The organism is Lonepinella koalarum, from assembly GCF_004565475.1.
Classification (GTDB): Bacteria; Pseudomonadota; Gammaproteobacteria; order Enterobacterales; family Pasteurellaceae; genus Lonepinella; species Lonepinella koalarum.
The window spans coordinates 1-230686 of the sequence record NZ_SRHX01000004.1 but is presented as its reverse complement, the minus strand read 5'-3'; the positions used below and the strand labels follow the sequence as shown (position 1 = coordinate 230686).

Genomic DNA, 230686 nt, shown 5'->3' with positions numbered 1-230686 from the left:
ATGCTCTGGTAAAGAAACTTCTGGGAAATTGACCGAAGAAAGGGTTGAACCATTATCGGAATATTTAACAAATTTATTTGCCACTTCGGTACCGATATTTTCTTGAGCTTCCGTAGTTGAACCACCGATATGTGGGGTTAAAATTACATTATCAAATTGACGTAATGGCGACTCAAACATTTCGTCCGCAGATGCGGGTTCCACAGGGAATACATCAATGGCAGCACCACGGATTTTTTTCTGTGCTAAGGCTTCAGCCAAAGCGTCAATATCCACCACAGTTCCACGAGCAGCATTAATAAAAATACAACCCGGTTTTAATTGTGCAATACGTTTTGCATTCATTAGGTTTTTCGTGGACGGTAATTCAGGTACGTGTAATGACACAATGTCGCTGGTACTTAATAATTCTTCTAATGATGAAAGTTGTTGAGCATTCCCTAAAGGTAATTTGGTTTCCACATCATAGAAGAACACATTCATCCCTAAGGATTCCGCAATAATACTTAATTGTGAACCAATATGACCATAACCCACAATACCTAAGCGTTTACCACGAACTTCTCGAGAACCCACCGCACTTTTATTCCATTCACCACGGTGAACTTGTGCATTAGCCGCCGGAATATTACGCATTAAGAGTAAAATCTCGCCTAAGACCAATTCTGCCACGGAACGCGTATTGGAGAATGGGGCATTAAACACTGGAATTCCACGTGCTTTCGCTGCATTTAAATCCACTTGATTGGTACCAATACAGAAACAGCCGACAGCAATCAGTTTTTTGGCTTCCGCAATCACATCAGCCGTTAAATGTGTTCTGGAACGTAATCCCACAAAATGAGCGTCTTTAATTGCCTCTTTTAGCTCTTCCGGTTCAAGGGCTTTTTTGTGGTATTCAATATTGGTGTAACCTGCTGCTTTTAAAATATCTAGGGCATTTTGATGTACCCCTTCTAACAGCAGAAACTTAATCTTTGATTTATCTAAAGACACTTTAGTTGTCATATTTGCATTTCCTTTAATTATGTGATGTATTTAAAAAAGTAAAGTGCGGTGTTTTATTTAATTATTTTTGCACCGTCTGGTGTACCAATAATAACAGTATTTGCCGCATTTAAAGCAAAAATCCCGTTAGTCACTACACCAGCCACATTGTTTAATTCTTTTTCCATTTCTACTGGATTCAGAATGTTGAAATTATGTACATCTAAAATCACATTGCCATTATCTGTGATCACATTTTCACGCCATTCTGGCGAGCCTCCTAAGGCGACCAATTTACGCGCTACTTGAGAACGTGCCATCGGAATCACTTCTACCGGTAAAGGAAAGGTTGAACCTAACACATCCACTTGTTTTGAACTGTCCACAATACAAATAAAATTCTTCGCCAATGATGCCACGATTTTTTCACGAGTTAACGCCGCCCCACCGCCTTTAATCATCATTTTTTGTGGATTGATTTCATCCGCACCGTCCACATAAATATCTAAGCTCGACACATCATTCGCACTGAATACTTCAATGCCTTGCTTACATAACAATTCTTCTGATGCTTTGGATGCCGCCACGGCACCTTTAATTTGATCTGCCATGCTGCCAAGTGCATCAATAAAACAATTCACCGTGGAACCGCTACCCACCCCCACGATCATATCAGGTTTCACAAATTGCAACGCCGCTTGCGCCGCCTGTTTTTTCATTTCGAGTTGATCCATTTTTAATCCTTAGTTTTTTGTAAAACGATTGTTACACTTTAATACTAAAAAGCGAGATAGACAAGCTAATCATACAGGAAATTATTGCATAGCCAGTGATAAAACCATTCATATTAATCAGGCAAAAATAATTCCAATAATTCATTTAAAAACAACTTGCCATGTTGGGTGATTTGCCAATGTTCGTGCGTTTCTTGTACATAACCTTGTTTAATTGCAAAATCTATCTGTTTTTGCACCGCACTTTGCACTAGCCCTGTAAATTGCTCAAATGCTATTTTAGGCACCGCCTCCAGCAAGCGAAAACGGTTCATAAAAAATTCAAAACTGCGCTCTATTTCTGGTACATTTTTTTCTTCATATAAATATTCACCACGCATATAGCCTTTGGGGTGTTTGGTTTTGCTATAACGCAAGATTTCACCTGTGGTAAAACTCATTTTGCCATGCGCGCCACAACCGATGGCTAAATAATCGCCGAAACGCCAGTAATTTAAATTATGTTGACATTGAAAATCAGGTTTGGCATACGCAGACGTTTCATATTGTTGATAACCTGCCTCGGTTAATAATTGATGCCCTTGTTCGAAAATATCCCAAAGTTCATCGTCATCGGGCAAACGCGGCGGGCGATAGGCGAACAGGGTATTGGGTTCAATGGTGAGCTGATACCAAGATAAATGTGGCGGATTTAAGACAATAGCTTGGCGTAAATCATCTAATGCTTGTGGCAACGTCTGATTCGGCAAACCGTGCATTAAGTCTAGATTAAAACTGTTCAGTCCGGAATCTTTAGCAAATTGCACCGCGGTTTTGGCTTCTTCAGCGTTGTGAATACGTCCTAACGCTTGTAATTGTTCATCATTAAAACTTTGGATTCCCATAGAAATACGTGTTATGCCCGCTTTGACATAGCCCTTAAAACGTTCTGCTTCGGCAGTGCCGGGGTTGGCTTCTAAGGTGATTTCAATGTTCGGCGAAAAAGGGATCTGTTGTTCAATACCCTGTAATAATTGATGAATACTTTCCGCACCAAATAAACTCGGCGTGCCACCACCGATAAAAATGGAATGTAAACAACGATCCTGTACGCTGTCTTTCAAGCGATCAAGATCTTGTTGTAAATCGGTTAACAGATGTTGTACATATTCCCTTTCTGGAATTTCACCCTTTTGAGCATGGGAATTAAAATCACAATAAGGGCATTTTTGTACACACCAAGGAATATGCACATATAAACTTAATGGCGGGAGGCAAAGTGTTGTCATTATTTTTGTAATTTTACTTTTAGTACGGCTAAGGCTTTAGCTCGATGGGAGATTTTTTTCTTCTCAGCGGGATCTAATTCCGCAAAAGTACAATTTTTTTCTGGGCTAAAAAATAAGCTGTCATAACCAAAACCGTTTGATCCTTTTTCCACAAAACCAATTTGCCCGAAACATTCTCCTTCCGCGATAATGGGGCTTGGATCGGTTTCGTGTTGTAATAACACAATGCAACTGACGAATTTTGCTTGACGTTGTTCTGCTGGTACATTCGTCAATTTTTGTAATAATTTCTGACGATTTAACGCTTCTGCATTTTCACCCTCAGCACCCGCATAACGGGCGGAATATAATCCGGGCTCGCCATTTAATGCGGCAACCACTAATCCGCTATCGTCAGCAATTGCTGGCAAACCTGAGCGTTTAGCCGCATAACGCGCTTTTAATAAGGCATTTTCCACAAACGTTAATCCTGTCTCTTCTGGGCTTTCAATGCCTAAATCCGTTTGAGCGATCACTTCAAAGCCCAAATCAGCTAATATATCAGACATCTCTCTCACTTTACCTTGATTACCTGTTGCCAGAACCACTTTATGTGTCATTTTTTCTCCGCTTTCTGTTGATTGGTATATTTTCTGCCTATTATAAAGATTTTTTCATCAAAGTGCGGTCATTTTTGTCTGAATTTTGCTATAGTAGTACTAATTTAGTTTCTCTGATTGAAAGCAAGGATTTTTTATGGAAAAAATCATCATTGATGAAGACCAGTTTATGCGAACTATTTCTCGCATTTCTCATGAAATTATTGAAAAACACGCAGATTTAGATGAGCTTATTATTGTTGGTATTAAACGTCGTGGTTCTGAAATTGCGGAATTGATTAAACGTAAAATTTATGATTTAACCCAACAGCAACTCCCTTCGTTTGATTTAGATATTACTTTTTATCGTGATGATTTAGAATATGCTGAACCAAGCCAAATACCCGTGTATAAAGGGTCTTCTGATTATATTAACATTCAAAATAAAACCGTTATTTTAGTGGATGATGTATTATTCACTGGGCGGACAATTCGGGCTGCGCTGGATGCTTTAGTCGATTTTGGGCGCGCATCTAAAGTTGAATTAGTCATTCTTGTGGATCGCGGACACCGTGAATTACCGATTCGAGCAGATTATGTCGGTAAGAATGTTCCCACCAGTAGAAATGAAAAAGTACAAGTACGAACCATGAAATTTGATCGTTGCTACAATGTGGCTTTGCTGTCACAATAGCGATAGTGGAACTTTTTACCTAGTCTGCAATCTAACAGGTTGTATTTAATTAACTTTTATTAACGGATAAATATGAAATTTCATTCTTTAAAATCAATTTTCTTCATTGCGATCAGTGCATTAGCTATATCAATTAATGTACAAGCCGTTGAACAAGTGGTGGCGACCGTGGACGGTACGCCCATTTTAGAAAGCCAACTAAAACAGGCATTAGGTGGTAAGGCGAATACGGAAAGTAACCGAACTAAAGCATTAGATAGTATTATTGATGATATGTTGGTGCAAAAAGCGATTAAAGAATCTGGCGTAAAAGTTAACCAAGCTCATGTGGATCAAATTGTACGTAATATTGCTGCTCAAAATGGTTTAACTTATGGTCAATTATTAGATGTCTTAGATTATCAAGGTATTTCATTACAACAATTCCGTAATAACATTGCCAATCAAATTTTGATGTCAGAAGTGCGTAATCGTAGTATTGGTAAATATATTGATATTAGCCGTGAACAGGTAGAAGCCTTGAGCCATCAAATGTGGGAACAAGCGAAAAATAGCGGTAATCAACAAGCCTTGACCGCTACTCATTATAAAGTGCGTCATATTTTATTAAAGTTAAACCCATTATTAAATGATGATCAAGCCAAAGCAGAATTAAGCAAAGTTCGAGCCGATATTACGTCGGGTAAAACCACTTTTGCAAAGGCGGCTAAAGATTATTCAAAAGACTATTTATCGGGTGCTAATGGCGGTGATTTAGGCTTTGCTCCAGCTGATAATTATGTGCCTGAATTCGCTAAACAAATCGTTAATGCTAAAAAAGGCACTATCACCGCACCGTTTAAAACGGAATTTGGTTGGCATATTTTAGAAGTAACTGATACTAAACAAGGTGAAGCTAGCGAAAACACGTTCCACCAAAAAGCATATGAAACTTTGGTGAATCAGCAATTACAAGAAGAATCTAAAGACTGGGTAAAAGCCTTGCGTAAAGGGGCGGATATTCGATATCTTGTTAAATAACTCATTTTCTCAGGTGGGCGATCGCCCACCTTTTTATTTTTATCTTACATAATACAGACAGCATGAATTCAAAACGACATTTAGGACATACTGCACGAAAACGTTTCGGGCAAAACTTTTTACATGATGACAATGTCATTCAAGGCATTGTATCCGCTATTTATCCGCAAAAAGAGCAATATTTAGTAGAAATTGGACCAGGCTTAGGGGCATTAACCGAACCTGTCGGTGAACAAGTGGAACAGTTAACCGTGATCGAATTAGACCGCGATCTGGCAGAACGCTTACGTCATCATCCTTTTTTACATCAAAAGTTAAAGGTGATTGAAACCGATGCCATGCAATTTGATTTTGGCAAACTTTATAATGATGAAAACCTAGCGGAAAAAGGACAAAAATTGCGGGTATTTGGTAATTTACCCTACAATATTTCGACGCCATTAATGTTCCATTTATTCAAATTCCACGACAAAATCCAAGACATGCACTTTATGTTGCAAAAAGAAGTGGTCAAACGCCTGTGTGCTGCCCCGAATAGCAAGGCTTATGGACGGCTGACGATTATGGCACAATATTTTTGCCAAGTGATGCCGGTGTTAGAAGTCCCGCCAACGGCATTTAAGCCCGCACCGAAAGTAGATTCTGCAGTGGTTCGGTTAATTCCCCATCAGAATTTGCCACATCCAGTGAAAGATCTGTACTGGTTAAATCGTGTAACTAGTCAAGCCTTTAATCAACGCCGTAAGACCTTGCGTAATGCCTTATCAACGCTATTTTCTGCAGAAAATCTCACCGCACTGGGGGTGGATTTAAATGCTCGTGCAGAAAATTTGAGTATTGCGGATTATGCCAGATTAGCCAACTGGTTATATGATAATCCACTGGTAGAAAGTAAGACGGAAATTTCCGATCTTGATGATTAAAACAAGGAGCGTAGATGTCAACTTACCTTGTCGGCGACCTACACGGTTGCTATGATGAATTGCAACTTTTGTTGCAACAGGCTCAATTTGATGCCACACAAGATGAACTTTATTTCACCGGTGATCTGGTTGCGCGTGGCGATAACTCCCTAGAATGTTTACGTTTTGCTAAATCTTTAGGGCAACGTGGTCATACCGTGTTAGGTAATCACGATTTACATTTACTTTCCACCGCACTGGGCATTAAAAAAGTTAAAGCTCGAGACAAAGTGGATGCCATTTTTGCGGCACCTGATTTTTCTGAATTAATGGATTGGCTGCGCCAGCAGCCCTTATTTATTCACCATGAAAAACTGAATTTTACCCTCGTTCACGCAGGTATTTCGCCTGACTGGGATTTAAGCACCGCTCAACAATGTGCCAAAGAAGTGGAAGCAGTTTTACAATCCGACCATTACGCGGATTTACTCAAACAAATGTATGATGGCAATCCTGATCGTTGGTCGCCTGAATTAACAGGTATTGATCGGTTACGTTACATTATTAATGTATTTACTCGGATGCGTTTTTGCTATGCGGATCATCGGTTGGATTTCGATTGTAAAGTACCGTTAGATCAAGCACCTACTGAATTAATGGCGTGGTATCAATGCGATAATCCATTATTTCAAACTGAAAATATTATTTTTGGCCATTGGGCAAGCCTTGTGGATACACCGACACCGAGTAATATTTATGCTTTAGATACAGGCTGTGCATGGGGTAATCGAATGACATTGTTACGTTGGGAAGATAAACGGTATTTTGTACAGCCGAGTTTGAATGCCACAACTGACTAGAAATTAACGAAAGTGCGGTGAAAATTTTTATTTTTCACCGCACCTTTTTAATGAAAATGTCTTTCCACAATCACCCCAACCGAACTTGCTTGAGCGACCGCTTTTGGTTTATGCAATTCAATACGTAAAGCTTTAATACCATATTGTTGTTGCAATAAATCGGCGACTTTATAAGCCACGGTTTCCACTAATTTAAACGGCTGACTTTCTACAAAGTCTAAGACTTTCTGCGAAATTTCAGCATAGTTTAGACAATATTGCAGATTTTCCGTTTCTACCGCTTGACTAAAATCCCAATCCATTTCAATATTAAAAATCAGCTTTTGTTTAATCGTATGTTCCCACTCATAAGCCCCAATACTGGCAAAGGCGGTAAGTTCGTGGATAAACACTTTATCTGTCATACCAATGTCCTGATTAATTGATTAGACTAAATATAGCATATGTAGTCTAAGTTTACTTTAATTTTTCCACTACATCTGCAATATTTTCTGCTTGCGTAATCGCGGAGATCACCGCGACACCGTCAGCACCTAATTGCTTTAATTGAGAGGCATTATATTGATTCACTCCACCAATCACCACAAAAGGCTTGTTAAGTTGTTCATGTTTTAGACGAGAGAGAAACTCAATGCCTAAGGCTGGAGAATGATCGGATTTAGAAGGGGTTGGAAAAATTGGACCAACACCAATGTAATCAATATCAGCTTGTTGTTGAGCAGCCAAAATTTGAGCTAAATTATTGGTTGATAAACCGATAATTAGTTTGTGTTCCGTCTGCTTTAATACTTGTGAAATGGTCATATCACTTTGTCCAACATGAATGCCATCTGCACCAATTTCCATTGCTAATGCCACATCATCATTGATAATTAATGGCACATGATATTGATGACAAAGGGAAAGGCACTGCTTCGCTAGTTGTTTTTGCTGGTCAGGTTGATTTTCCAGAGAGTTTTTCCCTTTATCACGAAATTGAAAGCAAGTAATGCCAGCTTGCAACGCTTGTTGCAAAATATCAAGCAGATTTCGCGCAGGATCACCGCTTAAATGCTGGCAATCTTGTGTGCCAGCAATAAAATAAACGGATAGCATCTGTTGGATTTTTTGCTTATTTTTCATCTTGATACGCCCAATGGTTAGTCGGTCCGTGTCCGTGACCAAGATTTAACGGATTGCTAATCGCCGCCGTGATATAGGCTTTGGCCGTGCGAATGGCTTGTTCAACGCTATTACCTTTGGCAAGTTCGGCGGTGATGCAAGCGGAGAACGTGCAACCTGTGCCGTGGGTTTGGTTAGTTGGGAAACGTTCGGCTTGCAAGGTGAATTGTGCTGTTGGGGTGAAAACCCAGTCTAAACAGACCGCGCTTTGTGAATTGCCGCTATGTCCGCCTTTAATCACCACGGTTTCCACGCCCCATTGTTGCAATAAGCGAGCCGCTCGTTCCGCACTCGTATCATCTACTACCTTAATTCCCGTTAAGGCTTCCGCTTCAGGTAAATTCGGCGTAATCACCGTGGCTTTGGGTAAAATATACTGCTTCAACGCCACCACCGCATCTTGTTGCAACAAAGACGCTCCGCCTTTGGCGATCATTACAGGGTCTAACACGATTTGTGGAAACCGATATTGTTCCAAATTTTCTGCTACACATTGAATAATGTCTGAATTACCTAGCATGCCAATTTTTACCGCTTGAATATCAAAATCTTCTGCTATGGCTTTGATTTGGGCGGAAATAGTAGCAAGGGGAATGGGGGCAATATCAAATACGCCCAAGGTATTTTGAGCGGTCACCGCTGTAATCGCCACCGTGCCAAACACACCCCGCATTTGAAAGGTTTTTAAATCCGCTTGAATACCCGCTCCACCACCGCTATCGGAGCCTGCAATGGTTAAGGTTTGTGGAATATTAGACATACTCAATCCTCGCTAATTGGTTAATTTTTTCACTGGTTAAATCGGCTAATTGGTTGATAAATTGTACGGCAAAACTGCCTAATTGATTGTTTAATCCTTGAGCGGCGAGTTCACCTGCCACAGCAAAACCCGTGCCGGCTTCTAGGCAAGCATGAAATTCATCACCTTTTTCTGCCACGCCAAGAAATGCACCTACGGTAGCTCCAAGCAAACAACCAGATCCGGTAATTTTAGGTAAAAGCGTTGTGCCGTTATAGATTTTGGCGACCTGTTTGCCATCGCTGATATAATCAATTTCACCGCTAATAGCGACGCAACATTGATATTTTTGTGCAGTAATGCGTGCAATTTCAGCAATATCACCGTTACCACGACCTGCGTCAACGCCTTTTACTTGCCATGCTACACCTGCTAAAAATGCTACTTCGCTCACATTACCACGAATGGCAGAAATGTTGACTTTATCTAAAATTTTCTTTACTGTTGTGCGACGATAGGCTGTTGCTCCTGCACCAACAGGATCTAACACTACGGGTACACCGTGCTGATTGGCGGCTTGCCCTGCAATAATCATAGCGTCTACATCAAAATCATGAATGGTACCAATATTGAGTAAAAGTGCGTTGGAAAATTGTTGAATTTCTGCCGCTTCTTCCGACATAGTAGACATAAACGGGGAAGCACCGAGTGCCAGTAATCCATTGGCAGAAAAATTAGTCACTACAATATTGGTCATACAATGTACCAGCGGATTGCATTCACGGATAAGATCTAAATATCTGAATTGCATAGAATTTCCTTTGTAGATTATTAAAAGAAAAGATACGCAATAATGGTTGGAAAGGATAAATCGATAGTAAAGATAGTTCCCTACGCCAGTATTAGCTGTATCAGGTTTTACGGGTATTTTCTCAGCCATCATTCTGTTTAGGAAAGAAGCACCCCGACTATATAGAGTAGTTTAGAACGGTTTTTATTTTAAAACAAGATCATTTTCTCGCTAAAATTAAAAACCGCAAAGCATAAATATTTTGTTCATCTTTAGGACGTGTTTCTTCAAATTCAATTTTCCACTCATCCCAGTTGATTGCAGGAAAAAATGTATCACCCTCTAATTCCGTTTGAATTTGGGTAAAATAAAGTTTATCAGCTTGAGACAGATATTGCTTAAATAATTGACCACCACCGATGAGCATAATTTCCAGATTTTCTGGTAAATCTTTGATAAATTCCACCGCACTTTCAAGGCTATTTTTCCAAATTACCCCATTAAATTCAAAGGGTTGGCGAGAAAGTACAATATTGGTACGTTTGGGTAAAGGGCGACCGATACTTTCAAAAGTTTTCCGCCCCATAACCACAGCTTTACCTTGCGTATTCTGGCGAAACCACGCTAAATCCGCGGGTAAGTGCCACGGCATTTGATTATCTTTACCAATGACCCAATTTTGGGTTGCAGCAACAATTAAACTTAAACGCATTGCTTATATATCTCTTATTTTTTTAAGCTTCGCTATCAAACCAACCACGGATAAATTGAATAGAAAAGAACAAGGTAATCAAGCCCAAAACGTAGAAAATATAGCTCAAAATTGGCATGGAAGGGCTAGCTTCGGTGGCTTCTTTCATTGAAATCATATTACGGTATTCATCAAAAATAACTAAACGCCAACCATAGTATTTCACTTCGACCATTTGTTTATTACCCGCAAAATTGGAGGCTTTAGCTTGTAAATCGGCGGAACCAAATTTGAAATAGAATGGAAATCCCCAACGAGTATCTTCGTTGCGATAGACCATCGGTTTTTCTTCATCTGCTTTTTTTGTATAGATATAATACACATCACGGGTTGGACCGTCTGCTGGGTTGGCTTTAGTAATCGGACCGTCTTTATCCACACGTTTGACTTCGACGCCAGTGATATAAGTAGTGTCATAGTGTGGGAAAATAAAATGAATCCCTGCGAATAACACCGTGTGAAATAAAATCACCACGATAAATAAAAAGTATTTAATAATTTTACGCATAAAAGTTCCTGTATTTTGTAGGATGTGAACCTATTGTACCTGAATTTTAAACAAACGTTCAAAGTTTTTGGTGGTTTGTTGTGCAAATTGTGCTGGTGTAAGTCCTTTTAAGGTTGCCACATAATCACACACTTCTCGGGTATAAGCCGGTTGATTTTGTTTACCACGATAAGGCACAGGTGCCAAATAAGGGCTGTCAGTTTCCACTAACAAACGATCCAACGGCACATAACGAATTACGTCACGAATGTCTTCAGCATTTTTAAAGGTGACAATGCCTGAACAAGAAATATAAAATCCTAAATCTAACGCTTGTTTAGCAAAATCCATGGTTTCGGTAAAACAATGAATCACCCCACCACACTTTTCCGCCTGATTATCTTGCAACAAACGAATAGTGTCATCTCCCGCTGCACGAGTATGAATAATCACTGGCTTATTTAATTGATTTGCCACATTAATTTGGCTGGCAAAAATATCTTGTTGCAAAGATTTATTGTCTGCACTGTAATAATAATCCAAACCGATTTCGCCAATGGCAACCACTTTTTTATGTTGTGCCAGCTGAATTAAGCGCGCTACATCATAGGGCTCATCGTCTAAATCTAAAGGGTGAACACCACAAGCCAGTGATACATCATCTCGATGAGCCAAGCTATCTCGTTGTTTTTCAAAACGGCTTAATGTTACGCCAATAGTTAATAAATGTTGTACGTCACGCGCTTTCGCTTTTTCAATAACATCATCAATATTATGATGTAGATTTTCATAATCTAGCGCATCTAAATGGCAATGACTATCTATAATAAACATAGTGGGCTGTAATCCTTATTCCTTTTTATTTTTCAAATACTTCTGTAATGAGTTTGGTTAAGCCATCCAGCAAAATAATTTCCTGATTGACCGCATTAATTTGAATTAAATTTAACCGCATTGTCTGTATTATTTGGTTAGCTTTAAGTAAACCAAGTGTGGTTTGTTTTTGATTAAATTGTTGTATGCCTTTGGTTAAATCCTGACAGATCCAATTTGTCTTAATTTTTAATTTATCTTTTAACGCATCTGATAAAAAAGCAGCAATCCAGTCAATTTGCTGGAAAATGAGTTCTTTATCAAATAATGGCAATAATTCTAATGGTGAACGACGAATATAATATACCCAAAATTGACGCAAAAACGCTCGGCGTTTTTCCATTAAGCCTTGTTGTAAAAAGGCTAACGTTGACAACGGACGATGATAATTAATACGAAGTGCGGTGAGAATTTGTTTAGTTTCTTCATCACATTGCGATTGCAACCATGATAGCGCGATATCTTGTGGTGGAACATTAACTAACCATGCTTGACAACGGCTATAAATAGTTGCTATTAATGGTGATGACAGATCCGCTTGTAATAAAAAATAACTGTTGGGACGAGGTTCTTCTAAGGTTTTTAAAATCGCATTTGCCGCTGCTTCCGTTAAGCGTTCCGTTCCTTGCACTAGCACGACTTTATTACCATTTTGTTGAGCGTGTTGATTAACCATATCATTAATCTCACGCACCTGATCCACGCCTATATCTTTATTTTCAATCGGCGCAAGCAAATGAAAATCGGGATGGTTACCAGCGTTCATCAGCAGGCAAGCGTGGCAATGACCGCATGGTTTTTGGTTTTCTTGACAAATTAAAAATTTCGCTATCGTATTCACCAGATTTTCTGCCCCTACACCTTGTTCGGCTTTAAATAACAGTGCATGATGACCATGCCCTTGCGAAAAAGCATGGGTGATTTGCTGGTAAATCGGGGTGAGCCAAGGGTAGAGATTAGTCATTTTTTCGTGTAATTAGTTAATTAAATAGCAGTTGAATTTTCTATACGCCAAGAATATTATTCGCAACGCATTATGCCACTAAAACACAAGGAACGCTAGTTAGAAACCCAAAGGTAAATTTACGCCTGTCTTCGTAAAACTTTTTGCCAGCTTCTCACTAACCAATCGTAATAGCTTTGTTCGCGTGCAATGGCTTTGCTAAGTACTAAATAATGTGCAAAATCGTTATCATTTAAAGTAATCACATCAAAGTTTTCACTAAAATGTGTTGCTAATTGTTGATGTAAAAATGCTAAGCGCGCCTGTTTCTGCTCAAGCTGATGTGTAAACAAGGTGCTTAATTGTGTTTTAGGCATGGCATGCAGAAAATAAAGACGTAGTGCAAATACATCTTTTTCACTTTCGATTTCATCAAGTTGACACAACCATTGTTCTAACGCTTGTTTACCCAGTTCGGTGAGTTGGTAGCATTTTTTTTCCAACTCACCTTTCATTTCAATTTGTTGGCTAATCAAATTTTCTATTAGTAATTTCTTTAACTCTGGGTAAATTTGACTATGTTTGGCTTGCCAAAATTGTCCAATGGCTTGTTGGAACTCACAAGTTATATCGTAGCCTGTCATTGGTTGACGGCTTAATAAACCTAAAATAGCGTATTTTAAGGTACGTTTTCCTGTGAATTTTTTCGTCGTATTCATTTGTTTTACTCTCCTACTTGACAAGCTCAAATTATAATTTTATCATAAATATGTCAAATATTACATATATTGTTAGACATGTTTTAGTATCAAAAATATAATATTAGGAGCGCAAATGCAAGTCAAAGATTTAGACCAATTCTTAGGTAGCCACTTTATTTACACCTATGCTAACGGTTGGGAATACGAATTTTATGTCAAAAATGAAAATACTGTGGATTACCGTATTCACAGCGGAATGGTGGGGGGACGTTGGGTACGTGACCAAAAAGCAGATATTGTGAAATTAACAGACGGTGTTTTTAAAGTGACTTGGACAGAACCAACCGGCACAGATGTAGCACTTGATTTTATGCCGAATGAAAAACGTTTACACGGCGTGATTTTCTTTCCGAAATGGGTACATGAACATCCTGAAATTACCGTACGTTATCAAAACGATTTTATTCCGTTAATGGAAGAATCTCGTGAAAAATACGAAACTTATCCAAAATACGTTGTGCCGGAATTTGCCGATATTACTTTCATGAAAAATGAAGGCATAAACAATGAGAAAGTGATTTCTGAAGCACCATACCCATCTTTGGCAGAAGACATTCGCACAGGAAAAAAATCTTTTAGCTAAAAATATCCGCACTCACGTACGGGGTCAAGCATAATCACATTACACTGTGGCTAATCTTAAGATGCGGAGCATCGTTACAATACTTAGCCCTGTACGTCAGTGTAGGGCAACGCTATCCACAAATTTTTGCACCGCCACTTTCACATCCGCCGTTACTTGTTCCAGTACTTGCCCTGCATGAATGATGACGGCTTTTGGATCTTGAACGACTAGTTGCAAATAACGCTCACGAGTGCGGTGGAAAAAATCTAAATTTTGTTGTTCAATACGATCCAGTTCGCCACGTCCCCTTGCTCGGGCTAAGCCTTGTTCGGGGGTAATGTCTAAATACAGCGTGAAATCAGGGGCAAAATCGCCGAGAACGCTGTTTTTTAAATTTGCCATAAAGCTTTGATCCAACTGACGACCGCCTCCTTGATAGGCTTGTGAAGACATATCGTGACGATCGCCGATCACCCACTTTCCCTGTGCTAAAGCGGGTTTAATTACATTTTCCACTAACTGAATGCGTGCCGCATAGAGCATTAATAATTCAGCTTTATCCGTAACAGGTTCTTGGTTTTCGTGTTTGATAAGCTGGCGTAATTTTTCTGCCAAAGGTGTGCCACCGGGTTCTCGGGTGAATACCAAATCTGTAATACCGTTAGCGTATAATTGCTCCACAATAGCATTGCGAGCGGTGGTTTTGCCAGCCCCTTCTAAACCTTCTAGGACGATAAATTTACCAACCATTATTTTTTATCCTTATTATTTTGGCGGTACCAACGTAAATATTCTTGTACCGCTTGGTTATGTTCGCTCAAGTTACGGCTAAATTTATGTCCGCCAGTGCCGTCTGCCACAAAATAGAGAAAATCCGTTTTTTCAGGATGTGCCACTGCTTGTAACGCACTTTCACTTGGGTTAGCAATCGGTGTAGGTGGTAAACCGTCAATGATATAAGTATTATAAGCAGTGAGTGTTTCTAAATCTTTTTTACGAATATTGCCGTGGTAATTTTCACCCATGCCATAAATAACTGTTGGATCTGTTTGCAATTTCATATTTAATTTCAATCGATTAAGAAAAACCGACGCAATTAATCCACGTTCTGCTTGTATGCCACTTTCTTTTTCTACAATGGATGCTAAAATTAACATGTCATAAGAGTTTTTTAACGGCAAATTATCATCTCGTTCCGCCCAAAGTTGATCAAGCAATTTTTTTGTACGATTGGTAGATCGTTTTAATAACGCTAAGTCCGTGGAATCTGGCACATAATGATAGGTATCAGGATAGATCCATCCCTCTAAAGAATGAAGACTGTTTGTCGGTAATTCAAGTAGTTGCAATAATTCTTCATCATGTGTATCTTGTACAGACTGTGCTAAGTGCGGTGCGTTTTGCAACGATTTTTTCACTTCTCGCCATGTTTCACCTTCAGTAAAGCGTATGCTAAATTGTACCTCTTTCCCTTCATTCAAAATCGTTAACACATCCGCAAGGGTATTCACACCGTTCAGTGAATAAGTCCCCGCTTTAATATTATTCAAGTGTGGTTGTAATTTTAACGCCCAAGGCAACCATTTAGCATCATTGACTAATTGTTCTTGTTCAAAAAGATCGGCGAGTTTTTTACCTGTCGTCCCACGTTTAACCGTTAATAGTTGATCTGGTTGTACACTCACGGATTGATTAAGTACTTGCTGAATTTGGTAGTAACCCCAACCGCCACCAGCCAGTACCAAGATGACGAAAAGAAATAAGATTTTTTTCATTATTTTTTAATTTTAAACTTAGACCAAATTTTACTTTCTTGTCCACGCCATAAACGCTGAATATTATCGTGATGACGATAAATTAATAAGCAACACACTAATGCCACGGGAAACGTATATTCAGGCTTGAAATACCATACATATAAAGGCGTTAACAAGGCTGCGATCACGGCACTGAGAGACGAATAACCACTAATTAAGAAGACCAACAGCCAAGTACCTATCATGGAACCCGCCACACCCCATGCAATCGGTGCAATAGAGCCAAATGCGGTAGCAACGCCTTTACCTCCTTTAAATTTAAAGAAAATTGGGAAAATATGTCCCAAACAAGCACCGAGAGCCACCATACCTAATTCAAAATGGGTTAAACCTAAATAATAGCCAGCCCAAACGGGTAACATGCCTTTTAATATATCGAAAATTAGTACTGTCAACGCCGCCCAACGCCCACCGATACGCAATACATTGGTTGCCCCGGGATTATTTGAACCGACAGTGCGTGGATCGGGTAAATTTGCTATACGGCAAATTAAAATCGCACTGGAAATTGAACCTATCAAATAGGCAAATAACATATAACAAAGGGCAAATAGGCTCATAGGCTTTTCTCAATTAATAATTAGAAAGTATTACACTGGCTCGGATCACCTGTTTTCAAACCACGTTGAAACCATTGTAAACGTTGTGCTGATGTGCCGTGAGTAAAGCTATCAGGCACCACATAACCTTGACTACGTTTTTGTAAACGATCATCTCCGACAGCTTCCGCTGCAGCAAAGGCTTCTTCTAAATCGCCAGTTTCCAGTAAATTATTTTGTGCGGCTTGATAACCCCAAACGCCAGCAAAACAATCCGCTTGTAATTCTAATTTAACTGACAAAGCGTTAGCCTGTGATGGATTTTGCTGTTGTACACGGTTAATTTTAGGCAAAATACCCAGTACATTTTGTACATGATGCCCCACTTCGTGAGCAATCACATAGGCAAAAGCCGTATCACCTGCCGCACCAAGTTGATTTTTCATATCCGCATAAAAAGATAAATCTAAATAAACTTTTTGATCGTTCGGACAATAAAAAGGTCCCATAGCAGATTGTCCGGTACCGCAAGCTGTTGCTGTGGCGCCATAATAAAGTACCATGGTTGGCGCGACATATTTCTGGCCATTTTTACTGAAATAATGTTGCCAAGTTTTTTCTGTATCGCGCAACACGACACGAGAAAGTTCATTTAGACTTTGTTCTTCTTGAGCGGATAATTTAGCAGAACTGCTGGTTGTACCGCCCAAACCAGCGGTATCCATACCGACTAAACCAGATAAATCTATACCGTAATAAGCCCCCACTAACAATATGATAAAACCGAGTACCCCTGTTTTTTTACCACCACTGATTCGGGAACCTGAAGCACGTCTATCTTCTACATTTGAACTTTGTTCTCTACCTTGCCAACGCATAACTTTGAAGCTCACTTATGATAAATAATGATGTATTCTACCTGAAAAATAACGAAGTGCGGTTAATTTTTTAAAAATTTATAGACATCTGATGATGCTTTAGTTATTGTAAAAGAAGTTTTATCAGAATAGGCTGATAAATATGTGAGTAACTATATATAAAAGAGGGAAAGAAAAGTGGGTTTATTTGATTTCGTAGGAAATATTGGTAAAAAAATTTTTGGTAAAGATGAAGATCCATCAAAAGCGGTGACAAATCACATTGCCGAAGATAATCCCGGTATTGAAAATGTTTCGGTAACTGTTGAAGATGGCGTAGCTAAAATCTCTGGTGATGCCACATCTGCGAGTGCTTTAGAAAAAGCGATTTTAATGGCGGGTAATATTGCTGGTGTTGAAAGTGTTAACGTTGATGCAGTGAAATTAGCCAATGGGGAACAGTTAGCTACTGAAGATGAATTTTATGTGATTCAGAAAGGTGATACGCTTTCTGCCATTGCTAAAAAATTCTATGGTAATGCGGCTAAATATCCTGCCATTGTGGCAGCTAACAAAGAAGTGATTAAAGATGCGGATAAGATCTTCCCCGGTCAAAAAATCCGTGTGCCGAAAGTACTTTAAGTTAAAAGTCAGTATTATCTATCCCATTGCTTGCAATGGGATTTTTATGTATAAAATTTCTGCTCGACTGATTGACAATATTTCGCTATAATTCGCCAGTTTATTTTTATTCAAACTTTTATTCAGCCACGGTTATTCAGTCAATGTGACTGGCTGGGTGTCATCAATTTAAAGGAAAAGAACAATGTCAACTATTGAAACAACTCAAGGTTTAGAACGTCGTGTAAGCATTACTGTACCAGCGGAAACCGTGAAAACAGCGGTACGTGAAGAAACAAAACGTGCGGCAAAAAATGTGCGTGTAGATGGTTTCCGTAAAGGTCATGTACCTGCTCAAATCGTGGAAAAACGTTTTGGTGCGTCAATTCGTCAAGATGTATTAAATGATTTATTACCACGTCATTTCTTTGATTTAATGTTTAAAGAGAAAGTGAACCTTGCTGGTCGTCCAACGTTTGCTATTGAAAAATTTGAAGATGGTCAAGATTTAGTCTTTACCGCAACTTTTGAAGTTTATCCAGAAGTGGAATTAAAAGGTTTAGAAAATATTAAAGTTGAAAAACCAAGCGTTGAAATTACCGAAGCTGATGTTGACAATATGGTGAACGTATTGCGTAAACAACAAGCGACTTGGTCTGCAAGCCAAGATGCAGCTAAAGCAGAAGATCGTGTAACGATTGACTTCGCGGGATCTGTTGATGGTGAACAATTTGAAGGTGGTCAAGCCACTGATTTCGTGTTAGCTATGGGTCAAGGTCGTATGATTCCGGGATTTGAAGATGGAATCGTCGGTCATAAAGCAGGTGAACAATTTGATATTGATGTGACTTTCCCAGCGGAATATCATGCTGAAAATTTAAAAGGTAAAGCCGCAAAATTTGCCATTACCTTGAAAAAAGTAGAAGTGCAAGTATTACCTGAATTAACTGATGAGTTTGTGGCGAAATTTGGTCCAAATACTAAAACTGTCGATGATTTGCGTGCAGAAATCCGTAAAAATATGCAACGTGAATTGAAAAATGCGTTAGTGGCTCGTGTTAAGCAACAAGTGATTGATGGTTTGATTGCTGAAAATGCGATTGATGTGCCAGTTTCAGCAGTAGACGAAGAAATTGAAGTGTTACGTAAACAAGCTGCACAACGTTTTGGCGGCAACGCTCAACAAACCGCACAATTACCACGTGAATTATTTGAAGAACAGGCTAAACGTCGTGTTCAAGTGGGTTTATTATTCTCCGCAGTAATCAAAGCGAATGAATTAAAAGCGGATGAAGATCGTGTTAAAGCGATGATCGCAGATATTGCTTCTGCCTATGAACAACCTGCAGAAGTAGTTGAATATTACAATAAAAATAATGAATTAATGGGTAATATTCGTAATGTGGTATTAGAAGAACAAGCGGTTGATGCTATTCTTGCGAAAGCTCAAGTAACTGAAAAAGCATCTTCTTTTGATGAAATCATGAGTCCAAAAGCGTAATCAGCGAGATTAGATTAACGCTTAAAAGTGCGGTTATTTTTTGACGAGTTTTAAAATTCGTTAGAAATTGACCGCACTTTTTGTTTAATTTGTTTAGTCAAAGTACTTTTTCGGGTAGAATAGCCCAAACTTGATAATTTTACGGAGAAGGTTATGTCAGTTATTCCTATGGTCGTTGAGCAAAATGCTCGTGGTGAGCGTGCTTACGATATTTACTCACGCTTGTTAAAAGAACGTGTTATTTTTTTAAGCGGTGAAGTTGAAGACAATATGGCGAATTTGATTGTTGCGCAATTATTATTTTTAGAATCCGAAAATCCAGATAAAGATATTAATATTTATATTAACAGCCCCGGTGGTTCAGTGACAGCGGGTATGGCGATTTATGATACCATGCAATTTATTAAGCCAGATGTGCGAACTCTTTGTATCGGTCAAGCCTGTTCAATGGGCGCGTTTTTATTAGCGGGGGGAACCGCTGGCAAACGTGCAGCTTTACCCCATGCTCGCGTAATGATTCACCAGCCTTTAGGCGGTTTCCGTGGTCAAGCGTCAGATATTCAAATTCATGCTCAAGAAATTTTAAAAATTAAGCATACCTTAAATGAACGTTTGGCATTCCATACGGGACAACCCCTCGAAAAGATTGAGAAAGATACTGATCGTGATAATTTTATGTCCGCCGAAGAAGCGAAAATTTACGGTTTAGTGGATAGCGTTTTAGTGAAACGTTAAAAATAACAAATTTGGAAAGTAAACATGGCAAATGAAAAAGATACCTGCTGTTCGTTTTGTGGCAAAGCACAGGATGAAGTAGGCAAATTAATTGCAGGGACTTCTGGTTATATTTGTGGTGATTGTATTGAACTTTGCCACAATTTATTGCAGGAAGAAAATACAGGCGTTACAGAACAACCTGAAACGGATAAGAACGCAGCAACCAAACTACCCACACCACATGAAATTCGAGCAAATCTAGATGATTATGTTATCGGTCAAGATTATGCAAAAAAAGTATTAGCTGTGGCGTTATATAATCATTACAAACGCTTGCGTTCCAATCATCAAACCGATGAAGTGGAATTAGCGAAAAGTAATGTATTGTTGATCGGACCAACGGGCAGTGGTAAAACCTTATTAGCCCAAACCTTGGCAAGAATGTTAAATGTACCGTTTGCCATGGCAGATGCCACCACTTTAACGGAAGCAGGATATGTAGGTGAAGATGTCGAAAATGTGATTCAACGCTTATTGCAAAATTGTGATTATGACACGGAAAAAGCCGAACAAGGGATTATTTATATTGATGAGATTGATAAAATTACCCGTAAATCGGAAAACCCATCTATTACTCGTGATGTCTCTGGTGAAGGTGTACAGCAAGCTTTATTGAAATTGATTGAAGGCACCATCGCATCTGTGCCGCCGCAAGGTGGACGTAAACATCCACAACAGGATATGTTGAAAGTCGATACATCAAAAATCCTGTTTATTTGTGGTGGTGCATTCTCAGGCTTAGATAAAATTATCCAAAAACGTGTTTACGTAGGCAGCGGTATTGGCTTTGGCGCGGAAGTGAAAGGTGAGCAAGATGAATTAAGTCTGTCCGAATTATTCCAACAAATTGAAACCGAAGATTTGATTAAATTTGGTATGATCCCTGAATTTGTCGGACGTTTACCGGTGGTTGCACCGTTAAGTGAATTAGATGAACAAGCCTTAATTCAAATTTTAACCGAACCAAAAAATGCCTTGGTGAAACAATATCAAGCCCTGTTTAATTTAGAAAATGTGAAATTGGAATTTACTCCAGAAGCCTTGACAGCTATGGCAAAAAAAGCCCTTGCGCGTAAAACAGGGGCAAGGGGGTTACGTTCTATTGTGGAAGGCGTGTTATTAGATACCATGTACGATTTGCCGTCCATGGAGAATTTGGTCAAAGTCGTGGTAGATGAAAGCGTGATTAATGATAGTACAAAACCAACATTAGAATATAAATAGTGTTTTATCTCCCCAAAGTGCGGTTAAATTAACCGTACTTTTTACCTATTTCACCTTGAACTTCGCCATGGTTAGCCTTATATTAGTTCCATGTAACCGAATTTTAAATAAAGAGAAAGAAGATGACAGCAGAACAGGATAAACAACGAGAAATTCCCGTCCTCCCATTAAGAGATGTCGTGGTTTTCCCGTATATGGTGATGCCATTATTTGTAGGGCGTGAGAAATCTATTCGTAGCCTTGAACAAGCTATGGAATCGGGCAAGCAATTATTATTAGTTTCACAAAAACAAGCCGATATTGAAGAACCGAATATCGCAGATTTATTTGATGTCGGCACTATTGTTAATATCATTCAATTATTGAAATTGCCAGATGGTACTGTCAAAGTGTTAGTAGAGGGGCAGCAACGTGCTAAGATCAATGAAATTACCGATAAAGGCTATTTCTCTGCCAATATTGAACTGATCAAAACTAGTTATGGTGATGAAAAAGATATGCGCGTGTTGCGTGATATGATTCTGAATGAATTTGATCAATTTGTTAAACAAAATAAAAAAATTCAACCTGAAATGCTCAACGCACTCAGTGCTATTGTGGAATTTGATCGTTTTGCAGATACCTTAGCGGCGCATTTACCGGTTGCATTACGTCATAAACAAGTTGTCTTAGAACAACCTAATGTGCAAGTTCGTATGGAATATTTGCTCGGAACCATGGAAAGCGAAAGCGACTTAATGCAAGTGGAAAAACGTATTCGCACTAAAGTCAAAGAGCAAATGGAGAAAACACAACGCAATTATTATCTTAATGAGCAGATTAAGGCAATTCGTAAAGAATTAGGCAATGATGATGAAAATCCAGATGAAAGCGAATTAGATCAGCTGGCCAAAAAATTAGATGAAGCGAAATTGCCTAAAGAAGCCAAAGAAAAAGTGGATGCGGAGTTGAAAAAGCTTAAAATGATGTCTCCAATGTCATCTGAAGCTACTGTGGTGCGGAGCTATATTGACTGGATGTTACAAGTGCCTTGGCATAAAACCACTAAAGTGAAAAAAGATCTAGCCAAAGCTCAACAAGTCTTAGATGCGGATCATTATGGTTTAGAGCGTGTCAAAGAACGCATTTTAGAATATCTTGCGGTGCAAACTCGATTGAATAAAATCAAGGGACCGATCCTTTGCTTAGTGGGACCACCGGGGGTAGGTAAAACATCCCTTGGTCAATCTATTGCTAATGCTACAGGGCGTAAATATGTACGTATGGCATTAGGTGGGGTGCGTGATGAAGCGGAAATTCGTGGACATCGTAAAACCTATATTGGTTCATTACCCGGTAGATTGATCCAAAAAATGGCAAAAGTCGGGGTAAAAAATCCGTTATTCTTGCTTGATGAAATTGATAAAATGGCAATGGATCACCGTGGCGATCCCGCTTCTGCCTTGTTGGAAGTGCTTGATCCAGAACAGAATACGAAGTTTAATGACCATTACTTAGAAGTGGATTATGATTTATCTGATGTGATGTTTGTAGCGACTTCCAATTCTATGAATATACCTGCACCGTTGTTGGATCGTATGGAAGTGATTCGTTTATCAGGCTATACCGAAGATGAGAAATTGAATATTGCTACAGGGCATTTAATCGCCAAGCAAATGGAGCGTAACGGCTTAAAAGCAGGTGAGTTAATCATTGAAGACAGTGCAATTTTAGATATTATTCGTTACTACACACGTGAAGCAGGCGTACGTAGTCTTGAGCGTGAAATTTCTAAAATTTGTCGTAAAACTGTGAAGAATCTCTTGTTAAATAAAAAAGCGAAATCTATTACGGTCAATGCAGCCAATTTACACGATTATCTCGGTGTGAAACGATTTGACTTCGGTTTAGCGGATACCCAAAATCGGGTAGGGGAAGTGACAGGTCTTGCTTGGACAGAAGTAGGTGGTGATTTACTGACTATTGAAACCGCTTCAGTAGTGGGTAAAGGTAAATTAACCTTTACGGGGTCTCTTGGTGATGTAATGAAAGAGAGTATTCAAGCGGCGATGACAGTCGTCCGTTCCCGTGCCGAGAAATTAGGCATTGCCAACGACTTCCATGAAAAACGCGATATCCATATTCACGTGCCAGACGGAGCGACTCCGAAAGATGGCCCAAGTGCTGGGATTGCCATGTGTACCGCACTGGTTTCTTGCTTAACGGGTAATCCTGTGCGTGCTGATGTGGCAATGACAGGTGAAATTAGCTTACGAGGTAAAGTATTACCCATCGGTGGTTTAAAAGAGAAATTATTAGCGGCTCACCGTGGTGGCATTAAAACGGTGATTATTCCAAAAGAGAACGTGAAAGATCTGGAAGAAATCCCTGAAAATGCCAAAAATAATTTAACCATTCATGCGGTAGAAAGTATTGATGAAGTATTAACCATTGCATTACAAAATCCACCAGAAGGTGTTGAAATCGTTAAACTTTCACCAGTAAATGTGGTGAAAGTGCCACGTACCCGAAAAACCAGCAAGATTGCACCAACGGTGAACTAATCATTAGCTTGTGAAACCGTGCTTTTTTTAAAGTGCGGTTTTTTTTCAGCGCGGTTTCGTTTATAATTCATAAGATTTTTGGATAACAATAGGATTAACGCCCATGTTCATGGAAAAAATGCACAACGCATCAAATAGTGGTGTGGCAAAAGCGATTCTGGCAGTCATCGCCATTTCATTCGTTATTACTGGTATGTATGGCTATCTTGGTGCAAGTGTGGATACTTCGGCGGTGAAAGTGAATGGCGAAGAAGTTTCTCAGCATCAATTCCAACAACAATATAATGATGAATATCAACGTATCAGTAACCAACTGGGGGCAGAATTTGCCGCTGTCGCAGACACGCCAGAATTTAGTCAAGGCTTAAGAAGTACGGTATTGAATCGTTTGATTGATCAGCAATTATTAACGCAATATGTGAATGATTTAAATTTAACCGTCAGTGATGAACGTATTAAGCAAGAAATTGTCAGAACACCAATGTTCCAAATTGATGGCAAATTTAGTCAAGATGCTTATCAACAAGTATTGCGTAACAACGGTATGAACGCGGATATGTACGCACAATATTTACGTGAAGCACTGCGTTTAGAGCAATTGCAAAGTGGTTTGATAGAAACCGAGTTTTTAATGCCAAAAACGCAAAATGAATTTGCTCAATTATTCTTCCAACAACGTCAAGTGCGTTTGGCTCGTTTACCGTTAGCCGATGAGTTAGATAAGCAAGCTGTCACAGAACAAGAAATTGCTGATCATTATAATGCGAATAAATCTGCTTTTATCGTACCGGAATTAGTCAAAGTGCAATATATTGATTTAACTAAAGCTGTAGCGGAAAAAAATGTGACGGTTACTGATACGGCAATTCAACAATATTATCAAGACAATAAAGATCAATTTAGCACTAAAGCTCAGCACCATTTAGCCTATATTCAATTACCGAATGAAAAAGAGGCACTGGATGTATATGAAGCCCTACGAAATGGTGCAGATTTTGCGGAATTAGCCAAAACAAAATCCAGTGATAAATTATCTGCCGAAAAAGGCGGTGATTTAGGTTGGTTAAATAATGGTGATTTACCAAAAGATTTTGAAGATGCAGCAACTTTAGTCGAAGTGGGTCAATACAGTACACCGATTAAAGTAGATGACAATTATTATATTGTGAAAGTGAACGATCGTAAAGAAGCTGTCGTGCTACCGTTAGAGCAGGTGAAAGATAAGGTTATCGCTCAAGTTCGTCAAGAATTGCTAAACACCCAATTCTATACGATGGAGAAAAAAGTCGCAGAAAAAGCCTTTGAAGATCAAACATCATTAGCCTCTGCCGCCGCTGTGGTTGGTGCGGAAATTAAAGAAACCGATTATTTCCCACGCAATGCGTTACCAAAAGAGTTGAATTTTCCATCAGTGGTTAATGCGATTTTTGATGGTGATGTGTCGCAAGGTAATGTAAATTCTGAACCGATGAATGTCGGTGAACAGCATTCTATTGTGGTTCGGGTGTTAGATCATAAAGCACAAGGCACAAAAAGTTTAGACGAAGCGAAAGCGGAAATTACAACTTTCTTAAAACGTCAAAAAGCGGAAAAAGCCGTCTTCGCTCAAGCGGAAAGTCTAGTTAAAGGGTTATCGGAAACAGATACATTACCGGATAATGTAAAATTTGGCACCGAACAAACTTGGCTGTATGCCGAAAATAAAGATCCTGCTTTGAATGATGTGATTTTTGCCATGAAAGCAGAAGACGGTAAAAAGGCTTATCAAGCCGCTAAAACTAACAGTGGCGATGTGGTGATTGTGGTGTTAGATAAGATTGAAAATGCAAATATTGAAGAAGCAGTTCGTCATCAATTTGATTTACAAGTGGAGCATAACAAAGCCACAGATTTGCAAGTGAACTTACTGAAATCCCTACGTGCCAAAGCAAAAATCGAGATTAATGAAGATTTTATGAAACAACAATCGGAATAATTATTTTTCAAGTTGTTTTAAGCCTATTACATCATTATGAATGCAATAGGCTTTTATTTTGCTAATTTTGCCAAAATTAGCTAGTTTTTGATCGCAATTTATGGTATAAATTGCACCGCTCTTTTTGCCCTTGTTATCAAGGAAACAAAATAGCATTATTTTTTATTAACAATACACACACATATTATATAGGTAAATCGGGGTGCCAAACGGTCGGTTTGCTGAATATGTGGAGGCTCAACCCCAATTAAAAGGAAAATATTATGGCACAAGTTTCAATGCGTGAAATGATTAACGCAGGCGTACATTTCGGTCACCAAACTCGTTACTGGAATCCAAAAATGAAACCATTCATTTTCGGTGCTCGTAACGGCGTTCATATCGTAAATCTTGAAAAAACCCTTCCGTTATTCAATGAAGCATTAGCTGAATTAACTCGCATCGCAAGCAACAACGGCAAAATCTTATTCGTTGGTACCAAACGTGCAGCAAGCGAAGCAGTTCAAGCCGCAGCATTAGACTGTCAACAATATTACGTTAATCACCGCTGGTTAGGTGGTATGTTGACTAACTGGAAAACCGTTCGTCAATCAATTAAACGTTTAAAAGATTTCGAAACTCAATCTCAAGATGGTACATTTGATAAATTAACCAAAAAAGAAGCATTAGATCGTACTCGTGAAATGCAAAAATTGGAATTAAGTCTTGGCGGTATCAAAGATATGGCGGGTCTCCCAGATGCGGTTTTCGTTATTGGTGCAGACTATGAACATATTGCGGTTAAAGAAGCGAACAACTTAGGTATTCCAGTATTTGCTGTAGTAGATACTAACGCAACGCCAGACGGCGTTGATTTCATCATTCCGGGTAATGATGATGCCACTCGTGCGATTCAATTATATTTAACTGCGGCTGCAGCTGCGATTAAAGAAGGTCGTCAAGCTGAAATCACAGTGGAAGAAAAATTCGCTGAAGAAGAAGCGGTTGCAGAGTAATTTGCATAAATAAGGTGTAAGCCCCTTATAAAACAGTAACTAAAACAGGGGGCAAATGTTCCCTGTTTTAACAAATTCCCAAAAGTGCGGTGTTTTTTGAACTATTTTTGAACATCGTCTTTCCATTCAAGAATATTTAGAGGACAATAGAAATGGCTGAAATTACAGCATCATTAGTAAAAGAACTTCGTGATCGTACTGGTGCAGGTATGATGGAATGTAAAAAAGCATTAGTTGAAGCGAACGGTGACATCGAATTAGCGATCGACAATATGCGTAAATCTGGTCAAGCAAAAGCGGCTAAGAAAGCAGGTCGTATTGCAGCAGAAGGCGTTATTCTTGCTCGTATCGGTGCAGGTTTTGGTGTATTAGTTGAAATGAACTGTGAAACTGACTTCGTCGCAAAAGATGCTGGTTTCCTAGGTTTAGCCAATGAAGTGGCTGACTATGCTGTAGCTAACAAAGGTATTTCAATCGAAGATTTAGCTAAACACTTCGAAGAAAAACGTGCTGCATTAGTAGCAAAAATCGGTGAAAACATGACGGTTCGCCGTGTTCAATTCTTAGAAGGCACAGAAATCGGTTCATACTTACACGGTGCGAAAATCGGTGTATTAGTTGCAGGTCAAAACGCTAATGAAGAATTATTGAAAAAAGTGGCAATGCACGTAGCGGCAAGCCGTCCTGACTTCGTTAATCCTGAAGATGTACCTGCGGCAGTGGTTGCTCACGAACGTGAAATTCAAGTAGATATCGCTATGCAATCTGGTAAACCACGTGAAATCGCAGAAAAAATGGTTGAAGGTCGTATGAAAAAATTCACTGGCGAAGTATCATTAACAGGTCAACCGTTTGTTATGGATCCATCACAATCAGTGGGCGATTTCTTAAAAGCCGCTGGTGCGACAGTGACTAACTTCATTCGTTTAGAAGTGGGTGAAGGTATTGAGAAAAAAGAAGAAGATTTTGCGGCTGAAGTGGCTAAAATCACTGGCGGAAACGCTTAATTTGATCGATTAAGTTAGCTGATTTTTATCATCTGTATTTCAAGTTCTAGATTTTTTATTTTAGTTTCTTGGAATACAGATTTTTTATCAATCCGAGCCGTAAAACACTGTCTTTCAGGGTAGTATTTTACGGCTCGGATTGATAAAAATATATTCTTTTTTAAATGAAACATCCATAACTGCTGATTCCAACGAATTTCAAATAGATCTGCTATGCCTATTTCCTGATAAGCAATGTTGCTTTATAATAGCAAGCATTTTATGTGGAGATCTTAAGGGATAGAAAAATGAGCAAGCCAATTTATAAACGTATTTTACTTAAATTAAGTGGTGAAGCATTACAAGGTGATGAAGGCTTTGGTATTGATCCTTCTATTTTAGATAGAATGGCAATTGAAATCAAAGAGTTAGTCGAAATGGGCGTCGAAGTGGGGGTCGTGTTAGGTGGTGGTAACTTATTTCGCGGGGCAAAGCTTGCTAAAGCTGGTATGAACCGTGTCGTCGGCGACCATATGGGTATGTTGGCAACTGTGATGAACGGCTTGGCAATGCGTGATGCGTTACACCGTGCTGATGTTAATGCGAAATTGATGTCGGCTTTCCAACTTAATGGTATTTGCGATACTTATAACTGGTCTGAAGCGATCAAAATGTTACGTGAAAAACGTGTAGTGATTTTCTCTGCAGGCACAGGTAGTCCATTTTTTACCACCGATTCCGCCGCTTGTTTACGTGGTATTGAAATTGAAGCTGATGTGGTATTGAAAGCCACTAAAGTAGATGGTGTGTATGACAGCGATCCTGCGAAAAATCCAAATGCCAAATTATTCCAAAAACTCACTTTTGCACAAGTGATTGAGAAAGAATTACAAGTAATGGATTTAGCCGCCTTTACTCTTGCTCGTGACCATGGTATTCCAATTCGGGTATTTAATATGGGGAAATCAGGAGCATTACGTCAAGTGATTTTAGGTGAAAGTGAAGGGACCACAATCTCTGGTTAAGTTATTTTAGATTAAGTATCATATTATTTATAAGTGCGGTAAAATTTTATTAAATTAAAGGAAAAACAATGATTAACGAAATTAAAAAAGACACCCAAGATCGTATGGAAAAAAGCCTTGAAGCCTTAAAAGGGCATATTGCAAAAATCCGTACGGGACGAGCTCAACCCTCTTTGTTAGATGCGATTCAAGTGGAATACTACGGTTCAGCTACACCGTTACGTCAATTAGCTAACGTGGTAGCAGAAGATGCTCGTACGCTTGCGGTAACGGTTTTTGATCGTTCTTTAATTCAAGCAGTGGAAAAAGCGATTTTAACCTCTGATTTAGGTTTAAACCCATCTTCTGCTGGCACCACCATTCGTGTGCCATTACCTCCGTTAACCGAAGAACGTCGTCGTGATTTAATTAAATTAGTCAAAAGCGAAGGGGAACAAGGTAAAGTGGCAATTCGTAATGTTCGCCGTGACGCTAACGATAAAATCAAAGCCTTGTTAAAAGACAAAGAAATCAGCGAAAACGATCAACGTAAAGCAGAAGAAGAAATCCAAAAAATCACTGATAGTTTCATTAAAAAAGTGGATGAAGTGTTAGCCGATAAAGAAAAAGAATTATTGGATTTTTAGAGATATTTAACTTAAATACAGTTAGATGCATGTAGGGGCGGACATAACGGTCTGTACCCTACGACATAACCTATGCAAAACGATCAATTTCGTTCTCTCAAAATGCAAGTGCAACGCCGTTTGTCAGCTTGTTTACAACTGGCGGAAACCCATTTTCAACGGCAATTTCCTAAGCCAGCAGTGAGCTATGATGTTCGTGGTTTAAAAGCAGGCGTTGCCTATCTGCAACAAAACTTAATCAAATTAAACCGCACTTTATTACTGGAAAACCCCAACGAATTTATCCACCAAGTTGTTCCCCATGAATTAGCCCATTTATTAGTGTATCAACTCTTTGGTCGCGTTAAACCACATGGTAAAGAATGGCAAGGATTGATGCAAAATTTATTTCACTTACCCGCAGATACCTGTCATCAATTTGATGTGCAATCAGTACAGGGGAAAACCTATGCTTATGATTGTGGTTGTCAAATTCATCAGCTTAGCCAACGCCGACATCATAAAATGATGCGAGAAAGTGCGGTGTATTTTTGTAAATTTTGTGGCGGGAAATTAGAATTCTGTGATTAATATCACCTTTTTGGGTAGAATTGATGATTTATATTTTTTATCAGGTTATACTAAGAAGATATTTTCTTTTCATTACAAAGGGGTATTACTATGAAAAAAACAACATTAGCAATGATGATTGGCATTTTAGCCGTAGCCACTTCTGCAAGCGCTAGCAACTGGTATGCGCAAGGGGACTTAGGCTATGCAAAAGACAAATTTACGTCTTACTCTGATTTAGATGAAAGTAAATTCGAGCCACGCGTTAGCCTAGGTTATGATTTTAGCGATTTTCGTTTGGCGGTAGATTATACTCATCATGGTAAATTCAGCGGGACAACCAATAACATGAATCATACTTCGGCTAAAATCTATGGCATTGGTTTTTCTGCCCTTTATGATGTTGACATTAACACTGAAATTAAACCTTATGTCGGTGTGCGTTTAGCTTCAAATGTGTTTAAAATTGATAATAATTCAGGGGCGAATTTTGACAGTAAAACACAAACCAAATTTGGTTATGGCGCAATTGTGGGTGGTCAATATAAGTTAGATGCAAACTGGGTCGTAAATGGTGGCATTGAATACAATCGTTTAGGTTCATTTAATGATACCAAAGTAAACAATTACGGAGCCAAAGTTGGTCTTCGTTACAACTTCTAATTTTTCTTAGCCACAGCGTGGCGTAATATGCTTAACCCCGTACGTAAGTGCGGGGTTTTTTGTATCCTACATTTTAACTTTTTCTTGTCTTAAAACTTGAAATTTACATTTTTAACCTAATCTATTTACCCATACTTTATTCACTAATTCAATTTAAGGAAAATAAAATGAGCAAAAATCAAGAAACTCGTGGCTTTCAATCGGAAATGAAACAATTATTGCATCTGATGATTCACTCACTTTATTCAAATAAAGAAATCTTCTTACGTGAGTTAATTTCCAATGCCTCTGATGCCGCCGATAAATTACGCTTTAAGGCCCTATCAGCACCAGAGCTTTATGAGGGCGATGGCGATTTGCATGTTCGCATTAAATTTGATGAAAGCAAAGGCACCTTGACCATTAGCGATAATGGGATTGGGATGAATCGTGAGCAGATTATTGATAATCTCGGTACGGTGGCAAAATCAGGCACCAAAGAATTTTTAACCGCACTTGGGCAAGATCAAGCGAAAAATAGCCAACTCATCGGGCAATTTGGGGTCGGTTTCTATTCGGCTTTTATTGTGGCAGACAAAGTGGAAGTGCGTAGCCGTGCGGCAGGTGAGCCTGCGGAAAATGGCGTGCTTTGGATCTCAAATGGTGAGGGCGAATACACCGTTGAAGATATTGAGAAAAAACAACGTGGTACAGAAATTACTTTATTCTTGCGTGAAGATGAAAAAGAATTTTTAAACGATTGGCGATTACGTGAGATTATCGGCAAATATTCCGATCATATTGGCTTACCAGTGGAAATTCTTGCCAAAGAATATGATGATGAGGGCAAAGAAACGGGTGTAAAATGGGAAAAAATCAACAAAGCCCAAGCCTTGTGGACAAGATCCAAAGGTGAAATTTCTGATGACGAATATAAGGAATTTTATAAACATTTAAGCCACGATTTTGCCGATCCATTGTTATGGCAACACAATAAAGTAGAGGGAAATCAAGAATATACCAGCCTGCTTTATGTGCCAAGCAAAGCCCCGTGGGATTTATTTAACCGTGAGCAAAAACACGGTTTGAAACTCTATGTACAACGCGTGTTTATTATGGACGATGCGGAAGTGTTTATGCCGAATTACTTGCGTTTTATGAAAGGCTTGTTAGACAGCAACGATTTGCCATTAAACGTTTCTCGTGAAATTTTGCAAGATAACAAAACCACGGCAGCATTGCGTAAAGCCTTGACCAAACGTTCGTTACAAATGTTGGAAAAATTAGCCAAAGACGATAATGAAAAATATCTTGCTTTCTGGAAAGAATTTGGCTTAGTGTTAAAAGAGGGTGTGGCAGAAGATTTTGCCAACAAAGAGCAGATTGCGAAACTTTACCGCTTCGCTTCGAGCAAAACGGACAGTTCTGAGCAAAATGTATCTTTTGAAGACTATATCAGTCGAATGAAAGACGGGCAAAAAGCCATTTACTACATCACCGCAGACAGCTATACCGCAGCGAAAAATAGTCCGCATTTGGAATTATTCAACAAAAAAGACATTGAAGTGTTGTTGCTTTCCGATCGTATTGATGAATGGATGCTCAGCTATTTAACCGAATTTGACAGTAAGCCATTACAGCCGATCACTAAAGCGGATTTGGATTTAGGCGATTTGGCAGATAAACAAGATGACAGCCAAAAAGCAGCGGAAAAAGAGCTAGGTTCGTTTGTGGAGCGTGTCAAAACCTTATTGGGCGAACGTGTTAAAGACGTGCGTTTAACCCACCGTTTGACCGATACACCAGCGGTTGTATCTACGGATAACGATCAAATGACCACCCAAATGGCAAAACTTTTTGCCATGAGCGGTCAGCCTGTGCCAGAAGTGAAATACACTTTTGAGCTGAATCCTGAGCATAGTTTAGTGAAAAAAGTCGCTGATCTGACAGACGAAAGCGAATTTGCTAACTGGGTCGAATTATTGCTCGAACAAGCGATGTTTGCGGAACGGGGAACGTTGGAAAATCCAACCGCGTTTATTAAGCGAATGAATGGTTTATTAAAATAGGATTAATTTTTAACACTCATGCTAAGGGGAACTTTCATCGTTCCCCTTATGTTTCTTAATGTGATGCAATCCATTCAAGCAAAGCACTGTTCATACGAGTTTGCCACCCTTTACCTGTGGCTTTGAAGTATTGCAGGATACTATTATCAAGACGAATCGTGACCGATTTTTTCGGATTGGCTAAACGTGGTCGCCCTAATTTTTCCCTGAGATCATGTAAATCTGAACTCACCACCGCATTATCCCAATCAAATACTTGCTCTGAATCATCTTTTGCAACGGTTTCGGGAGCGTTGGCAAGCAGGGATTTTTTATTGATAAATGGTATTGATAAATTTTCTTGTTTCATATTTGTCCGCCTGTCTGATTGAAATAATATGAGGGACTTCTCTGTCAACCCAAACCATAAATACAACTTGATGGTGCAATATGCCATAACTTTGTAGCCGTTGCTCACCATAAAAAAGCCTTTTATCTTCTATGGTAAGCATGGGATGATCAAAAATTACTTCACAGCCAACAAAGTCGATGCTGTGCTTAGTGATATTGGTTATTCGCTTATTCTCATCATAGCTAATTAACATTTGAATGCTCACAAGTTGTTTAATAATTGTACGTACAAAAAAGAGGTATGTCAAACTTAGAAAATAATAGGGAGCTTACCTGTATTGATAATATCCTGCTATGTTTTACCTCGGTTTTTGGAATGAAGATCACAAAAATAAGCGATAAATTTAAGCATGAGTTAATTTACTATGTTGTTGTACTTGAATTGTACATTCAGACCTTATTATTGTATATTTACAACAATTTTTTAGATTATACGATTATGACAACACTCATTGCCTACGCCAATATCCAACAATCTTTCCCTTTGGGGAAGATGCCTTTGGCGCTTGTTCCTGAAAAGCTCCGTTTGTTAACTAAAAATAGCAATTTGCGCGTACAACAACGCCATCGTTGTCGTCAACTTGCGCACTTTTTATTGTGGACATTAGCCCAAAAAGCGGAAATTAACACCGCACTTTTGGGGCAAATTTATCATACAGCAAGCGGTCGTCCGCAATTTCCTATAGACAATATTGATTTTAATATTAGCCATTCTGGGGATTGGGTGGCGGTGGTGTTAAATGTAGCAAAAGATGAAAAATGTGCGGTGGGAATTGATATAGAATGTTCCAAAAAAAAACGAAATTACACCGCACTTTTACAGCATTTTGCATCACCTGATGAACAGCACTGGTTTACTCGACAGCTCAATGCAGAACAAGCCTTTTATCGTATTTGGTGTTTGCGAGAAGCTATTTTAAAATCTCAAGGTGTGGGGATTGTAAAATTGAGTGAAGTACAGCACGATCCTGTGGCTAAAACTTTGCATTCCGCCTATTGTCCACAAGGACAATTAACCTTTAGTTCCGAGTTACCTTTCTATTTAGCCGTTTTTGCCGAGCAAAGTGCGGTGCAAAATGCGCAATATTTTTGCTGGCAAGAAAATCGCTTACATCAAAATCAGTTAAAAAATGTCCTAATTTATACGGTTAATTAATCAAAATAAAAATTTTTTGTGACCTAGTTCAAATAATTAAAAAAAAATTGAAACATTATTTTATTTTTTTAGTATGCTAATGCAAGTTTAATTTTATAAGATTAGGAAGCCGTATTATGCCTAACATTAATCAATTTACCCAAAATGATATTGAGATTGTGAATGAAACCTTGTTATATAAGGGTTTCTTTAAACTTAAAAAAATTCAATTCCGACATAAATTATTTGCCGGTGGAACCAGTGGCATTGTGACACGAGAATTATTAGTCAAAGGCGCCGCATCTGCTGTCATTGCCTATGATCCTGAGCGAGATAGCGTTGTATTAGTAGAACAGGTTCGCATCGGAGCTTATAACCCAGCATTACCGAATTCACCTTGGTTATTAGAGTTGATTGCTGGCATGGTGGAAGAGGGGGAAAGTCCTGAAACCGTGGCATTGCGAGAAAGTCAAGAAGAAGCGGGAGTAGAAATTACCCATTTACAACATGCTTTGAGCGTTTGGGATAGTCCGGGCGGTGTGATTGAACGAATTCATTTATTCGCTGGCAAAGTAGACAGTAGCAAGGCCACAGGCTTACATGGATTAGCGGATGAAAATGAAGATATAAAAGTACATGTAGTGAGCCGAGAAACGGCTTATCAATGGTTGCAACAAGGTAAAATTGACAACGGTATTGCCGTTATAGGATTACAATGGTTGCAGTTAAATTACCTTAATTTGCAACAACAATGGTGATAGTTTAGACGTTTAAGGGGATTGTAATCATGGTAGAATGCATCAATCGAGATGATGAACAGATTCGTTTTATTCAAATTACTGATCCACATCTATTTAAAGAAAAAACCGGCGAATTATTAGGCATTAATACTTATAACAGTTTTCGACAAGTGGTAAATGAAATTCAACAGTCGGAAACAGATTATCAATTTGTGTTAGCTACGGGTGATTTAGTACAAGACAGTAGTGAAGAGGGTTATTTAAATTTCTGTCATATTATTCATCCATTGGGAAAACCCGTGTACTGGATTCCGGGCAATCATGATTTTCAGCCCGTTATGCGAAAGGTATTTGCTCAACAATCTTATATTTATGCAGATAAGCATTTATTATTAGGGGATAAATGGCAGGTTTTATTATTGGATAGTCAGGTTTACGGTGTGCCACATGGCGAACTGAGCCAGTATCAATTAGACTGGTTAGATGAGAAATTGCAAGAATATCAAGAATATTATTCTTTAATTGTGTTGCATCATCATCTGCTTTCGACAAATTCCGTTTGGTTGGATCAGCATAATTTACGTAATGCACATGAATTATTGCATATTTTACAGAAATACGAAAATGTCAGGGGCATTTTGCATGGTCATATTCATCAACAAGTGGATGCACAATGGAATGGCTATCAATTAATGTGTACACCGGCGACTGGCGTACAATTTAAACCGGATAATAATGTGTTTACATTGGATACCTTACAACCGGCATGGCGAGAGATTAGTTTAATGCCAGATGGTACAATAGAAACCCAAGTTCATCGTATTCAACAAGCAAAATTTTTGCCGAATATGCATGAATTAGGCTATTAACGATTGCATTTCTGGCTGAAATCGCTACAATACTGTTTCCTTGTCATCGCTGAATTAGAGATCGGCGAATGATGTATGATTAACATTCTCTTTGGGAGTAAAAAATGTCTCTAAGTGTAGAAAAAAAAGCGGAAATCGTGGCTGAATTCGGTCGTGATGCGAAAGATACTGGTTCATCAGAAGTGCAAATTGCCTTATTAACTGCACAAATCAACCATTTACAAGCGCATTTTGCTGAACATAAAAAAGATCACCATGGTCGCCGTGGGTTATTAGGTATGGTTTCTCGTCGTCGTAAATTATTGGACTACTTAAAACGTACAGATTTAGCTAAATATCAAGATACTATCGCACGTTTAGGTTTACGTCGCTAATTTTTGGCTAAAGTGATTTTAAAAGCATCCGAGTTGGGTGCTTTTTTATTGTTGGTTTATAATCGCAAGATTTCTTTTACAAACGGAATCGTCAATTTGCGTTGCGCTTGCAGGGATGCTTTATCTAATTTTGCCACTGCCGTAAATAAGCTGTGCATATCTCTATCTAAACGTTTGATTAAGAAGTTTGCCGTTTCTTCTGGTAATTCGATGCCGAGTTGATGGGCGTTTTGTTGTAAGGCTTGAATCTTTTGTGTTTCATTTAAAGGATGGAGCTGATAGATTTCGCCCCAGCGTAAGCGTGATGCGAGATCGGGTAATTTCACGGGGAGTGAAGTCGGGGAGTGGTTGCTACTGATAAGTAAAAGTGCGGTGTTTTTTTCTTTGACTCGGTTAAACAAGTCAAAAATAGCGAGTTCCCAGTCGTGATTGCCAGTAACAGCTTGTAAATCGTCGAGGCAGATTACATCTTGTTGTTCTAGGTTATCTAAAACTGCGGTGGAAAAATAAGCATATTTACTTAACGGTACATAAATACTATGCCGACTTTCTGAACTAATATAGTTCGTCACCGCTTTGAGTAAATGGCTTTTGCCACTGCCAGTGGTTCCCCAAATATAAAAGAACGGCTGCTGTAATTGTTGGAAATTTTTGTGCAAGGAATTGAGTAACAACAGGTTATTGTCACCGTAAAAATTTTCTAAGGTTTCATCATCAAGATGATGTATAGGGAGAGAGAGTTGTTGCACTTAATATCCATTTTTAGCATAGTGGGCGTATGGAATACGCCCAATACATAATACGTTTAATCGGCTACTTTATTTTCTGCCTTTGGCAAAACCAAGTTAAGAATAATAGCGACAATAGCACATAAGCTGATACCTTTTACTGAAAGTTCGCCGACATTCACAAACATGCCACCGATACCAAAGCTCATCACCACTGAAATAATACATAAATTACGTGCTTCTGTCACATCAACTTTGGCACGAATTAAGGTACTCATTCCTACTACTGCGATAGAGCCGAATACCAGCATCATAATCCCCCCCATTACAATGGTTGGAATGGTGGAAAGAAATGCCCCTACTTTACCACAGAATGAAATAGCGATAGCCCAAACTGCCGCCCAAGTCATTATATTAGGGTTAAAGTTGCGAGTTAACATAACGGCACCGGTCACTTCTGCATAGGTCGTATTCGGTGGTCCGCCTAATAATGAAGCAGCTGATGTGGCAATACCATCACCTAATAAAGTGCGGTGTAAACCGGGTTGTTTTAGAAAATCTTTACCTGTAACAGAGCTGATTGCCATAATCCCCCCTACATGTTCAACGGCAGGTGCAATGGCAATTGGCAGTAAGTATAAAATGGCTTCCAGTTTAAATTCCGGTGTGGTGATTTCAGGCAGGCTGAACCACGCGGCATCAAGCACTGGTTGGAAATTAATTAAGCCTAAACAAAGGGATAAAATATAACCCACAGCGATACCGAACATAATCGGAATAAGTTTCATCAAACCTTTAGAAAAGACAGCGACACAGAGTGTGGTGATTAAGGTCACTAAGGAAACGAGTATCGATAAGTCGTATTCATAGGCTTGCACCGTCCCTTGTTTACCCACCGCCATATCTACGGCAGTTGGGGCTAAACCCATACCGATAATGATGATCACAGGACCCACTACCACCGGTGGGAAAAGGCGTTCTAAGATCGCCGCACCACGTAATTTTACTAGGGTACTCAATAAGATATAAACTAAACCAGTACAAGCCAAGCCCCCCATGGTCACGGCAATACCCCAAGTTTGTACACCATATTGAATTGGCGCGATAAAGGCAAAGGAAGAGGCGAGGAATATGGGGACTTGTTTACCTGTGCAGAGTTGGAATAATAAGGTTCCCAGTCCTGCGGTTAATAGAGCAGTATTCGCATTTAAACCGGTGATTAATGGCACCAGAACCAAGGCGCCAAAGGCGACGAATAACATTTGTAAGCCAACAAAGGCTTGTTTGGTTTTATTTTGAATTTCAGGTGTTGTCATAGTTTTTTACTTTAAAGTGCGGTGTAAAATTCACTGATTTACTCACAATCCTTTTAAGGGATTGTTCGGGGCGTTGCCCCGCTTGCAAATAATGATTTGCAACGTTGAAAATTTTTCAGCATTTTTGCACCGCGGTTGCAGAAAAATGCCTTTGATAAAAATCAAAGGCATCGGAATTATTTGGTTCCAAAAATCTTATCACCCGCATCACCTAAGCCGGGGATAATATAACCATGTTCATTTAAATGGTCGTCAATGGATGCTGTGTATAATTCAATATCTGGATGCGCGTTTTCTAATGCTTTAAGTCCTTCTGGCGCCGCCACTAACACGAGTACTTTAATTTGTTTACAGCCTTTTTGTTTTAATAAATCAATGGTAGCAATCATAGAACCACCGGTTGCTAACATAGGATCAACCACAATGGCTAAACGTTCCGCTAAATCACTAGCCAGTTTTTGGAAATATGGGACGGGTTCTAAGGTTTCTTCATTACGATACATGCCTACTACGCTAATTCTAGCACTTGGGATATGTTCTAACACGCCATCCATCATGCCTAAACCAGCTCGTAAAATCGGCACCACGGTGACTTTTTTGCCCTTAATTCTATCTACATTCACTGGACCGCACCAACCATCAATGGTGACATTTTCAACTTCTAAATCGGCGGTCGCTTCATAGGTCAATAAGCTACCTACTTCAGTAGCTAATTCACGAAAGTGCTTAGTGCTAATATCTGCCATACGCATTAAGCCTAATTTGTGTTTGACTAAAGGGTGTTTTACTTCGACGATTTTCATAGGTGATCCTTAGTTAAAATTTGCGAGATAATTTGCAATAGATAAATCTCGTGGATTTTAAAATATTTTGCGTCACATTAACAGTGGAATTTTTATTTTATGTTTCTTTTTTCAGCAAAAATAGATTAGAATGATTTGCAATGGAATAATTTGGAGATAACACAATGAGTTTATTGTTAGTAGATGATGATCAATATATTCGTTCATTATTAGTGGACCTGCTATCCTTGGAAGGATTTCGTGTGGATGAAGCGGAAAATGGCAAGGTAGCGTTGGAAAAATTAGCGGAAAATAATTATCGACTTATTTTATTAGATATTATGATGCCTGTTATGGATGGCATTACTACTTTAAAAGAGATTCGCAAGCATTATAATACACCGGTATTGATGCTCACTGCCCGAGGTGATGATTTAGATCGTATTCAAGGGTTAGAGTTAGGGGCGGATGATTATTTAGCTAAGCCTTTTAATGATCTCGAATTAATTGCTAGGATTAAAGCGATTTTACGCCGCACAGATGCAAATGTCGCGCGGAGTGCACAAAACATCATTAATTTTGAAGGGTTGATTTTAAATACTGCAACCAAACAAGCAAGTTATAAAGGCAATTCGTTGGGATTAACCGTGACTGAATTTGGATGCTTGGAGTTGATTATTTCACGAGTTAATTTAGCGGTTTCTAAAGATGATTTAAGCCTAAAAGTATTAGGTAAAACGCTCTCTCCGTTTGATAGATCGATTGATGTGCATATGTCAAATTTACGTAAAAAGTTACCCCCAAGAGAAAATAATGACGCATGGTTTAAAACGCTGCGTGGGCGAGGTTATGTTATGATTTCCGATGAATACTGTTGCCATCATATTGAGCAGGGTGAAGACGCTGATCAAAAGGAGAAATGCGGGGGGGGGTAATTATATGATTTATAAAGAAAATTTTGAAGAATGGGGTGACAGTGAAAGTTACTATTAATTTTCTTTCAGCTAAAATTTTTGCATTGTTTTGGTGTATTTTTGGTTTATTATTATTGGTAGCCTATTTTATCCCTCAATTAGATACACGTTTGTATGTGGATTTAACATCTAAAGAAATAAATAAGTATCATCAGGATATTGTTAGCGCGGTGAGAACCCAGCAATTTTCTCGTTTATTAGTAACCCCGGAACCCCTTATTGAAGAAAAGTTGAATTTCACACGCCCCGTATTAGTCGATAATGAAAGAAATATTATTGGGGCGAAAAAGAATGAAATTGTCTATATTCAAGATTTTATACATCACTCTCATGACGTGTTACGACCACAGTCTAGAACTTTTTATAATCTCTTAATAGCCGGGCCTTTTAGCATACATTTAGTTGATGAAGATAAACAATTTGCCTACTTTGTTTATTTTATTACCAATGTGGATCCACAAAGGGCGATTGTCAATTATACTTTTGATCATCCCTTGTTTTTAATTATGCTCTTAATGTTGATTTCTACGCCTATTTTAGCGTGGTTAGCTTATAGTTTAACTCAGCCTATTCGACGTTTACAACGGGCAGCAAATGCCGTGGCATTAGGTGATTTTAGGGTTAATAAAGAGTTAGAGACGATTGGTGTAGTTGAACTTCGCCAAGTAGGAAAAAGTTTCAACCAGATGGCACAATCCTTAGCTGATATTATTAATACACGACAGTATATGATGTCAGTAGTATCACATGAATTACGTACACCATTAACACGTTTGCAATTAGCGCTAGGATTAATTCGGCGAAAAATGGGGGATAGTAAGGAATTACAACGGATAGAAATGGAAACTAACCGTTTAAATCAAATGATGAATGATTTGTTGTTAGTTTCAGCTACACAAGTAGAAAATAGCCTATATCGAAAATGTATTTCTCTGTTACAGATTTACCAAAATGTATTAAATGATGCTATTTTTGAAGCCAAAGAATTGCATATTGAGATGCATATTAAGCAGCAAATTAAATCACCAGAAAAATGTTTTATCTACGGTAATTTAGAAGGTTTATCGAGGGCATTAGAAAATGTCATTAGAAATGCATTGAAATATACTAAATCAATGATAGAAGTGAGTTTTCTATTACGCAATAATCAAGTATTCATTATGATTGACGATAATGGTCAAGGATTGCCGGAGGCTGAGTATAAACATATTTTTAACCCTTTTTATCGTGTTGATGAAGAACGTACCCAGATAAAACAAGGGGCGGGCTTGGGATTAACTATTGTGTATAGTACAGTAAAGTCACATCAAGGCGAAGTTTGGGCGGAGAAAAGCCACTTAGGTGGGTTACGTATTGTCATAAAATTGCCACTTTGGCAGGATTAATTCATTCAAATAATCCCCACTGATTGGTGGGGAGCATCAGTATTAAACCGCTTGAATTTTGGTTGGTCGTTTTAAAAAGTATAAGGCAATCACTGCGATTAATAATACAAAGCCAACTGCAATATATAAACTTTGTTTTTGCCAGCCGAAATCTAATAGTGAACCCGCAATAGTTGGTGCCAAGATGGAGCCGATACGCCCTATACCGATGGACCAACCCACTCCAGTGCTACGAATATCGGCGGCATAGATATTGGGATTTAAAGTATATAATCCGCTAATACAACCATTCATCAATGCCCCAACTAATACACCAAATACCATGGCTAACCATAGAATAGAAGACGAGAAAATAAAGATGATAATTGCACAAGAAGATAGCACAGTAAATAACATCAATACGTGGCGCGCAGACCAACGGCTAGCCAGTAAACCATAACATAAGGATCCAACGGTACCTCCAATAGAAATCATCATGCCGACCACAATACTGGCATTTTCACTCATGCCAGCATCTTTTAATAATGCTGGTGTCCATGAACTGACGAAATAGAAACTGAACATAATAGCGAAGAACGCTGTCCAAATAAGCAAGGTCGAACGTAAGTATTGTGCGCTAAATAATGGCGAAATTGGTAATTTTTTGACCGCACTTAAACCCTGATCATGGCTTATTTTTTCAGGTAATGTCCAGTCTTTGCCTAGCCCCATTTTTTGAGTAATTTTATTGAGCTGTTTTTGTGCATTGAATGGCTGTTTGTTTAACAGAAAATCAATGGATTCCGGTAACCAAGCGAACAAAATAATAAAGCATAAACCTGTTAAGCCTGCACCGGCTAGATAGACCGCACGCCAGCCGTAAACATCTTGTAATGCAACAGCAAAGAAACCACCTAACACAGCGCCTACCCCAAAGCCAGCCGCATAAACGCTAATCGCAAAGCTGCGCCATTTACGGGACGAATATTCACTGGTCAGGACGTTGGTTCCCACCAGAATGCCCCCAACCCCAAGACCGGTAAGTAAACGCCAGCCAAATAAAGTTTCGTGATGTTCAATAAAGGCGGAACCAAACATCCCTAAAGCGGATAATGCAATGGCAATCAGCAAGAGGGGACGACGCCCAATTTTATCGGCAAGGGGCGCTAGAAATAAGGAACCCGCGGTCATCCCGATAAGCCCAGCACTCAACAGATAGCCAAGCTGTACACCTGTTAGGGCAAATTCAGCCTTGATGGAGGATGCAGTGAAAGCAAGGGCTAATACATCAAAACCATCTAATAGATTCATAATAGCAGCCATTGCGACAATCGCCCACTGATAGCCCGACATCGGACTGATGTCGATCTTTTCTCTTAAATTCATAAAGGTTCCTTAGGTTGTAAAAAATATTAAATGTTATCTTCAGTTTTATCTTCCTGCTCCGTTTCTTCTGCAAGAGATTCTTCGGATTTTTCCACCGCACTTTGGATGGTCAAATTAATTTCGGCAGAGATTAGGCGAGTGAAAATATTTGACAATTGTTGTAGTTTGGTCAAATTCACATTCCCGTTGTCATCAAAATAGCCGTTATTTTTCAGGCTATTAATAAATCCAGAGAACACTGCTTTATCAAAGAATTCTGGCGCATTGATGCCATGTAATACCGATAAACGTTGTGCTACAGATTGGCTTTCTTTTTCTAAACTCGCCCGTGACATGGTCGGATCGTTACATAATAAACTCACTGCAATTTGATAACGTTGTAGGATCTCACGCATACCGGCAGACCAAAGTTGTAAACTGCGTACTTTGGGGCGATGAATACTGAGTAAGCCGTCGTTATATTTAATTAATTGCTGGCGAGCTAATTCTGCAATAATGCTTGCAATGCGTGGTTGTAATTCATCGTCGTTAAAATGTAAAAATAATTCGGCACGTAAGAACGGATAAATTTTATTCACCGCATCGATTACCAAGTCTTTTTGGGTCGTTTCATAATGTAACACAATGCTAGCGACTAAAGATGGCAAGACAAATAAGTGTTGAATATTATTGCGATAATAGGTCATTAACACTGCCGAATTGCGTTCTAAGCGGATAATTTCACCAAAATTATCTTTTTCACTTAACACGCCCACCCGATCTAAACTTAATACATGGTTTAACATCTCTTCTGGTGTATCGGTTGGAATAATGACATCCTGTGAATAGGGGGTATTTTGTAATAATTGTTGATAACTTTCCAATTGTTCGAGTAACTGTTCACGCGATAAAGCACGTTGCCGCGATGATAATAAGGCGGTACCAGTCAAGTTCATTGCATTCACCGCTGCGGCATTATTAATATTTACCATGACTTGATTGGCTACTTGATCCACCGCTTGGTTAAACCAACTTGGGCGTTCTTCTTGCAGGGTTTGTTTCCAAGCTGGATAATGTTGCGTTAAGTAATTATTAAGTGAAATCGGTTCGCCAAAATTTACATAACCTTTACCAAGATTACGTAATTTTTTAATTACCCGTAACACTAAGCCGGCGTTTTCTTTCTCTTTGGCGGCACCCCGTAATTCTTTGGCATAAGTATCTACTTCAAGTACGTGTTCATAACCCACATAAACTGGCACCAAGGAAATTGGGCGCGTTTGTCCTTGTTGTAAGGCTTGTAAGGTCATGGATACCATGCCGGTTTTCGGTGCCAGCAGACGACCAGTACGAGAACGCCCGCCTTCAATAAAGAATTCAACCGCATAACCACGGTGGAATAATTCCGCTAAATATTCACGGAATAAGGTTGAATAAAGGCGATTGCCTTTGAACGTGCGGCGAATAAAAAAGGCACCGCCACGGCGGAATAGCCCACCCACTGGCCAGAAATTGAGATTGATCCCCGCCGCAATATGAGGAGTGACTAAGCCTTGATGGTAAAGCACATAAGAGAGTAATAGATAGTCAATATGGCTACGATGGCAAGGAATATAGACGATTTCATGTCCTTCTAAAGCAAGTCTACGTACCCGATCGGCGTTCTGTACATCAATGCCTTGGTACAGCTTATTCCATAACCAACGTAAAAAACGATCGGCAACACGCAAACTTTCATAGCTAACATTTGCCGCAATTTCATCCAGAATCTTTTGCGCTTCTTGGGTGGCTTTTTCATGGCTAATATTTTTCACTTTTGCTTCATCGTCAATGGCTTGTAAAATCGTTGCTGACTGCAACAGTTTTTTGAACATCGCTTGACGATTTGGTAAACGTGGACCCGCCGCTGAAATACGCTGTTTAGCAAAGTGTATTTTCGCAACTCGAGCCAGTTTTTGCGCAATTTTTTCGTCTGCGCCGTGTTCGTTCACCATATAACGTAGCGAAACTGCTTGTGAGAAACGTACAAACGTATCGCGCCCAAACCAAATGGCGGCAAAAATTTTTTGCACGCTATTAAGCAAACGTAATTTCGGCAAGCCGTTTTTATCCTCTTGACCGGGTGAGCGTCCCCATAATACAGAGCCGGGAACGAGTTGAACATTTAAATCAGGTGAAGCGCGGTGTAATTCTAAGTATTTATAAAAGATTTTTTCGGTTTCTTTTTTTGCCCCTTTTGATTTAAAAAAGCTGTGCCCCTCATCTAGAAATACATAGCGCGGTACTGATTCACCATTAATTTGATTAGCTTGCAACGGATCAGGTAAGCCGACATGCAAACAGTTACGTTGAAAGATGAGCAAATCCGTTTGTGATGTATAGGGAAGCACATACACAAAGGGTTGCTTAATATCAAGTGCCAATTCTTCTATTGGATGATGTGGAATAGAATTGTTTTTTACTAAAAATGATAATGGTATAGTTAAAATTTTACGGTATAAATTGATGAGTATTGACATTGAGAAATCCCTTATTCTTATCAAATTTTTATTAGTGTATCATAGCTTAATCATTCGTTTCAAAAAACTTATTGTGGATAAGATAGAACAGTATTAATATGTAACAGTATTGCAACAAAATAAGGAGTTCCTATGTCTAGCTTTCTACAAAATTACCAAAATCATGTAGATGAACGTGCTGCTCAAGGTGTTGTGCCAAAACCGTTAGATGCAGAACAGACAGCACAATTAATCGAATTACTTAAAAATCCCCCGGCAGAAAAAAGTGCGGTTGATTTACTCGAACTTTTTGAGACACGTATTCCGGCTGGGGTGGACGAATCCGCTTATGTGAAAGCCAGTTTTTTGGCTGCCATTACGAAAGGAGAAGCAAGTTCTCCACTCATTTCTACCGAACATGCAGTTAAACTGCTAGGTACTATGCAAGGAGGTTATAATATTGAACCCCTGTTAGCCGCACTTGATAACCCTACTCTCGCTCCCATTGCTGCAAACGCCCTTTCTTCTACTTTACTAATGTTTGATAATTTTCATGATGTTGCTGAACGTGCCAAACAAGGCAATCGTTACGCCCAACAAGTCTTGCAATCTTGGGCGGATGCCGAATGGTTTTTATCTCGCCCAAAATTGGCGGAAAAACTGACCGTTACTGTATTTAAAGTGACGGGCGAAACCAATACAGACGATCTTTCCCCTGCACAAGATGCTTGGTCACGTCCGGATATTCCCTTGCATGCGTTGGCGATGTTAAAAAATGAACGCGATGGCATTGAGCCTGATGACGCTGGCAATATTGGTCCGATTAAACAGATTGAACGTTTAAAACAACAAGGTTTCCCATTAGCTTATGTGGGAGATGTGGTGGGGACTGGTTCTTCGCGGAAATCAGCGACTAACTCGGTGCTTTGGTTTATGGGGGAAGATATTCCTTATATTCCAAATAAACGTGCTGGTGGCGTGGTACTGGGTGGTAAAATTGCACCGATTTTCTTTAACACCATGGAAGATGCCGGATCATTGCCTATTGAAGTGGATGTCAGTCAGCTCAATATGGGGGACGTAATTGATATTTACCCTTATGCAGGCAAAATTTGCCGCCATGATAGTGATCAAGTATTAGCTGAATTTCAATTAAAAACCAATGTATTACTGGATGAAGTGCGTGCGGGTGGACGGATTCCACTTATTATTGGGCGTGGTTTAACGCATAAAGCTCGTGTGGAATTAGGCTTGCCAGAAAGTGATGTGTTCCAAAAACCGCAAAGTGCGGTGGAAAATCACCATGGTTTTACGCTGGCGCAAAAAATGGTCGGTCGTGCCTGTGGTGTGGACGGTATTCGTCCGGGTCAATATTGTGAACCAAGAATGACTTCGGTCGGTTCACAAGATACCACTGGACCGATGACCCGAGATGAACTCAAAGATCTGGCTTGTCTTGGTTTCTCCGCCGATTTAGTGATGCAATCTTTCTGCCATACCGCGGCTTATCCAAAACCTGTTGACGTGATCACCCATCACACTTTACCGGATTTTATTATGAATCGCGGTGGGGTTTCACTTCGTCCGGGCGACGGTGTGATCCATTCTTGGTTAAACCGTATGTTATTACCGGATACAGTGGGAACCGGTGGTGACTCCCATACGCGTTTCCCAATTGGGATTTCATTTCCAGCCGGTTCCGGCTTAGTTGCCTTTGCTGCTGCCACAGGCGTGATGCCATTGGATATGCCAGAATCCGTATTAGTCCGTTTTAAAGGTGAGATGCAAGCGGGGATTACCTTACGTGATTTAGTCCATGCGATTCCTTACTATGCGATTAAACAAGGCTTATTAACCGTGGAAAAAGCCGGTAAGAAAAATATTTTCTCTGGTCGTATTCTTGAAATTGAAGGATTGGAACATTTAAAAGTGGAACAAGCCTTTGAACTTTCTGATGCATCCGCCGAACGTTCTGCTGCTGCCTGTACGATTAAATTAGATAAAGCGCCGATTATTGAATATTTAAATTCAAATATTGTGTTGCTGAAATATATGATTGCCGAAGGTTATGGCGATGTCAGAACCTTGGAACGTCGTATTCGAGGTATGGAAAAATGGCTCGAAAATCCAGAATTAATGCAAGCGGATCCCGATGCGGAATATGCCGCCGTGATTGATATTGATTTGGCAGAAATTAAACAGCCGATTGTCTGTGCGCCGAATGATCCTGATGACGCTCGTTTATTATCGGAAGTTCAAGGCGATAAAATAGATGAAGTGTTTATCGGTTCTTGTATGACCAATATCGGACATTTCCGTGCGGCAGGTAAATTATTAGCGAAATTTAAAGAGATGATCCCAACCAAATTATGGATTGCACCGCCTACCAAAATGGATGCCTCTTTGCTGAGCGATGAGGGGTATTACAGTATTTTTGGTAAAAGTGGCGCGCGAATTGAAATCCCGGGCTGTTCACTTTGTATGGGGAACCAAGCTCGTGTGGCTAATAAAGCAACGGTGGTTTCAACATCAACCCGTAACTTCCCGAACCGTTTAGGGCAAGGCGCGAATGTTTATCTTGCATCTGCCGAGCTTGCAGCGGTCGCTGCCTTATTAGGACGTTTACCAAGTCCGGATGAATATTTATCTTATGCCAATGACCTACAGCAAGATAAAGAAGATACTTATCGCTATATGAATTTTGATCAAATTAATAGTTATACCCAAAAATCAGATAATGTGATTTTTCAAACTGCATTGTAACATTTTGATTTTGTTTGTTATTACAAGGTGCGTTTCATGGCGCACCTTATATTTTTTATTGGAGAGCATTGATTGGAAGCCCGTTATTATATTATTTTTGCCGCGGTCTTTGCCGCATTACAATTATTTCTTTATTTTTTTAACCGCACTTTAGGTTGGCTGTATGGATCGCTATTATCGCAACAAGGGCGTTATGCTTTTGTGATATTAAGCTATATTTTGGCGAACAGCATAATTTTGTTAACCATTTTTCGCGTTTATCCTAGCTTATTTCGCGTGACACCTTATATCATCGTGTTGTTACTTTATTCTACCTTTGTCAGTATGGCGTTAGGTATTATTTGGTGGCTAGCTAAACATTATTTCGTTACGCCACGTTTGCTCGCTTGGGCTTATCCTATGGCGATGTTAGGGTTAATCATTGTCAGTGTTTATAATGCCTACACGCCAAAGGTGGTGCATTATCAAATTACGCTGGATAAACCACTTAATAAGCCCTTACGTATTGGTGTGGCAAGCGATTTTCATTTGGGCAAATTGTTCGGTGCCAAACAGCTTGATCAATTGGCGGAGATTTTTAATCAACAAAACGTCGATTTAATTTTACTGCCCGGTGATATTATGGACGACAATGTGGATGCCTATTTAAGCCAACAAATGCAACCCAGCCTAGCCAAACTAAAGGCACCGTTGGGAGTTTATGCCACCTTAGGCAATCACGATTTCTTTGGCGATCAAAAACGGATTGCGCAACAAATTAAACAAGCTGGCATCAACGTATTGTGGGATCAAACGGAAACTATTAATAATGAGTTTGTAATTGTGGGGCGTAATGATGATTTAGTCAAAGATCGCCCAAGTACCGCACAGTTAATTCAATCCGTGGATACCCGTTTACCGATTTTTGTATTAGATCATCGTCCGACCGAAATTGAACAGATTTCACAATTACCAGTGGATTTATTGGTAGCCGGTCACACCCACAATGGACAAATTTTCCCCGCTAATTTGATCACCAAATTAACTTATCGCCTTGCCTATGGTTATGAAAAAATCGGCAACGGTCATTTCATTGTTACCTCAGGCTACGGCTTTTGGGGAATTCCAATGCGATTGGGCAGCCAATCAGAAGTGGTGATTATTGATATGAAAGGGAAACCGTAATTCAACAGCAACAGTAGGTGTGTACAAACACACCTAGCTGATTTTTTAATATTATTATTTTTTCAACACCACCATATCATCACGGTGCACCGCTACCGCGCCATATTCATAGCCAAGAATTTGTTCAATTTGTTGTGATTTTTTACCTTGAATAAGCTGCAATGCATCACTGTTATAACGTGGCATGCCAAGGGCAATATCTTTACCGCTTTGCGTGCGGATTTTGACCACTTCACCACGGGAAAAACGTCCTACCACGGCGACAATACCAGCGGGTAATAAAGATTTTTGTTGAATTAACACCGCACTTTCTGCGCCATCATCAATAATAATGGTACCCGCAGACGGAGCGGCAAATAGCCATCGTTTACGGCTTTCAAGATGTTCGGCGGGTACGGTGAATTTGGTACCGATAGCTTGACCGTAAGCTAAATCCACAATCACATTTTCACGATTACCGGATACGATAATGGTTTCAATGCCTGAACGCGTTGCTACATCTGCGGCGGTAATTTTAGTTGACATACCACCAGTGCCTAAATGGGTACCACTACCTCCCGCAATAACGCGAATATGATCATTAATTTGTGCTACCACTGGAATGAGTTGTGCATCAGGGTTTTTACGCGGATCGCTATCAAATAGACCTTGTTGATCAGTCAATAAATAAAGTTGATCAGCTTGCACCAAAATAGCAACCAATGCCGATAAATTATCATTATCGCCCACTTTTATTTCAGCGGTAGCGACCGCATCATTTTCATTAATGACCGGAATAATATGATTATCTAACAGAGCATGCAGGGTATCGCGAGCATTGAGAAAACGCTCACGGTCTTCAATATCCGCTCGGCTGAGTAAAATTTGTCCAATATGAATATCATAGATAGCAAACAGCTGTTGCCACGTTTGAATTAACTGGCTTTGTCCGACAGCTGCCAATAATTGCTTGGAAGCGATTGTCGGGGGTAATGCGGGATGGTTTAAATAATCACGCCCAGCCGCAATGGCACCAGAGGTAACAATCACAATGCGATAACCTGCTTGATGTAGTTGGGCGAATTGGCGTACAATTTCGATCATGTGTGGACGATTTAATGTTGGCGAACCCTGTGTTAGGGTACTCGTGCCGAATTTAACGACAATCGTTTTTTGTGTCATAATAAGATTCTCAAGATTAAAAATGTGCTTAAGTTTACCTTAAAATTTAAAAAAATCATTAAATTTCTAACCGCACTTTTGTTGATTTAAGACAAATCAAAATGTTGTAAAAAAGCTTATAATATGTCGCTAAAAATATGAGTTAGGATCAAGGTATGGAAGAAGATAAACAACAAGATAAACAACAAGAAGATCAACAACGTGAAATTACTAGGCTTTGTGTTCTGGTTGCGCAATTATTATTGCAGCACGGGGCAGAAAGTACGGTAGTTGCTCAAAGTGCAGTGCGTTTAGGTAAAGCACTGGGAGCCGCTACTGTGGAATGTGCGTTGACCCCAAATGCGATTATTTTAACCACAGTACAAAATGATCACTGCATTACTACTACCAGACAAAATAGCGATAAAGGCATTAATATGCAAGTGGTCACAGCAGTACAACGTATTGTTATTTCAGCTGAACATCATATTTATGATATTCATTTAGTACGAAAAAAATTAGAACAAATCAAACCGTTGAAATACAATCGTTGGTTGGTCGTATTTATGATTGGCTTGTCTTGTGCCTGTTTTTCTCACCTTTCCGGCGGTAATCATATTATTTTTGGTATTACATTTGTGGCGGCTGCGGTGGCAATGTTTGTGCGACAAGAATTAGCTAAACGACATTTTAACCCATTAATTGTGTTTGGGGTGACGGCTTTTGTTGCCACCTTAATTTCGGGTTGGGCGTTAAAACTGAATTTGGGTAACAACCCACAAATTGCACTCGCGTCCAGTGTGTTATTGCTCGTCCCCGGTTTCCCATTAGTCAATTCCATCGCAGATATTTTAAAAGGGCATATTGGTATGGGATGGGCGAGATGGACTTTAGCGACGGTGCTAACCTTTGGTGCTTGCATGGGAATTGTTCTTGCTTTAAATGTATTACATATTCCACATTGGGGAGGTTAAGATGGATTTAATTTGGTTATTACTAGATGATATGTTTTTTGCAGCCATTCCCGCTGTAGGTTTTGCCTTGATTTTTAATGTGCCACCTAAAGCACTGATTTATTGTGCAATTTTAGGCGCAATGGGGCATAGCTTCCGTACCTTGTTATTGCATTTTGATGTGTCTTTAGTACTTGCCACATTGTTGGCATCTGCATTAATTGGTTTTGCCGGCGTGCATATTTCGCAACGTTATTTAGCTCACCCTAAAGTATTTACTGTGGCAGCGATTATTCCTATGATTCCGGGCATTTATGCCTATAAAGCGATGATTGCGGTTGTGCAAATCAATTATCAGGGTTATTCACCAGAACTTTATGAGCATATGATTAACGATTTTATTAAAACGGGATTCTTGCTGGGCGCCTTAGTGTTTGGTTTGGCGTTACCAAGATTAATGTTTTATCGAAACACACCAGTAATTTAAGTTTATGCTAAAAGTGCGGTGTTTTTATTGATAATTTCTGTTGAAATTGTTTTGGAATTTTCACCGCACTTTTTGCTTACTCAATCATTTCCTTATAATGCTGCCGACAAACGGAGAGATATTTATCATTTCCGCCAATTTCAATTTGTTTTCCGTCTTTTACCACTTCACCTTGTTCATTTAAACGCAACACAAAATTTGCTTTGCGACCGCAATAGCAAATGGTTTTCAGTTCTTCTAATTGATCCGCCCAAGCGAGTAAATGTTGACTGCCTTCAAATAAATTCGCCTGAAAATCCGTGCGTAAGCCGTAACATAACACAGGAATATTCAATTTATCCACCACATCACTTAATTGACGAACCTGTGCTTGGCTGAGAAATTGGGCTTCATCAACTAAAATACAGTGTAATTTCTCATGTTCTAAATGTTGTTTGATTTCTTCCCATAGATTACTGTTTTTATTAAATAATTTAGCTGGTTGACTGATACCAATACGGGAGGTGATTCGCCCTACCCCAAAACGATCGTCAATCGCTGCCGTGTAAAGCAGCACATTCATTTGACGTTCCACATAGTTGTAGGCGGATTGTAACAGGGTAGTGGATTTCCCTGCGTTCATGGTGGAATAGTAAAAATAAAGTTTAGCCATGGTTCTTAACCCTTTAACTGCAGTATTTTTTTGTTAAGTTTTTAAATAGAAGCCAATTCCGTCATTGACCAGCGTGGTTTTACCTCAATCGCTAAATCCGATTGTTCGCCATTTTTTAAGCGTAAAAAGCCCACGTAAGCGATCATCGCGCCGTTGTCGGTACAAAATTGCGGAGCAGGGTAGAATACTTGCCCTTTGAGTTGTTGCATTAATTGCTGTAAACCTTGGCGTAATTGCTGGTTAGCACTGACACCACCCGCGATCACTAAGCGATTGTAGCCTGTTTGTGTTAAGGCGCGTTTGCATTTAATCGCTAAAGTATCTACCACTGAAATTTGAAAAGCATGAGCAATATCAGCTTTGTCTTGTTCGCTCAATTCACCTTGTTGTTTGATTAATTGATTAATCGTATTGGCAGCAGCGGTTTTTAAGCCAGAAAAACTGAAATCCAAGCCCGGGCGATCGGTCATGGGTTTTGGGAACAAAAAGCGTCCTGCCGTGCTTTTTCCCGCTAAACGAGAAAGTGCTGCACCACCCGGATAATCTAAGCCGAGTAATTTTGCTGTTTTATCAAAGGCTTCGCCAGCTGCATCATCAATACTTTCACCTAATAATTGATAGCGACCGACACCCTCTACTTGGACGAGTTGGGTGTGACCACCAGAAACCAGTAATGCTACAAAAGGAAACTGCGGTCGATTTTCGGGCAGTTCTAACATGGGGGCGAGTAAATGTCCCTCCATGTGATGCACACCGATAGCAGGAATATTCCAAGCATAAGCAAGCGAACGAGCAATAGTGGTTCCGACTAATAAGGCACCCACTAAACCCGGTCCAGCAGTATAAGCAATGCCGTCAATATCTTGCGCGGTTAAATTGGCTTGTTGCAAAGCTTGCTGAATTAAGGGTAAGGTTTTGCGAATATGGTCACGAGATGCCAGTTCGGGTACCACACCACCGTAATCCGCATGTAGGGCAATTTGGCTATAAAGTTGATTGGCGATTAAGCCTTGTTGTTCATCATAAATGGCCACACCCGTTTCATCACAGGAAGTTTCAATGCCTAAAATTTTCATTAAATGCTCTTTATCTTGTTATTCTTCTAAAAATTAAGGGAGATTTTACCGCACTTTGGTAAATTTGCACAGAAAAGATCAAATTCAAGCTTTACTTTTAGGGGCAAATTAGATTAAAATTGCGACCTTTATTGAGTAAGTTACTCAGTAATTTTGCAAAATTAACTAAACTTATTTATCCAATTTTAATAGAGGTGATGGCTTATGCCAGTAATTAAAGTTCGTGAAAACGAATCATTTGACGTTGCATTACGTCGTTTCAAACGCTCTTGCGAAAAAGCGGGAATCTTAGCAGAAGTACGTGCACGTGAATTCTACGAAAAACCAACAACAATTCGTAAACGTGAAAATATCTCTCGTGCAAAACGTCACGCGAAACGTGTTGCTCGTGAGAATGCTCGTAACACACGTTTATATTAATTAGACGTTCTAATTAACATTCGAGTTAAACAAACCGTGAAACCTGCAGGAATCACGGTTTTGTTCCTTTAATTGTTGACTTTCTCCTTTATAAGGATTCACTATGGCGGGTTTAGTTCCACGTTCGTTTATTAATGATATTATTGCGAAAGCGGATATTGTTGATGTGGTAAATTCAAGAGTGAAATTAAAAAAAGCAGGAACCAACAATTATCAGGCTTGTTGTCCATTTCATCACGAAAAAACACCGTCTTTTACGGTGAGTAAAACCAAGCAATTCTATCATTGTTTCGGCTGTGGTGCGCACGGTAATGTTCTTAGTTTTTTAATGGAATATGATAAACTTGAGTTTGTCGAAGCGATAGAAGAATTGGCAGGTATGCTTGGGTTAGATGTGCCAAGAGAAGAAAGTCGTCAATCGGATAAGCCCTATGTCAATTACCAAACTAAGAAAAATCTGTATGAATTGATGCAAGATATTACCACCCTTTATCAGCAACAATTGCTGCAATCTCAGCCGGCGCAAGATTATTTGCAACAACGTGGTTTGTCAGATGAAATTATTCAACGTTTTTCCATTGGTTTTGTGCCAGACAGTTATGATTTAGTGGTTCGTCAATTTGGCAAAAATAAGGAAGAACAAGAACGGTTATTTTCTTTAGGTATGGTAAAACGAAGCGAACGTGGTACGATGTACGATACGTTTCGTCATCGCGTGATGTTTCCGATTCGTGATCGGCGTGGGCGAGTGATTGCTTTTGGGGGGCGAGTGATGGGTGACGACATGCCAAAATATCTTAATTCGCCTGATACTGTAACTTACCATAAAGGCAATGAACTGTATGGGTTATTTGAAGCCCTGCAAGTAAATGATAGTCCAGAAAAGTTATTGGTGGTGGAAGGTTATATGGATGTGGTGGCATTGGCTCAATTTGGGGTGGACTATGCGGTAGCCTCACTGGGAACGGCAACTACACCAGAACAAATTAACCAACTTTTTCGCACTACAGAGCAGGTTGTTTGTTGTTATGATGGCGATCGTGCTGGACGTTCTGCCGCATGGCGAGCCTTAGAAAATGCCTTACCTTATTTAGAAGATGGACGTCAGTTGAAATTTGTATTTTTACCTGATGGAGAAGATCCTGATAGCTACATTCGTCAATATGGTAAACTACAATTTGAAGACTATTTACAACAGGCTCAATCCTTGAGTGATTTTTTATTTGATCATTTATTGAAAGACGTAAAATTAGAAACTAAGGAAGGGAAAAGCAAGTTAGCTGCCTTGGCGGTACCGTTAATTGGACGTATTCCGGGGAATATGTTACGCATTTATTTACGTAATATGTTGGCAAGTAAATTAGGTATTATTGATCCTAATCAAATTGAGTTGTTATTACCGAATTCATCACGACGTCATGAAAGTGCGGTGAAAAAAATGCCAGAAGTTAAGCGCACACCAATGCGATTGTTGATTGCCTTATTGTTGCAAAATCCAAAACTCGCCCTTGAATTTGATTATGATGCATCATCCTTAGCCAGTTTAAATGAACCGGGGTTAGCATTATTTGATAAATTAACCGCACTTTGTCGTAACAATGTGGGAATTACCTTAGGGCAAATTCTTGAATATTTTCGTGATACGGAAGACTACAAGCCCCTTGAAATTTTAGCGACTTGGGATCATTTAATAGAAGAAGAACATATCAGTACGACCTATATTGAAACCTACAATTTTTTATTAGTACAAATTGTTGAGCGTAGAATTGAACAACTCATCGCCCAAGATCGTACTGACGGTTTAGATGGAGCTGAAAAACAAGAACTTGCACATTTATTAACGGTACGTGCGAAATAAATAATAGTGAAATAGTCATAACAGTGATAAAATTTAATCCATTTTATCTTAACCAATCAAAAGTAAAGGCGGAGCCATTTATGGAGCAAAATCCACAATCACAATTAAAATTGTTAATCGCCCAAGGGAAAGAACAGGGCTATTTAACCTTTGCTGAGGTCAACGATCATCTTCCTGAAGAACTCGTTGATGCGGATCAGATTGAAGATATTATTCAAATGATCAATGACATGGGGATCCAAGTGCTAGAAACCGCACCAGATGCTGATGATCTTATTTTGAATGAACATATTGATAATATTAATGATGATGTGGTGGAAGAAGCGACCCAAGTGTTATCAAGCGTGGAAGCGGAATTAGGTCGTACCACTGATCCTGTGCGTATGTATATGCGAGAAATGGGAAGCGTAGAATTGCTTACTCGTGAAGGCGAAATTGATATTGCCAAACGCATTGAAGATGGCATTAATGAAGTACAGAATGCGGTAGCGGAATATCCGGAATCGTTAACCTATCTGTTAGAACAATATGAAAAAGTCGAAGAAGGTTCGGTTCGTTTAGTGGATTTAATTACCGGTTTTGTTGATCCAAATGTGCTGGAAGAAGAAAGTATTGATGACATTGATGCGCTTGTTGATGATGAAGATGAAGACGCGGAGACAGAGGTTGCAGATGTGGATCTAGATGATGAAGATGAGGAAGAAGAAACCGAATCTAGCTCTGATGACAGTGATAATGCTATTGATCCCGAAGTGGCAAGAGAAAAATTTGCCACCTTAAAAGCACAGCATATTAAAGTTTTAGGGTTAATTGAAAAACATGGACGTACCCATAAAAAAGTGCGTAATGAGATTCAAGCATTATCCGATATTTTTGTACAATTCCGTTTGGTACCCCGTCAATTTGATTTATTGGTCATGTCAATTCGAGATATGATGAAACGTGTGCGTAAAGAAGAACGCCAAATTCAACGTTGGGTGGTGGATTATGCCAAAATGCCAAGAGATGATTTTGTCAAAGTCTTTGTCGGCAAAGAAAATACAGATGCTTGGTTAGTTAAAATCTTAGAGAGTAAGAAAACTTATGTACCGAAATTAGCCGAATATGCCGATAATATTCGCGAATCTATTGCTAGATTACAACAAATTGAGCAAGAAACCAGACTGACTATTCCACAAATTCGTGAAATTAGTGATCGGGTGGCGCAAGGGGAATTAAAAGCTCGCCGAGCTAAAAAAGAAATGGTGGAAGCTAACTTACGTTTAGTGATCTCAATTGCCAAAAAATATACCAATCGTGGTTTGCAATTCCTTGATTTAATTCAAGAAGGTAACATCGGTTTAATGAAAGCGGTGGATAAATTTGAATATCGTCGTGGTTATAAATTTTCGACCTATGCTACATGGTGGATTCGTCAGGCGATTACACGTTCTATTGCCGATCAAGCTCGTACTATTCGTATCCCTGTACATATGATTGAAACCATTAATAAATTAAACCGCATTTCACGTCAAATGTTACAAGAAATGGGACGAGAAGCTACACCAGAAGAATTGGCAGAACGTATGGGGATGCCAGAAGATAAAATTCGTAAAGTGTTGAAAATTGCTAAAGAGCCGATTTCTATGGAAACCCCGATCGGTGATGATGACGATTCACATTTAGGTGATTTTATTGAAGATAGCACCCTTGAGTTACCATTAGACAGTGCAACAGCACAAAGTTTACGTGCCGCAACCCATGAAGTATTAGAAGGTTTAACCCCAAGAGAATCTAAAGTATTACGTATGCGTTTTGGGATTGATATGAACACTGATCATACCCTTGAAGAAGTGGGTAAACAATTTGATGTTACCCGTGAACGTATTCGTCAAATTGAAGCCAAAGCATTGCGTAAACTACGTCACCCAAGCCGTTCGGAAACCTTGCGAAGTTTCTTAGATGAGTAGGTGTATATGCCCTGCACTAGCGTACAGGGCTAGGCATGGTGACGATGCTCGGCATCTTTATATGATGAAATAATTGATCTAGAGCTATGGAATAGCAATATTATGCCTAACCTCGTACGTAAGTGCGGGGTTTTTATCTATTATTTTGTGATTTATATAAATAAAATTACTATTAGGCGTTAAAAGGTTGTATAATGACCAACGCTTTTTTGTATCCGTTTTAGCGTGCGGCTATCAAAAATATTTTGCTGATAGGATAGACAAAGAATGTTTTTGCTAGTCGCAAATTTGGAACAAGAAAGCAATGTTTGGGGACAATCCCTGTATGAGAAAATAAAAAGGAAAACATTGTGAATCCAGTAGTGAAACAATTTAAATACGGTCAACATACCGTAACACTTGAAACTGGCGCTATTGCACGTCAAGCAACGGCAGCAGTGATGGCAAGTATGGACGATACCACCGTGTTCGTCACAGTGGTAGCAAAAAAAGAGGTTAAAGAGGGGCAGGATTTCTTCCCATTAACCGTGGATTATCAAGAGCGTACTTATGCTGCCGGTAAAATTCCGGGCGGATTCTTTAAACGTGAAGGTCGTCCATCTGAGGGTGAAACCTTAATTGCTCGTTTAATTGACCGTCCACTTAGACCATTATTCCCAGAAGGTTTTTTAAACGAAATTCAAATTATCGCCACCGTCGTTTCAGTTAATCCGCAAATCAGCCCTGATTTAGTGGCAGTAATTGGGGCATCAGCTGCATTATCCTTATCTGGCGTCCCTTTCAATGGACCGATTGGCGCTGCTCGTGTGGGTTTTATTGATGATCAATTCGTGTTGAATCCAACCATGGCAGAACAAAAACACAGCCGTTTAGATTTAGTGGTCGCAGGGACAGAGAAAGCCGTATTAATGGTGGAATCGGAAGCGGATATATTAAGTGAAGAACAAATGTTAGCCGCAGTGGTATTCGGTCATCAACAACAACAAGTGGTAGTTGAAGCGATTAAAGAATTTGCTCAAGAAGCGGGTAAACCACGTTGGGATTGGGTTGCGCCTGAGCCAAATACTGCATTAATTAATAAAGTAAAATCTTTAGCCGCAGACCGTTTAGGTGATGCTTATCGCATTACTGAAAAACAAGTACGTTATGAACAAATCGATGCGATTAAAGCTGATGTGATTGCTCAAATTAGCGCAGAAACGGTTGAGGGCGAAGAGATCAGTGAAGGTAAAATTATTGATATTTTCACCGCACTTGAAAGCCAAATCGTGCGTGGACGTATTATCGCAGGCGAACCACGCATTGATGGTCGTACTGTTGATACCGTGCGTGCCTTAGATATTTGTACTGGCGTGTTACCACGTACCCATGGTTCTGCAATTTTCACCCGTGGTGAAACCCAAGCGTTAGCAGTGACAACATTAGGTACTGAGCGTGATGCACAAATCTTAGATGAATTAACCGGTGAGCGTCAAGATAACTTCTTATTCCACTACAATTTTCCTCCATATTCCGTGGGTGAAACAGGGCGTGTAGGTTCACCAAAACGCCGTGAAATTGGTCATGGTCGTTTGGCAAAACGTGGTGTGGCTGCAGTGATGCCAAGTATTACGGAATTCCCTTATGTGGTGCGTGTGGTGTCTGAAATTACCGAATCTAACGGTTCATCTTCGATGGCTTCCGTTTGTGGTGCTTCCCTTGCGTTAATGGATGCAGGGGTGCCAATTAAAGCAGCGGTAGCAGGGATTGCTATGGGGTTAGTCAAAGAAGACGACAAATTTGTGGTGCTGTCTGATATTTTAGGTGATGAAGATCACTTGGGTGATATGGACTTCAAAGTCGCGGGGACGCGTCAAGGGGTAACCGCCTTACAAATGGACATCAAAATTGAAGGCATTACCGCTGAAATTATGCAAATTGCCTTAAATCAAGCCAAAAGTGCTAGAATGCATATTTTAGGTGTGATGGAACAAGCGATTGCTGCACCACGTGAAGAAATCTCTGATTTTGCGCCACGCATTTATACCATGAAAATTGATCCGAAGAAAATTAAAGACGTGATTGGTAAAGGTGGTGCGGTGATTCGTTCGTTAACCGAAGAAACCGGTACATCTATTGATATTGATGATGATGGTACGGTGAAAATTGCCGCTGTTGATGGCAATGCCGTGAAAGTCGTGATGGCTCGTATTGAAGATATTACGGCTGAAGTGGTCGCCGGTGAAATTTACAAAGGTAAAGTTACCCGTCTTGCTGACTTTGGTGCATTTGTGTCAATTCTTGGTGGTAAAGAAGGTTTAGTGCATATTTCTCAAATTGCGGAAGAGCGTGTTGAGAAAGTGACAGATTACCTATCTTTAGGTCAGGAAGTGCAAGTGAAAGTGGTGGAAATTGATCGTCAGGGTCGAATTCGTTTAACCATGAAAGATCTTGTTGGAAAGCAAGAAAATGTTGAACAAGCTGAGCAAGTCGCTGTTGAACAAGAATAATTTGTAAAATATTGACCGCACTTTATGCTTTAGTACTTAAAGTGCGGTTTATTTCTCACAATTTTTTGTCTAATGAAGGCATTATAGGCAATGGTATTGCTAAAAAGGTTAGTTGGAAACAGCAGAGTACTGCTGAATTTTCTTTTTGTTGTTGTGTTAACAGGCTGTGTTAATAGCACGAGCGGTGTATTTGTAACAAAAAATAAAGTGACCTTGGCGGAGCAATATCCAAATATTCACTTTGAACAAGAAGTGATGATTGCTCGGATTAGCCAAATGTTAATTATTGGACAACTATCGCAAGACGAACGTGCAAGTTTACATTTTGAACGTGGCGTACTTTACGATAGCTTAGGGCTTTGGGGATTGGCTCGTTATGATTTCACCCAAACCCTTGCACTGCAACCTAAAACGGCGGCAGTTTACAATTATTTAGGTTTATATTCTTTATTAGATGAAGATTATGATATGGCGTTGGAAGCGTTCAACGTGGTATTTGAGTTAGATCCAAATTATGAATATACCTATTTAAACCGCGGTTTAGATTTTTATTACACTGCACGTTATAACCTAGCACAGCAGGATTTTTTGAAGTTCTACCATGCTGATATAAAAGATCCGTATCGCATACTTTGGTTATACTTAAATGAGCTTAAATTTAAACCTGAAGAAGCAAAACAGCATTTGGCGCAGCGAGCGACACAGCTTTCTACCGAATACTGGGGGACTTTTATTGTTCAATATTATTTGGGCAAACTTTCAGAACAAGATTTATTAGATAAGGCGCAGGTCTTTGTGGATCCGCAATCTTCAGAGTATGCGGAAATCTTGACTGAAACTTATTTTTATCTAGCAAAACAAAAACTCAATACTGGCAATTTGAGTGAGGCGGAAACCTTATTTAAATTGGCATTGGCAAATCAGGTGTATAATTTCGTTGAGTATCGTTTTGCATTGTTTGAATTGGCTAAGTTGAAAGATATGCAAGCCAGCGAGCAAAACAACGTAGTTACACAAAATGATACAAATAAAAAATAATCGTAAAAGTGCGATGTTTTTTTCTGTTATTTTTGCGCTAATTTAATTATACAAACTGAAAGCTGATTGAGCTTTCCTAGGGTCAAAGACCCCTAACAAATAGAATAATTCGAGTATTTTAATGACTGAAACAAATATTACATTTGGCGACTTAGGCTTGCCAGAATTTATCCTTTCTGCTGTCACAGAAATGGGCTTTACTAACCCTTCACCGATTCAACAAGCATGTATTCCACACCTATTAAATGGTCGTGATGTGTTGGGTATGGCACAAACTGGAAGTGGCAAAACCGCCGCATTTTCATTGCCATTATTGGCACAAATTGATGTGGAACAAAGACATCCACAAATGTTGGTGATGGCACCCACCCGTGAATTGGCGATTCAAGTAGCCGATGCTTGTGAGCAATTTGCCAAAAACGCCAAAGGAATGCGTAGTGCTACCCTGTATGGCGGGCAACGTTATGACATTCAATTACGAGCTTTACGCCAAGGCGCACAAGTGGTGGTGGGAACACCGGGACGTATTTTAGATCATATTAAACGTGGTACTTTAGATTTATCTGAACTGAAATTTATCGTGTTAGATGAAGCGGACGAAATGTTACGTATGGGCTTTATTGAAGATGTGGAAACCGTGATGGCGGAACTTCCTGCCAAACATCAAACGGCTTTATTTTCTGCGACTATGCCCGATCCGATTCGTCGTATAACCAAGCGTTTTATGACCGATCCGCAAGAAGTAAAAATTCAATCCACCCAACGTACCAACCCTGATATTGCTCAAAGCTGTTGGTATGTACGTGGATTCCGTAAAAATGATGCCTTATTACGTTTCTTAGAAGTGGAAGATTTTGATGCGGCGATTATTTTCACTCGTACTAAAACGGGTACCATGGATATTACTGAGTTATTAGAAAAACACGGTTTCAGTGCAGCGGCGTTAAACGGCGACATGACTCAACAAGCTCGTGAGCAAACCTTAGATCGTTTACGTAATGGTAGCCTTGATATTTTAGTTGCCACCGACGTGGCAGCTCGTGGTTTAGATGTGGAACGTATCAGCCTTGTGGTCAACTACGATATTCCATTAGATGCGGAAAGCTATGTGCACCGTATCGGTCGTACTGGTCGTGCGGGTCGTTCTGGCAGTGCTTTACTCTTTGTTGAGCCAAGAGAACGCCGCTTATTAGGCAATATTGAACGCCTTATGAAGAAACCGATTGATGAAGTAGGTGTGCCGAATCACGAACAATTACAGATTTGCCGTCGTGAGAAATTTGTACGTAATATCACTAAACAATTAGAGCATCATGATTTAGAAAAATATCGTGGTTTAATTGAAGATTTATTTACTGCAGATCAAGATTTAGAAGATATTGCAGCAGCCATGTTGATGTTATTACAAGGCAAACAAAAATTAATTCTTCCACCTGATCCACCGATGGAAAAACGCTCAAGCCGTGATCGTGATGATCGCCGTGGTGATCGCAATGACCGTCGTGATAGAAATGATCGTGCTGAACGCCGTGGTTATGGTAATCCTGTACCAATGGATTTATATCGTATCGAAGTGGGGCGTGCGGATGGGGTGGATGTACGTCATATTGTTGGCGCGATTGCTAACGAAGGCGACATTGATAGCCGTAATATTGGTCACATTAAATTATATGATGACTATTCAACGGTAGAATTACCAAAAGGTATGCCAAAAGAATTGTTACAGACCTTTAGTAAAACTCGCGTGTTGAACAAACAGATTCGTATGACTTTTGTGAGTGAAGCACAGGGTGGAGATCGTCGTGGGAATAATAACAGTAAGCGTCGTAGTAATGATCGCAGTACTGATCGTGGCGAACGCAGTTTCCGTGGTGAGCGTAAATTCTCAGAGAAAAAAGACCGCAGTTTTAAAGAAAGCGGACGTAAAGAATTTCGTGAAAAACGTCAGCGTTAATTTAAACTAACTTAATGCAAAAGGGATGAGCAAACAACGCTCATCCCTTTGTTAATTAGGTTTGCTGATTAAAATACCCCCATATTTCTTAATCCCGTGGTAATAATTTCAACCCCCAATGACATCAACAACAGCCCCATAATACGTGTAATGACGTTTGATCCGGTTTTACCTAATTTTTTAATTACCGGTTTAGAATAACGGAATAGAATGTAACAACCCAAACCAAATAAAACGATGGTAAGGGAAGAATACAGATAGCTGGTTAAGGTATGCTGAGTTGAACCAAATACAATCGTCGCGCTAATTGACCCCGGTCCAGCCATAATTGGCATAGCTAAAGGCACCACGGCAATATTGTTATAATCGTCAAAATTTTCATTCTTTTCTTCTTTATTGATTTTATGTTCCCCGATTTTACCATTAATCATGGTTAACGCAATCATAGCGACCACACCACCACCAGCAATTCGGAAAGAATCAATGGAGATGTTGAATGTGTCTAAAATGAAATTACCAAAAAAGAAACTGACTAATAAAATTACCACAATAGAAAAACAAGTGATGGCAGCAGTACGATTCTGTTGTTCTCTTGTTTGCTCTGCAGTCATTGAATAGAAAATAGGGGTTACACCGATCGGATTGACGAGTGCGATAAGCCCCATAAAAAATTGTAGATAGATAGATAATTCCATATTTTCCCCTATGAGTATCATTATTTTAAAATATATTATAATAGATAGGGTAATGGATATAAATAAAAAAACCATACAAAAAAAAGTACAGTTAATTTTGGCTGTACTTTTTTATTAGCATTGAGTTAGTGCGATTATATTTTTACTAACCCTGATACGGCTTCGTCTGTCCTCATTAATACTCGGTCGAGTACTTGGGTTTCCAGCTCGGCTAATTGTGGTGAACCGTGAGAACGCGGACGCATGAGGTGTACATTAAGATCAAGACCAATTTGTCCTTCTTCAATTAAAATGACGCGATCTGCCACCGCTACGGCTTCGGCTACATCATGAGTGACTAACAATACAGTGAAACCATGTTGTTGCCACAGGCGTTCAATCAGTTGTTGCATTTCAATACGTGTTAGAGCATCTAATGCGCCTAATGGTTCATCAAGCAATAATAGACGTGGACGATGGATTAAGGCACGAGCTAATGCTACACGTTGTTTTTGTCCACCGGATAACGCGGATGGCCATTCATTGGCACGATCTGCCAGACCAACTTCCGCCAGTGCTTTATGGGCTTTTTCCTGCCAATGGGAAGATAGCCCTAAGCCTACATTATCAATTACTTTTTTCCAAGGCAACAGGCGAGAATCCTGAAACATCAGACGGATATCCTGGTTAACCTCACTCAGTGAACCTGTATCAGTCAGTAACTGACCAGTGGTAGGTTGATCCAATCCAGCCAAAAGACGTAGTAAGGTACTTTTACCACAGCCGCTGCGACCTACAATCGCCACAAATTGACCCGCCGGAATGTGTAAATCAATACCTTTTAATACCTGACGCTCACCAAAAGTTTTTTCAATTTTATTAATGGACAAGGAAATACCTTCTTGACGCTGAGAGTTTAGTTTGCTCATTATTCACCCACCTTAATTTGATAGGCTGGATGCCAGCGTAACCAAACACGTTCTAGGCTACGAGCCGCTACATCGGCTAATTTTCCTAGTACAGCATAAAGTAAAATTGCCAGTACTACCACATCGGTTTGTAAAAACTCACGAGCATTCATAGCTAGATAACCAATTCCACTATTGGCAGAAATAGTTTCCGCCACAATTAGGGTAAGCCACATTAAACCAAGTGCAAAACGTACACCAACTAGAATAGACGGTAATGCTCCCGGTAAAATCACTTGTCGGAATAAGGCAAAGCTTTTTAATCCGTAACTGCGAGCCATTTCCACCAATGCCGTATCCACATTACGGATACCGTGGTAGGTATTGATATAAATAGGAAACAGTGTACCCAAAGCAACTAAAAATACTTTGGCGGTTTCATCAATGCCAAACCATAAAATGACTAAAGGGATCAAGGCTAAATGGGGAACATTGCGGATCATCTGTACGGTACTATCGATAAAACGTTCCCCCCATTTTGACAAGCCCGTAATAAAGCCCAGCAACAGCCCAATACTGCCACCGATGACAAAGCCGATAATTGCACGTTGTCCGCTAATGGCTAAATGATGCCAGATTTCGCCTGATTGTAATAATGTCCAGCCAGCCGCAACCACAGTGCTTGGTGCAGGCAAGATCCGATCGGATAACCAGCCACTGCTTACTGCTAATTGCCATGCGATCAGTAATACCACCGGCAAAACCCAAGGCGCAAGGCTAATCGCCCATTTATTAAAGGTTGTCTTACTCATTTTTACCTCAACAAGTTTTTATTTTTTCCAGATGATTAATTAACTTTCAGAAACCGCAGTATTGGGAAGAAAGTCGTTAGCCACGATTTCGCCATAGGCTTTAATATTGCCAATACGCTTTGGTTCTTCGGGTTTTGCTACATCTAATAACGGGAATAACAGCTCAGCTACTCGATAGGATTCTTCCAAATGCGGGTAACCTGAGAATACAAAAGTATCAATACCAAGAGCAGCATATTCTTTGATCCTTGCGGCAACAGTTTGTGCATCTCCCACTAAAGCCGTGCCCGCCCCACCACGAGCTAGACCAACGCCGGCCCAAAGATTAGGATAAATCTCTAAATTATCTTTTGTGCCATTATGTAATGCCAACATACGTTGTTGTCCGACAGAATCATAATGGGATAGGGATTCTCTGGCACGATCAATCGTATCTTGATCTAAATGGGCGATAAGTTTATCTGCGGCAGCCCAAGCTTCTTCATTGGTTTCCCGCACAATCACATGCAAACGAATCCCAAATCGTACCGTACGTCCATGTTTGGCGGCTTTTTCGCGTACCTGTGCAATTTTTTCTGCCACAGCCGCAGGTGGTTCTCCCCAAGTGAGATAAAGTTCTACCTGTTCTGCCGCCAATTCTTGCGCCGCTTCAGAAGAACCACCGAAATATAAAGGAGGGTGAGGCTGCTGAATAGGAGGATAAATAATTTTTGCCCCTTTCACCTGAATATGTTTGCCATTGAAATCCACCGTTTCGCCAACCAGCAATTTACGCCAGATACGGGTAAATTCGGCAGACGCTTCATAACGTTCAGCATGGGATAAATGTAACCCATCTCCGGCTAATTCATCAGGCGAACCTCCCGTTACCAGATTAAATAGGGCACGTCCGTTAGATAAACGATCTAGTGTTGCTGCCTGACGGGCGGCAACTGTTGGTGATATAATACCCGGGCGCAGGGCGACCAGAAATTTTAGTCGTTTGGTTAATGGAATAAGGGATGATGCCACTAGCCAAGAATCTTCACAAGAACGTCCTGTCGGGATAAGTACACCACCATAACCTAGGTGATCTGCTGCTTGGGCAATTTGGCTTAAATAGGAATGATCTACTGTACGACCACCTTCACTTGTACCTAGGTATCTGCCATCGCCATGGGTTGGTAAAAACCAAAAAATATTAAGACTCATTAGGGTTTCCTCTGTTTAGTAAATTTAAAATAACTTAGGTCATTTGACCAAAGTGCGGTTAAAAATCATTGTGTTTAATTTGCGGGTGGTGTCCAAATCACTTCGCTGATATTCAATTTCACAGGAATCAGTTTCAGATCGGTGAACGTGTCAGCGATTTTTTGCTGGGCATTGACCACATTATCGGTAATAAAATGGGCTTCATTACCTTGTCTTGCTACGGCTTTATACGCGATTTCACGAGATAGACCAAAAATTGGCGCAACTAAATCGGTGGCTTCATCTAAATTCGATTTGATCCAGTTTCCGGTTTTATCCACTTCCTCAATCAAAATTTTGATGATTTCAGGATTATTATTGGCATAATTGCGAGTAGATAAATAGAACTGATGATTGTCCACCAGATTTGTACCATCACGTAAAGTACGTGCTTGCAACTGTTCTTCAGCCGCAGCTTGGAACGGATCCCAAATTACCCAGGCATCCACTGATCCACGCTCAAAGGCAGCACGGGCATCAGATGGAGCAAGATAAACGGGTTGTACATCAGCATATGTTAAGCCCACACTTTCTAACGCTCGGACTAATAAATAATGCACATTTGAGCCTTTATTCAGCGCCACTTTTTTACCTTTTAGATCTGCTACTGATTGAATTGGTGAATCTTTTGGTACTAAAATCGCTTCACTAGTCGGGGCCGGCACATCATAAGCCACATATACCAGATCGGCTTTGGCGGCTTGAGCAAATACAGGAGGGGTTTCTCCCGTCATACCGAAATCTACTGACCCCACATTTAACCCTTCAAGCAGTTGTGGACCACCCGGAAACTCTGTCCATTTCACTTCAACACCTTGCTCACTTAAACGCTTCTCCAAAGTCCCATTGTCTTTTAATAACACCAACGGACCATATTTTTGATAGCCGATGCGTAAGGTATCCGCATAGGCAGTGCTGAATGTGACAAGAGAAATCACAGCTGCTACAAGGGCGGTTAAACCGCGGTGTAAAAAAGGTAATTTTTTCATAATCTGCTCCTTAGGTGAGAGTATTTAAATACATTCAACGAATTCGCTGAATGAGATTTATTTTACGCATAAAATAAACCAGATAAAAAAGAATAAAAAATCATGTTATATAACTAAAAATTATTTCCCCCAGCTAGTGGGGAAAAGCAAAAGTAAGCGCTAAAAATTACTTAGCTGGCGTCCATACCACATCTTTAATGTTTACTTTTACGGGTATCAATTCTAGATCAGTAAACACATCAGCAATTTTTTGTTGAGTTGCTACTATCTCATCAGTGAGAAATTGCGTACCATAATTACGTCTAGTCACGGTTTTATGGCTGATTTCATAGGACAGCCCTAAAAATTTGTTAAACTCTTTAGAGGCTTGTTCTGGGTTAGCTTCAATCCATTTACCTACTTTATTGAGTTCATCGATCACAATCTCAATGATGTCAGGATTTTCCGTAACATAGTTACGACTGGATAAATAAAAGGAATATTGATCAACGCCATTACGCAAAATACGTGGTTGTAGTTGTTCTTCAGCTACTGCAAAGAAAGGATCCCAAATCGCCCAAGCGTCAATACTGCCACGCTCAAAGGCGGCTCTTGCATCGGATGGCGATAAAAACACTGGTTCTATATCGTCATATTTTAATCCAGCTTCTTCAAGGGATTTAATCACCAAATAATGGGCGCTAGATCCCTTATTAAAGGCTACTTTCTTGCCTTTTAAATCCGCGACGGTTCGTGCTGGCGAGTCTTTCGGCACGATAATTGCTTCACTGCTGGGGGCCGGCAGATCGTAGGCGACATATACCAAATCGGTTTTAGCCGCTTGAGCAAAAATCGGTGGCGTTCCTCCAGTTGTGCCAAAATCAATGGATTCTACATTGAGTGCCTCTAATAAAGGAGGACCAGCAGTAAATTCCGTCCATTTCACTTCAACGCCTTGCTGTGCCAAGCGTTTATCTAAATCACCGCTATTTTTTAATAATAATAACGGTCCATTTTTCTGATAGCCAATGCGTAAGCTATCGGCTTTGGCTTGAACTTGGCTTGCCAGCCCGAAAGATAAGGCGGTACTTAGTACAACCGCTAAACTGCGGTGGAAAAATTGCTTGATTTTCATAGTTTGCTCCTTAGTTTATGGGTTAGATGGTGTCCATACTGTATTTTTAATGTTAAGTTGCTCTGGGATTAATTTAAGTTCGGTGAATGTGTCCGCGATTTTTTGTTGTTTTTCTACCACTTCTGGGCTGATGAAATTAGTACCATAGGTATGGCGAGCCGTAGTGGTATATACGATCTCTTTAGGTAAGCCTAACACTGGGGCAAACTCGGCAGCTACTTCATTTAAATGTTGCTTAGTCCACTCGCCAGCATTACGAATTTCTTCAACGACAATCCCGATCACCTGCGGATTTTTATTGGCATAATCACGGGTAGATAAATAGAAACGATGATTATCGACTAGATTTGTGCCATCACGTAAAATGCGTGCGCCTAATTGTTGTTCCGCTGCGGCAAAATACGGATCCCAAATCACCCAAGCATCCACTGAACCACGTTCAAAGGCGGCACGAGCATCAGCAGGTGGTAAATAAACAGACTCAATGTCATCATATTTTAAACCAGCTTCTTCCAAGGCTCGCACCAATAAATAGTGCACATTAGAACCTTTGTTATAAGCCACTTTCTTGCCTTTTAATTCAGCCACTGACTGAATTGGTGAATCTTTAGGAATAATAATAGCTTCGCTAGTAGGAGCAGTTAAATCATTCGCCACGTAGAGTAAATCAGCTTTGGCAGCCTGAGCAAATACCGGCGGAGTTTCGCCAGTTACGCCAAAATCTACTGACCCTACATTTAAGCCTTCTAATAATTGCGGACCACCCGGAAATTCTGTCCATTTTACTTCCACGCCTTGTTCCCCAAGGCGTTTTTCAATGTTTTCTTTGGCTTTAATTAATGCCACATTGCTTTTTTGATAACCAATGCGAAAATCTGCCGCCAAAGCATGGCTAATTGTCCCGAAAGAAAAGCTTGCACCGACCAACACCGCTAAACTACGGTGAAAAAATTGTTTGAGTTTTTGCATAAAAGTTCCTTAGCTTAAGTTGGTTTAAATTAGGGGGAATGACCCCAAAATAGGGTCATAAAAAATAATGTTGTTTATTGGGCTGGTTTCCACACCACATCATCAATATTTAATTTCACCGGAATCAGTTTTAAATCCGTAAATACATCAGCAATTTTTTGCTGACCGATGGCTACTTCTGGACTAATTACTTGGGTATCGTAGTGATGACGCTCAATAGTAGTTTTAATGATGCCTTCAGGTAAGCCGAAAACTGGAGCAAACTCTTTAGTAGCTTGATCTACATTGGCTTTAATCCATTCACCCGCATGGCGGATTTGTTCCACTAAAATATTGATCACTTCAGGATTGTTTTTGGCATAAGTGCCGTTAGAAAGATAGAACTCGTGATTATCAGCAAGACCTGTGGCATCACGTAGAATACGTGCACCAAGCTGCTGTTCAGCCGCAGCTAAATAGGGATCCCAAATGACCCAGGCATCTACTGAACCACGTTCAAAGGCAGCTCGAGCATCAGATGGTGGCAAATAAGCTGGTTCAATATCACTATATTTAAGTCCGGCTTCTTGCAAAGCTCGCACGATTAAATAATGTACATTTGAACCACGGTTAAACGCCACTTTTTTGCCTTTTAAATCAGCCACATTGGTGATTGGTGAATTTTTGGGTACAACAATCGCTTCACTGGTTGGCGAGGATGCATCATGTGCTACATAAATTAAATCTGCTTTAGCAGCCTGTGCAAATACTGGTGGTGTCTCACCCGTCACGCCAAAATCAATGGAACCCACATTCAACCCCTCAAGTAGTTGTGGACCGCCGGGGAATTCTGTCCATTTCACATCAACACCTTTCTCACTAAGATGTTTTTCTAAAGAATCTTTGGCTTTGATTAATGCAAGGCTATCTTTCTGATAACCGATTCGCAAAGTATCGGCTTGAGCCTGACTGACAGCACCGAAAGAAACAGCCGCAGTAAATAAAGCAGTAAAAGCTTTTTTGAGAGTAGTCGTAATACGCATAATGAATCTCCTTCATTGTTGATCTTAGGTTATTAAATAGCCCGTAATGGGCAAGTTGATTATCATCACAAAATCACTAAAAACGGATTGATATGATTTTTAAATACACCAGTAAGTCTGCATCATTGCTCGCTTTCGGGTGTATTTATTTACGCATAAAAAAATATGGATTAGAAGTAATAAAAAAAAATTACTTATAACTATAAGTTATTTAAATTTTTTTAAGGATGGTGATGTTGTGATGAGATAGCAATTTTAATGATGGTAATAAAATGGGAAAATGGTAGATTTAAATCTGGTAAAAATAAAAAAGTGCAGTATTTTTTACCGCACTTTTGAGTATTTTGGGATTTTTGAGTAGACTACATCATGCCACCCATACCCCCCATGCCACCCATACCGGCAGCAGGATCTAATTTATCATCTTTTGGTAATTCAGTAACCATACATTCCGTAGTAATCATCAGACCAGCTACAGAAGCGGCAAATTGTAATGCAGAACGCGCGACTTTAGTAGGATCCAGAATACCCATTTCGATCATATCGCCATATTCTTCTGTTGCAGCATTATAACCAAAGTTGCCTTCGCCAGCTTTAACTGCACTGGCGACGACAGAACCTTCTTCGCCAGCATTTTCCACGATTTGGCGAAGTGGTGATTCTAATGCACGTAAAGCAAGTTTAATCCCTACGTTTTGTTCTTCATTATCACCTTGTAAGGTCGTTGCGGCTTTCGCGGCTGCGCGCACTAACGCCACGCCACCCCCAGCAACAATACCCTCTTCAACCGCCGCACGAGTCGCATGTAATGCATCTTCTACACGGTCTTTTTTCTCTTTCATTTCCACTTCAGTGGCAGCTCCAACTTTAATCACGGCAACGCCGCCAGCCAGTTTCGCTACCCGTTCTTGTAATTTTTCTTTGTCGTAATCAGAGGTAGATTCTTCAATTTGTTGACGAATTTGAGTGACACGACCTTTGATTTGAGCTTCGTCACCGATACCATCAATAATGGTAGTATTATCTTTGTTGATGGCCACGCGTTTGGCTTGACCTAAATCTTCCAAGGTGGCTTTTTCTAATTCCATACCGATTTCTTCAGAAATCACGGTACCAGAAGTTAGAATCGCAATATCTTGCAACATCGCTTTACGGCGATCACCGAAGCCCGGTGCTTTTACCGCTGCTACTTTCACGATACCACGCATAGTATTGACGACTAAAGTCGCTAAGGCTTCACCCTCTACATCTTCAGCAATGATTAACAACGGTTTACCGGCTTTTGCTACGGCTTCTAATACAGGTAATAATTCACGAATGTTAGAGATTTTTTTATCTACTAATAAAATATATGGATTCTCTAATTCAACGGTAGCGGTTTCTGGTTTGTTGATGAAATATGGAGATAGATAACCACGATCAAATTGCATACCTTCAACTACGTCTAATTCATCTTCAAGACCGGTACCATCTTCTACCGTAATCACGCCTTCTTTACCCACTTTTTCCATCGCTTGAGCAATTAATTTACCTACAATGCTATCGCTATTGGCAGAAATCGTCCCCACTTGCTCAATTTCTTTAGAGGTTTCACATGGTTTAGATAAGGCTTTTAATTCTGTTACAACAGTCGCCACGGCTTTATCAATACCACGTTTTAAATCCATCGGATTCATACCAGCCGCCACGGCTTTTAAGCCTTCATTCACGATAGCTTGTGCTAAAACTGTTGCAGTGGTAGTACCGTCACCTGCTGCATCATTGGCTTTAGAGGCAACCTCTTTGACCATTTGTGCGCCCATATTCTCAAATTTATCGGCTAATTCAATTTCGCGCGCGACAGATACGCCGTCTTTGGTAATGGCTGGTGCACCAAAGGCTTTGTCTAAAATGACATTACGACCTTTTGGTCCTAAGGTTACTTTCACGGCATCAGCTAATACGTTTACGCCGGCTAACATTTTTACACGGGCATCATTGCCAAATTTTACTTCTTTTGCTGCCATTTTCTTATTTCCTCTCTGTATTATTCTACAATCGCTAAAATATCGTTTTCAGAAACAATTAACACTTCTTCACCGTCAATTTTTTCTGCTTTCACACCATAACCTTCGTTAAAAATCACGGTATCACCCACTTTCACATCTAAAGGTTGTACTGTACCATTTTCTAAGATACGACCTTTGCCTACTGCAATAACTTTGGCTCGAGTGGATTTTGTTGCTGCACTACCAGTTAAAACGATACCGCCAGCGGATTTAGTTTCTACTTCTTCACGTTTGATGATTACACGATCGTGTAAAGGACGAATTGCCATTTGAATTTCTCCTACTATTGAAATTTATAAAAAATGCAAAGACTATATGGGAATGTTTTTTAGGGTTTCAAGGGGAAAATAGAAAAAATTTCCCCTTTTTTCACCGCGGTTTGATAAAAGGAATATGACGGCTAATAATGTATCATGATTAGGTCAAATAGACTTCACTGGGTTTAGGAATTTTGTTTAGACTTTCACGTAACATAGCCGACCATTGACTACTAATAATTTGAAAATATTCATCATTTTGGGTAATTCGTTTTGCCTTTGGCACAGTTAAACTATTCTTGCGATAGATCGCAAAATCCAGCGGCAATCCCACAGAGACATTAGAACGCAGGGTGGAATCAAAAGAAATTAAACCACAACGGAGTGCTTCATCTAATGGTGTATCATAAGTTAGAGCACGATCTAAAATAGGCTTACCGTATTTACTTTCACCGATTTGAAAATAGGGAGTATCTGGGGTGGCACAAATAAAATTTCCCTGTGGATAAATATTATATAATTGTATTTCGCCTTGACCAATTTGTCCTCCCACGAGCAAACTACAATAATAATTACTCTGTTCTAGGGTATCTTCGGTCACATCTGCAATGACTTTGCGTAAGGTTTTGCCGACTAATTGAGCAACTTCAAACATGCTGTTGACGGTGTATAAATTAATATTTTCTTGCAACTCAATCTGATTACGCAAATGTCCGATAACGGTTTGTGTGGTGGCAAGATTGCCCGACGTTTGAATAGCGATAAAGCGCTCTTGTGGTTTACCAAAAATATAGAGTTTGCGGAACACAGAAATTTGATCCACTCCAGCATTAGTACGGGTATCACTAATAAAAACTAAACCCTCTTTTAATCGTAACCCACAACAGTAAGTCATTGTTTACACTCCTTTATATTTCTAACAAGCAAGCACTTGAACAGTGGATTGCATGGTTTCTACACCACCTTGTTCTCGCATACCACGGACGGGGGCTACATCCAAATAATCTCGCCCAATCGCCACATAAATATGTGAAGTAGGATCGAATAATTGGTTGCTAATATCAAAACAATGCCATTGCTGTGAAAGCCATACTTCCGCCCAAGCATGGCTTGCTAAATGCGGTGTGTTTTGATCGAATAAATATCCCGAGACATAACGAGCAGGTAAGCCTAAAGCTCGACATAAGGCGATCATTAAATGAGCATGATCTTGACAAACACCAACGCCTGCATAAAAAGCATCCTGTGCGGAAGTTTGCACCGTAGTGGTTTCGGCACTGTATGCCACTTTCTTGAAAATCTGTTCAGCCAAACAGCGAAGCTCAGATAGTGACCCTATTTTGACATACTGCTGACAAAATTCAATCATATTTTTATCCCATTGTGTCATTGCCGTGGGCTGTAAAAATAAGTAGCTCGGAACATCAGGCTGATGGATGCCCATATTATGCGGTTGCAATTCCACAACACCTTGCGACATGATCGACAAATGTGAGTAACTAAAGCGTTGAGTGGCAGTGATCCAAAGATTACCGAATACATCTCGCTTCATACAACGTTCACCAGGTATGCTAATATCCCAGTAATGTACCCGTTGATGAGCAGAACTCTGGGGTAGCATTTTAATATATTGAATACTATTGCAAGCTGGTTGGCTGTAATGGTAATGTGTTTGATGATTTACCATTAATTTCATTAATCTCCTCCAATTGCTTGTAAAAATTCGTGGTGAAACTGGTAAAGCGCGGTTAAATTAGGCTGAGTTTTAAACTGTTGCCAAGCTATTGGATTGTACCAAGCATAAATACTCAAAGTTTCTTCTTGTTGTTGCATTTGAGTGATAATCGGAGCAATATCTTGGTTAAAACGTAAACCAATATCTAACAGTTCGATGAGCTGCCCCAGTTGTAAAAACAAAACGCCGTCTTGTGTTAAATTCTCTTGCAAAATAGGGTAACAATCTTCGATTAATGAACAGATTTCACTCGATTGTTGATTCATTGCCCGTAAAAAACGGTTTAATTTAGCATAGGTTTCCGTGGCTAATACGCCCCGCAGTTCATCAATATTATCTTTGATACTACTTAATTGCGCCACTAAACTATAAGATTGTTGCGGATCAAGCAAGGCAAAATTTAAATCGACAACATTCTGTGTGGGTAATCCAAAACTGTCAGTAAAACGCTTAGCAGCGGATTGTTCAGTGAAAGGATATTGTTGACAGAAAAAACGAATACGTGTCAAATAGCGACCTAGCCAATAAAGATGTTGTGCGTTTGAAGTTAATAAAATCATAATTTATTCCCATTCTACGTTTTTAGATTATTTTACGTTAGACAATTAAACCGTTACCCAAGTATCTTTCACTCCGCCACCTTGGGAAGAGTTTACCACCAACGATCCTGCTTTCATGGCGACTCGTGTTAAACCACCAGGTACAATTTCCGTGCGTTGTGGCGATGAAAGCACGAAAGGGCGTAAATCAATATGGCGTTCTGCAATCCCTGTTTCAGTTAGTGTTGGAGCAACTGACAATTCAATGGTCGGTTGTGCAATATACAAGTGTGGTTGTTCTCGTACTAATTGGCAAAACTTATCAATTTCTTGACGGCTTGCTTGTGGTCCAATTAGCATGCCATATCCCCCCGATCCCTGTGATTCTTTCACCACTAAATCCGCCATATTGTTTAACACATAGTCCAATTCTTCAGGATAACGACATTGATAGGTCGGGACGTTTTTCAATATGGGTTTTTCATTGAGATAAAACTTAATCATATCATCCACATAAGGGTAAATAGATTTATCATCTGCCACCCCAGTTCCAGGCGCATTGGCAATCACCACATTATGCGATAAATAGGCTGACATCAAACCAGCTATCCCTAATGTGCTATCAGGACGAAAAGTCAGCGGATCTAAAAAAGCATCATCAATGCGACGATAAATGACATCCACTTTTTGCCGACCACGAACCGTTTTGATATAAACATGATCGTTTTCTACCCATAAATCACGACTGCTTACCAAAGGAACGTCCATTTCGCGAGCTAAGAAAGCGTGTTCATAATAGGCACTATTAAATCGTCCTGGGGTAAGCACCACGATAAAAGGATCTGTTAATTGAGCATTTTCTGCCAAAATTTCACGCAATAATTGTGGATATTGTTCAATGCCCTGTAACGGTTGATGTTCGCAAAGTTCAGGGATTAATTTTTGACTGATTTTACGGCTTTCTAACATATAAGAAACACCAGACGGCGTTCTCAAGTTGTCTTCCAAAATAAAAAAATCGCCTTGTCCATCACGAATAATATCAATACCACTAATTTGCGAATAGATTTTCCCGTTTAGATTATGTCCCAGCATTTGGGGTAAAAAGGATTCATGCCGAAGCACTTGCTCTCTAGGGATAATGCCTTCCAACAAAATATGTTGTTGATGATAAATATCATCTAAAAATAAATTCAGGGCTTTCACTCTCTGCATACAGCCTGCAGAAATTAATTCCCATTGTTTTCCTTTCAGTACACGGGGAATTAAATCATAAGGAATCGTCCGTTCCACACCCTGTGCATCACCATATACATTAAAGGTAATACCTTGATACAAGAAATGCTGTTTGGCGAGATCATTTAATACCTGTAGTTGTGTTAAACTTTGTCCAGCTAACCAAGTAGCAATATTTTCCACCAATACATCACCAGAACGTACATCATCAATCATTTCATTAAAAAAACCGGATGATCCTCCCCCTAATATCGTCACAATATTGCTTTCCGTTAATGTCGTTTTCATTTTTCACTCCAATGGGGATTCCCCCTGATAGTCATGCTAAAAATCCTACACTAACATTGGCGACAAACTCACTGCAATAAAATTAGGTTAATATTTAAATGATTAGAACTTTTATTAGATAAAGTTTAATGAATTAGTTATTTTTCTATATTTTTTCTATAGAAATCGCTATTTAGGTGAATTTATTTATTTAATTAGATAGGTACAAGATAACAATGAGCTTAACATTAAATTATAAGGGCGGATACTTTGTTCCGCCCTTGTTATCATTGGGTATTAAGTTGAATGGGAGTGAACTGTTTTTACTCCCATTTGTGTTTTAGCATTAGGTCTAGCCCATACCATATTGTTTTAATTTTTTACGTAAGGTTCCGCGATTGATACCCAACATAATCGCTGCACGAGTTTGATTGCCACGGGTGTGTTGCATTATGATGTCTAATAGTGGGTGTTCCACTTCCGCTAACACAAGCTCATAAAGATCATTAACATCTTGACCATCTAATTGAATTAAATAGTTTTTAATTGCACGTTTAACGGAATCACGTAATGGTTTGTTAACGGCTTGTGATTGTGCATTTAATTCTGGCACGATAAATTTTGTAGAGGGTGTTGTTTGTTCAAACATTTGAATTTCCATTATTATTTATAAAATTAAAAAAATCTTCCAACGCCATCAGTTGTTTTTTTGCATCACTAATCGCATTAAAAGTCCGTTTAAAATCGGAATCTGGTTGAATTCCTTGTAAATACCAGCCAACGTGCTTGCGCGCAATTCGATAGCCTTTTTCGGCGCCATAAAATTGATGCAACTCTTCAATATGACGTAAAATTACACCGCACTTTTCTGTTAAACTGGGGGCGATTATATTGGTTGAATTGATTTCAGCTAGTTCCCCTAAAGATTGAAATATCCAAGGGTTCCCTAAAGCGCCACGCCCGATCATAATGCCATCTGCACCCGTATAATCAAGTACAAATTTTGCTTTTTCTAGCGAGATAATATCGCCATTAGCTATTATGGGAATTGAAACCGCTTGTTTTACTGCTTTAATATGATGATATTCAGCATCTCCTTCAAATAAGCATTCCCGAGTACGTCCGTGAATGGTTAATGCTTGAATGCCACATTGTTCAGCAATTTGAGCGATCTCTACGCAATTTATATGTTGCCGATCCCAACCTGTGCGAATTTTCAACGTGACAGGCACGTTTACTGCATTCACTACCGACTCAAGAATCTCTGCGACTAAATCAGGAAATTGTAGTAAAGCAGAACCTGCCAACTTCTTATTTACTTTTTTAGCTGGACAACCCATATTAATATCAATTAGTTGGGCGCCATATTCGACATTAACTTGAGCGGCATGTGCCATTTCTTGCGGATCCGCACCCGCAATCTGAACGGCATTGATGCCAGCGTCTTGGTGATAAGCCAAACGCAATTTCGATTTTTCCGTATGCCATACTTGCGGATTGCTCAACATCATTTCCGAAAACGTCAGTCCTGCACCATAGTGGGAACAGAGTTTCCGAAACGGTTGATCTGTAATGCCTGCCATTGGTGCTAATAAAATGCGATTTTTTAATTGATATGAACCAATCTGCATTTTAAATTCTCCAACTATATCGCATACAGAAAAAATTAAGCCGAATATTGATTAAATATTCGGCATTAATAACCGACAAGGTTGGCTATAATACGCAAAAATTCATCATTTGAAAAGCATAATTTTTAAACAATTTACAGAAAATTTATGATTTTTCGGTTGACATTTCGAAATTAAGCTAATTTTCCAGTAATTCGACACCATTCTTCACGCTCAATCACAGGATCAAGCACAAATTTTTGTTGATAAACATCACAAACAGAGGAAGCTTGTGTTGCCAAAATACCGGATAAACCTAAATCCCCTTGCGGTTTCACCAATTGGCTAATAACAGGATAAAGCTCTTTTAATGGACCGGCTAAAATATTGGCAACCACCACATCGGCTTTCAAATCCATCGGTTTGTCATCAGATAAGAATAATTGCAAACGATCGGCGACACCATTTTGTTCTGCATTATTACGACTGGCTAAAATAGCTTGCGGATCAATATCAATCCCAATGGCATTTTTTGCTCCTAATTTTAACGCCGCAATGGCTAAAATACCGGAACCACAACCAAAATCAATCACGGTTTTGCCGTTTAAATCAAGTCCGTCCAACCATTCTAAACAAAGTGCCGTAGTCGGGTGGGTACCCGTGCCAAAGGCTAAACCAGGATCAAGCATCACATTCACCGCTGTTTTATCAGGCACTTCGCGCCAACTCGGACAAATCCATAAGCGTTGACCAAATTGCATGGGATGGAAATTATCCATCCATTCTCGTTCCCAATCTTTGTCTTCAATTTGCTCAATTTTATAAGCAAAATTAGGTGATAACAGATTACTGTTACGAAGTGCGGTTAAAATTAACGCCATTTCAGTTTCCGCATCAAACAATGCTACCACATCCGTATTGCCCCAAAGGCGGGTTTCGCCCGGCAACGGCTCAAAGATCGGTGTATCTTGACTGTCCATAAAAGTCACTGACACCGCCCCGATTTCTGCTAAAAAATCACTGATTTTCTCTGCTTTCTCACTGGTGCTATTTAAGCGAAGTTGTACCCAAGCCATATGTTTTCCCTTATGTGTATTGCAATTGAGGCTATTTTAGCGGTTAGGGGGGAGATTGCAAGTTGCAAATACTTGGACGGTTTTTGATGACAGCCCCGATAACCCGTATCTGAAATTAAATTTATCGCATTTTTTTTAACAAAAATACCGCTATGGTGCTGCCATTAAAAAGTGCAATAACTTTGCTAATGTTAACGATTAAAATAATCCAACAGTGTTGAAAATGGTTGCTTCTGATTGAGCAACACTAGCAATTTAATCCGCGCTTTTTGTCCATTTAGTCCTGATGTGAAAATAATACCTTGTTGTTTGAGTTGTTTACCGCCACCGGGATAATCATATAAATTTTGCGTAATGCCATTGAAAGCGCGAGAGACAAGAACGATGGGAATATTGGCGCATTGTAGAGCCTCGATTCCAGCTAAACAACTAGGTGGTAAATTGCCCGCACCAAGGGCTTCAATTACGACACCATCACAACCATATTGTGCAAGTTGTTCAAGTAAGAAACTGTCCATTCCTGCGTAAGCTTTAATTAATTGAATATTGGATTTGGTAATGTGTTCCACGGGATAACGTTCATATTCGGTGAGGTGTTGGAAATAAAGTACACCACTTTTAGTGATTAAACCGCAAGGTCCAAGCGTTGGCGTTTGAAAGGTGGCGACATTGGTTGTGTGGGTTTTGGTGACGAATTTAGCATGGTGAATTTCATCATTCATAGCCACCAATACGCCTCTACCACGGCTTTGCTCTGACAGTGCAACCACAATTGCATTTTGCAAATTCAGTAAGCCATCAGATCCTAATTCGTTGCTAGAACGTAGGGCGCCCGTAATTGTAACAGGGGTGTTAACATGGAGAGTTAAAGCGAGATCTAGAAAATAAGCTGTTTCTTCAAGGGTATCTGTGCCATGCGTGATGACCACGCCATCAAACTTTTCTAGATTAATTGCCTGTTCAACGCGTGCCTTAATTTTGAGCCAGTGACTCAAATTGATATGGGGAGAGGGTAAATTAAACAGGTTTTCTTGACTTAATTGTGCAGGATGGTTGAGACGCTCAAGATTGTGAAGCAGAGGGTTGTGTGGTGTGGGGGATACTTTACCATTTTCATCTTCACTCATCGAAATAGTGCCACCAGTATGTATAATTAGTAAACGTTTATTTCTCATCATTTATTCCAAAAAATTAACAATAGAAAGGGTATCAAGCCTGTACCACCAGCAATCCCATAGCCCCTTTATCTGCCTGAATTAAATCGCCTGAACCAAAAATAAACGGATGCGTGTTAGCGGAAAGATTATCAAATTTCACTAAAATACTGGCATGATTTTCAATCCATAAGGTATCTTTCCAGACTAACTCATTATCAGGTGTTTTGGTATTATTTCGACTTTCCACCACAAATTTTGCCCCTTGAATTCGAAAACTAACTGGGGAAGATACGCTGATTTTCCAACGCTCAACGGTACCTTGTTTGGCATTGATGTCAATACGACGCGGATCAAAGCGTTTTTGGTTAATCATCGCGTTGATATTGTCTAACTGAAATTGACGCTCTTGGCTAATTTCTGTGGATAAGGTGGCGACCTGATTAAATTGATAGCTGGGTTTATTGGTAAAGGCTGCCAGCAAACCTTCTGGGCGTAATTCCAAAATATGGTTATCCACTAGCTCACCATCATTGCTAAAAAATAAACTGATTTTATCCAGTAAGTCCCGTTTTTTACCCGTGATTAAACTGACATTTCCCCCTTCGTTTAAATCCACTAAAATTTCAAGTCGTTCGCCGGTGCCAAATATCACGGATTTAACGCTTTTCGGTTCAGGCAAAAAGCCTTGATCCTGAGCGATAATTAAGAACTCACGTTCGTCATCAAAGCATAATTCATAGGCGCGAGAAAGGGACGCATTCAGCAAACGTAAACGTACCCAACCCCGTGCGACATTTAAATAAGGAGATTGTTGACCATTCACAAATAAACGTTCACCCATAAAGTGCGGTTCATTTTGTTGAAATAATTGCGAACCGGCACTGTTCAAAGTTAAATCCTGTAAAATTAAAGGAATATCATTCACGCCATATTTATTGGGTAATTGTGATTTACGACTTTCATCATCTTCCACAATCCACATGCCTACCAAACCACGATAATTTTGATAGGCTGAACTGGCGAGAGAGCAGGATTGATAATAGCAAAGCCCTGCATTTTGCGTCACCGGTACAATAGGGGCCCAACTTTGTCCTGATTTGATACTATGTCCGATCCCACCGAGTAAGTCACTATTAACCTGTAAGCCTTGAATATTCATTGCGACAGATTGTGGTAGGTTATTGCGATAATTGAGTTTAACAAAATCACCTTGGCGAACTCTCACTGTGGGGCCGAGATATTGCCCGTTAAAACCCCAGACTTCGATTAAATTATGTTCTAATAATCTGACTTGTGTACTTTCAAAACCTAAAAAGATAGGTTTACCACGGCGCGTTTCAAGCAATGGCGGAATCTGTAAAGGTTGATTTGTCGCCGCCAATAAGGCATTTGGCACAGTAGCGAACGCAGTAGCGATAGCGGTTTTTTTGAATAACTGACGGCGAGAGTGATTCATTTAATAACCTTACAATGATGATTGAGCAATTTCTGCATCTAATTCGGCAATGCGATGTTGCATAATTTGATGGCAATGGTTGGCAAATTCACGGACATTTTCTTTGTTAAATTGACGGCTATCAATTGGAGGCAAAATTTCACAGATGACTTTACCATTATTCCAACGGTTGAGATCAATTTTATTTTGCGTGCTAGAACAAACCACCGGCACCACTGGCACACCAGCCGCAATGGCGGCATGGAATGCCCCTGTTTTGAATGGTAATAATCCACGCCCACGACTGCGAGTACCTTCAGGGAACATCCATACCGAAAGATTATCTTGATTAATGCGCTGAGCCACTTGTCCCATGGTGCTGTGAGCTTTATTTTTGTTATCTCGATCTAACAGAATATTACCCGTGGCCCAGTAAACCAAACCAAAAAATGGGATCCAGATTAGACTTTTTTTGCCGATACTCACCGTACGCGGTTGTACCATATAAGAAATGGTGACCATATCGTAATTATTTTGGTGATTTGCAATATAGATACAAGGATTGAATTGATCTACATTTTCAGGATAACGGTGTTCAACATTTAATCCAAATAGGGGATATAAGCGTCCGAACCAACGTGCTACTACACTAACATTATTCGGATTTTTGAAACGAATAAGTGAATAGATAGTGCCACAAATACAGATAATTAAGCAAAGTAGAACGACAATAATGATTCGGACGAGTTTTAACATATTGTTATTTTCCTGTTTGTTTTTTTTGGGGATTATAACAGGTTTTTGTTTGTTTTTTAAATCGGTTTTCGCCCGATGGCGACCTACTTTTCCTTTGCTTGTGCAAAGAAAAAGTAAGCAAAAAGAAAGCACACCCCGACTTTGCCTTGTTTCCTGAAAAATGGTTAATTTGCTTAACGGAAAATGGCTGAACTCGCTACGCTCAAACAGACGCCATTTTCCTACAAATTAACCACTTTTCAGGCGGCAAACACGGGGACCCCATTTAGGGAACCTATTAGGTAAGATAGTTTAAAGTGCGGTGTTTTTTATTGATTTTTTAGAACGAATGGTTTTCTCTTAATTGAAAATATTATATGTATATTGTATTGCACTGGAATGAAAACTGTTGTAATTTCATTATAAATCATCACAAAAAGGAAAAAATTATGTCAGAATTTCATTTTGAAACCCTACAATTACACGCAGGACAAGAAGTGGATAGTAGCAGTAAATCTCGAGCTGTGCCGATTTATCAAACCACATCTTACGTATTTGATGATGCGCAAGAAGCGGAAGATTTATTTGCTTTGCGTAAGCTCGGTAATATTTATACCAGAATTACTAATCCGACCGTGGCAGTGTTTGAGAACCGTATTGCAGCACTGGAGAAAGGTGTTGGGGCGTTGGCAACGGCATCAGGCATGGCAGCGATTACTTATGCGATTTTAGCTTTAGCCCATGCTGGTGATCATGTGGTAGCAGCAAGTACCATTTATGGCGGAACCTTTAATTTATTAAAAGAAACTTTGCCACGTTATGGCATCACCACGACTTTTGTCAATGTAGAAGATCTCACAGAAGTGGAAAATGCGATTCAAGAAAATACCAAATTGGTCTTAATTGAAACCCTAGGCAATCCGTTAATTAATATTCCAGACCTTGAAAAAGTAGCGGATATTGCACATCGTCATCGTATTCCCTTGCTGTGTGATAATACGTTTGCTACCCCTTATTTAATTAATGTGTTCTCACACGGTGTGGACATTGTCATTCATTCGGCTACTAAATTTATTGGTGGACATGGTACCACCATTGGTGGCGTGATCGTGGATTCGGGCAAATTTGATTGGGTAGCATCAGGCAAATTCCCACAATTTGTGGATGAAGATCCGAGTTATCATAATATTAGCTATACTCGAGATATTGGGGCGGCTGCTTTTATTGTTGCGGTACGCGTGCAGTTATTGCGTGATACAGGGGCAGCCCTTTCGCCATTTAATGCGTTTTTATTATTACAAGGTTTGGAAACCCTGTCATTACGCGTGGAACGCCACATTGAGAATACGCAAAAAATTGTGGATTTCTTGAACCATCACCCGAAAGTGGAAAAAGTCAATTATCCAAGTTTACCAAGCAGTGCATATTATACTTTGGCACAAAAATACTTGCCAAAAGGTACAGGGTCGATTTTTACTTTCCACGTCAAAGGTGGAGCCAAAGAAGCCCGTCAGGTGATTGATAAATTAGAAATTTTCTCAAATTTAGCCAATGTCGCCGATGCAAAATCCTTAGTGGTTCATCCTGCGACCACCACGCACGGTCAATTAACCGAAAGTGAATTGTTAGCTTGTGGTGTGACCCCAAATCAAATTCGTTTATCCATTGGATTGGAAAATGTGAATGATTTGATTGCGGATTTAACTGTGGCGTTGGAGAGTATTTAATTTCAATGGAGTAAAAGTGCGGCGAAAATTGTGATAGGTTTTCACCGCACATTTCTGAAACTACGGAGTAGCGTTACTATGTGTAACCCTAGAGTTACATGGCTTTTACGCTATTTTCCTTACGTCGTATGGGTAAAACAGCGTTTTTAAATAGTAGCCACCCACGGCAGGCTGTGTGATAAAATTATCTAGCAATCTTGTCCACCCAATTAAATAATTCATCTAGATCATAATCACCAGCATGACCTACTCCCCAAGGTAAAGCATAATCCACATTTTTACCTGACATTTGAAGTTTCACCGCTAACATTGCTGAAATAGCGTGAGAAGTATCATAATCTTCTGATCCTACACGAATACGCCAGTGTTGAGCAGCTTTGCTATTATCAGTATAATTCATCGCATTGAGTAATTTAATGTTTTCTGCATCTGCTATATCACCATTTGCGGTACTGTTTTTTAGGCTGTACGGGGTGAAATGTAAAGCTTGAATGGTAGTGGTACCGAATTCGTCATTTTCGCCTGAACTTAAATCTAAAGCATCAAAAGCGGGTGGTGATTTCATGCGAGCTTTGTTGGTGACAAATTCTGTTAAATTTACCGCACTTACGATGCCATTTGCGTAGCTTAATCCTTTATATTTTTCTACAAAGGCTTTTTTCTCATCGGCATTCAAACCATTTAATGTTTGGTTAGCCGATAGCACTAACGCATTTTCCACGTAAGTACGGAAAGAACCGTTTCCGTTTTTATCTAAAGTTAAAGCATTGCCTTTTTCATCTTTTAACTGCAAATTATTTAAATATTCAGGGAATTGGTCTTTTAAATCATTGGAAATTTTAATTTCATCTGCACTAAGTTCACCTTCAATCGTGGCTTGCTTCATCGAACGGTCGTTAAAGGTTTTGGCATTTAAGCGACTCATATCCATACGACTATAATGATGCAAACCGCTAAATTCCCATTCGTAAGCTGCATCTGCATGTTCAAGATTAGTAATCGGGCAGTAAGCGGAAACTGCGAAAATTGCATCACTGGCGTTGACCGCTCCCATTTCGTCTAACAATTTTGTGTAATCTGCACTGTCACCACTGGCACCAAGTAATGCTGACATGGCACCTCCCGCGCTGGTACCATTAGAAATAATTTTGTTGGCATCCCCCACCATTTTGTCATCATTTGCATGTAAATAACGTACCGCTGCTTTTAAATCTAAGATAACCGCAGGAGCTTTACCGGTATAAGTATCGCCTTGTTTTAAGGTACGCCCACGAGCACCAACGCTGGCGACTACATAACCACGTTCAAGGGCTTGTAAAATGGTATTAGTTTTTCCATCATGTCCTGCTTGACTAGCCACAGCAGCCATCGCAGGCATATAACCACCGATGGCATTGGGTAAAAAGATTGGGGCAGTTTTGGCGTTATAACCGTTGATTTCTTTGCCTTGATAATAGTCTTCTGGCACATAGAAATTTAAGGTTTGATATTCAGCTTCAACAGGATTGCTGACATAAACAATTTTTTCAAAAGCACGGTAAGTAATGGTTTTTCCGTTCAGCTCAGCGCTTGCAGTACTGTAATTTTTATCGTTAAATTCAAGGCTATAACCGTTTTCGGTTTTGTTTGCATAAGGTAACTCTGCTAAAGGATTTTTATTCATCGGGGGGGCAGCAAATACTTGAGTGGCTAAACCGCCAGCTAAAAGTGCGGTGCTAATTTTTGATAATTTCATTTTTTTCTCCAACTAAAAATGTAATAGAACAAGTCAATTATCGTTATTTTGTGTTATGGTACAAGTACCGTTTTGGTCTATTCCTTATACCATATTGTTAAGATTCTATTTTGACATTGTTCGCTAACATAAGTTCTTATGCTTTTCGCCACGTTGTACCACTGGCACTGTCTTCCAGTACAACTCCCATCGCAGTTAATTGATTTCGAGCGTCATCTGCGGTTGTCCAATCTTTTACGGCACGAGCATCATTACGTTGTTTGATTAAGGCTTCGATTTTTGCCACTTCATCGTCAGCGTTATCACCTTGTAAAAAGGCTTCAGCATCTTGTTGTAATAGTCCTAATATGCCTGCGAGTTGTTTCAAACGAGCGGCAAGTTGATTCGCTTTAGTGCTATCTTCGGTTTTTAATCTATTGATTTCACGAGCAATCTCAAATAATACCGCTAATGCCCCTGGGGTATTAAAATCGTCATTCATGGCTTGTTTGAATGTGGCGACATATTGATCTTCCGCATCAATCTCAATATTAGCATCACAACCACGCAATGCCGTATAAAGACGTTCCAACGCTTTACGAGCCAAGCTGATATTTTCTTCGCTATAATCTAATAGGCTACGATATTGTGCGGTTAAGAAGAAATAACGTACACTTTCGCTGTCGTATTTGCTTAAAATATCTCGAATGGTGAAGAAATTATTGAGAGATTTCGACATTTTTTCTTCATTGATCGTTAACATGCCAGTATGTAACCAGTAGTTAACATAATCGCCATCATGCGCACAGCAGGATTGTGCAATTTCGTTTTCGTGATGTGGAAACATTAAATCAGAACCACCACCGTGAATATCAAAATGATGACCTAATTCTTTACTGTTCATTGCAGAACATTCAATATGCCAGCCGGGGCGGCCTTTACCCCATGGACTATCCCAACTCGGTTCGTTTGGTTTGGACATTTTCCATAATACAAAATCCATCGGATTGCGTTTCACGGATTTAATTTCAACCCTTGCACCTGCCTGTAATTGTTCCAAATTTTGGCGAGATAAACGACCGTAATCTTGATAACTTTCTACATCAAACATCACATCGCCATCTTCCGCAACATAAGCATGTTTGCGAGCCATCAAACGTTGTACCATCTCAATAATTTCATGGATATGTTGCGTGGCACGAGGTTCTACATCTGGACGCAGAATATTTAAAGCATCAAAATCTTGGTGCATTTGTTTAATCATACGATCGACTAATTGATCGCAGCTTTCGTTATTTTCTAAAGCACGCTTAATTATTTTATCGTCCACGTCAGTAATATTACGTACATAACGTAAGTTATAACCGAGATAACGTAAATAACGTACAATGACATCAAAAGAGACAAAAGTCCGACCGTGACCAAAATGACAGAGATCGTAAACTGTTACGCCACAAACATACATTCCAATTTGATTCGGATTGATCGGTTTAAAAGGTTCTTTTTCTCTGGTTAGGGTATTGAAAATTTTTAACATATTAAATTCCAGTGCTGATATTTTAGGTTAAACATAGCATTAAACCGGCTTTTGTGGAATAATGCCAAGCTAAAATCTTAGTTATTTTTATAAGGAAAACACCATGATTACATTACATACTAATTTTGGCGACATCAAAATTGAATTAAATTTTGAAAAAGCACCATTGACTGCCAAAAACTTTGAAGATTACTGTCAATCCGGGTTCTATGATAACACAATTTTCCACCGTGTTATTGACGGATTTATGATTCAAGGTGGTGGCATGGAAAGCGGTTTACGTGAAAAAGCTACTAATGCACCGATTAAAAATGAAGCCAACAACCGTTTAAGCAATAAACGTGGCACATTAGCCATGGCTCGCACTAGTGATCCGCATTCTGCCACTGCACAATTTTTTATTAACGTGGCGGATAATACTTTTTTGGATTATCGTTCAAAAGAAATGTTTGGTAAAGAAGTGGTACAAGAATGGGGCTATGCGGTATTTGGCGAAGTAGTGGATGGCATGGATGTGGTTGATAAAATCAAAGGGGTTAAAACTGGTAACGCAGGTTTTCACCAAGATGTACCGAAAGAAGATGTGGTGATTACGTCGGTGACAGTTTCCGCCTAGCACTGACGTACTAGGTTAAGCATGGTAACGATGCTCCGCATTTTATGTGGATTATCGCCCCAGAGGGGCATGATTTGTATAACCCCGTACGTAAGTGCGGGGTAGGCAAAATAGATAAAATATGTTTTTTGATACCCACACTCATTTAGATTATTTGCAACAAGATACTGGCGAGTCTATTGATCAGTTGGTGCAAAATGCGATGAATATGGGGGTACAGAAAATATTAATGGTTGCAGTATCACAACAGAATTTTGCAATTATCGAAAAAATCACCGCACTTTATCCCGATCGGCTTTATTATGGATTGGGATTACATCCGTTGTATATTCAACAGCATACTCAGCAAGATTTAGCACAATTAAATCAACACTTAATCAACCGTACAGCAAATTTAACTGCCGTAGCTGAAATTGGATTAGAACGAGCTATTCCAGCATTATTAACCGATGAGTTGTGGCAAAAACAAGGTGATTTTTTAGATGCTCAATTGCAATTAGCCAAACAATATGATTTACCAGTAAATTTGCATAGTCGCCAATCCCACGATCAACTATATCCTTTTTTAAAACGGATTCAGCTGAAAAAGTGCGGAGTGATTCATGGCTTTTCAGGGAGTTATGTACAAGCCAAACGCTTTGTGGATTTGGGTTATAAAATAGGCGTAGGGGGGACCATTACTTATCAGCGAGCCAATAAAACACGTCAAACTATTGCAAAATTGCCGCTGGATAGTTTGGTATTAGAAACCGATTCACCGGATATGCCAGTGTATGGCTTGCAAGGTCAACCAAATCGACCGGAGCGAATCAGGCAAGTATTTGAACATTTATGTTCCTTGAGAAAAGAAAGTCCCGACCTTATTCAGTACACAGTTTGGCAAAATTCAATAGAATTATTTGGACATCAATAAAAAAGTCAGGATATTCCTGACTTTTCCTATTCAACTTTACCACTATTTGGTAGTAGGTTGTTCTTATTTCGGTTGCTCTTGTGCGGGTTTGGGCGCAATGATTTGATGCAATTTTTCACGGATTTGTTGTAATTCTTGAGAAGAAGCCGCTACTCTTTGATATGTGGCATTTAATTTTTGTTTATCTTCTTCACTTGGTTGTTTACCTTGAACCATATAACCAAAAGATTCATTCACAAAATTAATAGATAATACTAAATTTTCTTTTGCTTTATCTTTCAATAAATTAACGGTTGGATCTTTAATATCCAGTTTATCTGCATCGGCTAATACTTGGTTCGCTTTTTCAGTAAGTTGTTGTAATGCAGCTTGAATTTTAGCCGTATCTTTGTTCTCAGTCGCTATTCTTAGCTCATCTTGTGGGGCATTTAAGATTTCAATCTGTTGAGCATCCCAATTTAAGAATTTTTTCACATCATCAATATTCTGTTCATTCACATTTAATGTCACTTGATTAGGTTGAGCATTTTGTGGTTGAGCAGTTTGGGTATTTTGTGCTGGAGCTGGTGCCTTTTCTGCTGGTTTATCGCAAGCCGTTAAGAATAAAGCAAATAATGATATGGCACTGATTTTAGTAACTTTGTTCATTAAAAATAATCCTTTTAAAAGTAGAAATAACCTTAATTATACAATAACTAAGGCGTTATATTGTGTTCACAATAAGGCTGTCATTATAAACTTTTGTTCAGTCTTTTGCTATTATTTGATGGTTCTTTAAACGAGCCGATGATAATTTGTTTGAGAGTTAATCAATTTTTCGCGTAATTCTTCTGCAGTTTGACATGTTTTGATTAACTCAAAAACGTCAGTGGCTTCAGAATATTCCTTTTTTAAATATTGCAACCACTGTTTAATCCGAGCAACGTGGTAAAAACCAGTATCATGGATATTTTCCATCTGAGCATATTTTTGCAGAATAAGCGTAACTGTTGACCAAGCTAATTTTGCTTGATTCTGTTTTAACACTAAACTCAGATTTGGAATATGCAACGCACCACGACCGAGCATTAGTCCTTGGCAACCAGTTATGTGTAAACAGTTTTGTCCGTCTTGGTAATGCCAGATTTCCCCATTTGCGATCACAGGAATGTTCAGTGTTTCACGAATTTCCCCGATTTTTTGCCAGTTAATGCGATCTGCTCGATAGCCGTCGGCTTTAGTTCGACCGTGAATGGTGATTTCTGTGGCACCACCTTGCTGTACCGCATCTGCAATGTCAAAGGCTTGTGAAATATCGTCCCAACCTAACCGCACTTTGACGCTCACAGGCAAATGAGCGGGTACCGCTTGGCGTAATGCTTGTGTGGCTTGATAAATTAATGTTGGATTTTTTAATAAACTAGCACCGCCATGGCTGCCATTGACGGTTTTGGAAGGGCAACCACAATTTAAATCAATCCCATGGGAACCTAATTCAATGGCACGGTACGCATTTTCTGCTAACCATTGGGGATGTTGCCCGAGTAATTGTACTCGAATTGGGGTACCAGATGGGGTTAGACCGTTATTATGTAACTCTGGTGCCAGACGATAAAATACTTTGTTGGGGAGAAGTTGATCGACCACGCGCACAAATTCGGAAATACAGAGATCGTAGTCGTTAACTTCAGTGAGCAATTGGCGTACTAAGGGATCCAGTACACCTTGCATAGGGGCTAAAATAACTCGCAAGTGTAAGCCTTATTTCCAGCCTTTTGATTTACAAATTAAATCATAAGCTGCTTGAATTTGCTGGGCTTTTTCTTTTGCCATTTCAAGCATTTCTTTTGGCAAACCTTTAGAAACTAATTTATCTGGGTGATTTTCATTCATTAAACGGCGATAAGCACGTTTAACAGTTTGTTGGTCATCTGTAGCAGACACGCCTAACACTTTATAAGCATCATCAACGGTTGGACCGGATTGATAACCGTAATTGCCACGCTGATAACCGCTGTTTTGTTGTTGATAACCACCTTGATAACGTTGTTGCTGTTGATATTGCTGATAGGCTTGTTGATAGAAACCACCGCTAGAAAATTGACGGCGCGCCATTTCCATCATAATCATTTGTTCAAATTGTAAAGATGATAAGCCTAATTCTTCAGCGACAATGCGTAAGACTTCTTTTTCATTTTGGTGTAATTCATCATCTGCAAATGCTGTTTGCACTTGTACACTCAGGAACATCCGTAATAGATCGGCACGTTGTCCGCAACCGAGACGAAATTCACGGATCACTTGACGTAACGGAAAGTCGGCTTCTTTACCACGATTAAAGGCTTGTTGAGCGAGCTTACGATTGGCTTCATCAAGTTGTAATTGCCCCATTAAATTGGTAGCAAGTTGAATATCTTCTTGCGTCACTTGCCCTTTGGATTTGGTTAAATGTCCCATCACCGCAAAGGTTGTTTGCATAAATAAGGCTTGTCGAGTGAGTTTTTTGCCAAAAAATGATGAACTCACTGAACCTAGTTCATATAATTTTTTATCCGCCCAGTGACCGATAATTGCGCCAGCAATGCCACCAAAGAGACCAGCAAGTTTATAACCGATGAAAAAGCCTAAAAATTTACCTATAAAATTCATTGTGATATTTAATCCTTTAACGAAGAATAATAAAGCCTAAAAAGTGCGGTGATTTTTTGATTAGATGGTAATTTTTCGCAAAAATTCAACTACATTTTACGATTTTTTACTCAAACCAAATCAAACTTGCCATTCGCCCTGTTATACCATCTCGACGATAAGAAAAAAAATCGTCTTGTTCGAGGTAGGTACAATGCTCACCGCCGATAATTTGTGTAATACCCAGTTTATGTAAACGTTGGGTGGCTAGCAAGTAAAGATTTGCAAAATATTTGCCTTGAGTCGTCGAATCAGGTGTAAAGGCAGCGATTGCCCGCGGATCCTGTAAAACAAATTGATCAACAACGTCTTGCCCTACTTGAAAGGCAGTTGGACCGATAGCTGGACCTAACCATACTTTGAGAGTTTGCGGAGAGGATTTAAAACATTGGACCGTTTGTTCCAAAATACCGTCACATAATCCACGCCAACCAGCATGAACTGCTGCGACTTCATTACCTTGTGTATTGGTGAATAGTACGGGTAAACAATCGGCTGTCATCACTAAGCATACTTGATTTTTCTGATCGGTATAGACAGCATCTGCTTGTATATCTGTGCCATGGTAAGGTAAGCGAATAATTTTTGTGCTATGCACTTGATTTAAAAATAACGGAAATTGTGGTAAACCTAACTGTTCAGTTAATAAAATTCGGTTATTTTGTACCGCAGTTTGATCATCTCCCACATGATGACCTAAGTTAAAACTCGTATAAGGTGCCACACTAAAACCACCTTGCCGCGTGGTACTAAAAGCTCGTACATTACTTGACGTTTGCCAAGGAGGCGAAAGTGCGGTGATTTTTTTCGCGTTTTTTTCACTCATATTTGTTATTGCCTTAATAATCTAATTCATCTTTATGCAATTGATAATCTTGTTTTAGTGCATTAATTAATGCCACAAAATCATCGGGTAATGGTGCATGCCATTGCATGATTTGCCGAGTAATGGGATGTTCTAAACGTAACATTACCGCATGCAAGGCTTGACGTTGGAAATCACGTAATACCGCACTAAAAGCTTCTGTCGCATTTTTCGGTGGACGTGGTCGCCCACCATAGGTTTGGTCACCTAATAATGGGTGAGCAATATGTGCCATATGTACCCTAATTTGATGGGTTCGACCGGTTTCTAAGCGTAAGCGTAAGCGAGTATAGTTACGAAAATGCTCCATAATCCGATAATGGGTTATCGCTGGTTTACCCATGGGATGTACTGCCATAAGCGTACGTTTAGTCGGATGACGAGCCATCGGCTGATCGACTTTGCCCCCTTTAGTCATCACGCCAAATGCTACCGCTTCATATTCACGCGTGATTTTACGTTTTTGCAAATCACGGACTAACTGCGTTTGAGCGGGAATCGTTTTGGCAACCACCATTAAACCCGTGGTATCCTTATCTAAACGGTGTACAATACCAGCCCTTGGTACTTCGGCGATTTGTGGATAATGATAGAGTAATGCATTAAGTACTGTACCACTGGGATTGCCTGCTCCAGGGTGAACCACAACATCTTTAGGTTTGTTAATCACTAAAATATCATCATCTTCATAAACAATATTGAGCGGTAAATTCTCGGGTGTATAATGCGTTTCATCTTCTACTTCAACGCTAATGTCAATTTGCTCACCACCTAACATTTTGCTTCTTGGCACGTTTAAGACCTTGCCATTAACGTGCACGTTATTATTTTCAATCCATATTTTTAAGCGTGAACGTGAATAATCAGGGAACAATTCTGCCAAGGTTTGGTCTAATCGTTGTCCCATTTGCTGCGGCTGAACCACTGCCGATAGCGTCATTTGTTTGGTATTTTGTGCCATAAAAAATAAAATTCCGTGAATTATTGGGTAATGTCAGATAGAATATGACGGATATTGTACCTTAAGATAACATTTTTACATAGAAAAGGATTATTAGGCTATGCGTAAATTAAAATCGCTCACATTGATCGCATTAACTGCTTTTGCCATTTCCGCTTGTTCTAGCAATAAAGCAGTGGAACAAGCTTCTGAACAAGAGCTATTTAGTACCGCTCAAACTTATATTCAAGATGGCAGTTATTCTGACGCATTACGCTATTTTGATGCTTTAGATACACGTTTCCCCGGAAGCATATATAGTGAACAAGCAAAATTAAATATTATTTACGCTTCTTATAAAACCCAAGATTACACTAAAGCCATCACCACGGCGGATAGTTTTTTACATACATTCCCGAATAGCCAACATGCAGATTACGTGTTATATATGGTAGGGTTAACGAATACGTCCATGGGTGATAACTTTATGCAGGATTTCTTTGGTATCGATCGTGCTACACGAGAAAGCACCTCAATGAAAACGGCATTTAGTAATTTCCAAACTTTGGTAACACATTTCCCGAATAGCCCTTATACGCCAGATGCATTGGCACGTATGGCATATATTAAAGATCATTTAGCTCGTCACGAATTAGAAATTGCCAAATTCTATGCTGAGCGTAAAGCATGGGTTGCGGTAGCAAACCGCGTCACCGGTATGTTGAAAACCTATCCAGATACGCAATCAACATTAGAAGCTTTACCATTAATGCAACAGGCTTATCATGAGTTAGGTTTAACTCAACTTGAACAACAAGCCGCAACCTTAGTGAAAGCCAACGAAGGCAAGCAAATCCAACAAGCGAAGAAGCCAGATGAACCATTTTTAAGTTTTCCATCTTGGTTAAAGTTTTGGGATAGCAAGGCTGAATGATTTAATTGATCAATACAAAGGACGCTCTAGGCGTCCTTTGTATTATGTTAAGTCCATACACTTTTAACCACCCTGTCAATTAAAAAATTGACAGGGTGGTTGCGAATATTTTAAGAACGTTTCATAATCTCAAAAAATTCTTCGTTCGTTTTGGCGACCATTAGCTTATCAATCAAGAATTCCATGGCATCGACTTCACCCATAGGATTCAGAATTTTACGTAAGATCCACATTTTTTGCAGTTCATCTGGGGTAGTTAAGAGATCTTCTTTACGTGTACCAGAACGGTTAAAATCAATAGCGGGGAACACACGTCTTTCGGCAATTTTACGCGAAAGATGTAGTTCCATATTACCCGTTCCTTTAAATTCTTCGAAGATCACTTCGTCCATTTTTGAACCCGTATCCACTAATGCAGTGGCAATAATGGTTAAGCTGCCCCCTTCTTCTACGTTACGAGCGGCACCAAAGAAACGTTTTGGACGGTGTAAAGCATTGGCATCTACACCACCAGATAAGATTTTACCTGAGGCTGGCGTAACGGTATTATAAGCACGAGCTAAACGCGTGATACTGTCTAATAAAATGACGACATCTTTTTTGTGTTCTACCGAGCGTTTGGCTTTTTCAATCACCATTTCAGCCACTTGAACATGACGTGCTGCCGGTTCGTCAAAGGTTGATGCAATCACTTCACCACGTACGGTACGTTGCATTTCGGTCACTTCTTCTGGGCGTTCGTCAATCAGTAATACGATCAATTCACATTCTGGGTAATTATGGGTGATGCTTTGCGCGATATTTTGTAGAAGTACCGTTTTACCCGCTTTGGGTGGGGCGACAATCAGACCACGTTGTCCTTTACCGATGGGGGAAGCTAAATCTAAAATTCGTGCGGTAAGGTCTTCGGTTGAACCGTTACCACGTTCCATCCGTAAACGTGAATTGGCATGTAATGGAGTTAAGTTTTCAAACAGGATTTTACTACGGGAAACTTCAGGCTTGTCATCATTCACTTGGTCAACTTTAAGTAAGGCAAAATAACGTTCACCTTCTTTTGGCGGGCGAATTTTCCCTTCGACTTTATCCCCTGTTTGTAAGTTAAAGCGACGGATTTGACTCGGGGAAACGTAAATATCATCAGGACCGGCTAAGTAAGAGCTATCAGCGGAACGTAAGAAACCAAAGCCATCTGGTAAAATTTCTAAAATACCACCGCCAAAAATATCTTCACCACTTTTGGCATGTTGTTTAAGAATAGCGAATACGATGTCTTGTTTGCGTAAACGAGCTAGGTTTTCTAAGCCCATTTGACCTTCACCCAGTTCAACCAAGGTTGATACCGGCGTATTTTTAAGTTCTGTTAAATGCATAATTTTTATAGTTTATAGATTTGAGTAAATGAATTGTTGAGAGTTGACATTGTTGCCATTAGGTGCTGTTAAGGTAGCATTAATTTATCGCATTGTCTAGTATTCAATGAGAAAAGTCGGAAAAAACGAGAAAAATAGCAAGAAAGTGCGGTGCTTTTTTGGGGATTTTTGCATATCGTGCTATGCTAACCATAATTTTTACTAAAATGATATTGATTATGACCACAAACCATCTATCTCGGCAACGTTTTGCTGATCTTCCGCTAAACCCACAAGTATTGCAAGCACTGCAAAGCAAAGGATTTGAATATTGCACACCGATTCAGGCGTTATCTTTGCCAATTACCTTGCAAGGTAAAGATGTGGCAGGGCAAGCCCAAACGGGGACAGGCAAAACCATGGCATTTTTAACTGCCACGTTTCACCATTTATTAGAAAAACCAACGACGTCTAACCCGAATCAACCTAGAGCGTTAATTCTTGCGCCAACACGTGAATTAGCCGTACAGATTGCCCATGACGCAGAATTGTTGCAAAAAACGACAGGATTAAAGACCGCACTTGCCTATGGTGGCGATGGTTATGATAAGCAATTAAAAGCCATTGAACAGGGCGTGGATATTTTAATTGGTACGACTGGGCGAGTGATTGATTATGTTAAACAAGGCATTATTAGCTTAAATGCCATTCAAGTGGTGGTGTTAGATGAAGCGGATCGTATGTTCGATCTGGGTTTTATTAAAGATATTCGTTATTTGTTGCGTAAGTGTCCAAGTTCATCGCAACGCTTAACCATGTTGTTTTCTGCGACCTTATCTTATAAAGTGCGTGAGTTAGCCTTTGAAGATATGAATGATCCAGAATACGTGGAAATTGAGCCATTACAAAAAACAGGTCATCGTATTAAGGAAGAATTATTTTATCCGTCTAATCAGGATAAAATGGCATTATTATTAACCTTATTAGAAGAAGAATGGCCAGAACGTTGCATTATTTTCGCCAATACCAAACACAAATGTGAGGATATTTGGGGGTATTTGAGTGCGGATGGTCATCGTGTAGGATTATTGACGGGTGATGTGGCTCAGAAAAAGCGTTTAAGTTTGTTAAAACAATTTACTGATGGAGAGCTGGATATTTTAGTGGCAACAGATGTGGCAGCCCGTGGTTTACATATTGCGGATGTCAGCCATGTATTTAACTATGATTTACCAGATGATTGCGAAGACTATGTGCATCGTATTGGACGTACTGGGCGAGCAGGAGAAAGTGGGATTTCCATTAGTTTTGCGTGTGAGCAATATGCCATGAATTTACCCGCCATTGAAGAATATATCGGGCATAGTATTCCAGTCAGTCAATATGATTCGAGTTCGTTAATTCAAGATTTACCAAGACCAGTACGAGTGAAACGGAATAGTCCGCTGAATAATCGTAGTAAGCCCCAAAATAAGTCTGGTAAGCGTTAGCTATATTAAAACTAAATCTTGGGTGAGAATTCAAAAGTAGTCTTATGATAAAAATTGCTAAAATCTAATATGAAGCTAATTAAGTTTTTTATTTCTATTTGTTGTGTGAATTATTTTCTCCATTTAAAAACACGCCCATTCCAGCTTTAATATTTTTCACTAAAATGACAGGATCAAACTGTTTATTTGTGGTTAATAGGTATTCTAATATAGTCGTACCCAAATTTGAGAAAATAGCTGCTTGGAGCTGGACATCAATATCTTTATCGCTTTGATTTTGCTTTGAAGCAACTTCAATAAATTTATCTTTAAAGCGGTTTTGAATATCCTGTTTTAAATTAAAATGACGCGTATTGATTTTTAGCATAGTGGCTATAGTGGTTTGATTTTTCTGATAAATTGGAGAAATCAATTGGGCAAAATCATCAAAGGGTTGGTTAAAACGTTGTTGCAAGAGTGGTAACACAACGTCTTGCTTGAATTTCTCTGCAATCTGCACTGCTAGGGCTTCTTTATTTAGATAGTGTTTGTAGAAAGTGGTACGATTAACATTTGCTCTATCAATAATTTCTTGTACGGTAAAATCTTCATATTCCTTTTCCGCAAGTAATTCCAAAAAAGTGCGGTGTAAAAGTTCTCTAGTTCTTGTGATGCGTCGATCTTCTTTTTTTTCAATCATAAAATATCCCTAAACTTGCTTTACGGTTTATCGCAAAATACCCTATAAAATAATCAACTATTTTAATTGTTTTGTTGTTTTAATCAACTTATTTTATTTTTTTGTATTATTAACCAACTTTTTATTGTTTATTATCGGTTGCATATTCATTGTATTGAAATTATTATGCCATAATCTGTTTTTAAACATTTTAAAAGGAAACAAAATGAAAAAATTTCTTGTACTTATCATTATTGCTGCTATTGCAGGCGGTGTTTATTATTATACTCAGCAAGGTAAAAGCGCCAGCCTCGATGGCATTGCTTCAGTAAATGGACGTTTGGAATTAGAACGCTTTGATGTGGCAACACTTTATGCCGGACGGGTAGAAGAAGTATTTGTTAAAGAAGGCGATGATGTCGTTAAGGATCAGGAACTTGCTCGTCTGTCATCTACAACGTCGCAAAGCAAGGTAGATGCAGCGCAGGCGCAAATTGCTTATCAAGAACAACAAGTCGTATTGGCTCAGATTGATTTAGACAATGCTTTAAAACTTCGTCGTGGCAATTTAGTGGCTCAAACTGAAGTAGATAATAAACAAGCGAAACTGAATGCAGCATTAGCGGCTGTTGAACAAGCGAAAGCGCAAGAGCGTGAAGTGGCATCGCAAAATGTGGATATGATGATTAAATCACCGATCAACGGGCGGGTTGAATACAAAATCGCAGAGCCGGGTAATGTGTTAGGCGTTGGTGGTAAAGTAGTCAGCATTTTAGATCTTTCAGATGTCTATATGAATGTGTTTCTGCCTTCTTATCAGTCAAACCTTGTCAGAATCGGTGATGAAGCCCGGATTAAAGTTGATGGTACAGATTATGTATTCCCTGCGACGATTACTTATGTCGCGGCAGATGCACAATTCACACCGAAATCGGTAGAGACGGAAGAAGAACGTGCTAAATTAGTCTTTAAAGTAAAATTACAGGTTCCGGTGGATGTGGCGGCTAAATATGCAAGCCTACTTAAAGGCGGTATGACAGCTATGGGATATGTGAAATATGATGCGCAATCTAACTGGACGGATAGCTTGTCAGTTAAATTACCTGAATAACAAAGGTGAATAATGATGACGGAACTCGCAGTTAAAGTAAGCGACCTGTATCACCAATATGGCAAAATCAAATCGCCTACTCTGGCGGTAAACGGTGTAAACCTTGAAATTCCGCGGGGTAGAACCGTGGGGCTGATTGGTCCTGATGGTGTAGGGAAATCCACCATGCTGTCGGTAATTGCAGGAGCGAAAATTCTGCAAAAAGGCGAGGTGTTGGTATTTGACAAGAATATTGCGGATAAAAAAAGCCGCGAAGAACTCACGCATAAAATCGCTTTTATGCCACAGGGGTTAGGTAAAAACCTTTATCTTACTCTTTCTATTTATGACAACGTAGAATTCCACGCTAAAATGTTCGGTTTAACTGCTAAAGAACGTAAAGCGAGAATTGCACGTTTACTAAAAGCAACAGGTCTTTCACCGTTTGCGGATCGTCCGGCGGGTAAATTGTCGGGCGGAATGAAACAAAAACTCAGTCTTTGTTGTGCTTTGGTGCATGATCCTGATTTATTGATTTTGGATGAACCTACCACAGGGGTGGATCCTCTTTCCCGCCGTCAATTTTGGCAGTTGGTGAACAATCTGCGTCAAGAAAATCCGGGGATGACGGTAATTGTGGCAACCGCTTATATTGATGAAGCAGAGAACTTTGAGTATGTGTTAGCAATGGATGATGGCAAGATTATTGCCGATTGTCCGACTAAGCAATTGATTGCAGATACTCAGAGTAAGAACCTCGAAGAAGCCTATATAAAGACACTTCCAGAAGAAAAACGGGGTGCGGTAGATGGACTTCATATTCCAGAACTCAAAATTTATGAAAATGAAGAACCTGCTATTGAAGCACATAATCTAACGAAGAAATTTGGTGATTTTACTTCGGTAAATGATGTCAGTTTTACTATTCCAAAAGGTGAAATCTTCGGTTTCTTAGGTTCGAATGGTTGTGGTAAATCTACCACCATGAAAATGTTAACAGGATTGCTTGAACCGACTTCAGGTACAGCGACTTTGCTTGGTCAGTCCATTGATGCGAACGATATTAACACACGTAAGAAAGTGGGTTATATGACCCAATCTTTTTCCATGTATGAAGAGATGACGGTACGTGAAAACTTAGATTTACATGCGAAGCTGTTCCAAATTCCGAAAGCGCAGTGGCGTGAATATACTGATAATGCGATGAAACAGTTCGATTTATACCATCTTGCCGATGTACGCCCAAGCGAATTACCGCTTGGTATTCGTCAGCGTTTGCAGTTGGCAGCCGCCTGTTTGCATAAGCCTGAAGTATTAATTTTGGACGAACCGACATCGGGTGTTGACCCTGCGGCACGTGATATGTTTTGGGAATATTTAATCAAATTGTCCCGTGATGATCGTATTACCATTTTCGTTACTACCCACTTTATGAACGAAGCAGCTCGCTGCGATCGTATCTCGTTAATGCATGCTGGTCAGGTATTAGCCGTGGGTACGCCTGAAGACTTGCGCACAGAAAAAGGTTGCGATACCCTTGAAGAAGCCTTTATTCGTTATTTGGAAGAACAAGCAGATGATATTACTGCACCAAGTAGTGAAAATGAAATGCAAACTGCGGTGCAAAATAAGGCAAAATCTGCCAATACGCAAGCGAATCCGTTGTTAAATTGGTTTAATATTATTTGGACTTTCGCCAGCCGTGAAATGAAAGAATTAAGCCGGGATCATATCCGTATGTTCTTTGCTTTATTTGGTCCGGTAGTGATCTTGTTATCCATGGCAAGTAGTATTTCTTTTGATATTAACCCGACTCAATTCACCGTGTTGGATAGAGATAATACTCAACTTTCTCGTAAGTTGATTGAAACCTTTGAGGGTTCAAGTTATTTTATTCGGCAAAATAAAGATATTCATGAAACACACGAAATTAATCCTACCATTCAAAGACAGATTGCTAAGTTAGTGATTGAAATTCCGGACGGTTTTGGTGAGAAATTGCTGAGAGGGCAATCTCCCGAAGTGAGCCTAATTATAGACGGCGCTTATCCATCAACGGCAGAGAACTTGGTAAGTTCGGCGGCGGGAGTGGTGAATCAATTTAATCGTGAATTGATGATTGAAGACGGTGCAACCATAAACAGTCATTCCGTAGCAGAAATACGTATGATGTATAACCAAGACTTTAAGAGTATTTTTGCCATGACTCCGGGTATTATTATGCTTGCCATGATGATGATTCCGCCAATGATGACGGCATTAAGCGTGGTGCGTGAAAAAGAAATGGGGACGATTATGAACTTATATGGTTCGCCAGCAACCAAGTTCCAATTCTTATTTGGTAAGCAAATTCCTTATGTGGTGATTGCTTTCGCCAGTTACTTACTGATGGTTGCCACGGCGATATTTATCTTTAATGTACCGATTAAAGGTTCGATGTGGGCAATGTTCTTGGGTTGTTTCTTAGGCGTTATTACCTCTACAGGCTTTGGTCTGGTGGTCTCCAGTATCACAAAATCTCAAGTCGCCGCCATCTTTTCCGCAGCGATTATTGCAATCGTGCCGACTATGAACTTCTCAGGTATGATGTTCCCAACTTCACGTTTAGACGGTAACACCTTGATTGTATCGAAGATTTTCGCCGGTTCGTGGTTCCAGCAAATCAGTCTGGGTGGCTTCACTAAAGGTTTGGGCTTTGCCGATTTCACCAACAGCTATATTGCCTTAAGTGTGATTTATGTAGCCTATATCACCATTGCCACATTAAGTTTGAAAAAACAGGAGAAATAAATGTTACGTTGGTTAAAAAATGTGGGTTATCTCATGTTTAAAGAACTCAAAAGCCTGTTCAGTGATATTGTGATGATCATTCTTACCATTTATATGTTCTCGGTGGCAATTTTCTTGATATCCAATATGGGGATGACTGATGTGAAAAATGGTTCGGTGGCGATTATTGATTACGACCAATCAACCCTTTCGCATCGCATGCGAGATGCTTTAATTATGCCTTATTTCAAAAAGGTACAGGAAGTTAGCCCGAAAGAGATTGACCGAGAAATGGATCTTGGTAATTACACTTTCGTGGCAGAGTTTCCACCGAATTATGAAAGGGATATGCTCAAAGGTGATAATCCGCAGGTACAAGTATTAGTGGATGCTACCGCCGTTACCCAAGCAGGTATCGGTTCAGGCTATATTAGCCAGATTTTTACTCAAGAAGTGAATGAATTTATGGGTAATATCGGAAATATAGCTGCGCCCATTAAAGTGGTCAATAACGTGCTATATAACCCAAACCATAGTTCAAAATGGTTTATGGCGACAACTCAAAATATGACTAATCTTGCCTTATTAGCGTTAATGTTAGTGGGATCGGCGATTATCCGTGAAAAAGAACGCGGTACGTTAGAACACTTGCTGGTGATGCCAATCGGTTCAAGTGAAATCGCCATGGCAAAAGTGTTTGCTAACGGTTTAGTGTTATTAGTGATTTCAATGCTATCCATACGTTTTATTACCGTCGGTGCTTTAGGGGCACCCATTCCAACTGGACAAATTGCACTATTTGGTGTGGGCGTGCTGGTATTTTTATTTTCCATTGCATCTTTAGGTATTATGCTGGCTGTATTTGCTCCGACAATGCCACAATTTGGTTTGCTTTGTCTTCCGATTTATTTAATTATGAATATGCTTTCGGGGGCCCAATCTCCAGTGGAAAATATGCCTGAACTGGCTCAACAGCTCACTCAATTTTCACCACTCACCATTTTAGTGGCTTATGGTCAAGATGTGCTATTCCGCGGTTCAGGGATTGATATTGTATGGCCACATTTGCTTAAAATGGCAGCTTTAGGCGCTGTATTCTTAGGGGTGGCATTGGCACAATTTAAATCAATGTTATCGAAACAAGGTTAATCATGGACTGCGTGTAAACGCACTATCTTAAAAATAAATATTATCACGGTGCGTTTATTACGTACCTATACTGAAAGGAATATATAAAAATGCAAATTTTACACCGCACTTTCAAACTCTCAATGATTGCAGGTTTTGTGGCAATTCTCACTGCTTGCAATGCAACTGTTGATGCTGAACAGGCAAGCTCGGTAAACACGCCTGTACAATTTGATCAGGTGAAAGCCGGTCAAAGTCAAATGGAAATTAAACAATGGTGGCAAAACTGGAATGACCCTGAACTCTCCCGTTTAATCGAAAAAGGTTTAAGCCAGAATCTTGATATTGCCCTTGCGCAAGCCCGCTTAAACGAAGCCAGAGCCAACTATGACTACGCGGAAGCTGACAAAGGCATAAACGTCAGCGGTAATGCCTCCACTGGAGGTGGTGTAAATCGTATGAAAATAGGTAATTCATCAGCGGATACGTCAGCTTCTGGCAATATCTATGGTGGGGTGTCCGCATCATGGGAACTGGACTTCTTCGGTAAGAAAAAATCAGATGCTGATGCTGCTCGTAGCCTGACGCTGGCTCAACAAGAACAGTTTTATGCGGCACAGATGCTCGTGGCAAGCGAAATTGCGAATAACTACTTTCAAATCTACGCGTTGGATCGCCAAGCAAACTTAATCAACCAAGCGATCAAAGAATTACAATCACTGGAAAACTATGTGAAAGGACGCTTTAACACGGGCGGTGCAACGGCTTATGAAGTCACGGAAATTTCCACTCAAATTACGGCTCAACAAGCACGTCTGACAACACTCAAAGCACAAGCCGACCAAGCACAACGTAATATTGCGGTGTTAACGGGCGAAACGCCACAAGGTTTCCGTATTGTCAAGTCAGGCAATCCACTTGCCCGTATTCCTGCCGTACCGAATGGTGTAATGCCAAGCGATGTGATCAGTAACCGTCCTGACTTACGCACTGCCCAACATAATGTAGATGCCTACGCTGCTAAACTGGCAAGTGCCAAAGCCGATCTCTACCCGAGATTTAACATCAGCTTTATGGGCGACGGTGGTTACGTCAAGCTTGATAACGATCTGTCCAAAGTATCGGGTATATTAGGTATGGTCAGTGCAGGTGTACAACTGCCGATTTTCACCAATGGACGTTTAGAAGCCAATATTGATGCCGCAGACGCACGTTTAAAATCAGCGGTGATCCAATATGACCAAACCTTATTAACAGCACTAAAAGAAGTGGACAACGCTTATCAAATGAGTGCAGCGTTGAAAAATCAAACGGCATTAAATCAAAAATCAGTAAACCTTGCTAACAAACAGGCGCAAGATGCACAGACCTTATTCCAACACGGCAATAAGACCTTAGATGTTGCCATTCGTGCCAGAGTAACGGCGTTAAATAACCAAGAAGCAGTTGTACAATCGCAACTGGCTCAAGCTCAAAATTGGGTTGAATTGTATAAGGCGTTAGGAGGAGGTTGGAGATAATCTCCATTGTATGCCACGACCAGATTAAACTTGCGCTGAATAATATAAGGCATAGTGATGAGAGTGTTGCAAAAATTTATTATTTTTGCAACACTTTTTATTTACCGTTATTTACCAACGATAGCGTCCATAATGGTAGCCAATAGATGGCATTAAAACGACTGGTGTTGTGGTTTTTGTCGTGGTTTTGGGTTGCGAATCACTGGCATTTAATGGCATATTAACGGGAGCCTGTTTAACTTTTTGGCTCGCCGGAACCGTATCACCATGATAAACTTTCGTGTTATAAGCATTGACTGATGCCATATCTAATGGTGCTTGTGGTTGACCGACTTCTGGGTGAGAAGCACAGGCGGTTAATAGAATACAGGCTAACATAAAGACGATTTTTTTCATTTTTCATATCCTTTTTTTACGTGACAAATCATATTAGATAATATACTGGAACGTTCTCGGATGTTTTGTAGGGCGATTTTTCTTCCAGCATGAGCATCTTGTTCTTGTAACTGTTTTGATAATTTAGGATCGGTAATATGAAATACAAATGCATATTGCAGTTTTTTAGGGCGCCCTTCATAGTTTATGATGCCACCTGAGATATTAGCATAGTATTCTTCTTTTGATCTATCTTTGATATAGTAAGTTGCCGAATCCGTAATTTCTACACCATCATCCAAATAACCATAACAGATTCCGCCACCATGTTCAAAAACAGTATGTATTTTTCTGTTTTCGTTAATCGTAAATACTTCAAGTTCAATACTTTGGGCTAGTTCATTAACGTCTTTTAGATCTTGCAAATCGAATTTTTGTAAATTACCGTTACTCACATAAATTTGTTCAGGTACCGGGGTTGTTTTTATCATAGCGGTATTATTTTCAGAAAAATGGATAGAAACTGACTCTGCAAAAATATTTAGACTTGTTAAGCTCAATAATATAACAATGGCGTACTTCATGAGTAATAATTTCCTTTCTGTTGTTTAGAATCAACATAAATGTTTGTTTATTTCATAAAATTCTAGGGGCAAGTTATCAGGATCTCGAAAAAAAGTAAAACGTTTTTGTGTCAGTTCGTCAACGCGTATGGGTTCACACTCCACGTTAAATTGTGTTAAATAAGTCACTGCATTTTCTACATTTTGAACTTTAAAAGCGAGATGGCGTAAGCCACAGGACTCCGGTGTAGAAGGGCGAGCGGGTGGGTTAGGAAAAGAAAATAGTTCTATTTGACTACCGTCTGGAAAAGCTAAATCTAATTTATAGCTTTCTCGTGCTGAACGATAGGTTTCTGCTAATATTTTAGCACCAAGAATATTAACGTAAAAATGCTTTGATTTTGCATAATCAGAAGCAATTATGGCAATATGATGAAAACCTAGTATTACTGACATATAAATCCTTTATAGTAAAGATTATATAATATACATGTTTTCTTGTTGAATAAAGAAATTTCTGTCTGACATTTTTAGTAAATGGCACGCCCTAAAGGATTCGAACCTTTGACCCACGCCTTAGAAGGGCGTTGCTCTATCCAGCTGAGCTAAGGGCGCGTATCAAATGGATATGTAAAGGAAATGGTCGGCGAGATAGGATTTGAACCTACGACCCACTGGTCCCAAACCAGTTGCGCTACCAAGCTGCGCTACTCGCCGATGAAGTGGTAAGTATTATAAGTGGCTGTAGATTTCCGTCAATCATTTTTTTACTTTTTCGGTTTAATTGCTTAAATTTATTCCAAAATACAATTTTATTCGCCTTTTTTATGTTTTTCTGACAAAATAGCAACCGTTTACTTAATTTTAATAAAGGTAAAGTTATGACAGCAAAACTCATTTCTGGTACTGAACTTGCAAAAAAAATTAAATCTGATGTGGCACAAAAGATTGCAGACTACGTAGCGCAAGGAAAACGTTCCCCCGGTTTAGCGGTGATTTTGGTCGGAGCCAATCCCGCTTCACAAGTTTACGTGGGAAGTAAGCGAAAAAGTTGTGCTGAAATAGGCATCCAATCAAGATCCTATGACTTGCCTGAAACAACCAGTGAAACAGAATTATTAAAGTTGATTGATGAACTTAATCAAGATCCAACTATAGATGGCATTTTAGTACAGTTACCATTACCCAAACAGATTGATAGCAGTAAGGTGATTGAGCATATTTCACCAAGCAAGGATGTGGACGGTTTTCATCCTTATAACGTTGGACGTTTATGTCAGCGTATTCCTACTTTGCGAGCCTGTACGCCTTATGGTGTCATGAAATTGCTAGAAACTACGGGAGTAGATTTATACGGTCAACATGCGGTGATTGTGGGGGCTTCAAACATTGTGGGACGACCAATGGCGTTGGAGTTATTGTTGGCAGGTTGTACCGTCACAGTGACGCACCGTTTTACCAAGGATCTTGCAAGTCATGTTGGTCAAGCCGATATTTTGGTGGTTGCAGTGGGGAAACCTGAATTTATTCCAGCAGAGTGGATTAAGCAAGGTGCAATTGTGATTGACGTTGGCATTAATCGTGATGCAGATGGTAAATTAAAAGGCGATGTGGCACAAAGTGCGGTGCAAAAAGCGGGATTTTTGACTCCTGTTCCCGGTGGCGTGGGTCCGATGACGGTCGCCATGTTGATGTTTAATACCTTAGCCGCTTATGAAACCCATTAAAGTACTTTAATGGTAGAAAACGCTCAATACCATATATTGAGCGTTTTTTATTTGAAAATATTATCGAATAACGACTTCTGCGATAGCTACCCCAACCACACAAGCAGTACCAACGCCGACTAAACCTGGTAGCATAAAGCTGTGGTTGAAATAATATTTACCGATTTTGGTCGTTCCTGTTACGTCAAAGTTTACCGTAGCAATATCTGACGGATAATTTGGAATAAAGAAGTAAGCATAAGTAGCTGGCATTAAACCCACTAATAAGGCAGGTGGAATACCAAGACCAATGCCGACTGGCAACATCATCACTGCGGTTGCTGCTTGGCTATTAATTACCACGGAAACAGCAAACAGTGCGAAAGCAAAGGTCCAAGGATATTGTTCTACCATGGTCGTGATGGCAGCTTTAAATTCTGGCATCGCATATTGGAAGTAGGTATCGCTCATCCATGCAATCCCGAAAATAGCAATTGCCGCCACCATACCTGATTTAAATACCACACCATTTGGTACGATTTGCGGATTGGTTTTGGTAAGTAAAAGAATCAGACCACCGAAACATAGCATCATCATCTGAATAATTAAATTCATTGAAATGGCTTTTTCACTATTCCCGATGGTGCGAATGTCAGGCAACATGGCAATCGCCACAATCACAGCTAACGCCAATAAGAACAGATAGACCGATTGTTTAGCTGCTTTTGGTAATTCATCATTTAAGGTGGTACTGGTGGTATTCAAAATACGTTCACGCCAAACGGGATCTTGCAAACGGCGTTGGTATTCTGGGTCATCATCTAATTCTTTGCCACGGCGTAAACTGTATAATGAAAGTGCAATGGTTCCCGCAAAAGTCGCTGGCACCGTGACACTAATAATATTAAGTAACGTGATGTGTTCAAAACCCGGTAAGCCAGTGATTTGGGTTAAATAAAATACCACAGCAGCAGATAGTGGGCTAGACGTAATGGCTAACTGGGATGCGACGGAAGAAGCGGCCATTGGGCGTTCCGGACGAATTTTGTTTTTTAAGGCGACATCACCGATAATTGGCATAATAGAGTAAACAGAATGTCCAGTTCCTAACATAAAGGTCATTAAATAAGTAACGATCGGACCTAATAAGGTGACACGTTTAGGATTATTACGTAAAAGACGTTCGGCAACTTGCAACATAAATTTCAAACCACCAGCGGCTTCCAATATTGATGCGCAGGTGACGACCGCTAAGATAATTAGCATCACATCAACCGGTGCTTTGCCTACTGGCATACGGAAAATAAATACTTCAATCGCCAAGCCGATACCAGAAACGACACCTAAACCGATACCACCGTAACGACTACCCGTGTAGAGCATTAATAACAGAAATAAAAATTCGAAATAGAGCATAAAAATTACCTTTAAAGAGTTGTTGATAAGAAAATGTGTGAATCATAGCCGTTTGCTGAAAAAATACAACTATTTGCTGTATTTTTTTAGATTTATATCAATATCTGTGGCAAGGATAAAGTAAATTTGTTATTAACGACAGATCATGGCAGAAATATCATCTAACTGTTGCCAAATATCGGCACTAAAATCTAATTTGGTGGCATGCTCAAGTTCAGCGAGTTGTTGAATGATGTGATAAAGTTTAGCGTAAGTTAAACGTTGAAACGCAGTCGTATAAAAAGTACGACGATTTTGCCAAATTTTTAAACGATCAAAGTTTTCTCTTAATTGTGCCATTGGTAACGCTTGGTGTAAGGATTCAAGGCGTTGTTGAGGTTTTGAAAGCTCTAATAACACTATTAATTCACGTTGTAAGGTACGTAATAAAATAATCGGTTGTATATCTTCATTTTGCAAACCATTCAAAATTCGTTTCGCCCGAGTAAATTTACCTTCAAGCAATGCATCAATCCATTGAAAAGGGGTAAAAACAGAAGATTGTTCCACTACTTTTTGTACCCGAGTGAAAGTTAATTTTTTGTCGCCATGTAATAATGCCAACAAATCTAAACTTTGTTTTAAGCCGATTAAATTATTTTCGTGGCTATAACACAGTAATTGAATGGCATCTTGATCCGCCGTTAATCCCATATTTCTAATCCGTTGAGCAACCCAACGTGGAAGTTGTTCTGTACTGGGTGTTTGGCAGTTTACAAGGGGTAAGTGCGGTTCAAATTCCTGCGATTTTTTTACCCATGCTTGTTTTTCAGTGGTTTTAGGAAATTTAGGGAGCTGGAAAATAAATAATAGATCTGGGTTTAACAACGCAATGAGTTCGGCTAATTTAGCTTGTAAAGGGGCAGTTAAATTTTCAGGTAATAGCAGATTAATCACCTGCCGCTTGAAGAACAGCCCGATGGATTGACAACGTTCAAATAATACTTGCCAATCGGTATTGGTATCAATTTGAATATTTAGTTTTTCATCAAAGCCCTGTTCAGTGGCTTTGCGAAAAATAGCATCTTGGCTTTCACTTAACAATAAAGGATCTTGCCCGACTAAATAATAGATACTCGCCAAACTACTGTTTAGCGAGTGGGATAATTGCTCAGGGAAGATTCGATTCATCTTAATATAATCAATTAGCTTGTACTTGAGATTGTAACGTCACCATTTTTGAGATCAATTTACGTGCAGCTTGTTCTCGCATATCCGACCAAATCATTTCACGTTCAGAGGATTTGGCTAAGGCGGCTCGAGAATTATCAAAGAACGTACGACTTACTTTAGCTGAAATTGGGTAAGTTTGTTTATTTGCTAACTGTACACTTGCATCCACTTGCAACATCAACATTTTTTCCGCTTCGCGTCCTTGTTTAAATACGGATACCACTTCGTTATTGCTCGTCACTTTAGTAATACGTAATATTGGCACATCGGTTTGTTCTACTATGCGGATATTATTTGCTAGTAGTTGCTTACGCATTGCCATTGACATATCGCTGTATGGATCGCTACTTTCAAATTTTAAAGTACGTAATTCTTGTGGAATCAGCTCACCATTTTGAAAGTGAAATCCACATGCGGTTAACACGGAAATACTCAGCATTAAAAATGCTATTTTAATTTTTTTGAACATTTATTTATTCCTATTTACAAATGATATTAAATAAAATACTCGCTTTTTCTTTGACATTCGCTACTGCCAAGGCTTTGCCTTGTTGTTGCTCATCTTGTTTCATTCGTTGTTGCAACTTGGCATCACTGCCTGTAAAACTCGCATTATAGCCTATTTCTTGTGGTGTTTGCTTACTTTGTAAATTAACGTCAAGCAGTGCGGTGTAAAAATCAGTAAAACTGTTTTGCGGATAATAATTGGTTGTCATCAACAAATTTACTCCATTTTTGCCATTAAAGTCCTTACAAATCTCGCTGTTAGCGGTGAATTTTGCGTGGCTTAAGCGCATTCCACCAAATTCGTAAAAGTCAAAATCTTTTGCTTTCGCCAGCGTTTGTACATCTTCAGCTTGATAAATATTAAGGGATTTGTCATTGACAAGGAAAATGGTGGCAATGGCATAATGGTTATTGAGCTGCCCTAATGGGAATATTTCGCCCAAGCGTTTGACAGTTTTTGTTTCCCCAAAGGGAATGGCTAAATTAGCAAAGTGGCGTTCAGTAGGTTGTGATTCTTGTGATTTATCAGTGTGTTGTTCTGTGAGCGTAACAAAAGACACTTCTTTCACCGCACCATCAATATCTTTATAAGGTCGCCAATTCAATTGCTTCGCATCATTAGCACAACCGATTAACAAGGATGAGAGTAAGATCATTACCGATAATTTAGCCAATGTCATGTTCATTTCTCGTTGGTTAACGGGAGGACATATAGGTCCGCCCCTACAAAGACTATTTCGCCACAAAACTAAACAATTTGCCTGGTACATAAATGGTTTTTACCACATTTAAACCAGCCAAGAATTTTTGTACGTTTTCATCTTGTAATGCCACGGCTTTAATGTCCTCTTCTGCCATATCTGCTGGCACGGTGATTTTGGCACGCACTTTACCATTCACTTGTACCACCACCAATTTTTCATCTTCGATCATCGCTTGCTCATCTGCAACAACCCAAGGGGCAAAATCAATAGCATTTTCATTGCCTAAATCTTGCCAAAGTTGGAAACAAATATGCGGCGTGATGGGATAAAGCATGCGTACTACGGCATTTAAGGCTTCCGCCATTACTGCACGATCTTGCTCACTGTCTAACGGAGCTTTGGTGAGTTTGTTCATCAATTCCATCACCGCCGCAATCGCCGTATTAAAGGTTTGACGGCGACCAATATCATCGCTGACTTTGGCAATGGTTTTATGCACATCACGGCGTAAGGCTTTTTGGTTGGCTGAAAGTGCGGTGCTTTCCACCGCAGTTTTGGCTGGATTTTTGTTATATTCAAATACCAAATTCCATAAACGGCGTAAGAAACGGTTTGCTCCCTCTACGCCTGATTCTTGCCACTCTAAGGTCATTTCCGCAGGCGAGGCGAACATCATAAATAACCTCACCGTATCTGCTCCGTATTTTTCCACCATTTCTTGCGGATCAATCCCGTTATTTTTCGATTTCGACATTTTGGTCATGCCACTATGTACTAACTCATGACCCTCGTCATCAATGGCTTTGACAATACGTCCTTTTTCATCACGTTCAAGGGTAACTTTAGTCGGGCTGACCCAAATTCGCTCATTAGTTGGGCTGATATAATAGAATGCATCCGCTAACACCATGCCTTGACACAGCAATTTTTGTGCTGGCTCATCGGAACTCACCAAACCTGCATCACGCAATAATTTATGGAAGAAACGGAAATACAGCAAGTGCATAGTGGCGTGTTCAATGCCGCCGATATATTGATCTACAGGCAACCAGTAATTTGCTTCATCTGAATCCAACATGGCTGAATGGCATTGTGGGCTGGTGTAACGCGCATGATACCAAGAGGATTCCATAAAGGTGTCAAAGGTATCGGTTTCTTTTAACGCTGGTTTACCATTCAAGCTGGTTTTCGCCCAGTTAGGATCCGCTTTAATTGGGCTTTTCACCCCGTCCATTACCACATTTTCAGGTAACACGATTGGCAAATCTTCCAGTGGAGCTGGTACCACATCGCCATTTTCCAGGGTCAACATCGGAATCGGTGCCCCCCAATAACGTTGACGAGAAACCCCCCAGTCACGCAAGCGGTAATTCACTTGACGTTTACCTACGCCTAATTTTTCCAGTTTATCCGCAATACCGTTGAATGCCGCTTCAAATTCTAAACCATTAAATTCTTCAGAATTAACGAGTTTTCCGTGTTCGGTAAACGCCGCTTTGCTTAAATCGATTTCTTCACTGTTAGCTGGCTCAATCACTTGCTGAATTGGCAAACCATATTTAGTCGCAAATTCAAAATCACGCTGATCGTGAGCAGGCACCGCCATCACAGCCCCTGTGCCGTAGTGCATTAATACAAAGTTCGCCACCCAAATTGGCACAGGTTTGCCCGTAATCGGATGAATGGCGTTCAAGCCCGTTGCCATGCCTTTTTTCTCCATGGTGGCAAGCTCAGCTTCTGCCACTTTGGCATTTTTACATTCTTGGATAAACGCCGCCAATTCAGGATTATTTTGTGCTGCTCGTTCCGCTAATGGATGCCCCGCCGCTACAGCCATATAAGACACCCCGTAAAACGTATCTGGGCGAGTAGTATAAACAGCGACTATTTCATCAGAATTTTCGATCTTAAAGGTAATTTCCACCCCTTCCGAACGCCCAATCCAATTGCGTTGCATGGTTTTGACCATTTCTGGCCATTGCGGCAATGTTTCCAATCCGCCTAAAAGTTGTTCGGCATAATCGGTAATTTTAATAAACCATTGCGGAATTTCTTTTTGTTCCACAGGGGTATCACAACGCCAGCAACAGCCTTCGTGAACCTGCTCATTGGCAAGCACCGTTTCATCATTCGGACACCAGTTGACGGTAGAAGTTTTTTTATACACCAAGCCTTTTTTATACAACTCAGTAAAGAACCATTGTTCCCATTTATAATATTCAGGACGGCAAGTGGTGACTTCCCGATCCCAGTCAAAACCAAAGCCCAAATTTTTGAGCTGATTTTTCATATACTCAATATTTTCGTAGGTCCATTTGGCTGGAGCCGTTTTATTTTTCACCGCCGCCCCTTCCGCTGGCAAGCCGAACGCATCCCAACCCATTGGTTGCAATACATTCTTACCGTTCATGCGTTGATAACGAGACACCACATCGCCAATGGTATAATTACGCACATGCCCCATATGCAGGCGACCTGAGGGGTAGGGGAACATGGATAAACAATAATATTTCGGCTTGCTTTCGTCTTTAACGGCTTTAAAGGTTTTGTGGGTTTCCCAATATTTCTGCACTTCGCTTTCAATCAAATCGGGACGATATTGTTCTTGCATAGTTTTACCTTAAAATTTTTTAAAAAAGTACCGCACTTTTTACGGTATTGTTTTGATTTGGAAAATGCGTAATAGAATAGCGGAAAATGGGGGAAATTAACAGAAAAAAAGTGCGGTGAAAAAATCAAAAGCTTTTGATTTTTACACCGCACTTTTATTTAACCAAACGGGGTCCCCCGTCTGAACCGCCTTTGCGACTTGAAATTTTTAGGAAAAATCGCCTTGTCTGAGCGTAGCGAGTTGCGATTTTACCGTAAAGAAAATTTCAACCAAGCAAAGATAAACGGTGAAGTCGGGGGTGTGCTTTCTTTTGCCTACTTTTCTTTGCACAAGCAAAGAAAAGTACGGTCGCCATCGGCGAAAACCGATTTAAATTAGAACGAATATTTAAGTGTCGTATAATACGCCCGCCCAATCTCATTCGATTTACTCGCCGCACTATTGGTCACATTAATTCGTTTATTCAGAATATTGCTTACGCCAGCACGCACACTGAAATCACCCCATTTATAACCGACACTCGCCCCCCAAACACCATAGCTACCTAAGCGTTCTTGTACCACTGGGTTGTTGACATAGTGCATATAACGAACGTTGTTTGGACGAGATAACTGTTTACCGTAACGTGTATAAGTGGTGGCAAAATCAAGGTTATCAGTGGCTTGATAAGTCAGCGTTGAACTAATGGTGTATTTTGGCATTAAGCTCAATGGATTGCCGGTGGTTTTGTTGATACTTTTACGAATATAGGTAAAGTTGGTGGACAAATCCAATTTATCTGCCACTAATGGTAAATTTAAATATCCCTCAAGTCCCTCAACCGTAGCACGTGGAATATTATCCCATTTGTAAATCGCAGTATCCGCGGTTTCGCTTACCATAGCTTTTTCCCAGTTTGGATTTTTAACCGTAGCTAACACATTGGTATCTGCTTCAATTTTATTATGATAAGCATTGTGGTAATAGGTTAAACCGAGTTTATAACCCTCTTGGTTATGCAGCTCAAAACCGATTTCTTTGTTAAAACTGGTTTCAGGTTTAAGATCTTTATTCCCCACTGTATAACAAGAACCCACATCCGCTAAAGCCTGACCATTGACAGGACAGTTATTTTGGCGGTTAGCTAGCACATAATTGGGGTTTGATTGATATAAATTTGGCGCTTTATAAGCTCGAGCTAATCCCCCTTTGAGGGTTAAATATGGATTAATATCGTGGCTAATATTTAGGCTTGGGCTCCAATTAGATTTTGACACAGTATGATAATCAAAACGCACCATTGGGGTAATGATTGTCCCTTGTTTGAAATCAATTACATCTTCAATAAATACACCGTATTCACTGGCACTGGTGTGACCATCACGATTACCTTGTGCAAGCCAAGGAATAGTACCTAATGAACCTACAGATGCAATGCTATCATTGACAAAATCGTAACTCGTAGAATCAGCATCATTTAATTTACTGTGATTAGCCTCAACACCAATAGTAAATTTATGATCACCATGCCATTCAAATGGGATAATCATTTCGTGGCTAAAACGATAGTTAGTTAATTTACTATCCACAAAATTGTGATTTTCCCACGTACCCTCGGTACCAAAACCGAGATAGACTGGGAATCGACTATTGACGGTTTTATCAAATTGGACGTAAGTTTTGTTCTCACCCCAAGACCATTTGCCTTCATGCGTTAACGCATAGGCTTGACGATAGACACGGTTAGTTTCTGCCCCTTGCATATCAAAGGTTGCACTATCAATACTGCCAGTATCCGATTCAGTATCGCCACCAGCATATAAATTACCTTGACGGCTATAACTAGCATCTAAGGTTAACACCTGATCTGGCGTGATTTTCCAGCTTAAACGACCAGCAATATCTTTATTACGAACCCCTTCACGAGCGGCATAATAGGTGGTAGAGGGGGAGCCATTACGCCCTACAGTAACAATGGGTGGATTAGCATCTAACGCGTCCTGTTTGGTTTTATTCCAACTCCCATATAAACGGAAACCTAACACATCTTGCACAATTGGACCGCTTAAATTAAAGGTTGCACGGTTGGTAGTACCAAATTTGCTATTTTCTGGTACGTTTAAACTATAAGTGACACTGCCTTTTAATTTATCAGTGATAGGTTTAGTTTTAATATTTACCACGCCACCCATGGCACCGTTACCATAGCGAGCCGCTTCGGTACCACGAATCACTTCAATGGATTCAATTTCTTCAATTGGCACCCATTTGCTGTCGCCTAAAGTGTTGCGACCATTGTTACGTCCATAACGAGCGGATTGACGAGAAGTCGCAGGTTTACCGTCAATTAAAATCAGTGTATTTTCTGCTCCCATACCACGTAAATCAATTTGGCGTTTATTACCATATTCCCCCGTGGCACTGCCTGAATTGTAAGTGACCCCCGGTTGATGGCGAATAATATCTGCTACATCATTCACTGCAGGTTGTTTTTCGATCGCTTGGCTAGTGACGATCGTTTTACCAAGTGACTGTATGGCTTGTGATGCGCTGGCTGAATGAGATGGATCTTCAGTGGTCACTGCAATGGTATCCAGTTGTTGGACAGCAGCACTAGCATAGCAAGACAGTAAAGCAAGGCTAAGTGTGGATAGATGGGTTGTTAATTTGTTAGGTGTTTTAAACATAAAATATCCTTAGGATTGGTTATATAAATAAATATATAATTTTACTCCAAATGACAGTTGTGTAAATAGCTATATAACGTTATTTATTCTTTAAGCTAAATCGGTTAAACTGGCACATCTAAACTTTAACAGCCTAAAACCCATGAAATACCGATTTTTTTTATCATTACTTATCGCTTTGATGCTATTAGGTATCCTTATTGCATTATCTATGGGGCGAATGCACATTCCTCTCGAAAATGTAATGAATACCTTACTTGGCAATAACCCCAATGAAGTGGAAAATAACGTAATCTTAATTCTAAGATTACCTCGAATTTTAACCGCACTTTTAGTCGGTGCAGGGCTTGCCATTGCGGGCGTAACCTATCAAGGTGTGTTTAAAAATCCGTTGGTATCGCCTGATATTTTAGGTGTATCCGGGGGAGCTTGTATCGGTGCATCTGTTGCTATTTTATTAGGCTTGGGATCGTTTTCCATTCAAATTTTGGCTTTTATCGGCGGTGTTGTTGCAGTGTCGCTCACCATGCTTGTTCCACTGTTAATGCGACGAGATAGCATGATTATTTTAGTGTTAGCAGGGATTATTGTCGGTGGTTTTATGGGGGCAAGCCTTGGGTTAATCAAATATTTAGCCGACCCCGAAACCCAGTTGGCGGATATTGTCTATTGGTCAATGGGGAGCTTAACCAAATCCAATTTCAAAAATCTCACCGCCTTTTCGCCAGTGATGATCATCACTGCCTTGGTTTTATTATTACTTCGTTGGCGAATTAATTTGCTTTCATTGGGCGAACAACAAGCCAAACTGATTGGGGTAAATATCAAAATGGAACGCAATGTAATGATTTTATGTTCCACCTTGCTGACGGCTTCAGCCGTGTGTTTAAGTGGTACGATCGGTTGGATTGGCTTAGTCATTCCCCATTTGGCGCGGCTGTTAATTGGTGATGATAATATTAAGACCCTGCCATTAGCCGCCTTAATTGGGGCAATCTTTCTGTTATTGATCGATACCTTGGCGAGAAACCTTTATACAGAAGAAATTCCACTGGGGATTTTAACGGGCTTTATTGGTGCACCGTTTTTCGCATGGGTGCTAGTGAAACAGCGAATGGTGAAATAAGTGCGGTGCAAAAATGTTAAAAATTAAAAACTTATCCTTTCATCATGCCAAACAAGCGAGCTTGTTACAACATATCAATTTGCATGTAAAGCAAGGGGAATTGCTCACTATTCTGGGGGCGAACGGCACAGGAAAATCTACTTTATTGAACTGTATCGCAGGACTGTTGCAACCAAAGTGCGGTGAAATTTTATTGAATAATCAGAATCTTGCGGAATTAAGTCACAAGGAAATTGCCAAACATATTGCTTATGTCTCGCAACAACCACCAGAAACCTATCAATATGCTGTACGTGATTATGTGGTGCTAGGGCGAGCGGTGCATTTAAGTTTATTTGATCAACCGAGCGAACAAGATTTTGCTCTGGTGGATGACGCCTTAGCAAAATTAGGGATTTCGCATTTAAGCGACAAAATTTATATGCAACTTAGTGGCGGTCAGAAACAGTTGGTGAATATTGCCAAAATTCTGGTACAGCAACCGCAACTCATTTTATTTGATGAACCCACTTCTGCCTTGGATTACGGTAATGTATTTAAAACCTTAACGCTGATTAAAGAACTGGCGGAACAAGGCTTTTCCATCATTATGACCACCCACAACCCCGATCACCCGATGTTATTACAAAGCAAATTGCCCGACAGCTTAGTCGCCATTTTAACCGACCAAGGCAAACTCCAAGTGGGGAAAACCCTTGATATTATTACGGAAAAAAATCTCACTGCACTTTACCAAACGGATTTGCGAATGGTGGATGTGGCGGAACTCAATCGAAAAATTTGTGCAATTAAATCAATCTAAGATAAGGGCGAATGGATGTTGTGGCTTCCATCGCCTTTAATAAATTGGTGAAAGAAAAATTATCGGGTAAAATAAAACTATTCGTTGAATAATGCCAACAATCGGGACACCATAATGATCAATCAATCAATCAATCAATCAATCAATCAATCAATCAATCAATCAATCAATCAATCAATCAATCAATCAATCAGCATTATCTAAACTTTTAAATCACTATCAACAACATTCTCTCACTGAACGAGAAAAAGGCACGTATTTTGAAAATCTCGTTCAAATCTATTTTAAAAGTGAACCTGCTTACGCCAGCCAATACGAAGAAGTTTTAACATTCAAAAACTGGGCAGAAAAATTCTTTCCCGATATTCCTTCCAACGACACGGGGATTGATCTTGTTGCGGTAACCTTCACTGGCGAACATCACGCCATTCAATGCAAAAATTATTCGGCAGATCATCGGATTCAAAAAAGCGATATTGACAGCTTTTTCACTGCGTCGGGCAAAAGCTATTTTAGCCAACGAATTATTGTGGCGACCACCGATCATTGGACGGATAACGCCGAAAAATCCTTAAGCGATCAAAATCCGCCCGTGAATGTGATTGGGCGGAGCGATTTGGCAAATAGCGTGATTGATTGGGCGAAATATCTCGAACATAACAAAATTGAATTTAAGCCAAAAAAATCGCTACGTTCGCACCAACAAACGGCATTAAAACAAGTCATTGCTGGCTTGCAAACCGCCGATCGTGGCAAGCTAATTATGGCGTGTGGTACGGGCAAAACCTTTACTTCGCTGAAAATTGCCGAAACGCTGGCAGGCAATGGCAAAACCGTGTTGTTCCTTGTGCCAAGTTTGGCGTTGTTGCAACAAACTTTAACCGAATGGACGCAAGAAGCCGAGCTGCCATTGCATAATTTTGCGGTCTGTTCCGATTCCGATGTGGGCAAGCAAAAAGGCAAAGCGAATGATGATTTGGTGGTGATGACCACCCACGAGTTAAATTTCCCTGCCACCACTAACGGCAAAAATCTTGCCAAGGCTTTTTTAAAACATCAAACCCGTGATCCCAATGCGATGACGGTGATTTATTCTACTTATCATTCCATTGACGCGATCAAAGAAGCTCAACTCCACGGCTTGCCTGAAATCGATCTCGTGATTTGCGATGAAGCCCACCGCACCACGGGGGCAACCTATGAGGGCTATGATGATTCCGCTTTTGTGCGGGTACATCACAATAATTATATTAAAGCCAAAAAACGCCTGTATATGACCGCTACGCCACGTATCTATACCGCAGAAGCCGAAGAAACGGATGGCGTAAAAGATCTCTATTCTATGAATAAGCCTGCCATTTATGGCGAAGATTTACACGTGATCAGCTTTTCCACCGCCGTCAAACAACAATTATTGGTCGATTACAAAGTGATCGTTCTGGCGGTGGAAGAAGCGCATATTAACCGCCGTTTGGAAGCCCTTTTATCCCGCGAAGATAACGAAATCAAAGTCGATGATGCAGCGAAAATTGTCGGCTGTTGGAAAGCCTTATCCAAATATGGGATTCAAAAAAATGCGGACGATTCGCCGATGAAACGGGCGGTGGCGTTTTGTCAAGTGATTGAAAAAGACTACAAAGGCAACAAACACAAAGTCAGCTCCAAAGCCATTGCCGAGATGTTTGATATTGTGGTGTCTGCTTATCAAGAAGAAGAAAAAGCCGATTTATTCGCCAATGATCCCAATGCGATTTTAGATCAATCCCTGTCGCTGAAATGCGAAGCTGAACACGTGGACGGCTCAATGAACGCTGGTGAAAAATCGAGCCGTATTGAATGGCTGAAAGCAGAAACCGATGCCAACACTTGTCGCATTTTGTCGAATGTGCGTTGTTTATCGGAAGGGGTCGATGTGCCAGCCTTAGATGCAGTGCTGTTTTTAACGCCACGCAATTCGCAGGTTGATGTGGTGCAATCGGTCGGGCGTGTGATGCGTAAAGCCGAAGGTAAAACGCAGGGCTATATTATTTTGCCCGTGGTGATTCCCACAGGCGTAGATCCAAGTGAAGCGTTGGATAATAATCAAAATTACCGTGTGGTGTGGGAAGTGTTGCAGGCGTTGCGTTCACACGATGACCGCTTTGACGCGATGATTAACAAAATGGAATTTGACGGGGCGGCGAAAGATAAAATCGAAGTGATTCACTATGTGGATAGCCTGTTTAAAAAACCAAGCAAAAAACAGCAAGCCAATGCCAAAAAACACAGTAAATCAGGGCGTGGGCAGAACAGTATTGGCGAAAAAGACACCAGTTTTGCCCCCGAACAGCTGGATTTAGAATATCACGTGGGCGAAATTGAGCGGGCATTGGTGGCGAAAATCGTCAAAAAATGCGGTAACCGCTTACATTGGCAAGAGTGGGCGGATGATGTAGCGAAAATTGCCAATACGCATATTGACCGTATTCAAGCGATTCTCGAAAACCCTGCCAACACGCTTGAAAAAGCCACCTTTAATGCGTTAGTGGCAGAATTGCGTGATGATTTAAATTCGGCGATTAGCGAGCAGGAAGTGATTGAAATGTTAGCTCAACATTTAATCACCAAGCCCGTATTTGATGCCTTATTTGCCAACGATAATTTCACCCAGCACAACCCAATGTCGCAAGCGTTGCAAAGTGCGGTGGAAATTTTGGATAAAAAAGGCTTAAGTGCCGAAACCAAACAGCTGGCGGATTTCTATGACAGTATTCAAAATCGCATTAGTAATATCAATTCGCCCGAAGGCAAGCAGAAAATTATTAAAGAGCTGTATGATAATTTCTTTAATCAGGCCTTTCCGAAAATGGCAGAGCGGCTAGGCATTGTTTATACGCCTGTGGAAGTGGTGGATTTTATTATTCATAGCGTGGAAGCGGTGTTAAATCAGGAATTTAATGCCAGTTTGGCGGATAACGGCGTACAAATTCTCGACCCATTTACGGGAACAGGCACATTTATTACCCGATTATTACAAAGCGGCATTATTCCGCCTGAAAAATTGCCCGAAAAATATAATGAAATTCACGCCAATGAAATTGTATTGCTGGCATATTATATTGCGGCAATCAATATTGAATCGGTGTATTACGCTTTATTAGAAAAATTTGCACATTCATCAAAAAATTTACTCACAATCCCTGACGGGGATTGTTCGGGGCTTAGCCCCCGTTCGCAAGCGAACGTTCAAAATTCCTCTCGGAATTTTGTGACCGCATATCAGCCATTCAACGGCATTTGTTTGACCGACACTTTCCAAATGGCAGAAAAAGGCGATTTAGTCGATGATATTTTAGTGGAAAACTCAAAACGCCGTAAAACCCAAATGGATTTAGATATTCGCGTGATTATCGGCAATCCGCCGTATTCCGCAGGGCAAGAAAGTGCCAATGATAATAATGCGAATGTGGCGTATCCGAAACTCGATGAAAAAATTCGCAGCACTTATGCGGAATATTCCACGGCGACCAATAAAAATGGTTTATACGACAGCTATATTCGTGCCATTCGCTGGGCAAGCGATCGCATTATTGATAATGGCGTAATTGGTTTTGTAACCAATGGCGGTTATTTGGAATCCAATTCCGCAGACGGTTTACGCAAATGTTTAGCGGAAGAATTTAGCTCGCTGTATATTTTTCATTTGCGGGGTAATGCTCGTACCTCTGGCGAACGCCGCCGTAAAGAAAAAGACAATATTTTTGGACAAGGTACTCGCACGCCGATTGCCATTGCAATCTTAGTTAAAAACAAAAGTGCGGTAAAAAACGGGCAAATTTTTTTCCACGATATTGGCGACTATTTAAGCCAACGTGAAAAATTAGATATTATTGCCGATTTCAAAGATATTCACGGCATTTCCAAAGCCAATGGCTGGACGCAAATTATTCCCGATCAATTTAATGATTGGTTAAATCAGCGTGATGTGAATTTTGATAATTATATTTTGCTTGGTACAAAAGATAAGGGAAATAAAGAACACGTTGTTTTTTCTAATTATTCTGCTGGTTTACAAAGCAATAGAGATGCGTGGGTTTACAATTTTTCTCACAGTGAAATTATAAATAATATGCAACATATGGTTGCTTTCTATAATGATGAATTAGAACGTTTTAATTCATCAGATAAACAATTATCAGCAACAGATTTTTGTAGCGAAGATCCAACAAAAATCAGTTGGTCTAGTAGTTTATTGGCTAAATTTAGCAATGGAATAAAAGCAAAATTTGATAAAAATGCAATAAGAACAGCTTTGTATAGACCATATACTAAAAGCCTTTTGTATTTTGATTCAATGTTTAATCATCGTCCGTATCAAATCCCCAAACTATTCCCAACCGCCAACGTTGAGAATGAAGTGATTTATCTCAGCGGAATTGGCAATTCAGGCAAACCATTTTCAGCGTTAATAGTTGATGTTATTCCTGATTTAAATATGCAACATTCAGGCGGTCAAGGTTTCCCACTCTATCTCTACGAACCCATTTCAGCGAACGAACAGGAAAGCGATTTATTTTGCACTTCGGGCGAAAAAAATGATCGCATATTTGACGGCTATCAGCAAAAAGAGGCGATTAGCGATGAAGCGTTAAACCATTTCCAAGCGGCATATCAAGGAGAAAATATTAGCAAAGAAATGATTTTCTACTATATTTACGGCTTATTGCATAGCGAAGAATACCGTGAAAAATACGCCGATAATCTCAGCAAACAGTTGCCACGCATACCGTGCGTGAAACGCTTTAGCGATTTTGTGGCGTTCGAGCAAGCAGGGCGAAAATTAGCCGAGTTGCATTTAAACTATGAAAGCGTGCCGATGTATGACGGCGTGGAACTTAGCGGCGGATTGCGTATTGAAAACGATAAAATTATCGGCGGAGCAGACAGCGATTTTTATGTGGAAAAAATGAAATTCGCCAAAAAAGACGACAAAACCAAGCTAATTTATAACCATAAATTCCGCATTGAACACATTCCCGAAATGGCTTATGAATACGTGGTCAACGGCAAGCCTGCGTTGGAATGGGTCATCGAACGCCAAAGCGTCAAAACCGACAAAGCCAGTGGCATTGTCAATAACGCCAACGATTGGGCGATTGAGACGATGAATAACGCCCGTTATCCAATGGAATTGTTTTTAAGAGTGGTGAATGTGAGTTTAAAAACGGTGGAAATTGTGAAAGGATTGCCGAAGTTGGAGGTTTAATCGGTAAAGTGCGGTGGAAAATCGAAAACTTTTCAATTTTTCATCGCGCTTTTAATATATAAAGCTATATAACGTGGTATGCTTAATCAAAGTTATTAAATACGTTATATAAGGACAACAAATGAAATTAAAAAAATGGCTACTTGCCACCGCACTTTCCCTTAGCTTAACGGCTAACCTTGCTTTGGCGAAAACCATTACGGACGTCAAAGGGAAAAGCGTAGAAATCCCCGATCAAGTGGAGCGTGTGGTGGATTTATGGCATGCCAACAATCAAGTGGTATTGTTGCTTGGCGGAGCGGATAAATTAGTTGGCACGACGAACATTATTAAATCCAATCCATGGTTTAATTTGGTCTATCCAAATATTAAAAACGTGCCAGCCATTAACAGCCAAAACAGCACGCAACTAGAAGAACTTATCGTGGCAAAACCCGATGTAGTGTTGGTGTCCAATAAACCTGCTCAAGAAGAAGTGGAAAAAGCAGGCTTGAAAGCCTTGTTAATTGGTTTTCAGAATTTTGATGGTTTAAAAAACACCGTACGCATTACGGCTGACGTGCTTGGTGACAAGGCACCAGCCATTGCGGAAGATTACATCAAAGAATTAGAGGCGAATATTGCGTTGGTGAATGAGCGTTTAAAAGATGTACCACAGGAAAAACGTCCTACGGTGATCCATATTTCCAATGGCTCAAATTTATATAAAATTGACGGTGGTCGTTCGATTATTGGCGAATGGGTAAAGCTCGGTGGCGGTCGTAATGCCTTTGAAGATCAAGCTAATTTGGTCGAAGTGAGTGTAGAAGATGTGCTAAAAGCCAATCCTGATGTAGTGATTGTGGGCAGTCAGAATGCAGATAAAGCGGTAGAGCAAATTAAACAAGATCCGTTGTGGGTGAGTGTGAGTGCGGTGAAAAATAACCGAGTTTTCGTTAATCCAACAGGAACTTTTCCGTGGGATCGTTACAGTGCCGAAGAGGCCTTGCAAATTTTATGGGTAGCGAAGTTATTGCATCCCACCTTATTTGAAGATATTAATATGGTGGCAAGAACCCAACAATTCTATAAAAAATACTACGATTACGATCTGAGCAAGGAAAATGCGGAGCAGATTTTAAAGGGACAGGATCCTGTAAAATAATCAGCCAAAAAGTGGTTTGAGCGGATTTAAAGTCTAGCTATTCAATTAAGGGTTAAGTTTGGTGTTATACGAAATTTAATCCTTAATTTTATTGGAGATATATGAGTTATTTCCCCAATAAAAAATTTTGCAAAATTTCTGCGGTAAATTCTTTGCGTAAATAAAATCCTAATGGCAAGGTATCAATCATTTCACCATTTTTACCAATGCCTTTGGTGATTGCTCGACTATTTGCACCTTTGGGGCGGAGTTGTAATACATCACCTAATGTTCCATTAATTTGTGCGACTTTACCGAGTACAATGTAATCCATTAATTCTTCCCAATCTCGGCGTAATTGCTGCTCTTGCCGTGAGTTTGGTTGCCACAAAATTGGGCTACCGATATAACGCTCGGCGAGTGGAATTTGACGTTCGCCTTGCACGGGAATCCATAACACTTTGCTCAGTTTATGTTTAACGTGTGAATGTTGCCAATCTACACCTGAATTTTGTACTAACGGAGCAAGGCTGACAAAGGTGGTTTCTAGTGGATAACCGTTTGAATTAATTGGAATGGTTTTTAACTCAATACCTAAATGAGCAAAATCTTGTTCAGGTTTACTGCCCGCTTTTGCTCCTAAAGCCGTTTCGATTAATTGACCTACCCAACCTTTATCTCGTTTTAAATCAGGGGGAACAATAATGCCTAGTTCTTCCGCCAATTCGGCAAAGGTTAAGCCAGCAATAGCATTGGCTCGTTGCAAAAGTGCTTGTTCAGTTTGTGGACTGTTGATATTTCTCATCTTAAAGTGCGGTGTATTTTTTCAATAATTTTTGTTTAACATATTCGACACCCTTATTGACATAAGGGATCTGTTCTAAATCTAATAAATAGCGTTTGGTGGGTAAGCCACCACCGAACCCCGTTAATTGTCGATCCTTGCCTAACACACGATGACAAGGAATAATGATGCTGATCGGATTGCGTCCCACTGCACCACCCACTGCTCGTACTGCTTTAGGGTTATTTATCTGTTGAGCTAATTCACCATAGCTTAACTTTTTGCCATAGGGAATCTGACGTAATGCTTGCCAAATTTGTTGTTGGAATGGTGTACCTTGTGGTGCTAACGGAATCTGTGCAAAGGTTTCTGGTTGACCTTGAAAATAACGTTCAAGTGCGGTGCAAATTTGTTGAAAAATGGCTAAATCAGGTTGATAGTGCCAGTTAGGATTGGGGGCAATTTGTTCAAGCTCAAAGTCTAAATGGGTGAGCCGATCATTTTCCGCTAAGATTAATAGTTTGCCAATGGGAGAAGCGTAATAGCAATAGTCGATCATGGTGATTCAATAAAAAAGGGCGTAAAAGTTACGCCCGATTATATGCTAATTTGTGATCAATTAGAAACGATAGTTTAAGTTTAAGCCGTAAAGGTTGGCAGTGGCTTTTACTTTTATGTCACTTACAATACCTGAATTCGGTTCCACTTCTTTAAAACTATTGTTTGAACCGCGTAAATGAGCAAAACCAACATCCACAGAAAGATCTGGTGTGAAATGATAAGTTGCCCCTAGACTGTACCACATACGGTCAGTATCTGGAATTGAGATAGAGTGGTAGTCATTGGCAGCCGTTTCATCATACGCAATACCCGCACGTACGGTTAACGCATCAGTTGCATGATAAGTAGCACCGATTGCTAAACGAGAGCTATCACGGAAATTTTCAGTTTTTTGAAATAATTCTTTACCAGAAGCGCCTACCGCACGTAATTCTTTAAATTTAGACCACTCGGTATATTTCCAGCTATAGTGGAAAGCAAGTTTATCGGTAACTTGATGGAAACCAGAGAACTCCCAGTAGGCTGGTAATGGTAAGGTTAATGAACCGGATTCATTTCCCTTTGAACCTAAAAAGACATTACCTGCATCGCTATATTGTCCATCAAAATCAATATCAATTTTAGAATGGTAAGCTAAACCAAAACGGCTACTTTCTGTTACTTGCCACATTAAACCCGCATTCCAACCAAAACCCCATTCTGTTCCTTCAATTTTACGAATAACTGTCGATGCGGGGCTTGCCGCTGCTAGTGCGGCATACGGTGTCCCTGCTAGGGTCGTGTTTGCGACAACATTACCTAAGGTACCCGCTCGACGTTCAATCACTGCATCAGCATAAACCGCATTAACACCTAAACCCAAAGCAAGATTATCTAGAATTTTATAAGAACCGCTTAAATTAAAGTTTAATGCCGTTAAGTCTGTTTTTCCTGCGAGATAACCAGCGTTGTAGTTATCATCGTATTCCGTTGCCAAGCCATAGTTAACATTTAATCCACCGCCTACAGCAAACTTATCGTTAAGCGGATAAACCGCATAAATATTAGGAACTAAAGCACTTTTAGCAATATCATGAGCATCCGCCGATTTGGCTAGTCCCGGGGTTGGGATAGTGCCTTGAGAAGTCATAATAGATGATGCTGTAGTACCATAAACATCAATATTCGGATCCACATAAATCGCACCCAGTGAAATTTCTGGTCGTTTAAATAAACTCATTAATGCAGGGTTAGTGGCTACCACGCCAGCATTATCCGCAATAGCGGCTTCACCCGCATAAGCACGACCTAAACCAGAAGTGGAGATTTCAGCTAATTGGAATGCAGCGGCGTTAGCTGCGCCAGTTGCTACTAACATAGCAGAAGATAATAAGGTTTTTGTAAAAAGATTTTTCATTGATTTTCCTAGAAAATTATTAACATAAGAGAAAAAAACAGTCGAATTCTAATGAACGCTAATAGATAGTTCAATCTTTTTTACCGATAAACTATCTGCTCAGACCAGTAGTAAAAAATCATATTACATCCTAAAATATTAGTGATAAACTCTGCTAAAACGATTTACTAAAGGAAAAAATATGTAGAGTAATGTAATGCAACGTATTGAGCAAACTAGTCGTTGTGGTTCAAAATCTAAAGCTAATGGTTTTTTGGACGGCGCTGAAAGTGCGGTGCAAATTTCACAATTTTTTACAACTCAACAAGATGCGGAACAGGCTTTACAATATTTTATACAACAAGCCAAACAAGTCGAAAGTGAACCTTGTGAAATTCACAGTGATATTCAACCAATAAAGCATGGTGTTGTACTCGATGTAAAAATTGTTTTTTGTTGTGAAGTAGAGGCTATCTTATTTCAGATGAAAATTTGATGTTGTTATAATTTTTTACCGTTTTTCATGCGAATTTGATCTAAAAATTTTTTCAAAAAATATTGTAAATTTTAAAATTATCGTGTTAAATCGGTATCAATTATAGGGTTTTTATTTCTAGGTTTTTATTATGTGTCAGTTATTAGGGATGAATTGCAATACGCCAACAGATATTGTGTTTTCTTTTGAAGGTTTTCGCCGTCGTGCCGGTTTAACCGATAGTCATTCGGATGGTTTTGGCATCGCTTTTTTTGAAGGCAAGGGAGTCCGTGTTTTTCGGGATAATCGTCCCGCTTCATTATCACCGATCGGTGATTGCGTTAAGCAATATGACATTAAGTCATTAAATGTGATTGCGCATATTCGTAAAGCAACCCAAGGTAGTGTAGATATTGAAAATACTCATCCTTTTATTCGTGAAATTTGGGGTGAAAATTGGGTATTTGCGCATAATGGTAATTTGCATGATTTGCCAGATATGACAGGACGTTTTTGCCAGCCAATTGGCTCAACAGATTCCGAAGCCGCATTTTGTTATATGGCAGAATTCTTAAAAAGACGTTTTTCTCGTAAACCGGTGGAACAAGAAATTTTTGCCGCTGTACAAGAAGTAACGGAATTTTTAGCCCAACATGGTACCTTTAATTTTATCCTATCGAATGGCGAATGGATGATAGGACATTGTGCCACAAATCTTCATTATCTTACTCGCCAAGCGCCTTTCGGTAAGGCTCAACGGATTGATGATGAAAGCGTGATTGATTTTAATGATTATGCTAAAGATGGTGACAAAGTGACCATTATTGCTACTTTTCCGTTAACCAAAGATGAAAAATGGACCAAAATGCTTAGTGGTGGTTTTGTATTTTTTAAAAATGGTGAAAAAGTCAAAGAAATTATTGGTGTTGAAAAAGCCATTATTGATGATGGTACTTTGGGAGATCGTATAGTGAATGATTGTTCATAATTCTGTACAGTTACTCCGTAACATGCGTGACCCTACATGAAAGTGTAGGGTTAATTGTATGGCTAAAAAATGAACTACTTTTATTTGTTTTCTTGTGATTTCATATTTTACTTTAGTTCATCGATCTATCTCGTTGAATATTAACAATAAAATATCATAATTTAATTAACTGATGAGAGTTCTTCTGTTTTATTATTGAACCAGTCACAATTTTATCCACAGTGAGATGGAATAAACCTTTTGATTGTGTTTAATTTCATCAATGGTGTAAAGCTATACAGGAACAATTTGTGTATTGTTCTGTGGAAAAGTGCGGTGTAATTTTTTTATTATTTTTTATGCTTAAGCTTTAAACAAAAATCAAAAATACCTTGTTTAATAAAACATTGTTGGTATTTAAACAGGGTTATTTTGCATTATGCAATGGTTTTGTCTGATTTATACACAGAGTTATGCACAATACTAATAAAAGAGTCTTATAAAGATAAAAATCCATATAATGTTGGCTAAAATCCCAGATTGTGCCATAATTCCACACTATATTTTAGATCAAAATAATTAAGGGTAAACGATAGTGATCGATTCCGATGGCTACCGTCCGAATGTTGGCATTGTCATTTGTAATCAAAATGGACAGGTGCTGTGGGCAAAAAGGTACGGACAGAATTCGTGGCAATTTCCGCAAGGGGGGATCAATGATAATGAAACCCCTGAGCAAGCAATGTATCGTGAATTGTATGAAGAAGTGGGTTTAAGCAAGAAAGATGTGCGTATTGTTTGTTCGTCAAAACATTGGTTACGTTATAAATTGCCGAAACGCTTATTACGTCATGATAGTAAGCCTATGTGCATTGGACAGAAACAAAAATGGTTTTTGTTGCAGTTGATGATTGATGACCAGAGCATTGATATGAATTGTAGTAAAATCCCAGAATTTGATGGTTGGCGTTGGGTGAGTTTTTGGTATCCCGTACGTCAAGTGGTGTCATTTAAACGTGAAGTGTATCGTAAAGCCATGAAAGAATTTGCTTTGGTCTTATTTGATCCAAACAAAACTGAGGTATTATTGAGGCAAAAAACACCGCATTTAAAAGTTGAACAGGTTAGCCTAAAAGAGAAAGCAAAAGAAATGCTGAATCATTCTCCTTATTATCATAAATCTCAACAGAAAACCAAGAAAAAACGGAGATATTAAAATGCTTGAGTTTTTATTAATTTGCCTTGTGGTGGGCTGTGTAGTCGGTTTTTTAGCCGGCTTATTTGGTATCGGTGGCGGTTTAGTGATTGTGCCGGTGTTAGTGTATTTATTGCCTATGATGGGTATTCCCGATCATATGCTGATGTCGGTGGCATTAGGCACATCATTTACCACGATTATTATTACGGGAGCATCTTCCGCCTATAATCATTATAAATCAGGTAATATTATTTGGTCATCCTTAAAAGTTTTTGCGCCGTCTATTATGGTAGCAACCTATTTAGCCAGTTTTTTTGTCAGCCAGCTACCTAAAGCCTATTCCAGTAAAATTTTTGCTTGTTTGGTGGTATATTTAGCGGTCAAAATGATATTGTCAGCTAAATCCAAAATGCAAAATAAACCGTTGACGACGCAGTCAGCCATCATCGGCGGAGGATTGATTGGCATTGCGTCCAGCTTTGCCGGTATTGGTGGCGGTGGTTTTATTGTGCCATTTTTGAACGCTCGTGGTTATGAAATGAAACAAGCCATTGGTTCGTCTTCGTTTTGTGGTATGTTATTGGCTATTTCTGGTTCATTAAGTTATATTTCAAGCGGTTGGAATCTAGACAGTATGCCAGAATGGTCGTTAGGTTATGTTTATTTACCTGCGGTATTAGGTATTACTTTAACATCCATGTTTACCACCAAATTAGGTGTGACGGTAACCAATCGTTTACCTGTTGTTACGTTAAAACGTTGTTTTGCGGTATTTTTGATTTTTGTGGCATTAAAAATGTTTATTAACTAATTTAAAAAGGAATTTATGCACGATTTTATTCATTTACCCTATATTGATCCCGTTGCTTTTTCGCTTGGTCCTCTTAGTTTACATTGGTATGGGGTTATGTATTTATTGGGCTTTGGTTTTGCCTATTGGCTCGGTATGCGACGGGTAAAACATTCCCCCGATGAATGGAATATGGATCAATTTGATCAGCTGTTATATAGCTGTTTTGCGGGCGTGATTTTAGGTGGACGGATTGGCGATGTATTTTTCTATAGCTTTGATAAATTTCTACAGGATCCACTCTATTTATTCCGTATTTGGGAAGGTGGAATGTCTTTCCATGGTGGATTAATCGGGGTGATTTTAGCCATGATACTCACATCAGTACGGCAAAAACGCAGTTTCTGGCAAACAGCTGATCTGATTGCACCACTCGTGCCATTTGGTTTAGGGTTAGGGCGTTTAGGTAATTTTATCAACAACGAACTTTGGGGGCGACCAGTAGAAAATCTAGATGCAGTGCCTTGGGCTATGTATCCTTATGGTTATCAAGGAAATATTCCATTGCATCCGTCTCAATTATACGAAGCCATTTTGGAAGGCGTGGTGTTATTTGTTATGTTAAATTTATTTATTCGTAAGCCACGCCCAATGGGGTCGGTGTCAGGGTTATTCTTGATTGGCTATGGTTGTTTCCGTTTCTTAGTGGAGTATGTACGAGAAATTGATCATCATGTTAATACTGCTCAAGATCTGATTACACGTGGACAGCTTCTGTGTTTACCTATGATTCTCGGTGGGGTGATTATTATGTGGTGGGCGTACCGTAAAAGTGCGGTGAAAAAATAGGGAGTTTTTATGCAACAATATTTAAATTTATGTCAACGCATTATTGACGAAGGCACTTGGATTGAGAACGAGCGAACAGGAAAACGTTGTTTAACCGTGATCAATGCCGATCTGGAATATGATGTAGCGTATAATCAATTTCCGATTATTACCACCCGAAAAAGTTATTGGAAAGCGGCTATTGCAGAATTTTTAGGTTATCTCCGCGGTTATGATAATGCCTCCGATTTTCGCAAACTGGGAGCAAAAACTTGGGACGCTAATGCCAATGAAAATCAAGCATGGTTAAATAATCCGAACCGCAAAGGTACGGACGATATGGGACGGGTTTACGGCGTACAAGGAAGACGTTGGCAAAAGCCGAACGGTGAAACCGTAGATCAGTTGCGTAAAATTGTTAATCATTTAAGCAAAGGCATTGATGATCGTGGCGAGATTTTGACGTTTTTGAATCCGGGCGAAATTGATCTCGGTTGTTTACGACCTTGTATGTACAATCACACTTTTTCGTTACTAGGTGATACCCTGTATTTAACTAGTTATCAACGTTCTTGTGATGTGCCGTTAGGCTTGAATTTTAATCAAATTCAGGTATTTACTTTTCTCGCCTTAATGGCACAGATTAGCGGCAAAAAAGCGGGTAAGGCTTATCATAAAATTGTCAATGCGCATATTTATGAAGATCAGCTGGAATTGATGCGTGATGTGCAGTTAAAACGTGAACCCTTTCCATCACCAAAATTAGAGATTAATCCTGATATTAAAAGCCTTGAAGATTTAGAAACTTGGGTGACGATGGATGATTTTAATGTGGTGGGGTATCAGTGTCATGAGCCGATTAAGTATCCGTTTAGTGTTTAACATGCCTAGCACTGACGTACTAGGCTAAGCATTGTGTCGCTACTCCGTAGCTATTATGTAAAGATGCAGAGCATCGTTAATTGCGTAACCCTGTACGAAAGTGCAGGGTGAAAAACATTATGACCCAAACTGAACTCGACCAACACTTCATCACCCACGCCCTAACACTTGCTCAAAAAGCCCAAGAAGCAGGTGAAATTCCCATTGGTGCCGTTTTAGTAGATGAAAATAACCACATCATCGGTGAGGGCTGGAATCAATCTATTACCAACAACGATCCCACCGCCCATGCCGAAATAATCGCATTGCGTCAGGGTGCGAAAACTATCCAAAATTATCGTTTATTAAATACCACGCTCTATGTTACCTTAGAACCTTGCACCATGTGTGCTGGCGCCATTCTACATAGTCGTATTAGGCGCCTCGTTTTTGGTGCTTATGATTATAAAACAGGAGCAGTAGGCTCACGTTTTCATTTCTTTGATGATTATAAAATGAACCATGTTTTGGAGATTACAGGGGGGATTTTAGCGGAAAAGTGCGGTGAAAAATTGAGTGATTTTTTTAGACAACGACGTGAACAGAAGAAACAGCAAAAATTAACCCAATCAATACGTTAATCTGCCTTTAATATTCCATCATTTCAGCGTATAATGCGTGCATTCCTGTGTGTTAATTTTAGATTAATGCAATCTCTGTTATTTAAATTTATAAATTGGTAAAAATATGTCAGAACAAGTTGATTACAAAAATACCTTAAACCTGCCTGAAACAGGTTTTCCAATGCGTGGGGATTTAGCCAAGCGTGAGCCAGCCATGTTAAAAAATTGGTACGATAAGAATCTGTATGGCAAAATCCGTCAAGCGGGCAAAGGCAAAAAAACTTTTATTTTGCATGACGGTCCTCCCTATGCCAACGGGACGATTCATATCGGTCATGCGGTGAATAAAATTTTAAAGGATATGATTGTTAAATCCAAAACCTCTTTGGGTTATGATTCGCCTTATATCCCCGGTTGGGACTGCCATGGTTTGCCGATTGAGTTAAAAGTAGAAGCCTTAGTGGGTAAGCCGAATCAAAAAGTGACTGCCGCAGAATTTCGTGAAGAATGTCGTAAATACGCCCGTGAACAGGTGGAAGGGCAGAAAAAAGATTTTATCCGTTTGGGCGTGATTGGCGATTGGGATAATCCTTATTTAACCATGAACTTTACTACCGAAGCCAATATTATTCGTGCTTTCGGTAAAGCGGTGGCGAACGGGCATTTGTACAAAGGGGCAAAACCAGTGTATTGGTGTTTGGATTGTGCCTCTTCGCTTTCCGAAGCGGAAGTGGAATATGAAGATAAAACCTCACCGTCTATTTATGTGAAATTCCCAGCCGCCGATGAAAGTACGGTGGAAAAAGCCTTTAATTTGAATGAAAAAGGCTCAGGCAAATTATCAGCGGTGATTTGGACGACTACCCCTTGGACTATTCCATCCAATAAAGCCATTGCGTTGAATGCAGAATTTGACTATCAAGTCGTGCAATTCGGTGACGAACGTTTGATTCTCGCCAAAGAATTGGTCGAATCTGTGGCGAAAGCCATTGGGGTAGAAAATTGGAAAGTGCTTGGTTCCGCCAAAGGTTCAGCGCTTGAATTATTGCCATTCAATCACCCGTTTTATGCTTACCAAGTGCCGTTTATTTTAGGCGAACACGTTACCCTTGACGGCGGTACGGGGTTGGTGCATACCGCTCCCGATCATGGTCAGGACGACTATGTAATCGCTCGTCAATATGATATTGGTATGGCAGGTTTGGTCGGTAATGATGGTAAATTTATTAGCACAACTGAATTTTTTGCAGGGCTTGGCGTATTTGAAGCTAACGGCAAAGTGCTGGAAAAATTACAAGAAGTCGGTGCGTTACTCAAATTGGAAAAAATTCGTCACAGCTATCCGCATTGTTGGCGACACAAAACCCCTGTGATTTTCCGTGCCACGCCACAATGGTTTATCGGTATGGAAGTGAAAGGATTACGTCAACAGGCGTTAAGTGAAATCAAAAAAGTACGTTGGATTCCAGATTGGGGTCAAGCCCGTATTGAAAAAATGGTGGAAAACCGCCCAGACTGGTGTATCTCACGTCAACGTACTTGGGGGGTGCCAGTGGCGTTATTTATTCATAACGAAACCGAACAATTGCATCCACGTACCCAAGAATTAATTGAGCAAGTAGCAAAATTGGTGGAACAAAAAGGCATTCAGGCTTGGTGGGATCTCGATCCAAAAGACCTGCTTGGTGACGATGCAGCAAATTACCACAAAGTGCCTGATACCCTTGATGTATGGTTTGATTCAGGATCAACCTATTCTTCGGTCGCACCGTTCCGTCCAGAATTTCACGGTAATGAGCCTGATATGTATCTTGAAGGATCGGATCAACACCGCGGTTGGTTTATGTCGTCTTTAATGCTTTCGACCGCTACGGATAACAAAGCCCCGTATAAGCAAGTATTGACGCACGGTTTCACGGTGGACGGTCAAGGTCGCAAGATGTCGAAATCTATCGGTAATATTGTTACACCGCAACAGGTGATCGATAAATTCGGCAGCGATATTTTACGCCTTTGGGTCGCAGCCACTGATTATACAGGCGAAATGACGGTGTCCGATGAAATTCTCAAACGCACTGCCGACAGCTATCGCCGTATTCGCAACACCGCTCGCTTTTTATTGGCAAACTTAAACGGTTTTGAGCCAACACGGGATTTAGTTAAACCTGAAGAAATGATTTCTTTAGACCGTTGGGCGGTGGATTGTGCTTTGCAGGCGCAAAATGAAATTAAAGACAGTTACGACAACTATCAATTCCATGCTGTGGTGCAACGTTTGATGAAGTTCTGTTCGATCGAAATGGGTTCATTCTATTTGGATATTATCAAAGACCGTCAATACACCACCAAAGCGGACAGCCTTGCCCGCCGTAGCTGCCAGACCGCTTTATGGCATATTGCCGAAGCCTTAGTACGTTGGATTGCCCCAATTTTGTCCTTTACCGCTGATGAAATCTGGCACTATATTCCGGGTGAACGTAGCGAATTTGTATTTACCGAAGAATTTTACGATGGCTTATTTGCGTTAGATTCAAATGAACAGTTTGATGACGCTTACTGGCAACAAATTTTAACGGTGCGTGATGAAATCAACCGTGTGTTAGAAACTGCCCGTAACGACAAAATAATCGGTGGTGGCTTGGAAGCAGAAGTGACGATTTTTGCCAATGACGAATACGCACGTTTACTTGCAAAACTTGGCAATGAATTACGTTTCGTGACGATTACTTCAAAAGCAGATGTTAAACCATTGGCAGCAGCCGATGTTGCCGAGGGCGAAGTAAAAGGTTTGGCGATCAAAGTCATTCATTCTGCTAATCACAAATGTCCACGCTGCTGGCACTATTCCGACAGCCCAACAGAAAACACACTCTGTTCACGCTGCGAAGAAAACGTCAACGGCAACGGCGAAGTGAGAAAATTTGCGTAGGTGAAAACCCTCACCCTAACCCTCTCCCATAGGGAGAGGGGATAATGGGCGTAATTTTCGTAGTAAATATAACAGATACGGATGTAACGGGGGTCCCCGTCTGAACCGCCTTGGCGACTTGAAATTTTTAGGTAAAATCGCCATGTTTGAGCGTAGCGAGTTGCGATTTTACCGTTAAAAAAATTTCAACTAAGCCAAGAAAAGCGGTGAAGTCGGGGCGTGTTTCTTTTTGCTTACTTTTGCTTTGCACGAGCAAAGAAAAAGTAAGTCGCCATCGGCGAAATCCGATTTTAATTAAAACCTAAATAATTATGTTAAAACAAAACAAAAACGGCTTACATTACCTCTATCTCTCCCTGATCGCCTTTATCGCCGATCTTGCGACCAAATACCTGATCGTCACAAATTTTCAACTCTACGAAAGTATCAACATACTCCCGATCTTTAATTTAACCTATGCCCGCAATACAGGTGCAGCGTTTAGTTTCTTAGCTGATCACAGTGGTTGGCAAAAATACTTTTTTATTGGATTGGCATTAATTATTTCTGCCATATTAATTTATTTTTTACAAAAAAACACCGCACTTCAAAAACTGCAAAATTCCGCTTATGCTTTAATTATTGGTGGCGCATTAGGCAATATGGTGGATCGAATGTATCATGGTTTTGTGGTAGATTTTTTTGACTTTTATTGGCAAGATTGGCATTATCCTGTGTTTAATGTGGCGGATATTGCCATTTGTGTGGGGGCTGGTTTATTAGTGCTAGATGCATTAAAAAACGGTGACAAGAAAAAGAGTGAGAAAAAGTAATGAAAATTATTTTAGCTAATCCTAGGGGATTCTGTGCTGGTGTGGATCGTGCGATTAGCATTGTTGAACTTGCTTTAGAAATTCATGGCGCACCAATTTATGTACGTCATGAAGTGGTACATAATCGTTTTGTGGTCAATGGGCTACGGGATCGGGGGGCCATCTTTGTGGAAGAATTGAGTGAAGTACCCGATGGTGCCATTGTGATTTTCTCGGCGCACGGTGTGTCACAAGCGGTTCGCCAAGAGGCCAAAGATCGTGAATTAAAAGTGTTTGATGCGACCTGTCCGTTAGTAACCAAAGTGCATATGCAAGTAGCACGGGCCAGTAAAAAGGGAACTAAAGCTATTTTAATCGGACATCAAGGTCATCCTGAGGTACAAGGTACCATGGGACAATATAATAATGATGATGGTGGGATTTTTCTTATTGAAGATGTGGAAGATATTGCTAAACTTAAATTGCGTGATGACGAAGATTTAACCTTTATGACCCAAACCACGCTGTCGATTGATGATACGGCAGATGTGATTGATGCTTTAAAACAAAAATACCCAAGTATTCAAGGTCCACGTAAAAATGATATTTGTTATGCGACCACTAACCGCCAACAAGCAGTACGAGAGTTAGCGGAGCAGTCTGATTTGGTGATTGTGGTTGGTTCCAAAAATTCATCTAATTCAAACCGCTTAGCTGAGTTATCGAATAGAATGGGAACTCCCGCAAAATTGCTTGACGATGCCACCGATATTGATCCTGAATGGTTAAAAGGTGTTGAAACCATCGGCTTAACAGCTGGTGCTTCAGCTCCCGAAGTGTTAGTTCAATCGGTAATTAGTCGTTTAAAAGAGCTGGGGGTAACTGAAGTGGAAGAACTACAAGGCTGTGAAGAAAATACGGTTTTTGAAGTGCCAAAAGAATTGCGGATTAAGGAAGTGAGTTAGAATAAGAAAAATGCGGTAAAAATACCGCATTTTTTTGTGGTTAGCATTACAGAATATCCAATAATTCCACTTCAAACACCAATACACTAAACGGTGGAATGGACTGACCTGCACCACGTTCGCCATAGGCTAAATTATGTGGAATAGTTAACCGCCATTTTGATCCTACAGGCATTAACTGGAGGGCTTCTGTCCAACCAGCAATAACACCGCTTACAGGGAATTCTGCCGGCGTGCCACGTACCACAGAGCTGTCGAAAGTCGTACCATTAATCAGTTTACCTGTATAATGTACACGTACGCTGTCTTGACGGGTAGGTTTATTGCCATTACCTTCAGTTATCACTTCATATTGCAAGCCAGTTTCGGTGACTTTTATATTGTCTTTTTTGGCATTTTCCACTAAAAATGCACGACCTTCCTGTTCAATTTGTTTAAATTGTGCATTTGCTGCTTCTTGAGCTTGTTGTTGAATTTGTTGTAGAGCTTTGCTGACTTCTTCTAGGGCAATAGCAGGTTTATTTTGATTTAATACATCATAAATACCTTTAGCAACTGCTTCTGCTGACACTTGCATTGCGCTGTCCGCTAATTGTTGACCGATTTGTAAACCGATACCATAACCGCCTTTTTCTGCGGTACTTTCTAATTTAATTGAATCAAAAATTGACATAATTTTCCTTTTATTTTATGAGTTGATTATTTTTTGTAAGCGAGAACTTGACCAACACGGGTCACAGAATCTACATCTAAGTTGTCAGCTAAACGGACTTTATTAGATTGAAATAAATTAATAACGGTTGAACCGAGTTGAAATGCCCCCATTTCCTGACCTTTCTGTAATTTCATGGCATTTTCGCCTTCGTACGTCCAAGTTTTTACTTCATTGGGACGTGGTGGTGTAATGATACCAGCCCAAGCAGTACTAATACTCGCGGTAATGGTGGCGCCAACCAGAATTTGGATCATTTTGCCAAATTCAGTATCAAATACACAAATAACACGTTCATTACGCGCTAATAAATTAGGAACGTGGGTATTTAAGAACGGGTTAACGGAGAATAAATCTCCCGGTACGTAAATCATTTTGCGTAAAGTGGCATTGCAAGGCATATGTACACGGTGATAATCACTCGGTGATAAATAAGTAGTAGCAAACTCACCGTTTTTAAATTCATTGACTAATTCTTGATCTTCCGCTAACAGATCATTTAAGCTAAAAAAATGCCCTTTCGCTTGTAATAATAAATTATCAGAAATATGACCGCATTGGCTAATTTTACCGTCTGCGGGTAAGCAAAGTGCGGTGGAATCTTGGTTAATTTGGCGCGCATTTTTTGCCAGAGAGCGAACAAAAAACTCATTAAAACTGTCATAAGCATGAAATTCAGTTTTAGTGGCTTCTTGCATATTCACTTTGTATTTTTTCGCAAATAATTTAATCGCAAAGTGGGTTATTGCTCCCCATTTTTGTTTAGCCAACCAGCCAGCTAATTGAGTCAAATAAAGTTGTGGCATAATATATTGCAAAGCAACCTTAATACGTTGCCAATAGCTAAATTGATTCATTGTTTTTCCTTTTTAATAATAAAATCACTCCATTTTTATTATAGCATTAATCTTAAAGCATAGGTAAAACCATGTTAAATTTTTGTTTAAATTAATAAAATTAACTCTACTAAATGGAGTAGAGATAAGTTAGAAATAAATTTTTATGAAATTATCGACTTTTCGCAGAAAAAATGATAATTTCCTTTGACTAATTGGCATTCAAAAGGTAATATTCACGCCCTATGCAAAAGGTAAAACTGCCCCTAACGACAGATCCTGTAAAAGATGCTCAACGTAGATTGGATTATGATGGTTATTATGCCGTCAATCAGCTTGAACGTCTGAGTGAATCTGTAGTAAAAGTGATAGATAATGCACAGGTAACATTATCGTTTTTCATTGATCCACAAAAGTTGGTGGTGATGAAAGGTCATGCAACAGTTGATGTCGAACTTGAATGTCAACGTTGTGAACAACCTTTTGTACAAACATTGAGCTGTGATTTTTGTTATAGCCCAGTGAAAAATTTGGATCGAGCCGATGAATTACCCGAAATTTATGAACCAATCGAATTTAATCAATTTGGTGAAATAGATTTACTTGGTGTGATTGAAGATGAATTTATTTTGTCTTTACCTATTGCGCCAATGCATTCATCTGAACACTGTGAAGTGTCCGTAGTGGAACAGGTTTTTGGCGAATTGCCAGATGAGTTGGCAAAAACACCAAACCCGTTCTCTGTATTAGCTAGTTTAAAGCAAAAGTAAAATTTAGGAGATAAGCCCGTGGCTGTTCAACAAAATAAAAAATCTCGTTCACGTCGTGATATGCGTCGTTCACACGATGCCTTGACTACTGCTGCAGTATCAGTTGATAAAGCAAGCGGTGAAACCCATTTACGTCATCACGTTACTGCTGACGGTTTCTACCGTGGTCGTAAAGTGATCAATAAGTAATTGCTGTTATAAGGTAATAACTTGAGTCGTCTAACCCTTGCGTTAGATGTGATGGGCGGGGACATAGGTCCCCGTATTACTATCCCCGCATCTTTAAAAGCGTTGGAATATGATCCAATGCTGTCTTTACTATTGTTTGGCGACAGCCAGCAAATAACCCCATTTCTTAGCAATATACCAAAAGCACTAGCAGAACGCCTAACAATTTGTCATACTTCTCATCAGATTGAAAATAATCAAGGTTTAACTTATGCGCTACGTCACAGTAAGGGAACATCAATGCGTTTGGCTATTGAAGCGGTACAAAAAGGGATGGCTCAAGGTTGTGTAAGTGCAGGCAATACGGCGGCATTAATGGGGCTGTCAAAAGTTATTTTACAGCCCTTAAAAGGTATTCAACGCCCTGCATTATTGGCATTGTTGCCAACTATCGAGGGTAAATATTCTGTCATGTTAGATCTGGGTGCGAATATTGATTGTGATGCTGAAAATTTATATCAATTTGCCTTAATGGGATCAATTTTTGCGGAAAATCAATTGAATTTGGTTTATCCACGTATTGCCTTGTTAAATATTGGGGAAGAAGAAATTAAAGGACATCAAGCTATTCGTTTTGCCGCAGAAATGTTAGAAAAAGACACCGCGCTTAATTATGTAGGGTTTATTGAAGGTAACTATTTACTTAATGGTAAGGTGGATGTGATCGTCAGTGACGGCTTTACTGGTAATATTGCATTAAAAACCTTGGAAGGAGCAGCTAAAAATGTGATTGCTTTACTGAAAGGGAAATCTCGCCATCACCTATTAAAACCGTTATTGAGTTGGTTAATGAGTAAATTATTTAGTGAAAGTTATCAGCGTTTAAAAAGCATTAACCCTGATCAATATAATGGGGCATCTTTAATTGGATTAACATCCGTGGTGGTGAAAAGCCATGGTGGTGCGAATGAACAAGCATTTAGCAATGCCATTAAAGACGCTGCATTACAAGTTCGTCAGCAAATTCCACAGAAAATTTTAGCTGGATTAGAAAAATATTAAAAAGATAATGAGAAAATTATGCACAGTCGAATTTTAGCCACAGGTAGCTATTTACCTGAACAAATTAGAACTAACGCTGATTTGGAAAAGATGGTCGATACATCGGATGAGTGGATCGTCACCCGTTCTGGTATTCGTGAACGTCGTATTGCAAGAGCAGATGAAACGGTCGCCACAATGGGCTATCAAGCAGCAAAAAAAGCCCTTGAATTGGCAAATCTGGATCCAAATGAGATTGATTTGATCATCGTTGGTACAACGACACATTCTCATGCTTATCCTAGTGCGGCTTGTCAAATTCAAGGTATGTTAGATATCCAAGATACTATTGCATTTGATGTGGCAGCGGCTTGTACTGGATTTATCTATGCGTTAACCGTTGCGGATCAATTTGTTCAAACGGGAAAAGTGAAAAAAGCCTTAGTAATTGGTTCAGATCTGAATTCGCGTAAATTAGATGAAACAGATCGTGGAACAGTCGTGTTATTTGGTGATGGTGCTGGTGCAGTTATTTTAGAAGTTAGCGAACAACAAGGAATTATTTCTACCCATTTGCATGGGATTGCTGACAATAAAAATGCGTTGGTGCTGCCAAATCCAGAACGTGGAGAAGCACGTTCTGGATTCATTGAAATGCAAGGTAATGCGACCTTTAAACTTGCCGTACGAGAGCTGGCTAATTTGGTGGAAGAAACGTTGGAAATCAATGAATTACAAAAATCAGATTTAGATTGGTTAGTGCCGCATCAGGCTAATTTACGTATTATCACGGCAACGGCAGAAAAGTTAGAGATGTCGATGGAACAAGTGGTGGTCACGCTTGATAAATATGCCAATACCAGTGCGGCAACAGTGCCAACTGCTTTAGACGAAGCAATTCGTGATGGACGTATTCAACGCGGTCAGCTCTTATTACTTGAAGCCTTTGGTGGTGGTTGGACTTGGGGCTCGGCTTTAGTGCGTTACTAACTGTAAAAGTGCGGTGTTTTTTTAGAATTTTTTAGAGAAGGAAAGAAAAATGAAAAAATTTGCAATGGTTTTCCCCGGACAAGGTTCACAAAATGTCGGCATGCTAGCTGAATTAGCCACACAATTTCCGATAGTCGAACAAACATTTAAACAGGCCTCAGAAGTGCTTGACTATGATTTATGGAATTTAGTACAACAAGGTCCAGCAGAAGAATTAAACAAAACATGGCAAACTCAACCAGCGTTATTAGCTGCTTCTGTGGCAATTTATCGTGTTTGGCAACAGGTATATCCTGAATTGAAACCGGAAGTCATGGCTGGACATAGTTTAGGCGAATATTCAGCGTTAGTTTGTGCCAATGTGATGGATTTTCAAGATGCGATTAAATTAGTTGAGTTACGTGGTCGTTTAATGCAACAGGCAGTACCGGAAGGCACCGGAGCAATGTATGCGATTATTGGTTTAGATAATGAAAGTATTATTAATGCTTGTAAACAAGCGGAACAAGGCGAAGTAGTCTCTGCGGTGAATTTTAATTCGCCGGGTCAAGTGGTGATTGCTGGCACGAAAGCCGCCGTTGAACGTGCCGCCACTGCTTGCAAAGAAGCGGGAGCAAAACGTGCATTAGCTTTAGCAGTGAGCGTACCATCTCATTGTGCGTTAATGAAACCAGCAGCGGATCAATTAGCGGTATCGCTAGAAAGTATTACATTAAAAATACCGACTACCCCTGTGATTAATAACGTGGATGTGAAAACGGAAAGCGAAAGTAGTGAAATTCGCACCGCACTTGTACGCCAGCTTTATAGCCCCGTTCGTTGGACAGAAACGGTAGAAAGAATAGCGAAAACAGGGAGTGAAGTATTAATCGAAATGGGACCGAATAAAGTATTAACTGGCTTAACGAGCCGTATAGTAAAAGAGCTTTCGGCTCAAGCGGTAAATGATGTAAAATCATTAGAAAATGTTAAAGAACTTTTAGCTTAATCAGTCAATTTAAGGAAAAATTATGCAAGGAAAAATCGCATTAGTAACAGGAGCAACTCGTGGTATCGGTAAAGCTATTGCTGAAGAATTAGTGAGTAAAGGTGCATTTGTTATCGGAACCGCAACATCTGAAAAAGGTGCCGATAGTATTTCGGCTTATTTAGCTGAAAATGGTAAAGGTTTAGTATTGAACGTAGCCGATCAAGCATCAATTGAAGCCGTTTTAGCGAAGATTAAAGCAGATCATGGTGATATTGATATTTTAGTTAATAACGCCGGGATTACGCGCGATAATCTGTTAATGCGAATGAAAGATGATGAATGGTTTGACATTATTCAAACTAATTTAACGTCGGTATTTTATTTATCGAAAGCCATGTTACGTTCCATGATGAAAAAACGCTTTGGGCGTATTATTACTATCGGTTCTGTGGTAGGTTCCATGGGAAATCCGGGGCAGAGTAACTATTGTGCAGCGAAAGCCGGATTAATCGGGTTTAGTAAAGCTTTGGCCAAAGAAGTCGCTTCTCGTGGTATTACTGTGAATGTGGTGGCGCCGGGCTTTATTGCAACGGATATGACCGAAAGTTTAACCGAAGAACAAAAAGCTGTAACCCTTGCTGCGGTGCCGGCTGGTCGTTTAGGTGATCCGAAAGATATTGCGAAAGCCGTCGCATTTTTAGCATCCGATGATGCCGGTTATATTACAGGAAATACATTGCACGTTAATGGTGGCATGTATATGGCTTAGTTTCTTACGTTCTTTTGCTTGAGCAAAAGAACGTAAGCCAAGGCGGCTCAAACGGGGATTAAAATTGTAGGGGCGTATTGCATACGCCCTAAAAAAGCAGGCTTTAGCCTGCTTTTTTGTAAGGGGGTTAGAAATTGAAAGATAAAATCTATAAAATTCTATAAATATCTAAAATAATTTAGTACAATCAGTTCCGTTGATTCTATGCTATAATTTCCAAAATGAACAAACTTCTTTCCATTGGTCAAGCGAGCAAAATGCTTGGCGTAACCATACAAACGTTACGAAACTGGGATAAAAAGGGCTTGCTTAAGCCTGATGAGCTCACAAAAGGCGGTGATCGCCGCTATAAACTCGAAACGCTCAAAGCGATTAACCATAATATTGTTTTTAATCGTGATGATTTGAAAACCATTGCTTATGCTCGAGTGAGTAGCCACGATCAAAAAGAAGATTTAGTCCGTCAAGTACAAATTTTAGAACTTTATTGTTCTAAGTTAGATGATATGCAAAAGGTAATGATTGAAAATGTCGGAGAATAATAACATTGTCAGTCTTTCTCATAAGATTGAGATTTATCCGAATAAGAAAGCTAAAACGCATTTTAGAAAAGCGTTTGGTTGTTCTCGTCTTGCCTATAATTGGGGATTAGCCAAATGGCAAGAATATTACAAACAAGGCATTAAAAAAACACATTTAGATTTAAAGAAAGAATTTAATGCGATAAAAAAATTCAATTTCCTTTTGTGTATGAAGTCAGTAAATATGCCACGCAACAACCTTTCCTTAATTTGAATTTAGCTTTTCAAAAATTTTTCCGAGACCTAAAACAAGGAAAAGTGAGCTATCCACAGTTTAAGAAAAAACGTGATAATGCTGGGAGCTACTATATTGGTGGCGATCAAATTGTGTTGTCTGATACCAACAAAAATTCTAAAAAATACAAGAAAATCATCACTGAATGTAACGCTCAATATCTAAAAGTGCCTAATCTTGGTTATGTAAAATTAAGCGAAAGATTAAGATTTTCTGGGAAAATCAATAGTGTAACCATTAGCCAAAATGGCGATAAATATTATGCATCATTTAGTGTATCCATTGCTGAAGAAAATTATCAGCCACAGCCTAAAACAAAATTAGGCTTAGGGATTGATGTGGGATTAAAATCTTTTGTAAGTTTATCTAATGGTTTAGAAATAAAATCACCTAAGCCATTAGCTAAACTTGCACGTAAACTTAAAACCAAAAGCAGACAATTAAGTAAAAAACAACACCCAAAAACCAAAGGTGAAAAAACGAAAAAGTCGGCGAATTATTTAAAAGCAAGTTTAAAATTAGCCAAATTACATCGGCGAATAGCAAATGTTCGCAATGATTTTTTACATAAACTGAGTTCGTCAATCATTAAACAGGCAGATTATATCTGTTTAGAAGATTTAAATGTAAAAGGAATGATGAAAAATCATAAATTAGCGAAATCTATTGCTGATGTAAGTTTCTACGAATTTAGAAGACAGCTTGAATACAAAGCAAAATATAATGGGAAACAGATTATTTTTGCAGATAGATTTTATCCAAGTTCAAAAACTTGTAGTCAATGTGGTTCAATTAAAAAAGAATTAAAGTTAAGTGAACGAATTTATTGTTGTGAAGATTGTGGAGCAAAAATAGATCGTGATTATAATGCTTCAATAAATTTACTACGCTTAATTGAAAAACAAATAGGGCAAGTTCTGCCCGAATTTACGCCTATGGACTTGACGGCAATGCAATCCGATTTAGCAATAAATCGGATTGTAACCAGCAAGATTGAAGTAGGAATACAACAAAAATCCCATTTATAGCTTTTTGTAGTTATTTATAGGATTTTGTAGGTTTGTAAGAACGGAAATAATATTTTATATATAAGCAAACATTTTCATATATAAATAGGTGCATTGTCTAATTTTCATCATTTGTAAAAATAACAGAAGTCTTATGGGTTTTAGCTAGCCAAACTCTTTTCTTAATGGTAGAATTAGCCTAATTGTATAGGGTTTTTGCGGTTTGACCTGTAATAAAACACTTGCAAGTTTTGTAAAAATCCATAAACTAACAACTCTCACCATTTAGGTAAATTACAATAGGAAACAAAAATGAGCATTGAAGAACGCGTAAAAAAAATCATTGTTGAACAATTAGGTGTTAAGGAAGAAGAGGCAAAACCAGAAGCTTCATTTATTGAAGATTTAGGGGCAGATTCTTTAGATACCGTTGAATTAGTAATGGCTTTAGAAGAAGAATTTGATATTGAAATTCCTGATGAAGAAGCTGAGAAAATTACCACTGTTCAATCTGCGATTGATTACGTTCAAAACAATCAATAATTTCTTTTAGGCGGTTTTAATAACCGCCTAAATTTTTTCTATTCAATTAACTTTGCGTTGTTTTCAGTAATTTTGTTGTCTTTCTGACGGTTTTTCTGAACATCTTGAAGAGATTGTCCTTGTTTTAAAATATGTGGTGTCACAAAAATCACTAATTCGCGTTTTTGGTGTTTATCATTTTGTTTACGGAATAGATGTTTGATCACAGGAATATCACCTAATACGGGGACTTTATCGACTCCTTTACTTAATGTATCTTGAAATACCCCACCTAATACAATAGTTTCACCGTCTTTGGCAAAAACTTGCGTGTTAATTTCTTGTTTATCAATGGTGATTACTTCTCCCTCGCCGGATTGTACCGAAGCTCCTGGGGAATTTTGGCTGACAATAAGATCCAACAAAATGGCATTATCTTGTGAAATATGGGGTGTTACCTCTAAGCCTAATACGGCTTCACGAAATTCTACATTTTGCGAACCGCTTTTTTCGTTGGTCGATACATAAGGGATTTCAGTACCTTGTTTAATACTCGCTGATTTTTTGTTAGTGGTAAGTAATTTGGGGCTAGCAATAATTTTGACGTTATTTTCTCGCTCAAGTGCGGTTAATTCTAGGTCTAATAATCGACCATTAATTTTGGCCACTTGTAATGCCAACGAACCAGCAGGGGTATTGACTGCGCCGAAATTCACATTTAAATTATCAGTGATATTATTAAACCCATTGGCAGCAAGGCTTCCTGCCACTTTATGGGAACTGCTTGTCGGATCGAATAATCCCCAACGAACCCCTAATTCTTGTAAACTTTCATCTGTAATGGTAACAATGCGCGCTTCAATCGCAATTTGTTCTATTGGTTTGTCCAACTCTTTGACCAGCTTACGAATATTTTTAATCGACAGAGCATTGTCTTTCACGATTAATACATTACTGCGATCATCAAAGCTAATGCTACCTTCCCCTGATAATAAAGATCCATTCCCAGTGGTTAAAGATTTCATCACTTCGGAGGCTTTGGCGAAATGCAATTTTAGCGTGGTGGTATGTAATGGTTGTATTGTAGGTACAGAATCAAATTCAGCCATTATCGGTAAATTGTTTAACGCATTGTCTTGTGGAATACTCTCTTGAGTCAAATAATAGATTCCTTTTTCTTTGAGCAACGACAGATTTTTAATTTTTGCGACGGCTTGAAAAAGCTGATCAAGCGTAGTGTTTTCTAATTGTAATGATAATGTTCCAGTTAATTCATCATTAATGATTAAATTTGCATTTTGTTCTAACGCAAGCTGTTGTAACGTGGTAACTAATGGCGCCTGTTTTAAGCGAATAGAAAAAGTGGCATGATCTGATTCAGCATAGCTATAAGCAGCAAAAAAACAAAAAAAGACACCGCACTTTAAGATAAACGTTAATAAATTCATGGCTTGTTCCTATAATTTCACATTGATAATGTTGCCGGCTGAACAATCCGCTCGCCAAGTTAAAAATTCGACATCGGTTTTTGTTATGCATTGTAACGAATAACTTTCCATTCCCACTAAATCATGTTCTTTAGCACTATCAATTTCACCTTCTTTATTTTGTAGTAAAATTTGTTTTTTATCTTTAAATAGCAAAATACCGACTATCTTGAGTTGGTTAAATGGACTGTTAGGCATGATATTTGCTTGTTTTTCGTTACATTGAGTGGTTTGAATTTTCGGTAAATTATTGGCAGATTCTGTCGATTGTCCACGCTGGTTTTTATCAAAAGGATCATTTTGTTGCGCTATCGCAAAGGCGCAACATAACAACATGATTAGGCTAAGAATTTTTGTTAACATATTATTTATCCGTGTTATTTTGAGTGAGATTTAATTGAAAAATGACATCGCTTTCAATGGAATAATCTGTATCTTCTGCTTGATGAATTTGGAGTGAGACTAAATGTAATATAGAATGTTGGCCTAACAGTACAGTAATAAAATGATGAAGATCGCTAAAATAACCTTGGATATGTAAAGTTAATTGTGGTTTTTGGTTAAAAATCCATTGGTGATTTATGATTTGTAATTTGCCGGATAATTGCTGCACAGACTGATTAATCGGCGGTAAGTTATTGGCTAATTCAGGAGTGAGTAAGTGCTGTTCCAATGCTTGTTTAAGGCTTTGTAATAGTTGTTGTTTATGCTCAAGATCTTGTTGAAGACGGATAGTTTGTTGTTCGCTTTGGCGGAATAAATAATAATGTGATAAGCCTTGAAATACTGGGGAATATAAGATAACGATCCCCAATAAGATAAAACTGATAATATGCTTACGATGAGAAAGTTTAAGCCATTTCCCCCATAGATTATCGGGATTATTCAGTATCGTCCAGTGCATTTGGATTCTCCATATTAACGAATTGCAACTGAAATTCAAATTGCAAGCGACCATCAGACTGCGGTGCAAATTGTGACAGTTTTAATTTATTGATTGGTGGATATTGTTTAAAAAATTGATGAAGTTGCTCAAATTCTGTCTGATTCTGTGTGAAACCTTGCAAGGTAAATTGACGATCAGAAAACTGTAAGTGAGTCAATTCGCCTTGTTCAAGTGGTAAGGTAGTCAGTAACTGAAATAAGGTTTCCACCAAATCGGCAGAAATTTCCACCGCACTTTGTTTGCCGTTATGCTGTAACCGTTGTTGAAATTGCGTTATTTTCTGTTCAACTTGATTTAGTTGTAATTCAACGTGTTGTTTTTGCTGTAATTGTTCCATATATTGCTGTTGATAATATGGTTCGTATTGTGCTAAACCGAGATAGGTAAAAAATATCAAGCCGATAAATAGACCAAGTTGCCATAATCCTTGACGGCTATGTTGTTGGTGTTGTTCAAGCCGCCAAGGTAATAAATTAAGTGCGGTTTTCATTTTGTTGCCAGTCTTTTTGCCAAAGTGCCGCACCTAACGGAATGAGTGGTATATCTGATGTGACCTGTTGATATGGCTGATGAAACTGAATATTATTCGTTTCACAATATAATAAAATATTATCAATATTCTGTTCATAACGTTGCACAAATTGTTGATATAATTCGGTTAAGTTTGTTTGGTTGGGAGATGATAAAATTTGCCACTCTTGCGGTGTTTGGCGGAATAAAATGGTAGATTGTTGATCTTGGTAGATAAATAAGTCATTGCTTGATGGGGTTGTCTTGAATAAGTAACCAAAAGCACGATATAAGCAATGTACCGCGGTATCTAATGTCTTAATATTTAACGGAAGAAATTGAATTAACCGAGTCTGACCAACCGCTTTACGAACTGCAAAAATATCCAGACGTAAACCCTGTTTTAATGGTGTTGTCATATAATCAAACCAGAGTTCATCTAGGGCAATGGGTAGCTCATTTTCTAAGATATAACGGCATTGATGATCGCATTCGTTTTCATTCAAATGATGGGGTAGGATAATACTTTTTGACCATACTTTATGGGGTAACATCGCGGTAACCCATTTGATTTCTAACGGTCGTTGGATATTTATATGGTTTGACATGTGTTCGACAAGTGTTGCTTGAATGCTATTAGGTGTATCAATATTAACGCGGCAAAAGTGCGGTGTATTTTCCGTCATTTTATCTTGAGCAAACCAAACCAATTCGAAATATTGCTTGGTTATCCAGATTCCTACTTGAATAGTGGTATTTTTTTTGATTAATTTTCCCATTTGTTTTCCTTTTATATCTATTTTTACTTTCGCTTAGGAGTGTTAATCTTTATACTATCGGAGTAGAGTATTATGAATAAAATGGATTAACGCATTAATTAAGAGTAAATTTTGGAATGAAGATCACAAAATTAATATTAAGCACCTTACTCACTATAGTGATATTAGGTTGTGTTCTGGTGGGTTTGGGCTACATGCATATTAAATCAGGATTACCAGATGTAGAAAGTTTAAAGACGGTGGAATTACAACAGCCGATGCAAATTTATACTGCAGATGGTAAATTAATCGGTGAAGTCGGAGAGCAACGCCGTATTCCGGTGAAGTTAGCGGATGTACCCAAACAACTCATCAATGCCTTTATTGCCACAGAAGATAGCCGTTTTTATGAACATCATGGGGTGGATCCAATGGGGATTGCTCGAGCAGTATCAGTTGCCATTAGTAACGGTGGCGCATCACAAGGGGCGAGTACCATCACTCAACAGTTAGCCCGTAATTTCTTTTTAACCCCTGAAAAAACCTTGATTCGTAAAGCGAAAGAAGCGGTATTAGCCATTGAAATCGAAAATGCTTTAACCAAGGATGAAATTTTAGAACTGTATTTAAATAAGATTTATCTTGGCTATCGTTCCTATGGTGTGGCAGCAGCAGCTAAAACTTATTTTGGTAAAAGTTTGGATGAATTATCATTATCTGAAATGGCGGTTATCGCTGGTTTACCAAAAGCGCCATCCACGATGAACCCTTTATATTCTTTAAAACGCGCGACGGATCGTCGTAATATCGTGTTAGGGCGGATGTTAGAGACTAAATTTATTACTCAACAAGAATATAATAGTGCAATGCAAGAGCCTGTTGTGGCCAGATACCACGGCGTGAAATTGGATTTTCGTGCCGATTATGTCACTGAAATGGTGCGTCAAGAAATGGTCAGACGTTATGGTGAAGATATTTCTTATAATCGGGGCTATAAAGTTTATACTACGGTGTTATCTCAGGATCAATATCAAGCTCAAAAAGCGGTGCGTGATAATGTAATTGCCTATGATATGAGGCATGGTTACCGTGGTGCTGTAACGTTATGGAAAAAAGGTGATACAGCATGGGATTCAGAGAAAATCATTGATGAATTGCGTAAATTGCCAAACTCAGAACCTTTTGTACCCGCTGCGATACTTTCTACTGATAAGACGGGGGCTAAATTATTACTCAGTTCTGGTGATAATATCACGTTAGCAAATTCTGCCATGAGTTGGGCGGGGAGCAAAGCGCCAAAAACAGGGGAACAAATTTGGGTGCGTAAACGAGATAACGGTGACTGGATTTTAGGACAAATTCCAGAAGTGAATTCTGCGTTGGTGGCATTAAATAGTGATAATGGAGCGATTGAAGCTATTGTGGGTGGTTTTAGTTTTGAACAAAGTAAGTTTAATCGCGCTACGCAATCTTTAGTTCAAGTTGGCTCAACCATTAAACCGTTTATTTATGCGGCAGGGTTAGAAAAAGGCTTGACCCTATCTAGTGTGTTGCAGGATAGTCCGATTGTGATTAAAAAAGCGGGTCAAAAGGAATGGCGACCAAAAAATTCACCGAATCGTTATGATGGACCAATGCGATTACGCGTGGGGTTAGGACAATCGAAAAATATGATAGCCATTCGAACTATTCAAATGGCTGGTGTACCTTTTACCGCTGACTTCTTAGAGCGATTTGGTTTTAAGCGAGAACAATATTTCGCTAGTGAATCTCTTGCGTTAGGAGCTGCATCTTTCACCCCATTAGATATGGCAAGAGCGTATGCCGTATTTGATAATGGTGGTTTCTTAATTGATCCTTATTTGGTGGAAAAAGTGTTAGATAATACCGGTAAAGAAATTTTTGTGGCGAATCCCAAAATTGCTTGTCTAAGTTGTGATGATATTCCCGTAATTTATGGCGCCACCAATGAGAAAATTGATGGTTTCCAAGAAAATGCTAAGACGCTAGAAAATGGGGCATTAGCTCAGAATAATGTGGTGAATGTGGAGCCAGAATATGCGGATGTGGCAGAAGAAGAGAACCCAGAATTAGCCGGCAAAGACGGTCAATTAAAAGATGATGAAATCAGTGTGATGACAGAAAGTAAAACCCAAGGTTCACAAGTGCAATATGCTCCACGTGTAATTAGTGGTGAACTGGCTTTTTTGATTCGTAGTGCATTAAATAGTGCGATTTTTGGTGAAAAAGGATTAGGCTGGAAAGGCACTAGTTGGCGTATGGCGAATGAAATTAAACGTCAAGATATTGGCGGAAAAACAGGGACTACCAACAATTCTAAAGTAGCTTGGTATGCTGGATTTGGGGCGAATATTACTACTGCGGTGTATATTGGTTTTGATGATAATAAACGTAATCTCGGTCGTGGTGAAGCTGGGGCGAGTAGTGCCATGCCAGCTTGGATTGCTTATATGAAGACCAGCTTGCAAGATATTCCAGAACGCGAGAATGTAATACCGCCAAATATCGTCGAAAAACAGATTGATACTGGTTCAGGGTTGCTTTCTACAAGTGGGGGAAAAACCGAATATTTTATTGAAGGTACCGAACCGAAACGCGCTTTTGTACAAGAAAAAGGTTATTATGTGCCACCTACGGTAATAGAGCAATTTAATTCGCAACAGGGTAGCGGTAGTCATTTACCGCCGGTGAATGCACCGAATACCAGACAAGAGTTATTCTAGTTAAAAATACGTGAGAAGTGCGGGATAAAAAATCATTTTTTATCCCGCACTTTGTTTAAACAAACTGTAACCACAGTGCCGAAATCGGCATCGCAATAAATAAAGATGGCAGCATATTTGCTACGGAAAACATTCTGATATTACAAATTCGTAAACCCGTAGCAATCATAATAGCACCTCCAACACCACCAAAATCAGCTTTCATTTCCGGAGTGATTAACGGCAAAATAATCACAGCGAGATAGGCTAAAATGAGTTGTAGGGTAATTTGTGGAATACAGATGATGCAAACTGAAATACCTAATGTGGTCGCAAAAATAATTGCAGTGAAGAAATCTAATGAAGATTTAATGATCAGAATACTGCTATCACCAACCAAACCTTCGTGCATTGCCCCGAATATACCGGTTCCGCTAAAGCTGAATAAAATCATTAAGCCGACAAATGTTTGTAGAAATGCTTCCTGTGATTGTTCGTTTTTCTGTTGTGGAAACAGCCGTTCAATCATTTTCTTAGCGATGGTTGAAATTCGGTTAATCAGATGTTCAATAGAAAGAATTTCGCCCACAATTGTGCCGATTAATAGTGAAAATATCATGGCAGGCATACTTGAAACGCGAGATAACATCACGACCCCCATGGCAACAGAACATAAGCCAAACAGCAGCGTTAAATTATTACGTAAACGTTCGGGAATTTTTCCACCAAGATAGGCACCGATTAGCCCACCTAAAATGATAGTGACACTGTTAATATAGGGTCCAATAATCATAATTTGTCCTACAAATAAAAATGCAGTTAGATTTAACCGCACTTTTACTGATTTGAGGGTTAATGAAATAATCTACGTCGATTTTTTACTCGTCCACCGAGTAATTGACTGAGCAAGATAATCACAAAAATAATGCTGTAAACCGCAAAAATAAACACTAACCATTGCACCATAGTGAAACTTAAAAATGTCCAACTAATTTCACTGCAAAGCCCGGTGGGATGGAATATCGCCGGGAACCATTGGTCTAAGGGGAGCGTGTTGGGAAATTCCACTGTCACTGGACATTGATCCCAAGGATTTGGATGCATTTGGTAATCAAGATGCTTTATGGAAAGCAATAAACCTTTAATGGCACCCCACAGACCCAATACTAAAGCGAGTAAACGCATTAAGATAAATCGTGGCGCAAGGAGACCGATGAAACCAGAAAAGAGAATGCCAAATAATGCAACACGTTCATAAATGCACATGACACAAGGATTTAAACCCATGCCGTGTTGGAAATAAAGTGCGCTCAATTCTAAACAAAATGCAGAAATGAATAATAACCACCAGATTGTTCGTTTGCTTGATAGCACTTTAATATAATTTAGCATTCAATTTCCTCATAGGTTAGTGAGCCATAATGGGTTCTAGCGGAATATGTGGACTACCGATTAAACCAACATTCATTAACCATTGAGTTGCACCGGGTAAAATATACTCTACTGAAACCAGTCCAACAAGAGTTAATACAATAGTGTAAGGTAATGCCATATAAACCATTCTACCATAGGATAAACGAATTAGCGGTGAAAGTGAAGATGTTAACAGGAATAAGAAAGCTGCTTGTCCGTTTGGTGTGGCAACGGATGGTAAGTTGGTACCCGTATTAATGGCGACAGCCAATAATTCAAATTGTTGTGCAGAAATCGAATTTTCTATTAAAGCTTGTTTCGCCTCATTAATGTAAACCGTTGCCACGAAAACATTATCAGAAATAGCTGATAATAATCCATTAAATACATAAAATAAAAGTAATTGCACATTTTCCGCGGCATTTAACACAAAATGAATCAGTGGAGCAAATAAGTGTTGATCGATAATCACCGCCACAATGGAGAAAAAGACCACTAATAAAGCCGTAAATGGTAAGGATTCTTGGAATGAACGACCGATTTGATGCTCGTTGGTTATGCCACAATAGGAGGTGGTTAAAATAATGACACTTAATCCGATTAATCCGACAGAAGCCAAATGTAAGGCTAAACCGATAATTAACCAGATACCGATAAATACCTGCACCCACAATTTCACTCTATCTTGCGATGTCATTTTCATTTCTTGGTTTCGATCGAATTTGGCTAATACGGACCAGACTTTACGTGGTAACTTAGTACCGTAGCCAAACAAACGGAATTTTTCAACCACAATGCAAGTTAATATGCCTAAACATAAAGTAGGGATAGTCACTGGTGCCATACGTAAGAAAAATTCTACAAATTTCCAACCAGATTGTTCTGCAATAATTAAGTTTTGTGGCTCGCCCACCATGGTCATTACCCCACCTAAAGCGGTACCCACGGCAGCATGCATTAACAGGCTACGTAAGAACGAACGGAAATCTTCCAAAGTTTGTTGATGATGATTAATTTTATCGTCATTGGTAATATCTGTGGAGTCTTCATAGGATGCTCCCGATGCGACTTTGTGATATACGCCGTAGAAGCCCATGCCAACACTGATAATCACCGCAATAACCGTTAAGGCATCTAAGAATGCGGAAAGAAACGCTGCACTTAAACAGAAAGAAACAGATAAAATAATCTTAGAATGTATTCTAAGTAATAATTTAGTGAAGACATAAAGTAATAATTGTTTCATGAAGTAAATGCCAGCTACCATAAACATTAATAACAGGATAACTTCAAAGTTTGCCATGATTTCGGCTTTAACGTGCTCTGTACTGGTCATGCCGATAGTGATGGCTTCAATTGTCAGCATACCGCCCGGTTGGAGTGGATAGCATTTTAATGCCATGGCTAAGGTAAAAATGAATTCTACCACCAGCAACCAACCAGCAACAAAAGGATTTATCCAAAAGATTACGGGGTTGATAAGTAAAAATGCCACAATAGTAACTTTATACCAGTTAGGGCTTTTACCCAAAAAATTATTCATAAATGCTTGAACATACGTCATATAAATACATCCTTTAAAAATATGCTTTGCATATCTGTTGCTTTAAACCGATAATAGGTTACTATTTTTACCTGTAAATGAAAAAATTGCTAGTACCTTCACTCTTTTTATAAGTTTTTTTGATCTATATTAAATAAAAGTAGCCAAATATGACGAATCAACAACCATTATTAAAAGCACAAAGTCCTGCTGCTTTAGCCGAAGAATATATTGTGCAAAGCATTTGGGATAACCGTTTCCCAGCCGGTTCAGATTTACCCGCGGAACGTGAATTGGCGGATAAAATCGGGGTAACTCGTACTACTTTACGTGAAGTATTACAACGTTTAGCTCGTGAAGGTTGGCTGAGTATTCAACATGGCAAACCAACTCGAGTGAATAATATTTGGGAAACCGGTGGGCCGAATATTATCAGTAAAATTATTCAGCTCGATCGTGGGGTGATGCCAACGATTATTGCGAATGTGGTATCATTACGGACTAAGATGGCGGAATATTATATTCCTGAAGCGGTGAGAATGAATCCAGATGATTCTTTGAAATTATTCGAAAGCGTAAGCGAACTTGAAGATAATGCGCAAGCTTATGCAGAGTTTGATTATTATTTATTCCGTCAATTTACTTTTATTGCACATAAACCAGTATATGGTTTAATTTTGAACAGCTTTAAGCAAATGTATCATCAAGTAGCACATTTATTTTTTTGTAATCCCGTGTCTCGCCAAATAGCGTTAACCTTCTATATGTCGTTACAACAAGCCTGCAAGATGAAAGACAGTGAACAAGTGGCTGCTTGCATGGCATTACATCGTGAACGAAGTGCGGTAATTTGGTTAGATATTTTAAAGAATTTGCCCGAAGATTTTGGTTTGTAATTAAAAATAACCCATGAAAGACACCGCACTTATTGAATTATTTTTAAATGAACTTTGGTTAGAAAAAGGCTTGTCGGATAATACGATTCAATCTTATCGTCTCGATCTTACCACGCTTTCGGACTGGTCATCGCAACACACCTTGAGTTTGATTGAGTTGGATTCGATTCATTTACAACAATTTCTTGGTGAGCGTATCGAAAAAGGCTATAAAGCTACTAGTACAGCACGCTTACTCAGTGCGATGCGGAAATTATTTCAATATTTATATCGTGAACAATATCGCCAAGATGACCCAAGTGCGGTATTAAGTTCGCCTAAATTACCCAGCCGTTTACCGAAATATTTAAGCGAAGAACAGGTAGGCAATTTACTCGAATGTCCTTGTACCGATGAACCGCTTGAATTACGTGATAAAGCCATGTTGGAACTGTTATATGCTACCGGTTTACGCGTGACCGAATTAGTTTCTCTGACCATGGATAGCATCAGTTTACAGCAAGGTGTGGTACGTGTGATGGGGAAAGGTAACAAAGAGCGTATTGTTCCCATGGGTGAAGAAGCTGCTTACTGGGTGAATCAATTTGTGTTATATGGTCGCCCTATGTTGCTGAATGGACAGAGTTCAGACGTAGTATTTCCGAGTAAACGTGCAGTACAAATGACTCGACAGACCTTTTGGCACCGGATTAAACATTATGCGGTTTTAGCAGAAATTAATACGGAAAGCCTGTCGCCGCATGTTTTACGCCATGCGTTTGCCACGCATTTAGTTAATCATGGCGCGGATCTTCGCGTGGTACAAATGTTGCTCGGGCATAGTGATTTATCCACCACACAGATTTATACCCATGTGGCAAAAGAACGGTTAAAACGTTTACATGAAAAATTTCACCCAAGGGGATAAGTAGTAACATTAGGGAAATATGAAATGTCCATAGACACTATTCGGTGAAATGATGAAATAAATTTCCATTTAAGGTTGAAAAGCGAGGGCATTTATTGAGATAATTCCACAGTTTTGGTGATCCTTTTTTTATCGTTGAGAAATTTTTACGATATTGGATCAATTTTTTACTTTAATAATAATGAAAAGATAATAACAATGGCAGAAAAACGTAATATTTTTTTAGTTGGACCTATGGGCGCAGGAAAGAGCACTATCGGTCGCCAGTTGGCACAGCAACTCAGCATGGAATTTGTTGATTCCGATAATGAAATTGAAACACGTGCTGGGGCAGATATTGGTTGGATTTTTGATATTGAAGGCGAAGCCGGGTTTCGTAAGCGTGAAGAACGCATTATTAGCGAATTAACCCAACGTCAAGGTCTGGTACTTTCCACAGGTGGCGGTGCAGTACTGTCGAAAGACACTCGTAATCATTTATCGGCGCGTGGTATCGTGATTTATTTAAAAACTACCGTCGATAAGCAATATGAACGCACTCAACGGGATAAAAAGCGCCCACTATTACAAGGCGTAGATGACGTTCGCCAAGTTTTAGAAGAGTTAGCTAAAGTACGTAACCCATTATACGAAGAGGTGGCGGATATTGTGTTGCCGACAGATGAACAAAGTGCCAAATTAATGGCGAATCAGATTATTGATTTAATTGATAATTTCCAAAATTAAATGATTCCTTAACCGGATCTAAGAAGGTGCAATATGTTAACAGTCAATGTTGAATTGAAAGAACGTCGTTATCCTATTTATATTGGTGAAAACTTACTCAAAGATCCGTCTGTTTATCCACTAAAATCCGGCGATAAAGTCATGATTGTCAGCAATGAAACCATTGCGCCTTTGTATTTAGATACGGTCACTAAAACACTCGAAAACATCGGTTGTAAGGTGAGTAATGTATTATTACCAGACGGGGAAAAATACAAAACCTTACAATCTTTAGATCTGATTTTCACTGCACTTTTAAAAGAAAATCATGGGCGTGATACCACATTGATTGCCTTAGGGGGAGGTGTTATCGGTGATGTGGCGGGTTATGCGGCAGCAAGCTATCAACGTGGCATTAAATTTATTCAAATTCCGACTACTTTGCTGGCCCAAGTAGATTCTTCCGTTGGTGGAAAAACCGCTGTTAATCACCCGTTAGGTAAAAATATGATCGGGGCATTTTATCAACCGATCACCGTGATTGTAGACACTTTGACACTCAACAGTTTACCTAAACGGGAAGTGAATGCCGGTTTGGCGGAAGTGATTAAATATGGCGCCATTTTAGATTTAGCATTTTTTCACTGGTTAGAACAGCATATTGATAATTTAGTCGCACTGCAACAAGCAGATTTACAATATTGTATTTCCCGTTGTTGTCAAATTAAAGCGGATGTGGTGGCTCGAGATGAAACGGAAAAGGGTGATCGTGCTTTATTAAATTTAGGTCATACTTTTGGACATGCCATTGAAACCCATTTAGGCTATGGCAACTGGTTACACGGTGAAGCGGTGGCAGTTGGCATGATGATGGCAGCGGCATTATCAGAACAATTAGGCAATATCAGCAAAGCCGATGTGGGACGTTTAGAAAAATTACTAGCACGCGCCAATTTACCGACCATTAGCCCAGATACCATGCAGCCGGAGGATTATTTACCGCATATGATGCGAGATAAAAAAGTCTTAGCCGGTAAACTTCGTTTAGTGTTACTCAAAACCTTAGGGCAAGCCTACGTTACTACGGATATGGATAAATCCTTAGTATTATCCGCTATTTCTGCTTGTACGCAGACGGATTAACGTTATTTTCCTCGTAAGTAATATGGCAAAACCTGCAAAAAAATCAGGCAAAGTAATCAAAAAATACCGTTCCTTTCTAAAGTGGGCCGGCGGAAAATATCGCCTAACCGATGATATTAACCGCTTGCTCCCCAAACGCAAACAATGTCTAGTAGAACCATTTGTCGGTGCGGGTTCCGTTTTTCTAAATAGCCAATTTGAACGCTATATTTTAGCGGATATTAATCCGGATCTGATTAACCTGTTCAATACCATTAAAGCAGATGTGGAAAGCTATATTGATAAACTAAAACCGATTTTTTTTCATCCCGATGCTAACACTGCCAGCTATTATTACGCACGCCGTACAGAATTTAATCAATCTACCGATCCTATTGAACGCTCGGTCTTATTTGTGTATTTGAACCGTTTTGGCTTTAACGGATTATGTCGTTACAACGCTAACAATGAATTTAATGTGCCTTTTGGTGCCTATAAAAATCATTATTTCCCTGAACAAGAAATGCGATACTTCGCCAAGAAAGCGCAAAGTGCGGTGTTTATTTGTGGTGATTTTCAACAGACCTTTGCTTTGGCCGATGAAAATTCCGTGATCTATTGTGATCCCCCTTATGCGCCATTGTTGCAAAGCTCTAACTTTACCCAATATTCGGGTAACGATTTTGGCTTAGTTCATCAACAAACCTTAGCCGAATTAGCTAAACAAACCCAAATGGAACGTAATATTCCGGTATTGATTTCCAACCATGATACGAAATTTACTCGCCAAATTTATAAAGGGGCGAGATTGCGCAAAATCCGAGTACAACGTTCGATTAGCCATCAAGGAGAAAAAAGGATCAAAGTTGGGGAATTGATAGCTTTTTTTAAAGTAAAATAAATATTACAAAATGACTGTGTATTATTTTATTAAAATAAATTTGTAATATATATTTTCTAATTAAGACAAATTTGTTAAACTTTCCCATACTAAACTAATACACAAGGAAAGTTTTATGTTACATTTCCAATCTAAAGTCCCTTATTCTCAACTGGCCACAGCCATCCCTATGCTATTGTGTGATTTTTATAAAGTGTCTCACCGAGAACAATATCCCGAGTATGCCGAAATTATTTATAGTACTTTCACGCCACGTAGTAATCATTTAGCCCCTCATTTGGATCGTGCTGTTTCTTTTGGTTTTCAAGCCTTTATTATTAAATATTTAATCAATTACTTTAATGAAAATTTTTTTGCGCGTCCAAAACAGCAAGTAGTAAACGAATATATTGATTTTATTCACCGCACTCTAGGTATGAAAACCAATGGGGAGCATATTGCACAATTACACGACTTAGGTTACTTGCCACTACGCATTAAAGCCATTCCCGAAGGGCTTTCCGTGGCAATGCGCGTACCAATGATGACGATTGAAAATACCCATAAAGATTTTTTCTGGCTGACAAATTATGTGGAAACTTTGATTAATGTATCCTTATGGCAACCGATTACATCCGCTTCCATTGCTCGAGTTTACCGTAAAACCTTATTACAATATGCCAAACAAACTTGTGATAACAATGCTCATATTGCTTTTCAATCCCATGATTTTTCTATGCGAGGCATGAGTTCCCTAGAAAGTGCCGAAACATCAGGAGCGGGGCATTTAACCGCCTTTTTAGGCACTGATACTATTCCAGCCATTTCCTATGTGGATTATTACTATGGCAGCCAGAATTTGGTGGGGACATCTATTCCAGCCAGTGAACATTCAGTGATGAGTTCCCACGGTGTAGATGAATTGCCAACTTTTCGTTATTTAATGGCAAAATTTCCCAACAATATGCTATCTATCGTGGCAGATACCACAGATTTTTGGCATAACATTGCCGTAAATTTACCTATTCTGAAAGATGAAATAATGGCTCGCCCTGAACATGCTCGCGTGGTGATTCGCCCAGATAGTGGTGATGCCATGGATATTTTATGTGGCAATTTACAAGCTGAAACCGCGGTAGAACGCAAAGGGCTAGTGGAAAGTCTATGGGAGATTTTCGGTGGTACAGTAAATAGCAAGGGCTATAAAGTATTAGATCCGCATATTGGCGTGATTTATGGCGACGGTGTAAACTTTGAGAAAATGGTGAATATTCTCAATGGGTTGCAAGAGAAAGGCTTTGCATCTAGTAATATTGTGTTTGGTGTGGGGTCTCGTACTTATCAAAGCAATACCCGAGATACCTTAGGTTTTGCAGTTAAAGCGACATCTATTACAATTAATGGCGTAGAAAAAGCCATCTTCAAAGCGCCTAAAACAGATAACGGACTTAAAAAATCACAAAAAGGGCGTGTGAAAGTACCAAATTTAGATCATTACATTGACGAATTAACAGCTGAAAGTGATTTTAGTGACGATAAGTTACAGCTTATTTTTGAAAATGGTAAGTTATGTAATGCGACTGATTTTGATCAGATTCGTCAGCATACTATGTTTGATGAGTAAATAAATAGGGAAAAGTGCGGTGTGAAATATCGCACTTTTAGTTTGTTTTGTTTAACTCAGGATTGATACTAAATTTTAATTGGGTAATTTCCGGCATATCTTGTTGAACGATTTGTAACAATTCATGTTGACAGAATAACAAATTTTGCCGCACCATAGCATTAGTGACTTCAATATTCAGGCTGTTTTCGGTGCAATTAGCAATACGATACAAACCTTTACATTGTACTGGGAAAAGTTTGTCTAATTTATGATTCAATTCATTAATAAATAAGCCTTTTTTCATAAGTTTAGCAAAACTAGAAGTATTTAACAGATCTTTGATATTCATGACTTTTTGATAACGTTTTTGTGTCATAGCTTGTTTTCTCGTCAATCACCCATATATTTAACGACATTCTAACGGATTTTCGGTATAATTTGACTAATTTTTTATGAGATAACAGAGAATAATGATTTTAACAAAGGGTAAGCACAATTTTTGGTCGCAATTACTGGTCAGTATGATTGCGATTTTTGCTTTACCTGATGTTCAGGTAGCGGATCGCATAAACGAGTATTCGCAAGAATATCAAAATCAATCTAATCAACAGCAAGTGTTGCGTGCGATTTATCAAATTAAACAGCAAAATCTATCTCTCACTTATCCCGCACAACCTACTGTTATTGCAAAAAAATTTGTTAAATTCACACCGCACTTTATGGCAAAGGTTTTTGCCGAATATGCCCCCATTCGTGGTAGTCCGTTTGCATAAATTTTGATTTATCTTTATTTCCCCGCTTTTGATATAAACAAAGGCGCCATATTTTTTATTAAGAGAAACAGAATTATGTTAAGTACTATTGCCACCAAAATTTTTGGTAGTCGTAACGATCGTATTTTACGTCGTTTAAATAAACAAGTTAAAAAAATCAATGCGTTAGAACCGACTTTTGAAGCTTTAAGCGATGATGAATTGCGCTCAAAAACTGCCGAGTTTCGTCAACGTTTGAGCCAAGGCGAAACCCTAGAACAATTATTACCCGAAGCCTTTGCTACGGTGCGAGAAGCCTGTAAACGAACCCTTGGTATGCGTCCGTTTGATGTACAATTAGTCGGTGGTATGGTGTTAACTGATCGTAATATTGCGGAAATGCGTACAGGGGAAGGGAAAACCTTAACAGCTACCTTGCCTTGTTATTTGAATGCATTGACGGGTAAAGGTGTTCATGTGGTGACGGTAAATGATTATTTAGCTCGTCGTGATGCAGAAACTAACCGTCCATTATTTGAATTTTTAGGTATGACCGTGGCGGTTAATGTGCCAGGTTTACCGCCAGAAGTAAAACGTGAAGCCTATCAAGCGGATGTCACCTATGCCACTAACAGCGAATTAGGCTTTGACTATTTACGGGATAATTTAGCTCATTCCGCTGCCGAACGTTTTCAACGTCCATTGCATTATGCCTTAGTCGATGAAGTGGATTCCATTTTAATTGATGAAGCTCGCACCCCGTTAATTATTTCCGGTCCTGCGGAAGACAGTTCTGAACTTTATATTGCAATCAATAAATTAGCCCCTATTTTAATTGAGCAAGAGAAAGAAGATAGCGATGATTTCCAAGGTGACGGTGATTACTCGTTAGATTTGAAAAACAAACAAGTAAATATGACCGAACGTGGTCAAGAAAAATGTGAGCAGTGGTTGATTGAACAAGGCTTAATGGATGAAAATGATAGCCTATATTCACCGCAACGTTTAGGTTTGGTACATCATATTAATGCCGCATTACGCGCGCATACCTTATTCCAAAAAGATGTGGATTATGTGGTAAAAGACGGTGAAATTGTGATCGTTGATGAACACACAGGGCGTACCATGGCGGGACGTCGTTGGTCAGATGGTTTACACCAAGCCATTGAAGCCAAAGAGGGCGTGAAAATTCAAGGGGAAAATCAAACTGTTGCCTCTATTACCTATCAGAACTATTTCCGCTTATACGAAAAATTAGCCGGTATGACTGGTACAGCAGATACTGAAGCCTTTGAATTCCAACAAATTTATGGTTTGGAAACCGTGGTGATCCCGACTAATCGTCCGATGATCCGAGATGACCGCACTGATGTGATGTTTGAAACGGAACAATATAAATTTGATGCGATTATTGAGGACATTAAAGATTGTGTGGCGCGTAATCAACCGGTATTAGTGGGAACGGTGTCCATTGAAAAATCCGAACTTTTATCTAACGCCTTAACCAAAGCAGGCATTAAACACAGCGTATTAAACGCCAAATTCCACGCTCAAGAAGCGGAAATTGTGGCAAACGCAGGGGCACCGGGAACGGTGACCATTGCCACCAATATGGCAGGTCGAGGCACGGATATTGTGCTGGGCGGTAACTGGAAAGCGGAAGTGGATAAACTTGACAATCCAACCCCTGAACAAATTGAGCAAATTAAAGCGGCATGGCAACAACGTCATGATATTGTGATGCAAGCGGGTGGCTTGCATATTATTGGCACGGAACGCCATGAATCACGCCGTATTGATAACCAATTACGTGGTCGTTCTGGTCGTCAGGGAGACCCCGGTTCCTCTCGTTTCTATCTTTCATTAGATGATGCCTTAATGCGGATTTATTTAAATGAAGGCAAGCTCAATATGATGAGAAAAGCCTTTAGTACCCCGGGCGAAGCCATGGAATCCAAATTATTAGCGAAAGTGATTGCCTCGGCTCAAGCGAAAGTGGAAGCACATAACTTTGATGGTCGTAAAAACCTATTACAATATGATGATGTCGCCAATGATCAACGTCATGCTATTTATGCACAACGTAATGAATTATTAGATAATGGTGATGTGTCGGAAGCGATTGCTGCTATTCGTTCTGATGTATTTAATACGGTAATCGATCAGTATGTACCGCCGCATTCTTTGGAGGAACAATGGGATATTCCGGCGCTAGAGACACGTTTACGCCAAGACTTTGCTTTGGATTTACCGATTCAGCAATGGCTTGAAGAAGATAATCAATTTAATGAAGACACACTGCGTGCAAGAGTGGTGGAGTCGGCCGTGCATGAATATCAACGTAAAGAGCAAATGGTAGGCATCGACACCATGCGTAATTTTGAAAAAGGCATCATGTTACAAACCCTTGATGAACTTTGGAAAGAACATTTAGCTGCGATGGATCGTTTACGTCAAGGTATTCATTTACGCAGTTATGCACAAAAAGATCCAAAACAAGAGTATAAAAAAGAATCTTTTGCCATGTTTACCGATATGCTTGAAGCCTTGAAGTTAAGTGTCGTGCGAACCTTAAGTCGTGTACAAGTGCGTTCAGCGGAAGAAGTGGCGCAAGCTCAACAACAGCAACAACAAGTGGCAGAACGTCAAGCAGCGGCTAGAGAATACAATGGTGCAACGGAAGAAGTGAACGAAAAAGTGGCGCTTGCGGAAAGCCAACGTAAAATCGGTCGTAATGAACCTTGTCCTTGTGGTTCGGGTAAGAAATATAAACATTGTCATGGCAATCGAGCTTCACATGTGTAATCTTCAAGAGTGCGGTGTAAGCTGCACTCTTTTTTATAGGATCATCAGATGACGAAAAAATTAGTACAGGTTGCTGCAGGCATTATTCGTAATGAATTTGGTCAAATTTATCTTACTCAACGACTAGAGGGGCAAGATTTTGCACAGTCCCTTGAATTTCCCGGTGGCAAAGTGGATCAAGGCGAAACGCCAGAACAAGCCTTGAAACGTGAAATCGAAGAAGAAATCGGTTTACATGTGCTAAGTGCGGTGCTTTTTGAGCAATTTTTATTTGAATACCCAACGAAAATTATTCATTTCTATTTTTACTTAGTGGAGGAATGGATAGGTGAACCCTTTGGGCGAGAGGGGCAAGAGGGATTTTGGGTTGCACAAAATGAACTTGATGCGGGGTTGTTTCCGCCAGCCAATGGAAAATTGATCGCACGTTTGAAAGCAGAATGTGGGTCAGTAAGTTAAAAGCATTATTTCACGCGATAATTTGAACTATTATGGATATTAAACGATTAAAATATTTTTGTACTATTTTAGAATGCGGGAGTATCACTAAGGCAGCAGAAATATTACATATTTCTCAACCACCCTTATCAAAACGTTTGCAAGAATTAGAAGAAGAAATTGGTGTTCCATTATTTATCCGTCAAAATGGCAAATTGCAAGCAACAGAAACAGGGTTGTTTTTATATAAGCAAGCAGTGGAGTTACTGACCCATTTCACTCAAGTGGAACAAGATATTTTGCACTTATCTCAGCAAAATCGACAATGCTTACAAATTGGGTTAACACATTTATTTCAAGAATATTTTACTCCCTTAATTTTACAATGGCAGGCAAGATCATCAAACTTAAAAATTGATGTGATGGTGTCAGATTCTGATCATTTAGAATATTTATTACAGCAGAAAATTATTGATATTGCATTTATGCAAAAACCTGAAAATATGCAGGGATATGATTATATAGCTTGTCCGAGTACGGCATTAGTCGCCGTGGTACATAATGATTTAATTTCTCCAGTCGCTCAATTACATTTAACAGATTTAGCTAAACTGCCATTAATCTTACTTAAACGTAGTGGAGGGCGTGGAACGTCCGCGCTGTTGTTAGATAAATTGCGGAAGAATGGTATTGAACCTAATGTATTAATGCAGGTTTCACAGCCATCTGTCACTATTGATTGGATTGAATCCGGTATTAAAGCTGCCGCGTTATTACCTATTTCAGAAGTGGAGAATTTAACCTTGTCAAATTGTCATATTTTACCGGTTACGCCGGATCCACAGCTTTTCTTTCCTTGTGTGGTGAGATTATCGACCACGCCAATGCCACCTATATTAGCTGATCTTCTCGCCGACGGTTATCAACCTTAATCTGTTCTTTTCCAGTAAGTTTTTTGAGCAAAAAGCAATTTATTACTGGTAAATTTAATTTCATCAAATGTGATATGCCAAATATCGGTATGCAATAATTTTGCCATAGTATGTTTTTTGGCATAATGGGCAAGAGCTATTTTGTACTCATTAGGATCATCAATAAAACGAGTATGTGCGGTAAATTGAATACCTTGAATATCTTGTACGATTTTGGGCTGTCCGGCGATTGTTCCTACAATTTTAGGCTGTTGTAACATCATTCCGCCATGTTTAGTTTGTTGGCTTGTCATAATCCAAAGTGCGGTGTTTTTTTGATCAAAAACATAAAAACAGCTCGCCGCCCACAGTTCATTATTGAACATTGTCGTTAAACTCACAACGTGATGGGTTTGCAGAAAATCAATGATAGATTGGGGAACTGGAATCATAGTAAATAAATCCTTACTCAAGAAAAAAGCCACTATTATGGTCAATAGTGGCGTTCATTCAATTTAATTTGCAATATAGGTTGCCCATAAATGAGATATTGGCATGACTAAAATTAACCCCGGTAACATATTTGCCACAGGGAAAGATTTTATTCCCATAATACGTAACCCCGTTGCTAACATAATTAATCCGCCACAAGCGGCAAAGTCGGCGCGCATTTCGGCAGTTGTTAACGGTACGATTAATGTCGCCAAGAAGAATAATGTCAACTGAATGGCTAATTGCGGTATAGCGATAGCTGAAACAGCATAGCCTAATGTAATCGCAAAAATACCTGCAGTAAAGAAGTCTAAAATGGTTTTAATGTATAAAATGGACGGATCGCCAGTCATACCCTCATTCATTGAACCAAATACCCCCGTGCCACTGGCACAGAATAAAACCAAAATAGCGACAAATTTTTCGACAAATTCATCGGGGCTTAAACCTTGTACAGGAGGAAAGATTTTATCTACCACACCACGTAATTTACCCGCCCCTTTATTAATGCCTTTTTCTAGGTATAACCATTCGCCGATGGCTAAACCAAGTACGGAGGCAAGCACAACTGCAGCGTAGTATTTTACGCCGGGGATTGCCATCACCCCCAAACCAGCAGAAGTTAGACCAAATAAGGGATTTAAACTGGCTCGTACACGTTCAGGTAATTTCACCCCCATAAAAGCACCGAGTAAACCGCCTAATAAGACGGCAGAGCCATTCACAAATGGACCAATTGGCATTGTCATAAGATACTCCTTAAGAATTTAATTGATTATTCATCCATTTCACTTTTACCTTGTTCACCCCAGCGTGGCATCGAAATATGTATATCGAATAAATCCAAGGCTCGGGCAACGCTATGTTTTAAAATATCGTCAACCGATTGTGGTTTGTTATAAAACGCTGGTACAGGGGGGAAAACAATAGCTCCCATTTCGGTGACTTTACGCATATTATCAATATGAGCGAGATTTAACGGTGTTTCTCGAGCCATTAACACTAAACGACGGCGATCTTTTAAGGTGACATCTGCTGCTCTGGTCAATAGGTTATCGCTCATACCATGAGCAATCGCTGCAAGTGAACGCATAGAACAAGGCGCAACCAGCATTCCTATGGTTTTAAAAGATCCACTAGAAATACTTGCCCCTAGATTTTGAATGGGATGTACCACATCCGCTAATGCACTGATTTGTTGCGCTGAATAATCAGTTTCAAGCTGGCGAGTCATTTCTGCGCCCTTAGAAATCACCAAGTGCGTTTCAATATCTTCGATTTTTTGTAACATTTGCAAAGCACAATAACCATATTGAAAGCCACTTGCTCCGCTAATTCCAATCACAATACGGCGTTTACTCATTATTTTTCCCTTTGGTAAAATTAAAAATAGCCTAATTTCCGATCCTATTGATGAAAATTAGGCTGTTGATTATTTAGCTTTCAAAATCAGGCAAAAAGCGTTTTACGTCCACTTCTTTAAATTTACAGCGTTGGAAATGGTTTTTTAAATGGAATGGTACCGTACAGTCAAAAATGGTTTTGCACGATGTTCCAGCTTGGAACAATTTATAGCTATAATCTGGCGATTGTGATGGATCTAATGGATGACAGCGGACACCTGAAATAGTGATGGTATCAATATCCCCTTGATAACGGGTTTGCATGGCCCATAGCACATCATCGGTATCAAAAATATCGACATCTTCATCGACGACAATAACATGCTTTAATTCAGGGAACGCAGAGAAAGCGAGTAAACCTGCCTGACGTTGACGACCTTCGTCCACGGCAGCTGATTTTTTGAATTGCATGACTGCTAACAATTTACCACCACCTGAAGTGTGAGCAAATACATTAAGCAAACGACCCGGCATCGCACGTTCCACCATATCTAAAATAGAGGCTTCGGTTGGAATACCTGCCATATTAACATGCTCTTGACCCGGTCCCACGGTGGTACGCAAAATTGGATTATGCCGAGTGGTGACGGCTTTTACTTTAATAATCGGTAGGGCAGGTTTTGCATCTCCCGTATAACCAGGGAATTCAGGCATCGCTTTCCCTGTATTGCTGTTTTGGTCTTCACGCACCCGCACATCTGGTAATAATTCACCTTCAATCACCACTTCCGCATGCGCGATAGCACGTTCATTAATGGTGATACATTTGGACATTTCAACGGCTTTACCACGTAATCCACCTGCAATCGCTAATTCATCATAGCCTAAAGGTGTTGTTGGCGGTTCAAAGCAGGCTGCCACTTCAATCGCAGGATCAACACCAATACTAATAGAAATAGGTAATGGTTTGCCTGCAGCTTCCGCTTTTTGACGAAATGCATCAATATGACGACCGGGCGTTAACCACATCGATAATTCATCTTTACTTTGCACACATAAACGGTGAATAGTAATATCGGATTCACCTGTATCAGGATCAGACGCATAGCATAAACCCATGGTAAAATAAGGACCTGCATCTTCAATGGTATTGGTCGGTGCTGGTAAAAGCGTGCGTAAATCAAAATCAGGATCGCTGGCTAAATGCACCACTTCTTGACAGGCAGGTTTTACATCTGAGTTTAAAGTGACAGGTGGAATAGCGTGCTCAACGGATTCTTTTAATAAAAAGCCTAAACGTTCAGGAGGACAACCTAAAAAAGCGCCTACACGTTTACGAGAACCATTTAAACCAATGGCAACACGTATATTCGGATAGCCTTTCACTTTGTTAAACACCATTGCTGGTCCATTGGTTTTGGTTGGACGTGGTGTTGTGCCACCTGCACCTACATAGCGATATACACCAGAAAGTTCAGCAATAGGATCCACTTCCACATCAGTTGAAACCAACTCATTGGGAAGTGTTTCTAATAACGCTAATGCAGAACGTAAATCATATACATTGGGTTTGCTAGTTTGTTCAGCCATAATATTCCTCGCTTATGTTAATTAATATGCAAGAAAGTATAATGGCTGGATTTTATTTGGCTAATACCGTTTAGATATTTTCTCTATACCAAAAGAAATACTTAGAAAAGATCTTCTATAAGTAAAGTACTCATTACCAACTTTTTCTTGATAGTGCGGTTATTTTTTCTCAAAATTTAAAACAGCTTAAAAATTAACCGCACTTTGTTTGCTTACTTGATTTTTTAGTTTGTTATTCAGAGATAATCAGCTGTGGAATCACAACCGTCCATTTTTGGTCTTTTAGTTCCGGCGGATAGTATTTATGGTATTGTTCTTCCATATCTTCCCAATAACGGACATAAAAGTCTGAGATAATGACCTTTGTATTCTCTGGCAGGACAGGCAAGGAAGAGTCTGCCTTTTTAGAGGTACGGGCGACAATCTCGCCATAGGCGTAAAAATCATAACCGCCACGCTCATTCTTTTTAAATTGAAGTTCTTCTCCAGTACTTAGCTTGCGAATAATCTGTAAACGAGATTTTATATTAGCATACACAGGACTCCGTACGACAAAATCCATATCCAATTCACTCAGGGATAAAATGCGATACGCCGTATTAAGATCGCTACGTAACTGAAATGCCTGTTTCTTTTTTACCGTATCGATCGGTAATTTGGTAATCCATGGGTGATCGGAAGTGTGTTGTAGCAAGGTTAATGTTTCAATTGCACGAGTCATTGCTACATAATAAAGGCGTTGTGCAGCGGATAAATCTTCTTTTTTATCTTGCTGCCAATGACCGTCCAATACAAAGACATGTTTGAATTCCAATCCTTTTGCTGAATGGACAGTGCCTAGGAAAATACCGTTAATGCCTGTTTCGCTGCTATCTCCCGTATAATCATACAGCCAATTCAGCAGGGTTTGGGTATTATGTTTTATCTCACTGTTATCTTTCATGGCAGAAACAGGGTATTCCAGCTTGAAATCTTCAATTATTCTTGCAAAATACTGCTTCCATCTGTCGCTTACCTGTTGATCTAGAATCAACGTTATAAATTCCTGCGATGTCAGATACTCTTTTCCGTTTAATGCTTCGCGTAATTTTACAAATTCACGTTTTCTGTTTAATCGGATTTTATTTTTATTCTCTTTGGCTAGAAAATAAGGAATGTTTTCCAATTCACACCAAGCCTGCATTGGTTTCAACGTGTTGTTATTATGTGCAAGTACGGCAAAATCCGCATATTCTGTTACACCAAGTTGCTTCAAACGGATGATCTCATTAATGACGGCTTGTGTTTGTCGATTATTCTTTTGGTGGAGATCTCCTTCTTCTGATACAGTAATCACCGCAACCCTACCCAATCGTTTGGAATCGATAGATTCCCATATTCCGCCTTTCAACTCATTATTTCGCTCGGGATTAATTTCAATCTGATGGGTGTTTTTTAACCGTTCTGGCACATCTTGAATAACGCTGTTGGCTGCGTTAATAATATTTTGGGTGCTGCGGTAGTTATAAGTTAGGTAATCTGGCTCCGTAACACTATAATCCTGTTGAAAACGTCTGATGTATTCATTACTGCTGCCGTTGAAAGCATAAATATTTTGATCATCGTCACCTACTGCCAGAATGGTCAGTTTTGCCGAATCATCCGCCTGCCGCCCCGCCAATGCAGATACCAAGTTGTAATGGTGTTCGCTGATGTCCTGATATTCATCAACTAAAATATATTGGAAACCTGCCAGAATACGATCTCGATCGTTGTCATCTTCTGCTCCCACCGAAAGACCATTGGTCAGCATTTTAGTCGCTTGTTCGCACCATTGTTTAAAAATATCGCTTTCTTCGCGACACTCTGATTTATCACGGTCGTTGTAACGTATGCCCAGCAAACGCATCGCCATTCCGTCATAGGTAAGTACCGTGACAGAGAAAGCAATATTACCGACTAAATTTGCCAAACGGCGTTTGATTTCCCGTGCAGCCAAGCGATTAAATGCTAGAACAATAATTGACTTTGGATCAACATGTCTCACCCTAAGTAAATAAGCCGTGCGGTGTACGATAACACGGGTTTTTCCTGCACCGGGACCGGCTAAAACTAAGCGGTTTTGTTCGCTTTTATCCGCCACAATCGCTCGTTGCTGTGGATTTAGGTTATCAATAATTTCTTTTCGGGTATCACTTGATACGGTTTCTTCTAGTTCGGTAAATCGTCCTCTAAACCATTTATTCTTGAATTCAGATTCTTTTTCAGTGAAATAATCACGCACTAATTTCCAAGCCTGACTCATATTTTCCAATGCTTTTACGGCATATTCCTGCATAACGTGGACTTGGAATATTTTTTCGCTATAAAAATCTTGTAGTAATTGGTAATCATCACGGACATATTGGCGAGGTGGATTGGCATTCAGTGCAGTTTGGTTTACTTTAATCGTCATTGCATGGCGTAGAATGGTCATACCGTGATTCAGTTTGATGACATCTTGTTTGTGCATAAACAGTAAAGCCTGTTTTATCAAAAGATCATATTGTGATAATCCTATGCCGTTAAAAAGATCAGAATTTTGTTCTGCCTCTTCTTTCAATTTACCGAAACTGGTTTCGACAATGGCATCTTTGCTACGTAAGCCGCCTATTTGTGAAATCAAGTAGCTCAGAATATGCTGGCATAATTTTCGGCGTAACTCAGCATTACTTTGTAAATTTTCCCAAGTAGCGGAACGATCCTTGAAACGTATGCGAAGCATATCGTTGCCCAAATCGCAGAGTTCGAAACTTCCGTTATGGCATTCTTCTTTTCTAATGGCTTTATCATAAGCTAGGGATTGTAATAACAATTTAACATCAGTTGGAATAATTTGCTGTTTGTTATTGTCTTCATCACTGTTACCATTAATTTCCTGACAGACAGCACTTAATGCGATGTTTTGCCACTCACCTTCCATTGCATGAGGCAGTTTTTCTTCCAGTAGTGTCCATAATTTTTCTTCCCATGCAATAATTTGATTCAGACGTTTTTCGGCAGGTTTGTGGGTATCTGTACGCAGATTGATCGTCATTCGGGTATCATTAACCAAGATCCCCAATTCTTCCAGCACTTTGAGATAACTACGCAGTTCTTCAAAACCGCAGGCAAGGGCTTTGCTCAATTCATCGGTGCTGAGAGGTGCGTCCTTAGGGGATTCAAAAATAATTTCGGTAATAGTGCGGTACAATTCTCTTTTGTATTTGGGTAGTTTTGCGTTCTCAATCTTTGCAATAGCCTGTGTTAAATCCAGATGTCCAGAACGCACAGGAAATATACGCGTGTGGTTTTCACTGCGTTCGACTAAATCAGCCCGCTCTAACCAAGCTAAAGCGGTTTTAACTTTAGTATCGGCTTGGCTATCATCGCTGTCGAAACTCATATAATTGTCGGTATCGTGTAAAATTTCTCCCGTGGTGACGACGATTGAATCGTCTTTTTTCTTGGTTTTGGTATGTAGATAACCCAATTTTTTCCAAATCAGTTTTAAGTCTTTAAGTTCGATTTGAGAATTATGGTTTAAACTGAATTGAGCATCCACATCTTGACGGTTGAATAATAACACGCATTTCGCTTCAAGCTGATCTCGCCCTGCACGCCCCGCTTCCTGTAGATAATTTTCCAGCGAACCCGTGATTTCGGCATGAATAACCAAACGAATATCCGTTTTGTCCACCCCCATTCCAAAAGCATTGGTAGCGACAATAATGCGTAACTCGCCTTTAATGAAACGATCTTGAATGTCGGATTTGGTGTTTTTCTGCAAACCAGCATGGAAATACTCACAGGTCCAGCCTTGCCGTTGAAGAAATGTGGCGTATTGTTCCGCACTTTTGCGTCGTGCGACAAATACCACAGCACCGCCTTCCTGATGTCCAAGTTCTCGCTGTAATAACTCGTGTATGCGTTGATTTTTACTGCTATTCGGGGTATCCAATACTTCGTATGAAAGGTTGGTTCGTTCGTTATCACCGATAAATTGTTTAAATTCGATACTGAGAATATGACGGAAATAAGTAATAATATCATTCAGCACATCGGGTTTTGCCGTTGCGGTAAAACAGCTGATCGGTGCGATTTGACTGCGGTTTTCTTGATGATATTTTTGGATAAACGTAACCGCATATAAATAGTCAGGGCGGAAATCATGTCCCCATTTAGACAGACAGTGGGCTTCATCAAATACCCACCCGTTAATTTGACGGTGTTTGATGGCATTGACAAAACTTTTGTTGCGAAATTGTTCGGGGGCGATAAATAAAAGTCCGATGTCGCCCAATACGACTTTATCCAGTACATCCGCACGTTCGGTAATTTCTAACATTCCGTTTAATGCTGCTACACCTAAGATACCGCGACGAATTAAATTATCCACCTGATCTTTCATTAAGGATTGCAGTGGCGACACTATAATCGTCAAACCACCGTTACGATAGTAACGGTTTAATGCAGGAAGTTGAAAACACAGCGATTTACCGCCACCTGTAGGCAATATGGCTAAGGTATGTTCGCCTTTCATGCCCGCACGTACAATAGCTTCTTGTCCTCCGTCAATGCCTTTTACATCACGAAATGATTTGATTTTTCCGCCTTGCCCGAAATAACGTTTTAGCTGTTCGGTTGGATTTAGTGTGCCTGCACAATATTCACAATTCGGGTTTTGGCAATCATGATTACGTAATTCATCAAGTAATCGAGCTGTTGCTGGAAATTGATAGCGAACCCAAGGAGCTAGTACGGATGTACCGCCCGAAACAGTTAGCCAAGATAAGGCATAAGCCACAGGAATATGTAGGTCAGGATTGTTCAGATCCGTTTTTAACAACTCAATCATTCTGGTGCGACAGACTTTAAAATGTTCTTTACTATCTGCAGCAACATCTTTTTCCCGTAAAATATGACGAACAGCATATACCGCCTGATGGTGAGTCAGTTGGGGCGGTTCAGGTAGGGAAATGACATCATGGCTAATAATTGGGATTGTGCCGAATAAATGCTGGTAAATTTCCATTTCCTGCGGAGAGTTCTTGGCAAGAACCGTAAAAGCTTTACATTGATCTTGAAATAGTGTCCAACAGGCTTTGCAGTCTGCTAACGGTGAGTTGATTTCGGACACGATAATCTTATGGTTTTTGATTAGACGATGATAGGGATTCTGCGGAAATGCTAATGGAGATAAGCGTAATGTATCTATTACTGGCAATTTAAGCCATTCAAGATCGGGAGGTAAAAATTTAAGGTCGTGTTCAATAATATTATGTCCCATCAGCCATTTTGCACCACTAACCAAACCTTCCTGTCTAATTTCCTCGAGAGCTGCTTTAAAATCCTGATTATTCCGTAAATTTTCACTTTGATAAGATTTATCCAAATCGGGGCGGTATGCCCCTAATTTAAAAACAGTCTCGGTTTTTGGATTCACTTCAAGATCGATAATAAGAATTGCTGGAATTGATATTGCCATGATATAAAAAGAAATATTCAGATAATATATTGAATAAAATAGCATGGGCTTGTAAAACGGACAATACAAATTTTAATTGTATAGAGAAAATGGTCGAAAATTAGGCGTAGAAGATCAAACCTAATCTTCCACAAGCCCTAATCAAAATCAACTATAAACAGTTAGACTAATTTAATCGCTTTCACGGTTTGTTCTAGTTCATTTCTTGTGCCAATAGTAATCCGAATACAATTCTGCAATCCCAATGCTTTATGTTGATCACGCAAAATAATGCCTTGTTCCCAGAGAGTTTTAAAGATTTTTTCACTGTCTTGGAATTTCACTAATACATAATTTGCTTCTGTTTCAAAAATTTGTACCACGGTTGGGATTTTGCTTAATTGTTCAATTAACCACGCACGATTGTTTAGCACATCATTAACCCGTTCTTGCATTTGTGTAATACCTTGTGGTTGCAAGGCTTGAGCAGCAATATCCGATACTGGCACAGGCAATGGATAGGGGGCGATCACTTTTTGCAATATGCCGATTAATTCCGCATTGGCAAGGGTAAAACCACAACGTAATCCTGCCAACGCAAAGGCTTTGGAGAGCGTGCGGATAATGGCTAAATGCGGATAATTGGCTAATTCATTCACAAGGCTGGCTTGTGGACAAAACTCAATATAGGCTTCATCCACCACCACAATGGCTTTATTTCTGGTGATGTCGAGCAATTTGAGTAAATCCACACGGTTAACTAATGTACCTGTCGGGTTGTTCGGACTACATACAAACACGACTTTTACCCTATCAAGATTTCGCTCAATTTCGGCTAAATTCAGTTGAAAATCGGCGGTTAAAGGAACAGTTTTTAACGCAATGCCACAAGTTTCTGCACTCACAGAATACATGCCATAGGTCGGTGGGCAATGTAAAACATGGTCGTCTGGTTCACAAAATGCCCGAATAATCAGCTCAATACTTTCATCACCGCCACGGGTGACAATCACATTTTCAGGTTTCACACCAGCATAATTCGCATAACCATTAATCACGGCTTCTGGTTGTGGTTCGGGATAGCGGTTAAAAGTGCGGTGCAATAAATCAAAGTTTGGTGAAGTCGGGTATTCATTGGCATTCAGCCATATATCGCCCTTGCCCCCCAAACGACGAGCGGATTGATAGGGGGTAAGTGCCTGTACATTTTTTCGGGAAAGTGGTGAAATTGTCATGGTTTGTTCCTGTTTAATTTTCTTTTTTCAGCATGTGCATAATGAGTCTAATGAGCGGTTTTTTGAATCAACGCAATGGCTTGTTCTAGCTCATTAGCATTTTGCTGTAAGCGTTTTTGGTTAATGGCATAGCCTTTGACGAGATAGTCTTTTAGGCGTTGAGTTGCCCAAATACGAAATTGTGTTGCTGATATGGATTTTACTCGATAGCCAACAGAGATAATGGCATCTAAGTTATAGTGTTTTATCTGGCGTTTAACTTGACGTTGACCTTCTTGGCGAACTACTAAGAAATCCTTAGTGGTTGAAAATTCATCAACTTCCTGTTCAGAAAAAATATTTTTCAAATGCATCACAATATTTTCTGATGTGGTATCAAATACTTTAGCCATCTGTACCTGCGATAGCCACACTGTATCCTGCTCAAATTGTACTTCAACTTGAGTTTGTCCGTCTTTGGTTTGGTATATTTCAATCGGGTTTTGCATAATTTTTCCTTGTTAAATTTATAGATACTGTGTTTATATCATTTAAATAAACTGAAAAATACTGTATATGGAAAATTTATTTTTGTTTTTTCAATTTTGCCAACCTTATGCTCACCGCCTGTTTATGAGCTTCCAGCTGCTCTGCTTGTGCCATGAGTTCTACTGTATAAGCGAGATCTTTAAAGCCTTGTGGGGTGAGTTCTTGTACAGTCATACGTTTGCTAAAATCAGCCAGTCCCAAACTTGATGTGGTTTTGGTATAGCCATAGGTCGGTAAAACATGGTTGGTGCCACTGGCGTAGTCGCCCATGCTTTCGGGAGAATAAGCACCTAAGAAAATCGATCCTGCATTATCTAATTGTGGCAATAAATCACGGGCATTTTCCACTTGCACCACTAAATGCTCGGGGGCATATTCATTGCTAATGGCGACCGCTTGGGCAATATCTTCCGCAATAAAGGTGCGACTATGGTTTAACGCTTTACGGGCGGTGTCGGCTCTTGGTAATTGGTTTAATTGACGTTCAATGGCGAGTAGCGTATATTCTGCCAGCGTTTCGCTGTTAGTGACTAAAATTACTTGGCTGTCCGCACCGTGTTCTGCCTGAGAAAGTAAATCGCTTGCCACAAATTCAGGATCAGCCTGTTCATCCGCCAATACCAATACTTCCGACGGTCCTGCCTGCATATCGATCGCCGCACCGTTGACAGTTTGGCTCACTTGGCGTTTGGCTTCAGTAACGAAACTGTTGCCCGGTCCGAAAATTTTATCGACTTTGGCGACACTTTCCGTACCAAATGCCATTGCCACAATAGCTTGTGCGCCACCCACTGCATAAATCGTTTCCACTCCACAAAGATCCGCCGCATATAAAATCGCATCAGCAATCGGCGGTGGCGAACACAGCACGATTTTTTTACAACCGGCGATTTTGGCAGGAATGGCAAGCATTAATACGGTAGAAAATAACGGAGCAGATCCTCCTGGAATATATAAACCCACTCGATTAATTGGGCGTGTCACCACCTGACAACGCACGCCTGCTTGCGTTTCAATATCCACGGGTTGGGGAATTTGTGCTTGATGGAATTTTTCAATATTGGCTTTGGCGTTTTGAATAGCCTGCTTAAGTTCCACTGATAAACGCTCACTTGCTGCTTGAATTTCGGTTTGCGACACAACAAGACTTTGCAATTTCACTTTATCGAATTTCTCACTTAACTCAAATAATGCTTTGTCACCGTTTGTCAATACGTTTTCACGAATCTCATTAACCGCCTGCTGGATATTGGCAGAGGAACTAATCGCAGGACGAGTCAATGCCTGTTTTTTCTCATTTTCTGATAAATCTTTCCAAATAAGGGTTTGCATCATTTTATTTCTCCCTAAGCCAACATTTTTTCAATTGGCAACACTAATACCGAGCTTGCCCCAATATCTTTTAATTGTTCCATGGTTTCCCAAAACAGATTTTCTTGGCTCACCATGTGCATGGCGACTTTGGCTTCATCATGAGCCAATGGCAAAATGGTTGGATTTTCTACCCCCGGCAACAAGGCAATCACTTCTTCTAACTTGTCTTTCGGAGCGTGCAACATAATATATTTGCTTTCCGCCGCCTGTTGTACGCCCTGAATGCGAGTGAGCAATTTGTCCACCAAGGCTTGTTTTTCCGCCGACAACGGATCTGCACGCTGAATTAAACAGGCTTTGGATTTGTAAATCACTTCCACTTCTTTTAAACCATTGGCTTCCAAGGTTGCCCCTGATGACACCAAATCACAAATGGCATTGGCTAAATTGGCAGTCGGGGCGACTTCCACTGAACCATTTAAAAAACAGTTTTTATACGCTACCTGTTTTTCGTTCATATAACGGCGAAGCAAGTTTGGGTAAGACGTGGCAATACGCTGGTTTTGGAAATCTTGCACGCCATGATAAGGGCGATCTCGATCAATGGCTAAAGATAAACGGCAGCCACCAAAATCCAATTGACGCAATTTTTTATATTCTACGACTTCTCCTGCATTCTGGCGACCAAGTTCTTCTTCTTCCAACACATTTTCGCCAATAATGCCGAGATCTACTACACCGTCAAACACCAAGCCGGGAATATCGTCATCACGTACCCGTAGAATATCGATCGGCATATTTTCCGAATAGGCAATCAAACGTTGTTCGTTCCAGTTGATTTTTACCCCACATTGTTTAAGCAACTCGTTACAGTCCGTGCTTAAACGCCCTTTTTTTTGTAATGCAATGCGTAATCTGTTGTTATCTGACATAATTTAATTTCCTATAAATAAAAGTAAAAAACCTTTCAGAAGTTGACTTCCGAAAGGTTTATATTGCTGGTTCACCGCACTGTTTCGGAAGTCTTATCTTCCGAGTAGCACCATCCGCCCGAAAGATTAGGTTCGGTGATGGTGATGATGAAAAGTGCGGTTGAAATTCATTGTGTTTTCCTATGTTTTTCTAGGTTCTTCGTTTTCTTAACGTAGATTTTCTTGCGTGCCTTTTAAAATACTGAAATCCGTTTTATCTTGCAAGCATTTTTTTATTTATTTTTGCTTTTATTTTTGTGCATAATATTTTTCAATGGTTTTTTGAACGTAATCTTGTGCAAAATTGAGCGATAATTTCGTCAAAATTGGGCGAATAGGGGCAATATCAATGGAATAATAAGATCCTTTCGGAATAGATTGATAAAGTGCGGTGTTTTTTGTGATATTTTCTAATATCATGACAATATGTTGCACATTGATCATCTTATCCGTGGCAACATTAATGATCTGATTGGTAAACAAAGGATTGGCTAGGATTTCGTTTAAAATCGTGACCACGTCATCAATATCAATTAAATTCCGATAACTTTCTTGCCATAGGGTAAAAGATTGCTGATGAATAATGGCTTGATAGAGGAAATTCACGATAGTTGGGCTAGTGGCATTACCCACGACTTGCGGTAAACGCACAATTAAGTATTGCTGGGCTAATCGTTGCACTTGCTGTTCCATATTCTGTTTATGTTGCACATAAGGCGAATTTTGTAGGGACGGATCGTAGAGGCTACAAGTGCTAAAATAAACTAATTTTTGGTCGGGATGGTGTAAAATCGTTTGCTCAAGTAATTGGCTTTCGCGGCCAAATAAAGTGCGGTTTTTTTCTTGTGAGTTTGATACACCACTGGCAAAAATAATATGCTTAGGATCTTCCGCATAGCCAGAAAATGCCTTTGCTATCATGCCTTGACCGATAATCATGCTATTTTTCTCGCTTTAATGAACAGTAACACAGGGCGGTGTTGTAAATCCTTAAATTCGGCTTGCCATTCAGGCTGATCCGCTAACATGGGTTCTGCCATTTGTTCAATTTGAAAGCCAGCTTGAATCAGGTTGTTAATAATGGTCGCCGTGGTGCGGTGATAGGTTTTAAAGGGTTGCTTAAACCAACTGCGATCTCGCTCCCCTTCATCTCGATAATAATTTAACCGATAGGCAACTTGTTGTTTTTGTTTATTTTTCTCCCAGCGTTCACCTCCTTGGTAAGCGGTGACAATGGGGTGTTCTTGGGAAAAAATAAGTCTACCATTGGGCTTTAATTTGCGATAAATTTGGCTTAATAGTTGGCGAAAATCTTGCACATAATGAAAAGCAAAGGAACTGGTAATCACATCAAAATTGGTTTCTTTAAGATCGGCTAAGTTTTCCATGGAAAGTTGATGCAAGGCAAAGCGTGACTTAGCAAAATGGGGTTCAGAAAAGTGCGGTGTAAAATCGGCAAGATTTTTTTCTGCCTGTTGTAACATTGCCAAAGACAGATCTATGCCAACCACAAAATCTGCTTTACGAGCTAAATATAACGCCAAATGTTCGCCCATCCCACAACCGAGATCCAGCAGTTTTTTGCCTGTTAAATCAGGTAATAAAGACAACATTGTGGGTTTCTCCACAATGTTGTTTAAACTGATTGGATTGGCACGAATTTTTTGATAAAGCTCAAAAAAGTTTTCTTTATCATAAACGGAGGTTTGCATAACGGTTAGCCTTTAAAATCCGCAATCCAGCCAAATTGCATACCGAGTTGAGCCATGATATTTAAAATCGCAAACAGGAAAATAAAGTAAATCATAAAGTTACCACCGAATGCGGTGTATTTACTTTGACCAAATCGCTCACGGCTGGCTTTGGCTAATAAAGCTGGCACAATTCCTGCCCATACGGTGGCGGCTAAACCCGCATAACCGATAGCGATCACAAAGCCATAAGGGAATTGCAGGCTTAATAATAATGGCGGTAGGAACACCACTAACGCCGTTTTGGCTCGACCGAGTCCGCTATCATCAAATTTAAATAAATCCGCGATATAGTCAAATAAGCCTAAGGTCACCCCCAAAAAGGAGCTGGCAATCGCCATATAAGCGAAGAAACGCAATGCTAAGGCAATGTAATCGGTTTGCACATTATTGCCGAGAGCATCCAATAACGCCGCAATGTCGCCACCTTTTTCGATCACGGGAGCAAATTCACTGCGAGGTAAATTGCCTTGCACCGCATATTGCCACAACACATAAATAACTAATGCCGTTGCCGTGCCTAATACCACGGACTTCACCACTTTGGCAGCGTTGCGATCATAGTATTTCACCAAACTTGGCACATTCTGGTGAAAGCCAAAGGACACTAAACACACGGGTAACGCCACCATAGCGTAAGGTAAATAAGCGGTATCTGCTGGGGCTAGTTGGTCTAAGAGAATTTCCGCTTTGGCAGAGGAAATTAAACTGGCGACAGACAGGAAAAAGGCAATCGCCATACCTGCGATTAATACCGTACTAAAGCGATCCACGGCTTTGGTGGAGAACCAGACAAACAAAGCTAATACCACAGCAAAGATTAACGATCCCGCAGTTCGTCCAATTTCCACCGCACTTTGTTCGCTGCTTAACAGCTGATTAATAAAGCCTTCGGTAATACCACCACCTGAGGTAATGTAGGCATAGGTTAAAATGTACATCACAAAAGCAAGGGATACACCATTGAGAACGTTCCAACCATTGCCGAGCAAGTCTTTGACAATGGTATTAAAACTCGATCCAGTAGGGTAGTGTAAATTGGCTTCTAATAACATTAAACCTGATGAAGTCATACAAAACCAAGTATAAAGCAAAATCAGCAATGAGCCAGTAAACCAAACACCAGCAGTGGAAATCGGGTTGGCTAACATGCCTGCCCCGATCGTGCCACCCGCAATAATCATAATGCCGCCGAGTAAAGACGGTTGTTTTTGTGTTGTCATGAGATAATTCCTTGGGTTATTTTAAAGTTGCACTATTATAGTAGTACAATAAAATAATTACAACCGTTGTTTTTCGCCACCAAATTCATCGAGTAAATGTTCAGTTAATTTTGCTAATTCGCCAGTCATCAAAATAAAATCTGCATCAAAGCGTTGAGCGACATCTTCTTGCAGAATATCATCATTTTTCTCACGGATATTATCGGCGAATTTTAAGCGTTTAAGCGTGCCGTCATCGTTTAATACAAAGCTCAAATGATCTTCCCAGTCTAACAATAATTTGGTGACAAATTTGCCACTTTGCAAATGAGAGAGCATTTCTTCACTTTCCAGCGGCTGATTTTTATAACGAATAATGCCCTGATTATCTGCGGCTTTTAATTCTCCTTCTTCAAGTGCGGTGAAAAAAGACGGTATTTTTTGTTTCACCAACCAATCGGTCATCACGATAGAGGGTTCATTGGCAAAAGCTAACGGCACCACAGGTAACGATCCCAACGATTTACGCAACAATGCCAATACATCTTCAGCACGTTTATAAGAGGCGGCATTCACATAAATCAAATTGGTTTCGGTGTTAATCCAAATTGCTGTTTGCTGATGTTTACTAAAAGCGCGGGGCAACAACATCGCTACCACATCATCTTTCAATGCCTGTTTTTCCGTCTTTTTCAGTTTGCGATTTTCTTTTTCTTCCAACTGGCGAATACGTTCGTCTAACTCTTGTTTAATCACATGATTCGGCAAAATTTTATCTTCTTTATGGGCCACTAATAGAAGCTGTTTACCGTTAAAAAAATAGAGTAAATCGGCATCTCGCAAGGGCTTTGCCCAGCCGAATTTGCTTAGATCAGATTGGGAACACGGATGGTATTCATTTTGAGCTAAATTGTTCTGCAATACGGCATCAGACCAATCTAATTCTTTTGTTAAACGGTAAATAATCGTATTTTTAAACCAGTACATAAATTATCCTTAATTAATAAAAATTTGCCTGATTTTAGCATAATTTTGCAATGAATAGGGGATTACACTAAGAAAGAGAAAGCGTAATGGTAATTCGATAAAAAAACATCGTTTTTTATTTTATGTAATAAAGGGAAAGGGGTAATTCAGTCGTATTTTTATCTGATATTGCCTTATATTAGGTAAAGATTTGCAATAAAATTCGAAGAAAAGGGATGATTTTGGTATTAAATTTGAGAAATAAAGAACGTAGTAAAGTAGAAAGGAAGATTGGGCGTAAATTTTATTCAATTTTCCCTAAACTTGCGTATAATCTTCCTAACACAATTGAAGAAAAAAAGGAGAAATAATGCAACAAAAATCTATTTGTTTTATCGGTGGTGGCAATATGGCACAAGCGATAGTGTTTGGTTTATTAAAAACAGGCTACCCAGCCAACTTGATTACCGTATGTGATCCTAATGAAGATAAACGATCGTTATTTACAGAAAAAAAAGTGTTATTTTCGACCGATAACCAAACCACAGTAGAAAAGAGCGATGTCATGGTATTAGCGGTTAAACCTCAAGTGGCAAGTGACGTTTGCTCCGCATTAAGTGCGGTGGATTTTTCTGAAAAATTAGTGATTTCTATTATGGCAGCCATTTCAGTGGAAAAAATCACCGCACTTTTATTCCATGCGGATAACATTGTACGAGTCATGCCAAATACACCCGCATTAGTTTCTACGGGGATGTCTGGCTTATTTGCTCGGGCGAATGTTTCAATGGAATATAAACAATTTGCTGAAAGCCTATTACAAGCGGTAGGACAAACTTGTTGGGTGGAAAATGAAAGCGATATGCATACCGTAACTGCGGCCTCAGGTTCCAGCCCAGCCTATTTTTTCTTGTTTATGGAAGCCATGCAGCAGAGCTTATTAAATATGGGATTAACTGTGCAACAAGCCCGTTTATTGGTACAACAATCGGCTTTAGGGGCAGCGAAAATGGTGGTAGAAAATCCAACGGTTGAATTAGCTACTTTAAGACAAAATGTGACATCAAAAGGTGGAACAACGGCGGCAGCGTTAAATGTGTTTAATGAGAAACAGTTAGCACAGATTGTGGAACAGGCAATGTTGGCTTGTGTTGAGCGGTCAAAAGAGATGGAGAAGTTGTTTTAGAATAACGCTCGCTCCCCTAAAAAAAGGGGAGCGAAAAGTCAGTTATTGCCGATAATTTTCCAAAAAACGTGCGAATTTATTTAGTGCATCTTCTAAGGTAGAAACATGAGGAAGTGTCACAATGCGGAAATGGTCTGGTGCATGCCAGTTAAAGCCACGTCCATGTACTAATAATACTTTTTCTTGGCGCAATAAATCTAATACCATTTTCTCATCATCATAAATATTGAATTTTTTGATGTCGATTTTCGGGAACATATACATGGCACCGTTCGGTTTGACACAACTGACGCCCGGAATTTGGGTAATTAATTCATAAGCGCGGTTACGTTGTTCTAATAAACGTCCGCCCGGTAAAATATATTCATTAATGCTTTGATAACCACCAAGTGCAGTTTGGATTGCATGTTGCATGGGATGATTGGCACATAAACGCATAGAAGCCAGCATATCTAAGCCTTCAATGTAACCTTTAGCATGATGTTTCGGACCATTTAAAATCATCCAACCTTGACGGAAACCCGCCACTCGATAGGCTTTAGATAAGCCGTTAAAGGTGATGGTTAATAAATCAGGAGCAAGGGCAGCAATGTGATGATGAACTGCATTATCATATAAAATTTTGTCGTAAATTTCATCGGCGAAAATGATTAAGCCGTGTTGACGAGCGACTTCCACGATTTGCTCCAACACTTCTTTGCTATACACGGCTCCCGTTGGGTTGTTTGGGTTGATGATGACAATGGCTTTAGTGCGAGCAGTAATTTTACTTTTAATATCGTCCAAATCTGGGAACCAATCGGAAGATTCATCACAAATATAATGTACCGGTTTACCGCCAGCAAGGGTAGCGGAAGCTGTCCATAATGGATAATCCGGCATTGGAATCAAGACTTCATCACCATCATTTAATAAGGCTTGTAATGACATGGTAATCAGTTCAGAAACACCGTTACCGATATACACATCATTCACCGTTGCCCCTAAAATATGTTTTGATTGATAATATTGCACAATAGCTTTACGGGCGGAGTAAATTCCTTTGGAATCACAATAACCTTGGGCGGATGGAAGATTGCGTAAAATATCCACTAATACTTCATCAGGCGCTTCAAAACCGAAAGGGGCCGGGTTACCAATATTGAGTTTTAGAATTTTATTGCCTTCTTCTTCTAAACGAAGAGCTTCTTGATGAACCGGTCCGCGAATATCATAGCAGACATGTTCCAATTTATCTGATTTAGGAAAGAATTCCATAATATGTCCTTGGCTTGCTGAAAAATAACAAAAAACTAATCGCACTTTACCCCGATTTTTAACAGAAAAAAAGATTTACTAAAAAAAATTTTTTATTTGCGGTAGAATAAGCGCTATTTTAACGACTATTTTTAAATAAAATTTAATGGAAAACCTGTGTTCAGGCTTGATTAAGCAGATTCAAGCCCATAAATTATCTGCACTTTCTGCAATTACCTATTTTAAATCTGAAATGCAGCTTACTGTGGAACTATTGGCATGGCTGAAAGCACAAGAGATGTATCCGCAATTTTACTTAAATTATCGTGATGAACCTATCACTATTGCGAGTTTAGGCAAAGTGCGCTTATTTTCTGATGAAAAGATGGCTCAACAGTTTGTACAACAGCAAGACTTGCCCCTTGTTGGTGGATTGACCTTTAGTAAACAAGCCAAATTTTGGTTGCCAAGGTTATTATTAGAAAATATCGATAATATCTTGCATGTGACGATTTACTTTGATAATGAGCAGGACTTTGTTACAGAACAGCACGCCTGTTTACAAGCCGCAAAAACTTTAGAAAAATTCACCGCACTTCAATCGGTTAAGCAAGTGGTACATAAAATCGGACAAAAGGCGAATACTGAAGTCTGGACTAACTGGATTGAACAAGGGTTGGCAGAAATTAAACAAGGGCATTTGAGTAAGGTTGTGCTAGCCAATCAAACAGAATTTTTGTCTAACCAACCCATTGATGCAAAAGATTTTTTAGCGGAAAGTGAACAACAAAATACCGGCTGTTATCATTTTTTATTGGCAGAACAAGCAGAATGTGCTTTTGTAGGATCAACGCCTGAGCGTTTATATACCCGCCAAGGTCAGCATATGCAAACTGAAGCTTTGGCAGGTACAGCGACGATTACCGATAATCCGCAATATAATCAACAGCAGACGGACTGGTTATTAAACGATCGCAAAAACGATCACGAAAATCGCTTAGTGGTGCAAGGCATTTGCGAGAATCTACAGCCTTATGTGAATCACATTGCAGTGTGTGATGTGGAAGTGAAACAGCTACGTCAAGTGCAACATTTACGCCGTTGTATTCAAGCGGAATTAAAAAATAACGTAGCGGATGGGGTCTGTTTGCAAACCATTCATCCAAGTGCTGCCGTATCCGGTTTACCGCAGCAAAGTGCGGTGCAATTTTTGCAAAAAACTGAAAATTTTGACCGCAGTTGGTATGCCGGTACGTTAGGTATTATGCGAAAATTGCAAGCAGAATTTTGTGTGGCTATTCGTTCTGCTTTTATTGAACAGCAAGGCGAACAAAGTAAAATTCGTATTTTTGCTGGTGCAGGCATTGTGGCGGGTTCGGTTCCCTTGTTAGAATGGCAAGAAATTGAACGTAAAGCATCAAGTTTATTGAGCTTATTAACCATTGAATAAATGCATTAGCCCAAAATATTAAAAACGGAGAGCAATATGTCAGCAGTGAGTACCTTTAACCGTTGTTGGTCGAAAGTAATTTTAGAAAGTCTGATCCGCCAAGGTGTACAACATTTTTGTATTGCCCCCGGATCGCGTTCAACCCCTCTAACCTTAGAAGCAGTACGTTTACAAACTAACGGTAAAGCCATTTGCCATACACATTTTGATGAACGTGGTTTAGGCTTTTTTGCTCTCGGATTGGCGAAATCAAGCCAAACACCGGTTGCGGTGATTGTGACCTCCGGTACGGCAGCTGCCAATTTATATCCAGCCATTATTGAAGCTCGTCAAAGTGCGGTCAATTTAATTGTACTAACCGCCGATCGACCCGATGAATTATTAGAGTGCGGTGCGAATCAAGCTATTTTACAAGCCAATATGTTTGCGCATTATCCTGTTGCAACGGTGAATTTACCGCGACCAAGTCAAGATTATGCGGCGAAATGGTTAGTTTCGACCTTGGATCAAGCCTGTTATAAACAAGCCGAACAAGCCGGAGTAGTGCATATTAATGTACCTTTTGCGGAGCCGTTGTATGATGCTCAAGTGAGTGAAATTGATAGCCATACGTGGTTAGCACCTGTGCAACGTTGGTTGCTTCAAACGAAAACGTGGTCAGAACATCAACATGTGCAACAAGAAGTAATAATGCATGAACATTGGGACGACTGGCGGACGAAAAAAGGCATTGTGGTAGTAGGGCAATTACCACAGAAACAAGCTATGGGCGTGAAAAACTGGGCGGATAGCTTGGGTTGGATTTTGTTAACCGATGTTCAATCCAATGTAGAGCCGAGTTTGCCTTATGCGGATATTTGGTTAGCCAATAAAACGGTACGAGAAAAATTATTGCATGCAGATATTGTGGTGCAATTTGGTTCACGTTTTGTGAGCAAACGGATTAACCAGTTATTAGCCAGTTTTAAGGGGGCTTTTTGGGTGGTCGAAGAAAGCATAGAACGTGTGGATCCCCATCATCATCAACAAACACGTTTCCATGCCAAAGTACATCACTGGTTACGAGCTCATCCAGCATTACGGCAAAAATCTTGGTTGCTTGAACCCTTGGCGTTGTCTAACTTCTGCGCTGGTTTTATTGAACAACAAGTGGGCGGTGGACTAAACGAAGCATCTTTAGCACATCATATTGAACGCATTTTACCGAAAAATTGTGCATTGTTTTTAGGTAACAGTTTATTTGTACGATTAGTAGATGCGTTAGCCAAATTATCAGATAGTTATCCGGTGTATACTAACCGCGGTGCCAGTGGTATTGACGGTTTATTAGCGACAGCGGCGGGGGTGGGGATTGGTGGTCATCAACCCGTGGCAGTTGTATTAGGTGATATGTCAGCCTTGTATGATATTAATTCATTGGCATTATTCAAAAAAGTAAGTCAGCCAACGGTGATTTTTATTATTAATAATAATGGTGGTGCCATTTTTGATATGTTGCCAGTAGAGCCAGAAGTCAAAAATGCCTTTTATCGTTTGCCACATCAAGCAGAATTTGCTCAAGCGGCTTCCATGTTTGATTTAAAATATGCACGCCCTTACACGTGGGCTGATTTAGGCTCGGTGTTAAAACAAGCTTATTCACGCAAAGAAACTACGGTGATTGAAATTAAAGTAAACCCGAGTGATGGTAGTAATATTTATAAACGCCTGATTGAACAAATTAGTTATGCAGTGATAGGCGCTTAAATGGTTTTGAATAAGAAAGGTGAAATATTTTCACCTTTTCTTATCGAGAGAAGTTATGTAGCATTATGCTTATTTACTTACATCCAAGCATTATTGCGAATAATACCGACGGCAATGCCTTCTACTTCAAATTGTTCTTGTTCCCGTAAATTGACAACAATCGGTTCGAATTCTTCATTTTCTGGGTGTAAATAAATGACATCACCTTTACGTTCCAAACGTTTAACTGTCACTTCGTCTTCAATGCGAGCTACGATGACTTGACCATTCCGTACATCTTTAGTGCTGTGTACGGCTAATAGGTCGCCATCTAAGATACCGATATCTTTCATGGATTGCCCGCTCACTTTGAGTAAAAAGTCCGCTTGTGGTTTGAACATCTCAGGATCTACTTTGTAAGTACCTTCAATATGTTGTTCTGCTAAAATTGGTTCACCGGCAGCGACACGACCGATTAATGGTAAACCTTCTATTTCGTCTTCATCATTAGACGAAAGCAGTAAACGAATACCACGGGACATTCCCGGCACCATTTCAATTGCCCCTTTACGAGCTAAGGCTTTCAAATGTTCTTCGGCGGCATTAGGCGATTTAAAGCCTAATTCTCTTGAAATTTCTGCACGGGTTGGTGGTACGCCAGCAGTTTCAAGGTGATGCTTTAAGAAGTCGTAGACTTCCTGTTGGCGAATGGTTAAATTTTTGCTTAAAGTTCTCATAACGTTCCCTTTCCTTTTTATGTTATTTCGTACAGTTTAAGTGAAATTATATACAGACTGAGATAAATTGCAATAGAAAAGTTTGTTTTTTCTCACGAGAGCAAGTAAATGAACGTAATATCGCAAATTTTTCTGAAAAGCACTTAAAATTTTGTTACAATTTCTCAAATATTTTTGATTATCTAAGGAAGTTTTAATGTCTGTATTAGGACGTATTCACTCGTTTGAGTCTTGTGGCACGGTGGATGGACCGGGGATTCGTTTTATTTTGTTTATGCAAGGCTGTTTGATGCGTTGTAAGTATTGCCATAACCGTGATACTTGGGACTTGGATGGCGGTCGTGAGATCACGGTTGAAGAATTAATGAAAGAGGTGGTGAGCTATAAACATTTTATGAACGCTACGGGGGGCGGTGTGACAGCATCGGGCGGGGAAGCTATTTTACAAGCAGAATTTGTGCGTGATTGGTTCCGTGCTTGTAAAGCAGAAAGCATTAATACCTGCTTAGATACTAACGGTTTTGTACGTGCTTATACGCCAGTGATTGATGAATTATTAGATGTTACTGATTTAGTTTTATTGGATTTAAAACAGCTTAACGATAAAATTCACCAAAATTTGATTGGCGTACCGAATAAACGTACCCTTGAATTTGCTAAATATTTACAAAAACGCAATATTCCCACTTGGGTACGTTATGTGGTGGTGCCGGGCTATACAGATGCGGATGAAGACGTGCATTTGTTAGGACAATTTATTGAAGGCATGACGAACATTGAAAAAGTGGAATTATTACCATACCACCGTCTTGGAGCACATAAATGGAAAACCTTAGGGGTGGAATATGAGCTAGAAGATGTGTTACCACCGACGAAAGAAAGCCTCGGGCATATTCAGCAAATTTTAGAAGGATATGGACATATTGTGAAGTTTTAATAAAATACCGAGTTTTAATAATACTCGGTATTTTCATATGACACTAGAGAATCATGCCAGCAGCTATTGTGTGATAGGTTGCTTCATCAATTAAAATAAAAGAGCCCGTAGCGGGGTTTCTTGCATAAGTAGTCGCGGTAATGGGTTTTTGTAATTTAATTTGTACTTCACCAATATCATTGAGGATGAATTGTTCTGATTCATGGGACTTACTTAATGTTTTCACATCTAACACATGATCGATCTGACTAACTTTGGCAAACACGGTTTGCGTACTGTGTTTTAATAAATATTTCCGTGCCAGATTTAATGGACGTTGATCAAACCAGCAAAGGGTTGCTGTTAGTGCTTGGGTGGATTGAGTTGTTGAATTTTCCGCCACAAAACTATCCCCACGAGAAATATCAATATCATCGGCTAAACGAATTGTCACCTGTTCACCAGCAAAAGCTTGTTGTACAATGCCATTTGGGCTAATAATCTCGACCACTTGAGAAATATAACCATTTGGTTCAATACGTACTTTGTCACCGGTTTTGATTGAACCGGCTTCAATACGTCCTTGATAACCACGGAAATCATCGGCTTTATCTTGATCTAACCGACTGACCAATTGGACTGGAAAATGGAAGTCTTGTGGTTGAGTGGAAAGATTTTCATTGCTAGGTAAATTTTCTAAAATGGTTAATAAGGCTTCACCTTGATACCATGGTGTGCGCTCGCTTTTATGGACGATATTATCCCCTTGTAACGCAGATACTGGTACAAACTGTACATTATTAATCGCAAGTTGATTGGCTAGTTTATGGTAAGCCATGACAATCGCATTAAATTTGTGTTGATCAAAATCAAGCAAATCCATTTTATTGACGGCGACCAAAATATGGGGTGTACCCAGATGTTTTAAAATGGCAGAATGACGTTTTGTTTGGGGTAATAATTGTAATTCTGCTTGAGCAAAATCAAGTTGGGTGGCATCAATTAAGATAACTGCTGCTGCGGCTGTGGATGCACCCGTCACCATATTGCGGGTATATTGTTCATGTCCCGGTGTGTCAGCAATAATAAATTTGCGTTTTGCTGTGGAAAAATAGCGATACGCCACATCAATAGTGATACCTTGTTCACGTTCGGCTTCTAATCCATCGGTAAGAATCGAAAAATCAATTACTTCACCATTATTTTTGGATTTATCTAGGCTTAATAATTGGTCACTTAATAGGGCTTTACTATCATATAATAATCGACCGATCAGGGTACTTTTGCCATCATCTACACTGCCAGCAGTGATAAAACGCAGTGGAGCATATTGATTAATAGTGGTTTGGGTCATATTCTGTCTTCCTTTTTTGGGTAAAGTGCGGTTAAAAATAACCTTGTTTTTTACGTTGTTCCATGGCAGCTTCGCTAGTGCGATCGTCCATTCGTGTGGCAGAACGTTCGGAAATTTCCGCGACAGCGGTTTCTTTAATAATCTCACTTGGTGTACTCGCCGTACTGGCAACAGGGCAAGTACAGCTAATATCACCGACGGTTCTAAAGCGTACAGAACGCCATTCACTTTGTTCATTAGGTCGTTTGGGCGTTAATGGCGTGACCGGCACGAGTAAACCGTGACGTTCTACCACTTCACGTTGATGAGCATAGTAAATCGGTGGTAGTTCAAGTTTTTCTCGTTCGATATATTGCCAAATATCTAATTCCGTCCAGTTAGAAATTGGGAACACTCGCATATTCTCACCTTTGTGTAATTTTGCGTTATACAGTGACCAAAGCTCTGGGCGTTGTGCTTTGGGATCCCATTGTCCAAATTCATCACGGAAAGAAAAAATGCGTTCTTTGGCACGGGCTTTTTCTTCATCCCGTCTGGCACCTCCCATTAACGCATCAAAACCATTGGCTTCAATGGTTTCTAACAGTGTTACGGCTTGTGCAGCATTGCGAGAGTCGGTTTCTTTGCGTAATACTACCGTACCTTTGGCAATTGATTCTTCCACATGTCCCACAACCAAACGAGCATTGAGTTTTTTCACTTGCTCATCACGAAATTGAATGACTTCAGGATAATTATGCCCCGTGTCAATATGCACCAAAGGAAAAGGCAACACCAATTCACGCCCTTCCAGTTGGAATGCTTTGCGAGCTAATGCTAATAAAACTACTGAGTCTTTTCCCCCTGAAAACAACAGAGCCGGATGGCTACATTCTGCCACCACTTCACGAATAATATAAATCGATTCCGCTTCCAGCCAATCTAAATGCCCGTTTTCAATTTGTTGTGTCATAAGTTTTCCTTTTATTTAATGCTATTATTTATGCAAGCCACATTCTTTACTGTCTTTATTTTCCCACCACCAGCGACCGGCCCGAATATCTTCACCTACCTTCACCGCTTTCGTGCAAGGCTCGCAACCAATACTTGGATAACCCTGTTGGTACAAGCGATTGTAGGGAATATCATATTTCAAAATATACGCCCAAACGTCCAATTCTGACCAATCAAAAATCGGATTATATTTATCAATCCCGCGACTTTCATCTTGTTCATGAAACGGTAATTCGGTACGTGTCACTGATTGTTCACGACGTTGCCCGGTTAGCCAACAATCCGCATCTTGCAACGCTCGATTTAAGGGCTCAATTTTGCGAATAAAACAACATTCACGGCGTAATTCCACACTTTCATAAAAAGCATAGCGTCCCTTTTGCTCATCATAAGCAAGGGCTTTTTCAGAGTTTGGTGTGTACAGTTGAAAATCAAGATCAGGATAATTGGTTTTTACCATATCCACTAATTCAAGGGTTTCTGGATTTAATCGCCCAGTTTCAAGGGTAAATACCACAATTTTGGCCTTGCTTTTGGCAATCACATCGGTAATAACCATATCTTCCACCGCAAGGCTACTGGCAAATTTGGCATTTTGTTGATGCTGCGCAATTTGCGCAATACGTTGAAAAAGTGCGGTTTCTTTTTCTGTAATTTTGGCAAAATCTCGCGCATCTAAGCGTGGAATTTTCCATAGATCAGGTTTTAAAAAAGACATATTTCCCCACTAAAATAAAAAAATAAATTAAACCAGAGCAGACAGATGCCCTTAATAATTACGGGGTATTTTAAAAATAACCTGCACAGTTTTAAAATAATAAATACGCATAGGTTATTTCTTTTTAGAATAAAAAATAAATATATTATTAATATAAATACTCTGTTTTTCATCTTATTCCAAAAAGAAATAAAATAAAATTTTTAATTCTTTTGCAAAAACAAAATTTCTCGTTACATTCTCAACTACGCTAAATTTGTAGCGAAATATAATCCAAGGAACTATTTTTTTTAATCTTTACAACTTTACCCTGAGGGAGAACATTATGAAATTTGCTAAAAAATTATTAACCGCAACCGTATTAGCTACCTTAGTGAGTTCTGCTTATGCAAAAGACTTACTTAATGTATCTTATGATCCAACTCGTGAACTATATAAAGAATACAATACGTTATTTGAACAGCACTGGGAAAAAGAAACGGGAGAGAAAATTACTATTAAAGCTTCTCACGGTGGTTCAAGTAAACAAGCTCGTTCTGTGATTGATGGTCTGCAAGCTGATGTCGTCACGTTGGCCATGTCAGGGGATATTGATGCTTTAAACAGTAATCAACAATTACTTGATCCAAAATGGCAAGAACGTTTGGCACACAACAGTACGCCTTATACATCGACTATCGTATTCTTGGTACGTAAAGGCAATCCGAAAAATATCAAAGATTGGGATGATTTAACCAAAGATGACAAATTAGAAGTGATTACTCCGAATCCGAAAACATCAGGTGGTGCACGTTGGAACTTCTTGGCTGCTTGGGCGTTTGCTAAAGAAAAATACGGTTCAGATGAAAAAGCATTGGATTTTGTCACCCAAATATACAAGCAAACGCCAGTGTTAGATACTGGAGCGCGTGGTGCGACAATGACTTTCGTACAACGTAAAAAAGGTGATGTATTGCTGGCATGGGAAAACGAAGCCTATTTAGCCTTAAATGAAGAAGGCGGCGACCAACTTGAAATCGTGACTCCAAGCATTTCTATTGTGGCAGAGCCACCTGTTGCCGTAGTAGATTCCGTGGTAGATAAAAAAGGTACTCGCAAAGAAGCGGAAGCCTATTTGAAATACCTGTATAGCGATGACGCACAACGTGTGATAGCTAAAAACTACTATCGACCAACCAACCCTGAAATCTTAAAAGAATTTAGCAGCACCTTTGCGGATGTGAAATTATTCTATCTCAAGGATGTGTTTGGTGCAGGTTGGGACGTGGTTCAACCGAAATATTTTGATGACGGTGGTGTCTTTGACAAGATTTTAGAGAAGATTCACCAGTAGTTTTTTTATATAGGTTATGAATATAGCTAAGTTATTTATATGTAAAGGAAGATCTATGTATCTTTGTGCTGATTAACAGAGTGTAATTGGGGGAGGACGTGTGTTCTCCGTTACGAATATCACCAAATTTTGCATATTTTAACATTAGCTATATTCTTTCTTTGAGTATTCCATTATTATCGGAAATTTTTATGGCACAAACTCGCATTATTCCGGGGTTTAATCTAACCTTGGGTTATTCCATCACATTTCTAAGCATTGTCGTGCTGATTCCGTTGGCGGGATTGTTTCTGTTTTCCGCCCAAATTTCAGCGGATCAATTGTGGAAATTGGTGAGCAGTCGTCAATTATTGCTGGCACTGGGCGTGTCCTTGAAAACTGCCTTTTGGGCTGCAGTCGCCAATGGTGTTATTGGACTTTTGCTGGCGTGGGTGCTGGTGCGTTATCAATTTTGGGGCAAACGTTGGATCGATACCTTTATTGACATGCCTTTCGCCTTGCCAACCGCGGTGGCTGGTATTTCTTTAACTAGTATTTATGCAGAACAAGGTGCTATCGGGCAATTTTTTAATTTTGAAATCGCTTATACATCTGTTGGTATTAGCCTCGCTTTACTTTTTGTTACTTTACCTTTTGTTGTGCGTACTATTCAGCCTGTGTTGGCGGATTTGCCGAAAGAAACCGAAGAAGCCGCCTATATTTTAGGCGCCAGTCGTTTTCAAACTTTTCGTCATGTGATTTTTCCTGCCCTGTTGCCAGCTTGGATTACAGGCTTTACCCTTGCTTTTGCACGAGGTGTAGGGGAATATGGTTCAGTGGTGTTTATTTCAGGTAATATTCCCTTTAAAACGGAAATTTTACCCCTGTTGATTGTGGCAAAATTGGATCAATATGATTATGTGGGGGCAGCCACCATAGGCGTGTTAATGCTAGTGATTTCCTTTGTATTGCTATTTATGATTAACCAAATTCAGCGTTATTTTGCGCAACGAACCAAATAAGGAAGTCCTATGTCATCATCTTCTTCTACTCGAACTCTTTCGGAACGTTTTTTGATTTTATTGGCATTGACTCTGTTCGGCGTTTTGCTGGTATTACCACTGGTTACCGTGATCACGCAAGGGCTTGCCAAAGGTTTTCCTGATTTTTGGCAAGCCATTAACGAAGACGACACGATTGCAGCCTTAAAATTAACCTTGATCGCCGCAGGTATTGCCGTACCTCTTAATATTACGTTTGGTGTAGCAGCAGCGTGGACGATTACCAAATACCAATTTCGTGGTAGACAATTTTTGCTCACCTTAATTGACTTACCCTTTTCCATTTCTCCCGTGGTGGCTGGATTGATTTATGTCTTGCTGTTTGGTGCACAAAGTAAACTCTATCCTCATTTACAAGCAATTGATTTTCAAATTGTTTATGCTATTCCGGGAATTATTTTAGCGACTATTTTTGTTTCTGTTCCTTTTGTCGCCAGAGAGCTTATTCCGATTATGGAAGCACAAGGTATCGGTGAAGAAGAAGCCGCTACCGTGTTAGGCGCAAATGGTTGGCAAATTTTTTATCATGTCACTTTACCGAATATCAAATGGGCGTTATTACATGGCGTGGTGCTGTGTACTGCACGTTCGCTGGGCGAATTCGGGGCGGTGTCAGTGGTTTCTGGACATATTCGTGGCTACACCAATACGCTGCCGTTACATATTGAAATTTTATACAACGAATATAATATCGTGGCGGCGTTTTCCGTGGCGATTTTATTGTTAGCATTATCTTTAATTTTACTTTTTGTTCGTCAATGGACAGAACGTAAATTAGCCCATTAGGGCAATTTAATTTATATTGTGGGGAATATTGAATGACTATTCATATTAAGCAAATTAACAAATCTTTCGGGCAATTTCAGGCATTACATGATATTAACGTTGACATAAAGGAGGGTGAATTAACCGCACTGTTAGGTCAATCAGGCTGTGGTAAAACCACTTTATTGCGCATTATTGCTGGGCTGGAAACGGCGAGTTCAGGACAAATTTTATTTGATCAGCAAGATGTGACGGGGCTTTCTGCGCAACAGCGAGATATTGGTTTTGTGTTTCAACATTATGCTTTATTTCGCCATATGACCGTATCAGATAATATTTCCTTTGGCTTACGTATGAAACCAAAGTCGCAGCGTTTATCGAATCAAGAAATTCAAGCTAAAGTGAAAAATTTGCTGGAATTAATTCAGTTAGAACATATTGAAAAACGCTATCCCGATCAACTTTCAGGCGGGCAACGGCAACGTGTTGCATTAGCTAGAGCCATTGCCACTGAACCTAAAGTGTTATTATTAGATGAACCCTTTGGCGCATTGGATGCGAAAGTGCGTAAAGATTTACGTCGCTGGCTGCGAGAATTTCACAAAGAAATTCACGTTACCAGCATTTTCGTCACCCACGACCAAGACGAAGCCCTTGAAGTGGCAGATAAAATTATTCTAATGAACGAAGGTAAAATCGAACAAATCGGCACGCCAGAACAGGTGTATAAACACCCGCAAAGCTATTTTGCGGCCCAATTTCTTGGGGATATGAATTTACTTGATGGTTATATTCATCAGGGCATGCTATATGTTGACGGTTTTCAGCAAAAGGTTACTCAAACTACGTCGGCTCATGTGGTTGTTTATGTTCGTCCGCATGAAATGGAGGTAACAAAAGCGCCGGTGAAAAATAGTATTAAAGGCAAAATTATACGCGTTCACACTACCGGTCCGACGGTTCAGTTAGAAGTGCATCATATAAAAAATGATTCTATTGAGATTTCTATCAGTTATGCACAATTCGAGCGCGAAAAATTTACTGTCGGCGATGAAGTCTATATGCAACCGCACTTATTAAATTACTTCTTGCAAGATGAATTGGTAGAATTTATGATTTAACCTTATTTTTCAAAAAAACTTGAATTCCGCTGATACACATCAAGGAATAATCCTAGTGGCGGACGAATGGAAGATACTTTCTGATAAGCGCGGTCATATTTTTGATAGTTTCCTTTATTATCAATATGATATTGTGTGCCATCAGGTGTGATAATCACGTTCCAACGATAATTCGCCACTAATACCCACTCGTTCAAGGATTGGCTATGATCGAATAAATTATTGCCTTGGGTATAGTCTATATTGGGATTTTTCACCCCAAATAGGTTATACATTAAGGTCGGTACGACATCAATATGGCTAGTTAATTTGTTTTCTATGCCGGTATTAAATCCTTTCCATGCCACAATCATTGGCACGCTGATTTCTTCAGGAGCAAAATAATTGAATAATTCATCTTCACTTTTTTGGAACGTATAACCTTGTTCACCAGTAATAATGACGACGGTATTTTGCAAAGCATTTTGCATTTTTAAGGTGGTTAAAATGGCGTTGAGTTGCTCATCTAATTGACCTAATTGCTGTGTATAAAATTGTTGTTCTTGCACTAAGGTTGGCAAATGCTGTTGACGAGTTAGCCCACTTATATCTAAATTTAAATAGCTAAACCAAGCTTTATCTGTGCTTTTTTGCGCGAACCAAAGTTGCCAGTTTTTCACCGCACTTTCATTATCAATTTTTTGATGATTACTGCTACTCGGTAATGTAATTTGATGAAATAATGCCTGTCTGAAAATACTTTGTTTAAAATTGGTGGCAGAGAATAAGCCAAACTGATAGTCTTCTTGTTGCATTTTTTCAACAAGAACAGATGTTTTTTTATTATTTAGCAAACTGTCTGTATAGTTTGCATTTAAGCCATAAAATAAGCCGACAATGGCAGAATTACTGCTGTTTGCAGTGGTATAATGATTGGTAAATTGCGTTGCTTGTTGCGCAAATTCGGTTAACACCGGCATTTTTTCTTTATGTACGGCATCTTGACGTAAACCTGCTACCGTAATGATCAGTAGGTTGGTTTTATTGGCCGCATTATTATAGCTAAGCGCTTGTTTTGGGTAGTGAATCATTGGTGAATCTAGGCGACCGTCCTGATCTAAGGTAGTTTCATATTTTTGTTTATCTAACAAGCCGTGTTTTTCCAAAAAGGTACGTGCTGTCATTGGATAGGACAGAGGAAAATTGGATTTTTGCATGGTGATCGGACGATATAAATAGGCATCTGCCCAAGCATATATTAGATGTGTCGTAATAAATAAACAGGTGAGCAAAATTCCGACGCCACGAATCCATTTTTGTCGTTCTAAGCTACGTAATCTATACCACGCCCAACGTGAAAACAGCATTTGAGCCAACAACATCAATGGCATTGGGGTGAAGAAAATCTGCCAATCGCGAGAAAGTTCACCGTTTTCAGGATTGACTAATAGATTCCACACCACACTGGAAAGATGCAAATTAAAACGCGAAAAAACTTCAGTATCTACTAACAATAGCGTGATAGCAATGGTAGCAATAATTACGCTCACACCACGGAAAGTACGTTCATTTTTAATGATAAAACTGAGCGGAAACAACACCAATAAATACGCCCCAAAGGCGATAAAACTGAAATGTCCTAAAATACTGATAAAGAAATAAAGACGACCCAACAACGTATGGGGCCAATCAATTAAAAAGGCATAGCGAGAGCCGATAGCTACCGCCCAAATAATATTAAAAAAAGCAAACCAGTGCCCCCAAGAAATTTTTTGGGAAGTCTGTTCACGATACTGCCTGCCATTTTTAATCCAAAACATAACACACTCTTAATTCGTTGTTATTTCGCCGTTTTAACCGAATTCATTAACGCGTCAGAAAAGGCTTGAGCCAAGGCAATTTGTTGATTTTTGCCTACGCTACTGATTAACAAATTAGTCACCATATTACCTAACACCATTAAGGATAAGTCCACGGGAGCTTGATGTTTTTCTAATACGACGATCATCTCATTTAGAATGGTATCTACTTGTTTATCTTGATATTTTGAGTTGCTTGCCATAATAACGCTAATTTTTAACAATGTATTTGCAAATACTACCACATTTTTGCTTAAAGTGCGGTTATAATTAGCAGAATTTTAGTATTTGCAAATGATAAAGTAGAAAAAATGAGCATCGCCGTTAATCAAATTGTATTACATCAAATTATTAAAAATCCGACTGAAACGGATCAAATTGCACTAGAAAGCGTTTTACGTGAAGCATTATTGCCGATTACGCCCGAAGTGGAGCAGTTAATGTTGGAATTGCATCAGGTGTATCAAAGTAAAGCCAAAGGCTACGGCATTTTTAAAGCGCAATCGGTTTTTGCTCAAGCATTGAATCGTTTATTGGAAAAGGAAACGGATTTTCTCTCCTTTAGTTATCAATCCACCCAATTATTAGCCGCTGAATTGAGCAAATATCCTTTTGCAGAAAGTGGCACATTTGTATTGTGCCAGTATAATTTTTTAGCGACGGATTATTTGTTTATTGCTTTGTTAGACAGTCGTGTGAGTATGTTGGTGGATGATAAATTGGACATTCATCGTACGCAATATTTGAATATTAATCAATTTGATATTGCGGCGCGAATTAATTTAACGGATTTACACATCAATGCCAACTCTGATCGTTATCTCACTTTTATTAAAGGGCGAGTTGGCCGCAAAATCAGTGATTTCTTTATGGATTTTTTAGGTGCAGAAGAGGGCTTAAACCCAAAAGTGCAAAACCAATGTTTATTGCAAGCGGTAAGCGATTATTGTGAACAAGGTGAGTTAAACAGTGAACAAACCCAAGCGGTGAAAAAGCATGTGTTTGACTATTGCAAAGGGCAAATAAATTCTGGGGATGAAATTGAATTGCGGGAACTTTCCGAAGAATTACCGACTCTAAATGAGCGTTCTTTTGTGGAGTTTGCTCAACAGCAGGATTATGATTTAGCCGAGCAAATTCCGCCTGTACCCGCGACATTAAAAGCCTTAGCTAAATTTTCAGGTTCAGGCAAAGGGGTGACACTTAGTTTTGATGCGGAATTAATTAATCATCGCATTATTTGGGATGAACAAAACGATACCATCACCATTAAAGGTTTGCCAGCCAATTTGCGAGATCAATTGCAGCGTAATTTAAAAAATCAAAATTAATTTGGCAACGGACAAGAGTTTCGGTATTATCACGATTATAAAAAGAGAAAAAAGGTAGAAAAATGCAATTAAAATCAATGGCAGCAATTATCGCCCTTGCGTTAAGTGTTTCAGCTTGTTCAGGCGTAAACAAAATTGTCTATCGTATTGACGTACCACAAGGTAATTATTTGGAGTCCGCCACGGTGCAAAAAGTACAGGTGGGTATGACCAAAGAACAGGTGCAATATTTGTTAGGTACGCCTGTTTTAATCGATCCATTTAGTGATAACACTTGGTATTATGTGTATTTACAACAACATGCTTATGAAGATCCTGTGCAACACAATTTTATTGTGAATTTTGATACCAAGGGCATTGTGACGAATACGGATTTAGATAAGCCATTACCAGATGTTGAGAAACAAGAAGTTAACAATGCCATTATTGAAGCAACAGAAGGCAGTGAGGGTAAACGTTGGTGGCAGTTCTGGAAATAGGTCAAAACGTTGTGGATTTGCACCGCAGTTTGTGAGATAAGAAAGGCTATTCTGACTGGGAATAGCCTTTTGTTCGGATTACAACTCCATTTTCAGTTTCGCCAACACATCTCTCAAAGATGCCATTCTTTCATCGGCAATAGCAAAGCGTTCATCATTAAATTTTTCATTTACGATAAACGTACGCACATTTGCCGCTTTGGCAGCAATTAAACCCGTTACACTATCTTCAATAATCATGCAATCTTTCACCTTGGCATTTAAGGCTTTGACCGCAGTTAAATAAACCGCAGGATGGGGTTTAGCCAGTTCTTCATCCGCTGCGGTGCATTGAATCGGGAAATAATCCCAAAAATTCAATTTATCAAAAACGGCTTTAATGACTTGGCGATCTGATGAAGTCGCTAAAGCAACTGGAATATGCTTTTCTTTTAGAAAATCTAATAATTCATAGACACCGTCCATCGGTTGTGCATTTGCGCTGATTTTCTGGCACACAGTATCCACAATTTGGTTGCGAAGTGCGGTGCTTTGTATGGCAAGATTAAACATTTCGCACCAAATTGTCGCTAATTCATCTACTCGTACACCGCGCGTATATTTTTCGCAGTCTGGTTCGGTAATATGTACGCCATATTGTGCTAGGGTTTCAATTTGGGATTCCGCCCAAAAAGGTTCACTATCCACTAATACACCGTCCATATCAAAAATTACATATTTTATTGTCATGATTTATCCTAATGATTTTAAATAGTTATCCCACTCAAAATAGCGACCGGGATCGATTTTTCGTTCTGGTGCAATATCACTATGCCCCACAATTCTATCTGTGGTGATCTGTGGATATAATGCCATAATTTGCTGAGTAAGTTGAGTTAATTTTGCATATTGTTGCTCAGTAAAAGGTTGCTCATTGCTCCCTTCAAGTTCAATTCCTATAGAATAGTCATTACATTTATTTCGTCCCTGAAAGCAAGAAACACCAGCGTGCCATGCACGATCTTGTAGGCTTACATATTGTGTAATTCGTCCATTTCTGTCAATGAAAAAATGGGTCGAGACGCGTACTTGATAAATTTCTTTAAAATAAGGGTGTGCAGTTGGATTAAGTTTACCAAGAAAAAAATCATCCACAAAGTTACCACCAAATTGTTCCGGGGGCAAACTGATGTAATGGATCACCAACAGTGAGACATCTTGCGGATCAGGGCGTTTATCAAAGTGCGGTGATGTTAAATGGCGGATATTTTCGAGCCAACCTTGCTTATTGTTTTTCATCGGTTTTTACCTATAAAAAAGTGATTTTTGTGATCTTGATTCCAAACTTAATAACAGAATTTTGCCAAATTTTAAACTAGCAGGCAAAGTGTGATTCGTTTATTTTAATTGTAAGGAAAATTTATGAATTTTAGCTACACTTCACACAACATTTCATTCAAAAAAGGTTTTACCCTCATTGAATTAATGATCGTCATCGCTATCGTCGCCATTTTAGCCACTATTGCTATTCCGTCTTATCAAAATTATACCAAAAAAGCAGCCATTTCTGAATTATTGCAGGCTGCTGCGCCCTATCGCTCGGAAGTTGAACTTTGTGTATATAATCAAGATGCTGTTAAGAATTGCTCAGGTGGTCAACATGGTATTCAAGCCAATACTACAACAGCAAAAGGCAAATATGTAAAATCTGTTTCGGTGGCGAGTGGGGTAATTACGGTGACTGGTAATGGTAGTGTAAGTGATGTGAGTTACACATTAACTGCTAGTGGTTCTGCTAAAGAGGGCGTCACTTGGACGGCAAACTGTGGTTCAAATACTGAATTATTCCCATCGGGTTTTTGTAGCACAAGCACGAATACTAGCACGAGTAACTAGCCATGCAAGCCAGTTTATCTAACCCAAATGTTGTCAGTGTCGATGGAACAATATTTCAAATTTCATCGCAGTTATGGCAACAAAATCAGCAACAACAGGCAATTTTAATCCGCTATCTGGCTTGTCCATTGGCAGAAGATGAATCTTGTTTGTGGCTTGGGTTGGATAGCCTCAACAATTTATCCGCATGTGAAACCTTTTCTTTCCTAACAGGAAAAATGATCGAACCTGTGTTGTTGGAAACACAGGTATTGAAAGATTTATTGCAAGCCTTAGCTCCACAATCTTTAATGGTACAAGAAAGTCCGGTTTTTTACCATGTTCAACAGCAAGATTTAAACGAAGAAAAGCATTCTGCTCAACAATCAGATGAACCCGTGATTCAGTTGCTGAATCGGATTTTTGAAAGTGCGTTGCAGCAACGAGCATCTGATATTCACCTTGAGCCACAAAGCCAACATTTGCAAGTGCGTTTTCGTATTGATGGTGTATTACAATACCAATCGCCAGTTGCCTTGGCATTATCTAGCAGGGTGATTTCACGTTTAAAATTATTAGCCAAACTTGATATTAGCGAAACCCGTTTACCGCAAGACGGACGTTTTCATTTTAAAACCACCTTTTCTGATATTTTAGATTTTCGTCTTTCCACCTTACCAACCCCATTAGGGGAAAAAGCGGTATTGCGGGTGCAACAAAATAAGCCAGTACAATTTGCATTTGCCGATCTGGGTATGAATGATCAGCAGCAGGAACGTTTTAAACACGCCCTTAATCAACCGCAAGGTTTGATTTTGGTGACAGGACCTACGGGAAGTGGAAAAAGTATCACCCTTTACACCGCACTTTCTTATTTAAATCGTCCAGAAAAACATATTATGACCGCGGAAGATCCTATTGAGATTCCATTGTCTGGCATTATTCAAAGCCAAGTCAATCCACAAATTGGTTTAGATTTTAGTCGGTTATTGCGTACTTTTTTACGCCAAGATCCCGATATTATTATGCTCGGTGAAATTCGTGATGAAGAAAGTGCCGCCATGGCATTACGAGCTTCTCAAACGGGACATCTCGTGCTTTCCACGCTGCATACCAATGATGCGCCGTCCGCTATTCCACGCTTGTTACAGTTAGGTATAAAGCAACACGAAATTGACAACAGCTTATTGTTAGTGATTGCACAACGTCTGATTCGGAAACGTTGCCAAAAGTGCGGTGGAAAAAGCGAACATTCTTGTGATTGTCATCAGGGCTATAAAGGGCGAATCGGGATTTATCAATTTTTACAACCTGATCCAGAGCAAGGTTATCAGTTGGATTTTAATCAGTTACAACAAGCAGGGTTGCAAAAGGTGGAGCAAGGTGTGACGGATTTAGCGGAAATTCAACGAGTATTAGGGCAGGGGACAAAATGAAACTCAAAATGTACCACTGGCAAGGTATTAATCGGTTAAATCAAAAACAAAAAGGCGTTTTAATTGCGGAAAGTGAACAAATCGCACGTCAACAATTATTAAACCGAGGTTTACAGCAAATTAAATTACAGCAAAACTGGCAATTATCCACTAAACCGAATCAGGCAGAAATTTGTGATACCTTACTACAATTAGCCATTTTATTAAAATCTTCTGTTCCGTTAAAAAATAGCTTATTGATTTTATTGCAAAATTGTACCAATATTCAGTTAAATTCGTGGTTACATCAGCTATTAAATCAAATTGAAACAGGGTTATCTTTTTCTCAGGCATTACAGAATCAAGGGCAATTTTTAACCTTACAAGAACGCCAATTAATTCAAGTCGGTGAAATGACGGGTAAACTGGCAACGGTGTGTAATCAAATCGCCGAGCATCGTCAACAATCGGTGGCATTACAACGAAAATTGCAGAAAATCTTGTTGTATCCGATGATGGTACTCGGTATCTCTGTGATATTGACCGCACTTTTACTGATTTTTATTGTGCCACAATTTGCCGATATGTATGGTGATAATCAAGCCCAACTACCGTTTTTTACTCAAGTATTGTTATTTTTATCGGATCTGTTACAGCAGTATTTTTGGCTCATTGCTGTGTTGATTGTTGGCATTATTATTCTGATTAAACGTCAATTAAAATCATCGATCTGGCTGAATCAACTCAAAATAAAATTAATCTCTAACACCCCCATGTTAGGCAATATTGTACAGCTTTCTAGGTTGGTAGGATTTTGTCGAGGCTTGCACTTAATGCTGAAATCAGGTGTGCCATTAAATCAAGCATTGCAGTCATTTTTACCCCAAAAGAAAACTTGGCAAAACAAGATCGAATTACAAGGGGATTTAACTTTAATTCAAGAAATTCAGTCTATGCTTCATTGGATTACACACGGCTATGCTTTTTCAGTAGCAGTGGGAGCAGAATTATTTCCGATGCAAGCTCAACAAATGTTGCAGGTGGGCGAGCAATCGGGACAACTTTCGCAAATGTTACTGCATATTGCAGAGAGTTATCAGCAACAGCTCGATCATAAAATTGATCTGCTTTCACAAATGTTAGAGCCATTGTTAATGGTGGTGATTGGTGGACTGATTGGTTTGATTATGTTGGGAATGTATTTGCCGATCTTTAATATGGGTTCGTTAATTCAATGATAATATTAGGATTTTTTCTGTTAGGTGGCATCGTAGTAACCCTTGTACGTTATTATTTGCAAAATTTAGCCACACAAATTCAACAGGAAATCTATCAAAGCTATGTGGATCTTTTTCCTGACAATGCACCGCAGGTTTGCCCCGAAAACTCTCGTTTAATGCCGATAAAGTGCGCTGGATTTTGGCTGTATTTTTTGGTTGGAGCGATACTCTTTGGGTTAAACGCCTATTATTTTATTAATCCAATACAAGCGTTATTTTGGCTAACTTCGGGTGTGCTATTATTTCTAATTGCCAAAATTGACGGACACTATCAATTTATTTCAGTAACACATTGCCAATGTTTAATGGCATTAGGTGTATCGGGTGCATATTTTCAATTTACGCCTATTTCCCTTGAACAATCTCTGCAAAGCCTGTTAATTGGGTTTGGAGCATTTTATCTGATTTTTTATCTTGCACAGTGTTATTATCATCAAGATGCTTTGGGACGTGGTGATTATTGGCTAATCGCAGCATTAAGCAGTTTTTATGACTGGCAACAATTACCATATTTGATTTTTGTGGCGTGTTGTTCGGGGTTGATTTTTGCAGGCATCAAATGGCTAAAAGGGGAGAAAATAGATTATTTGCCTTTTGCTCCATTTTTAGTGATTGGGCAGGTTTTTATGTTAGGGGCAAATATGGTAGGATAGCGAAAAAATCACGAACGGAGAATAAATGACCTACATCATCGGACTCACAGGCGGTATTGGCAGTGGCAAAACCACCATCGCTAATCTTTTTGCAGAACTTGGTGTGCCATTGATAGATGCGGACGTGGTAGCTCGTCAGGTGGTGCAAAAAGGATCGCCCTTGTTAAGCCAAATAGTCGCACATTTTGGGCGTGAAATTCTCACTGCAACAGGTGAACTTAACCGCTCCGCGTTACGTGAAAAAGTATTCAACAGCGAAAGCGAGAAAAATTGGCTAAATAATTTATTGCACCCTGCTATTCGCCGAGAAATGTTAGTTCAACTACAAGTTCAAACTGCCCCTTATGTGTTATTTGTGGTGCCATTATTAATTGAAAATAACTTGACGAAACTTTGTGATCGGGTTTTAGTCGTGGACGTGTTGCCTGACACTCAATTAGACCGAGCTAGCCAGCGAGATAATAATAAACGTCAATTAATTCAACAAATTATCAATACTCAGGTAAGCCGTAATGAACGCCTAAAGGTCGCGGATGATGTGATTAATAATGACGGGGATTTTGCACAAACTGAAAGCGAACTTCGCCAAAAAGTGCTAGAATTACACCAGTATTATTTGCAATTAAGTGAGAAGAAAAATGGCAGAAACCTTTAGCGTAGAGTGTCCAACTTGTAAAAAGCCTGTGGTTTGGTCGCCTGAAAGTGCGTATCGCCCTTTTTGCAGTAAACGTTGCCAATTAATTGATTTAGGCGAATGGGCAGCAGAAGAAAAAGCTATTCCGTGTGAAACGGCAGATTTTGCGGAAAGTAGTGAATTTTCGGAAGACTGGGTGAAATAAACATGAATATTCAACACCAACACAACAATGAGCAAGGCGAATTTTTTGTTTTGGACGATAATGGCAACAAGATCGCTGAATTAACCTATTTTTTCGTGGATAATCAAACCATTAATGCTAATCATACTTATGTGTCAGAAGTGCTGCGTGGGCAAGGTATGGCGGATAAATTATATCAAGCATTGGTAGCGTTTATTCGGGAAAAAGATCTAAACTTGATACCAAGTTGTAGCTATATTGCGAGAAAGTGGGAACGAGAAACAAAATAAGTACAAAACAGGTAAAGTGCGGTTGAATTTTGCAAAATTTTTGCTAGAATTGACCGCACTTTTTTCTTGATGAAATAAAGTAAAAATTAGTTCGGTTGAAGCTAGTTGGAGAATAGGGAATTGACCCTATACCGACGAGGTAAAATCTTTCAGGTGCTGACTATTAAGAATCATGTCAGCAAGGACTGCTAGTGGACGAACCCTTGGAGAGATTTCGCACATTCAAAATAATGTCGCGGAACGCCGAAGGCGAAAGAGTGATTTTTGTTGTAAAACAAACACTTCAAACGCTCAGGCAAAAGGACAGGGGCAGAAAGACAATTCCAGTATTTACGCTGTTTGGGGCGTATTCTTCAATGCTTTCCGCTGCCTTGTAATAAATTGTTTAAATTTTTACGAGAATCATTATGTTAATTTCAGAATTATTATCCACTATTGATAGCTTTATTTGGGGACCGCCGTTGCTGATTTTGTTATCAGGTACGGGGCTTTATTTAACCTTGCGTCTTGGTTTTATTCAAATTGTGCAGTTGCCAAGGGCGTTGGGCTATATGTTTAAACGTGAGCAAGGCAATGGGCAGTCGGGCGATGTATCTGCTTTTGCTGCACTTTGTACTGCACTTTCTGCCACTATCGGAACAGGAAATATTGTCGGTGTTGCTACAGCTATTCAGGCGGGTGGACCAGGGGCGATGTTTTGGATGTGGTTGGTCGCTTTACTTGGCATGGCGACCAAATATGCCGAAGGTTTGTTAGCGGTGAAATACCGTGTACGCGATAAAAACGGCTTTATGGCGGGTGGTCCGATGTACTATATTGAACGTGGACTTGGGATTAAATGGCTGGCTAAATTATTCGCTGTGTTTGGGGTGTTAGTGGCGTGGTTTGGGATTGGAACATTCCCACAAATTAATGCTATCACCCATGCAATGCAAGATACGTTTAGTGTGCCAGTGGTTATCTCTGCTGCGGTAATGACGGTGCTGGTGGCGGCTATTATTTTAGGGGGAGTAAAACGCATTGCCACTGTTTCCACATTAATTGTGCCGTTTATGGCAATTTTATATGTAACAACATCTTGCGTGATTTTAGTCCTGAATGCAGATAAAGTACCTGCAGCCATAGCATTAATCGTAGCAAGTGCTTTTAATCCGCAATCTGCCCTTGGTGGAGTATTAGGATTAACCGTCATGAAAGCGATTCAAGCAGGGGTAGCTAGGGGGATTTTTTCTAATGAATCAGGCTTGGGATCTGCACCGATTGCAGCGGCGGCTGCACAGACTAAAGAACCCGTTCGTCAAGGTTTAATCTCCATGACGGGGACGTTTCTGGATACCATTATTGTCTGTTCTATGACGGGATTAGTGTTAGTGATCACGGGCGTATGGAATGGCACTGTGGAAGGGGCGGCAGCCACAAATTTAGCTTTCGCACAAGGTTTAGGCACAAGCATTGGGGCAACCATTGTGACGATTGGTTTGTTGTTTTTTGCATTCACCACTATTTTAGGTTGGTGCTATTACGGTGAACGTTGTTTTGTGTATCTGTTTGATATTCGTGGTATTAAAGTTTATCGTACGATTTTTATTTTATTAGTGGCAGGTGGTGCTTTCATTGAGCTACAAACCATTTGGATTTTAGCCGATATTGTCAATGGTTTAATGGCGTTTCCGAATCTTGTCGCATTAATTGGGTTACGTCATGTGGTTATTAATGAAACCAAAGATTATTTTCATCGTTTGCATAATAAAACACTAGATGATAGCGTTGGCATTCATGATCTTGAATTGGAAACCACAATGAAATAAAGCCTATTTTATTTTAAAATGAGATCTTCGTCACATATTTGAAAAGAGAATGTTTACAAAGTGTAAATATATTGTTATTTGTAATGCTTGTGGGTATTGACCACAATTAATTCTATAATCCTATTTCATCCTATTCTAATATACGGAGATCTTTCTATGCTAAAACATATTAAACGTCTAAGTGCTGTTCTAGCGGTTTGTACAGCATTGTCATATTCTGCTTTTGCGGCAGATCCGATTGTGATTAAATTCTCTCATGTGGTAGCAAACGATACCCCGAAAGGCCAGGGAGCGTTAATGTTACAAAAATTAGTAGATGAACGTTTGGCAGGGAAAGTCAAAGTGGAAGTGTATCCTAACTCTTCACTTTATGGCGATGGTAAAGAAATGGAAGCGTTACTGTTAAATAACGTACAAATGCTTGCTCCATCTTTGGCTAAATTTGATAAATATACCCCGAAAATTCAATTATTTGATTTACCTTTCCTATTTGATGATATTCAAGCGGTAGAACGTTTTGAAAAAAGTGAGGGGGGCAAATCCTTGTTGACATCAATGGAAGATAAGGGCATTACAGGCTTGGGTTATTGGAATAATGACTTAAAACAGCTTTCTGCCAATAAAGAATTGATTTTACCTAAAGATGCGCGTGGTTTGAAATTCCGCGTACAAGCATCTGAAGTATTAGACGCCCAGTTTAAAGCCTTAAAAGCGGTGCCTCGTAAAATGGCATTTGGTGAAATGTATCAAGCGTTGCAAACTGGCACGGTAAACGGGGCGGAGAATCCGTATTCTAATATTTACTCGCAAAAAGTTCATGAGGTACAAAAATATATCACAGAATCTAATCATGGTTTATTGTCTTATATGGTGATCGTGAATACCAAATTCTGGGAAAGCATTCCAGCGGATATTCGTAGCGAATTATCAGTAATTGTTGATGAGGTGTCTGCTACTGTGAACAAACATTCCCATGAATTAAATTTGGCGGATAAACAAAAAATCCTAGATGCTGGCACCACTAAAATTACGACCTTAACACCAGAACAACGCGAACAATGGCGTGAAGCTGTGCGTCCGGTGTGGAAACAATTTGAAGATCAAATTGGTGCAGACCTAATTAAAGCTGCAGAAGCCTCAAATAAACAATAGGTTAGATGAGTTGTATTTAAAAAAGAGGCGATCAGCCTCTTTTTAAGTCAGGAGTGAGTTATGTCATATTTGATTTGGTTTTGGCATCGGATCGAAGAATGTGCAATTGCCATTCTATTAACGGTGATGACTGCTGTTACTTTTATTTATGTCGTGTTTAATAATCTTTATAATGTTTTTTTTGATCTTGCGGAAGCCTTGCCGAGCATTGCTCATATTGCAGAACCTATTGGTGATTTCATCATGATGTTAGCCCAAGAAATGACATGGAGCTTAGCCGTGACAAAAGCCTGCTTTGGTTGGTTGATTTTTTTTGGGGCATCCTACGGTGTACGTATGGGAGGACATATTGGCGTGGATGCCATTGTGAAAAAAATGAGCGAACCCGCGCAACGAGTTACCAGTATTATTGCCGCATGCTGTTGTTTGGTCTACGCAGCAATGATTACCATTGCCAGCTATGAATGGATTGAAGCGGTGTTTATTAGCCAAATTGGTGCAGACGATCTTCATCAATTTAATATTAAATTATGGCATATTGGTATGATTATGCCTATTGGCTTTGCCTTAATTGGATTACGTTTTGTTGAAATTCTGATTAATTTGATTCGTGGCAAACAATATACCTTAGGTTTGGCAGATGAATCAAAAGATGCGTTAAAACTTGCACAGGGGGAAAACGAATGACCGTTGCTGTATTATTTATTCTCTTATTTGTGTTTATGTTTATTGGGGTACCGATTGCTATTTCTCTTGGTTTATCGGGGGCAGTGGTCATTATGTTATTTAGTCAGGATAAACTCAGTTCGCTGACGATTAAGCTGTTTGAAACCTCTGAACATTATACTCTACTGGCAATTCCTTTTTTCTTATTGGCTGGATCTTTTATGACGACTGGTGGCGTGGCAAGACGCTTAATTGATTTTGCTAATGCAACAGTGGGGCATATTCGTGGTGGGTTAGCCATTGCTTCGGTATTATCTTGTATGCTATTTGCTGCGCTTTCCGGCTCAAGTCCTGCGACCGTTGCGGCTGTGGGTTCTATTGCGATTGCAGGTATGGTACGCTCTGGTTATCCTATCGGTTTTGGTACAGGGATTATTTGTAACGCGGGTACCTTAGGGATTTTAATTCCCCCTTCTGTGGTGATGGTGGTTTATGCTGCTGCCACAGAAACATCCGTTGGGCGTTTATTTATGGCGGGGGTCGTACCTGGATTCTTGTTAGGATCGGTGTTAATGGTGGCGATTTATGTGGTGGCAAGAATTAAAAAATTGCCAGCTCAACCAAGAGCCAGTGTCAAAGAATGGTTGAAAGCCGCAGGTAAAGCCATTTGGGGATTATTGCTGATGGTGATCATTCTTGGCGGTATTTATAGCGGTGTGTTTACTCCCACAGAAGCCGCAGCAGTTGCCGCAGTGTATTCTTTTGTGATAGCTGTGTTCGTGTATAAAGATGTTAAATTGCGTGATTGTCCAAGAATTTTATTAGAATCTGCCAAATTAAGCGTAATGTTAATGTTTATTATCGCTAATGCTATGCTATTTGCACATGTATTAACCACGGAACAAATTCCGCAATTTATCACTCAAGTAGTAACCGAAATGAATTTGCAACCTTGGACTTTCCTTGTCGCAGTGAATATTGTGTTATTAGTTGCGGGGGCATTTATGGAACCATCTGCAGTGATTCTGATTTTAGCACCAATTTTATTCCCGATTGCAACGCAATTAGGCATTGATCCAATTCACTTAGGGATTATTATGGTGGTGAATATGGAAATTGGTTTAATTACACCGCCGATCGGTTTAAATCTCTTTGTGTCTTCTGCCATTACTGGCATGCCACTAACACAGGTGATTAAAGCAGCGATGCCATGGTTAATGTTACTCTTGTTCTTCCTATTATTGATTACCTATATTCCTGCAATTTCGTTGACTTTACCAAATTTAATTGGCATTAATTAGGTTATCAATACTCAAAATAAAATAATTCCTGCACATTTGTGCAGGAAAGGATATAAATATGCCCTCAATCATCTTTCTCCACGGCTTACTCGGTACAAACGCCGATTGGCATGCCGTCATTGAAAAATTCGCTGAAAAAGCACCGCAGATTGACTGTATTGCTTTGGATTTGCCCTTGCACGGTGAAAATAAGCCTGTTGAAGTGACGGGTTTTGAGCAAACGGCACAATTTGTTTCGCAACAAATTCAGCAAAAAATTCAAAATAAGCCTTATATTTTAGTGGGTTACTCGCTCGGTGGGAGGATTGCGCTGTATTATGCGTTGCAAGCTCAATGGGAAAAAGGCAATCTACAAGGCTTGATTTTGGAAGGGGCAAATTTGGGGTTAAAGAATGAACAAGAAAAACAGCAACGCTGGCAAAACGATCAATATTGGGCTAAGCGGTTTATGAAAGAAAATCCCGAAACTGTGTTACAAGATTGGTATCAGCAGTCTGTTTTTGCGCATTTAACAGAACAGCAACGTGCCAACTTAATCGCTAAACGTGCCTCAAACTGCGGTGAAAATATTGGCAAAATGTTGCTTGCTACCAGCCTTGCTAAACAGCCTGATTTTAGTGAAAAAGTGCGGTCAAAAAGTCTGCCAATTTATTATTTGCTAGGTGAGCGAGATCGAAAATTTTGCCAACTTGCCAAACAGAAAAATTTACACTTTAGTATTATTCCCAATGCTGGACATAACGCCCATTTAGAAAATCCCGTTGCCTTTGCGGAACAATTACGCCGTTTTGCTTTTGAGATTGCGAAAGTTCCGTTATAATGCAGATCATTTATTTATTGTTCCATTTTTTGTAGGGGCGGAGCTATATATCCGCCCGTTAAAAACGGAGCGTGATTTTTGGGCGGATACACAGATCCGCCTTTACAATGTATTTTGTTATTAACAAGGAAATTTTATGCAAAATCCAAAAGATAATGTGCTTTATGCCCCAGTTGAATGGGTGGATCATAGCCAAGGTTACAACGATATTCTTTATCATAAATCCACAGACGGCATTGCCAAAATCACCATTAATCGTCCAGAAGTGCGTAATGCGTTCCGTCCGCAAACGGTGAAAGAAATGATTACCGCATTTTCTGATGCGCGTTTTGATGAAAAAATCGGTGTTATTGTGTTAACCGGGCAAGGCGAAAAGGCGTTCTGTTCTGGTGGCGACCAAAAAGTACGTGGCGACTACGGTGGTTATAAGGATGAAAATGGTGTACATCATTTGAATGTACTAGATTTTCAACGAGATATTCGTACCTGCCCGAAACCTGTAGTTGCCATGGTGGCAGGTTATGCCATTGGTGGTGGTCATGTATTGCATATGTTATGTGATATTACTATTTCAGCCGATAATGCGATTTACGGGCAAACGGGTCCGAAAGTGGGATCTTTTGACGGCGGTTGGGGGGCAAGTTATATGGCTCGCCTTGTGGGACAGAAAAAAGCTCGTGAAATCTGGTTCTTATGCCGTCAATACAATGCGCAAGAAGCGTTGGATATGGGCTTAGTGAATACTGTGGTGCCTTATGCCGATTTAGAAAAAGAAACCGTGCGTTGGTGTCGTGAAATGTTGCGTAACAGCCCGATTGCCTTGCGTTGCTTAAAAGCGGCGTTAAATGCCGATTGTGACGGTCAAGCAGGTCTGCAAGAATTGGCAGGTAATGCTACGATGTTGTTCTATATGACCGAAGAAGGGCAAGAAGGACGCAATGCGTTTAACGAAAAACGTGCGCCTGATTTTAGTAAGTTTAAGCGGAATCCGTAATTAGGTGATTAAAACGTAGGGGCGGATCGATCTATCCGCCCGAACAATACGGAGTGTGATTAATATGGTTGAACAAATTACCCGACTAAAACAACGTTTTGAACATTATCAAAAAGCACTGACTCAGTTAATGGAAGCTGTTGAGAAATACTCAAATACCCAAGAAAATATCATCAAAGAAGGCTTAATCCAACGTTTTGAATTTACCCACGAATTGGCATGGAAATTGATGAAAGATATTTTGCAGTATGAGGGGGATTTTGAGGGAGGTTCAAGAACAACAACTCGTCAAGCTTTTAATTTAGGCTACATTTCTCAAGGGGAAATTTGGATGGAAATGATTAAAACTAGAAATCTTACGGTACATACCTATAATGAAGATATTTTAGAAGATGAGTTCAATAAAATTATTTCTCAATATTTCCCCTTACTCGTTGAGTTCAAACAAAAAGTAGAAACCCTATGCCAAAATTTGGACTAAGCGATAAATCTATCAAACAAATTCAGGATATTTTGCGAAAACACCCCGAAATAGAACAGGCGATTATTTACGGCTCTCGAGCGATGGGAAATTATCGTGAAGGATCTGATATTGATTTAACCCTAAAAGGCGAGAAAGTGACGCAAGATATTCGTGGCAAAGTTTGGTTAGACTTAGATGATTCCTATTCCCCTTATTTATTTGATATTTCTGTCTATCATTTATTAACCAATCCTGATTTTATCGCTCAAATCGACCAGTTTGGACAGGTTTTTTATCAAAGAGAAAATAACAATGAGAAGTTATAATCTATACCACTACTGCATCCCTGTTGACAGCCAGCTCATTCTCCGCAATCGTTTTTTAAAAAAACGGGAAGGCTTATTGGTGCAAGTGAAATGTGGTGAAAATGAAGGCTGGGGAGAAATCGCGCCACTGCCTGAATTTAGTCAAGAAACTCTAGAACAGGCACAGCGTCAAACGATTGACTGGTTGAAAAAATGGGATCAAGCACGTTCTTGTGATGAGAAACTACCGTTAAAGGATGATGAACTTTATCCTTCCGTAGCATTCGGATTAAGTTGCGCGTTAGCCGAAATGAAACATGAATTAGGTAGCCAAGGTAATTATCAAGTCGCTCCCCTTTGTTATGGCGATCCTGATGAACTATATGAACCGCTTTCACAAATGATCGGTGAAAAAGTGGCAAAAATCAAAGTCGGCATGTATGAAGCCAATCGTGATGGCTTGATTGCCGATATGTTATTGGAAGCCATTCCCGATTTGCATTTGCGTTTGGATGCGAATCGCAGTTGGACACCAACTAAAGCGGCGATGTTTGCCAAATATATCAAGCCTGCATATCGCAGTCGTATTCAATTTTTGGAAGAACCATGCAAAACAAGAGATGAAAGCCGTCAATTTGCGGAAGAATTTGGCATTGCCATTGCATGGGACGAATCTGTTAGAGAGCCTGATTTTGTGGTGCAAGCCGAACCTCATGTCGCCGCCATTGTGATTAAACCCACGCTAGTCGGCAGCCTTGAAAAATGTGTAAAACTGATTGAACAAGCCCATGCTTGTGGTTTAAAAGCGGTGATCAGCTCGTCTATTGAAAGTAGTTTTGGTCTAACCCAACTGGCTCGCATTGCACAACAATATACACCAAACACTGTGCCGGGGTTGGATACCTTGGATTTAATGGCATATCAAATTGTGCGAACATGGCAAGGTTCAACATTGCCCGTGATTGATTTGGATTCAACATTTATTGTGAAAGTGGCGATCTAAAAGGTTAGACCACCTTTTATTCAGCTGAGTTTTTAGAAAAAATCGTTATAATGCGTAACGTTACAGAAAAGGATAAGATTATGTTGCAATCTGCACGTATTTTGTTGTTAAATGGTCCAAATTTAAATATGCTTGGGGCAAGAGAACCACAACATTATGGTTCGTTTTCATTGGCAACAATTGAACAGAATTTACAACAATTAGCACAAAAGTGCGGTGTAAATTTAGAATGTTTTCAGGCAAATAGCGAAGAAAAATTGATTAATAAAATTCATCAAAGTTTTCAACATGTGGATTTTATTATTATTAATCCAGCGGCTTATACCCATACCAGTGTAGCATTGCGTGATGCGTTGTTAGCGGTGAACATTCCTTTTGTTGAAGTCCATTTATCGAATATTCATAAACGTGAATCGTTTCGTCATCATTCTTATTTTAGTGATGTGGCGGAAGGCGTGATTTGTGGACTTGGGGCGAAAGGCTATGAATATGGACTTGATTTTGCTGTACAGTTTTTAGCAAATAAAGCGTGATCTGGTTAAATTTTTATGAAATTTGCATAAAATTGTCGCCAAAAGTAACTTTTTCGGGTAATCTTGTTTTCGAAAAAAGTACAAGTTTTTACGCATAATTCCGCTTGGAATTATTTAGGGTGTTATCCCTGTGACTGATGCAAGATTGAAAATTCTTGCAGAATTTTTCACCGCATTTTGATTTTGACTAAAAGTAGCTTAAAGTGCGGTTCATCTTTATATTATTTTTTAGGAAATCTACACTATGGCAATGGATATTCGTAAAATCAAAAAATTAATCGAATTAGTTGAAGAATCAGGCATTATGGAATTAGAAATTTCCGAAGGGGAAGAATCTGTTCGTATTAGCCGTGGCACACCGGCACCAAGTGCGGTGCAATATCATCTTCCTGCTCAAGCAACGGCTCCAGTTGCTGCACCTGTTGCGACTACAGCTGTTCCTGCGGCGGTTTCTGTTCCAACGGAAGACGTTTCAGGTCATGTGTTACGTTCACCAATGGTCGGTACGTTCTATCGTAGTCCTAGCCCAGATGCAAAAGCTTTTGTGGAAGTTGGGCAAACTGTAAAAGTGGGTGATGCACTTTGTATTGTTGAAGCAATGAAAATGATGAACCGTATTGAAGCAGATAAAGCCGGTGTGGTGAAAGCCATTTTAGTCAATGATGGTGATGCGGTTGAGTTCGATGAACCGTTAATCATTATTGAATAATATTTCTTAATGGGCGATGTCGCCTGTTATTTATACCATCAAATTTTAAACTGGAATAATCTTATGTTAGAAAAAGTGGTTATTGCCAACCGTGGTGAAATTGCCTTACGTATTTTACGTGCTTGTAAAGAACTTGGTATTAAAACCGTTGCGGTGCATTCCACCGCAGACCGTGATTTAAAGCATGTGTTATTAGCGGATGAAACAATTTGTATCGGTCCTGCGCCATCAACTAAAAGTTATCTTAATATTCCCGCCATTATTGCAGCTGCGGAAGTCACGGGGGCGGATGCGATTCATCCGGGATATGGTTTTTTATCTGAAAATGCCGATTTTGCCGAACAAGTCGAATGTTCGGGGTTCACTTTTATCGGTCCAACAGCTGATGTGATTCGTTTAATGGGGGACAAAGTATCTGCCATTAATGCTATGAAAAAAGCGGGCGTGCCTTGTGTACCGGGGTCTGACGGTCCATTAGGTTCTGATATGGCGAAAAATAAAGAAATCGCTAAACGTATCGGTTTCCCTGTGATTATTAAAGCATCAGGTGGTGGCGGTGGCCGCGGTATGCGCGTAGTTCGCAACGTAGAAAGCCTAGAAGAAAGTATCGCCATGACCAAAGCAGAAGCCAAAGCCGCTTTTAATAATGATATGGTGTATATGGAAAAATATCTTGAAAACCCACGTCACGTGGAAATTCAAGTGTTAGCAGATACTCATGGTCATGCGGTTTATTTGGCAGAACGTGATTGTTCTATGCAACGTCGTCATCAAAAAGTGCTGGAAGAAGCGCCAGCTCCGGGAATTAGTGAAGAAGTTCGTCATGATATTGGGTCACGTTGTGCCAATGCTTGTGTGGAAATTGGTTATCGTGGCGCGGGTACTTTTGAGTTCTTGTACGAAAATGGGGAGTTCTATTTTATTGAAATGAATACACGTATTCAGGTAGAGCATCCTGTGACGGAAATGATTACCGGGGTGGACTTGGTAAAAGAGCAGTTACGCATTGCATCAGGTTTACCACTTTCAATTAAACAAGACGATATTAAAGTTAAAGGTCACGCGATTGAGTGTCGTATTAATGCAGAAGATCCAAAAACGTTTCTACCGTCACCGGGTAAAGTGGTGCATTTGCATTCACCGGGTGGTTTGGGAGTACGCTGGGATTCTCACGTTTATGGTGGTTATACTGTTCCACCACATTACGATTCCATGATTGCAAAATTGATTGTATATGCAGATACTCGTGAAGGGGCGATTTGCCGTATGCAAAATGCCTTATCTGAAACGATTATTGACGGCATTAAAACCAATATTCCGTTACATCATCTGATTTTGGAAGATGAAAACTTTCAAAAAGGTGGTACGAATATTCATTATTTAGAGAAAAAATTAGGTATTTCAGAATAATTTTTGATGTTTGTAGGGCGGACCGATATGTCCGGTCCGCCCTATATCTATGTAGAGATAAATAAAATGACATTACAACAACGTTATCAACAAGCAGCCCGAGAAGCACGTTGGGCGTTAGGTTTAACTATTGCTTATATGATCGGCTGGTGTGTGTGTGCTTATTTGCCAGGTATGAGTACCGGTCCATTAGGCTTTCCCCTTTGGTTCGAATTGTCTTGTATTTATTTGCCAGTATTATTTATTGTGGTGGCTTATTGGTTAATTAAAATTGTTTATCAAGATATTGAACTAGAAATTCCCCCTGAACAAGAGTGCACTTCATCGGATTCGCTGAATAAGGAAATTTAACTGTGAATTTAGGTATTATTTTCCCTTTAATTATTTATTTGGTCTTTGTGTTTGGTGCGGCATTATATGCTTATATAAAACGCCAAAAAGGTGATTTTCTTACTGAATATTATGTAGGAAATCGCTCCATGACGGGGTTTGTGCTAGCCATGACCATTGCATCTACCTATGCCAGTGCGAGTTCTTTTGTCGGAGGACCAGGCGCCGCTTATAAATACGGTTTAGGTTGGGTTTTACTCGCCATGATCCAAGTTCCCGCCGTTTGGTTAGCCTTAGGGGCGTTAGGCAAAAAATTCGCCTTATTATCTCGTGAAAGTCATGCTTTAACCATTAATGATTTATTACTTTATCGTTATAAAAATAAATGGTTAGTCTGGATTGCAGGTATTGCTTTATTGATTGCTTTCTTTGCTGCTATGATGACACAATTTATCGGTGGAGCAAGATTATTATCAACCACCATAGGTATTTCTTATACACAAGCGTTATTAATTTTTGCGGTGACTGTTGGGATCTATACTTTTATCGGAGGATTTCGAGCTGTCGTCTTAACTGACACTATTCAAGGCACCGTGATGATTTTAGGCACGATTATTTTACTCGGCGGGGTGATTTATGCTGCTGGTGGGGCAGAAAGTGCGGTGCAAAAACTCAATGAAATTGATCCGCAGTTAGTCAGTCCCTATGGTCCAAATGAGATGCTGGGTTTTCAGTTTATGGCATCTTTTTGGGTATTGGTGTGCTTTGGTGTCGTGGGATTGCCACATACTGCGGTGCGTTGTATGGCGTTTAAAGACAGCAAAGCCTTACACCGAGGCATGTTAATTGGTACCATTATTCTTAGCATCATTATGCTTGGAATGCATTTAGCTGGGGCCTTAGGGCGTGCGGTAATTCCGAATTTAACTATTCCTGATCAAGTGATTCCAACCTTGATGTTGCAAGTGTTACCACCGATTGTAGCGGGGATTTTCTTAGCGGCTCCTATGTCAGCGATTATGTCCACTATTGATGCACAATTAATTCAATCCTCGGGGATCTTCGTCAAAGATCTGTATTTATCTGCTAAACCTGAAATGGCAACCAACCAAAAAAAAATCAGTTGGTTTTCTTCTCTTATCACCTTAGTTATTACGGTGTTGTTAGTGTTAGCTGCGTTAAATCCACCGGATATGATTATTTGGCTAAATCTGTTTGCCTTTGGGGGGTTAGAAGCCGCCTTTTTGTGGGTAATTGTATTGGGAATTTACTGGGATAAAGCCAATGCCTTGGGGGCAATTAGCTCAATGGTAGTGGGTTTGACATGCTATATTTTTCTCACTCAAATGAAAGGCGTGGCGTTAACAACCTTGCCTGATCTGGTGCAATATGGGGTACAGAGTATCAAATTATTTAGCCAATTTCACGAAATCGTGCCGTCTTTAGTATGGGGATTGGTGGCATTTTTAGTAGGAAATAAGTTGGGTGAGAAACCAAAAACCAGCACTCACGTACTAGGTTAAGCATAGTCACGCTACTCCGTAGCTGTGTATATCAAGATGCGGAGCATCGTTCCCATGCCTAGCCCTGTACGTCAAAACCTAGCACTCACGTACTAGGTTAAGCATAGTTACGCTACTTCGTAGCTGTGTATATCAAGATGCGGCGCATCGTTATCATGCCTAGCCTTGTACGTCAAAACCTAGCACTCACGTACTAGGTTAAGCATAGTCACGCTACTCCGTAGCTGTGTATATTAAGATGCGGCGCATCGTTATCATGCCTAGCCCTGTACGTCAAAACCTAGCACTCACGTACTAGGTTAAGCATAGTTACGCTACGCCGTAGCTGTGTATATTAAGATGCGGCGCATCGTTATCATGCCTAGCCCTGTACGCAAGTGCAGGGCTTAATCATCTTCCAAACTATCCTTAAACACCAAATATTCCTCTAACAACTCAATAGCATTCAAACAGCGTTCACGGCGTTGTTTAGTGATGTTGATTTGTTGCTCAATTGCTTTTTTTTGCATATCGGATGAGGCAAGATTAAGTTGATTTTCTTGCGTATAAAGTTTGTCATTAAGTGCTTGTAGCGCTTCGTAATATTTAACTAATTTTTCTCTTGGTGGCAGTAATTCAATTTGCTGGCGTAACTGATCGCGTTTATTTAAAATCGGCTTATTTTCCACCGCGCTTTTAGGTTTTTGTAGTAATCGAATGGCGTCTTGTAAGGCGGTATATTGAGAGACCAATTTTTCACTAAAAAAGACAAATTGCACCCTATCTTGTTCGCCAAGTCGCTGAAGTTGCTGTAAGCATTGTTGCATTTCATTCAAATAGAAATCAACGGTTTGAAAATTCTCACTAAATAACATCGGGTCGAATTTATTATAAAGGGTTTTCTGTTTCAGATGTGCATAGTGTTGCTCTAACTCAATAATATATTGATTTAATTGGTTTAAAAGTGCGGTGTGATTTTTCATATTTTTCATAGGAAATCCCCCTACTATTTAGGGGGAGCAGGGTTAATTAGAGTATCATGGCAGCAATCCAACCGAATACAATTAATGGAATATTGTAGTGCAAGAACGTTGGCACGACACTGTCCCAAATATGATCGTGTTTGCCGTCCACATTTAAACCAGAGGTAGGTCCCAAGGTTGAATCAGATGCTGGTGAACCAGCATCCCCTAAGGCAGCGGCTACACCTACGATAGAAACCGTGGCTAATGGCGAGAAACCTACTGCAATACATAATGGCACATAAATGGACGTGATAATCGGTACTGTAGAGAATGATGAACCGATACCCATGGTGATAAATAATCCCACTAATAACATTAAGAATGCGGTGAGTCCTTTATTATCTTGTCCAAGACCTTGGCTAAAAACTTCTACTAGCTGTGTTACGCCACCGGTTTCGTTAATCACATTAGCGAACCCCGATGCAGCAATCATCACAAAGCCGATCATTGCCATCAGACGTAAGCCTTGTTGGAAAATATCATTGCTTTCTTTTAACCGGAAGATACCACACACTGCAAAGATAATTAAACCGGCTAAACCACCGATAATGGTTGAACTGGTAAATAATTGTAAGGCAAAAGTTACTACAATTGCAGCTACACTCACCCAAGCATGAAAGGGTTTGATATTGGCAATATGCTGCTCAATGTCTGCAGTGGTCGGTTCAGCCATCGTCACCACATATTCTCTTGGTTTGCGATAGCTCACAAAAATAGCAAATAATAAGCCTAAAATCATGCCAATGACAGGAATTGCCATTGCCATAGAGACTTGAGCAACATTAGTATGAACGCCTAATGATGCACCGACTTCATTGATATTTTTAACCAAAATACTTTCAATAAAGATTTTACCAAAACCCACGGGTAATAACATATAAGTTGCGGTTAAGCCAAAGGTTAATACACAAGCTACCGCACGACGATCGAGTTTTAAGCGGTTAAAAATGCTTAATAACGGCGGCACCACAATCGGAATAAAAGCAATATGTACAGGGAGTAAGTTTTGAGATGAAATAGCAAATGCCAGTAAAACGGCAAGGGTAAAATATTTAAACCCCGCTACAGAGCTGCCACTTGGCTGTTTGCCAAGACGCTTAATCACTTTGAACGCCAGTAAATCGGTAATACCAGATTTAGAAATAGCCACCGCAAAGGCACCCAAAATAGCGTAGTTCATGGCTACTTCAGCACCACCGCCTAAGCCTCCGGTAAAGACTTCAATGGTTTTGGAAAGTCCGAGACTACCCGTTAATCCCGCAGTCAGTGCAGAAATAACTAAAGCAATCACGACGTTAATACGTAATAAACTCAACATGAGCAATACGATAATGGAGATGACAACAGGATTCGTTAGCATATATTATGTCCTTAGGTAAATAATGAGTATTTAAATGTACTAAAAAAAATGAAATTGTCTAGAGAAAGTGGAAAATTTTTATAAAAATAAGCGCACTTTTATGAATTAAATGATAAATATTCAATAAAGTGCGGTGAAAAATAATAATTTTTTATTCTGTAGCAGCAATATGGGGAAAACCACCAAGCTGTTTAAGATGATTCACCATATAGCAAAACAATGCTGCGGTACGTTCGGTATCATATAAAGCCGAATGTGCTTGTTTATTGTCAAAGGGAATGTTTGCCACTTGGCAAGCCTTGACTAAGACAGTTTGTCCGAACATTAACCCACTTAAACTGGCGGTATCCATAGTACTAAACGGATGGAAAGGATTTCGTTTTATCCCAGTACGTGCTGCTGCTGCCATTAAAAAGCCCTGATCAAAAGCCGCATTATGTGCCACAATAATAGAACGTTGACAATCTGCTTGTTTTTGCCCGCGACGTACCATTTGGAATAAGCCAGTAATAGCATCTAATTCCGCAATAGCGACAGCTTGACGCAATGGATTGTCTAAATCAATACCATTGATTTTCATGCAATCGGGGTTAATTAATGCACCGTCAAAAGGCTTAATATGACAATGATAGGTTTGATCTTGTTCGAGCAAACCTTGATCGTTCATTTTTAGTGTGATAGCGGCTAATTCTAATAAAGCATCGGTTTGGTAATTTAAGCCTGCGGTTTCCACATCAATAATCACTGGGTAATAACCACGAAAGCGATTTTTGAGTAGGTTGGCATCCGCGGTTTTATTTTCTTCTGTCATAAAATAAAACTTAATTACCTAATGCGGATTTCGCATTTTTATTTTCGATAAATTCAATTTTATAACCGTCTGGATCTTCGACAAAAGCAATCACGGTGGTGCCACCTTTCACTGGACCGGGTTCACGGGTGACTTTTCCCCCAGCTTGTTTCACCGCTTCACAAGTAGCATAAATATCATCTACGCCGATAGCAATATGTCCGTAAGCAGTACCAAGCTCGTATTCTGTTACGCCCCAATTGTAAGTTAATTCAATAACCGCAGATTCGTCTTCATCCGCGTAACCTAAAAAAGCAAGCGAATATTTATATTCTGGATTTTCGCTAGTACGCAATAAACGCATGCCTAAAACATCTTGATAAAATTTAATAGAACGTTCTAAGTTACCTACTCGTAACATGGTATGTAAAATTCGCATGATCTTTCCTTCTGTTAAAATAAAAATTTGTGACAATTATGCCACAAATTTCAATAAAAATCAGGTTTTAATCAATGGTGAATCAAGCATCTTTATATTCTGTCATAAATTCTTGAGCTTTTTCTACCATATCTTTTGAACCGATAAATAATGGCACACGTTGGTGTAATTCTGTTGGTTGAATATCTAAAATACGGCGATAACCATCACTGGCTAATCCTCCAGCTTGTTCCGCTAAAAATGCCATTGGATTGCCCTCATAAAGTAGGCGAAGTTTGCCGTTAGGGTAGGTGGTGGCACTTGGGTAGATATAAATCCCCCCCTTGAGCATATTGCGATGGAAATCTGACACCAGCGAGCCGATATAACGAGAGGCATAAGGGCGTTGCGTTGCCGCATCTTCTTCTTGACAATATTTAATATATTTTTTCACACCCATTGGGAATTTCAGATATTGCCCTTCGTTAATGGAATAAATTTTGCCATTATGTGGCATTTGGAAGTTTTCATGGGAAAGACAAAATTCACCTAAAGTTGGGTCGTAGGTGAAACCGTTCACACCATTGCCAGTGGTATAAACCAACATGGTGGAAGAACCATATACCACATAGCCCGACGCTACCTGTTTATTACCGGGCTGCATAAAGTCTTCTAAAGTGACCGGTGAGCCAAGTGGTGAAACACGACGATAAATGGAGAAAATGGTACCCACAGAGACATTCACATCAATATTTGATGAGCCGTCAAGGGGATCGGTTAAAATAATATAACGTGCGTTACGCCCACGTTCGGTATCAAAAATAATAAACTCATCTTCTTCTTCGGATGCAAAACCCGCGACATCTTCACGTGCCATTAAAGCATGTTTGAACGTGTCATTGGCAATAATATCTAACTTCATTTGGCTTTCACCTTGCACATTTTGATTGCCAGCATAGCCTAAAATATCATTGGTTAAACCTGCTCGGTTAATGTCTCGGTGAATGACTTTGGCAACTAAACGAATGGAAGAAAGAATACCAGATAATGCCCCTTTGGCATTGGGATATTCGGCTTGCTTTTCAATAATAAAGGCATCTAGGGTTTTCATAGTTAATCTCTGTTTGTTTGTGTCATATTAAAAAAATCGTCAAATTTTCGCCGCACTTTCTTGCTAGACGGCGTCATAAACTTGGATTATGATAACAATATTACTTTTTTATCAACATGACAAATATTCAAATATGTGATCTAACGCACAAATTTTCCTATTATTTGTCTATTTTCAATAAGATTAAGAGCAAAAAATGACAAAACAACATATTCATATTTTAGGTGTGTGTGGTACTTTTATGGGGGGAGTCGCCATCATTGCTAAACAAATGGGCTATCATGTCACAGGATCTGATACTAACGTTTATCCACCAATGTCAACATTTTTACAACAAAGTGGTATTGAGATTATTCCCCATTTTGACGTCTCACAATTACAACCCGCTCCCGATATAGTGATTATTGGAAATGCCATGAAACGTGGTAATCCTTGTGTAGAATATGTGTTAGAAAATCAACTTCCGTTCACATCAGGTCCACAATGGTTACATGATCATTTATTGCGTAATCGTTGGGTATTCGCCGTATCAGGTACCCATGGCAAAACCACCACCACAGGCATGCTCACTTGGATTTTGGAACAAAACGGTTTAAATCCGAGTTTCTTAATCGGCGGTATCGCAGGCAATTTCGGCGTTTCCGCCCGTTTTACCAACAGTCCTTATTTTGTGATTGAAGCCGATGAATATGATACCGCTTTCTTTGATAAGCGTTCTAAATTTGTACATTATAATCCAAAAACTTTAATTATCAATAACATCGGTTTTGATCATGCGGATATTTTTGATGATATACAAGCGATTCAACGTCAGTTTCATCACATGATTCGTACCATGCCACAATCAGGCTTAATACTTTCAGAGGCAGATGAACAAAGTGTTAAACAAACCTTAGAAATGGGCTGTTGGTGTGAGCAACAATGTTTAGGTAAAGATCAAGAATGGTATGCCGAACGGATTAGCCATGATTGCACGCATTTTGCGGTCTATCATAAAGGTGAAAAAGCTGCTGAAGTGCAATGGAATATTGTGGGGCAACATAATATGCACAATGCCTTAATGGCGATTGCTGCCGCTCATCACGCAGGTATTTCAGTGCAAAATGCCGCTCAAGCCTTGACCACTTTTGTGAATGCTAAACGTCGTTTAGAAGTAAAGGGGACGGTAAACGGCGTGACGGTTTATGATGACTTTGCCCATCATCCAACAGAAATTCAAGCAACATTGACCGCACTGCGTGACAAAGTCGGTGGTGGGGTACGTATTTTAGCGGTATTAGAACCTCGTTCGAATACCATGAAAATGGGGCATCATAAAAATGAAATTGCACCTGCGTTAGTGCGAGCTGATAACGTATTCTTATTGCAACCTGATAATATTCCATGGGAAGTCGCCGAAATTGCTGCCGATTGTGTACAGCCTGTCAAATGGGCAGCAAATGTAGAGAAATTGGTAGATTTTGTGATAGCAGAAGCCCAACCAACAGATCATATTTTAGTCATGTCAAATGGCAGTTTTGGGGGAATTCATCAGAAGTTGTTGGATAAGTTGGCGAAGTAAAAACAGCATAAAAAAGCACCGCGATTTTACCTATTGCTAAATCCGCTTTAGATATGGACATTCCAAGTTGGAAACTGCATCCATTAAAAGGGGATTTAAAAGGATATTGGGCGATTTCTGTTAGTGGAAATTGGCGTTTGACCTTCAGATTTAACGGCGAAGATGCCGAAATTGTTGATTATCAAGATTATCATTAGGGAGTCGAAAAATGGAAATGTACAATCCGCCCCACCCAGGCAGAATTTTAAAAGAGTATATGGGCGATATTAGCGTAACGGAGATGGCGAAGCATTTAGGTGTACCACGTTCAGAGTTAAGCCAGATTTTAAAGGGCAAGAAAGGGATTTCAGCGGAAATGTCCTTGCGTTTAAGCAAAGCTTTTAGCACGCACGATGAATTATGGTTAAAATTACAAAATAAATACGATTTATGGCAAGCAAGGCACGGAAAAAATGTGACGTACCAACAGGTTACACCCGTGTTTAATGCTTCAGTTTATAGCTAAAAATGCACAAAAAAGCCCCGCGGTTTAAAACTGCGGGGCTTTTTTGAAGATTTTACACGTTTTAATCAGGCGAGTAATATAACTTCCCAATCTCAATCCGTTCACGCCCTGTTTCTAACCGCCATTTATTGCTGTCACGTAAGGAATACACGCAGCCGCAATATTCTTGTTGATAGAAACGTTCACGCTTACTAATTTCAATCATGCGAGCGGAGCCGCCGCCTTTTCGCCAGTTGTAATCCCAATACACCACGTCATCATAATGGCTGGCGGCACGGTGTCCGCAGTTGTTGATTTGATTCATATCTTTCCAACGAGAAATGCCTAAACAGCTAGTGAACACAGGAAAACCATTTTCATGTGCATATTGAGCGGCTTTTTCAAAACGCATATCAAAGCACATGGTGCAACGGATGCCACGTTCGGGTTCCCATTCCATGCCTTCGGCTTTTTTGAACCAAGTTTTGCGGTCATTTTCGTAGTCATCATCCACATCAATAAAGGGGATGTTATGCTTTTCGGCAAAGCGAATATTCTCTTCTTTGCGGATCATATATTCTTTTAATGGATGAATATTGGGGTTATAAAAATAAATGGTAAATTCAATCCCTGATGCCAAAATGGCTTCCATGACTTCGCCTGAACAAGGGGCACAACAGGAATGGAGTAACAATTTTTTGTGTCCTTGTGGCAGATCTAATTTAGGGCGAACAAAAGGGGCGTTCGGATCTTTTTTTTCCTTACGCTTTCTTTGTTTGGGTTGAAATTCAAATGTTGTGTTAGTTTTAGTCATCTTTAATAAGTTCTATCTACGGATAAATAAGCTAATGAAATTAAGGCTTGTTTATATATATTTTCAGGTAAAATAGCAATGGCATCTACCGCTTTTTGTGCCTCTTGTTTTGCTCTTGCCATCGCATAATCAAGCGATCGATGTTCTGCCATAATAGCCAATACATCATCAATAATATCTCGTTTTCCCCCCTCTAAAATTGCATTGCGAATCAATTCTCTTTGGTTCGGTGAACCATGTTGCATGGCGTGTAATAAAGGTAAGGTCGGTTTACCTTCGGCTAAATCATCACCAATATTTTTGCCTAATTCCACTGCATTGGCACTATAATCTAAAATATCGTCGATTAATTGAAATGCGGTACCCACATAACGACCATAGGATTGTAAAGCTAACTCAATTTCTGCACTAGCATTAGACAATACCGCTGCCGATTGAGCAGATACTTCAAATAAACGAGCGGTTTTGCGATAAATAACTTTCAGGTAATTTTGTTCGGTAGTATCCGGATCATGCACGTTCATTAATTGTTGTACTTCACCTTCGGCTAATACATTTGTCGCATCGGACATAATTTGTAACATTTTAAGCGATTTTAATTTCGCCATTAATTGAAATGCGCGGGTATAAATAAAATCCCCCACTAACACGCTGGCAGCATTGCCAAAAGTAGCGTTTGCAGTGGGTTTACCTCGACGCAGTTCGGATTCATCCACTACATCATCATGCAATAAACTGGCCGTATGGATAAATTCAATAAAGGTCGCACAAGTAGGCATGAGCTCTCCTTGATAATTGACCGCACGAGCCGCTAATAAGGCAATTGTCGGACGGATACGCTTGCCACCACCTTGAATAATATAAATACCGAGTTGGTTAATTAAAGGTACATCAGAAGAATTAAGTTGTGCTAAAATTTCTTCATTGACTTTTTGCATATCCGCATCAATTAAGTGGTGGATAGCCTGTTGATCCATTAAATCGTTCTGCATAGGATTGTCTATTTTTAAGTTAAAGTGCGGTTGATTTTAACTGATTTTTTGCTTTTACTCCATGTTTTAGCGTGGTAAAGGTAAAATTTTATTAAAATCGTAGATGTAGATATATCCGTTCACCCATCCTTAACCCGCCAGATGTGGAAATGTTGCGGCGAAGTTTTAGGGCGGTTTTTTTGTCGCTTGAAAGTGAGGCAGAGCCAATGAAATTGATAGGGCATTCTTACTGTTTTTTACCATAAAACAAATGACTTCACAGCAAAATATGTTAAAATATGCCACTATTTTTGTTTGAGAAAATCACTTGACATAAAAAATGATACAAATTCATACTGCTGCTAAAGCAAGCAAGCAAGCAAGCAAGCAAGCAAGCAAGCAAGCAAGCAAGCGATTCTATTCTTTATTTTTTGGCGACGTTTCTCGTTTTGAGAATATGTGCTTTGTGTTCGCCAAGAGAAAATTTCCTTT

General features: G+C 39.6%; 219 protein-coding genes, 2 tRNA genes, 2 pseudogenes, 2 riboswitches and 1 other annotated feature (1 of these 226 cut by a window edge). Of the genes and pseudogenes, 113 read left to right on the top strand and 110 right to left on the bottom strand.

The window, feature by feature from the left end:
• The 4 genes from serA to rdgB all read right to left on the bottom strand — a co-directional run.
• Positions 1-1008, bottom strand: the 5' portion of a protein-coding gene (gene serA, locus E0709_RS07260) for a phosphoglycerate dehydrogenase (RefSeq protein ID WP_132302201.1). It extends 225 nt beyond the left edge of the window; 1008 of the gene's 1233 nt are visible here — the first part of the coding sequence; its start codon is at positions 1006-1008; its stop codon lies off the left edge, out of view.
• A gap of 53 nt (positions 1009-1061) precedes the next feature.
• Complete coding sequence (gene rpiA / locus E0709_RS07255) at positions 1062-1721, bottom strand: ribose-5-phosphate isomerase RpiA (protein WP_132302200.1); 660 nt, start codon at positions 1719-1721, stop codon at positions 1062-1064.
• 113 nt (positions 1722-1834) lie between these two features.
• Positions 1835-2989 (bottom strand): radical SAM family heme chaperone HemW, encoded by a 1155-nt coding sequence (gene hemW / locus E0709_RS07250; protein ID WP_132302199.1) that lies wholly within the window; start codon positions 2987-2989, stop codon positions 1835-1837.
• On the bottom strand, positions 2989-3588 hold the full coding sequence (gene rdgB / locus E0709_RS07245) for an RdgB/HAM1 family non-canonical purine NTP pyrophosphatase (RefSeq protein WP_132302198.1): 600 nt from the start codon (positions 3586-3588) through the stop codon (positions 2989-2991). The genes hemW and rdgB overlap by 1 nt, the downstream gene beginning before the upstream one ends.
• 136 nt (positions 3589-3724) lie before the next feature.
• Here rdgB and pyrR point away from each other — a divergent pair, with 136 nt between their 5' ends.
• The 4 genes from pyrR to apaH all read left to right on the top strand — a co-directional run bounded on the left by pyrR (position 3725) and on the right by apaH (position 7043).
• A complete protein-coding gene (pyrR, locus tag E0709_RS07240; protein ID WP_132302197.1) occupies positions 3725-4261 on the top strand; it encodes a bifunctional pyr operon transcriptional regulator/uracil phosphoribosyltransferase PyrR in 537 nt (178 codons plus the stop codon).
• A 72-nt stretch (positions 4262-4333) separates the two neighbouring features.
• On the top strand, positions 4334-5281 hold the full coding sequence (locus tag E0709_RS07235) for a peptidylprolyl isomerase (protein WP_132302196.1): 948 nt from the start codon (positions 4334-4336) through the stop codon (positions 5279-5281).
• 62 nt (positions 5282-5343) lie between these two features.
• Positions 5344-6204, top strand: coding sequence for a 16S rRNA (adenine(1518)-N(6)/adenine(1519)-N(6))-dimethyltransferase RsmA (gene rsmA, locus E0709_RS07230; protein WP_132302195.1), 861 nt, complete (start codon positions 5344-5346; stop codon positions 6202-6204).
• A 14-nt stretch (positions 6205-6218) separates the two neighbouring features.
• Complete coding sequence (gene apaH, locus E0709_RS07225) at positions 6219-7043, top strand: bis(5'-nucleosyl)-tetraphosphatase (symmetrical) ApaH (RefSeq protein WP_132302194.1); 825 nt, start codon at positions 6219-6221, stop codon at positions 7041-7043.
• Positions 7044-7090: 47 nt separating this feature from the next.
• On the opposite strand, the gene folB is transcribed toward apaH, so the two are convergent.
• The 9 genes from folB to E0709_RS07180 all read right to left on the bottom strand — a co-directional run bounded on the left by folB (position 7091) and on the right by E0709_RS07180 (position 13506).
• Complete coding sequence (folB, locus tag E0709_RS07220) at positions 7091-7447, bottom strand: dihydroneopterin aldolase (protein WP_132302193.1); 357 nt, start codon at positions 7445-7447, stop codon at positions 7091-7093.
• Between the two features lie 52 nt (positions 7448-7499).
• Positions 7500-8165: a thiamine phosphate synthase gene (thiE, locus tag E0709_RS07215; RefSeq protein ID WP_132302192.1), complete on the bottom strand. Its 666-nt coding sequence runs from the start codon at positions 8163-8165 to the stop codon at positions 7500-7502.
• A complete protein-coding gene (gene thiD / locus E0709_RS07210) occupies positions 8155-8964 on the bottom strand; it encodes a bifunctional hydroxymethylpyrimidine kinase/phosphomethylpyrimidine kinase (protein ID WP_132302191.1) in 810 nt (269 codons plus the stop codon). The genes thiE and thiD overlap by 11 nt, the downstream gene beginning before the upstream one ends.
• Complete coding sequence (gene thiM, locus E0709_RS07205; protein WP_132302190.1) at positions 8957-9754, bottom strand: hydroxyethylthiazole kinase; 798 nt, start codon at positions 9752-9754, stop codon at positions 8957-8959. Before thiM ends, thiD begins: the two co-directional genes overlap by 8 nt.
• Before the next feature lie 60 nt (positions 9755-9814).
• A riboswitch (TPP riboswitch) is annotated at positions 9815-9920 on the bottom strand.
• A 33-nt stretch (positions 9921-9953) separates the two neighbouring features.
• Positions 9954-10445: a type 3 dihydrofolate reductase gene (gene folA, locus E0709_RS07200; RefSeq protein WP_132302189.1), complete on the bottom strand. Its 492-nt coding sequence runs from the start codon at positions 10443-10445 to the stop codon at positions 9954-9956.
• Between the two features lie 22 nt (positions 10446-10467).
• Entirely contained in the window at positions 10468-10992 is a 525-nt protein-coding gene (locus E0709_RS07195) for a DUF1523 family protein (RefSeq protein ID WP_132302188.1), read from the bottom strand.
• 30 nt (positions 10993-11022) lie between these two features.
• Positions 11023-11805, bottom strand: coding sequence for a TatD family hydrolase (locus E0709_RS07190; RefSeq protein ID WP_132302187.1), 783 nt, complete (start codon positions 11803-11805; stop codon positions 11023-11025).
• A gap of 25 nt (positions 11806-11830) precedes the next feature.
• Positions 11831-12808, bottom strand: a complete 978-nt coding sequence (locus E0709_RS07185; RefSeq protein WP_132302186.1) for a DNA polymerase III subunit delta' — start codon at positions 12806-12808, stop codon at positions 11831-11833.
• Positions 12809-12927: 119 nt separating this feature from the next.
• Entirely contained in the window at positions 12928-13506 is a 579-nt protein-coding gene (locus E0709_RS07180) for a PadR family transcriptional regulator (protein WP_132302185.1), read from the bottom strand.
• Positions 13507-13621: 115 nt separating this feature from the next.
• On the opposite strand from E0709_RS07180, the gene E0709_RS07175 reads away from it, so the two are divergent.
• Entirely contained in the window at positions 13622-14131 is a 510-nt protein-coding gene (locus tag E0709_RS07175) for a phenolic acid decarboxylase (RefSeq protein WP_132302184.1), read from the top strand.
• 96 nt (positions 14132-14227) lie between these two features.
• Here E0709_RS07175 and tmk read toward each other — a convergent pair whose 3' ends face one another.
• The 4 genes from tmk to ypfJ are packed head-to-tail and all read right to left on the bottom strand — an operon-like array spanning position 14228 to position 17347.
• Positions 14228-14866 carry a dTMP kinase gene (gene tmk, locus E0709_RS07170; protein WP_391540687.1) on the bottom strand — a complete coding sequence of 213 codons (639 nt, stop codon included), beginning with the start codon at positions 14864-14866 and terminating at the stop codon, positions 14228-14230.
• Positions 14863-15888, bottom strand: coding sequence for an endolytic transglycosylase MltG (gene mltG, locus E0709_RS07165; RefSeq protein WP_132302182.1), 1026 nt, complete (start codon positions 15886-15888; stop codon positions 14863-14865). Before mltG ends, tmk begins: the two co-directional genes overlap by 4 nt.
• A complete protein-coding gene (gene plsY / locus E0709_RS07160) occupies positions 15888-16490 on the bottom strand; it encodes a glycerol-3-phosphate 1-O-acyltransferase PlsY (protein WP_132302181.1) in 603 nt (200 codons plus the stop codon). The genes mltG and plsY overlap by 1 nt, the downstream gene beginning before the upstream one ends.
• Before the next feature lie 20 nt (positions 16491-16510).
• Positions 16511-17347 carry a KPN_02809 family neutral zinc metallopeptidase gene (gene ypfJ, locus E0709_RS07155; protein WP_132302180.1) on the bottom strand — a complete coding sequence of 279 codons (837 nt, stop codon included), beginning with the start codon at positions 17345-17347 and terminating at the stop codon, positions 16511-16513.
• Between the two features lie 177 nt (positions 17348-17524).
• Between ypfJ and lysM the strand changes: the two genes are divergently transcribed.
• The 13 genes from lysM to htpG all read left to right on the top strand — a co-directional run bounded on the left by lysM (position 17525) and on the right by htpG (position 32859).
• Entirely contained in the window at positions 17525-17968 is a 444-nt protein-coding gene (lysM, locus tag E0709_RS07150; protein ID WP_132302179.1) for a peptidoglycan-binding protein LysM, read from the top strand.
• Positions 17969-18152: 184 nt separating this feature from the next.
• The gene (gene tig, locus E0709_RS07145) at positions 18153-19448 is read left to right on the top strand and encodes a trigger factor (protein ID WP_132302178.1); all 1296 of its coding nucleotides are present in this window, start codon (positions 18153-18155) and stop codon (positions 19446-19448) included.
• Between the two features lie 153 nt (positions 19449-19601).
• Positions 19602-20183 carry an ATP-dependent Clp endopeptidase proteolytic subunit ClpP gene (clpP, locus tag E0709_RS07140; RefSeq protein WP_132302177.1) on the top strand — a complete coding sequence of 194 codons (582 nt, stop codon included), beginning with the start codon at positions 19602-19604 and terminating at the stop codon, positions 20181-20183.
• A 24-nt stretch (positions 20184-20207) separates the two neighbouring features.
• Positions 20208-21449 carry an ATP-dependent protease ATP-binding subunit ClpX gene (clpX, locus tag E0709_RS07135; protein ID WP_132302176.1) on the top strand — a complete coding sequence of 414 codons (1242 nt, stop codon included), beginning with the start codon at positions 20208-20210 and terminating at the stop codon, positions 21447-21449.
• Positions 21450-21571: 122 nt separating this feature from the next.
• Positions 21572-23992, top strand: a complete 2421-nt coding sequence (gene lon / locus E0709_RS07130) for an endopeptidase La (protein WP_132302175.1) — start codon at positions 21572-21574, stop codon at positions 23990-23992.
• Positions 23993-24095: 103 nt separating this feature from the next.
• A complete protein-coding gene (ppiD, locus tag E0709_RS07125) occupies positions 24096-25967 on the top strand; it encodes a peptidylprolyl isomerase (RefSeq protein ID WP_132302174.1) in 1872 nt (623 codons plus the stop codon).
• Positions 25968-26230: 263 nt separating this feature from the next.
• Positions 26231-26962: a 30S ribosomal protein S2 gene (gene rpsB, locus E0709_RS07120; protein ID WP_132302173.1), complete on the top strand. Its 732-nt coding sequence runs from the start codon at positions 26231-26233 to the stop codon at positions 26960-26962.
• 152 nt (positions 26963-27114) lie between these two features.
• Entirely contained in the window at positions 27115-27969 is an 855-nt protein-coding gene (gene tsf, locus E0709_RS07115) for a translation elongation factor Ts (RefSeq protein WP_132302172.1), read from the top strand.
• A gap of 287 nt (positions 27970-28256) precedes the next feature.
• Complete coding sequence (gene pyrH, locus E0709_RS07110) at positions 28257-28973, top strand: UMP kinase (protein WP_132302171.1); 717 nt, start codon at positions 28257-28259, stop codon at positions 28971-28973.
• A gap of 68 nt (positions 28974-29041) precedes the next feature.
• A complete protein-coding gene (gene frr / locus E0709_RS07105) occupies positions 29042-29599 on the top strand; it encodes a ribosome recycling factor (RefSeq protein ID WP_132302170.1) in 558 nt (185 codons plus the stop codon).
• Between the two features lie 72 nt (positions 29600-29671).
• Complete coding sequence (locus E0709_RS07100) at positions 29672-30169, top strand: SprT family zinc-dependent metalloprotease (RefSeq protein WP_132302169.1); 498 nt, start codon at positions 29672-29674, stop codon at positions 30167-30169.
• Positions 30170-30259: 90 nt separating this feature from the next.
• Positions 30260-30811, top strand: a complete 552-nt coding sequence (locus E0709_RS07095; protein ID WP_132302168.1) for an opacity family porin — start codon at positions 30260-30262, stop codon at positions 30809-30811.
• Between the two features lie 167 nt (positions 30812-30978).
• The gene (htpG, locus tag E0709_RS07090; protein ID WP_132302167.1) at positions 30979-32859 is read left to right on the top strand and encodes a molecular chaperone HtpG; all 1881 of its coding nucleotides are present in this window, start codon (positions 30979-30981) and stop codon (positions 32857-32859) included.
• Positions 32860-32914: 55 nt separating this feature from the next.
• On the opposite strand, the gene E0709_RS07085 is transcribed toward htpG, so the two are convergent.
• Positions 32915-33208 (bottom strand): BrnA antitoxin family protein, encoded by a 294-nt coding sequence (locus E0709_RS07085; protein WP_132302166.1) that lies wholly within the window; start codon positions 33206-33208, stop codon positions 32915-32917.
• Positions 33171-33443: a BrnT family toxin gene (locus tag E0709_RS07080; RefSeq protein WP_132302165.1), complete on the bottom strand. Its 273-nt coding sequence runs from the start codon at positions 33441-33443 to the stop codon at positions 33171-33173. Before E0709_RS07080 ends, E0709_RS07085 begins: the two co-directional genes overlap by 38 nt.
• A gap of 245 nt (positions 33444-33688) precedes the next feature.
• Here E0709_RS07080 and E0709_RS07075 point away from each other — a divergent pair, with 245 nt between their 5' ends.
• From E0709_RS07075 to rpsO, 4 genes are all read left to right on the top strand, one after another.
• Positions 33689-34405, top strand: a complete 717-nt coding sequence (locus E0709_RS07075) for a 4'-phosphopantetheinyl transferase family protein (RefSeq protein WP_132302164.1) — start codon at positions 33689-33691, stop codon at positions 34403-34405.
• 116 nt (positions 34406-34521) lie between these two features.
• A complete protein-coding gene (nudF, locus tag E0709_RS07070) occupies positions 34522-35142 on the top strand; it encodes an ADP-ribose diphosphatase (protein ID WP_132302163.1) in 621 nt (206 codons plus the stop codon).
• A 29-nt stretch (positions 35143-35171) separates the two neighbouring features.
• Positions 35172-35993 carry a 3',5'-cyclic-AMP phosphodiesterase gene (gene cpdA / locus E0709_RS07065; protein ID WP_132302162.1) on the top strand — a complete coding sequence of 274 codons (822 nt, stop codon included), beginning with the start codon at positions 35172-35174 and terminating at the stop codon, positions 35991-35993.
• 104 nt (positions 35994-36097) lie between these two features.
• The gene (rpsO, locus tag E0709_RS07060; protein ID WP_132302161.1) at positions 36098-36367 is read left to right on the top strand and encodes a 30S ribosomal protein S15; all 270 of its coding nucleotides are present in this window, start codon (positions 36098-36100) and stop codon (positions 36365-36367) included.
• Positions 36368-36423: 56 nt separating this feature from the next.
• On the opposite strand, the gene hda is transcribed toward rpsO, so the two are convergent.
• The 3 genes from hda to upp form a co-directional block, all read right to left on the bottom strand.
• The gene (gene hda / locus E0709_RS07055) at positions 36424-37116 is read right to left on the bottom strand and encodes a DnaA inactivator Hda (RefSeq protein WP_132302160.1); all 693 of its coding nucleotides are present in this window, start codon (positions 37114-37116) and stop codon (positions 36424-36426) included.
• Positions 37117-37172: 56 nt separating this feature from the next.
• Positions 37173-38411 (bottom strand): nucleobase:cation symporter-2 family protein, encoded by a 1239-nt coding sequence (locus E0709_RS07050; RefSeq protein WP_132302159.1) that lies wholly within the window; start codon positions 38409-38411, stop codon positions 37173-37175.
• A 176-nt stretch (positions 38412-38587) separates the two neighbouring features.
• Complete coding sequence (gene upp / locus E0709_RS07045) at positions 38588-39214, bottom strand: uracil phosphoribosyltransferase (protein WP_132302158.1); 627 nt, start codon at positions 39212-39214, stop codon at positions 38588-38590.
• A gap of 164 nt (positions 39215-39378) precedes the next feature.
• Here upp and E0709_RS07040 point away from each other — a divergent pair, with 164 nt between their 5' ends.
• Positions 39379-40128, top strand: a complete 750-nt coding sequence (locus E0709_RS07040; RefSeq protein ID WP_132302157.1) for a response regulator — start codon at positions 39379-39381, stop codon at positions 40126-40128.
• Positions 40129-40169: 41 nt separating this feature from the next.
• On the top strand, positions 40170-41552 hold the full coding sequence (cpxA, locus tag E0709_RS07035) for an envelope stress sensor histidine kinase CpxA (protein ID WP_165867227.1): 1383 nt from the start codon (positions 40170-40172) through the stop codon (positions 41550-41552).
• A gap of 42 nt (positions 41553-41594) precedes the next feature.
• Here the strand turns inward: cpxA and E0709_RS07030 are convergent, their stop codons facing one another.
• The gene (locus tag E0709_RS07030; protein ID WP_132302155.1) at positions 41595-42917 is read right to left on the bottom strand and encodes an MFS transporter; all 1323 of its coding nucleotides are present in this window, start codon (positions 42915-42917) and stop codon (positions 41595-41597) included.
• A 26-nt stretch (positions 42918-42943) separates the two neighbouring features.
• Positions 42944-45415 (bottom strand): glycerol-3-phosphate 1-O-acyltransferase PlsB, encoded by a 2472-nt coding sequence (gene plsB / locus E0709_RS07025; RefSeq protein WP_132302154.1) that lies wholly within the window; start codon positions 45413-45415, stop codon positions 42944-42946.
• A 132-nt stretch (positions 45416-45547) separates the two neighbouring features.
• Between plsB and acnB the strand changes: the two genes are divergently transcribed.
• Both acnB and E0709_RS07015 read left to right on the top strand, forming a co-directional pair.
• On the top strand, positions 45548-48157 hold the full coding sequence (gene acnB / locus E0709_RS07020) for a bifunctional aconitate hydratase 2/2-methylisocitrate dehydratase (protein WP_132302153.1): 2610 nt from the start codon (positions 45548-45550) through the stop codon (positions 48155-48157).
• Positions 48158-48229: 72 nt separating this feature from the next.
• Positions 48230-49321, top strand: coding sequence for a metallophosphoesterase (locus E0709_RS07015; protein ID WP_132302152.1), 1092 nt, complete (start codon positions 48230-48232; stop codon positions 49319-49321).
• A 54-nt stretch (positions 49322-49375) separates the two neighbouring features.
• Here the strand turns inward: E0709_RS07015 and proB are convergent, their stop codons facing one another.
• A complete protein-coding gene (gene proB / locus E0709_RS07010) occupies positions 49376-50482 on the bottom strand; it encodes a glutamate 5-kinase (RefSeq protein ID WP_132302151.1) in 1107 nt (368 codons plus the stop codon).
• 155 nt (positions 50483-50637) lie between these two features.
• Here proB and E0709_RS07005 point away from each other — a divergent pair, with 155 nt between their 5' ends.
• Together E0709_RS07005 and E0709_RS07000 are read left to right on the top strand one after the other, a co-directional pair.
• The gene (locus tag E0709_RS07005; protein WP_132302150.1) at positions 50638-51435 is read left to right on the top strand and encodes a threonine/serine exporter family protein; all 798 of its coding nucleotides are present in this window, start codon (positions 50638-50640) and stop codon (positions 51433-51435) included.
• A 1-nt stretch (position 51436) separates the two neighbouring features.
• Positions 51437-51901, top strand: a complete 465-nt coding sequence (locus tag E0709_RS07000) for a threonine/serine exporter family protein (protein WP_132302149.1) — start codon at positions 51437-51439, stop codon at positions 51899-51901.
• Positions 51902-51977: 76 nt separating this feature from the next.
• Here E0709_RS07000 and E0709_RS06995 read toward each other — a convergent pair whose 3' ends face one another.
• Positions 51978-52553, bottom strand: coding sequence for a thymidine kinase (locus E0709_RS06995; RefSeq protein ID WP_132302148.1), 576 nt, complete (start codon positions 52551-52553; stop codon positions 51978-51980).
• A gap of 41 nt (positions 52554-52594) precedes the next feature.
• Positions 52595-53629 (bottom strand): tRNA (adenosine(37)-N6)-threonylcarbamoyltransferase complex transferase subunit TsaD, encoded by a 1035-nt coding sequence (tsaD, locus tag E0709_RS06990; protein ID WP_132302147.1) that lies wholly within the window; start codon positions 53627-53629, stop codon positions 52595-52597.
• 204 nt (positions 53630-53833) lie between these two features.
• On the opposite strand from tsaD, the gene rpsU reads away from it, so the two are divergent.
• From rpsU to E0709_RS06960, 6 genes are all read left to right on the top strand, one after another.
• Entirely contained in the window at positions 53834-54049 is a 216-nt protein-coding gene (gene rpsU, locus E0709_RS06985) for a 30S ribosomal protein S21 (protein ID WP_132302146.1), read from the top strand.
• 103 nt (positions 54050-54152) lie between these two features.
• Positions 54153-55907, top strand: coding sequence for a DNA primase (gene dnaG, locus E0709_RS06980; protein WP_132302145.1), 1755 nt, complete (start codon positions 54153-54155; stop codon positions 55905-55907).
• An 80-nt stretch (positions 55908-55987) separates the two neighbouring features.
• Positions 55988-57856: an RNA polymerase sigma factor RpoD gene (gene rpoD / locus E0709_RS06975; RefSeq protein WP_132302144.1), complete on the top strand. Its 1869-nt coding sequence runs from the start codon at positions 55988-55990 to the stop codon at positions 57854-57856.
• A gap of 350 nt (positions 57857-58206) precedes the next feature.
• Complete coding sequence (gene pnp, locus E0709_RS06970; RefSeq protein ID WP_132302143.1) at positions 58207-60345, top strand: polyribonucleotide nucleotidyltransferase; 2139 nt, start codon at positions 58207-58209, stop codon at positions 60343-60345.
• Positions 60346-60435: 90 nt separating this feature from the next.
• Complete coding sequence (gene nlpI, locus E0709_RS06965; RefSeq protein ID WP_132302142.1) at positions 60436-61383, top strand: lipoprotein NlpI; 948 nt, start codon at positions 60436-60438, stop codon at positions 61381-61383.
• Positions 61384-61504: 121 nt separating this feature from the next.
• On the top strand, positions 61505-63337 hold the full coding sequence (locus tag E0709_RS06960) for a DEAD/DEAH box helicase (protein ID WP_132302141.1): 1833 nt from the start codon (positions 61505-61507) through the stop codon (positions 63335-63337).
• A gap of 68 nt (positions 63338-63405) precedes the next feature.
• Here the strand turns inward: E0709_RS06960 and E0709_RS06955 are convergent, their stop codons facing one another.
• From E0709_RS06955 to E0709_RS06860, 20 genes are all read right to left on the bottom strand, one after another.
• Complete coding sequence (locus E0709_RS06955) at positions 63406-64032, bottom strand: YchE family NAAT transporter (RefSeq protein WP_132302140.1); 627 nt, start codon at positions 64030-64032, stop codon at positions 63406-63408.
• Between the two features lie 134 nt (positions 64033-64166).
• Positions 64167-64940: an aliphatic sulfonates ABC transporter ATP-binding protein gene (gene ssuB / locus E0709_RS06950; RefSeq protein WP_132302139.1), complete on the bottom strand. Its 774-nt coding sequence runs from the start codon at positions 64938-64940 to the stop codon at positions 64167-64169.
• A complete protein-coding gene (gene ssuC / locus E0709_RS06945; protein WP_132302138.1) occupies positions 64940-65731 on the bottom strand; it encodes an aliphatic sulfonate ABC transporter permease SsuC in 792 nt (263 codons plus the stop codon). The genes ssuB and ssuC overlap by 1 nt, the downstream gene beginning before the upstream one ends.
• 39 nt (positions 65732-65770) lie before the next feature.
• Complete coding sequence (ssuD, locus tag E0709_RS06940; RefSeq protein ID WP_132302137.1) at positions 65771-66922, bottom strand: FMNH2-dependent alkanesulfonate monooxygenase; 1152 nt, start codon at positions 66920-66922, stop codon at positions 65771-65773.
• A gap of 74 nt (positions 66923-66996) precedes the next feature.
• Positions 66997-67950, bottom strand: coding sequence for a sulfonate ABC transporter substrate-binding protein (locus E0709_RS06935; RefSeq protein ID WP_132302136.1), 954 nt, complete (start codon positions 67948-67950; stop codon positions 66997-66999).
• 166 nt (positions 67951-68116) lie between these two features.
• Positions 68117-69064 (bottom strand): sulfonate ABC transporter substrate-binding protein, encoded by a 948-nt coding sequence (locus tag E0709_RS06930; RefSeq protein WP_132302135.1) that lies wholly within the window; start codon positions 69062-69064, stop codon positions 68117-68119.
• A 15-nt stretch (positions 69065-69079) separates the two neighbouring features.
• Positions 69080-70033, bottom strand: coding sequence for a sulfonate ABC transporter substrate-binding protein (locus E0709_RS06925; RefSeq protein WP_132302134.1), 954 nt, complete (start codon positions 70031-70033; stop codon positions 69080-69082).
• Positions 70034-70107: 74 nt separating this feature from the next.
• Positions 70108-71055 (bottom strand): sulfonate ABC transporter substrate-binding protein, encoded by a 948-nt coding sequence (locus E0709_RS06920; RefSeq protein ID WP_132302133.1) that lies wholly within the window; start codon positions 71053-71055, stop codon positions 70108-70110.
• 362 nt (positions 71056-71417) lie between these two features.
• Positions 71418-73061, bottom strand: coding sequence for a chaperonin GroEL (groL, locus tag E0709_RS06915; protein ID WP_132302132.1), 1644 nt, complete (start codon positions 73059-73061; stop codon positions 71418-71420).
• Positions 73062-73081: 20 nt separating this feature from the next.
• Complete coding sequence (locus E0709_RS06910) at positions 73082-73372, bottom strand: co-chaperone GroES (protein WP_132302131.1); 291 nt, start codon at positions 73370-73372, stop codon at positions 73082-73084.
• A 148-nt stretch (positions 73373-73520) separates the two neighbouring features.
• Positions 73521-74255: a proteasome-type protease gene (locus E0709_RS06905; protein WP_132302130.1), complete on the bottom strand. Its 735-nt coding sequence runs from the start codon at positions 74253-74255 to the stop codon at positions 73521-73523.
• A gap of 21 nt (positions 74256-74276) precedes the next feature.
• The gene (locus E0709_RS06900; protein WP_132302129.1) at positions 74277-75056 is read right to left on the bottom strand and encodes a transglutaminase family protein; all 780 of its coding nucleotides are present in this window, start codon (positions 75054-75056) and stop codon (positions 74277-74279) included.
• On the bottom strand, positions 75056-75655 hold the full coding sequence (locus E0709_RS06895; protein ID WP_132302128.1) for an alpha-E domain-containing protein: 600 nt from the start codon (positions 75653-75655) through the stop codon (positions 75056-75058). Before E0709_RS06895 ends, E0709_RS06900 begins: the two co-directional genes overlap by 1 nt.
• A gap of 45 nt (positions 75656-75700) precedes the next feature.
• Entirely contained in the window at positions 75701-77158 is a 1458-nt protein-coding gene (locus tag E0709_RS06890) for a circularly permuted type 2 ATP-grasp protein (protein WP_132302127.1), read from the bottom strand.
• 331 nt (positions 77159-77489) lie between these two features.
• Positions 77490-77786: a DNA-binding transcriptional regulator Fis gene (gene fis / locus E0709_RS06885; RefSeq protein WP_132302125.1), complete on the bottom strand. Its 297-nt coding sequence runs from the start codon at positions 77784-77786 to the stop codon at positions 77490-77492.
• Complete coding sequence (dusB, locus tag E0709_RS06880; RefSeq protein WP_132302123.1) at positions 77779-78768, bottom strand: tRNA dihydrouridine synthase DusB; 990 nt, start codon at positions 78766-78768, stop codon at positions 77779-77781. Before dusB ends, fis begins: the two co-directional genes overlap by 8 nt.
• Positions 78769-78941: 173 nt before the next feature.
• Positions 78942-79823: a 50S ribosomal protein L11 methyltransferase gene (gene prmA / locus E0709_RS06875; RefSeq protein WP_132302121.1), complete on the bottom strand. Its 882-nt coding sequence runs from the start codon at positions 79821-79823 to the stop codon at positions 78942-78944.
• A gap of 191 nt (positions 79824-80014) precedes the next feature.
• A complete protein-coding gene (locus E0709_RS06870) occupies positions 80015-80998 on the bottom strand; it encodes an asparaginase (RefSeq protein WP_132302211.1) in 984 nt (327 codons plus the stop codon).
• Positions 80999-81032: 34 nt separating this feature from the next.
• The gene (locus E0709_RS06865) at positions 81033-82436 is read right to left on the bottom strand and encodes a multicopper oxidase domain-containing protein (RefSeq protein ID WP_132302119.1); all 1404 of its coding nucleotides are present in this window, start codon (positions 82434-82436) and stop codon (positions 81033-81035) included.
• 9 nt (positions 82437-82445) lie between these two features.
• Positions 82446-83171, bottom strand: a complete 726-nt coding sequence (locus E0709_RS06860) for a 1-acylglycerol-3-phosphate O-acyltransferase (RefSeq protein ID WP_132302117.1) — start codon at positions 83169-83171, stop codon at positions 82446-82448.
• A 428-nt stretch (positions 83172-83599) separates the two neighbouring features.
• Between E0709_RS06860 and E0709_RS06855 the strand changes: the two genes are divergently transcribed.
• Positions 83600-84877, top strand: a complete 1278-nt coding sequence (locus E0709_RS06855) for an O-acetylhomoserine aminocarboxypropyltransferase/cysteine synthase family protein (RefSeq protein ID WP_165867226.1) — start codon at positions 83600-83602, stop codon at positions 84875-84877.
• A gap of 184 nt (positions 84878-85061) precedes the next feature.
• Here E0709_RS06855 and E0709_RS06850 read toward each other — a convergent pair whose 3' ends face one another.
• Together E0709_RS06850 and cysS are read right to left on the bottom strand one after the other, a co-directional pair.
• Positions 85062-86612 carry a subtype B tannase gene (locus E0709_RS06850; RefSeq protein ID WP_132302115.1) on the bottom strand — a complete coding sequence of 517 codons (1551 nt, stop codon included), beginning with the start codon at positions 86610-86612 and terminating at the stop codon, positions 85062-85064.
• A 136-nt stretch (positions 86613-86748) separates the two neighbouring features.
• Complete coding sequence (cysS, locus tag E0709_RS06845) at positions 86749-88128, bottom strand: cysteine--tRNA ligase (RefSeq protein ID WP_132302113.1); 1380 nt, start codon at positions 88126-88128, stop codon at positions 86749-86751.
• Between the two features lie 103 nt (positions 88129-88231).
• Between cysS and E0709_RS06840 the strand changes: the two genes are divergently transcribed.
• A complete protein-coding gene (locus E0709_RS06840; protein ID WP_132302111.1) occupies positions 88232-88744 on the top strand; it encodes a peptidylprolyl isomerase in 513 nt (170 codons plus the stop codon).
• 121 nt (positions 88745-88865) lie between these two features.
• Positions 88866-89657 (top strand): TatD family hydrolase, encoded by a 792-nt coding sequence (locus tag E0709_RS06835; protein WP_132302109.1) that lies wholly within the window; start codon positions 88866-88868, stop codon positions 89655-89657.
• Positions 89658-89720: 63 nt separating this feature from the next.
• On the opposite strand, the gene E0709_RS06830 is transcribed toward E0709_RS06835, so the two are convergent.
• The 5 genes from E0709_RS06830 to rluD form a co-directional block, all read right to left on the bottom strand.
• Positions 89721-90305, bottom strand: coding sequence for a hypothetical protein (locus tag E0709_RS06830; protein WP_132302107.1), 585 nt, complete (start codon positions 90303-90305; stop codon positions 89721-89723).
• Positions 90306-90431: 126 nt separating this feature from the next.
• Complete coding sequence (dusC, locus tag E0709_RS06825) at positions 90432-91388, bottom strand: tRNA dihydrouridine(16) synthase DusC (RefSeq protein ID WP_132302105.1); 957 nt, start codon at positions 91386-91388, stop codon at positions 90432-90434.
• Positions 91389-91397: 9 nt separating this feature from the next.
• On the bottom strand, positions 91398-92285 hold the full coding sequence (gene djlA, locus E0709_RS06820; RefSeq protein WP_132302103.1) for a co-chaperone DjlA: 888 nt from the start codon (positions 92283-92285) through the stop codon (positions 91398-91400).
• A gap of 106 nt (positions 92286-92391) precedes the next feature.
• On the bottom strand, positions 92392-93126 hold the full coding sequence (gene pgeF, locus E0709_RS06815; protein ID WP_194965410.1) for a peptidoglycan editing factor PgeF: 735 nt from the start codon (positions 93124-93126) through the stop codon (positions 92392-92394).
• A gap of 37 nt (positions 93127-93163) precedes the next feature.
• Entirely contained in the window at positions 93164-94150 is a 987-nt protein-coding gene (rluD, locus tag E0709_RS06810) for a 23S rRNA pseudouridine(1911/1915/1917) synthase RluD (protein ID WP_132302099.1), read from the bottom strand.
• A 100-nt stretch (positions 94151-94250) separates the two neighbouring features.
• On the opposite strand from rluD, the gene E0709_RS06805 reads away from it, so the two are divergent.
• Complete coding sequence (locus E0709_RS06805) at positions 94251-95063, top strand: outer membrane protein assembly factor BamD (protein WP_132302097.1); 813 nt, start codon at positions 94251-94253, stop codon at positions 95061-95063.
• Positions 95064-95173: 110 nt separating this feature from the next.
• Here E0709_RS06805 and rho read toward each other — a convergent pair whose 3' ends face one another.
• The gene (rho, locus tag E0709_RS06800; protein WP_132302095.1) at positions 95174-96436 is read right to left on the bottom strand and encodes a transcription termination factor Rho; all 1263 of its coding nucleotides are present in this window, start codon (positions 96434-96436) and stop codon (positions 95174-95176) included.
• 218 nt (positions 96437-96654) lie between these two features.
• On the opposite strand from rho, the gene rhlB reads away from it, so the two are divergent.
• Positions 96655-97905: an ATP-dependent RNA helicase RhlB gene (rhlB, locus tag E0709_RS06795; RefSeq protein WP_132302093.1), complete on the top strand. Its 1251-nt coding sequence runs from the start codon at positions 96655-96657 to the stop codon at positions 97903-97905.
• Between the two features lie 94 nt (positions 97906-97999).
• Here the strand turns inward: rhlB and E0709_RS06790 are convergent, their stop codons facing one another.
• Complete coding sequence (locus tag E0709_RS06790) at positions 98000-98584, bottom strand: TetR/AcrR family transcriptional regulator (RefSeq protein WP_132302091.1); 585 nt, start codon at positions 98582-98584, stop codon at positions 98000-98002.
• Positions 98585-98789: 205 nt separating this feature from the next.
• Here E0709_RS06790 and E0709_RS06785 point away from each other — a divergent pair, with 205 nt between their 5' ends.
• The 4 genes from E0709_RS06785 to E0709_RS06770 all read left to right on the top strand — a co-directional run bounded on the left by E0709_RS06785 (position 98790) and on the right by E0709_RS06770 (position 105070).
• Positions 98790-99674: an HlyD family secretion protein gene (locus E0709_RS06785; protein ID WP_132302089.1), complete on the top strand. Its 885-nt coding sequence runs from the start codon at positions 98790-98792 to the stop codon at positions 99672-99674.
• Between the two features lie 15 nt (positions 99675-99689).
• Positions 99690-102443, top strand: a complete 2754-nt coding sequence (rbbA, locus tag E0709_RS06780; protein WP_132302209.1) for a ribosome-associated ATPase/putative transporter RbbA — start codon at positions 99690-99692, stop codon at positions 102441-102443.
• The gene (locus E0709_RS06775; RefSeq protein ID WP_132302087.1) at positions 102444-103571 is read left to right on the top strand and encodes an ABC transporter permease; all 1128 of its coding nucleotides are present in this window, start codon (positions 102444-102446) and stop codon (positions 103569-103571) included.
• A gap of 89 nt (positions 103572-103660) precedes the next feature.
• Positions 103661-105070, top strand: coding sequence for an efflux transporter outer membrane subunit (locus E0709_RS06770; RefSeq protein ID WP_132302085.1), 1410 nt, complete (start codon positions 103661-103663; stop codon positions 105068-105070).
• Between the two features lie 111 nt (positions 105071-105181).
• Here the strand turns inward: E0709_RS06770 and E0709_RS06765 are convergent, their stop codons facing one another.
• The 5 genes from E0709_RS06765 to E0709_RS06745 all read right to left on the bottom strand — a co-directional run bounded on the left by E0709_RS06765 (position 105182) and on the right by E0709_RS06745 (position 106725).
• The gene (locus tag E0709_RS06765; protein ID WP_132302083.1) at positions 105182-105466 is read right to left on the bottom strand and encodes a YajG family lipoprotein; all 285 of its coding nucleotides are present in this window, start codon (positions 105464-105466) and stop codon (positions 105182-105184) included.
• Entirely contained in the window at positions 105463-106029 is a 567-nt protein-coding gene (locus tag E0709_RS06760; protein ID WP_132302081.1) for a DUF8095 domain-containing protein, read from the bottom strand. Before E0709_RS06760 ends, E0709_RS06765 begins: the two co-directional genes overlap by 4 nt.
• Positions 106030-106059: 30 nt before the next feature.
• Positions 106060-106464 carry an SMU1112c/YaeR family gloxylase I-like metalloprotein gene (gloA2, locus tag E0709_RS06755; protein ID WP_132302079.1) on the bottom strand — a complete coding sequence of 135 codons (405 nt, stop codon included), beginning with the start codon at positions 106462-106464 and terminating at the stop codon, positions 106060-106062.
• Positions 106465-106546: 82 nt separating this feature from the next.
• Positions 106547-106623: transfer RNA gene (locus tag E0709_RS06750), tRNA-Arg, on the bottom strand.
• 25 nt (positions 106624-106648) lie between these two features.
• Positions 106649-106725: transfer RNA gene (locus tag E0709_RS06745), tRNA-Pro, on the bottom strand.
• Positions 106726-106889: 164 nt separating this feature from the next.
• Between E0709_RS06745 and folD the strand changes: the two genes are divergently transcribed.
• On the top strand, positions 106890-107735 hold the full coding sequence (gene folD / locus E0709_RS06740) for a bifunctional methylenetetrahydrofolate dehydrogenase/methenyltetrahydrofolate cyclohydrolase FolD (RefSeq protein ID WP_132302077.1): 846 nt from the start codon (positions 106890-106892) through the stop codon (positions 107733-107735).
• 60 nt (positions 107736-107795) lie between these two features.
• On the opposite strand, the gene E0709_RS06735 is transcribed toward folD, so the two are convergent.
• From E0709_RS06735 to E0709_RS06710, 6 genes are all read right to left on the bottom strand, one after another.
• Positions 107796-109130 carry an anaerobic C4-dicarboxylate transporter gene (locus tag E0709_RS06735; RefSeq protein WP_132302075.1) on the bottom strand — a complete coding sequence of 445 codons (1335 nt, stop codon included), beginning with the start codon at positions 109128-109130 and terminating at the stop codon, positions 107796-107798.
• 132 nt (positions 109131-109262) lie between these two features.
• Positions 109263-110300 (bottom strand): DNA polymerase III subunit delta, encoded by a 1038-nt coding sequence (gene holA, locus E0709_RS06730; protein ID WP_132302073.1) that lies wholly within the window; start codon positions 110298-110300, stop codon positions 109263-109265.
• Positions 110301-110310: 10 nt separating this feature from the next.
• Complete coding sequence (locus E0709_RS06725) at positions 110311-110811, bottom strand: LPS-assembly lipoprotein LptE (protein ID WP_132302071.1); 501 nt, start codon at positions 110809-110811, stop codon at positions 110311-110313.
• Between the two features lie 10 nt (positions 110812-110821).
• Positions 110822-111529, bottom strand: a complete 708-nt coding sequence (locus E0709_RS06720; protein WP_132302069.1) for a DUF8095 domain-containing protein — start codon at positions 111527-111529, stop codon at positions 110822-110824.
• Positions 111530-111581: 52 nt separating this feature from the next.
• Complete coding sequence (gene leuS / locus E0709_RS06715) at positions 111582-114164, bottom strand: leucine--tRNA ligase (protein ID WP_132302067.1); 2583 nt, start codon at positions 114162-114164, stop codon at positions 111582-111584.
• 374 nt (positions 114165-114538) lie between these two features.
• Complete coding sequence (locus tag E0709_RS06710; RefSeq protein WP_132302065.1) at positions 114539-116830, bottom strand: FepA family TonB-dependent siderophore receptor; 2292 nt, start codon at positions 116828-116830, stop codon at positions 114539-114541.
• 142 nt (positions 116831-116972) lie between these two features.
• On the opposite strand from E0709_RS06710, the gene E0709_RS06705 reads away from it, so the two are divergent.
• The 4 genes from E0709_RS06705 (at position 116973) to E0709_RS06690 (ending at position 125147) form a co-directional block, all read left to right on the top strand.
• On the top strand, positions 116973-117956 hold the full coding sequence (locus E0709_RS06705) for a FecCD family ABC transporter permease (protein ID WP_132302063.1): 984 nt from the start codon (positions 116973-116975) through the stop codon (positions 117954-117956).
• 13 nt (positions 117957-117969) lie between these two features.
• Positions 117970-118758 (top strand): ABC transporter ATP-binding protein, encoded by a 789-nt coding sequence (locus E0709_RS06700; protein ID WP_132302061.1) that lies wholly within the window; start codon positions 117970-117972, stop codon positions 118756-118758.
• A 121-nt stretch (positions 118759-118879) separates the two neighbouring features.
• On the top strand, positions 118880-124003 hold the full coding sequence (locus E0709_RS06695; RefSeq protein WP_341539174.1) for a DEAD/DEAH box helicase: 5124 nt from the start codon (positions 118880-118882) through the stop codon (positions 124001-124003).
• A 121-nt stretch (positions 124004-124124) separates the two neighbouring features.
• Positions 124125-125147: an ABC transporter substrate-binding protein gene (locus E0709_RS06690; protein WP_132302057.1), complete on the top strand. Its 1023-nt coding sequence runs from the start codon at positions 124125-124127 to the stop codon at positions 125145-125147.
• 106 nt (positions 125148-125253) lie between these two features.
• Here the strand turns inward: E0709_RS06690 and mutH are convergent, their stop codons facing one another.
• Genes mutH through E0709_RS06675 form a run of 3 tightly spaced genes read right to left on the bottom strand, consistent with a single transcriptional unit; the run spans position 125254 to position 127867 of the window.
• Positions 125254-125931: a DNA mismatch repair endonuclease MutH gene (mutH, locus tag E0709_RS06685; protein WP_132302055.1), complete on the bottom strand. Its 678-nt coding sequence runs from the start codon at positions 125929-125931 to the stop codon at positions 125254-125256.
• A gap of 1 nt (position 125932) precedes the next feature.
• A complete protein-coding gene (locus E0709_RS06680; protein ID WP_132302053.1) occupies positions 125933-126475 on the bottom strand; it encodes a methylated-DNA--[protein]-cysteine S-methyltransferase in 543 nt (180 codons plus the stop codon).
• A 54-nt stretch (positions 126476-126529) separates the two neighbouring features.
• On the bottom strand, positions 126530-127867 hold the full coding sequence (locus E0709_RS06675) for an outer membrane protein transport protein (protein WP_132302051.1): 1338 nt from the start codon (positions 127865-127867) through the stop codon (positions 126530-126532).
• A gap of 196 nt (positions 127868-128063) precedes the next feature.
• On the opposite strand from E0709_RS06675, the gene E0709_RS06670 reads away from it, so the two are divergent.
• The 10 genes from E0709_RS06670 to ispH all read left to right on the top strand — a co-directional run bounded on the left by E0709_RS06670 (position 128064) and on the right by ispH (position 138273).
• Positions 128064-128342: a YfcZ/YiiS family protein gene (locus E0709_RS06670; protein WP_132302049.1), complete on the top strand. Its 279-nt coding sequence runs from the start codon at positions 128064-128066 to the stop codon at positions 128340-128342.
• 130 nt (positions 128343-128472) lie between these two features.
• Complete coding sequence (locus E0709_RS06665; RefSeq protein WP_132302047.1) at positions 128473-129309, top strand: class II glutamine amidotransferase; 837 nt, start codon at positions 128473-128475, stop codon at positions 129307-129309.
• A 574-nt stretch (positions 129310-129883) separates the two neighbouring features.
• On the top strand, positions 129884-130504 hold the full coding sequence (rppH, locus tag E0709_RS06660; RefSeq protein ID WP_132302045.1) for an RNA pyrophosphohydrolase: 621 nt from the start codon (positions 129884-129886) through the stop codon (positions 130502-130504).
• A gap of 1 nt (position 130505) precedes the next feature.
• Positions 130506-131297 (top strand): sulfite exporter TauE/SafE family protein, encoded by a 792-nt coding sequence (locus E0709_RS06655; protein WP_132302043.1) that lies wholly within the window; start codon positions 130506-130508, stop codon positions 131295-131297.
• Positions 131298-131312: 15 nt separating this feature from the next.
• Positions 131313-132125 (top strand): prolipoprotein diacylglyceryl transferase, encoded by an 813-nt coding sequence (gene lgt / locus E0709_RS06650; RefSeq protein ID WP_132302041.1) that lies wholly within the window; start codon positions 131313-131315, stop codon positions 132123-132125.
• A 9-nt stretch (positions 132126-132134) separates the two neighbouring features.
• Positions 132135-132986, top strand: a complete 852-nt coding sequence (locus tag E0709_RS06645; RefSeq protein WP_132302039.1) for a thymidylate synthase — start codon at positions 132135-132137, stop codon at positions 132984-132986.
• Positions 132987-133105: 119 nt separating this feature from the next.
• Positions 133106-133606 (top strand): tRNA adenosine(34) deaminase TadA, encoded by a 501-nt coding sequence (gene tadA / locus E0709_RS06640; RefSeq protein WP_132302037.1) that lies wholly within the window; start codon positions 133106-133108, stop codon positions 133604-133606.
• Between the two features lie 106 nt (positions 133607-133712).
• Entirely contained in the window at positions 133713-136517 is a 2805-nt protein-coding gene (ileS, locus tag E0709_RS06635) for an isoleucine--tRNA ligase (protein ID WP_132302035.1), read from the top strand.
• A 311-nt stretch (positions 136518-136828) separates the two neighbouring features.
• Complete coding sequence (gene lspA / locus E0709_RS06630) at positions 136829-137329, top strand: signal peptidase II (RefSeq protein ID WP_132302033.1); 501 nt, start codon at positions 136829-136831, stop codon at positions 137327-137329.
• Positions 137329-138273, top strand: coding sequence for a 4-hydroxy-3-methylbut-2-enyl diphosphate reductase (gene ispH / locus E0709_RS06625; RefSeq protein WP_132302031.1), 945 nt, complete (start codon positions 137329-137331; stop codon positions 138271-138273). The genes lspA and ispH overlap by 1 nt, the downstream gene beginning before the upstream one ends.
• Before the next feature lie 46 nt (positions 138274-138319).
• On the opposite strand, the gene bamJ is transcribed toward ispH, so the two are convergent.
• Positions 138320-138946 carry a BamJ family beta-barrel-assembly machinery protein gene (bamJ, locus tag E0709_RS06620; RefSeq protein WP_132302029.1) on the bottom strand — a complete coding sequence of 209 codons (627 nt, stop codon included), beginning with the start codon at positions 138944-138946 and terminating at the stop codon, positions 138320-138322.
• A 26-nt stretch (positions 138947-138972) separates the two neighbouring features.
• Positions 138973-139842 (bottom strand): archaetidylserine decarboxylase, encoded by an 870-nt coding sequence (asd, locus tag E0709_RS06615; protein WP_132302027.1) that lies wholly within the window; start codon positions 139840-139842, stop codon positions 138973-138975.
• A 224-nt stretch (positions 139843-140066) separates the two neighbouring features.
• Here asd and yceD point away from each other — a divergent pair, with 224 nt between their 5' ends.
• The 10 genes and pseudogenes from yceD (at position 140067) to acpP (ending at position 146895) form a co-directional block, all read left to right on the top strand.
• Positions 140067-140591, top strand: coding sequence for a 23S rRNA accumulation protein YceD (yceD, locus tag E0709_RS06610; RefSeq protein ID WP_132302025.1), 525 nt, complete (start codon positions 140067-140069; stop codon positions 140589-140591).
• Between the two features lie 18 nt (positions 140592-140609).
• Positions 140610-140780: a 50S ribosomal protein L32 gene (gene rpmF / locus E0709_RS06605; RefSeq protein ID WP_132302023.1), complete on the top strand. Its 171-nt coding sequence runs from the start codon at positions 140610-140612 to the stop codon at positions 140778-140780.
• 21 nt (positions 140781-140801) lie between these two features.
• The gene (gene plsX, locus E0709_RS06600) at positions 140802-141821 is read left to right on the top strand and encodes a phosphate acyltransferase PlsX (protein ID WP_132302021.1); all 1020 of its coding nucleotides are present in this window, start codon (positions 140802-140804) and stop codon (positions 141819-141821) included.
• Positions 141822-141839: 18 nt separating this feature from the next.
• Positions 141840-142790 carry a beta-ketoacyl-ACP synthase III gene (locus tag E0709_RS06595; protein WP_132302019.1) on the top strand — a complete coding sequence of 317 codons (951 nt, stop codon included), beginning with the start codon at positions 141840-141842 and terminating at the stop codon, positions 142788-142790.
• A gap of 49 nt (positions 142791-142839) precedes the next feature.
• Positions 142840-143778, top strand: a complete 939-nt coding sequence (gene fabD, locus E0709_RS06590) for an ACP S-malonyltransferase (protein WP_132302017.1) — start codon at positions 142840-142842, stop codon at positions 143776-143778.
• Positions 143779-143800: 22 nt separating this feature from the next.
• Positions 143801-144529: a 3-oxoacyl-ACP reductase FabG gene (gene fabG / locus E0709_RS06585; RefSeq protein WP_132302015.1), complete on the top strand. Its 729-nt coding sequence runs from the start codon at positions 143801-143803 to the stop codon at positions 144527-144529.
• A 221-nt stretch (positions 144530-144750) separates the two neighbouring features.
• Positions 144751-145026: pseudogene (locus tag E0709_RS06580) on the top strand (MerR family DNA-binding transcriptional regulator); the annotation flags it as partial.
• Between the two features lie 31 nt (positions 145027-145057).
• Positions 145058-145324: a helix-turn-helix domain-containing protein gene (locus E0709_RS12410; protein ID WP_207905239.1), complete on the top strand. Its 267-nt coding sequence runs from the start codon at positions 145058-145060 to the stop codon at positions 145322-145324.
• Positions 145276-146373, top strand: coding sequence for an RNA-guided endonuclease InsQ/TnpB family protein (locus E0709_RS06575; RefSeq protein ID WP_245188796.1), 1098 nt, complete (start codon positions 145276-145278; stop codon positions 146371-146373). Before E0709_RS12410 ends, E0709_RS06575 begins: the two co-directional genes overlap by 49 nt.
• Positions 146374-146664: 291 nt before the next feature.
• On the top strand, positions 146665-146895 hold the full coding sequence (acpP, locus tag E0709_RS06570; RefSeq protein WP_132302013.1) for an acyl carrier protein: 231 nt from the start codon (positions 146665-146667) through the stop codon (positions 146893-146895).
• 38 nt (positions 146896-146933) lie between these two features.
• Here the strand turns inward: acpP and E0709_RS06565 are convergent, their stop codons facing one another.
• The 5 genes from E0709_RS06565 to E0709_RS06545 are packed head-to-tail and all read right to left on the bottom strand — an operon-like array spanning position 146934 to position 150596.
• Positions 146934-148322 carry a type IV pilus secretin PilQ gene (locus E0709_RS06565; protein WP_132302011.1) on the bottom strand — a complete coding sequence of 463 codons (1389 nt, stop codon included), beginning with the start codon at positions 148320-148322 and terminating at the stop codon, positions 146934-146936.
• A 9-nt stretch (positions 148323-148331) separates the two neighbouring features.
• Positions 148332-148724: a pilus assembly protein PilP gene (locus tag E0709_RS06560; protein ID WP_132302009.1), complete on the bottom strand. Its 393-nt coding sequence runs from the start codon at positions 148722-148724 to the stop codon at positions 148332-148334.
• A gap of 1 nt (position 148725) precedes the next feature.
• On the bottom strand, positions 148726-149265 hold the full coding sequence (locus E0709_RS06555) for a Z-ring associated ZapG family protein (RefSeq protein WP_132302007.1): 540 nt from the start codon (positions 149263-149265) through the stop codon (positions 148726-148728).
• On the bottom strand, positions 149243-149797 hold the full coding sequence (locus tag E0709_RS06550; RefSeq protein WP_132302005.1) for a hypothetical protein: 555 nt from the start codon (positions 149795-149797) through the stop codon (positions 149243-149245). Before E0709_RS06550 ends, E0709_RS06555 begins: the two co-directional genes overlap by 23 nt.
• Positions 149781-150596: a pilus assembly protein PilM gene (locus E0709_RS06545; protein WP_132302003.1), complete on the bottom strand. Its 816-nt coding sequence runs from the start codon at positions 150594-150596 to the stop codon at positions 149781-149783. Before E0709_RS06545 ends, E0709_RS06550 begins: the two co-directional genes overlap by 17 nt.
• A gap of 116 nt (positions 150597-150712) precedes the next feature.
• Here E0709_RS06545 and E0709_RS06540 point away from each other — a divergent pair, with 116 nt between their 5' ends.
• Positions 150713-153319 (top strand): penicillin-binding protein 1A, encoded by a 2607-nt coding sequence (locus E0709_RS06540; RefSeq protein ID WP_132302001.1) that lies wholly within the window; start codon positions 150713-150715, stop codon positions 153317-153319.
• A 55-nt stretch (positions 153320-153374) separates the two neighbouring features.
• Here E0709_RS06540 and E0709_RS06535 read toward each other — a convergent pair whose 3' ends face one another.
• From E0709_RS06535 to nhaB, 3 genes are read right to left on the bottom strand one after another with little or no spacing between them, the layout of a single operon-like run.
• Positions 153375-154091 carry a DUF554 domain-containing protein gene (locus E0709_RS06535; protein ID WP_132301999.1) on the bottom strand — a complete coding sequence of 239 codons (717 nt, stop codon included), beginning with the start codon at positions 154089-154091 and terminating at the stop codon, positions 153375-153377.
• Positions 154092-154150: 59 nt separating this feature from the next.
• Positions 154151-154690, bottom strand: a complete 540-nt coding sequence (dsbB, locus tag E0709_RS06530) for a disulfide bond formation protein DsbB (RefSeq protein ID WP_132301997.1) — start codon at positions 154688-154690, stop codon at positions 154151-154153.
• Between the two features lie 16 nt (positions 154691-154706).
• Positions 154707-156275 (bottom strand): sodium/proton antiporter NhaB, encoded by a 1569-nt coding sequence (gene nhaB, locus E0709_RS06525; protein ID WP_132301995.1) that lies wholly within the window; start codon positions 156273-156275, stop codon positions 154707-154709.
• 149 nt (positions 156276-156424) lie between these two features.
• On the opposite strand from nhaB, the gene fadR reads away from it, so the two are divergent.
• The 6 genes from fadR (at position 156425) to E0709_RS06495 (ending at position 162388) form a co-directional block, all read left to right on the top strand.
• The gene (fadR, locus tag E0709_RS06520) at positions 156425-157150 is read left to right on the top strand and encodes a fatty acid metabolism transcriptional regulator FadR (RefSeq protein WP_132301993.1); all 726 of its coding nucleotides are present in this window, start codon (positions 156425-156427) and stop codon (positions 157148-157150) included.
• Between the two features lie 13 nt (positions 157151-157163).
• Complete coding sequence (xerD, locus tag E0709_RS06515; protein WP_132301991.1) at positions 157164-158057, top strand: site-specific tyrosine recombinase XerD; 894 nt, start codon at positions 157164-157166, stop codon at positions 158055-158057.
• Positions 158058-158255: 198 nt separating this feature from the next.
• On the top strand, positions 158256-158783 hold the full coding sequence (gene aroK, locus E0709_RS12510) for a shikimate kinase AroK (RefSeq protein ID WP_132301989.1): 528 nt from the start codon (positions 158256-158258) through the stop codon (positions 158781-158783).
• Positions 158784-158816: 33 nt separating this feature from the next.
• Positions 158817-159905 carry a 3-dehydroquinate synthase gene (gene aroB / locus E0709_RS06505; protein WP_132301987.1) on the top strand — a complete coding sequence of 363 codons (1089 nt, stop codon included), beginning with the start codon at positions 158817-158819 and terminating at the stop codon, positions 159903-159905.
• Between the two features lie 22 nt (positions 159906-159927).
• Positions 159928-160785 (top strand): Dam family site-specific DNA-(adenine-N6)-methyltransferase, encoded by an 858-nt coding sequence (locus E0709_RS06500; RefSeq protein WP_132301985.1) that lies wholly within the window; start codon positions 159928-159930, stop codon positions 160783-160785.
• A 115-nt stretch (positions 160786-160900) separates the two neighbouring features.
• Positions 160901-162388, top strand: a complete 1488-nt coding sequence (locus E0709_RS06495) for a nicotinate phosphoribosyltransferase (protein ID WP_132301983.1) — start codon at positions 160901-160903, stop codon at positions 162386-162388.
• 37 nt (positions 162389-162425) lie between these two features.
• Here E0709_RS06495 and E0709_RS06490 read toward each other — a convergent pair whose 3' ends face one another.
• Positions 162426-162746 (bottom strand): DciA family protein, encoded by a 321-nt coding sequence (locus tag E0709_RS06490; RefSeq protein WP_132301981.1) that lies wholly within the window; start codon positions 162744-162746, stop codon positions 162426-162428.
• Between the two features lie 94 nt (positions 162747-162840).
• Between E0709_RS06490 and secM the strand changes: the two genes are divergently transcribed.
• From secM to E0709_RS06470, 4 genes are all read left to right on the top strand, one after another.
• A complete protein-coding gene (gene secM / locus E0709_RS06485; RefSeq protein WP_132301979.1) occupies positions 162841-163143 on the top strand; it encodes a secA translation cis-regulator SecM in 303 nt (100 codons plus the stop codon).
• A 75-nt stretch (positions 163144-163218) separates the two neighbouring features.
• The gene (secA, locus tag E0709_RS06480) at positions 163219-165927 is read left to right on the top strand and encodes a preprotein translocase subunit SecA (protein WP_132301977.1); all 2709 of its coding nucleotides are present in this window, start codon (positions 163219-163221) and stop codon (positions 165925-165927) included.
• Between the two features lie 48 nt (positions 165928-165975).
• A complete protein-coding gene (gene mutT / locus E0709_RS06475; RefSeq protein WP_132301975.1) occupies positions 165976-166386 on the top strand; it encodes an 8-oxo-dGTP diphosphatase MutT in 411 nt (136 codons plus the stop codon).
• A 32-nt stretch (positions 166387-166418) separates the two neighbouring features.
• On the top strand, positions 166419-167297 hold the full coding sequence (locus E0709_RS06470; RefSeq protein WP_132301973.1) for a LysR family transcriptional regulator: 879 nt from the start codon (positions 166419-166421) through the stop codon (positions 167295-167297).
• Here the strand turns inward: E0709_RS06470 and E0709_RS06465 are convergent.
• The 13 genes and pseudogenes from E0709_RS06465 to rdgC all read right to left on the bottom strand — a co-directional run bounded on the left by E0709_RS06465 (position 167294) and on the right by rdgC (position 184153).
• Positions 167294-167728 carry a PNPOx family protein gene (locus tag E0709_RS06465; RefSeq protein ID WP_132301971.1) on the bottom strand — a complete coding sequence of 145 codons (435 nt, stop codon included), beginning with the start codon at positions 167726-167728 and terminating at the stop codon, positions 167294-167296. The genes E0709_RS06470 and E0709_RS06465 overlap by 4 nt on opposite strands.
• A gap of 63 nt (positions 167729-167791) precedes the next feature.
• Positions 167792-168511 carry a DUF554 domain-containing protein gene (locus E0709_RS06460; RefSeq protein ID WP_132302208.1) on the bottom strand — a complete coding sequence of 240 codons (720 nt, stop codon included), beginning with the start codon at positions 168509-168511 and terminating at the stop codon, positions 167792-167794.
• A 32-nt stretch (positions 168512-168543) separates the two neighbouring features.
• Complete coding sequence (locus E0709_RS06455) at positions 168544-169131, bottom strand: UbiX family flavin prenyltransferase (protein WP_132301969.1); 588 nt, start codon at positions 169129-169131, stop codon at positions 168544-168546.
• 73 nt (positions 169132-169204) lie between these two features.
• Positions 169205-170701 (bottom strand): UbiD family decarboxylase, encoded by a 1497-nt coding sequence (locus E0709_RS06450; protein ID WP_132301967.1) that lies wholly within the window; start codon positions 170699-170701, stop codon positions 169205-169207.
• A 232-nt stretch (positions 170702-170933) separates the two neighbouring features.
• A complete protein-coding gene (locus E0709_RS06445) occupies positions 170934-176186 on the bottom strand; it encodes a RecQ family ATP-dependent DNA helicase (RefSeq protein ID WP_132301965.1) in 5253 nt (1750 codons plus the stop codon).
• Positions 176187-176347: 161 nt separating this feature from the next.
• Positions 176348-177400 carry a histidinol-phosphate transaminase gene (gene hisC, locus E0709_RS06440; RefSeq protein WP_132301963.1) on the bottom strand — a complete coding sequence of 351 codons (1053 nt, stop codon included), beginning with the start codon at positions 177398-177400 and terminating at the stop codon, positions 176348-176350.
• Between the two features lie 50 nt (positions 177401-177450).
• Positions 177451-177888, bottom strand: a pseudogene (locus E0709_RS06435) (virulence RhuM family protein); the annotation flags it as partial.
• Positions 177889-177964: 76 nt separating this feature from the next.
• Entirely contained in the window at positions 177965-179260 is a 1296-nt protein-coding gene (gene hisD, locus E0709_RS06430; protein ID WP_132302207.1) for a histidinol dehydrogenase, read from the bottom strand.
• 14 nt (positions 179261-179274) lie between these two features.
• Positions 179275-180174, bottom strand: coding sequence for an ATP phosphoribosyltransferase (gene hisG / locus E0709_RS06425; RefSeq protein WP_132301959.1), 900 nt, complete (start codon positions 180172-180174; stop codon positions 179275-179277).
• Between the two features lie 23 nt (positions 180175-180197).
• Positions 180198-180325, bottom strand: a sequence feature (His leader region).
• A 137-nt stretch (positions 180326-180462) separates the two neighbouring features.
• Positions 180463-181152 (bottom strand): NAD-dependent epimerase/dehydratase family protein, encoded by a 690-nt coding sequence (locus tag E0709_RS06420; protein WP_132301957.1) that lies wholly within the window; start codon positions 181150-181152, stop codon positions 180463-180465.
• Positions 181149-181925 (bottom strand): class I SAM-dependent methyltransferase, encoded by a 777-nt coding sequence (locus E0709_RS06415; RefSeq protein ID WP_132301955.1) that lies wholly within the window; start codon positions 181923-181925, stop codon positions 181149-181151. Before E0709_RS06415 ends, E0709_RS06420 begins: the two co-directional genes overlap by 4 nt.
• Before the next feature lie 5 nt (positions 181926-181930).
• A complete protein-coding gene (locus E0709_RS06410; protein ID WP_132301953.1) occupies positions 181931-183187 on the bottom strand; it encodes an aromatic amino acid transporter in 1257 nt (418 codons plus the stop codon).
• Between the two features lie 57 nt (positions 183188-183244).
• Complete coding sequence (rdgC, locus tag E0709_RS06405; RefSeq protein WP_132301951.1) at positions 183245-184153, bottom strand: recombination-associated protein RdgC; 909 nt, start codon at positions 184151-184153, stop codon at positions 183245-183247.
• Positions 184154-184502: 349 nt separating this feature from the next.
• Here rdgC and proC point away from each other — a divergent pair, with 349 nt between their 5' ends.
• Positions 184503-185318 carry a pyrroline-5-carboxylate reductase gene (proC, locus tag E0709_RS06400; RefSeq protein ID WP_132301949.1) on the top strand — a complete coding sequence of 272 codons (816 nt, stop codon included), beginning with the start codon at positions 184503-184505 and terminating at the stop codon, positions 185316-185318.
• A 42-nt stretch (positions 185319-185360) separates the two neighbouring features.
• Here the strand turns inward: proC and E0709_RS06395 are convergent, their stop codons facing one another.
• Positions 185361-186575, bottom strand: coding sequence for a pyridoxal phosphate-dependent aminotransferase (locus E0709_RS06395; RefSeq protein WP_132301947.1), 1215 nt, complete (start codon positions 186573-186575; stop codon positions 185361-185363).
• Positions 186576-186720: 145 nt separating this feature from the next.
• Here E0709_RS06395 and E0709_RS06390 point away from each other — a divergent pair, with 145 nt between their 5' ends.
• Both E0709_RS06390 and menD read left to right on the top strand, forming a co-directional pair.
• The gene (locus E0709_RS06390; protein WP_132301945.1) at positions 186721-188004 is read left to right on the top strand and encodes an isochorismate synthase; all 1284 of its coding nucleotides are present in this window, start codon (positions 186721-186723) and stop codon (positions 188002-188004) included.
• Between the two features lie 36 nt (positions 188005-188040).
• Positions 188041-189750, top strand: coding sequence for a 2-succinyl-5-enolpyruvyl-6-hydroxy-3-cyclohexene-1-carboxylic-acid synthase (menD, locus tag E0709_RS06385; protein ID WP_132301944.1), 1710 nt, complete (start codon positions 188041-188043; stop codon positions 189748-189750).
• Between the two features lie 77 nt (positions 189751-189827).
• On the opposite strand, the gene lexA is transcribed toward menD, so the two are convergent.
• Positions 189828-190466, bottom strand: a complete 639-nt coding sequence (gene lexA, locus E0709_RS06380) for a transcriptional repressor LexA (RefSeq protein ID WP_132301942.1) — start codon at positions 190464-190466, stop codon at positions 189828-189830.
• 196 nt (positions 190467-190662) lie between these two features.
• Here lexA and pflA point away from each other — a divergent pair, with 196 nt between their 5' ends.
• Positions 190663-191403 carry a pyruvate formate lyase 1-activating protein gene (gene pflA / locus E0709_RS06375; RefSeq protein ID WP_132301940.1) on the top strand — a complete coding sequence of 247 codons (741 nt, stop codon included), beginning with the start codon at positions 190663-190665 and terminating at the stop codon, positions 191401-191403.
• A gap of 43 nt (positions 191404-191446) precedes the next feature.
• Here the strand turns inward: pflA and E0709_RS06370 are convergent, their stop codons facing one another.
• The 3 genes from E0709_RS06370 to E0709_RS06360 are packed head-to-tail and all read right to left on the bottom strand — an operon-like array spanning position 191447 to position 194447.
• On the bottom strand, positions 191447-192736 hold the full coding sequence (locus tag E0709_RS06370) for a sulfate adenylyltransferase subunit 1 (RefSeq protein WP_132301938.1): 1290 nt from the start codon (positions 192734-192736) through the stop codon (positions 191447-191449).
• A gap of 31 nt (positions 192737-192767) precedes the next feature.
• The gene (gene cysD, locus E0709_RS06365; RefSeq protein ID WP_132301936.1) at positions 192768-193688 is read right to left on the bottom strand and encodes a sulfate adenylyltransferase subunit CysD; all 921 of its coding nucleotides are present in this window, start codon (positions 193686-193688) and stop codon (positions 192768-192770) included.
• A gap of 24 nt (positions 193689-193712) precedes the next feature.
• The gene (locus E0709_RS06360; RefSeq protein ID WP_132301934.1) at positions 193713-194447 is read right to left on the bottom strand and encodes a phosphoadenylyl-sulfate reductase; all 735 of its coding nucleotides are present in this window, start codon (positions 194445-194447) and stop codon (positions 193713-193715) included.
• A gap of 325 nt (positions 194448-194772) precedes the next feature.
• On the opposite strand from E0709_RS06360, the gene E0709_RS06355 reads away from it, so the two are divergent.
• From E0709_RS06355 to E0709_RS06340, 4 genes are all read left to right on the top strand, one after another.
• Positions 194773-195780, top strand: a complete 1008-nt coding sequence (locus E0709_RS06355; RefSeq protein ID WP_132301932.1) for a sulfate ABC transporter substrate-binding protein — start codon at positions 194773-194775, stop codon at positions 195778-195780.
• 191 nt (positions 195781-195971) lie between these two features.
• Positions 195972-196781 (top strand): sulfate ABC transporter permease subunit CysT, encoded by an 810-nt coding sequence (gene cysT, locus E0709_RS06350; protein WP_132301930.1) that lies wholly within the window; start codon positions 195972-195974, stop codon positions 196779-196781.
• 9 nt (positions 196782-196790) lie between these two features.
• The gene (cysW, locus tag E0709_RS06345; protein WP_132301928.1) at positions 196791-197606 is read left to right on the top strand and encodes a sulfate ABC transporter permease subunit CysW; all 816 of its coding nucleotides are present in this window, start codon (positions 196791-196793) and stop codon (positions 197604-197606) included.
• Between the two features lie 32 nt (positions 197607-197638).
• Positions 197639-198706, top strand: coding sequence for a sulfate/molybdate ABC transporter ATP-binding protein (locus tag E0709_RS06340; RefSeq protein ID WP_132301926.1), 1068 nt, complete (start codon positions 197639-197641; stop codon positions 198704-198706).
• A gap of 2 nt (positions 198707-198708) precedes the next feature.
• On the opposite strand, the gene E0709_RS06335 is transcribed toward E0709_RS06340, so the two are convergent.
• Together E0709_RS06335 and E0709_RS06330 are read right to left on the bottom strand one after the other, a co-directional pair.
• On the bottom strand, positions 198709-200505 hold the full coding sequence (locus E0709_RS06335) for a DUF3413 domain-containing protein (protein WP_132301924.1): 1797 nt from the start codon (positions 200503-200505) through the stop codon (positions 198709-198711).
• 20 nt (positions 200506-200525) lie between these two features.
• Positions 200526-200747: a YejL family protein gene (locus tag E0709_RS06330; RefSeq protein WP_132301922.1), complete on the bottom strand. Its 222-nt coding sequence runs from the start codon at positions 200745-200747 to the stop codon at positions 200526-200528.
• Positions 200748-200855: 108 nt separating this feature from the next.
• Here E0709_RS06330 and yejK point away from each other — a divergent pair, with 108 nt between their 5' ends.
• Positions 200856-201875 (top strand): nucleoid-associated protein YejK, encoded by a 1020-nt coding sequence (yejK, locus tag E0709_RS06325; RefSeq protein WP_132301920.1) that lies wholly within the window; start codon positions 200856-200858, stop codon positions 201873-201875.
• Positions 201876-201937: 62 nt separating this feature from the next.
• Positions 201938-202354, top strand: a complete 417-nt coding sequence (gene bamE, locus E0709_RS06320; protein WP_132301918.1) for an outer membrane protein assembly factor BamE — start codon at positions 201938-201940, stop codon at positions 202352-202354.
• Positions 202355-202432: 78 nt separating this feature from the next.
• On the opposite strand, the gene E0709_RS06315 is transcribed toward bamE, so the two are convergent.
• Complete coding sequence (locus E0709_RS06315; protein WP_132301916.1) at positions 202433-203083, bottom strand: HAD family hydrolase; 651 nt, start codon at positions 203081-203083, stop codon at positions 202433-202435.
• 3 nt (positions 203084-203086) lie between these two features.
• Positions 203087-203632 (bottom strand): 1,6-anhydro-N-acetylmuramyl-L-alanine amidase AmpD, encoded by a 546-nt coding sequence (gene ampD / locus E0709_RS06310; RefSeq protein WP_132301914.1) that lies wholly within the window; start codon positions 203630-203632, stop codon positions 203087-203089.
• A 123-nt stretch (positions 203633-203755) separates the two neighbouring features.
• Between ampD and ppdD the strand changes: the two genes are divergently transcribed.
• The 21 genes from ppdD (at position 203756) to panF (ending at position 221681) form a co-directional block, all read left to right on the top strand.
• Entirely contained in the window at positions 203756-204229 is a 474-nt protein-coding gene (ppdD, locus tag E0709_RS06305) for a prepilin peptidase-dependent pilin (protein ID WP_132301912.1), read from the top strand.
• Between the two features lie 2 nt (positions 204230-204231).
• On the top strand, positions 204232-205644 hold the full coding sequence (locus E0709_RS06300; RefSeq protein ID WP_132301910.1) for a GspE/PulE family protein: 1413 nt from the start codon (positions 204232-204234) through the stop codon (positions 205642-205644).
• Entirely contained in the window at positions 205641-206861 is a 1221-nt protein-coding gene (locus E0709_RS06295) for a type II secretion system F family protein (RefSeq protein WP_132301908.1), read from the top strand. The genes E0709_RS06300 and E0709_RS06295 overlap by 4 nt, the downstream gene beginning before the upstream one ends.
• Positions 206858-207556, top strand: a complete 699-nt coding sequence (locus tag E0709_RS06290) for a prepilin peptidase (RefSeq protein WP_132301906.1) — start codon at positions 206858-206860, stop codon at positions 207554-207556. The genes E0709_RS06295 and E0709_RS06290 overlap by 4 nt, the downstream gene beginning before the upstream one ends.
• A gap of 25 nt (positions 207557-207581) precedes the next feature.
• On the top strand, positions 207582-208211 hold the full coding sequence (gene coaE, locus E0709_RS06285) for a dephospho-CoA kinase (RefSeq protein WP_132301904.1): 630 nt from the start codon (positions 207582-207584) through the stop codon (positions 208209-208211).
• Entirely contained in the window at positions 208195-208395 is a 201-nt protein-coding gene (gene yacG, locus E0709_RS06280) for a DNA gyrase inhibitor YacG (protein WP_132301902.1), read from the top strand. Before coaE ends, yacG begins: the two co-directional genes overlap by 17 nt.
• Before the next feature lie 2 nt (positions 208396-208397).
• Entirely contained in the window at positions 208398-208664 is a 267-nt protein-coding gene (locus tag E0709_RS06275; protein ID WP_132301900.1) for a GNAT family N-acetyltransferase, read from the top strand.
• 193 nt (positions 208665-208857) lie between these two features.
• Positions 208858-208981, top strand: a riboswitch (glycine riboswitch).
• 90 nt (positions 208982-209071) lie between these two features.
• Positions 209072-210472 (top strand): alanine/glycine:cation symporter family protein, encoded by a 1401-nt coding sequence (locus E0709_RS06270; RefSeq protein ID WP_132301898.1) that lies wholly within the window; start codon positions 209072-209074, stop codon positions 210470-210472.
• A gap of 156 nt (positions 210473-210628) precedes the next feature.
• On the top strand, positions 210629-211624 hold the full coding sequence (locus E0709_RS06265; RefSeq protein WP_132301896.1) for a TRAP transporter substrate-binding protein: 996 nt from the start codon (positions 210629-210631) through the stop codon (positions 211622-211624).
• A gap of 60 nt (positions 211625-211684) precedes the next feature.
• Positions 211685-212311, top strand: a complete 627-nt coding sequence (locus E0709_RS06260) for a TRAP transporter small permease (protein ID WP_132301894.1) — start codon at positions 211685-211687, stop codon at positions 212309-212311.
• Positions 212308-213591 (top strand): TRAP transporter large permease, encoded by a 1284-nt coding sequence (locus E0709_RS06255; protein WP_132301892.1) that lies wholly within the window; start codon positions 212308-212310, stop codon positions 213589-213591. Before E0709_RS06260 ends, E0709_RS06255 begins: the two co-directional genes overlap by 4 nt.
• Positions 213592-213649: 58 nt before the next feature.
• Positions 213650-214411: a 2-succinyl-6-hydroxy-2,4-cyclohexadiene-1-carboxylate synthase gene (gene menH, locus E0709_RS06250; RefSeq protein WP_132301890.1), complete on the top strand. Its 762-nt coding sequence runs from the start codon at positions 213650-213652 to the stop codon at positions 214409-214411.
• 136 nt (positions 214412-214547) lie between these two features.
• Entirely contained in the window at positions 214548-215405 is an 858-nt protein-coding gene (gene menB / locus E0709_RS06245; protein WP_132301888.1) for a 1,4-dihydroxy-2-naphthoyl-CoA synthase, read from the top strand.
• Between the two features lie 64 nt (positions 215406-215469).
• The gene (locus E0709_RS06240) at positions 215470-215886 is read left to right on the top strand and encodes a nucleotidyltransferase substrate binding protein (RefSeq protein WP_132301886.1); all 417 of its coding nucleotides are present in this window, start codon (positions 215470-215472) and stop codon (positions 215884-215886) included.
• Entirely contained in the window at positions 215868-216194 is a 327-nt protein-coding gene (locus tag E0709_RS06235; RefSeq protein WP_132301884.1) for a nucleotidyltransferase domain-containing protein, read from the top strand. The genes E0709_RS06240 and E0709_RS06235 overlap by 19 nt, the downstream gene beginning before the upstream one ends.
• The gene (gene menC, locus E0709_RS06230; RefSeq protein WP_132302206.1) at positions 216175-217176 is read left to right on the top strand and encodes an o-succinylbenzoate synthase; all 1002 of its coding nucleotides are present in this window, start codon (positions 216175-216177) and stop codon (positions 217174-217176) included. Before E0709_RS06235 ends, menC begins: the two co-directional genes overlap by 20 nt.
• A gap of 80 nt (positions 217177-217256) precedes the next feature.
• A complete protein-coding gene (gene aroQ, locus E0709_RS06225) occupies positions 217257-217709 on the top strand; it encodes a type II 3-dehydroquinate dehydratase (RefSeq protein ID WP_132301882.1) in 453 nt (150 codons plus the stop codon).
• A gap of 250 nt (positions 217710-217959) precedes the next feature.
• Entirely contained in the window at positions 217960-218418 is a 459-nt protein-coding gene (gene accB, locus E0709_RS06220) for an acetyl-CoA carboxylase biotin carboxyl carrier protein (protein WP_132302205.1), read from the top strand.
• 63 nt (positions 218419-218481) lie between these two features.
• Positions 218482-219828 carry an acetyl-CoA carboxylase biotin carboxylase subunit gene (accC, locus tag E0709_RS06215; protein ID WP_132301880.1) on the top strand — a complete coding sequence of 449 codons (1347 nt, stop codon included), beginning with the start codon at positions 218482-218484 and terminating at the stop codon, positions 219826-219828.
• Positions 219829-219894: 66 nt separating this feature from the next.
• Positions 219895-220179: a YhdT family protein gene (locus tag E0709_RS06210; RefSeq protein ID WP_132301878.1), complete on the top strand. Its 285-nt coding sequence runs from the start codon at positions 219895-219897 to the stop codon at positions 220177-220179.
• Between the two features lie 2 nt (positions 220180-220181).
• On the top strand, positions 220182-221681 hold the full coding sequence (panF, locus tag E0709_RS06205) for a sodium/pantothenate symporter (RefSeq protein WP_132301876.1): 1500 nt from the start codon (positions 220182-220184) through the stop codon (positions 221679-221681).
• A 386-nt stretch (positions 221682-222067) separates the two neighbouring features.
• Here panF and priC read toward each other — a convergent pair whose 3' ends face one another.
• From priC to fbp, 5 genes are all read right to left on the bottom strand, one after another.
• Positions 222068-222652 carry a primosomal replication protein PriC gene (gene priC / locus E0709_RS06200; RefSeq protein ID WP_132301874.1) on the bottom strand — a complete coding sequence of 195 codons (585 nt, stop codon included), beginning with the start codon at positions 222650-222652 and terminating at the stop codon, positions 222068-222070.
• A 37-nt stretch (positions 222653-222689) separates the two neighbouring features.
• Positions 222690-224045, bottom strand: a complete 1356-nt coding sequence (locus E0709_RS06195; protein ID WP_132301872.1) for a Na+/H+ antiporter family protein — start codon at positions 224043-224045, stop codon at positions 222690-222692.
• A 151-nt stretch (positions 224046-224196) separates the two neighbouring features.
• Entirely contained in the window at positions 224197-224856 is a 660-nt protein-coding gene (gene rnt, locus E0709_RS06190; protein WP_132301870.1) for a ribonuclease T, read from the bottom strand.
• Between the two features lie 10 nt (positions 224857-224866).
• Complete coding sequence (gene gloA / locus E0709_RS06185) at positions 224867-225274, bottom strand: lactoylglutathione lyase (RefSeq protein WP_132301868.1); 408 nt, start codon at positions 225272-225274, stop codon at positions 224867-224869.
• 82 nt (positions 225275-225356) lie between these two features.
• Positions 225357-226364, bottom strand: a complete 1008-nt coding sequence (gene fbp / locus E0709_RS06180; RefSeq protein ID WP_132301866.1) for a class 1 fructose-bisphosphatase — start codon at positions 226362-226364, stop codon at positions 225357-225359.
• Positions 226365-226560: 196 nt separating this feature from the next.
• Between fbp and mpl the strand changes: the two genes are divergently transcribed.
• Genes mpl through E0709_RS06165 form a run of 3 tightly spaced genes read left to right on the top strand, consistent with a single transcriptional unit; the run spans position 226561 to position 228430 of the window.
• The gene (gene mpl, locus E0709_RS06175; RefSeq protein ID WP_132301864.1) at positions 226561-227925 is read left to right on the top strand and encodes a UDP-N-acetylmuramate:L-alanyl-gamma-D-glutamyl-meso-diaminopimelate ligase; all 1365 of its coding nucleotides are present in this window, start codon (positions 226561-226563) and stop codon (positions 227923-227925) included.
• A 23-nt stretch (positions 227926-227948) separates the two neighbouring features.
• A complete protein-coding gene (locus E0709_RS06170) occupies positions 227949-228122 on the top strand; it encodes a type II toxin-antitoxin system RelE/ParE family toxin (protein ID WP_424353156.1) in 174 nt (57 codons plus the stop codon).
• Positions 228123-228133: 11 nt separating this feature from the next.
• A complete protein-coding gene (locus E0709_RS06165) occupies positions 228134-228430 on the top strand; it encodes a HigA family addiction module antitoxin (RefSeq protein ID WP_132301860.1) in 297 nt (98 codons plus the stop codon).
• A gap of 61 nt (positions 228431-228491) precedes the next feature.
• Here E0709_RS06165 and E0709_RS06160 read toward each other — a convergent pair whose 3' ends face one another.
• Positions 228492-229223 (bottom strand): epoxyqueuosine reductase QueH, encoded by a 732-nt coding sequence (locus E0709_RS06160; RefSeq protein ID WP_132301858.1) that lies wholly within the window; start codon positions 229221-229223, stop codon positions 228492-228494.
• A gap of 2 nt (positions 229224-229225) precedes the next feature.
• A complete protein-coding gene (ispB, locus tag E0709_RS06155) occupies positions 229226-230200 on the bottom strand; it encodes an octaprenyl diphosphate synthase (RefSeq protein WP_132302204.1) in 975 nt (324 codons plus the stop codon).
• Positions 230201-230686 lie beyond the last annotated feature (486 nt).

Coding starts and splice junctions, on each gene's coding strand:
- E0709_RS06370 (WP_132301938.1), bottom strand. CDS start 192,736: ATGACCCAAACCACTATTAATCAATATGCTCCACTGCGTTTTATCACT.
- rpiA (WP_132302200.1), bottom strand. CDS start 1,721: ATGGATCAACTCGAAATGAAAAAACAGGCGGCGCAAGCGGCGTTGCAA.
- secM (WP_132301979.1), top strand. CDS start 162,841: ATGATTTTAACAAAGGGTAAGCACAATTTTTGGTCGCAATTACTGGTC.
- thiM (WP_132302190.1), bottom strand. CDS start 9,754: ATGCAATTCAGATATTTAGATCTTATCCGTGAATGCAATCCGCTGGTA.
- E0709_RS06545 (WP_132302003.1), bottom strand. CDS start 150,596: ATGGGAAAATTAATCAAAAAAAATACCACTATTCAAGTAGGAATCTGG.
- E0709_RS06855 (WP_165867226.1), top strand. CDS start 83,600: ATGTCAGAATTTCATTTTGAAACCCTACAATTACACGCAGGACAAGAA.
- E0709_RS06295 (WP_132301908.1), top strand. CDS start 205,641: ATGAAACTCAAAATGTACCACTGGCAAGGTATTAATCGGTTAAATCAA.
- E0709_RS06535 (WP_132301999.1), bottom strand. CDS start 154,091: ATGATTATTGGACCCTATATTAACAGTGTCACTATCATTTTAGGTGGG.
- E0709_RS06665 (WP_132302047.1), top strand. CDS start 128,473: ATGTGTCAGTTATTAGGGATGAATTGCAATACGCCAACAGATATTGTG.
- ssuB (WP_132302139.1), bottom strand. CDS start 64,940: ATGAGCAAACTAAACTCTCAGCGTCAAGAAGGTATTTCCTTGTCCATT.
- E0709_RS06290 (WP_132301906.1), top strand. CDS start 206,858: ATGATAATATTAGGATTTTTTCTGTTAGGTGGCATCGTAGTAACCCTT.
- E0709_RS07235 (WP_132302196.1), top strand. CDS start 4,334: ATGAAATTTCATTCTTTAAAATCAATTTTCTTCATTGCGATCAGTGCA.
- priC (WP_132301874.1), bottom strand. CDS start 222,652: ATGAAAAATATGAAAAATCACACCGCACTTTTAAACCAATTAAATCAA.
- cysT (WP_132301930.1), top strand. CDS start 195,972: ATGGCACAAACTCGCATTATTCCGGGGTTTAATCTAACCTTGGGTTAT.
- E0709_RS06705 (WP_132302063.1), top strand. CDS start 116,973: ATGAAATACCGATTTTTTTTATCATTACTTATCGCTTTGATGCTATTA.
- E0709_RS06905 (WP_132302130.1), bottom strand. CDS start 74,255: ATGACTTACTGTTGTGGGTTACGATTAAAAGAGGGTTTAGTTTTTATT.
- E0709_RS07190 (WP_132302187.1), bottom strand. CDS start 11,805: ATGTTTATTATAGATAGTCATTGCCATTTAGATGCGCTAGATTATGAA.
- E0709_RS07050 (WP_132302159.1), bottom strand. CDS start 38,411: ATGACAACACCTGAAATTCAAAATAAAACCAAACAAGCCTTTGTTGGC.
- E0709_RS07030 (WP_132302155.1), bottom strand. CDS start 42,917: ATGAATTTAAGAGAAAAGATCGACATCAGTCCGATGTCGGGCTATCAG.
- proB (WP_132302151.1), bottom strand. CDS start 50,482: ATGACACAAAAAACGATTGTCGTTAAATTCGGCACGAGTACCCTAACA.
- E0709_RS06235 (WP_132301884.1), top strand. CDS start 215,868: ATGCCAAAATTTGGACTAAGCGATAAATCTATCAAACAAATTCAGGAT.
- ispB (WP_132302204.1), bottom strand. CDS start 230,200: ATGGATCAACAGGCTATCCACCACTTAATTGATGCGGATATGCAAAAA.
- menH (WP_132301890.1), top strand. CDS start 213,650: ATGCCCTCAATCATCTTTCTCCACGGCTTACTCGGTACAAACGCCGAT.
- upp (WP_132302158.1), bottom strand. CDS start 39,214: ATGAAAATCGTCGAAGTAAAACACCCTTTAGTCAAACACAAATTAGGC.
- E0709_RS06725 (WP_132302071.1), bottom strand. CDS start 110,811: ATGTTCAAAAAAATTAAAATAGCATTTTTAATGCTGAGTATTTCCGTG.
- E0709_RS07075 (WP_132302164.1), top strand. CDS start 33,689: ATGACAACACTCATTGCCTACGCCAATATCCAACAATCTTTCCCTTTG.
- E0709_RS07095 (WP_132302168.1), top strand. CDS start 30,260: ATGAAAAAAACAACATTAGCAATGATGATTGGCATTTTAGCCGTAGCC.
- rluD (WP_132302099.1), bottom strand. CDS start 94,150: ATGGCACAAAATACCAAACAAATGACGCTATCGGCAGTGGTTCAGCCG.
- leuS (WP_132302067.1), bottom strand. CDS start 114,164: ATGCAAGAACAATATCGTCCCGATTTGATTGAAAGCGAAGTGCAGAAA.
- acpP (WP_132302013.1), top strand. CDS start 146,665: ATGAGCATTGAAGAACGCGTAAAAAAAATCATTGTTGAACAATTAGGT.
- hisD (WP_132302207.1), bottom strand. CDS start 179,260: ATGCAAACCCTTATTTGGAAAGATTTATCAGAAAATGAGAAAAAACAG.
- E0709_RS12410 (WP_207905239.1), top strand. CDS start 145,058: ATGTCGGAGAATAATAACATTGTCAGTCTTTCTCATAAGATTGAGATT.
- tsaD (WP_132302147.1), bottom strand. CDS start 53,629: ATGAAAATTTTAGGCATTGAAACTTCCTGTGATGAAACGGGTGTGGCC.
- E0709_RS07175 (WP_132302184.1), top strand. CDS start 13,622: ATGCAAGTCAAAGATTTAGACCAATTCTTAGGTAGCCACTTTATTTAC.
- fis (WP_132302125.1), bottom strand. CDS start 77,786: ATGTTTGAACAAACAACACCCTCTACAAAATTTATCGTGCCAGAATTA.
- E0709_RS07000 (WP_132302149.1), top strand. CDS start 51,437: ATGGATTTAATTTGGTTATTACTAGATGATATGTTTTTTGCAGCCATT.
- dusB (WP_132302123.1), bottom strand. CDS start 78,768: ATGCAGATTGGTTCATATCAATTAAAAAATCGCATTTTATTAGCACCA.
- lgt (WP_132302041.1), top strand. CDS start 131,313: ATGCACGATTTTATTCATTTACCCTATATTGATCCCGTTGCTTTTTCG.
- clpP (WP_132302177.1), top strand. CDS start 19,602: ATGTCAGTTATTCCTATGGTCGTTGAGCAAAATGCTCGTGGTGAGCGT.
- aroQ (WP_132301882.1), top strand. CDS start 217,257: ATGTTGCAATCTGCACGTATTTTGTTGTTAAATGGTCCAAATTTAAAT.
- E0709_RS06540 (WP_132302001.1), top strand. CDS start 150,713: ATGAAGATCACAAAATTAATATTAAGCACCTTACTCACTATAGTGATA.
- E0709_RS06670 (WP_132302049.1), top strand. CDS start 128,064: ATGCAACGTATTGAGCAAACTAGTCGTTGTGGTTCAAAATCTAAAGCT.
- plsB (WP_132302154.1), bottom strand. CDS start 45,415: ATGTCAATACTCATCAATTTATACCGTAAAATTTTAACTATACCATTA.
- rpoD (WP_132302144.1), top strand. CDS start 55,988: ATGGAGCAAAATCCACAATCACAATTAAAATTGTTAATCGCCCAAGGG.
- E0709_RS06160 (WP_132301858.1), bottom strand. CDS start 229,223: ATGACTAAAACTAACACAACATTTGAATTTCAACCCAAACAAAGAAAG.
- E0709_RS06210 (WP_132301878.1), top strand. CDS start 219,895: ATGACATTACAACAACGTTATCAACAAGCAGCCCGAGAAGCACGTTGG.
- ssuD (WP_132302137.1), bottom strand. CDS start 66,922: ATGAGTCTTAATATTTTTTGGTTTTTACCAACCCATGGCGATGGCAGA.
- frr (WP_132302170.1), top strand. CDS start 29,042: ATGATTAACGAAATTAAAAAAGACACCCAAGATCGTATGGAAAAAAGC.
- E0709_RS07195 (WP_132302188.1), bottom strand. CDS start 10,992: ATGCGTAAAATTATTAAATACTTTTTATTTATCGTGGTGATTTTATTT.
- folA (WP_132302189.1), bottom strand. CDS start 10,445: ATGCGTTTAAGTTTAATTGTTGCTGCAACCCAAAATTGGGTCATTGGT.
- E0709_RS07185 (WP_132302186.1), bottom strand. CDS start 12,808: ATGACTAATCTCTACCCTTGGCTCACCCCGATTTACCAGCAAATCACC.
- bamE (WP_132301918.1), top strand. CDS start 201,938: ATGCAATTAAAATCAATGGCAGCAATTATCGCCCTTGCGTTAAGTGTT.
- E0709_RS06895 (WP_132302128.1), bottom strand. CDS start 75,655: ATGATTTTATTAACTTCAAACGCACAACATCTTTATTGGCTAGGTCGC.
- rdgB (WP_132302198.1), bottom strand. CDS start 3,588: ATGACACATAAAGTGGTTCTGGCAACAGGTAATCAAGGTAAAGTGAGA.
- E0709_RS06455 (WP_132301969.1), bottom strand. CDS start 169,131: ATGAGTAAACGCCGTATTGTGATTGGAATTAGCGGAGCAAGTGGCTTT.
- pflA (WP_132301940.1), top strand. CDS start 190,663: ATGTCTGTATTAGGACGTATTCACTCGTTTGAGTCTTGTGGCACGGTG.
- E0709_RS06775 (WP_132302087.1), top strand. CDS start 102,444: ATGTTACGTTGGTTAAAAAATGTGGGTTATCTCATGTTTAAAGAACTC.
- E0709_RS06255 (WP_132301892.1), top strand. CDS start 212,308: ATGACCGTTGCTGTATTATTTATTCTCTTATTTGTGTTTATGTTTATT.
- E0709_RS06555 (WP_132302007.1), bottom strand. CDS start 149,265: ATGCACTGGACGATACTGAATAATCCCGATAATCTATGGGGGAAATGG.
- holA (WP_132302073.1), bottom strand. CDS start 110,300: ATGAATCGAATCTTCCCTGAGCAATTATCCCACTCGCTAAACAGTAGT.
- E0709_RS07085 (WP_132302166.1), bottom strand. CDS start 33,208: ATGAAACAAGAAAATTTATCAATACCATTTATCAATAAAAAATCCCTG.
- aroK (WP_132301989.1), top strand. CDS start 158,256: ATGGCAGAAAAACGTAATATTTTTTTAGTTGGACCTATGGGCGCAGGA.
- yejK (WP_132301920.1), top strand. CDS start 200,856: ATGAGCATCGCCGTTAATCAAATTGTATTACATCAAATTATTAAAAAT.
- tig (WP_132302178.1), top strand. CDS start 18,153: ATGTCAACTATTGAAACAACTCAAGGTTTAGAACGTCGTGTAAGCATT.
- menD (WP_132301944.1), top strand. CDS start 188,041: ATGTCAGCAGTGAGTACCTTTAACCGTTGTTGGTCGAAAGTAATTTTA.
- E0709_RS07100 (WP_132302169.1), top strand. CDS start 29,672: ATGCAAAACGATCAATTTCGTTCTCTCAAAATGCAAGTGCAACGCCGT.
- coaE (WP_132301904.1), top strand. CDS start 207,582: ATGACCTACATCATCGGACTCACAGGCGGTATTGGCAGTGGCAAAACC.
- cysW (WP_132301928.1), top strand. CDS start 196,791: ATGTCATCATCTTCTTCTACTCGAACTCTTTCGGAACGTTTTTTGATT.
- lexA (WP_132301942.1), bottom strand. CDS start 190,466: ATGAGAACTTTAAGCAAAAATTTAACCATTCGCCAACAGGAAGTCTAC.
- E0709_RS06495 (WP_132301983.1), top strand. CDS start 160,901: ATGTTACATTTCCAATCTAAAGTCCCTTATTCTCAACTGGCCACAGCC.
- E0709_RS06270 (WP_132301898.1), top strand. CDS start 209,072: ATGTTAATTTCAGAATTATTATCCACTATTGATAGCTTTATTTGGGGA.
- E0709_RS06760 (WP_132302081.1), bottom strand. CDS start 106,029: ATGAAGTACGCCATTGTTATATTATTGAGCTTAACAAGTCTAAATATT.
- E0709_RS06805 (WP_132302097.1), top strand. CDS start 94,251: ATGCGTAAATTAAAATCGCTCACATTGATCGCATTAACTGCTTTTGCC.
- E0709_RS06830 (WP_132302107.1), bottom strand. CDS start 90,305: ATGAACAAAGTTACTAAAATCAGTGCCATATCATTATTTGCTTTATTC.
- E0709_RS07080 (WP_132302165.1), bottom strand. CDS start 33,443: ATGTTAATTAGCTATGATGAGAATAAGCGAATAACCAATATCACTAAG.
- E0709_RS06910 (WP_132302131.1), bottom strand. CDS start 73,372: ATGGCAATTCGTCCTTTACACGATCGTGTAATCATCAAACGTGAAGAA.
- E0709_RS06890 (WP_132302127.1), bottom strand. CDS start 77,158: ATGAAAACGACATTAACGGAAAGCAATATTGTGACGATATTAGGGGGA.
- nlpI (WP_132302142.1), top strand. CDS start 60,436: ATGGTATTGCTAAAAAGGTTAGTTGGAAACAGCAGAGTACTGCTGAAT.
- E0709_RS06415 (WP_132301955.1), bottom strand. CDS start 181,925: ATGCAAACCTCCGTTTATGATAAAGAAAACTTTTTTGAGCTTTATCAA.
- E0709_RS06260 (WP_132301894.1), top strand. CDS start 211,685: ATGTCATATTTGATTTGGTTTTGGCATCGGATCGAAGAATGTGCAATT.
- E0709_RS06550 (WP_132302005.1), bottom strand. CDS start 149,797: ATGAAAACCGCACTTAATTTATTACCTTGGCGGCTTGAACAACACCAA.
- E0709_RS06565 (WP_132302011.1), bottom strand. CDS start 148,322: ATGAATTTATTAACGTTTATCTTAAAGTGCGGTGTCTTTTTTTGTTTT.
- E0709_RS06645 (WP_132302039.1), top strand. CDS start 132,135: ATGCAACAATATTTAAATTTATGTCAACGCATTATTGACGAAGGCACT.
- E0709_RS06955 (WP_132302140.1), bottom strand. CDS start 64,032: ATGGAATTATCTATCTATCTACAATTTTTTATGGGGCTTATCGCACTC.
- cysS (WP_132302113.1), bottom strand. CDS start 88,128: ATGTTAAAAATTTTCAATACCCTAACCAGAGAAAAAGAACCTTTTAAA.
- E0709_RS06735 (WP_132302075.1), bottom strand. CDS start 109,130: ATGCTCTATTTCGAATTTTTATTTCTGTTATTAATGCTCTACACGGGT.
- E0709_RS06265 (WP_132301896.1), top strand. CDS start 210,629: ATGCTAAAACATATTAAACGTCTAAGTGCTGTTCTAGCGGTTTGTACA.
- fabG (WP_132302015.1), top strand. CDS start 143,801: ATGCAAGGAAAAATCGCATTAGTAACAGGAGCAACTCGTGGTATCGGT.
- ppdD (WP_132301912.1), top strand. CDS start 203,756: ATGAATTTTAGCTACACTTCACACAACATTTCATTCAAAAAAGGTTTT.
- groL (WP_132302132.1), bottom strand. CDS start 73,061: ATGGCAGCAAAAGAAGTAAAATTTGGCAATGATGCCCGTGTAAAAATG.
- E0709_RS06790 (WP_132302091.1), bottom strand. CDS start 98,584: ATGATTGAAAAAAAAGAAGATCGACGCATCACAAGAACTAGAGAACTT.
- E0709_RS06355 (WP_132301932.1), top strand. CDS start 194,773: ATGAAATTTGCTAAAAAATTATTAACCGCAACCGTATTAGCTACCTTA.
- tadA (WP_132302037.1), top strand. CDS start 133,106: ATGACCCAAACTGAACTCGACCAACACTTCATCACCCACGCCCTAACA.
- E0709_RS06920 (WP_132302133.1), bottom strand. CDS start 71,055: ATGCGTATTACGACTACTCTCAAAAAAGCTTTTACTGCTTTATTTACT.
- E0709_RS06240 (WP_132301886.1), top strand. CDS start 215,470: ATGGTTGAACAAATTACCCGACTAAAACAACGTTTTGAACATTATCAA.
- E0709_RS06300 (WP_132301910.1), top strand. CDS start 204,232: ATGCAAGCCAGTTTATCTAACCCAAATGTTGTCAGTGTCGATGGAACA.
- E0709_RS06330 (WP_132301922.1), bottom strand. CDS start 200,747: ATGGCAAGCAACTCAAAATATCAAGATAAACAAGTAGATACCATTCTA.
- E0709_RS06850 (WP_132302115.1), bottom strand. CDS start 86,612: ATGAAATTATCAAAAATTAGCACCGCACTTTTAGCTGGCGGTTTAGCC.
- E0709_RS06675 (WP_132302051.1), bottom strand. CDS start 127,867: ATGAAAAATCTTTTTACAAAAACCTTATTATCTTCTGCTATGTTAGTA.
- E0709_RS07180 (WP_132302185.1), bottom strand. CDS start 13,506: ATGAATACGACGAAAAAATTCACAGGAAAACGTACCTTAAAATACGCT.
- E0709_RS06860 (WP_132302117.1), bottom strand. CDS start 83,171: ATGTTAAAACTCGTCCGAATCATTATTGTCGTTCTACTTTGCTTAATT.
- E0709_RS06925 (WP_132302134.1), bottom strand. CDS start 70,033: ATGCAAAAACTCAAACAATTTTTTCACCGTAGTTTAGCGGTGTTGGTC.
- yacG (WP_132301902.1), top strand. CDS start 208,195: ATGGCAGAAACCTTTAGCGTAGAGTGTCCAACTTGTAAAAAGCCTGTG.
- E0709_RS06335 (WP_132301924.1), bottom strand. CDS start 200,505: ATGTTTTGGATTAAAAATGGCAGGCAGTATCGTGAACAGACTTCCCAA.
- mltG (WP_132302182.1), bottom strand. CDS start 15,888: ATGAAAAAAATCTTATTTCTTTTCGTCATCTTGGTACTGGCTGGTGGC.
- E0709_RS06900 (WP_132302129.1), bottom strand. CDS start 75,056: ATGAAATTAATGGTAAATCATCAAACACATTACCATTACAGCCAACCA.
- nhaB (WP_132301995.1), bottom strand. CDS start 156,275: ATGACGTATGTTCAAGCATTTATGAATAATTTTTTGGGTAAAAGCCCT.
- E0709_RS06390 (WP_132301945.1), top strand. CDS start 186,721: ATGGAAAACCTGTGTTCAGGCTTGATTAAGCAGATTCAAGCCCATAAA.
- plsY (WP_132302181.1), bottom strand. CDS start 16,490: ATGAGCCTATTTGCCCTTTGTTATATGTTATTTGCCTATTTGATAGGT.
- rho (WP_132302095.1), bottom strand. CDS start 96,436: ATGCATTTAACAGAACTTAAAAATACGCCGGTATCAACCTTGGTTGAA.
- E0709_RS06995 (WP_132302148.1), bottom strand. CDS start 52,553: ATGGCTAAACTTTATTTTTACTATTCCACCATGAACGCAGGGAAATCC.
- pyrR (WP_132302197.1), top strand. CDS start 3,725: ATGGAAAAAATCATCATTGATGAAGACCAGTTTATGCGAACTATTTCT.
- E0709_RS06395 (WP_132301947.1), bottom strand. CDS start 186,575: ATGGAATTCTTTCCTAAATCAGATAAATTGGAACATGTCTGCTATGAT.
- folB (WP_132302193.1), bottom strand. CDS start 7,447: ATGACAGATAAAGTGTTTATCCACGAACTTACCGCCTTTGCCAGTATT.
- tsf (WP_132302172.1), top strand. CDS start 27,115: ATGGCTGAAATTACAGCATCATTAGTAAAAGAACTTCGTGATCGTACT.
- E0709_RS06470 (WP_132301973.1), top strand. CDS start 166,419: ATGGATATTAAACGATTAAAATATTTTTGTACTATTTTAGAATGCGGG.
- E0709_RS06315 (WP_132301916.1), bottom strand. CDS start 203,083: ATGACAATAAAATATGTAATTTTTGATATGGACGGTGTATTAGTGGAT.
- nudF (WP_132302163.1), top strand. CDS start 34,522: ATGCCTAACATTAATCAATTTACCCAAAATGATATTGAGATTGTGAAT.
- fbp (WP_132301866.1), bottom strand. CDS start 226,364: ATGAAAACCCTAGATGCCTTTATTATTGAAAAGCAAGCCGAATATCCC.
- cpdA (WP_132302162.1), top strand. CDS start 35,172: ATGGTAGAATGCATCAATCGAGATGATGAACAGATTCGTTTTATTCAA.
- E0709_RS07040 (WP_132302157.1), top strand. CDS start 39,379: ATGAGTTTATTGTTAGTAGATGATGATCAATATATTCGTTCATTATTA.
- rhlB (WP_132302093.1), top strand. CDS start 96,655: ATGACCACAAACCATCTATCTCGGCAACGTTTTGCTGATCTTCCGCTA.
- hisC (WP_132301963.1), bottom strand. CDS start 177,400: ATGACAATTTCACCACTTTCCCGAAAAAATGTACAGGCACTTACCCCC.
- E0709_RS06465 (WP_132301971.1), bottom strand. CDS start 167,728: ATGATTCCAGTTCCCCAATCTATCATTGATTTTCTGCAAACCCATCAC.
- gloA2 (WP_132302079.1), bottom strand. CDS start 106,464: ATGTCAGTAATACTAGGTTTTCATCATATTGCCATAATTGCTTCTGAT.
- ppiD (WP_132302174.1), top strand. CDS start 24,096: ATGTTCATGGAAAAAATGCACAACGCATCAAATAGTGGTGTGGCAAAA.
- rdgC (WP_132301951.1), bottom strand. CDS start 184,153: ATGTACTGGTTTAAAAATACGATTATTTACCGTTTAACAAAAGAATTA.
- E0709_RS06195 (WP_132301872.1), bottom strand. CDS start 224,045: ATGCTAACGAATCCTGTTGTCATCTCCATTATCGTATTGCTCATGTTG.
- E0709_RS06165 (WP_132301860.1), top strand. CDS start 228,134: ATGGAAATGTACAATCCGCCCCACCCAGGCAGAATTTTAAAAGAGTAT.
- E0709_RS06960 (WP_132302141.1), top strand. CDS start 61,505: ATGACTGAAACAAATATTACATTTGGCGACTTAGGCTTGCCAGAATTT.
- mutH (WP_132302055.1), bottom strand. CDS start 125,931: ATGAGAAATATCAACAGTCCACAAACTGAACAAGCACTTTTGCAACGA.
- E0709_RS06410 (WP_132301953.1), bottom strand. CDS start 183,187: ATGACAACACAAAAACAACCGTCTTTACTCGGCGGCATTATGATTATT.
- proC (WP_132301949.1), top strand. CDS start 184,503: ATGCAACAAAAATCTATTTGTTTTATCGGTGGTGGCAATATGGCACAA.
- E0709_RS06865 (WP_132302119.1), bottom strand. CDS start 82,436: ATGAATCACTCTCGCCGTCAGTTATTCAAAAAAACCGCTATCGCTACT.
- aroB (WP_132301987.1), top strand. CDS start 158,817: ATGTTAACAGTCAATGTTGAATTGAAAGAACGTCGTTATCCTATTTAT.
- accB (WP_132302205.1), top strand. CDS start 217,960: ATGGATATTCGTAAAATCAAAAAATTAATCGAATTAGTTGAAGAATCA.
- htpG (WP_132302167.1), top strand. CDS start 30,979: ATGAGCAAAAATCAAGAAACTCGTGGCTTTCAATCGGAAATGAAACAA.
- yceD (WP_132302025.1), top strand. CDS start 140,067: ATGCAAAAGGTAAAACTGCCCCTAACGACAGATCCTGTAAAAGATGCT.
- apaH (WP_132302194.1), top strand. CDS start 6,219: ATGTCAACTTACCTTGTCGGCGACCTACACGGTTGCTATGATGAATTG.
- E0709_RS06340 (WP_132301926.1), top strand. CDS start 197,639: ATGACTATTCATATTAAGCAAATTAACAAATCTTTCGGGCAATTTCAG.
- E0709_RS06500 (WP_132301985.1), top strand. CDS start 159,928: ATGGCAAAACCTGCAAAAAAATCAGGCAAAGTAATCAAAAAATACCGT.
- E0709_RS06490 (WP_132301981.1), bottom strand. CDS start 162,746: ATGACACAAAAACGTTATCAAAAAGTCATGAATATCAAAGATCTGTTA.
- dnaG (WP_132302145.1), top strand. CDS start 54,153: ATGGCGGGTTTAGTTCCACGTTCGTTTATTAATGATATTATTGCGAAA.
- mutT (WP_132301975.1), top strand. CDS start 165,976: ATGACGAAAAAATTAGTACAGGTTGCTGCAGGCATTATTCGTAATGAA.
- rnt (WP_132301870.1), bottom strand. CDS start 224,856: ATGACAGAAGAAAATAAAACCGCGGATGCCAACCTACTCAAAAATCGC.
- xerD (WP_132301991.1), top strand. CDS start 157,164: ATGAAAGACACCGCACTTATTGAATTATTTTTAAATGAACTTTGGTTA.
- E0709_RS06420 (WP_132301957.1), bottom strand. CDS start 181,152: ATGATTATCGGTCAAGGCATGATAGCAAAGGCATTTTCTGGCTATGCG.
- E0709_RS06930 (WP_132302135.1), bottom strand. CDS start 69,064: ATGAAAATCAAGCAATTTTTCCACCGCAGTTTAGCGGTTGTACTAAGT.
- E0709_RS07005 (WP_132302150.1), top strand. CDS start 50,638: ATGGAAGAAGATAAACAACAAGATAAACAACAAGAAGATCAACAACGT.
- thiE (WP_132302192.1), bottom strand. CDS start 8,165: ATGAAAAATAAGCAAAAAATCCAACAGATGCTATCCGTTTATTTTATT.
- E0709_RS06710 (WP_132302065.1), bottom strand. CDS start 116,830: ATGTTTAAAACACCTAACAAATTAACAACCCATCTATCCACACTTAGC.
- acnB (WP_132302153.1), top strand. CDS start 45,548: ATGTCTAGCTTTCTACAAAATTACCAAAATCATGTAGATGAACGTGCT.
- fabD (WP_132302017.1), top strand. CDS start 142,840: ATGAAAAAATTTGCAATGGTTTTCCCCGGACAAGGTTCACAAAATGTC.
- rsmA (WP_132302195.1), top strand. CDS start 5,344: ATGAATTCAAAACGACATTTAGGACATACTGCACGAAAACGTTTCGGG.
- ypfJ (WP_132302180.1), bottom strand. CDS start 17,347: ATGCGTTGGCAAGGTAGAGAACAAAGTTCAAATGTAGAAGATAGACGT.
- ssuC (WP_132302138.1), bottom strand. CDS start 65,731: ATGAGTAAGACAACCTTTAATAAATGGGCGATTAGCCTTGCGCCTTGG.
- E0709_RS06560 (WP_132302009.1), bottom strand. CDS start 148,724: ATGTTAACAAAAATTCTTAGCCTAATCATGTTGTTATGTTGCGCCTTT.
- secA (WP_132301977.1), top strand. CDS start 163,219: ATGTTAAGTACTATTGCCACCAAAATTTTTGGTAGTCGTAACGATCGT.
- E0709_RS06595 (WP_132302019.1), top strand. CDS start 141,840: ATGCACAGTCGAATTTTAGCCACAGGTAGCTATTTACCTGAACAAATT.
- E0709_RS06360 (WP_132301934.1), bottom strand. CDS start 194,447: ATGTCTTTTTTAAAACCTGATCTATGGAAAATTCCACGCTTAGATGCG.
- E0709_RS06770 (WP_132302085.1), top strand. CDS start 103,661: ATGCAAATTTTACACCGCACTTTCAAACTCTCAATGATTGCAGGTTTT.
- fadR (WP_132301993.1), top strand. CDS start 156,425: ATGACGAATCAACAACCATTATTAAAAGCACAAAGTCCTGCTGCTTTA.
- ampD (WP_132301914.1), bottom strand. CDS start 203,632: ATGAAAAACAATAAGCAAGGTTGGCTCGAAAATATCCGCCATTTAACA.
- E0709_RS06450 (WP_132301967.1), bottom strand. CDS start 170,701: ATGGCTGAACAAACTAGCAAACCCAATGTATATGATTTACGTTCTGCA.
- E0709_RS06840 (WP_132302111.1), top strand. CDS start 88,232: ATGATTACATTACATACTAATTTTGGCGACATCAAAATTGAATTAAAT.
- E0709_RS06835 (WP_132302109.1), top strand. CDS start 88,866: ATGTTTTTTGATACCCACACTCATTTAGATTATTTGCAACAAGATACT.
- mpl (WP_132301864.1), top strand. CDS start 226,561: ATGACAAAACAACATATTCATATTTTAGGTGTGTGTGGTACTTTTATG.
- E0709_RS06275 (WP_132301900.1), top strand. CDS start 208,398: ATGAATATTCAACACCAACACAACAATGAGCAAGGCGAATTTTTTGTT.
- bamJ (WP_132302029.1), bottom strand. CDS start 138,946: ATGTCAATTTTTGATTCAATTAAATTAGAAAGTACCGCAGAAAAAGGC.
- rpsO (WP_132302161.1), top strand. CDS start 36,098: ATGTCTCTAAGTGTAGAAAAAAAAGCGGAAATCGTGGCTGAATTCGGT.
- rpsB (WP_132302173.1), top strand. CDS start 26,231: ATGGCACAAGTTTCAATGCGTGAAATGATTAACGCAGGCGTACATTTC.
- lon (WP_132302175.1), top strand. CDS start 21,572: ATGACAGCAGAACAGGATAAACAACGAGAAATTCCCGTCCTCCCATTA.
- E0709_RS06445 (WP_132301965.1), bottom strand. CDS start 176,186: ATGGCAATATCAATTCCAGCAATTCTTATTATCGATCTTGAAGTGAAT.
- E0709_RS06720 (WP_132302069.1), bottom strand. CDS start 111,529: ATGACATTGGCTAAATTATCGGTAATGATCTTACTCTCATCCTTGTTA.
- pyrH (WP_132302171.1), top strand. CDS start 28,257: ATGAGCAAGCCAATTTATAAACGTATTTTACTTAAATTAAGTGGTGAA.
- hemW (WP_132302199.1), bottom strand. CDS start 2,989: ATGACAACACTTTGCCTCCCGCCATTAAGTTTATATGTGCATATTCCT.
- E0709_RS06935 (WP_132302136.1), bottom strand. CDS start 67,950: ATGAAAAAATTACCTTTTTTACACCGCGGTTTAACCGCCCTTGTAGCA.
- ispH (WP_132302031.1), top strand. CDS start 137,329: ATGAAAATTATTTTAGCTAATCCTAGGGGATTCTGTGCTGGTGTGGAT.
- cysD (WP_132301936.1), bottom strand. CDS start 193,688: ATGACACAACAAATTGAAAACGGGCATTTAGATTGGCTGGAAGCGGAA.
- asd (WP_132302027.1), bottom strand. CDS start 139,842: ATGAATCAATTTAGCTATTGGCAACGTATTAAGGTTGCTTTGCAATAT.
- prmA (WP_132302121.1), bottom strand. CDS start 79,823: ATGGCTTGGGTACAACTTCGCTTAAATAGCACCAGTGAGAAAGCAGAG.
- E0709_RS06765 (WP_132302083.1), bottom strand. CDS start 105,466: ATGAAAAAAATCGTCTTTATGTTAGCCTGTATTCTATTAACCGCCTGT.
- E0709_RS06690 (WP_132302057.1), top strand. CDS start 124,125: ATGAAATTAAAAAAATGGCTACTTGCCACCGCACTTTCCCTTAGCTTA.
- thiD (WP_132302191.1), bottom strand. CDS start 8,964: ATGTCTAATATTCCACAAACCTTAACCATTGCAGGCTCCGATAGCGGT.
- ileS (WP_132302035.1), top strand. CDS start 133,713: ATGTCAGAACAAGTTGATTACAAAAATACCTTAAACCTGCCTGAAACA.
- dsbB (WP_132301997.1), bottom strand. CDS start 154,690: ATGCTAAATTATATTAAAGTGCTATCAAGCAAACGAACAATCTGGTGG.
- accC (WP_132301880.1), top strand. CDS start 218,482: ATGTTAGAAAAAGTGGTTATTGCCAACCGTGGTGAAATTGCCTTACGT.
- folD (WP_132302077.1), top strand. CDS start 106,890: ATGACAGCAAAACTCATTTCTGGTACTGAACTTGCAAAAAAAATTAAA.
- E0709_RS06700 (WP_132302061.1), top strand. CDS start 117,970: ATGTTAAAAATTAAAAACTTATCCTTTCATCATGCCAAACAAGCGAGC.
- E0709_RS06655 (WP_132302043.1), top strand. CDS start 130,506: ATGCTTGAGTTTTTATTAATTTGCCTTGTGGTGGGCTGTGTAGTCGGT.
- gloA (WP_132301868.1), bottom strand. CDS start 225,274: ATGCGAATTTTACATACCATGTTACGAGTAGGTAACTTAGAACGTTCT.
- rbbA (WP_132302209.1), top strand. CDS start 99,690: ATGACGGAACTCGCAGTTAAAGTAAGCGACCTGTATCACCAATATGGC.
- djlA (WP_132302103.1), bottom strand. CDS start 92,285: ATGAATTTTATAGGTAAATTTTTAGGCTTTTTCATCGGTTATAAACTT.
- lspA (WP_132302033.1), top strand. CDS start 136,829: ATGTTAAAACAAAACAAAAACGGCTTACATTACCTCTATCTCTCCCTG.
- rpsU (WP_132302146.1), top strand. CDS start 53,834: ATGCCAGTAATTAAAGTTCGTGAAAACGAATCATTTGACGTTGCATTA.
- E0709_RS06870 (WP_132302211.1), bottom strand. CDS start 80,998: ATGAGAAATAAACGTTTACTAATTATACATACTGGTGGCACTATTTCG.
- hisG (WP_132301959.1), bottom strand. CDS start 180,174: ATGTCAGATAACAACAGATTACGCATTGCATTACAAAAAAAAGGGCGT.
- menB (WP_132301888.1), top strand. CDS start 214,548: ATGCAAAATCCAAAAGATAATGTGCTTTATGCCCCAGTTGAATGGGTG.
- E0709_RS06460 (WP_132302208.1), bottom strand. CDS start 168,511: ATGCCAATTGGTCCATTTGTGAATGGCTCTGCCGTCTTATTAGGCGGT.
- E0709_RS06785 (WP_132302089.1), top strand. CDS start 98,790: ATGAAAAAATTTCTTGTACTTATCATTATTGCTGCTATTGCAGGCGGT.
- clpX (WP_132302176.1), top strand. CDS start 20,208: ATGGCAAATGAAAAAGATACCTGCTGTTCGTTTTGTGGCAAAGCACAG.